This is a genomic window from Streptomyces zhaozhouensis (assembly GCF_900230195.1).
GTDB lineage: Bacteria > Actinomycetota > Actinomycetes > Streptomycetales > Streptomycetaceae > Streptomyces > Streptomyces zhaozhouensis.
The window spans coordinates 1-226,642 of the sequence record NZ_OCNE01000010.1 but is presented as its reverse complement, the minus strand read 5'-3'; the positions used below and the strand labels follow the sequence as shown (position 1 = coordinate 226,642).

Below are 226,642 nucleotides of genomic sequence, written 5' to 3'. Positions count from 1 at the left end.
ATGTGGGCCTGCTGGCGCGACGGTACCTGCTACGACCCCGCCACCCACCAAGCCAACAACAAGATCAACACTGCCGCCGAGGAGCCCCTGGCGGCATAGGGGTTGACTCAGGAAACTCATGCCGCCCCCCTCCCCTCGAAGACCTCGTCGCGCCGGCTGCCGGTGGAACGCACCACGTAACCCAGCCGGACCCGGATCACGTTCTCCTCGCTCTCCACGTCCAGCGCCACCACCTCCATCAGGTCGCCCAGCCAGCGTTGGAGCGACGCCTGCGTCGACAGCTCGACGGTGGCGGCCAGTTCGGGGCTGTTGGGCGCGAACACCAGGTCCAGCAGGCCGCAGCCGAAGTCGGGCCGCATCACCCGCTCGCCTGGGCTGGTGAAGAGCAACTGTTCGACCAGATCGCGGACATGGGCGTCGTGCCCGGCGTGCGCGGTGCGCCCCCGCCGGTCGACGCGGAACGGGAAGGCGACGTCGTGCCGGGGACCCCTGGCGGCGCTCATCGGCACTCCGCCCCCCGCCGTCCGCCGGGCACCACGGTGGGCGGGCCCTGCGGCGCCAGGTCCGCGCCGTAGCACTGGCCGGCGGCGCCGGCGAGCACCACGGCCGCCCCGCCGACCCGCACGCCCCCCGGTCCCGGGTCGGCCCAGCGCACCGTGCGGCAGGGACGCGGCACCCCGTTCACCGTCCACGGGCAGCCGCTGACGGCCAGGGTCTCCGCGACGGTGAGCACCGCCGCGCCGGCCACCCGCACCGCGTGCGGCCGCTCGGGGCCGGGCAGCACCCGGCCGCCGTGCGGGCAGCGCACCGTGCTCGCCGAACTGAGCACCTCACGGGCCGCGTTCGCCCGCCTCCCCGTGCTCGACTGATACGTCACGACTTCTCCCCTTCGCCTGGCCGGTCGAACACGGCCTATCGGTTCCCCGGCACGGTGAGCTGCCCCTCGTTGATCTCCACCCGGTCGCCGACCAGCCGGATGGAGGCGCCCGCGTTGTTGCTGATGACCACGCCTCGTTCATCGATCCGGACATACGCCCCACCCGGCGCCTGGAGCGTGATCCCCTCGCCGCCCGGCACGTCCGACATCAGCAGCCGGTGGCCGCCGGCCGTGCGCACCACCACCGGCCGTCCGCCCGGCTGCTCGGCGCGCGCCTCCGGCGGCAGCTCGTCCCGGTGCCCGTACCAGCATCCGGTCCACACCGGGAAGCTGGGGTCGCCCTGTTCGAACTCCACCCACACCCCGGCGTCCACCTCGGGCACCACGAACTGGCCCGCCTCCCGGCCGGTGAACGGCAGGCAGGGCAAGGCCCAGGTGGACGGCACGTTCCCCAGCACGTCCGGCACCTCGGCGGTGATCCGGCCGATGCCGAGCGGGTCGGCGTTGTCCACCACCCGGCCGCGGAACTTGCCGAGAAAGCGGTTGTTCGATGCTGCCGCCATGCCAGGTCGCTCCCGTGGTCTCGTCGGTCGTGCGGTCTGGTCGCCTTGTCGTTCCTCACGGCCGCACGGTGTCGCCGCGCGCGATCAGCCCCTCGCGGGACAGGGTGAAGTTCTGCCGGAACGAGCCGGGGGCGAGGTTGTGGGTGACGGACTTGACGTAGTAGTCGCCGTCGTACGTGGCACCCGCCCCCCGGACCCCGACCAGTTCACGCGGGCGCAGCAGATAGCCGTGCCGGTGGACGTCGAGGCTGCCGGAGCCGGAGATCACGTCGGCGGAGACCGCCGCCCGCGCCAGTGCCTCGGCCTCCGCCTGCGCCACGTCCTTCTTCGCGGTGCCGGTCAGCCGGTTGCGCCGCAACGCCGGGCTGGCGCGACGCCCCAGCGGGGGGCGCAGCGGGTCGATGTCCGGCTGCGCCAGCAGCCGGGAGCGCCGCGTCGCCGGGTCCTGCACCCGGGCCTGCGGCTCCTCGCGCGCCGTGCCGTCGTAGGCGAAGGTCAACTGGTCAACTGTCGAGTTGGCGTCCATGTTGACGTTCAACGCGTGCTGCCGCTGGCCCAGTCGCTTCTCCGGCCCCCAGTAGGCCGTCGAACGCCCCGGGGCCGGCCCCGGATCCAGATAGAAGGTAAAGCCGTTGGCCTGGGCCAGCTCGGTCACATACTGGAGGTCGGTACCGGTCTGGTAGTCCACCCGCAGCTCCTGCCGGGGTGGCTGGGGGATGTGCTCGCGGTAGACGTCGGACGCGATGCCGTACTCCGCGTACTGCGCCAGGATGCGTGAGACCCGCTGCGAGGGCGCGAGGTTGGGGAAGCGGTCGGTGCGCTCCTCCAGGTCCATCAGCAGCGTCAGGTCCTCGCCGGTGAGCGTGAGCGTCGACTGGCCAGGACGGTTGCTGGAACCGACCTCCTGACGGACGATCAACCCGTCCAGCAGCACCCGGGGCGTCCCCTTCACGGAGGCGGTGACGACCACCCGGGTCTTCGGGTCGAAGAACCCCTCGGGCAGCAACCGCCGGGAGAGCGCGCCGTTCTTCGACAGGTCGAACGCCAACTGGAAGCCGCTGCGTTCGCCCGCGGTCGTGGTGATCTGCGCGGACAGCAGCGCCTCGGCCACCTCGCCCGGCACCGGGCGCACCAGCCTCGGCCCCATGTGCAGGGTCAGATGGACGGGCCCCCGCCCGATCGGCTCGTCAGGCACGGCCGCTCCCCGGGGTGTGCGGGAAGGCGCCCGGCACCGGGATCTCGATCTCCCGGCCCGGCTCGGCCGTCAACTCCCGGGGGTCCAGCGCCGGGTTGGCGTCGGCGATGCGCCACCACTGGTCGGCGGCGCCGAAGTAGCGCTGCCCGAGATGGTCGAGCCGCTCCCCCGCCCCGACGGTGTGCGCCTCGGTCGCCCCGCCGTCCGCGTCCGTGCCCCTGTCCGTGTCAGTGTCCGTGGCCAGTGGGGGGAGCAGCCTCCTCTTGGTGTAACGGACCTCGGTGCCGTCGGGCCGGACATGGGTCCCGATCTCGGCGTCGTGGTGGCGGCTCGACGGCGGGTAGGGATGCGCCCCCGGCAGCGAGTCCAGCGCCCGCGCGGACGGATCAACGGACATGGCCCACCCCTCCCCCGCGAACGGCCAGCCCCGCCAGCCGTTCCTTCTGCGCCAGATGCGCCAGATAGAGCTCGGACCCGCGGTGCTCGACCGGCAGATCGCTGACGGAGAGCACCTTGAGTCCGATGTTGAGCGAGGCCCGCATCGGGTTGAGGTTGACGTCGAAGTGCGACTCGCTGATGCCCAGTTCGGTCAGCCGCACCGGCAGCACCCGTTTGCTCCCCCAACTGAAGAGCGTGAGCGGCATCTCGATCGGGGTGATCTCGATGGTCCCCTTCCTGCTCTCCCGGATCGCGGCCCGTAACTGGGCGGTCGTCGGATGCACCAGCATCTCCAGCGCGGCCAACTGCGGATGGATCCCGTCCGGCGTCGGCACCTCGAGCTGGTCCGTGGAGTCGATCTCGGCGGTGAACGTCCATGTCTCCTCGGCGGGCCCCTTCAACCGCAGCGCCTCGTTCCGGTCCCCCTCCCCCTCACCGCCCTCCCCGGCGGCCTGCGGCGCCAGCGACCGCTCCAGGGTCTCCGGGTTGAACTGCAACACGATGACCCGCCGCGGGGTGCCACGCTCGGGATCCACGATGACGATGGCGGACCGGACGGGTTGGGGGATGTTGCCGTATCGGGTCATGAGTCACCAACTTCGAGCGACAGGAAGGCCAACAAGAACGGGATGTCACCCATCGCCGTCCACCGCTTCATGCAGAGCTGCGAGAAAATCGGCTTTCGGATATTCCGCATCAGCCGGCCAGGAAGCAACATACTGCTCAAGGTCACTGCGGTGAGCGGCGAGATGCCAATTCGCAAGAGAAAGTGCTGCCTCCATCGAGATCTTCCCGTGTCCGGCCTTCATCACACGCGCCAACACCGCGCCGACATCCGTCCCCTCGGCCTGCTCGAGTGCACGTATGGCTGGCATCCGCTGTTCTTCGCTTCGCGTTTCGTCCAGAAGAACCTCCGCGAACGCGTCAAGGATCTCCTGTCTGAAGGGAGCCTCGTCAACGATCAGAGAAAACGCAGCCCGCGTGGCCGACTCGATGAGATTGGGGGTCAGCGCACGGCGAAGCACAGCAGAGACCAAGAGCACGTCATCGCGGCTTCGAAGATCCGCCAGATAGGTCATCACAAGCAGCGCACTCGCATGATTCGCGGCGTCTTCACTCGCACCCGTCTCACTACTTGAGCAGGGCGAACCCGCAAGTACGGTTCTTGCTCTCTCTAAAATTTCACCCTCGTGCACCTCGTAGGGATTTCGCCCACCGAAACGCCTCATGGATTCAGCACGGTCGTAATGATCGAATGCGACACCAAGAGCGACGGGATCGCCACTCCGAAGTAGCGTGACGAAGTCATCTTCGCCTTCCTGCCCCCAAGCCAACCTGTAACGCGCTTCCCAGAGGCGTTCATCACCGACCTCGGCCTCCTTCCAGTAGTAAGAGTCGAAGGGTGTCCTCATCTCCCGTACCTCACTTCGACAATCGCGGCAGCGGGAATCTCACCTTGGATCAGGATCTCCTGCGTCCGCATGACATCCTGCAAGCCCTGCCGCGCCTTGTCCCCCGTCGGGTTGGCAAGACCCCATTTTCGTTGCCCTTCCACTCTCCTGAGGTCAAATATCCTGGACGCCTCAACGTGAATGAGGTCGATCTTCGCCCACCCGTCCTCACCACCAAGCGCCTCTCCTTCCGCGTTCGTGAGGCCACTCGCCGGAACCGCCGTCGTGGATATGAAGGGCGAGTTTTTGCGTCCCGTACTTCTGTTCTCGGGCGCCCCCTCGACATGCTCTTTTATCGTGGCCTCCCGAGACGACTTCTTACCCTTCCCTTTCCCTCTGCCCTTACCCTTACCTCCTTCCGCCCAAGCCGACGGGAGAATCCCCACACCACCCGACAGCTTCCCACCCTGTCCCACCGTGGGCGTTTTCGGCTTGTCAAAGCTATTCAAGTTTCTCTCCACGAATCGCGGCACGAAGTTACCGATAGCATCTTTCACGAACCGCTGCCCCTGCCAGATGTATTCCTGCTGCACCCCCTTCTCCCCCATTTCAGAGTCGCTCATGTCCGAGACGAACTGCCCTACTGCGACACGGTTGGAAACACCGCCACCCGTGGGGTGGTCCAGATACAGGATGACGGTCTGCGGAAAACTGGCCTGCGGAGTGTTACGGAGTTTCGCCGTACTCTGATCCCATCCCAGCCTCCAAGTGTTGTCACGATCCCTCACACTGACCTTCGCCGCAGACTTTGCGACCCTCGTGTCCTGCCCGCCGCGACTCCCCAACCCTTGTGAAGTCACTGAAAGGTCGAGCTTGTGCTCACCGAGCACTTCCCTCATTATTTTTTCGGCATCCGCCATAATATCCCGCAGCTCGCCGAATTCTGTGAAATGATTCCCGAGCCGCGACTGGATATCCTTGACGACTTTATGCTCACCACCGAGCGGCAGGGTCTCGAACTCCCCGCGAGTCACAAGGCCTTCGGGATTGAGGTGAGCGACAATACTGAAGTCGTCCGCACCTGCCATCGACAGCGTGGTTAAGCGGTGCAGCCGCCTCAGTCCGTCCAGCACCACGCGCAACGGGCGCTCGCCCACTCCCTTGTTCAGCAGGCTGAGGATCGATGGCTTGATTCTCGCGATGATTTTTCTCAGCCGGTCCGCCTTCGACTGTGTCGAGTTCTCCCGCCTCTCGCGCTCGTCCCTCCGACGCCGCCGCTGCTCTTCGCGACCGCGCCGCTGTCGCCTCAGCTGGTCGCGGCGGTCGCGGTAGGCGTCGCGGGTGCGTGTGGCGCGTTTGTCGAGGTCCTTGGCCGTCCTGCTCCCGCGGTTGTCACGGCCCAGGGCGCGCTTCGCGCGACGGTTGCGGGCGAGAGCGGCCTTGGTGGTCTGTTTGGCGCGCCGGTGGGAGCGGGTCGCCGGAGCGGGCTTCCGCTGCGGCGGCCTCGGCTTCCGGGGCGGGCGGTCGGCGCGCCGCTCGTCGTCCCGCCGGTCGTCGTCGCGCCGGTCCGGATCGTCCTCCCGCCCGCGGTCGCGGTCGTCCTCGCCGCGACGGTCGCTCGTCGTCGTGGTGGCGGCCGGCGGGGGCGGGGGCCGGGTGTTCTGGCGGTCGGCCTGGTCGGACTGCTGGTTGGCGGCGTTGACCTCGGCGCCGGCGGCGCGGCGTTCGTCGTTGTCCGGCTGGTCGGGCGACTTGTCGCGCAGACCGCGCGCCACGCCCCGGAGGCGGTCGGCGACCCGGCCCACGTACTTGCCGATGCCGCTGAGCAACGCCTGGTAGATCAGCTCAAGCAGCGCGACGATGCCGGCGGCGACGGCCTTGGCGAAGGGGCGAGCGGCGTTGCCGCCCTTGACGGCCTTGAAGAAGTCGAGGACCAGGCCGAACGCGCGCAGGATCTCGCCCAGCGCGCCGATCGCCGCCTGGATGGCGTCGATGATGGCCAGCACCCAGCCCGCGCCGGGGATCAGCTTGGCGACGACCTTGGTGATGACCAACTCACCGATGATCAGGGGAAGTTGCGGAAGAATCGCGGCCCATGCCTCGGCGACGATCTCCTCCCTGGACATGCCGCCGGAGAGCAGGAGCTCGAAGGTCTCCTGGTCCAGGCCGAGAACCTCCTGGATCTTCTGGTTGAACCACTCCTTGACCGCCGCCTGGGTCTCCGTGAAGAGGTGGTCGCGGGAGCCGGTGTGGGCGGCGCTCGCCGCGTTGCCCAGCCAGCCGCCGGGGTCGGAGATGATGTCGACGGCGACGGCCATCCACTCGCCCAGGCCCTGGAGCAGGCCCCTCGCGAAGTCCATCACCGCGTTCAGGGCGCCCTTGACCAACGCGACGGCGGCTTCCAGCCCTCGGGCGAGGGCGTCGAGCAGTCCGCTGAGCGCCGAGGTGATCGCGTCGAGCAGGGCGTTGACGGCGTCCCTGAGCATCGACGCCAGCTCGTTGATCAGGGCGATCGCCGCGTTGACCAGGCCGACGACGAAGTCCCTGACGCTGGCGGCGATCTCCTGGATCGCGGCGAGGAGGGTGCGGCCGAGTTCGACGATGAACTCCACGAACGCCTGGAACGTCTCGACGATGAACTCGCGGGCCTCGTCTATCAGTCGGGTGACCGCCTCGACGAACCCCTCGACGATGGAGACGATGGCGTCGCGGGCGGCGCGGAACGCCTCCAGGATGGCGTTCTTGATCTCGTTGAAGAGGTCGACGATGGCGTCGACCGCGTCGGCGACCCAGTTGCCGGACTCCCGTTCGGCCCGCTCCTTCTCCTTGGCGGGCTTCTCGTTGGCGGTCGTCTCCTCGGTCTCGATCGCCTCCCGTTCCTCGGTCTCGGCGTCCTCGACCTCCTGGTCGGTCTGCTCCTCGCGTTCCGCGACCTCGGTGCGGACCGCTTCGTGCCGCTCGCTCTTCCGACCCCGGGTGGCGGCGAGTTCGGCGTCCTGTTCCTCGCGCCAGCGGGCGCGGGAGGCGGTGACCTCGGTCCTGGCGGCCTCGCGTTCCGCGGTCTGGCGTGCGCTGTTGGTCTCGATCTCGGTCTGGACGTCGCGTTCGTGGCGCTGTTGCGACTCGCGGAAGCCGGTCTCCTTGGCCTCCCGCTCGGTGGCCATGGCGGTCTGCCCCTTGGCGAAACCGGCCCTGATCTCCGGTCCGCGCTCGTGCTCGGCGACCTCGGAGAGCGCCTCGGGCGGAACCTCGCCCCCCGCCGGGCCGCTTCCTCCGCCCCGGGGCCCGGGGCCGCCCGGCGCGGAGGGGGCCCTGCCGGAGAGCGTCTCCTGGGGAACGTCGGGGTAGATCTGGTCCTCGCCGAGGTTCTGCTGGGAGTCCTCGGCTCCCTCGGCCTGGAGCCGGTCGCCCCGCTCGTCGAGGTTGGCGCCCTGGTCGCCGGCCAACCCCTCCGTCTCACCCGCGAGTTCGACTCCGGGCGCCGTCCCGAGGTCGGCCTGCGCCAGGGCCTCGTCGGCGTCGGGAAGGTCGAGGAAGTGTTGCAGGACACCGTCGGTGTCGATGATGTCGTCCTCGTAACCGACCAGGTTGCCGAGGTAGTTGACCACCTTCGCGCCGGTGGTTATGAGGCCGGCGCCGATCATCTGGCCGGTGGACAACTCCATGTCCTCGCCCGGGAGTTCACCGTCCGGGTCAGGCGCCTCGCTGCCCTCGACCTCGGCGTCCTCCCGCTGGGGGTCCTCGGTCGTCGCGACGTCGTCGCCGGTGTAGTCGACGGGCGCTTCGGTGTCCGGGGCTCCGTGCCGGGTCTCCGGGGAGCCGGCGGGGCGCTCGGTGCTCGGTGGGGCGTCCGCGAGGGCTTGCCGCTCCTGGCCGACGCTGTTGCCGACGGCCCGCCCCACGCCGTCCATCGCTTCGAGGGCGGCGTGCGGACGCAGCCCGGCGGCGGTGGAGAGGCCGGTCTCGGGGTCGGTCGTGGCGAGCCGGGGGGCGCTCCGCTCCTTCTTTCGCCGCTTGGCGCCGGTCGACCGGGTGCCCCTGCCGCCGCCGGAGGCGGGGGGTGCCGCCGGGCCCGGGGGCGCGCTGGCGGCGCGGCTGGTCCGCCGGGTCGGGCCCGGTGCCGGCGCCTCCTCGCCGTCGTCGCGGGCGGCGCCGGGGCGGCGGCCCTCGACGGGCGTCGCGGGGTCGGCGCTCCCGCCGGGTTCGGCGGCGGGGGTCGCGGTGGGCGAGGGGGCGGCGCCCTCAGTGGGGGGCGCGGTGCGGGGGGCGGGCGCGGGCGAGGCGAGGCGGGCGGTGCCCGCCCCGCCGAGGGCGCGGCTCTGGGCCTCGGCGGTGTCGGCGCGCTCCGGAACTCGTTCGGCCTCGGGTTCCGGCTCGGGTGCGACGGCGGGTTCGACGGCCGGCTCAGGGTCCTCGGCGTCCTGCTCCGGGTCCCGCGCGACGGGCGCGGTCGCCGGTTCCGCGGCGTCCGCCGGGTCGGGAACGGTCGGGTCCCCGGCGGGCCCGGCGGCGTCGGCGGGTTCGGGCTCCGGGACGGGGCCGGTCTCCGGGGCGGGGCCGACGTCCTGCTCGACCGACTGCCCGGCGGCCGGCTCAGAGCCGGCGCCCTCCGGCGGGTCGCCGGCGGTCGCCGCGCTCGCCTCGGCCGGCGGTTCGTCCTGGGCCTCGGCGGCGGCGGCCGGGTCGGTCGCCGCCTCCCGTTCGCGTTCCTCCCGCACCTGCTCGGCCCTGGTGGGCGGCGGCGCGGGGAACGTCGGCGTGGAGTCTTCCGGGCTGGCGCCCGGGGTCAGTTCGTCGGCGGTGGGGACGGCGGAGACGTCGAGGTCGGTGGCGGGCAGGAAGTCGTCCGGCCGGAGCTCCGTGTTCCAGGCGCTGTCCGGGTCGAGTTCGGCGTCCTCGTCGTCCTGTTCGGTCGCGGTGGCGCCGTCCGCGCTCGGGTCGAGGCCCAAAGGTTCGACGTCGGGGTCCGGCTCGTCGTGGGACGCGTCGCGGTCCCGTGCGAGCGGTGGGTCGGCAGCGTCCTCGTCGACGGCCTCGGGCTGTGCGACGGACTCGGAGTCCCGCTGCCGGTCCTCGGGCTCCGGCGCCGGCTCGTCCTCGGCGCGCTCGTCCCTGGTGCGCCGGTCGGCGCGGGACTCCTTCTCCTGCCGGGCGTCGTTGCGGTCCTCCTCGTCCCGGGCCCCGGACGCCTCGGCCTCGCGCTGGTTCTGCCGGGCCTGCCGGTCCGCGCCCGAGGCGCCGGCCGCCGGGGTGCGCGCGGGCGTGGGCGCCGGCGCACGTTCCTCGGAAGCGCGCTCCTCGTCGGTCTCCTCCCCGGCGCGTTCCTCCTCCGCCGGGGGCCTCCCTGGCCGCCGGCGCCGTTCGTCGACGGGGTGCGCGCGGTCGTAGCGCCGCCGCTCGCGGTCCAGCAACTCCAGCACGTCGGGGATGGCCTCGGGCGCGCCGGCGGTCCTGAAGTCCCGGGGGACGGTGCCGGCGGCCTCCTCGGCGAGGTCGAGCAGCCGGTCGTGCTGGTGGGCGGTCAGCTGGGGCTCCAGCCGGTCGAGGACCGAGTCCTGCAGCTCCGGCGCCATGCGGCCCAGCTGCTCCCTGACCCGGCCGGAGGCGTCGGCGGGATCGCCGCGCAGCGAGCGCAGCACCCCCTTGGCCAGCCGGTCCGCCAACGTCGCCGGGTCGAGTCGTTCGGTCCTGGCGCGGTCCGCGTCCACGGTGGCGTAGCGCAGCCAGCCGGGGGTGGCCCGGCCGGTGGCGACGTCCGGGGCGGACTCCCCCAGGGCCGGGGCGTGTCGCTCGTCGGTGAGCTGGCGGGCGGCGGACTCGGCCTCGCGTTCGACGGGCTGCGGCGCGAGACTCACCGCGCCGAGCTCGCGTCCGGCGCGCAGGGTGCCCAGACCGTGCGGGTTCTGAACGGTGTGCAGCACCTCGTGGGCCAGCAGGCGTCGGCCCTCGGCGGTGCCCGGCAGATAGGCGCCCTCGCGGAAGAGGATGTCCTGCCCGACCGCCACCGCGTCGGCGCCCAGCAGCGCGGCGAGCGTGCCCGCCTCGCGGTCGGTGTGCAGCCGCACCCGGCTCAGGTCGTGGCCAAGCCGCTCCTCCCACTCCCGGCGCACGCCCGGGTCCAGGGGCTGCCCGGCGCCGCTGACGACGTTCTTCGGCTCGGGGGCGCGGGCTCCGTCGGTGTTCTTCCGGTCGCGTCGTCCGCGGCGCTCGGTGGACCTGCCGCGGCGGGGCTCGGGCGCCGAGGCGCGCGTGCCGCTCATGGGCGCCCCCGTTCCGGCCCGTGCGAGGGCGCGGAGAGTCCCGTCAGCCCGTCGTGCACGGCGCGGGCCAGCGCCCGGCCGAGGCGCGTCGGCGAGCTGGTCGCGGGCAGCGGCGGCAGGTCGGAGAGTGCGTCGGCCGAGAGGTCCTCCACGGCGGTCGGGATGCCCCGTTCGTCCAGCAGGCGGGTCAACTCCCCCTGGAACGCGGCCGACAGCAGGTCGCGGTCCAGTCTCCGGTCGAAGCCGGTCAGGACGAGTTCGTCGATCTCCAGCCGGATCGTGTCCCGCGCCGGGGCGGCGGGCGGCGGCGTCCGCGGCGTTCCGGCGTCGGTCGCCGGGACGGGCGGGCGCGGCAGGTCGCGGGGCGTCTCGTTCAGACCCATCCGTTGACCTCCGAGGGGGTCAGGGCACGTTCGAGCTTCAGGTACTCGGTGCGGGCGGCGGCCAGCAGATGACGCATCTGGAGGCGGTCGCCCTCCTCGGCGGCGAGGAAGGCGGCGGAGAGCGCGATGTTGCGGATCGAGCCCCCGGCGACGGTGAGTTGGGCGAGCAGGGCGGGGTCGACGCCCTTGGTCGGGGTCTGCGGCGGCAGCACCCGGCGCCAGATCTCGGCGCGTTCCGGCTCGGCGGGGAACGGGAAGTCGACGACGAAGCGGATGCGCCGCATGAACGCCGGGTCCAGTGCCTTCTTCATGTTGGTGGTCAGCACGGCCAGTCCCCGGTACGCCTCCATCCGCATCAGCAGATAGCTCACCTCGAGGTTGGCGTAGCGGTCGTGGCTGTCCCTGACCTCGCTGCGCTTGCCGAAGAGCGCGTCGGCCTCGTCGAAGAGCAGCAGCGCGCCGCCCCGTTCGGCCGCGTCGAAGACCCTGCGCAGGTTCTTCTCGGTCTCACCGATGTACTTGCTGACCACCTGGGACAGGTCGATGACGAAGAGGTCGAGTCCCAGCTCCCCGGCCAGAGTCTCGGCGGCCAGTGTCTTGCCGGTGCCCGAACCCCCGGCGAACAGGGCGGTGACGCCGAGCCCCCGGCGCAGCGTCCGGGAGAAGCCCCACTCGCGGTAGACCGTCGAACGCTGTCTGACGTGCGCGACGATCTCCCTCAGGATGGCGAACTGTCGTTCGGGGAGCACCAGATCGTCCCAGTCGGCGACCGGTTCGACGCGCCGGCCCAGCTCGTCGAGGCCGAATCTGGCCTCGGCCAGACCGGCGCGCCAGAGCAGTTCGGCAAGTCGGGGATGTCCGGCGGGTTCTTCCCCACCGTCCCGGGGCAACTCCGCGCGCACCGTGTGGGCAGCCGCCTCGATGACGTGCGGCGGCAGCCGGAACTGGTCGACCACCGCGCCCAGCCCCGCGTCGTCCACGCCGGGCACCCCGTCCAACGCGGCCCGCCAGAGGGTCAGTTGTTCCTCCTCGCCGAGCGGCGGAACGGTGACCCGCCGGCCCCTGGGCCGCTCGGTTCCGCGGGGCGCCTCGCCGGAGACCACCAGCGGAACGCCGACGCCCGCGACGAACGCGTCGACGGCCGATGCCTGTTCCGGGTGTTCCCGCGCGTCGGCCTCCAGCAGCAGGGCGGCGGGCAGCAGGATCGCCTCGCGCTGCCAGAGCCGGGAGAACCTGTCGCGTTCGGCCGGGTCGGTCGGCAGGTCGGAGGCCGCCATGCGGTAGAGCGCGAGCCCCGTGCGGTCGGCCGCGGTCGCGGCGATGTCGGCCCGGTCGCGCGCGTCGCCGCCGACCAGCTCCACCCGGCCCCCGGCATCCGGGCGCCGCGTCGTCCAGCCGGCGGCCACCCGGTCGGCGGCGCGGCCGTAGGAGTCGGGCAGGCGCGGGGGCACGGCGACGCGGAGCAGGGTGCCGTGCAGCCGGGCGTCCAGGTAGGGCGAGCCGACGAGGAAGTGCAGTATCCGCTCGTCGATGCGCAGCCTGGAGGTGGTCAGTCGGGTGGGGTCGTCGAGTGCGACGAGTTGCCAGCGGCGCAGCGGGGAGACGGGGGTGAGGGCGCTCCAGTGCGGTTCCGGCAGTGCGGCCAGGGCGAGCGAGAACGTGGGGTGGCGGCGGTCGGGGTCGCCGCCGGCCGCGGCGCAGCGGCTCGCCGTGCCGGGGTCGAGTTCGGCCGCGGCGGTGAGCAGGAGCACCTCGCGCTCGAAGGCGCTGAGACCGAAGCAGGTGGTCAGGGCGTCCAGGGTGGCCGGGGCGTGCTCCAGCGGCTCGGCGGCGCGAGCCCCGACCCCGGGGGCGCCGGCGTCGGAGGCCAGTCGGTCGAGCCGGCCGAGGACGGTCCGCAGGGCGTGGGCGAGCGCGGTTCCGTCGTCCGCTTCGCGCTCCCCTCGTCGCCGCCTCCGCTGTCGCCGGTCGCCGTGCCGGTCGTCGTCGTGCGCTGCGTTCATCGCTGCCCTCCCCTCGCGTTCCGTCGCGCGTTACGGGCGCGCGTCAACTCGACTGCTCCCTCGGGCCGTTGGCGTCCCCGTCCGGCTTGTCCCGCTCGGCGGCCCGCGGCGCCGTCCCCCGGGGCGTGCCCTTCCGGGCGGCGGTCTTCCTGTCCGTGGTCTTCTTCGCCGTGGTCTTCTTCGCCGTGGTCTTCTTCGCCGCCGTCTTCTTGGCCGTGGTCTTCCTGGCCGCCGTCTTGCCCGCCGCCTTCGCCCTGGCGGTGGGCTTCCCGGCCGTCCCGGCCGCACCCGCCGTCCCGGCCGCCCCTCCGGAGGCCGGCGCGTCGGACGCGTCGGACGCGTCGGCGGCCCGCCCGCCCCGGGCGCCCGCAGGGGGTGCGTCGGCGGGCGGGCGCGGTGGCGGGGGCGTCACCCGCTCCACGGTCACGCGGCGTTCGCGCACCGGCGGGGCCGGGGTGGGGCGCTCGCGGCCCTCGATCAGCACCAGCGACCCCTGGTACGCGACCGACAGGGCGTAGGGCGTCTGGTGGAGCATCCCCCAGAGCCTGTTGGTCTCCTCGATGTCCAGTTGGATCGGGGTGAACCGCACCCGCTGGGGCGACTCCGCGAAGTCGCTGCCGGCCAGTTGCGGCAGCTCGCCGGCCGCCGTGATCACGTCGGACGGGAGGACGGGGATCTCGTGCAGCACCCGGGTGACGGCGCCGATCAGTCGCTCGCCGACCAGTTCGGTCTCCTCCCCGTAGGCGGTGATCAGGTAGTTGAGGTCCACGGCCGCCGCCGGGCGCCGGACGAGGGTGCCGTCGGCGGCGCGGGTCGGCAGGTCGTCGTTGCGGCGGGCGGCGCTGGGCACGACCTGGTAGAGGAAGACGGTGATCGTCGGCTCGGTCGGCGGGTCGGCGGGCGGACGGCGGGGCTCGACATGCACCGCGATGTCGATCTCGGGCTGGAGGTTGTTGGCGATCAGCAGCGTCAGGGCCTGCGTGACATGCGCGATCGCGAGCGCGTTGCTCATCTCGTCACTTCCTCATCTCCCCTTCGCGGCCCCGGGACCCGCCGGCGAGAAAGTCCCGGAGGGACACCGTCGGTGCCGCCCTGCCGGCGGCGGCGCCGTCGCCGTCCCGGCGGGCGGCGGCGCGGGGCGGCGGCGCGGCGTTGACCTCGAGCCGGCCGATCCGCACCCGCACGACCCGCTCGGGCGGCCGCGCGCTCCTGCGCGCGGCGGCGGCCCGCAGCGCGTCCGCCGGCGCGGGCGAGGCCCGCGCGGCGGGTGGACGGGCCGGCGGCGCCGACGGCACCGGCGCCCGCCGGACCGCCGGGCCGCCGGGCGGGGCCCCGGCCGCCCGCGCCGGTGCGGCCTCCGCCCGGCCGGCCGGCTCGGCCGGCGCCGGCGCGGCGGCCCGGCGCGGCACCACCGGGGCGACGCGCGCGGCCCGCTCCCCCGGCGCCGCCGCCCGGGGGCGGCCCGCCTCGGCCGGTCCTGGCGCGGGCCCCGGGGCGGGGGCGGCGCGCTCCACCGTGTGGTGCTCGGTCCTGGTCTCGCGCGTCGCGGGCCGCCCGGGGAACGCCCGGTCCCGGGCCCGCTCCGGTGTCGACGGGAACGGAACGGGCCCGGGGCGACCCGGGGGGTCGAGCGCCCCCGGGTCGGCCCGCAGCGACTCGACGCGTTCGAACGGACCGGGCAGCCGGGGCCGCACCCGGGGGACGCGCGTCGGCGCCACGGGCGTGTGTCGGGCGAGCAGCCGGTCGAAGTGGTCGGCGGGGCCGGTGGGTTCTGGTCGGTCAGGCATCGGCGCACAGCTCCAGGTAGTAGCGCCGCCGCAGCGGGCTGAGCGCGAGGATGGACGACTCGCTCCAGCCATAGGCCAGGGCCAGCAGATGAACGTCGAGCAGCAGGTCGCGGGCCCAGGAGTCGAGTTCCGTCCACAGGTGGGAGGCGATGTCGAGGGCGGCCGGGGTGGTCGCGCCGCACTCGGGGCAGGTGATCTTCAACGTCAGGTCGGCGCCGGGGTCCGCCCGTTCCGCCGCCTCGGCGAGCCGGCGGACGAGCGGTTCCGGCAGCGGTTCCGGGAGCTCCTCGACGGGCCGCGGCTCGCCGTCACGCCACGCCGCCGTGACGCAGCGGGCGGCCAGCAGCCGGCGGGCCTCCGCCGCGTCGGCTGCCGTGTCGGCCACCGCGCCCAGGTCGGCGACGGTGGGCACCCGGTACTCCAGCTCCCAGCCGTCGTGGGCCACCCGCGCCGGCGCCCGCGACGGCTGCGGCGGTGTGCTCAACTGGAGCGCGTCGAGGTCGAACTCGACGACCTCGCCGCAGGCCCCGCACTCGGTCACCACCCGCATGGTGGCGCCGAAGAGCGCGGCCCGCAGCGCGTACAGGTCGCGTTCCCGCGCGCCGACCGGGGCGGCCATCAGCTCCTCGGTGCCGGCCGTGGGGCGCGCGGCGTGGTGCAGCGTCAGGGCGCGCGCCCGGTCGTGCTGGGCGAGCCCCGTCTCCCAGAGGGCCAGCAGCTCGGTCGTGTCCAGTGGGACCTCCCCCTCTCCCGTCGCCGTCGGCCGGGCGCCGACCGCCCGTCCGTCTCGCCGCCCCTCGGCGACCGCCCGTTCAGGCGGGGTGGGTGAAGGAGGGCTCGACCGGTTCCGGCACCTCGTAGTCCCGCTCCCAGCCCTCGCACTCCACCTTCAGGCTCTGGATGGCGACCGCGTTGGCGTTGGCGTCCAGCTCGCCGAGCACCTGGTACTCGCTGGGCCAGGCGCGGTAGAGCCGGTGGGAGACCGCGACCTGGCCGGCCTCGTTGAGGACCTGGATCACGATGTTCTTGCGGAAGTCGGCCAGCGAGCTCTCGGCGCCGAGCCCGGCGCCGATCTGCCAGACCTTGTTGGCCCAGCGGTCGAACTCCGGGTCGTGGGTGACGCCGCGCTCCAGGGTGACGCCCTCGAACTCGGAGCGGCCGGGCGACAGCCGGGGCGAGCTGGGGTCGCCGCCGTGGCGGTGCTTGACGACCTCCGTGGTGCGCTTCAGCGCGCTGATCTTGCTGACGCCGGCGACCGTTCGACCGTCCCACAGGACCAGGAACTTGAAGTTCTTGTAGGGGTCGAAGCGATGGGCGTTTACCTGGAACTCTGCCATCGGATTCCCTCGGTTCCTCGTGTTGGCGGTACGCGGCGGCCGGTCAGAGCTGGAACTGGCCGGCGAGTTGCTGGAGTCGCACGATCACGAACTCCGCCGGCCGGACCGGGGCGATTCCCACCACGACGTTGACGATGCCCGCCTCGATGTCGGCGCCGGTGGTGGTCTCCGCGTCACACTTGACGAAATACGACTGGCGCGGCGTGTTCCCCTTGAAAGCGCCCCGCTGGAACAGGTCCTGGAGATAGGCCGAGACGTTCAGCCTGATCTGCTGCCACAACTGCTCGTCGTTCGGCTCGAAGACGACCCACCTCAGCCCCCGGTGCAGGCTCTCCTCCACGTGGAGCGCGAGGCGGCGGACCGGCGCGTACGTCCACTCGCTGCCGCCGGCGTCGGTGCCGGCCAGGGTCCGCGCGCCCCACACGACGGACCCGACCAGCGGAACGGTCCGCAGGCAGTTGACGCCCAGCGGGTTGAGCAGGCCGTTCTCCCGGTCGGACAGCCGCACGGCCAGGGAGTTGACCCCGGCGAGCACCGCTTCCGTGCCGGCCGCCGCCTTCCACACCCCGCGTTCGGCGTCGGTGCGGGCGTACACCCCGGCGACCGCGCCGGAGGGCGGGAACGAGCGGAGCCGCCCGGTGAGCGGGTCGGTGAGCCGCACCTGCGGGAAGTAGAGGGCGGCGTGGTCGCCCCGGACGGAGTCGAAGGCCCCGATGCCGGCGCGGGCCGCCTCGACGCTGCCCCAGGCGGCGGGCGCGTCGGCGAGCAGGAAGATCCGCCGTTCCTCGCAGAGGAGTTGGGCGGCGGAGAGCACGGTGACGATGTCATCGACGGAGTCGTAGCCGGCGAGCTCCGGCAGCGCCAGCAGGTTGACGTCGTCGACGTCCCGCAGCGCCTGGAGGCCGGTGCCGCCGCTGCCGATCAGGTCGCGGGGGCCGGGCGGGTCGCCGTCCTCGCCGCCGGTGAGCGCGAAGACCGGCGGGTTGACCGAGGCTTCCAGGCCCAGGTCGTTGGCGCACTCCCCGACGAAGCGCACCACATCCGCCGGGTCGGTGGAGCCGGCGACGGTCTGGAGCCGCTGGCCGAACGGGATCACCTCGGCCCCCGCGAAGGCCCGCCTGCCGGGGGCGTCCGGCAGGGCACGCAGCTTGCGTTCCAGCAGCAGCGCCAACTGGGTGACGGTGGCGGGGGGTTCGCCGTCGCGGCGCGGGTCGAAGAGGGTGAACTCGCGCTCGACATCGCCGATCTTGACGGTGAGTTCCACCGCGAGGTCCGGCAGCCGCTTGGCGAACGGCTTGGAGACGGTGCCCGAGGGGTCGGGCCGGTCCTCGTCCAGGGCCTCGACGGCGACCAGCGCGGAGCCGTCGTTGACCACGGTCGGCGCGTAGCGGCCGTGACCGGGGTCGAGGGAGACCCCGGTGAAGTACTCGCGCGGGCTGTCCCCGTGCAGCACCCGGAGGTTGAACGTCTCGTCGGGCTCGCCGGTGTCGTAGTCGACCGCCACCCGCAGGCGCGAACCCCAGGCGCCCGGCTCCTTGGCGCGGACCCGCAGCGCGGGGCACTCGCTCTTGCCCTCGGTGGAGTCGAGGGTGACCTCCGCCTCCCTGCCGGTGCCGTCTTTGGCGACGCGCACGATCACGGCGACGGAGCCGCCGTTGCCGAAGAACTGGTGCACGGCGTAGCTGACGTCGCTCCTGGCGGTGAGGCCGCCGAAGCGGCGCTCGTAGTCGGCGAAGCTGGTCACCCGCACCGGGCGGTTCAGCGGCCCGCGCCTGGTGTGCCCGACGAAGGCGGTCGTCGAGGTGGTGACGGCGGTGATGGTACGGACGTTGCTGGGAATCTCCTCGACATACACACCGGGATAGCTCGGCGTCGTCGGCATTCCCCCTCCAATCCCTTGAGCCCTTTTCCGCGTCACCGCACGGGCGACGGATGGATTTTCGAGCAGGGGAGGAAGGGGCGACCACCAGAAAAGTGACGCCCTTGACCAACCGCTGTGACTTCCCCCCCGGGTTGTCACGCCCTGATTTCTCGCGGCACTCAGGGCCGTGTCCGGAAACCGGTTATCAAAACGCTGGTAAAAGACTTCCCCCACCACCCCCGCACAGCAAGCGCAGTTCTGGCCATTCGCCCGCCGCCTTTCCGGCCGGCGCGGAGAACGCCGCCCGCGCCCGCCTCACGAAGTGTCCCCCCAGATGGACCGCGTGTGACGGCGCCGGCGGCGCGCGCGGGGTCGCCCGGGAGGCGCGCCGCGCCCCGCCCCCGCCGCCGCTCCTCGGCACCGGGCTGTCGCGGCTGGCCAGCGGCCCGCGCCCCGGGCGGGCGCGCGCGTCGCCCGCCAGAAGCGGCCGAACGCACCCGGTGTCCGGATATCACCCCTACCGGCCGTTCGCCCGACTCCGCCCGGCTGTAGGCGACGTCACCGGCGCACCCGCCGGGACCGGCGCCTGGTGCGTACGCACCAGACCCGCCGCGCCGCTGGTCCCCGCGCACCAGCGGAAGACGGCGACGACGCACGATGCCCCGCCGCGCCCCGGACGGAAGTCTGGAAGGCGCGCGGATCTCGCGCCTCGCTTCCCTCAGGTGTCTGGAGTGATCTACAGGTGGCGACATTTCTTTACCGGATCGGACGGTGGGCCTTCCGGCGGCGCCGGCTCGTGGGCGGCCTCTGGCTGGGGGCCCTCGTGGTGGCCGTCCTCGCCGCCGCCGTGGCGCCGGCCGGGGAGGAGGAGGACCTCTCCATGCCCGGCACCGAGTCCCAGGAGGCGTTCGACCTGCTGGACGAGCGTTTCCCCGAGAGCAACGCGCAGGGCGCCGAGGCCCGCGTCGTCTTCCGCGCCCCCGACGGGCAGCGGGTGACGGCCGCGGAGCACCGGGCCGTCGTCGAGGAGACGCTGGACGCGCTCGGCGCGGGCGAGCAGGTCGCCTCGACCACCGACCCGTACACGACCGGCGCCGTCAGCGAGGACGGCACCATCGCCTACTCCACGGTCGCCTACGACGTGGACGCCCTCGACCTGACCGACGCGTCCAGGAACGCCCTCGGCGAGGCCGCCGACCGGGCGGGGGAGGCCGGGCTGACCGTCGAGGTGGGCGGGTCCGCCCTGGACTCCGAGGAGGAGCCGGGCGGCACCACGGAGATCATCGGCGTCGCGGTGGCGGCCGTCGTGCTGGTCGTCGCCCTCGGGTCGGTGGTCGCGGCCGGGCTGTCGCTGCTGACCGCGCTCGTGGGCGTGGCCATCGCCTTCGGCCTGGTCTCCGCGCTGGCCGTCCCGCTGGGCCTGACGTCCACCGTCGCCATCCTGGCGCTGATGCTGGGGCTCGCGGTCGGCATCGACTACGCGCTGTTCATCACCTCCCGTTACCGGGACGAGCGCGCCCGGGGCCACGCGCCGGAGGAGGCCGCCGGACGCGCGGTCGGCACGGCCGGGTCCGCCGTCGTCTTCGCCGGCGCGACCGTCTTCATCGCCCTCGTCGGGCTCGGTGTCGTCGGCATCCCCGAGCTGACCAGGATGGGCATGGGCGGCGCGGGAGCCGTCGCGCTGGCCGTGCTCGTCGCGCTGACGCTGGTCCCGGCGCTCTTCGGCTCCTTCGGTGACCGGGTCCTCTCCCGCGCCGCCCGCCGCGGTGCCGGGCCCGAGCGGAACGCGCGCCCCGAGTCCGTGGCCGTCCGCGCCGACGGGCCGGGGCTCGGCACCCGCTGGGCGCGGCTGGTGCTGCGCCGGCCGGTGGCGGTGCTGCTGGTCGCCGGGCTCGGCCTCGGCGCCGTCGCCCTGCCCGCGTTCCAGCTCGAACTCGGCCTGCCGGGCGACGAGTCCAAGTCCGTGGAGACCACCGAACGCCGCGCCTACGACCTGCTCTCCGAGGGCTTCGGCCCGGGCTTCAACGGCCCCCTGACGGTGGTCGTCGACACCGCCGGGTCCGGGGAGACCCGGGCCACGACGGACCTGGTGGTCGAGACCGTGCGGGAGCTGGACGGGGTCGCCTCCGTCGGGGAACCGGTGCTCAGCGGCAACGAGGACACCGCCCTGCTGACCGCCGTCCCCGAGACGGCGCCGAACAGCGGCGAGACCAAGGAGCTGGTGAACGCCATCCGGGAGGCGGTCTCCGCCGTCGAGGCCGACACGGGTGCGAGCGTCCTGGTCACCGGCACGACCGCGATGAACATCGACATCTCCGAGGCGATGTCCGACGCGCTCCTGCCCTACCTGACCGTCGTCATCGGCCTCGCGGTACTGCTGCTGACCGTCGTCTTCCGCTCGGTACTGGTCCCGGTCAAGGCCGCGCTCGGCTTCCTGCTGTCGGTGGGCGCCGCGTTCGGGGTGCTCGTCGCCGTCTTCCAGTGGGGCTGGGCCGCCGACCTCGTCGGCATCGAGCAGACCGGGCCCGTGATGTCGCTGATGCCGATCCTCGTCATCGGGATCGTCTTCGGCCTCGCCATGGACTACGAGGTCTTCCTCCTGAGCCGGATGCGCGAGGCGTACGTGCACGGCGCGTCCCCCGACGAGGCGGTCGTGAGCGGCTTCCGGCACAGCGGGCGCGTGGTCGCCGCGGCGGCCGTCATCATGGTCAGCGTCTTCGCCGGGTTCATCGGGATGAGCAGCCCGACGATCCAGACGATGGGGGTCGGGCTGGCCGCGGCCGTCGCGTTCGACGCCTTCGTCGTCCGCATGGCGATCGCGCCCGCCGTCCTGGCGCTGCTGGGCCACCGCGCCTGGTGGATGCCCCGTATCCTGAGGCGCGTGCTGCCCAGTGTGGACATCGAGGGGGAGAGCCTGGACCGGCGGGCCCCGGCGCCCGCGACCGAAGCGGAGACGGCCGCGGCGCCGCTCCCCGTCGCCCGGCACCGGCGCTGAGCCGGGCGGCTGAGTCGGCCATGGGACGCGGAGAAGGCGGCGGCCACCGACCGCGCGGCACCCGGTGGCGCGAGGGCGGGGTCCTCGTGACGGCGTTCGTGCTCTGCCTCTTCGGCGGCGTGATCCACGTCGACGACACGCTGTCGGCGCCGCCGCTGACCGCCTACCTGGTCGCCGTGGCGTCCTGCGCCGTGCTCCCCGCACGGCGCCGGGCGCCGCTGGCGACCCTCGCGGCGACGACGGCGATCGGCGTGCTGGTGCCGCTTCTCGGGCTGCTGCTCAGCCCGCCGATCGTGGCGCCCGCCGTGATCGCCGCCTACGCGTACGCGCTCGCCGCGCCCACGGAACGGCGCGCGGCGGGCGCGGTCTCGCTCAGCGCGGCGGCGCTGCTGCTCGCCTCCACCCCGCTCTTCGGCGACCTCTCGTGGCAGGACGCCAGCCGGATGGGAACCATGGCGGCGGTCCCGCTGATGGCCGGCGTGCTCGGCCGTTCGACCCGGAACCGCAGGGCCTACCTGACGGCCGTCCAGGAACGGGCCCTACGCGCCGAGGAGACCAGGGACAGCGAGGCCCGCCGCCGGGTGGACGAGGAACGGGTGCGCATCGCCCGCGAGTTGCACGACCTGGTGGCGCACCAGATCACCCTGGCCAACGCGCAGGCGTCGGTCGCCGCGCACCTCTTCGACACCCGCCCGGAGCAGACCCGCGCCAGCCTCGACGAGCTCGTCGAGACCACCAGCAACGCCCTGGACGAACTGCGCGCCACCGTCGGCCTGTTGCGCCGCACCGGCGACGCGGCGACGCCCGAGGAACCGGCGCCCGGACTCTCCCGGCTGCCCACCCTGCTGGAGTCCTTCCGCACCGCGGGCCTTGAGGTGGCGGTGCGACACGAGGGCACGGCCCGGCCGTTGCCTCCCGGGGTGGACCTCACGGCCTACCGCATCGCCCAGGAGGCCCTCACCAACGTGACCAAGCACGCCGGCACCGGCACCGCCCGACTCCGACTGGACTGGTCCCGCGACCAGTTGACCCTCACGGTCGCGGACGACGGCCCCGGAACCGTCCCGCCACCGGACCACACCCCCGGCTACGGCCTGATCGGGATGCGCGAACGCGCGACCGCCGTCGGCGGCCACCTGACCGCCGTCCACCGCCCGGAGGGCGGCTTCCTCGTCACCGCCCGCCTTCCCCTCCCCCCGGCCAGGGACGCCTCCCGCCCCCCGGGACCGCCCCCGCCGGCCGACGAGCCACCGGACGCCACGGCGTGACACGGGGCGTTCGCCCGACCCCCCGAGCGCAGCCGTCGGAGCTCCGGGGGCCGGCCGGGCCGCCGTCCGTACGGCGCTGACGCGGGGAGGCGGGGAGCCGCCGGCGGTTTCCCGCGCCCCCGGCGCCCGGGGCGGCCGGGCGCTCGCGTCGGCGCGTCGGCGCCTACGATGTCCGGCATGACCTCGCAGCCTCCAGGCCGGACCGGCGCCGGGTGTGTCCGGGTCCTCCTCGCCGACGACCAGGCCCTGCTGCGCGGGGCGTTCCGGCTGCTGCTGGACTCGGCCGAGGACATCGAGGTCGTCGGCGAGGCCGCCGACGGGCGCGAGGCGGTGCGGCTGACCCGTCAGCTGCGGCCGGACGTGGTGATCATGGACATCCGGATGCCCGAGATGGACGGGCTCGCCGCCACGACGGAGATCTGCGCGGACCCGGAGCTGCGCGACAGCCGCATCCTGGTCCTCACCACGTACGAGACGGACGAGTACGTCGCCCAGGCGCTGCGCGCGGGGGCCGGCGGCTTCATCGGCAAGGGCATCGGCGCGGAGGACCTGCTGGCCGCCGTGCGGACCATCGCCGACGGCGACACGCTGCTGTCGCCCGCCGCGACCCGTTCGCTCGTCTCCCGCTTCCTGGCCACGCCGGACCAGGCCCCGCCGCGCCAGCCGGAGCGGCTGGCCGCGCTCACCCCGCGCGAGCGGGAGATGGTGGCGCTGGTCGCGACGGGGCTGTCGAACCAGGAGATCGCGGAGCGGATGTTCCTCAGCCCGTTCACCGTCCGCGCCCACGTGCAGCGGGCCATGACGAAGCTGGAGGCCCGCGACCGGGCGCAGTTGGTCGTCATCGCCTACCGGACGGGCCTGGCCCGCGTCTCCCCCGACGAGGGGACCGGCCGCCCGTCGCGGTAGGCGGCGGGACCCGGCCGGTCAGCCCCGGGGCCGCGCGGACGCGCGCGCCAGCAGCACCGCGGGCACCGCGGCGAGGGCGAAGAGGCCGGCCGCCAGGGCGACATAGACGTGGACGCCGGTCGCCGAGCTGGCCGGCGCTCCGTCGGCGAGCGTGCCGGGCACCTGGCTCGCCTTGAGCACCTCTCCCCCGGCGAAGGTGAAGACGACCGAGCCGAGGGCGAGGACGACCGACACCAGGCCGGCGACCGTGCCCTGCCGCTCGGGTGTCGCGACGCCGGTCGCCATGTTGTAGCCGGAGGCGCCGATCGCGCCGGCGGCCATGCCGACCATGGCACCGCAGGCGATCGCCGTCGGCAGCGTGGAGACGCCCGCCAGCATCGCGAGGGTCGCCACGGTGCCGAGGCCGATGCCGGCGAGGAGCGGCAGCGCGGGCCCGTAGCGGCCGGCGGCCCAGCCGGCGAGGACGCCGCCGACGACGATGCCGGCGTTGGGTGTGGCCAGCAGGATCGAGACGGCGTCCCGGTCGCCGAGGCCGTAGCCGAGTCCGAGGTCGGGGGGAACCTGGGCGACGATGCTGACCAGTTGGAGGGTGGCCCGGAAGGAGCCGGCCGCCAGCACCAGGGCCAGCAGCGTCAGCAGGATCGGGCGGGTGAGGGCCCGCAGGTCGATGACGGGCTCGTCGACCCGCAGCGTGTGGAACGCCCAGCCCGCCAGCGCCGCGGCGCCCGCGAGCAGCAGCGCGACCATGCCGCCGGTCAGCCAGCCGAGGTCGCCGCCGAGGCTGATGTAGGCCAGCACCCCGCCGAGGCCGCCGCCGAGCAGGAGCGCCCCGGCCAGGTCGACCCGGCCGGTGCCGCGCACCGGGGACTCCGGGATGAACGCGCGCACGCACAGCGCCGCGACGGCGGCGAGCACCGCCGCCGCCATGAACACGCTGCGGGGCCCGAAGAGGTCGATCACCGGTTCCATCACGAACGGCTCGACGATGCCGATGACGGAGGAGCCGGAGGTGACGAGTCCGATGAGGGCCATCGCCACGCGCGGGGCGCAGATCTGGCGGGCGAGGGCGACGGTGAGGAAGACCGCGCCGAAGGCCGCGCCCTGGAGGAAGCGCCCCGCCAGGAAGACCCAGACGTTCGGCGCGGCGAAGCAGACCAGCGCCCCGGCGCAGGCCAGCACCAGCGTGCAGACGAGGACGCGTCGCCTGCCGTAGAGGTCGGAGCACTTGGCGAGGAGCGGCGACCAGATGGCGCCGGCCAGCATGGCGCTCGCGTTGAGCCAGGCGGCCTGGTCGGTGTCGAAGTGTTCGAGTAACTGCGGCAGGACCAGCATCGGGGAGCCGATCGCCACGTCGGCGAGGACGTTGGCGAGGGTCAGCACGGCCGCCCACCCGACGAGCCGCCTGCTCCAGCCCTCTTCCCGGGGCTCCGGGGCGAGGGGGGCGGGGTGTCGCGAGATCACTTTCACGGGGTGTTCTTCTCCAGCGCGTCGAGGGTGCGGGACCCGGCGGTCGGCCGGGCCGGGGCGGGGCGCCGCGCTCAGGGCTCGCCGGCTCCGGCGGCGCGCAGGGCCTCGTCGCGGGCGGCGATGTCCTCCCAGGTGGCGGGCACGATGCGGTCGCGTCCGCCGTGGACGCTGTCCTGGGCGAAGTCGACGTAGGGCCGTTGCCGCGTCTCGTACCGGGCGAACGCGAGGGCGTGGTCGCCGCCGGCGCGTTCGAGTTCCTCGGCGAGGAAGCGGGCGCCGGTGAGGGCGAGCGAGGTGCCGCGGCCGGAGAGGTAGGCCGCGCAGTAGCCGGCGTCGCCGACCAGGGCGGCGCGCCCCAGGTGCCAGGTGGGGAGGTGGATCTGGCCCGCGGGGGTGAGGAAGAAGTCGGGGTCGGCGTGGGCCGCGGCGAGGAGTTCGGGAATGCGCCAGGAGCGGTGGCCTTCGAACGCCTCGCGCAGGGCCCGCTTCTGACCTTCCGGATCGTGTCGGTCGAGGTCGGGGCGCTCGGAGCGGAACTGGAAGACGGCGACGGCCCCGCCCCCGTAGTGGAAGACGCCGGCCATCCGGCCGGGGACGTTGTGGATCAGGTTGGCGCCGCCGGTGCGGGGCTCGTCGGGGAGGGCGGCGAGGGCGAGATAGACCCCGAGGTGGCGCAGGTGCTTCTCCTCGGGGCCGAACAACAGGTCGCGGACGACCGAGTGTTGGCCGTCGGCGCCGATCACCAGGTCGTAGCGGCCGGTGTGGCCGGAGGCGAGGAGCACGTCGACGCCCCGCTCGCCCTCGACGTTCCCCAGGCTCCGGACGGCGTCGTCGAAGCGGAGCGTCACGCCGGCCGGGAGGGCGTCGGCGAGGACCCGCACGAGGTCGCCCCTGAGCAGCTCGATGTCGTCGTCGGAGTCGCTGACCTCGGACATCGGTATGCGGGCCACGGGGGTGCCGTCGGCGTCGACGAAGCGGACGGACTCGGACATCCGGACGCGGTGCCGTCGGACCTCTGCGAGCAGCCCCATCCGCTCCACGGCCTCGATCGCGTCGCCGCGGATGTCGATGGGCGTGCCGGTGACACGGAGTCGGGGGGCGTGTTCGACGACGGTGATGTCGTGGCCCCGGGTGCCGAGTTCGCGCGCGCAGGCGAGCCCGGCGACGCCGGCTCCGGAGACGAGGATCTTCACGGGTGCACTCCAGGGATCGAGGGGGCTTCGGGGAGACGAGAAAGCGAGGAGGAGGGCGCGGTCCGCGGCGGCGTCACGTGGGCGGACGGGCGGGGACCGCGACAGCCCGACCTTAAAAGAAACACTCTGTCGCTTTTAGCGAGCGTACTCACTACCCGCTTGCACCGCAACGCCGCCCCTGGTCACAATCAGCTCCCGGGCAACGAGGAGAGGTTGGACGCGGCGATGGCCAACGGCACCGCTGACCGGCAGCCGGCACGCCGCCCCGGCGGCCGCAACGCGCGGGTGCGGACGAGGATCCTCGACGCGACCGTCGAGCTGGTGGCCCGCGACGGCATCGCCGGCTTCCGCTACGAGGAGGTCGCGGAGTGCGCCGGCGTGCACAAGACGAGCGTCTACCGCAACTGGCCGGACCGCGAGGAGCTGGTGGTCGAGGCGCTGCTGCGCTACGCGGAGGACCTCGCCTCGATCGCCGACACCGGAGACATCCACCGCGACCTGGTGGACTTCCTGCTGGCCCTCGCCGGCGGCCTGGAGACGCCGTTCGGCCAGACACTGGAACGCGCCCTCCAGCCCGGACGCCAGAGCCCCACCATCCAGACGCTGACCAGGATCCTCGACCAGCGCGTCGCCGCCATGACGCGACGGGTGGAGACCGCCGTCGAACGGGGTGAACTCCCCCCGGTGGACAGCGGGTTCCTCGGCGAGATGATCTCCGGGCCGGTGCATCTGATCGTCAACCGCGGGGTGCGCCGCTTCTCCCGCGAGGACGCGGAGCGCGTCGTCGGCGTGGTACTCGCCGGCATCCGGGCCACCGCGCCGGAGCGCTGAGCGCGACCGGCTCCGCCGTCACCCCCGCCGACCCTCACCCGGACGGCCGCCGACGCCTGAGAACCCCACGCACGAAGAAGAGAAACCCACGATGGACGCAATCGCCCCGCACCTGGTCGCCGAACCCGCCTTCGCCTCCTCGGTGTTCTTCATCCCCACCAACCGGGACTGCTCCCGCGCCGCCGCCAGCTATCTGAGGGAGCTGGACTTCGCCAGGGAACGGGCCGGCAGGTCGATCCCGCTGGTGGTCTCGGAGACCGACCGGGGACCCAGCGTGCCGGTCAACGCCGAGGCGCTGGCCGCGCTGGCCCGCGCCCGCCCGGACCAGCCCGTCCACCACCTCACCCTGGACGCGCAGCACGCCTACTTCGACGAGCTGCTGCGGGGCGAACCCGCCGCCGTCGCCGAGATGTTCCGCTCGCCGCGACGCAACTACGGCACCGCGATGAACAAGCTCTTCCTGATGACCGCCTCGTTCGGGGCCGACGCCCTGCACCGGCGCGACTCCGACACCCGGCTGCTGGACGAGGAGGTCCCCCAGGCCGCCGGCCGGTTCCCGATCGAGGTGGAGCTGGCGTTCCTGGGCCGGCGCGTCGGGGACGTCGACGCGGACGGGGCCGAGGGCGCGGGTCCGGCCGTCGAGGACGCGCCGGTCTGCGTGGTGGGCGGCAACTACTTCGGCGAGTGGAACCTCGACGTCAAGGACCTCGCGGGGCGTTCCTACGGCATCGTCCACCGGCTCTACGAGATCCTGGGCTTCGCCCCCGAGGACGTGCCCGCGCTGGTCGAGGAGGTCTTCCCGGCCGAGCAGGTGTACGACGGGCGAGACGCGCGGACGCTGCGCCTGGCGCCCAACGAGGGCGCCGACCCCGACTGCGGCAACGTCGCCGTCACCCGCGTGCACGAACTCATGCCGAGCGTGCCCAGCGACAACAACCTGGCCGTCGACTACTTCGGCTTCGACCTGGCGATGGCGCTCGGCATCCCGGCGCTCCACCACACCAGGGCGGTCTTCCACGCCTACCACTCGGGGCGCTTCGTGCCCGAGCAGAAGCGGCTGTACTGGGAGGGCGTCGCCCGGTTCGCCGACTACTTCAACAGCTACGGGCCGCTGTACGAGCCCGGCGCCCTGGGACGCGCCGACCTGGCGGGCGGGGAGCTGATCCCGGCGGAGCTGCGGGCGGCGATCGGCCGCGCGGTCGGCGCGCTGCCGGGCGCCGACCCGGCCGGCCGGGCGGCGAGGATCACGGCGCTCGCCGAGGAGATCCTGATCCCGTTCGACGAGCGGTACGCGCGCATCGGCCGGCATCTGGCGGAGAACGCCGAACGGTACGTGCGCGAGCTCGACGCGGACTACGCGCACCACCGGCTGCTGCTCGACCGCTGGCCCGGACTGGTCGAGCGGGCGGGAAACCTGGACCTCGCGGAGTTCGCGCCCGCGCTGCGCGGGCGGTGAGGCGCGAGGTCCGGGGCGCGAAGTCCGGGGCGTGAGCCCCAAAAACGGGGTCCGGCCGCACCGCGCGCCCGAGGCGGCGCGGCCGCGGACACGGCGCGGCCCCGGTCCGGGGATCGGACCGGGGCCGCGCCGGGGACCGCGCGCCGCGCGTCAGCTGGCGGCCGGCGGGGCGCCGACGACGTCGGCGTTGTCCTCCAGCCACGCCTCGACACCGGCGGCCGGGTCGTCCGCGTGCTCGTTCACGACGAGGTCCTCAAGCGAGCCGTACTCCTCGTCGGAGAGCTTGATGCCCTCGATCCACTCGGCGACCTCGGGGAACTCGTCCGCGAAGCCCTCCTTGCCGAGGAAGTGCAGGGCCTCGGGCTCGCCGAGCGCGCCCTCCGGGTCCTCCAGGTCACGCACGGGGTACTCGGCGTTGGCCCAGAACGGACGCCACAGCGTGACGACGATCTCCTCCTCCTGGTCGATCGCGTTGCCCAGCTCGGTGAGCATCGTGGAGGTGGAGGAGGTCGACAGCGAGTAGCCCGCCTCGTCCAGGCCGTAGGTCGGGATGACCTCGTTCTGGGTGACCTCGGTCAGGCCGGCGCCGGGCTCGATGCCCACGATCTGGCCGCCCAGCTCGTCGACGTGGTCGGGCAGCTGGTCGATCGAGGTGATCTCGCTGTACTCGGGAACGGCGAAGGTGAGCACCGCGTTGTCGTAGTAGGCGCCGATGTCCTCGATGCGGTCGCCGTACTGCTCCATGTAGGAGGCGTGGGTCACCTCGGGCCACGCCGAGGGGAACATGTCGACGTCGCCCTCGGAGAGCGCGGTGTAGAGCACACCGGCCTCGCTGATCTCCTCGTGCTCGACCGTGTAGCCGGCCTCCTCCAGGAGGTTCTCCAGCAGGTAGGCGGTGCTCAGACCGTCGGTCCAGGACGGGATGTAGCCGAGGGTGATGGACTTCCCATCGCCGCCGCCGTTGCTCTCGTCGTCGTCCGAGCCGCCGCAGGCGGCCAGCGAGAGGCCGAGCCCGGCGGCGACCGCCACGGCGGAGAGCTGACGAAGGCGAGGAGTCGGGGTTCTCATGGGGTCTCTTTCTCTTGACGACAGGGGAAGTTACGTCTGGGGGGATGTCGGGCGTCAGGCCGCGGAGACGGTTTCCGCGCCGCGCGGCTCCTTGGCCGGCGGCTCCGTGGCCCCCGCGTCGGCGGCCCGCTCGTTCGCGGCCCGCGAGGCCGCCTGACGGCGGCGGCGCAGGAAGGCGCCGAGCGAGCGCCCGGTGGGCTGCCCGATGGCTCCGGTGGTCCGGTCCAGGAAGATCGCGAGGATCACGATCGCGAGACCGGCCTCGAAGCCCTGCGCGACGTTGACGCGGGAGAGCGACTCGACCACGATCTTGCCGAGCCCGTCGGCGCCCACGAAGCCGGCCATGACGGCCATGGACAGGGCGAGCATGATCACCTGGTTGATGCCGGCCATGATGGTCGGCAGCCCCAGCGGCAGCTGAATGCCCCGCAGGATCTGCCACGGCGTGCCGCCGAAGGCCTGGCCCGCCTCCACGGTCTCCTTGTCGACCTGCCGGATGCCCAGCTCGGTGAGCCGGACGCCGGGAGCCATCGAGAAGACGATGGTGGCCACCACGCCGGGGGCGTAGCCGATGCTGAAGAAGATGACCACGGGCACCAGGTACACCAGCGCCGGCATGGTCTGCATGAGGTCGAGAACCGGCCTGACGACGGCGCTGACCGTGTTGTTGCGGGCGGCGAGGATGCCGACGGGGACCGCGATGACCACCGCGATGAGTGTCGCGATGATCACCATCGAGAGCGTCTGCATCGCCGGCTCCCACAGCTCCATGCTCACGATCAGCCCCGTGCCCAGGAGCACGAAGACCGCGAAGCGGACGGACCTGATGGCCAGCCCGAGGAGCGCGAAGAGGATCACCAGCACCAGCGAGGGCGGCGTCAGCAGCCAGTCGCTGAGCCCTTCGACCATGAACTCCAGCGAGTCCTTGATGCCGTCCAGCAGACCGGACATGTTGTCCTTGATCCACCGGATGCCGTCGTCGACGCGCTCCCCGAGGGGGATGTGCGGCAGCTCGTTCATCGGGTGCCTCCCGCGGTGGTCTCCAGGGCGGCTTCGGCACCACTGGCACCGGGCTCGTCGAAGCTCGGTGGGGTCAACGCGCTGAGCAGCGTCACCCGGGGGATGATGCCGACCAGCGCGCCCGCCTCGTTGACGACGGCCAGCGGGGCGCGGGTCGCGGCGGCGTGCTGGAACAGGTCGGCCAGGAAGTCGTCCGGGCTGACCCGGGCGATGCCCTCGCCGTCGCGCAGCGGCAGCTTCTCGGCGCCGGCGCGCACGGCCTCGGCGATGTCCTCCTCGTAGACCACGCCGTGCACCTGGCGGTCGTTGCTGACGACCAGCAGCGCCTGCGTCTGGTGCTCGCGCATCAGGCGGTGCGCGGCCTTGGGGCCGGCGTTCGGCCCGACGACGGCGACGGGACGCTCCATCACGGCGCCCGCGGTGAGCACCCGGGTCCGGTCGACGTCGGCGACGAACTGGGAGACGTAGTCGTTGGCCGGCTCGTTGAGGATCTCCTCGGCGCTGCCGACCTGCACGATCCGCCCGTCGCGCATCATCGCGATGCGCTCGCCCAGGCGCATGGCCTCGTTGAGGTCGTGCGTGATGAACAGGATCGTCTTGCCGAGGTCGGACTGGAGCTCCAGCAGCTGGTCCTGCATCTCCTTGCGGATCAGCGGGTCCAGGGCGCTGAACGCCTCGTCCATCAGCATGATGTCGGTGCCGGCGGCCAGCGCGCGGGCGAGGCCGACGCGCTGGCGCATACCGCCGGAGAGCTCGGAGGGCATGTGGCCGCCCCAGCCGCCGAGGCCGACCATGGCGAGGGCCTCCTCGCCGGCCTTCTCCCGGTCGGCCTTGTTCACGCCGCGCAACTGGAGCGCGTAGGCGGCGTTCTCCCCCACGGTGCGGTGCGGCAGCAAAGCGAAGTGCTGGAACACCATGCTCACCTTGTTGCGCCGCACCTCGCGCAGTCGGGCGGCGGAGAGGTGGGTGACGTCGTCGCCGTCGATCCGCAGGGTGCCGTCGGTCGGTTCCAACAGGCCGTTGATCATGCGGATCAACGTCGACTTGCCGGAGCCGGAGAGCCCCATCACGACGAAGATCTCGCCGGGCTTGACGTCGAAGGTGGCGTCGATGACCGCCGCGGTCAGTCCCTCGCGGCGCAGCCTCTCTCTGTCGGCTCCCTCGGCCAACATGCGCACACCACGTTGTGGTTTACGGCCGAAAATCTTGGTCAGGCCTGTCGCTTCTATGGCCGGCACGATGCTCCAGGAGTCGGGGACGGGGGGCGGCCGCACTCGCGTATCACACGCCGGGCGGCGGTGTCGGGGGCGCGCAAACCGGTGGCCGGTGGGCCCTGCGACGTCGTCTAGCCTTACACGAGCCGTGCACAAGATGCACACTGCAGGCATTCCGAGGCGGTAACGATCCACCGGAGGCCCGCCCGACCTGGGAAAGCGTCATTTCCGACCTCGCCGGAGGCCCGGGGGGAGGTCGCCCAGGGGTGCCCGCCGGTCACCATCCGTGACTTTCCTCTTCCGTTGAGCGGAAGGCGCAGCTCAGCCCGGGTCTCGCCCGGTCACGCCCGGTGCGCGCGAGGTCGGGACACCCGCGCGACACCCGGAGGCTCCGGGCGCGCGCGGAACGGCCCTCCGCAAGCCCGCTCGGACGCCGGCGCCATACCTCCGTGTTCACCCCATGCCTCGCGCGCCGGCGCACGCCTGGACCGCCCCCATGAAACGTTCGCAACCGCGAAGCGGAGACGACTGCCCCGGGGGCGGCGAGCGCCGCGGGGACACCCCGCCGCCCACGCCTCGGTGCCAGGCGCCGCCTCCTGTGGCTTGATAGAGCGCAGGGACACCTCGGCGGTCGGACCGGCACCGTCGGCCGAGGTCGCCGGAGAGAAGGCGTCCGGTCGAAGCGCCGGCCGCCGGAACCACCGAGGAAGGGACGGCACGATGACCCAGGACGATCGACAGGTTGGCAAGGACGATCAGGAACGCGAGGCCCTGATCGCTCGGATCGACCAATCGGTGCCCCACTCCGCTCGTGTGTGGAACTACATGATCGGCGGCCAGGACTGGTACGAGGTGGACAAGGTCCTCGTCGACCAGCTGATGGCCAACCACCCGGAGGCGAAGGGGCTGGCGATCGCCTCCCGCGAGTTCCTGGTCCGCGCGGTGCGCTACCTGGTCCAGGAGGCCGGTATCGACCAGTTCCTCGACATCGGCACCGGCCTGCCGACGGCCGACAACACCCACCAGGTCGCGCAGCGGTACGACCCGGAGGCGAGGATCGTCTACGTCGACAACGACCCGCTGGTGCTCCTCCACGCCAGGGCGCTGCTGACCTCGACCCCCGAGGGCGCCACGGACTACGCGGAGGGCGACGTGCGCGACCCGGGGGCGGTGCTCGCCGCCGCCGGCCACACCCTGGACCTGGAGCGCCCCGTCGGCCTGATGCTGCTGTCGATGCTCGGCCACATCCGCCCCGACGAGGCGGCCGAGCTGGTCCAGGACTACATGCGGCGGCTGCCGAGCGGCAGCTACCTGGTGACCTGCGACAGCATCGACGACCCGGTGATGATTGCGCTGAACAAGGACTACGCGGCCTCCGGCGCCGTGCCCTACTACCCGCGCAGCGAGGCTCAACTGGCGGCCACCGCCGAGGGGTTGGAGATCGTGGAACCGGGCGTGCTGCCCATCGCCCGCTGGCGTCCCGCGACCTCGGCCGCCCCGCCCACGGACCAGCTCTTCCAGTGGGGACTGGTCGCCCGCAAGCCCTGACTCCCGCGCGGCGGGCGCCCGCCCCCTCCCTCCCCGGGGACGCGGCGGGCGCCCGCCGTTCCGCGCCACGGCCGCGTCGCGCGGCACGCCGGCCGTTCTTCGCCACGGCCGCCGGGTATGGAGTCGGCCCGCCGGGGGAAGCATGGGTACCACCCGCTTCCGTCCCTCACGACCGACGCAGCCTCCCCCGCACCATCCATCGCAACGATCGCTCCGCGCGTCGTCCCACGCCGCGCACATGAAACGATTCACGAGTGAGTGGAGGGTCCATGGCCGCCTCCCGCCCCACCCCCGAGGGCCACCCGGCCCGGGGGGAACACGGGTACGAAACCCCGCGCGACGCCCCGCCCCCGCCGGTCGTCGCCCTGCGCGACGTGTGGAAGAGCTACGGCGCGGTCGCCGCGCTGCGCGGCGCGCACATCGAGTTGCACGCCGGGGAGGCGCACGCCCTCGTCGGCGAGAACGGCGCCGGCAAGTCCACCCTGATCAAAGTGCTGGCCGGGGTGCGGAAACCCGACCGCGGCGTGCTCGAACTCGACGGCGTGCGCACCGAGTTCAAGGGCCCGCAGGACGCCAGGGCGGCCGGCGTCGCCGTCATCCACCAGGAGCCGGCGCTCTTCCCCGACCTGAGCGTGGCGGAGAACGTCTTCGCCGGACGCCAGCCACGCGGCCGGTTCGGCCGGATCGACGAGCGCGCCATGCGCGAGCGGGCGCACGCCCTGCTGGCGCGGCTCGGCGTGCCGCTTGACCCGCGCCGCCCCGCGCGCGGACTGTCCATCGCCGACCAGCAGATCGTGGAGATCGCCAAGGCGGTCTCCCTGGAGACCCGCGCGCTGGTGATGGACGAGCCGACCGCCGCGCTGTCGGGTCCCGAGGTGGACCGGTTGTTCTCGGTGGTGAACGCGCTGCGCGCCGAGTCCACCGCCGTGCTCTTCGTCTCCCACCGCTTCGCCGAGGTCACCGCCCTCTGCCAGCGCGTCACCGTGCTGCGGGACGGCGCCCATGTCTCCACCGGGCCGCTCGCCGAGACCTCCGTCGACCGGCTGGTGGCGCAGATGGTGGGCCGCGAGCCGGACGCCCTGTTCGTGCGGCGACGGGAGCAACGCCCCCCGGGCGACGTGGTGTTGGAGGTCGAGGGGCTGAGCAGGGCCGGCGCGTTCCGGGACGTGGGCTTCCACGTGCGTGCCGGGGAGATCGTCGCGCTCGCCGGGCTGGTCGGCGCCGGCCGCTCCGAGGTGGCGCGCGCCGTCTTCGGCGTCGACCGGCGCGACGCGGGCCGGGTCACGGTCGCCGGTCGCACCCTGCCGGGCGGCCGACCGCGCGCCGCGATGGCCGCCGGCCTGGCCCTGGTTCCCGAGGACCGCCGCCAGCAGGGCCTGGTGCTCGCGGCGTCCGTGCAGCGCAACGCGACGCTGCCGCGCGCCCGCCAGCTCTCCCGCTTCGGCTTCCTCGTCGGCGGCGCCGAACGCCGCGCCGCCCGCGAGTGGGCCGGCCGGCTGCGCACCCGATACGGCGACCTCGACGACCCGGTCGGCACCCTCTCCGGCGGCAACCAGCAGAAGGTGGTGCTCGCCAAGTGGCTGGCCACCGCCCCCCGGGTGCTGATCGTCGACGAACCGACCCGGGGCATCGACATCGGCACCAAGGCCGAGGTGCACCGGCTGCTCGCCCGACTCGCCGCCGACGGCGTGGCGATCCTGTTGATCTCCTCCGAACTGCCCGAGGTGCTTGGCATGGCCGACCGGGTGCTGGTGATGCGCGAGGGCAGGCTGGTCGCCGACCTGCCCCGCGAGGCGGCCGACGAGGAGAGCGTCATCCGCGCCGCCACCGGTCAGGAGGCACCCGCATGACCGTCACCACACGCCCGTCCACGCCGCCGGGGGGACGTCAACAGGAGGGCCGGGCCGCCCTGTTGGACGCGGTGCTGCGGTTCCGCGCGCTGGGCCTGGTCGTCGCACTGGTCCTGCTGGTCACCACCACCTGGCTGGCCAACTCCCGTTTTCTCTCCGCCCAGTCGATCCGCGACATCCTGCTGTCGGCCGCGCTCACCCTGCTGCTGGCGTGCGGCATGACGATGGTGGTGGTCGGGCGCGGCATCGACCTGTCGGTCGCCTCCGTGCTCGGCCTCTCCGCGTTCGGCACGGCGACCGTGCTCGCCGACCACCCCGGGCTGCCCGTTCCGCTGGCCGCCCTCGTCGGCGTCGGCATCGGCGCGGCCTGCGGCGCGGTCAACGGGGTGGTCATCGCCTACGGCCGGGTGCCGGCGCTGGTGGCCACGCTCGGCACGCTCTACGTCTTCAGGGGACTGGTCTACTTCCTGGCCGGCGGCTCCCGGATCAGCGCCGGCGAACTCCCGCGCGGCTTCCTGGACTTCGGCACCGCACGGGTGCTCGGCATTCCCTGGCTCTTCCTGATCGCGGTCGCCGTGCTGCTGACGGTCGGGGAGTTCCTGCGCCGCCACCGCGCCGGCCGCGACCTGTACGCGATCGGCTCCCACGAGGAGGCCGCCCGGCTCGCCGGCATCCCGATCCCGTCCCGGCTGCTGGGGGCCTATGTCGTCTCCGGCACCCTCGCCGGGCTCGGCGGCGTCCTGTACGCCGCCCGCTACGGAACGGTCGACGCCTCCGCCGGCTATGGAATGGAGCTGGACATCGTGGCGGCCGTGGTCGTCGGCGGAGTCGCCATCTTCGGCGGCAGCGGCAGCGTCTTCGGCGCCGCGCTGGGCGCCCTGCTGCTGACCGTGATCAACAACGCCCTGCCGGTGCTGGGCGTCGACCCGTTCTGGCAACGCGCGGTCGTCGGCGCGCTGATCATCGCGGCCATCGCCCTGGACCGGCTGGTCGCGCTGCGCCTGGCGGCCTCGCTCCGCAGGAGGGACGCCGATGTCCACTGAAGCCCCGACCCGCGCCACCCGCGCCCCGCTGCGCGAGGCCCTCCGCCTTCCGCGCCGCCTCGCCGGCTGGGACGCCGCGGTCGTCGTCCTGACCGTGCTGACCCTGGTGGTGGCCTCCGGCACCGTGGAGGAGTTCGGCACCACCAGAAACGCGACGTTTCTGATCCTCGACCTGGCGCCGGTGCTGCTGCTGGCTCTGCCCATGACGCTGATCGTGGTCAGTGGTGAGATTGACCTGTCAGTGGCCAGTACCGTCGGCCTTACCAGTGCCCTGATGGGTGAACTATGGGCCAACGGGCTGCCGTTGGAGACCATCATCCCGCTGGCGGTGCTGGCCGGCGCGGTGTTGGGCGCGTTCAACGGACTGCTGGTCACTGTCCTCGGGCTGCCCTCGCTGGCCGTCACCATCGGCACGCTGGCGCTCTACCGCGGGCTGGCGTATGTGCTGCTGGGCGACACCGCCGTCGCCGACTTCGCACGGGAGTACACCCGTTGGACGATCGGCTCGCTCGGCGACAGCTGGGTGCCCAACGTGGTGCCGCCGATCCTGCTGCTGGTGACGGTCTTCGCCCTGGTCCTGCACGCGACCCCGGTGGGGCGCTCCCTGTTCGCGATGGGTGCCAACGACACGGCCGCCGCGTTCGCCGGGATCCCGGTGGAGCGCACCAAGTTCTGGCTCTACGTGGTCGCCGGCGCGGTCGCCGGACTGGTCGGCGCCTACTGGACGCTGCGCTACTCCACCGCCCGCGCCGACAACGCCGAGGGACTCGAACTCACCGTCGTCGCCGCCGTGTTGCTCGGCGGCGTCTCCATCTACGGCGGCCGGGGGACGCTGCTCGGGGTGGTCGCCGGCGTCGTGCTGCTCACCTCGCTCCAGAACGCGCTCCGCCTGGCGAAGGTCTCCGCCGACGCGTTGACCGTGGTCACCGGCACCCTGCTGATCCTCTCGGTGCTGCTGCCGAACGTCACCGCCGCGCTGCGCGCACGCCTCGCCCGCCGCGCCGCACCGGCCGCTCCCCCGCCCCGGGAGCCCGCGCACCCCGCCCCGGCCCCCCGGGGTCCCGCACCCGAGCCGACACGAAGGGATGGCACGCCATGAACCCCACGCCTCGCGGGAGGACCCGCGCCCGCACCGCCTCGACGAGGGCCCTGGCCCTCGGCGTGCTCCTCGCCGTCCTGGCCGCGTGCGGCGGCACCACCAGGGACAGCGAGGAGGAACGCGACGACTCCCCCGCCGGCGACGCGACCGCCGACCCCGACGCCGAGTACGCGTCGGACCTGAGCGTCGCGATGCTGCCGAAGTCGGTCAACAACCCCTACTTCGAGGCCAGTAGCGAGGGCGCCGAGCAGATCGCCGGGGAACTGGGCGGCTCCTACGAGTACACCGGCCCCTCCGAGGCGTCGGCCTCCTCCCAGCTCTCGTACGTCAACACGCTCAGCCAACAGGCCACGGACGTCCTGCTGTTGTCCGCGAACGACCCCAACGCGCTGTGTTCGTCGCTGGAACAGGCCCGGGGTCTGGACACCACCGTGGTGACGTTCGACTCGGACGTGGCGCCCGAGTGCCGCGACGTCTTCGTCAGCCAGGTCGACGGCGACGAGGTCGGCCGCTCGCTGCTGGAGATGACCGCCGAACAGATCGGCGGCGAGGGCGAGATCGCCGTGCTCTCCGCGACGGCCAACGCCACCAACCAGAACGCCTGGATCGAGATCATGGAGACCGAGCTCGCGGAGAACCCCGACTACGCGGACATCGAACTGGTCGCCACCGCCTACGGGGACGACGAGGACGAGAAGTCCTTCCGCGAGACCCAGGGTCTCCTCCAGGCCCACCCCGACCTCAGGGCGATCATCTCCCCCACCACGGTCGGCATCGCCGCCGCCGCGCGCTACCTCCAGGGCTCCGAGTACGGCGGCGAGGTGGCCCTGACCGGGCTCGGAACCCCCAACCAGATGCGGGAGTTCATCGCCGACGGAACCGTCACCGAGTTCGCGCTGTGGGACCCGACCCAGCTCGGCCAGCTCGCGGTCTACGCGGGCGCGGCCGTCGCCTCCGGCATCATCACCGGCGCGGAGGGCGAGACGTTCACGGCCGGCGAGCTGGGCGAGTACACGGTGGGGCCGGACGGGGTGATCACCCTCGGCCCGCCGACCCGCTTCGACGCGGAGAACATCGACGACTACGACTTCTGACGCGGCGGCCGCCGGCGCGGCGGCCGGGACGCGGTCGCCACGCCCGTCCGTCCCACAGGACCCACAGGACCGACGGGCCCCACAGGAACGACGGGGCCGACGGGAATGACGGGGCCGACGGGACGAGCGCCCCGCCGCGGCCCGACGGAGCGGGACACGGCGGGGCGCTCGCGGCCGACCGGACCGGTGGTTCGGTGACCCACAGCCGCCGGGCGGCTGTGGGTCACCGACCGGTCAGCGCCCGCCCTTGAGCGCGTTCCAGGTGTTCGGCCCCACGACCGCGTCGGCGGCCAGGCCGCGCGAACTCTGGTAGCTGATCACCGCGGCCCTCGTCGCGGGCCCGAACTTGCCGTCGACCTCAAGGCTCAGCCCCAGCGCCGCGTTGAGGCCCCGCTGGAGGTACCGGACCTCGGTGCCGGTCGAGCCGTCGCGCAGCTTGTCGCCACGCGCCGGTGCCGTCTCCAGGGCGGCCCAGGTCTTCGGCCCGACCACGCCGTCGACCTCGGTGCCGATCTTCGACTGGAAGGCCCGGACCGCCGCGGTCGTCAGGGGACCGAACACCCCGTCGTTCTCCAGCTGGTGTCCCGCCGCGGTCAGCCGCTCCTGGAGGCGCGTCACCGCGTCGCCGCGGTCACCCTCGCGCAGCTTGGGGTAGGTTCCCGAGGCGTCGCTCGCGGGCAGGCCGGGGAACGAGTAGCTGATGGCCCTGCCCTGCGCGACGGTGGTCCCGCAGCGGAAGTCGTCCAGCAGCGAGGCGTCCCTTATGACGACGTCGTTGCGCTCGATCTGGAAGTGCAGATGAGGCCCGGTCGAGTGGCCCGTGCTGCCGATCGTGCCGAGCACCTGTCCCTTCTTGATCGTCTGACCGGCGGTGACGGAGCGAGAGTCCAGATGCAGGTATCTGGTCTCCCAGCCTCCCGCGTGGTCGATGACCACCCGGTTCCCCGGGCTCGACGCCCAGTCCGACTGCCGGACCGTCCCGTCGGCGGCGGCGACGACGGACGCGCCGGTCGGGCCCGCGATGTCGAAGCCGGCGTGGGAGTTGCCGGAGCCGCAGTAGCCGTTGGGCGTGCCGGTGATGCTTCCGCTGGCCGGTACGATCATGGCGCCCTGGGCGGCCTGGGCGGGCCCGCCGGACAGCGCCACCCCGGTGGTGGCCAGGATCGCGGCAGTGGCCAGCCAGGAGAGCGGACGCCCCGGGCCCCGACGTCCGGTCAGCTGCTTTTTCTGCGGCGCGGCTTGCGTTGCCATCAATTCTTCCCCTTTGGGCGAGAAGGCGGATCAGCGGGGACCCTGCCTGGGTGTGCGGCCACGGACGAAGTGGCCCTCCGCTTGTTTCCGCCGTCGGCGCTGAGTTAATCGTCTCGCCGCGGCACGCTTTCCCGCCGCGCCTCCGGACTTTGCGGTGCGGTGCGGCATAGGCGCGTGTGCCGGATGCCGCCGCGGGCGGCCAGAAAGGGAACCGACATGGCCCCTTCCGCTTCGCGCTTTCTCTTTCGTGCCCTCGACACGTCCAGTCGTCGCACGTCAGGAGCGTTTCCCGCGTTCCCGGTGCCGCTACGAACGGCCTCTCCCGCGAGAACCCGACCCTAGCGGGCCGTGTCGACACGTCTCGCGGGGCCGCTCGGCGCGAGTCCCCGCACGACGCGGGACACGTCCTCCGGGTGGCCGGTGTGCAGGATCCACACGGCGCATCGGCTCCGCGCCAGGTAGTCGGCGGTCTGCGCGTCGATGATCGGCGGGGCCCCCGCGGCCTGCCAGCCCAGCGAGGCCGTCGACAACTGGCGCAGGCCCAGCCGGCGGGGCAGGTCGAGGAGGTTGGGGCCGAGCGAGTTGAGCCGGGAGAAGTGCTTGAACGTGCAGGCGACGCGGGCGCGCGAGTGGTGTGCGGCGGCGGCCCACAGCGAGTCCGTGGTGTCGAAGTCGGGCGAGGGCAGCAGGGTGCAGACCCGGTGGCCGCCCAGCGCCTCCGCCAGGTCGGTGGGGTGGTCGACCAGGGTGGAGCGGTGCGCGGAGTGCCGGCGGAGCCAGTGCTGGATGACCTTCGACTGGCCCGCGACCACCTGAACGCCGATGTCGGCGACGCCCTCGCGGTCCACGTTCAGTCTGCGGGCGAGGTCGGTCAGCAGGTAGGCGCCGGCCCCGCTGGGGACGAGCACGATCCTGACCTCGGCGGCCAGCGCGGCGACGGTGTGCAGCAGGCGGCCGAAGAGGTCGGGGTCGATACCGAAGTCGCGGTAGGCGTAGGAGGAATAGGACTCGATCCGCCCCAGCCTGCGCGTCGTTCCGTAGCCCGGGAATCTGACGCAGACGACCTGTTCTTCACAGGGCATCGACGCTCCGCAACAGCAGCGCGAAAGCGGGGGTCTTCTCGGTGAGGTCGTCCAGGCCCGTCCTGTCCACCCACCGGTACTCCTCCAACTCGGAGCGGGACAGCAGGATGCGGGGGATCTCGGGGGTGGTGTGACGGAAAAGGAACCAGAGATGGTCGGCGACCCCGTAACGGCATTCCTGCCCCTCGTGCAGCATTCCCCGGAACATCAGTTGGAGGGCGTCCGTCTCGATTCCGACCTCCTCGTGGAGTTCGCGCCGGGCGGCGAGCAGGCCCGACTCCCCCCATTCGCAGTGGCCGGCCGGAATGCTCCACCGTCCCTCGTTCGGGGGTTTGGTCTTTCTCACCACCAGCACGCGGTCGCCGTGCCGCACCACGACTCCGGCGGACACGTGGGCCGGGCGATTCCCGTTGTCGATGACGACGTTCGGACCGGCATGGTCGATACGGGCCGGCCGGACGAAGAGTCGGTGCTGGTTCATTCGTTCCCTCGTGCTGTCTCCCGTTCCCGGGGGATCGACTGCGGCGTTCTCGACGGCCGCGAGACCCGCCGAGAAGCGGTCGAGCACCTCCTGCGCGACGTTTCTGGCGGTGGGTTCGGGGAGGAGGCTGAACAACTGCTCCCGATGGTCCGCTATCTTCCGGGCGGCATCGGGGACGGCGAGGAGCCAGCGGGCCAGTTCGCTGGTGCTTCGCGCGGTCAGCGCGGCCACGGCCGCGCGGCTGGGGAACCGTTCCGACCGGTCCGCCGTCCAGCGGTCCAGAAACCCGTTGATCCTGGCGATCAGCAGGGCGTCGGTCAGTTCGTAGCCGAAGCGGTACAGGTTGTCCGCGTAGTCGAGTCGGCCGGGGAAGATCTGGAGGTACGTCAGGTTCCGCAGCGCGCGGATCTTCACGCCCGGGTGCGCCTGGGTGAGCGCCACCGTGCACAGGGCGGTGTCCGCGGGGAGTTCCAGGGTGTTCCAGAGCTTGTCGAGGCCGGTGATGATCCGGACGCCCCGGCGCAGCATGTCCGTCTCGGGGTCCGCTATCTGCTGGCCCTCCGGCTTCACCGCCGCGGGAACGCGGGCTTCCCCGGCGGACTGCCGGCGCAGCGTGGGATGGGAGACGGCGAGCGGCGAGACGTGCGCTATCTCGACCTTCTCCAGGTTCCTGCCGTTTCTCGCGATGATCCCGGTCAGGAAGTCGGAGGTCTGCGACGTGGTGCTGACGATGGTCAACCGGTCCCGGCTGGTCGCCCGGATCTTGTGCTCCAGCCGCACGTCCGCCTCGGAGAACCGGGAGGTGACCCGGAACCTGACCACCGCCTTGGCCTCGATCTCCGAGGCCAGCGCGTCGAGTTCGCCGTGGGGGACGAACGCGGAGAGCGCGTGTGTCAGCACCAGCTGCCGGTAACCCCGGTCCTCCGCCGCCCTGCTGGCCAGCTCGGTGAGGCAGGCGGAGTCGAAGTCGAATATCTCGATCGCGTGCCCGTGGTACTGGTAACCGAGCACGAACACCCCGCACTCCGACGGTGTGGCGGCCACCTGGGTGCTCCAGCCGCTGCGACGCAGTTCGGCGAGCAGTCGCAGGCCGAGGAACGCCTCCCGGAGTTCCTCGCAGTCGAGATCCTGGCCGCGTGTGACCCTCGCGTTCAGGGTTTCGTAGATGCGCCCGATGCGCCGGTTGTGCCTGGCCCTCTGGACGGTCGCGGTCGTGATCTGACCGAAGGCGACCGTCGTGAGTATGCCCTGCGTGAAGCTCCCCACGTAGCTGGTGGCGAACGCGCGGACGGCCGCCACGAAGAGGGACGAAGCCTGGATGGTCAGGATCAGCGAAACGGCCATGAGGGGGATGGCGTTTCTGGCGGCGAACGCGGTCAGGCCGCGCCAGGTCTTTCCCGGCCCTGGGGTCACGGTGAGAGGTCCGATCCGTCTCGGGAAGTGCCTTTCCGATGTGTTCCGTTCGGCCTGTTCGGCTCGGCACGATGCCGGCTCGTCACCTGTCGACGCGTTGCCGGCTCGACACCCGCTGAACGGGCAAGACCTACCAGCCGTGGGCGGGTGATCACAAGGGGGCGTGGGCGCGGGCGCGGCGGGTAGGGGTTCCGGTGTGCCGGAAGAGTACGCGTACCCCTACCGTCAGGGGCTTTCGTCCTCGGGCCCCTTCCCCTCGTTGACCTCCCGGGTGGCCGACGTGCTCGCCGACCGGTTGCCCTCCCGTGCCTGGGACGTGGTGGTGGACCTCGGCTGCGGGAACGGCCGCCTGAGCCGGCGGCTGGCCGACCGCCTGACGGTCTCGACCGGCTGGATACTCCTCGACCGCGACCGGAGGCTGCTGGTCGAGGCCCATCGCGGCCTCTGCGCGCGGGGGGACCGGGCGGTGCCGGTGGTGGCCCATCTCGACGCCGCGCCGCTGGCGTGGGACCTCTCACCGGCGAGGTCGCTCGTCCTGGTGTCCCACGTGCTCTACTACCTGCATCCCTGGCAGCCCCTCATGCGGGGCCTGATCGACCGGTCGCGCGGGAGCCGACCGACGCCCGTCGTCGTGGTCGTCCTCCACAGCCGCCGCTCCGACTCCTATGTGCTGCGCCACGGCGTGCGGGTCTCGCACGGCGAGGCGAGGCCGAGGATGGCGCACGCCGAGGAGTTCGCGGCGTGGCTGGCGGAACGGGACGTGCCCTGGACGCGGTACCGCGTCTCGGCGTCGTACCGGCCCACCACCCGCCCGATCGGCCTCGGGCTGCGGACGATCGCCGAGGAGGACGGGAACCTCCGTGCGCTCCTCCGGATGTTGGGCCACGCCGATCCCCTCGCCGTGGAGCCGTCGGTCCTGGCGGCGTTCCAGCGCGTCGTGGCCCGGGACGGCCGCGAGCGGCCGCCCGTGTTCGCGTTCCACGAGGACGTCTTCCTTCTGCGCGGCGGTCGGGGGCCGTAGCCGGCCAGGCCGCGTACCGCGTGGCCGAACGCCTCGGCGGCGTCCGTCGCCGTCGGCGGCGGTCCGTGTCCGGCTCCGGCTCCGGCGCACCGCGTCGGCCGGTCGGTCGGTGGTCCACCGTCCCTCCGACGACTGCGGCCCGCGCGTGGCGGGCCCCTCCCCCTGGTCACCGCGCTGGGCGCCTGATCCCCGCCTCGGGCGGCGGGCTCGGGCGGCGCGGCCCGGAGGGCTTTCAGTGCTGGGGCGCGGCACAGGCGTTGTCGGCCTGCCGTCCGTCCTCGATCCGCGCCACGGGCGCGCCGACGAGCCCGCGCAGTACGGTGCGCAGCCGCTCCTGGGTGCCGGCGTCCAGGTCGGCGAGGAGGCTGGTCTCGATCGCCTCGACGTCCGCACGCGCGGCGTCCAGGGCGCGTCGGCCCTCCTCGGTCACCTCGATGATGCGGGCCCTGCGGTCGGCGGGGTCCGGACGGCGGCGGACCAGCCCGGCCGCCTCCAGTTCGTCGAGGACCAGGACGAGTTTGCTCTTGTCGACCGAGACGGCCTGGGCCAGCGAGAGCTGGCTCCGCACGGGGGCCTCGACGACGGCCATCAGGACCGTGTAGCCCCACAGGCTCATCCCGTGCTCGCGCACGACCGACGCCTCCGCCGTAGCGAGGCCCTGCTTGAGCCGGGCGAACAGCCAGTGCAGATCGCTGTGGAGCCGGCCGGCCGACGCCCGGTCGCCGGTGGGGGTGAGGGACATACCAGCAGACTAGCAACGCTTCAAAATCGTCTTGATTCGAGATTATCTTGGGTTAGCCTGTTCTCGACATCAGATCATCTTGCCTGGGAGGGAATGGCTGTGGCGCATCTGCTGCACCTGGATGCCAGCGCCCGCACCGACTCGTTCTCGCGGGAGCTCGGCGCGGCCTTCGTCACACACTGGGAGGCCGCCCATCCGGAAGGCACCCACACCTATCGGGACCTGCTGGCGGAGCCGGTCGCCCCCCTCGACGAGGCCCGGGTGAGGCTGGCGACCCGGTCCTCCCTGAACGGCGTGCGGGACCTCGCCGCCATGGACGAGGTGGCGGCCGCGCCGGAACTGGCCGAGGCTTGGGCGGCGACCCGCCCCCTCGTCGTCCAGCTCCTCGCGGCCGACGTCCTGCTCATCGGGACGCCCATGTACAACTTCTCCGTCCCCGCGGCCCTCAAGGCGTGGATCGACCGGGTGACCCTGCCCTGGCTGCCGCTCGCGGGGAAGTCCGCGGTGATCCTCAGCGCCCGCGGCGGCGCCTACGGCCCCGGCACTCCCCGGCAGCCGTTCGACTTCCAGGAGCCCTATCTGCGTGCCTACTTCTCGGCACTCGGCCTGGAGGACGTGGAGTTCGTGCACACGGAGCTCACCCATGCCCCGGTCATGCCGTTCCTGAAGGAGTTCCGCGATGCCCACGAGGCGTCCCGGGCCACCGCCCTGCGGGCGGTCGAGGCGCTGGCCGCCGGCGTACCGGCCGGGGCCCGGGCGAGCTGAACCGTTCCGCGGGGCGGAGCCCGGCCTCGCCGCCGCGAACCCCTTCCCACCACTACACGAGAGGACATCCCGCACGATGGACACCGCACTCAGGGACCGCGTGGTCCTGGTCACCGGCGCGTCGACCGGTATCGGCGCCGCGACCGCCCGCGCCTACGGGCAGGAGGGCGCCCGCGTCGCCCTCACCTACCGCGGCAGTCGGGAGAAGGCCGAGAAGGTCGTCTCCGAGATCGAGGCCGCCGGCGGACGGGCCCTCGCCGTCCGGCTCGACCTGGAGGATCTGCCGACCATCGAGGAGGCCGTGACCTCGGTCGTCGAAGCCTGGGGCGGGGTCGACGTGCTCGTCGCCAACGCCGTGCGCTGGGGCGGCGACGGTCCGCCGGACCCGAGCATCCGCTTCGAGGACGTGTCGCTTGAGGAGTGGCAGGCCATGATCGGCGCCAACCTGATCGGCGCCGCCGCCCAGGTCCGGGCGGTCCTGCCGGACATGCGCTCGCGCGGCTGGGGCCGGATCGTGCTGATCTCCTCGGGCGTCGCCGAGGAGGGCGTGCCCGGCCCAGGACCGTACGGCACGGCCAAGTCGGGTCTCCACGGCCTCGCCCGCGGCCTCGCCTGGGAGGCCGGTCGCGACGGAATACTCGTCAACGTGGTGGCCCCCGGCTTCACGTTGACCGACAGCCGACCGCCCATCCCCCAGGCGATCGTCGAGCGGCTCGCCGCCGGCACGCCCACCCGTCGTCTCTCCGACGCGGACGACGTCGCCAAGCTGGTCCTGTTCCTCGGCTCGGGAGCCAACGGCAACCTCACGGGCGAGCTCGTCCGCGACGGCTCGTCCGCCGCGCGCGCCCCCCACGTCGGCCCCTGACACCGCACCCGCGGCTGGCCGAGGCTCCTCGAACCGTCCCTCCGCACCCGGGGTTCCGTCCGGCCGGACGGAACCCCGGGTGCTGGTGCGCCCGCCGCCTGGCGCGGCCGGCCGAGGAGGGCCGGAAGAGCCACTTCTCGCCCGGCCGGCTTCCCTCCGCGCACTCGCCGGAGCACCCCTCGCACCCCTCGCACTCCTCCGGGTCGCCCTCGGGTCGCTCGCGGCGTCCCTCTCCACGGCGGTGAGAAACCGGTGGGGGCGGCCCATCGCTCCGGTCAGCGCGGGGCGAGCGCTCACACCGTCCACGCGTCCGTCTCGACGGTCACGTGCGGGGCCAGGTTCCTGATGGAGCCGGACCGGGGGCTGGAGGCGTTGGCGGAGGCGTTGGCGGAGGCGGACACGGTGATCGTGCCCGGGTGGGCGGACGCCGCGCGGGAGCCGCCGGCCGCCCTGGTCGACGCGGTACGGACCGCCCACGAGGCGGGGGCGCGGGTGGCCTCGCTGTGCACGGGCGCGTTCGTGCTGGCGGCGGCCGGCCTGCTGGACGGGCGGCGGGCGACCACGCACTGGGCGCACGCCGCCGTGCTGGCGGCGCGCCATCCCCGGGTCACGGTCGACCCGGGCGTGCTGTACGTGGACAACGGAACGGTGCTGACCTCGGCGGGCAAGGCCGCCGCGATGGACCTGTGCCTGCATCTGGTCCGTCTCGACCACGGCTCCGCGGTCGCCAACACGCTCGCCCGCCGGCTGGTGGTCCCGCCGCAACGGGACGGCGGGCAGGCCCAGTTCGTGACGACGCCGCTGCCGGCGCCGACGCACCACCGCTGGAGGGGCTCTTCCCGTGGGTGATGGGGCGGCTGGACCAGCCGTTGACCGTGGAGGACCTGGCCCGGCGCGCGGGCATGAGCGCGCGCCACCTCGGGCGCCACTTCCGCGCCGCGACGGGGACGACGCCGCTGAGGTGGCTGCTGACCCAACGGATACGCCGGGCGCAGGAGTTGCTGGAGACCACGGGCGACACGGTGGACGCCATCGCGACGGCCACCGGCATGGGAACGGCGACCACGTTGCGCCGCCACTTCCAGCGCACGGTGGGGGTTCCGCCGGACACCTACCGCCGCACGTTCCGGGCGCGGACGCCGAGCGGGGCGAGCGGTGGTCCGGCCCGTGCCCGCCGCGCGTCCTTCGGGGCGTGAGCGGACCGGCGACCGGGCGCTCAGCCGGCGGCCCCGGCCTCAGGCGGTTCGGCGGGCCGCGAGCCGGTCGGCGGCGGTGCGGGGCTCGCGCCCCAGGAGTTCGCCCAGCAGCGGGCCGGCCTCGGCGAAGTGGCCGGTGCGGGCGGCCTGGTACCAGGTCAGCAGGAGCCGGGCCATTCGCTCCGGCACACCGCTCGCGACCTGGTCGGCGACCCACCGCGCGTCGTCCACGACGACGCGCCTGACGGCGGCGCCGGTGAGCCCGGAGGCGATGCCGGCGAGTTCTTCGAGGGTGACGGCGGTCGGCGCGGTGAGGGTCACGGGGCCGTCGAAGGCGCGGTCGCCGGCGAGTACGACCGCCGTGGCCTCGGCGATGTCGTCCCGGTCGGTGTACGGCACGGGGCCGTCCGCCGGCTGGGCGATCACGCCGGTCCGCCGCCACGGGCCGAGGACCTGGTCGAGCGGGCCGTAGGCGCCGTTGCGCAGCGCGGTCCAGGCGACGCCGGAGTCGTCGAGGACCGCCTCGGTGGCGCGGTGGATGTCCGACGGCGGGTACGGGTTGCCCGGGACGGCGCCCTGCTGGCTCGTGTAGACGATCCGTCGGACGCCGGCCTCGACCGCGGCCCCGACGGCGTTCCGGTGCAGGGCGACCAGGTCGGCGGCCGGGTCGTTGCCGGACACCAGGAGGACCTGTTCGGCGCCGGCGAAGGAGTCACGCAACGCGGCCGGGTCCTCGTAGGAGCCCTGCCGCACGCGCACGCCACGGTCGGCGAGGTGACGCGCCGCGGCGGCGTCGCGGACGCTGACCCCGATCCGGTCGGCGGGCACGCGCCGCAGGAGGTGCGCGACGGTGGCGCCGCCCAGCCCACCGGTGGCGCCGGTGACAACGATCATTTCCTCACCCTTCCTGAGCGCCCACGGCGTTTTCCGGCCGTTCACGGCGTCCACCGTGACCGTGGGCCGGCCATAAGTTGACCACTCCGGTCAGTTTCTCTTCCGTCTGCGACCGTAGGTAACTGACTCGGCGAGTCAAGTCCCGCCCGCGTGTGATGCGATGCCCGCGGTCGGAGCGGTCGGAGCGGTCGGAGCGGTCGGAGCGGTCCCTACGGTCCGCACGGTCCGCACGGTCCGCACGAGAAGGAGGCAGGTGAGGGCCATGGCCGGTGCGACGCCTTCGGGACCCGGGCTGCGCGCCGACGCCCGGCGCAACGCGGAGCAGATCCGCGCCGCCGCGATCGGCGCCTTCCAGGGGCAGGGTCTGACGGTGCCGCTGGAGGAGGTCGCCAGGGCGGCCGGGGTGAGCAAGGCCACCGTCTTCAACCGGTTCGGCGGGCGGATCGGCCTCATCGAGGCCGTCATCGAGGAGGTCGTGGCGAGCGAGCTGTCCGCCGTCATCGACCGCTCGCGGACCATCGACGACGCCGGCGAGCGGATCACCCACTACCTCACCGCGCTCCGCGACCTCCAGTACCGGCAGCCCGCCTTCAACGACGTCCTGTTGCGGACGTATCCGGATTCACCGGGGCTCATGGAGATCTGCCGGGTCGGCGGCGAGGCCAACGAGGAGTTCGTCGCGGCGGCACGGGCATCCGGCGCGCTGCGGCCGGAGTTCACGGCGGGCGACCTCCAGGCGCTCGTCGTCGACAACGCCCTCGCCCTCCGGCACGGCGAGCGGCCGGGACGGGACGACTACGACCGCCGCACCCGGTACCTGCTGGACGGGATCCGGGGGCACTCCCCCGCCCCCGGCGGCCGCTGACCGCGCGGCCGCCCCGCGGAGTCGGCGGGCCGGCCGCAGAGGCCGGCCTCGGTGGGGGCGCCCGCACGCCCCCGGGACAGGGCCTAGCGGGAGGGGGTGATCGACGCCACGATCTCGGGGGCGTTCTCCAGCGACTCCTCGAAGCTGTCGCTGCCCCCCGCCCCGCCCCTGAGGTGCGTGTCGAAGAAGGCGGTGACCCCCTCGGCCAGCACGCGCATCGTCCCCGGCGCGAGGTCACCGTAGTTGAGGGCGAACGCCTCGGGCGGCATGGTCTCGGCGAGGCCCATCCCGTCGATCCAGCCGTCGCTGCCGACGTCGCTCACGGCCAGGTGCCCGGCGCCCGCGATCTCCACCACCCGGCCCTCGGCCGAGACCTCGAAGAACGGCGGCCAGCTCGGCTCGGTCTCGGCGGTGTGCCCCTCGCTGGCGACGATGAGCCATGGCGCGTCCAGGCCGGCGTCGGCGTCGGGCTGGCGGGCGAAGCCGTCCAGGTTCACCGCGGCGGCGACCTCGTCCCGTTCGTGGGCCACCTGCAACGCCGCGGCCCCGCCGGCCGAGTGGCCGAAGACGCCCACCGTCTCCGTGTCCACGGCGGCGACCAGTTCCGAGGGGAAGTCCTCACCCGCGGCGAGCCGGTCGAGGACCAGGGAGGTGTCCTCCGCGCGCAGCCCGATCAGCGGGGTGACGTCGTCCTCGTTGAGCATCCGCGTGGCCTGCTCGCTCGTGCCCACCACGCGGCCGTCGGGGAACTCCACGGCGGGGGACTCGTGGGTGGTGCCCACACCGATCACGACATAGCCCTCGCTGGCCAGTTGGAGCGCGACCGCGGTGTTGTCGCCCAGGGAGCCGTAGAGGCCGTGGGAGTAGACCACCACGGGGTGGCCTTCCGCCGAGTCGGCCTCGGCGACCGGGGCGTCCAGCAGGGCGGGAGACCGCACCGTGTCGAGCGAACCCTCGGGGTAGAGGTACATCTCCTCGTTCGCCGCCGCCGTGGTCCCGGCGGTGTAGCGGGTGACCTCACACCCCGGGGAGTCGACGGTCGCCCCGGTCGGGTACCAGACCTGGACGAGCACCTCGCGGGGCGACGGCGACGGGGCGAGCGGGTCGGGTCGGTCCTCGTCGGTGAGCGCCAGTTGGGTGGTGCCGACGGAGAGCGGCCCACTCGGCTCGGGCAGGCGCAGCGCGTCCCGCGGCGGGGCGTCGTCCCCGACGGAGAGCGGGGAGTCCCCCGGGGTGCAGGACGGCGCGGGGTCCTCGGCCGCCTCCGCCCCCTCGCTCGTGGAGCAGCCCGCGAGGAACACGAGGGGGGCGGTGGTCGCCAGGGCCGCCCCACGGGCCGCCCGGAAGGACCGCCGCCGCCCACCGGTGCCGCCCGCCGACGGCGCGGCACTCCGCGGAACACGCATACTCTCTTCTCCCATGTTTGCGAACGTGCAAGGGTCGCTCTCCGGCGTCGAGTTGCCGTCGAGCCCGCCCAGGTTAGCGTGCACGCGCAGGGCTCCATCGCCAGCGTCGCGAGTGCGAAGGGAGCGGAGCGCTATAGGGCGACGCGGGAGCGACGGCGCACGGGGAGAGCTTCCCCGTGCGCTCCGGCTCACGCGGCCGGCTCAGTCCGCGTTCCGCCGGAAGACCCGCAGGAAGACCCGCCGAAAAGCCGCCCCGGGTCCGGGAGCCGCCTCCCCGGCCGGTGCGAACCCCAGCTGTGCGCAACGGGCCCGCGGGGCCGGGGCGCGGCCCCTGTCCACGCCCCGGCCCGACGCCCTGAGCGGGCGCCGGGACACGTCTGGCGGCCCGGGATCACCGCGCTCTCTCGCGCCACCACGGCTCGACGGCGGTCAGGTCACGGAACGCGTTGGTGACGCAGTGGAGTTCGCCGCCGACCGTGCCCACGCCGTGCGCGTACTCCCAGTCCTCGACCCAGGCGACCCGGACACCCACCCGGGCGAGGGACTCCTCGGTGGCGCGCTGGAAGACGTCCGCGCCCGAGGCGTCGAGCGGGGCGTGCGTGTCGGGTGCCAGGAAGACCTCGGTGCCCGGCTGGACGCCGTTGGCCACCGCCGGCAGGTGGTTGGCGACGACGCCCTGCCGTGGGTAGTCCGGGATCTCCAGGCTCTCGAAGAGGGCCGGGACCCGGACGATGTCCTCGTCGGTGAGGGCCAGTTCCTCGGTCAGCACCGCGAGCGCCGCGTCCACGCCGGCGGACGCCAGCTCGGTGCCGGCCCGCAGCTGGGGGTGTTCCAGGGCGGCGGCCACGGTCAGCCCGGGGTAGGGCGTCAGCTCCGGATCCACGTCGCGGACCAGCGGCTGGTCGCCGCCGCCCGCCTCCGCCACCTCGGCGAGCAGGCGCAGGCCCCAGTCGGGGTCGGCGACCAGCGCGGCCCAGCCCCGCTCGTTGTCGGCGGGCACGAAGGACAGGAACTCATCGATGTGTCCCACGCCCAGCCAGCTGGTGTCCACGGCCAGCGGGTCCTGCTCGCCCTGGGCCGCGAGCAGCCCCGTGAACGCCGGGTCCGGGGCGGCGAGTCCGCCGTCCGAGCCGTAGAGCACCCGGCCGGTCGGAAAGTCCGCGGCGGCTGTCCGGTAGGGCGGGGCGACCAGGAAGTTGCCGGTGGAGCTGAACGAGCCCCACAGCGCGCTGTGCTCGTCGTCCCCCACCCGGTCGGCGGTGAACTCCTGGAGCACGGCGGTGTCCGCGCCGCGGAAGACGGTGAACGCCGTCCGGCCGCCGTCCCGCAGCGGGAAGTCGGAGCTGCTGCCCTCCGGCATCACGTCGGCCGAGCGGAGGAGGACGCTCAGCCGTCGTGGCTCCCCGTCGGGCCCCGGCGCCATGGCGTAGCCCGTGATGAACTGGTCGCGCGTCCACTGGTCGCCGCCCGTGGGGTAGTCGAGCAGCCGATCGTCGACCCCGGCCTCGGCCAGACCCTCGGCGAGCCCGGCGCGGAACTCCGCCTCGCCGGGCAGGCGGGGCTCGGCGGGTGTCCCGGGGTCGTAACCCTCGCGCTCCACCTGTTCGGGAGTGGTGCCGTTGTCCGAGACCAGCATCCGTTCCACCGGCAGCAGGTCGTGGGTGAGCAGCAGCGGCGCCACCCGCAGGCGCACCCGGTCCCGATAGGTCTCGCCCCGGTCGTCGATGGTCAACGTGACGTCCACGAACCCGTCCCACCGCTCGGGGTCGCGCACGATGTCGCGCACCTCCAGGGCGAAGTCCGCCCCGTCCACCAGCTGTTCCCGCGTCAGCTCGCCGCCGTCCGGGAACGGTGTGTGGGTCGGTTCGCCGTCGGGGCCGGTGCCGCGCAGAAAGAGCCCGGCGTGCCGGGCCGACGCCTCGTCCAGACTGAGCGTCGCGCGGGCGGCCGGGCCGGGGTCGGCGCCGCCCGCCAGCCGGAGCGGGGCCAGGTCGGCGGCGTCCTCGACGCCGGCGACCACGTCGTCCGTCCCGTCGTGGCAGGCGGCGAGGCGCTCGTCGGTCAGGCGCTGGCCGTCGGGGGCGAGCGTCGGGCAGCGCCCGGCGTCGTCGTCGATGTTGGGCAGCACGAGGGCACCCCGGTCGTCGTGCCACTCACCCTTGCCGGCCTCGTCTCGGTGGGTCGGCCGGCCGTCGCGGTCGGTGTCCGCCAGCAGACGGGGGCGGTCCGGCGCCTGCGACGAGCCGTGGGCGCTCACTCCGGCGGCCACCCCGGTGCCGAGCAGGGCCACGGCCAGCAGGCCGCCGGTGGTCCGGCGCCGCCGAGGCCAGGAGCGGAACGGGTTCGGGAACGGTCTCTTCGGCATACCGCCAGCCTGTCCCGGGCGCGGGCGGCGGCACATCGGCGTTTCGGCGGAGACGGCGCCCGGCCGGCGGGGGAGCCTCCCCCTTTCGGCAGAGGCGGGGAACTGCGGCCCTAGGCTGGGCGGATGAGGTGGCACGCGTGGGTCGGTCCTGCCCTTGTCTGCGGTGTGGCGGGCTGGGCCGGGCACGACGTCCGCGCCGTGGGCTGGTCGATCACGCTGCCGGCGGCGCTGGCGGTCGGCGCCGCGCTGCTGTGGCCGGCCCTGTCCGGCCGCCGGCCGGCGGGGGTGCCGGCCGGGCGGCTGGCCGTGGCGGCGGTGGTCGCCCTCTCGGCGGGGGCGACGCTCGGCTACGGCGGGTCGTCGCCGAACCGGGCCGGGGTGTGGTGGCTGGTCGAGACGGCTGGGCTGTTGGCGCTGCTGACGCTGGTCGTCCGGGCCGAGCCGGCTCGTTGGGCGGTGCCCGCGGCGGGCGGGCTGCTGCTGGCCCTCGGCGCGCTGCCGACGCGGCTCGGGCTGCGGATGGAACCGCCCTCGCCGGCGGGCGAGTTGGCGGTGCTCTGCGCCGGCTGGGCGCTGGCCGGGCTCGCGGCGGCGGCGGGGGGCGCGGCGCTGCGGCGGCTGGACCGCCACCGGGAGCTGGCGGTGGCGGAGGCCAGGCGGGCCCAACGGCTGGCGCTCGCGCGGCATCTCCACGACTTCGTGGCCCACGAGGTGAGCGGCATGTTGGTACGGGCACAGGCCGGCGGGGTGGTGGGCGAGCGCGATCCCCGGGCGGCGCTGGCCGCGTTGGCGGAGGTCGAGGAAGCCGGGCAGCGGGCACTGGCCTCGCTGGACCACGCGGTGCTGCTGCTCGGCGCGGCGGACGGCGGGGCGCCGGCCGGTGCCCCGCCGTTCGAGGCGGGGCTGGCGGAGCTGGCCGCGCTGGTGGCGCGGTTCCACACGGCCGACGACGCCGAGGTGGTGCTGGAGCAGGACCCGGCGACCCGCGCGCCGGGCCTGTCGGTCGCCGTCTCCGGCGCCGCCTACCGCGTGGTGCTGGAGGCGCTGACCAACGTCCGGCGGCACGCGCGACACGTCGGCCGGGTGCGCGTGGTGGCCCGGCGGCGGGGCGCCGAGCTGGAGATCAGCGTCACCGACGACGGGGCGGGCGGCAAGGGCGCGGCCGGGGACGCCGCCGGCCGCCCACGGGCGGGTGGCGGCACGGGGCTGGCCGAACTGGCCCGGCAGGTCGGCGCGTTGGACGGCACGCTGACCGCGGCGGCCCGCGTCCCGAGGGGCTGGCGGGTCACGGCGAGATTCGTGGCAGCATGGCCGACGTGACGACGCGCATCGTGATCGCGGACGATCAGGCGGCCATCCGGCACGGCTTCCGGCTGGTCCTCGACGCGCAGCCCGACCTGTGCGTGGTCGGGGAGGCCGCCGACGGCGCCGGGGCGTTGGCGACCGCCCGACTGCTGCGCCCCGACATCCTGTTGGCCGATGTCCGGATGCCCGGACCGGACGGCCTGGAGGTGGTCCGGCAGTTGGCCGGCGACGGGCCAGGCGCCGTTCCGGAGACCCGGGTCATCGTGGTGACGACCTTCGACCTCGACGAGTACGTCTATCCGGCGCTGCGTGACGGGGCGGCCGGCTATCTGCTGAAGCGGTCGGGGCCGACCCTGCTGGTCGAGGCGATCCGGGCGGCGATGTCGGGCGAGGCGCTGGTCTCGCCGTCGATCACCGTCCGCCTGCTGCGCGGCCTGACCGCCTCCCCCGCGCCCGCCACGGCGCGGGCCGCGCTGACCGAACGGGAGGCGGAGGTGGCCGGGTTGGTGGCCCAGGGGTGCACCAACGCGGAGATCGCCGCCGAGTTGCTGATCTCGCCGGGCACCGTGAAGACCCATGTGGCAAGCGCCCAGCGGAAGGTCGGCGCCCGGAACCGGGTCGGCGTCGCCGCCTGGGCCTGGCGCACCGGCCTGGCCCGCTGACCCGCGCCGCCCGCGTCGGGCGGGCGCTCCGGCGTCGCTCCGCCGGCCTCCGCCGCCGCCGGAGAGCGCGCGTCGCACGGGATCTCCGGCACCCGCGACCCGGCCGGCTCAGTCCACGTTCCGCCGGAAGACCTGCCGGGAGCCGCCCTCGGGGCCGGGAGCCGCGTGCTCGGCCGGTGTGAACCCCAGCCGTGTGTAGAAGGCCCGCGCCCCGCTGGCGACGGCCCCCGGGTGGTCGGTGCCGAAGGTGACCACCTCCAGCGTGCCGGGGCCGCGCACCCAGCGCCGGGTCGCGTCCGCCATGAGCGCGCGCCCCGCCCCCGCCCCGCGCGCCCCCTCGGAGACGACGAGCCAGTGCACGTGGTGGGTCGCCCCCTCGACGCCGAACAGCAGGCCGCCCAGCGGTGGTCCGGTGTCGGAGGCGACGGCCACGAGCGCCAGGGAACGGCGGATGTGGGCGCGCACGGCGTCGTGGAAGCCGCGCTCGTCGACCATCGGGCCGAACCAGTGCTCCACCTCGGCGGCCAGGGCCAGAAAGCCGGGAAAGTCGCGCTCCTCGCCGAGTCTGACGATCATGCGCCCAGGATGCCAGGGCGCTCCGCGTCGCCTCTCCCGGCCCCCGTACCAGGAGAGACGACGCGGCAGCGCACGGTTCAGCGGGTGCGGTAGGCGTCGAGGATCGTCTGCTCCGTGGTGTTGCCGTCCCGGTCGGTCAACTCCGCCCGGAACGACACCGAACCGCCGGCCTCGGGGTTGGCCACCGTCACCGAGCCGCCCTCGACCGGCGTCTCCTCCCAGGAGGCGCCGCCGTCGTAGGAGACCCGGACGGCCAGGGACGCGGGACCGTCCTGCGCCGCCGCGCCCTCCACGGTCACCGGCACGTCGAACGGCCGACCGGCCTCGGCCGTGCTGTCCGGGGCCAGTTCGGGCGAGAAGCGCACCAGCGAGACGGGCAGCTCCAGAGGCTCGTCGCCCAAGACGGAGCCGGAGGTGAAGCCGAACGTCGCCGAGATCTCCGTGCTCACGCCCGCGTCGGGGCGCAGGGCCGTCGTGGTCAGCTCGTAGCGGCCCTCGGCGGCCGGCACCTCGAAGTCCGCCCAGCCGCGCAGGAAGTCTTCCCGCTCCCCGATGACCTCGCCCTCGTAGGAGAGGGTGGTGAAGCCCGTTCCGCCGGAGAGGTACCCCGCGTGGCCGGCGCCGTCCGAGACGGTGGTCAGGGCGACGACGAGCCGGTCGCCGCCGCGCGTCAGCGCGCCGGCGGCCGGCGGCGGAGGCGCGAACACCCCGACGCCCATGGTGTCCGTGAAGGTCTCCCCCGCCTCGACGGCGCGTTCGGCGACGGTGAGGGACCCCGCCTCGCCCGGCCCGGTGAAGCCCAGGGTGTAGCTCCAGTCGCCGGCGCTCAGATACAGCGTGGCCTCGGCCGGCAGGGCGCGTTCCGGCCCCTGGCCGGCGCGGCGGTCGGCGGCGACCGTGAGCCGGCCCGTGGTGTCCCCGGTCGGCGCGCCGAGGGTCAGCCGCAGCTCGGCGAACTCCTCGGGCGTGTAGGCGTGTTCGTGTCCGGTGAAGTACCTTCCCGCGGTCCGGATCTCGGCGTGGTACTCCGAGGCGCCCGCCGCCCAGGACGTCTGGTGGGTGGCGACCAGCTCGTCGTCGCCGAGCGCGGGCCCCATGTGCTGGGTGCGCAGCGGCACCTTCCCCTGACGCTCCCAGCCGTTGCGGACGCCCAGGTCCGGCAGTTCGACGCCGTTAAAGGCGTAGAACTCCTCGGCGTCCCCGTCCGGAACGGTCAGGTCGATCTCCTCGGCCTGTCGGGCGTCGAACGTCACCGTCGCGTCGCCGTCCAGCGGGGCCAGCACGGCGATGTGGCGCGCCTCCCAGTCGTCGCCGTTCGCGTGGGCGAGCAGCAGGTACTCCCCGCCGTCGGGCAGCCGCAGCACGGCGGAGCCGTCCTCGGGGAAGAGGGACGTCGACTCGCCGGTGGCACGGTCGACCAGCGTGGCCGACCAGCCCGCGTGCGGCGCGCCGTCCAGCCCGACGCCCTCCACGGTCAGTTCGTGGAACTGGCCCTCCAACGCGATCGCGCCGGCGGTGCCGACGGTGTGCCCGCCGCCCGTCGCCGTGACGAAGGCGCTGTACGCGCCGACGGGTGTCGCCTCGTCGAACGCGGTGTCGGCGGTCACCTCGACGGTCGCGGTGCCGCCGGCGGGCACGGTGACGGCGTCGGCGCCGAGCCGGAAGGTGCCCTCGGGCGCGGGGGCCCCTTCCGGGCCCGTCGCGCGCAGCGCCAGGTCGAGGGTGACGTCCTCGGCGCCGGGGTTGCTGTAGGTCAACTCCCGGACGACGGGCGCGTTGTCGGCGTGCGGCCACTGCTGCGCGCCGAAGCTGAGGGAGACCGGCTCGGCCACGACGCTCTGCCCGATCGCGGCGGCCGCGTCGACGCGCCCCGCCCCCTGCTGGAACGCGGTCTGCCCTTCGACGGGTGCCGCCGAGGCCACGAGCGCCGCCTTGAGGCGTTCGCCGCTCCAGTCGGGGTGCCGCTGCGCCAGCAGCGCGGCGGCACCCGCGACGTGCGGCGCGGCCATCGAGGTGCCGGAGAGGCGCATGTAGCCCTCGCCCGCCGGTTCGGCGCCGCCCTCCAGATAGCTGCCCTCGGCCGCGGCGGCGGCGATGTCCACGCCGGGGGCCGTCAGGTCGGGCTTCAGCGCCGCGTCGCCGACGCGGGGGCCGATCGACGAGGAGTGCGCGAGGGCGTCGTCCCGGTCGACGGAGCCGACGGTGAGCGCGGCGTCGGCGCTGCCGGGCGAGCCGATGCTGGCGGGGCCCGGTCCGCTGTTCCCCGCGGAGAGGACGAACAGCGTGTCGCTCTCGGCCGACAGCCGGTTCACCGCCTCCTCCAGCGGGTCCACCTCCGGGGTGTCGGCGCCGCCCAGGCTCATGTTGACGATGTCGGCGCCCTGCGCGACGGCCCACTCCATGCCGGCGATGATGCCCGAGTCGGTACCGAAGCCGGAGTCGTCCATCACCTTGCCGTTCAGCAGGTCGGCGCCGGGCGCCACGCCGGTGAGCGCGCCGCCGGCGCCGCCGACGATGGAGGCGACGTGCGTGCCGTGGCCGAAGAGGTCCTCGGTGGTGTCGGAGCCGCTGAAGTCGGCCGACCCGACGACCCTGCCCTCGTCCAGGTCGGGGTGCGAGGTGTCGATCCCCGAGTCCAGGACCGCGACGGTCACGCCGGTGCCGTCGAAGCCCGCCTCCCAGGCGGCCGGCGCCCCGATCCGCGGGACGCTGTGGTCCAGCGCGGCGGACCTCAGGGCGTCCAGGCGGAGCGAGACGAGCCCCGCGCCCCGCGCGGCCGGCCCGGTCAACGCCTCCCACACCCCGGCGGCACCCTCCGGGGAGACGGTCATCGCCTCGGCGTCGATGCTCGTCAACGCGGCGCGGTGCGTCACCCCTTCGTCGGCGAACGGCCGCGCGGGCGGCTCGCCCCCGTAGGAGGCGATCACGGGTATGCCGTCGCCGACCAGCCGGGCGTACGCGGGGTGGCTCAGCTCACCGACGTCGAACAGCCGGAGGTCGACCAGCCCCTCGGCGAGCGGGCCGCGGGCGTCCGAGGGGATGACGAGCGTCGCGTCGTCCGTCTCCGAGACCTCGAACGCCACCCCCTCCCGCCCGGAACCCGGCAGGACCGCGCGCACCTCGCCCCCGGGGCCGAGCCGCACGCGGTCGCCGGTGATCAGGGTGATCTCGCGTTCCTGTCCGCTCTCGACGGGGGCGGTGCCCTCGGACGGGCTCGCCGTCGCGGGCGCGGCCAGCAGCGACCCGCCGGCCAGGGCCAGCACGACGGCGGCGGCCACGCCGGCCCTGCCGCGCCCGGGACGCGCGCCAGTCGCGCGGCGGCCCGGCCGACTTCGGGGTATCGGGCGCTCTTCTCTCGCAGATTCTCTTCGCACGGAGGGAGCGTAGACATGCGTCAGGGGATCGTGCGCGGACGCGAATGATCATGGTTTCTTGCCCATGGAACCAGCCGTTCTCCGCACCTCGCCGACCCCGGTAACACCGGCCCTCCCCTGCGTCGTTCACGGTCCGGACCGCCGCGAAACCGTCCTGAAATCGACGGCACGCGCCGTCAACGCGGCATCGCCGCTCCGTCACCTCCGCAAAGCACGGTGCCCGTGCGGAGAGGCGGAACGACGCGGGCCGGGTGGCGCCCCCGCGGCGGCGGACAGTTGACGTTTACCCGGCGCCGCCCCGCCGGGAAGCCTTGTCCGGCCCGCCGGACGGCCGCTACGGTGCTCACGTACCGGGCCGCGATCGCGGGGCCTGGGGGCTGCTTCGACGACATCAGCGCGGTTCGGCGCATCGACACCCTTCGTGCGTGCGCCGCCGAGCGAGCTTCTCCATCTCCCGCCCCACGGCGGGACGTTGGCGCCTCGACGGCGTGCCTTCCTCCGGGAGGTAGGACCCCCATGCGTTTGTCTCGTCATCGCCCCCGCCGCTGGTTGGCGGCCACGCTGCTGGCCGTCGCCGGACTGGCCGGCGGCACGCTCACCGCGCCCCCGGCCGCCGCCGCGCGCCCCCTCGCCGAGGAGGACGACGGCGCCGACTGCCAGGTCGAGCCGGGCTCCGGGCCGTCGAACGCGTTGCTGCCCGACCCGTTCACCCGGCTGGACGGAAGCCGGATCACCAGCCGCGAGGACTGGCGCTGCCGCCGCGCGGAGATCAGGGAGCTCGCGGAGCGGCACGTCTACGGCGACCGGCCGGCGCCGCCGGAGAGCGTCTCCGGCACCGTCTCCCCGACCGGCGTCACGGTCAACGTCCAGGACCAGGGCCGGAGTGCGGGCTTCTCGGTCTCCGTCGACCTGCCGAGCGGCACCGGCCCGTTCCCCGCCGTGGTGGTCTACGGCGGCTTCGGCGCGGACACCGCCGCGATCAAGGCGGCGGGCGCGGCCGTCATCTCCTACGACCCGTACGCCGTCGGCGCCGAGGGCACCCCGAGGAACGCCAAGCGCGGCGCGTTCTACGACCTCTACGGCGCGACCAGCCCCACCGGGCTGCTCCAGGCGTGGGGTTGGGGCGTCAGCCGGATCATCGACGTGATCGAGCAGTCGGACGGCACCGTGCTGCGGGCCGACGCGACCGGCGTCACGGGGTGTTCGCGGTTCGGCAAGGGGGCGCTGGTGGCGGGCGCGTTCGACCAGCGGATCGCGCTGACCATGCCGATCGAGTCCGGCACCGCCGGGGTGCCGATCTTCCGGGGGGTGGCGGCCGAGGGCGGCCAGCCGCCGGACAGCGCCTACGGTGAACAGCCCTGGCTGGGCGACGCGTTCGGCTCCTACACGGGCGACACGGCCGCGCTGCCGGTGGACACCCACCAGATCCTGGGGATGATCGCGCCACGCGGGCTGCTGGTCATGGAGAACCCGCACGTGGACTGGCTGGGCGCGCGGTCCGGCAGCGTGGCGGCGCTGGGCGGCGCCGAGATCTACGAGGCGCTGGGCGCGGGCTCCCACATCTCCTATGTCTCCGACGTCCAGGACGGCACCCACTGCGCCTCCCGCGCGGAGTGGAACGGCCCGCTGACGCGGTCGATCCAGGCGTTCCTGCTGAGCTCGGGGTCCCCGCCCGACGTGTTCCGGGTCTCAGGCGCGAAGTCGGGGAACCTGGCGGAGTGGCGCGACTGGCAGACGCCGGTGCTCACCGACTGAGCCCCCTCCGCGGTACCGGGGCGCGCGGAGCGGGGCGCGCGCCCCCACCCCGGCCGCGGCAACGCCGCACCGCGGGCCGGCGGGAAGCGGACGGGCACGGGGAGTTGGCGGCCGTGGGGGTCGAGCGGCGGCGCCGCGCGGTCGTCGTGGACATCGCGCGTCGTCGTGGACATCGCGCGCTCGGGCCCCGAAGGTAGACGGCGGGGCGTGCGGAGGTGCACCCTTCCCATGCCACCTGTATCGATAAAGAGATCCCGGCCCCACCCGCCCCTTCGCCCTCCCCCGCACCCCGCGGGCCGCCCCACGGCCTCCCGAACACCTCTGCCCCGGCGGCCCGTTGGGGCGCGCCCCGGGACGCTGACCTGCGCCGCCGAACCCGGAACCGGTCACGGAACCGGTGACGTGAAAGAGTTTGACGAGCATCGGACAATGCACACTGGGTGGGCACGACCGACCACAGAGACCGCACCGTATCGCCGCGCGATCCCCAGCGCGCGGCAGCACCGGAGGGACCGCAGATGCCGGAGCAGCACGCGACGCAGTCGCGCGACGCGGACAGGCGGCCGACCATCTACGAGGTCGCCCGGCTGGCCGGGGTGTCCCACCAGACGGTCTCCCGGTTCCTCCGCAAGGACCCCACCATGCGCCCGGACACCGCGCGCCGCGTCTCGCACGCGGTGCGGGAGTTGGACTACCGGCCCAACCTGGCGGCCCGTTCGATGCGCACCCGCAGGACCAACCGGATCGCGGTCATCCTCCCGGAGACCACCTCGTTCGTGCCGACCCGACTGCTCAGCGGCGCCGCCGCCGCCGCGCACGACGCCGGCTACCTGGTGGACGTCGTCGGCCTGGAGGGCGACGCCGCCGCCCGCGCCGAGCGGATCGGCGCCCTGCTGCAACCGGCGAACGTGGACGGCATCCTCTCGTTCACCCCGCTCGCCGAGAACCTGCGGCCCGCCCCCGGCGCCCAGCGGGTGCCGATCGTGGTGGACGGCGAGTACGACGACAACATGCGGGCCCGCGCGCTGCTCGCCGACGCCAAGGCGGCGGACGACATCATCGGCCACCTCGCCGACCTGGGGCACCGCACGTTCGTGCATGTCGCGGGCCCCCGCACGTTCGCCTCCGCGGTGAACCGCCGCGCCGAGTACGAGGCGTCCGTCGCACGGCGCGGGCTGGTCTCGCACGCGGTGGTGGACGGCGACTGGAGCGCGGGCTCCGGCTGGCGGGCCGCCCGCGAGGTGATCGCCGGATCGCCGGCGACGGCCGTCTTCGCGGCCAACGACCGGGTGGCGTTCGGGGTGATCCGGGGGTTGCAGAGCTCGGGGGTCGACGTACCGGGGCGGGTCAGCGTCTTCGGCTGGGACGACGACGAGCTGGGGCGGTACTTCCATCCGCCGCTCTCCACGGTCCGCGTCAACCGGGAGAGCCAGGGACGGGCGGCGTTCCAGCGGCTGCTGTCCCTGCTGCACGGGCAGGAGCCGGCCGCGCCGATGGACACCGCCGGCCTCAACCACCTGATCTTCCGCGACTCCACGGCCCCGCCGCCCGCCGTCTGAGCGCACCACCCCGAGCGCGCCGCGCGCGCCCCCACGACCGGCGCGCGAAACCGCGCGACCGCCCCCGCCGACGTGTCCGCACGCGATCGCGCACCGCACACACGGGCCTTGCGCCCGCCCTCCCACGGCACGCCCGACCGGCCCCTCCCCGGCCCCGCCGCCCGGCGGCGGCGCGGCGATCCCCGGGCGCGCGGGAGCCGGGGCGGCAACGGACCTCCCGAAACGGCCCCGGACTCCTAGTTCTTGCCCGTGATGACCAGCCTGCGGGCGATCTCGGGGACGGGCACACCGTTGGCCCGCAGGCTGCGGGCGTATGCGGCCATGTCGTCGTCGACGACCTTGGGGCGTCCGCCGTGTCGGCCGCACTCGCGGGCGGATGCCTGGCCCTCCAGGGACTTCTCCCGGATGTACTCGCGCTCGGACTCGGCCATGCCGGCGAAGAACGCGAACGGGGCGGCGCCGTGCCCGGACGGGTCGTAGACCCCCTGGAGAGGGCCGGGAAGCGGCACCGCCGTGGAGATTCCCGTTGGCGCGGAGCTTTCGCCAGCCGCATCCCCGACCTGACCTTGGCTCTCAACCCGCCTTGGCCGAGCCCGCGTTGCCCTGTCCGAGGACCCGCTCCACCCCGTCGAAGGTCACCCCGCTCCCGGCGAGCACATCCCGTACGATGCCGGGCCGTGCCGTCATCGCGAGGAGCAGGTGTTCGTCGCCGATGGCCTTCTCCTTGCGAGACAGGACCACCCGCAGGGACTGCTCCAGGATCGTCTTCGCCTCCTTGGTGAACGGCCGGTGCCCCGACCCCGCCCGGCGCAGCCACCCCGCCGGCTGGCCGCCGCGCGCCAACGCACCCTCGCCATGGGCCTCTTCGACCCGCGACACGATCTCGGTGACGTCGATCCCGAGCCCGGCCAGCGCCTCGGCGTCCGCCGCCGAGACTCCACCGCGCCGCCGCGCCTCGTCGAGCCTGCTCACCACGGCCTCACGCCGCACGCCGAGGGCCGTCAGCGCGAACGCCCCCTTGGTGCCCTGCGCGTCGAGCAGCGCGAGCAGCAGATGCCCGGGCTCGACCCGCGCGTCACCGCGCTGCTCGGCCCGCCCCACCGCACCCTTGACGACGGCGCGGGCGCCGTCCGTGAACCGCTCGAACATTCACTGCCTCCCGTATTTCTTGTGCACGGCCTGCCTGCTCACCCCGAGCTCGGCGGCGATCTCCTGCCAGGACCAGCCCTGGTTGCGTGCATTGCGCACCTGGACGGCTTCGAGCTGTTCGAGCAGGCGCCGCAGCGCGGTCACCGCCCGCAGCCCGACCCTGGGGTCACGATCCCCCGCCCGCTCGGCGAGATCCGTTGCTTCGGTCATGCTGTCAACCTAGATTGACAACCACTCGCTTGTCAACCCAGGTTGACAAGGGCGGAATCCGCCCCGGGGGAAGATCTCGACCAGGCTCGTGATCAGAGCCCGGCGGTACACGCGTCATCGGCTGCACGGCGAGGACCGGGCACAGTGGCGGACAGGGGGAGTTCGAGGCGCTTGTCCATGTCGAGACGGAAGGCCCCTTACGGGTTGATGTTCGACCAGAACAGGGCGGCCAGGCCGCGCCGGTCCTCATCCGTCAGCTTCTTCGCCCAGGTCGGCTCGGCGAGGATCCGCTGAGGCAGCAGGGTGTTGACGTTTACGAGAGGCAGGAGTCCGGGGCCGAAACCCTTGCACCCCGTCGCCCCACACACCAAAATCGCACGCATACCCACCGACCCGCACATCGGTCGGAGCGCCCACCCCTGCGGCTCCGCCTCTGCGCAAAGCCAAACGAGGGTCTTGTGTGATCGATAACTCATCCCTAGAGTCCCCCTTGTTGAAAGCGCTTACTGACCGAGGAGCCCCTCGTATGTCCTCACCTCCCTCCCGTCTGCGCGTCGCGGTCGTCGGCACGGGTGGCATCGTCACGGGCAGCCACCTGCCCGCGCTCCGCGCCCACGCCGACCGCGTGGAACTCGTGGCCGCCGTCGACGTCGACCCCGCGCGACTCGCCGCCTTCCGCGAGGCGGCCGGCTCGCTGTGGCAGGGGGCCGGCGAGTACACCGATCTCGCGACCATGCTGGCCGAGGCCCGCCCCGACCTGGTGCTGATCGGCACCCCGCCGTCCCTGCACCGCGAGCAGACCGTGGCCGCGCTCAAGGCCGGCGCCTGGGTGCTCTGCGAGAAGCCGTTGACCCTCTCGCTCGCGGAGTACGACGAGATCGCCGCCGCCGAGGAGGAGTCCGGCGCCTACGCCTCCGTGGTCTTCCAGCACCGGTACGGCTCCGGCGCGGTGCACGCCAGGGAGCTGATCGCCGGCGGCGAGCTGGGCACCCCGCTGGTCGCGCACTGCCAGACCACCTGGCACCGCGACACCGCCTACTACTCGGTGCCCTGGCGCGGCCGGTGGGAGACCGAGGGCGGCGGGCCGACCATGGGCCACGGCATCCACCAGTACGACCTGCTGCTCCACCTGCTCGGCGACTGGAGCGAGATCCGGGCGATGGCCGCGCGGCTGGTGCACGACGTCGAGAGCGAGGACGTCTCCACCGCCCTGGTCCGCTTCGCCGGCGGCGCGGTGGCCACCGTGGTCAACAGCGTGCTCTCCCCGGACCAGGTCAGCGCCATCCGCGTCGACTGCGCCGAGGCCACGGTCGAGCTGACCCACCTCTACGGCCACGGCAACGCGGACTGGAAGTACACCCCGCGCCCCGGTCTCGACGACGAGGAGCGCGTGACGCGCTGGCGCACGCCCAAGGACGACCTGCCCAGCTCGCACGCCGCGCAGCTCGGCGTGGTGCTGGACGCGCACGACGCGGGCGTGCGCCCCCCGGGCAGTGGTCCCGACGCGCGCCGCACCGTGGAGTTCGCCGCCGCGCTCTACAAGTCCGCGTTCACCGGCGAGCCGGTGCGCGCCGGGGAGATCGCCGAGGGCGACCCCTACTACACCGCCATGCACGGCGACCACCCCGACTGGAGGCCCCAGCGATGACGATCCAGGTCACCCACACCCACGGCGAGCGGATCGCCGTCTCCTCCGGCGGCGTGGAGCTGCTCTCCTACGTCTACCGTCCCGACCCGGACCCGTTCGAGTCGCGCAAGCCGTACATCCACCCGCTGCGCACCCTCACGGGCAACCTGGTCAGCGGCTACCGGCCCAACGACCACCGCTGGCACAAGGGCCTCCAGATGACCGCCAGCCACCTGTCCGAGCAGAACTTCTGGGGCGGCAACTCCTATCTGGGCCCCGAGGTCGGCTACCAGCGCGTCGACGACCGGGTGGGCTCGATGCGGCACGACGGCTTCAGCGCGGTGGAGTCCACCGACGAGCGCCTGGACATCGCCGAGGATCTGACCTGGGTCGAGAACGGCGGGGCCGAGTGGGCCAGGGAACGGCGCGGGGTCTCGGTGCACGCGGTCGACGCGGCCTCCGGCTCCTACGCCATCGACTGGTCGATCGACCTGACCAACGTCCGCGACGCCCCGCTGGCCTTCGGGTCGCCGACCACGGCCGGCCGGGAGATGGCGGGCTACACCGGTCTCCAGTGGCGCGGCCCGAGGGACTTCACCGGCGGCGCGGTGCTCGGCCCCGAGGAGGGGCAGGAGGGCCAGGAACTGATGGGCACCCAGGGCCCGTGGCTGGCGTTCTCCACCTCGCACGACGACGTGGACGCGCACTCCACGCTGGTCTTCGCGCACGCCCCGGAGAATCTGGACGAGGAGCGGGCGGTGCACGCCTCGCACTGGTTCGTGCGGTCCACGCCGATCCCGACGGTGGCGTTCTCCTGGGCGTTCTTCGAGGAGTTCGAGCTGGCGCCCGGCGACTCGTTCGCCTTCCGCTACCGCGTGCTGGTCGCCGACGGCGCCTGGGACCGGGAGCGGATCGCGGCCCGGCTCGGGGAGCTGCCGTGGTGAGCCTCCCGCGCCCGCTGCCGGGCGCGGTCGGACTCTCCCACCTGAGCGCCTACGAGTGGGAGGCGGCGGACGGCGTCTGCGGCGGCAGCCCCCACCTGCACCTGGTGTGCACCGAGGCGTACGTGGTGACCGGCGGGAGGGGCGCGGTGCAGACGCTGGGCCCCGGCGGCTTCCGGGAGATCCCGCTGGAGGCGGGCTCCGTCGCCTGGTTCACGCCGGGGACGGTGCACCGGATGGTGCAGCGCGGTGACCTGCGGATCACGGTGCTGATGCAGAACAGCGGGCTGCCGGAGGCCGGGGACGCGGTCTTCACCTTCCCGCCCGAGGTGCTGGCCGACCCGGACCGGTACGCGGAGGCGGCGGGGCTTCCCGCCAAGGCGGGTCCCGAGGCGGAGGCCGCCGCGCGGCGCCGCAGGGATCTGGCGATCGAGGGCTACCGGCCGCTGCGCGCGGCCCTGGAGGCCGGCGACCCCGGCCCCTACCGGGAGTTCCAGCGGACCGCCGCCGAGCTGGTGCGCCACCGCGTGCCGACCTGGCGCGAGCTGTGGCGGGCCGGCGCGCTGGCGACGGCCGAGCGGACGGGGCTCCAGCTCGACGCGCTGGAGGCCGGCGACCCGGCCTATCTGGCCGACGCCGAGGCGTTCGACACCGTGCCCTCGCGGCTCGGCGGCTTCGGGATGTGCGGCCGGCGCGACGAGTACGAGGTACCGGGCGCCACACTCCACCAGGACGGCTGAGGCCACCCCGCACCGGGGCGGGGACGGATCGTCCCCGCCCCGGTCAGGAGACCCCGAAAAATTCTCCATATTCTCTCTTATTTCAGGCCATTGACCCCGCAGTAATCGATTACTAGGGTGGCCGCTCACCATCGGGTGATCGTTCACCTCCCGGCGGGAGAGCCGCACACCCTGTGTCCCGTCCGGGACCCGGTGCCGGCCGGGCCACGGAATCGCAGCTGAACAGTGCGACGGAGGACCACGGTCCTCGGCAACGTCGACGGGACGACGCACTCAAGGAGGAGCGCCCGTGCATCCGATACAGGTGAAACCGCCGGCGGCAGCCGCCCCGGCACCCCGGTGCCGAGATAACGCGCCACGCGCCGGTGGGCCGGCGGGGCCGGTCGAGGCCACGGGACGGGTGCGATGAGCGCGCTCGGCGAGCTGAGGTCGATGAGCCGGTCGCGCAAGCGCGGCGGGCAGCAGCTTGAGGGCACGACCCCCGACAAGAAGCCTGACAACAAGGCGGCGGCGATCTTTCTGGCCCCCTGGCTCCTGGGGCTGATCGGGATCACCCTCGGTCCGATGCTGGCCTCGCTCTATCTCGCCTTCACGGACTACAACCTGCTCCAGGACCCGGAGTTCACCGGACTCGACAACATCCGGCGGATGCTGGACGACGACCGGCTGGCGAACTCGCTCCAGGTGACGTTCACCTACGTGCTGGTCTCCGTGCCGCTCCAACTGGCCGTGGCGTTGGGCCTGGCGATGCTGCTGGACCGGGGAGTGCGCGGCCTGCCGCTGTACCGCTCGATCTTCTATCTGCCCTCGCTGCTGGGCGCCTCCGTGGCGATCGCCGTGCTGTGGCGGCTGGTCTTCGGCGCCGAGGGGCTGTTCAACTCCTTCCTCGACATCTTCGGCATCGAGGGCAGGGGCTGGGTGGCCGACCCGGACACCGCGCTGGGCACGCTGATCATCCTGCACGTCTGGACGTTCGGCGCCCCGATGGTGATCTTCCTGGCCGGGCTGCGGCAGATCCCCCGGGAGCTGTACGAGGCGGCGGCGACGGACGGCGCCAGCAAGAAGCGGCAGTTCCTGTCGATCACGCTGCCGCTGCTGAGCCCGATCATCTTCTTCAACCTGGTGCTCGGGCTGATCGGCAGCTTCCAGTCGTTCACCCAGAGCTTCATCGTCTCCAACGGCACCGGCGGGCCGAACGACTCGACGCTGTTCTTCTCGCTCTACCTCTACCAGGAGGGCTTCACCAGCTTCCGGATGGGCTACGCATCGGCGCTCGCGTGGTTGCTGCTGCTCATCATCGGCGCCTTCACCGCCCTGAACTTCTGGGCCTCCAAGTATTGGGTCTTCTACAATGACTGACGCCGCAACGGAAAAGCAGCCCGCCCCGGTGGACGCACGGCGCGCCGGCGCCGACCGGCGGCGGCGGACGACCAGCGTTCTCAAGCACACCGGGCTCGTCCTGGTGGCCCTGCTGATGCTCTATCCGCTGCTGTGGATGGTCGTCAGCTCGTTCCGCCCGAACACCGACATCTTCACCGAACCCGGTCTGCTGATCGACACGTTCGACTTCGACCACTACCCCAACGGCTGGGACGCGTTGGCGTACCCGTTCAACACCTATCTGTTGAACTCGTTCATCGTGGTGCTCGGCTCGGTGATCGGCAACCTCATCTCCTGCTCGATGGCCGCCTACGCGTTCGCCCGGCTCAAGTTCCGTGGGAACAAGCTGGCGTTCGTGGCCATGTTGCTCACCATCATGCTGCCCATCCACGTGCTGATCATTCCGCAGTACGTCTTCTACGCCCAGCTCGGTTGGATCAACACCTATCTGCCGCTGATCGTGCCCAAGCTGCTGGCGACGGACGCGTTCTTCATCTTTCTGATGGTGCAGTTCATCCGGGGCATCCCCAGGGAGCTGGACGAGGCGGCCAGGATCGACGGTGCCGGGCACGCGCGGATCTACGGGCAGATCATGCTGCCGCTGATGGTCCCGGCCCTGGCGACCACGGCGATCTTCACCTTCATCTGGACCTGGAACGACTTCTTCACCCAGCTGATCTTCGTGACCAAGCCCGACCTCCAGACCGTGCCGGTGGCACTGCGCTCGTTCATCGACGCGCAGAGCCAGTCCGACTTCGGCGCGCTCTTCGCCATGAGTGTGGTCTCGCTGATCCCGGTGTTCCTGGTGTTCCTCTTCGGTCAACGGTTCCTTCTCAGAGGCATCGCGACCACCGGCGGCAAGTAGCCGCGCCACCACGGGAATCGACCAGAGATCAGGAGGCACAGCATGACCGGACACGTGCGAGGACGCGTGCGCGCGGCGGTGGCCGTCGCCGCCGCCGGTGTCCTCATCACGTCCTGCGGCATCGGGGACGGGTTCGAGGGCGAACCGGAACTCTCCGACGGGGACGTGACGATCAGCTTCAACTGGTGGGGCGCCGACGCCCGCACCCAGATGACGATGGAGGCCATCGAGCTCTTCGAGGAGGAGTACCCGAACATCAACGTCGAGCCCCAGTTCGCCGACTGGAACGGCTACTGGGACCGACTGGCCACGACCACCGCGGCCGGTGAGATGCCGGACGTCACCCAGTTCGACCAGCTGTACCTCGCCGCCTACGCGGACCGGGGCGCGCTGGTGGACCTGGGCCGGGTCGACGAGTTCCTCGACACCTCGCAGATCCCGCCGGAGGTGCTGGAGTCCGGCGAGGTCAACGACGGTCTGTACGCGGTGCCCACCGGTGGCACCGCCAACGGCATCCTCGTCAACACCACGCTCTTCGAGGAGTACGGCGTGCCGCTGCCGGACTTCGACACCTGGGACTGGGACGAGATGATCGACACCGCCGCCCAGTTGAGCGAGGCGTCGGGCGGCGAGGTGCACGGGCTCAGCCCGTGGGTCTCGGACTCGTTCAGCGTCACGGTCTGGGCGCGGCAGCACGGCAATGAGCTGTTCAACGACGAGGGCGAGCTGGTCCTCGAAGCGGACGTGCTCGCCGCCTACTGGGAGCGGATGCTGGAGTTCATCGACCGGGGCGCCGCCCCGTCGGTGGCCGAGGTGAGCGAGACCAAGGGCCTGCCGCTCGACCAGGGTGACCTGGTGACGCAGAAGACGGCGATGGGCTTCATCCCGGCCGGGCAGTTCAGCACCTTCCAGGCGGCGACGCCGGACGCGGAGCTGATGCTGGCGGACTGGCCGACCGACGAGGACACCCAGGAGGGTTACCAGTACCTCAAGCCCTCGATGTACTGGTCGATGTCGTCGACCACCAAGCATCCGGCCGAGTGCGCGCTGTTGATCGACTTCCTGATCAACGACCCGCGCGTGGGCAGCATCTTCGGCCTGGACCGGGGCGAGCCCGGCAACCCGGCGTTCAAGGAGGCCATCGAGCCCCAGCTGGACGACAGCGAGCGGCGGGCGTTGGAGTTCACCGAGCAGATTCAGCAGGAGGTCGGCCCGCAGCCGCCGATCGTCCCGGCCGGCGCCAGCGACGTCGACCCGATGCTCGGTCGCTACAACGACCAGGTGCTCTTCGGGGAGTTGAGTCCTCAGGAGGCGGCCGAGGGCATCCTGGACGAGTTGAACGACGCGATCAGAGCGAACGGCTGACGTTCCGTCAGTCCGACACAGGGAGCCGGGGTCTCGCCCGTCGCGGGTGGGGGCCCCGGCTCTTGTGCGGGCGCGGACCGCGAAGATCGCGGCGTCCCGACCGGTGACAGCGCCCGGGGCCGCTTGCTTGGATGGCGGCACGTCCCCGCTGTCCCGGCCAGGGAGTGTCTCGTGCCGCTGTCCCGCCGTACCCTGCTCGCCCTGCTGCCGGCCGCGACGGTGGCCGCCCAGGCCGCCAACGCGACGCCCGCGTGGGCCCGTTCACCCCGCCGCGCGGCGGTGGAGCCGGCCGCCGACCACGCCAGGCTGCTGGCCAACGCGGTCGCCACCTTCGCCGGCACCCCCGAGGCCAACGCCGCGCCCGAGGTCGCGCCGAAGCTGGCCGCGATGGCCGACGCCGCGCGGCGTTGGCTGGCCGACTGGGACGCGGCGGGCGAGGGCGAGCTGTTCGCCGGACTGCCGCTGGGCGACGACGACGCGGCGTTGAACAGCTCCTACCAGCGCCTCTACGAGATCGCCCTGGCCACCGTCGCCCCCGGCGACGCCGCGCCCGAGCTGGGCGGGAACGCGGCCGTGCGGCGCCGCGTCCTCGACGGGCTGGCGTGGCTGCACGAGCGGTACTACGGGGACCAGTCGGCCGGGTACTACGGCAACTGGTTCCACTGGGAGATCGGTATCTCCACCCACGTCACCCGCACCCTGGTCCTGCTGGCCGCCGAAGCGGCCGCGCACGCCCCGGAGTTGACCGGCACCTACGTGGCCTCGATGGACGCCTACCTGCGCAACGGCCTGGACGGCGACGTCGACCTGGACTCCCGCTTCCACACGGGGGCCAACCTGGCGGACATCACCGTCAACCGCGTCCTGCAGGGCGCGGTGACCGGCGACGAGGCGCGGATCGTGAAGGCCGTCGCCGACCTGACGACCGTGCTCGACCCGATCGACCCGTACGCGCCGCGCCACGGCGTCACCGACGGCTTCTACGCCGACGGCTCCTTCCTCCAGCACGCCTCGGTGGCCTACACCGGCTCCTACGGGGTGAGCCTGCTGGGCCGGGTGACGCAGGCGTCCCGGGTGCTGGAGGGGACGGCACACGCGGCGGGGGCGGAGCTGGTGGAGACGGCGCGCGGCTGGCTGGTCGACTCCTTCGCGCCCGTCGTCTTCGAGGGCTGGATGATGGAGACGGTCAGGGGCCGGGCCGTCTCCCGTACCACCGGCGGCTACCAGGCGGCGGCCCCGGTGGTGGAGGCCGCCGTCGACCTGTCGGCCGCCGTGGGGGACCCGGCGGCGGCCGCCGCGCTCCGGGGCTATGTGCGGTATCTGCGCGAGACCTCGCCGGTGGCCCCCGACCCGGTCGCGTTCGTCTCGCCGGTGAGCGTGGCCCGTTACGCGGAGATCCTGGCCGACGAGGCGACCCCGCCGGCCGATCTCGGACCGGACTCCCGGCACCTGGCGTTCCACGCGATGGACCGCACGGTGCACCGCAGGCCGGGCTACGCGTTCGCGCTGGCCCGCAGCTCGTCGCGGATCAGCCGCTACGAGTACATGTCGGGCGAGAACCTGATGCCCTGGTTCCAGGGCGACGGGGCGCACCACCTGTATCTGTCAGGTCAGGACCAGTCGGCCGCGTTCGGCGTCGACCACCTGACCACCGTCTCCCCCTACCGGCTGGCCGGCACCGTCGCGCCCGTCGAGGAGCGGGCGACGGTGCCCGAGCTGTACGGCAACCCGTGGTACGACAACCCGGAGGCCGGCTTCACCGCCTCCTCCGAGGCGCAGAACACCTATGTCTACTTCCCGCGCTCCCTCAACGCCCACTCCGGCGGCGCCACCCTGGACGGCTACGGCGCGGTCGGCCTGGTGCTGGCCGACGACGTGGCCTGGCGGGACGCGGAGGCGGGGCTGCTGCCCGAGGACTTCGTCGTCTACCGCAACGCGTCGGGAGTCCGCTCCTGGTTCCTGCTGGACGAGGAGGTGGTGCTGCTGACCGCCGGGGTGCGGGACCCGGAGGGGCGCGCGGTGACCACGACGGTCGACAGCAGGATCGCCGCCCCGGACGCGGAGGTCTCGCTCACGGGGCGACTCGCCGACGGCCGGCCGTGGGAGGGGCCCGGCGGCGAACAGCCCCTGGCCTGGCTGCGGTTCGCCGACCGGGACGCGGGCGGGGCCGTCGGCTACGCCTTTCTCGCACCGGCCCGCGCGCACGTCGGCTGGGAGACGGTGACCCGCAGCCGACGCCTGGTGCGCACCGGCAACCCGGACACCCCGGTGACCCGGCGGGTCTTCACGCTCGGCACCGAACTGCCCGCCGGGGCCGCCGAGTCGGGGAGTCTGGCGTGTGCGCTGGTGCCGGGCGCCACCGAGGAGGCGCTGACCCGTTACGCCGGAGGGCCGTTGCGGGTGCTGGCCAACTCGGAGCGCGTCCAGGCCGTCGAGCACCGGGAGTTGGGGCTGCTCGGGGTCAACTCCTTCGCCCCCGGGCGTCATCGCGTCGGCCGGGTCGAGGTGGAGGGACCTGCCTCCGTGCTGCTGCGGCGGGCGTCCGACGGCACGCTCGGCCTGGCGGTGGCGGACCCGACGACCGAACGGGACCGGGTCGCCGTGACGTTGCGCGGGGGCGGGCTGCGTCCGGTCGAGGCGGACGAGGGCGTGCGGGTGCGGCGGGTGCCGGGCGGCACGCGGGTGACGGTCACGACCCGCCACGCGCACGGCGCCTCCCGCACGGTGCGGTTCGGCCGGTAGGCGCGCGGCCGGCCGCACCGCCGCACGCCCGAGGGGGCCGGCGGTGCGGCCGGCCCCCTCGGGCGTGCGGTGCGGTGGCGTGTGCCGCGCCTCAGCGGTAGGGCATCGGCTGCGGCGGGTGCGGCACCGGGTGCTTCGGGCTGCCGGTGCCGCCCAGGAAGTACCCGGCGAAGAGGGCGGTGGCGGGGGCCAGCGCCATCAGCGGCCAGACCATGCCGTGGGAGTTCTCCGTCCAGCCCTCCCAGACGTCGGAGAAGTCCTCGAAGAAGATCTCGAAGGCGCTCTTGGCGCCGTCGGAGGCGTCGGAGATCAGCACCGCCGTGGCGAAGGTCTCACCCAGCAGCATCGCCACCACGGCCGCGCCGGCGGCCAGCCAGTAGAGGGCGACCTTCCCCCGGGCCATCAGGGCCGCCGGGAGGCCGATCACCCCGCCGACCAGCGGTGCCAGCCAGGTGAGTTGGGCGACGTCGATCTCGGTGTCGCCGTTCTCCATGGCCTCCTTCATGAGGTCCTCGAAGTCCACGACCATGCCGGTGAGGAAGCCGTAGAGGAGGAACATCCCGAGCATGGCCGCGAGCGTCAGCCCGAGGGCGGCGCCCACGTTCCCCCCGGCGCCCGGGGGCGGCGGGGGCGGGAAGGGCGCGGGCATCCCCGGCGCGGGGCCCGGGCCCTGCGGGTAGCCGTAGCCGGGGCCCTGGCCCGCCGGGCCCGGGGGCGGCTGCTGCGGATAGCCGTACCCCGGGCCCCCGGGTCCCGGCCCCGCGGCGGCGGGCGGCGGGGCGGCCTGGGGCGGCCCCGCGGGGCCGCCTGGCGGCGGCTGCGGGGGCCCGCCCGCCGGCGGCGCCGTGGGCCGGAAGTCCGGCTGGGTGGCCGCGTGCGGGTAGCCGTACCCCGGTCCGTTCGGCTGGCCGGGCGCACCCGGCGGTGGCGGCGGCTGACTCATGCTTCCCCCTCGTTCCTACCCGGCTGCCCGGCGCCCGTGCCGGCTCGCACGGCCCCCATCAGTTCATCTCCAGCGCGCAGAGCAGGGTCGAGTTCCCGTCCATGGACCAGTAGTAGTACTGCCGGGTGCCCGCCTCGGCGGCGCACTCCTCGCCCGTGTTGTTGCTGGTCGCGTAGACGGCCAGCACGTTGAACTTCCTGTCGTACGGCGAGGGGACGGAGCCGCCCTCGCAGTCGACCCAGCTCATCAGGTTGGCGTTGGTGCCGGAGCCGAGGAAGCACTGTCCGATCTCGAACTGGCGGGTCAGGCAGAGCGCCACGGTCTCGGCGCCCGAGGTGTAGTAGATGTACGAACGCCCGGCGTCCGTGGGGCAGTCGCTCAGCGAGCCGGTGGTGGCCGAGACCCAGACGCCCGCGTTCTCCGCCGAGCAGTCGACCACCTCGGGCGTGGTGCTGCTCCACTCGGTCTCACTGGTCATCCAGGTGGCCAGGCAGTCGCCGGCGCTCACCGAGCGGTAGAGGTCCAGCGTCGGGTCGGTGGGCTCCTCGGTGGGGGTCGTCCCGCTGTCCCCGCCGAAGTCGTCGCCGCCGAGGTCGCCGCTGTCGCCCCCGAGGTCCCCGCTCTCCCCGCCCAGGTCGCCGCCGTCGCCCCCGATGTCGGACTCCAGGTCGTCGAGGTCCTCAAGCCCCTCCAGCTCCGGCATGTCCTCCGGGTTCATCCCCTCCATGTCCCCCATGCCGGGAGCCGGGCCCATCGCCCCGTTGTCCCTGGCGTCGGCCCCGGTGGCGGCGGCCAGCCCGAAGGAGAGTCCCGTCACCAGCACGACGACCAGCGCCAGGATGCCCAGGCGCCGCCCCTGATCGGCCTTCTGCGGCCCGCCTGAAGGCCCCGGCGCGCCCGCCGGACCCGGCCAGCCCTGCATATGGCTCATCGCACTCCCCCGTGTCCCCGTGTCGTGCAGTTGTTCACCAGCGGCAGGCTAGCAACCCGCACGTGTTCGCACACACTCGCGGGCCATTCTGTTGCGAAGCGGAAACACGTCCCCCGGCGCTCACGCGGAATAACACGCCAACTCCCCTGTGCGCAAAGCGAGAAGGCCCTGTAAGGGCCCACCCGGCTAGTACACCCGTGCCGCCCGTCGCCCGTGCGGACCCATTTCCCCCGCTGTGGCGCGAGAGCCGCACGGGATCCGAAATAATCTCCTCAGTCCAACCAATTCACGGGAGTTGATCCATGCGTTCCTCCGTCCGCACCACCCTCGGCACCCTCGTCGGGGCCTTTTTTCTGACCGCCACCGCCTTTTCGCTTCCGGCCCACGCGGCCGAGGGCGAGGTGTCGGTCTTCAGCACCGAATTCGGCCCGCTGACGACGTACGACAACCCGGTCGGCTGCCACAAGCTCCCCCTCGACGCCCATGTGCTGTCCAACCGGACCGACCGTCCGGTGACGATCTACGCCGACCCGTTCTGCGTGACGCCTGGGCTGGCCGTGCAGCCCGGCTTCGGCGCGCACGTGGCGCCGGGCAGCGGTTCCTTCAGCGCCTGACCGGACGCCCGACCGGCCGCGCGGCACGCGCGCCCGGGTGCCGACGCGTGGTGTCCACGCGTGACCAGACCGACGAGACGTGGGAGAGGGAGAGCCGGTGAGCGACACGGTCCTGGCGGTGGTGGGCCTGGGGTACGTGGGACTGCCGCTGGCGGCGCGGGCCTGCGAGGCGGGCCTGGCCGTGGTGGGCTTCGACGTGGCGCCCCAGGTCGTGGAGGGGCTCAACGCGGGCCGCTCGCACGTGGGCGACATCCCCGACGCGACCGTGGCCGCGATGCGGGCGAACGGCTTCGCCGCCGTTGACGACGCGGCGGCGCTGGCCGGCTGCGACACGGTGGTGATCTGCGTGCCGACGGGCCTGGACGCGGCGGGCCTCCCCGACCTCTCGGCCCTGCGGGCGGCCGGCCACACGGTCGGCCGCCACCTCGGGGCCGGCACGCTGGTGGTGCTGGAGTCGACCAGCCATCCGGGCACCACCGACACGCTGTTGCGCGAGATTCTGGAGAAGGAAAGCGGTCTGCGGGCCGGCGAGGATTTCCATCTCGCCTACTCCCCGGAACGCATCGATCCGGGAAACACGCAATTCGGCCTGCGGAACACCCCCAAAATCGTGAGCGGATACACGCCGCTCTGCCTGAAACACGCCACGGCCTTCTATCACCGGCTCGTCGACCGTCTGGTGCTTTCCGCCGGCACCCGCGAGGCGGAAATGGCGAAACTTCTGGAGAACACCCACCGATACGTGAACATCGCTTTGGTGAACGAGGTGGCACGTTACTGTGAACGAGCCGGTATCGACGTGTGGGACGTGTTGCACTGCGCCGGCACCAAGCCCTTCGGCTACACCGCGTTCCAGCCGGGACCAGGCGTCGGCGGTCACTGCGTGCCGGTCGACCCCCGCTACCTGGACACCCACGCGACCGAACAGGGCTTCACCTTCGAACTGTTGGCGGCGGCCCGCCGGGTCATATCCGCGATGCCGACGCGCGTCGTGGAGCGCGCCGCCGTGGTGCTGCGGCGCGAGGGCCGGGAGTTGGCCGGCAGCCGGGTCCTGCTGCTGGGTGTCTCCTACAAGCCCGACGTCGCCGACGTCCGGGAGTCCCCGGCCTTCCCCGTCGCCGCGCTGCTGCGCTCGGCCGGCGCCGAGGTCGCCTACCACGACCCGCTGGTGGTCGAGTTCACCGCCGACGGCGTCCCGGTGCGGCGGGAGACCGAGCTGTCCGCCGCGCTCGGGCGGGCCGACCTCGCGATCCTGCTCCAGGACCACTCCTGCTACCCGGCACGCCAACTCGCCCAGGCCCCCTGCGCGTTGCTCGACACCCGCGGCAAGACCGCCGGGGCACGCGTGACGCTGCTGTAGCGCCGGGCCCTCCCCCTCGCCGCACGGGATCAGAACCGTCCGGCGACGCCAAGCTGGCGCCGGCCCGCCCGTCCGGGCGCCGCCGGTCGCCGGGCGGCACGGGAACGCCCGTGCCGCTCCGCTCGCGAGAGCACTCTCCACATCCGCAACCGACAAGGAGATCCCCCATGCCCAACCCCGTGATCGACGCCCGCCTGAGCAAGCGCTTCGACAAGTGGGACTTCGACCGCAACGGCGTCCTGGAGCGCGAGGACTTCGAGCAGGAGGCCGCGCGGATCGCGCGTTCCTTCGGGAAGTCCGCCACCTCCACGGAGGCCGGCGCGCTCCGGGACGCCTTCCTCGGGCTCTTCGACTACCTGTCGGCGCAGAGCGGTGGCAACCCCACCGTCTCCCGCGACGAGTTCCTGCGGTCCGCCGGTGACCTGGTGTACACCCAGGGCGAGGCGGCCTTCAACAGGGCGCTCGGCCCGGTGGTCTCCGGGCTTGTCGGCCTGGCCGACAAGAACAACGACAGGCTGATCAACGGCGACGAGTTCGCCGCCTGGCTGACCGCCCTCGGCCTGGACGCGACCTCCGCCAAGGAGGCCTTCCAGCAGGTCGACACCGACGGCAACGGCCAGTTGACCGAGGAGGAGCTGCTGGCGGCCGTCCGTCAGTACCACTTCGGCCAGCTGGACGTCGAGCTGCTCGGCTGAGCGAGCCGCCCTCGCGCGACGGCCGGGCCGGCGGTCACCCCGTCGGCCCGGCCCTCTTCCCCGCCTCGGGGCGGGTCGCCTCGGCCAGCAGCCGCGCCCTGTCGACGAGCAGCCGCCGCGCCTCGTCCCGCCCCAGCTGCCCGAGCAGCACCTGCACGGTGAGCCCGTCCGCCAACGCCAGCAGCGCCCGCGCCTCGGCCGCCGCGTCCACGGACGCCCCGGACCCCGCCGCGACCTCGGCGACCAGCCGGGTCAGCAGCGACGCCACCTCGGGATGCCCGTCGCGCAACGTCATCGCCAGCGACGGCGTCACCGCCGCGCGGGCCACGAACGCCAGCCACACCTGCGCCTCGGCCCGTTGCCCCTCGCCCAGCAGCGCCACGTCGAGCAGCACCCGTTCCAGCGCGCCAGGCGACGGCTCGGCCGCGGCGGCGCGCGCCCGCTCCACGAAGCGTGCGCTCACCCTGGCCAGGGCGAGCGCCAGCATCTCGTCCTTGTCCCGGAAGCCGCGCTGCACCGCGCCCATCGACAGGCCCGCCTCGCGCGCCACGTCGCGCAGGGTCACCCCCTCGATGCCGTGCCGGTCGGCGAGCCGGTGGACGGCGTCGACGACCCGTTCCCTGCGCTCCGCGTAGTCCACCTGCTTCGGCATCCGCGCCCTCCCTGACTCCCTGGTCCGATCCGCGCGGGAAGTTTATTCGATGCGCGCGCATCACATCTCGCGCTACCATCCGATACAACCGCATCGGAACGAGGAACGCGCACATGGACAACACTCTCTGGCAGCGCACGGCCGACGAGCTGGGAGCCGCCGTCGGCAGCGGCGAGCTGAGCGCCGTCGAGGTCGTCGAGAGTCATCTGGCCCGGATCGCCGAGGTCAACCCGCAGGTCAACGCCGTGACCCAGGCGATGGCCGAGACCGCCCGCGCCGAGGCCGCCGCCCTGGACGCCCGCCGCGACGCGGGCGAACGCCTCGGCCCGCTCGCCGGGGTCCCGTTCACCGTGAAGGAGAACATCGACGTCGCCGGCGTGCCCACCACCCACGGCATCGCGCGCTTCCGCGCGTTCACGGCGCGGCGGGACGCCCCGCCGGTGGCCCGGCTGCGGGCGGCGGGCGCGGTGCCGGTGGGCCACAGCAACATGCCGGATCTGGCGCTCGGCGGCGTGCACTCGCGCAGCGAGCTGTTCGGCGACACGCGCAACCCCTGGGACGCGAGCCGCACCCCTGGCGGTTCGAGCGGCGGGGACGGGGCGGCGGTGGCCAGCGGGATGGCACCCCTGGGGCTGGGCAACGACTCGGGCGGCTCGGTGCGGCTGCCCGCCGCGTTCTGCGGGGTCGCCGGGCTCAAGCCCAGCGCCGGCCGCTTCCCCTCCGACCACCGCATGGGGCCGGACGACCCCTCACTGGCCTCCCAACTCATCCCGGTGGACGGCCCGTTGGCCCGCACGGTGGGTGATCTGCGGCTGGCGTTCGAGGCGTTGGCCGGCACCGACCCGGTCGATCCGCGCGCCGTCCCGGTGCCGCCGGACGGTCCGGCGCCCCGGGCGCCGTGGCGGGTCGCGGTGGTGCGCGACCCGGGCGGGCAGGGCGTCCACCCGGCCGTCGAGACGGCGGTGTCGGCGGCGGCCGACGCGCTCTCGGACGCCGGCCACGCGGTGGAGGAGATCGACGACGTCCCGCGCCTGGCCGAGACGCTGGAGGTGTACGGCCGGCTGATCATGACCGAGTTCTCGCTGGCCTGGCCGCACATCGGCCCGGTGGTCCCCGAGAACAGCCGCGCCTACATCGAGATGTCGATGGAACGCGCGAAGCCGGCCGACCTCGCCGAGTATCTGCGGCTGACCGGCGTGTGGTTGGGACTCCGGCGCTCCTGGGCGGAGCTGATGTCCCGTCACGAACTCGTGCTGGGACCGGTCTTCACCGAGCCGCCGATCGAGCCGGGGTTGGAGTCCACGGGACCCGAGGGGTTCGAACGGGTCACCCGCGCGATGCGGCTGTGCTCGGCGACGTCGCTGGTCGGCCTGCCGGCCGTGTCGGTGCCAGGCGCGGTGGTCGACGGGCTACCCCAGGGCGTGCAGCTGATCGGCCCGATGTACCGCGAGGACCTGTGCCTGACGGCGGCGGAGGCGGTCGAACGCCGGACGGGCGTCCTGACCCCGATCAGCCCTGCCGGGGGCTGAGCCGGTCCGCGCTGGCCGGGTGGCGGGCCGCACACGACACGAAACCGCACCGGCCAGACGGGGAGTCGCACCCCGTCAATCCTCAGGGCGTGAAGGTCACGGCGGACTCCGGGGTCAGGGCGAGGTCGTCGCCGGTGACCAGGCGCGGGGCCAGGACCAGGATGTTGTAGTGGTTGGGGAAGTGGCAGGCGTCGAAGCCCAGCACCGTCCCGACCCGCCGCCCCGCGATGTGCAGGACGTCGCCCCGGTCGAGGACCCCGGCCGCCTCGATCTCGGCGAAGCCGAGAAAGCCGACGCGGTCGATCCTGGCGCCCGGCGTCTCGTCGGGCTGGTCGGTGACGACCAGTTCGTGCACCTCGCCCCGGCGGACGCAGCGACTGGCGAACGGCTCCAGCCGCATCCCCCGTTCGGTCCTGGCGTGCAGCAGCACCTTCACCAGCACCCCGGTGACCCGCCGCTTGGCGCCGTTCTCCCGGACCGCGTTCACCGCACGCCCTCGGCGACCGCGCGGGAGGCGTACGCGTCGGCGACCAGCTCCAGGGCGCGCAGCCCGTCCGCGTGGGCGGGCCGGCCCTCGGCCACGATGCCGGCGAAGTCGGCCAGCAGATGGCGGTACTCGTGCCACAGCGAGGACTTGAAGCCGGCGTAGCCGGCGAGCAGGTCGGCGCGCAGCTCGGTCCCGTCCACCAGGCGGACCGTGACGTCCTTGGTCTCGCCCGGGTGGGACCAGTCAAGCTCCACCCGGGCCGAGGCGCCGGAGGCGGCGGACAGCCGCACCGTCGCCCGCCGGTCGACGCCGGCCGCGTCGCGTTCCACCTGGGCCTCCACCACCCTGACATCGCCGAGGAGTTGGCGGACCAGGTCGAACGCGTTGGGGCCGTTGTCGGCGACACAGCCGCCTCCGCAGCGGGCGGGGTCGAGGTACCAGGTGTCGTCGCCGATGTGCTCCTCGATCCGCTCCAGATAGCGCACGGTCACCGAGTCCACCGGCACGTCGGCGGGCAACCGCCGCACCAGGGCGGCCAGTTGGTCGTTGTAGCGGCGGTGGAACGCGGTGTGCAGCGGCACCTCGGCGGAGCGGGCCAGTGCCGCCAGTTCGCGGCCGGACGCGACGTCCAGCGCCAGCGGCTTCTCGACCAGCACCGGGACGCCGGCGCGCAGCGCGTCGGCGGCGATCGCGGCGTGCAGGTGGTTGGGCGCGGCCACGACCAGGGCGTCCGGCCGGGCCTCGGCGAGCAGCGCCCCGTGGTCGGCGTGGTGCGCGACGCCGGCGGGCAGGTGGTCGGCGACGCCGAGCGGCGCGTCGGGACGGGGATCGCAGACGCCCACCAGCTCCCAGTCGGGGCTGTCGGCGACGGCGGCCAGGTAGTAGCGGGAGATGACGCCGAGCCCGGCGAGGCCGAGGCGGCGTGGCGTGGCATGGGTCATCGGTGGGCCTCCAGGACGGGCAACTCAAGGCCCAGTTCGGTCAGTTCACTGTGGAGCGCGGCGGGCAGCGGCACGCCGTGGGCGCGGCGTTCCGCGGCACGTTCGGCCTCCCACCAGCCGGGGTAGCGCACCGGTTCCTCGCCCAGCGGCGGGCAGTCCCGGACGGTGGCGAAGACGGAGCGGCTGGCGTCGGCGAAGGCCCCGGGGACGGCGCGCAGCATGTCGGGGTCGATCGCCAGCAGCAGCAGGCCGATGTCGTCGTCCGTGCCGTGCGGGCGGCCGTCGCCGGCGAGCGCCTCGGGGACCGGGCCGACGGCCGCGCCGGGCAGCAGCGCGGCGAGCAGTTCGACGGCGAGGCCGAGGCCGAAGCCCTTGTGGGCGCCGTTCTCCGGGGTGCCGCCGAGCCAGCGCAGCCGGGCGTCGCCCCGGTCGAAGGCGGCCGGGTCGGTGACGGTCGCGCCGTCGGCGTTCTCCAGCCAACCGGCGGGCACCTCCCGCCCGTTGGCGGCGGCGACCCGCACCCGGCCGGTGGGCACCACCGTGGTCGACATGTCCAGCACGAAGGGACGTTCCGGCAGCGCGGGGGCGGCGACGCTCAGCGGGTTGGTGCCCAGCAGCGCGGGCCGGCCGCCGGGGGGTCCCGCGATCCGCTGGCCGCCGCAGTTGCTGGCGACGACGCCGACGAGGCCGGCGCGCGCGGCGCGCGCGGCGTGGAAGCCGGCGCAGCCCAGATGGGTGGCGCCGCGCACCGAGACAAGGCCCACGCCGTGGCGGCGGGCGCGGGCCACGGCCAGGTCCATGGACTCGGCGGCGGCCCACAGCCCGAGGGCCCGCCGGTGGTCCAGCAGCAGGCAGGCGCCGAGGTCGTTGGCGATCCGCGGCTCGGCGTCCGGTCGGGCCCGGCCGGAGGCGAGCAGCGGGTGGTAGAGGCGCGCCAGGTTGAACACGCCGTGGGAGTCCATCCCGGTGAGGTCGCCGTGGACCAGCGCCTCGGCGGCGAGCAGCGCGCGCTCCTCGGGCACGCCGTGGCCGGCGAGGAAGGCGCCGACGGCCGAGTGGAGTCGGGAGTGTGCAACGGTGACGGTGGGGCCGGCTATCGCGGTCAACGGCGGCTCTCCTCGGGGGTCGGGGTCGCCGCCGCGCGGTCCCGCGCGAAGGCGACCAGGGTGTGGGCGATGGTCTCGGCGAAGTCGTCCAGGTCGGCGACGTCGACGAACTCCCCCGCCGCGTGGGCGTGGTTGGCGTCGAGCGAGCCGGGGCCGAGTACCGCGGTGAAGGTGTCGGGGTGGTCGGCGAGCCAGAGGGCGTCGCAGGTGAACGGGGGTTCCTCCGCCGGCCAGGGGCGCGCGCCGGCGCGGGCGAGCAGTTCCTCGGCCCAGGGGTCGGCGCTCTCCAGGGTCGGCAGCCCCCGTTTGTCCCAGTCGAGCCGGGTGATCGCGGCGGCGTCCCGCGCGGTGCGGGCGAACTCGGCCGTGCCGGCGAAGCGTCGGCGGAACGCGGCGAGCCCGGCGGTCAGCGCGTCGGCGAGGGCGCGCTCCAGGGCGGCGCCCTCGGCGGCGCGCCGGTAGGGGAGGTTGAGCAGCAGGGTGCCGCCGCCGTGGACCCGGTTGTGGAGGTGGCCGGTGTGCAGCCCGGCGACGCAGGGCGCGGACGCGGCCGGGCGGCGTCCCGAGTCCAGCGCGTGGGCGAGGTGTTGGGCGAGGAAGCCGAGCAGCACGGTGGCGTTGTGGCCGGCGCCTGGCCGGTCGTCGACGGCGTCCTCGCCGCGCACGGTGATCCGGGCGGTGGCGGCGGCGCTGACCCGGGTGAGCAGCCGGCCGCCGGTCGGCTCGCAGAAGAGGTTGATCCGCCCGACGTGCCCGGCGGCGACGAGGGGACGGGTGCCGATCGTGCCCAGGGCGCCGCCCTCCTCGCCGGCCACGGCCTGGACCAGCACCGCGGTGGAGCGGCCGACGGCCGGCTCCCGCGCCATGGCCGCCCGCACCCCGGCCAGCAGGGCGACGGCCGGCCCTTTCGCGTCCACGGCGCCCCGGCCGGTGAAGCGGGCGCCGTCGAAGCCGACGGGCTCCCGGCCCGCCACGGTGTCCAGGTGGACGTTGCACATCACGGTGGCGGCGCGCGGCAGTGGGGGCCCCAACCGCAGCAGCAGGCTGGGCTGTCCGGCGAGGAACGCGGGGTCGGCGAGCCCGGCGGCGACCGGCGCGGGCAGCGGCCCGGAGCGCACGGCCGCCGGCTCGGGCGGGGCGTGGCTGAGGACGGTCAGGCCCAGCGCCTGCGCGGCCCGCGCGTAGCGGCGGCCGGCGGCCCACAGCTCGGCCGGCGGGTCGCCTTCGCCGGCCTCCAGCGGGCCGGCGGTCGGCAGCCGCAACAGGTCGAGCAGCAGGGCGTGTTCGTCGGGCGTGAGGGCGGCCTCGGTGGCGTTCAACGGACGGCCCCGAGGGTGGGCGGGGTGAGGCCGGCCAGCAGCTCGGCCAGCGCGTGGCCGGCGGCGACGAACGGGGCAGAGCCGGCGGTGCGGCGGGCGCCGCTGTGCGGCTGGTGCGCCAGATGGGGTTCGAGGGAGAGCGGGCCGTGGTAGCCGCCGGCCCACAACAGGGCGAGCATCTCCCGGAGTCGGGCCTCGCCGTGTCCCGGAAGGGTGTAGTGGACCTGGCCGCCGGCCTGGCGCGCGTCCTTCACCTGCACGTGGCGGACCCAGGGCAACAGCCGTCCCAGCATGGCGAGTCCGTCGTAGCCGTGGGGTACGCCGTTGCCGGTGTCGAAGACCACGGCGAGCGCGGGGCTGTCGATCTCCTCCAGCAGCCAGGCGAGTCGTTCGGCGCTGGTGCCGGCCCAGCCTGAGCAGTTCTCCAACAGCAGTGTGAGACCGAGTCGTTCGGCGCGTTCGGCGAGCCGGGTGAGTCGTTCCAGGACCAGCGCGCGCCAGCGGTCGGCCGCCAGCCCGCCGCCGGGGTAGGTCATCACCCGGACCCAGCGGCAGCGCAGCACGTCGGCGCGGCGGGCGAGGGCGTCGAGGGTGGCCAGGTCGGCGGAGAGCGGGTCGGTGACATGGCTGGCCCAGTTGCCCAGGGCGGAGTCCAGGCAGACGACGGCCAGGTCGGACTCGTGGAGCCGGGCGGCGAGGTCGGCGCAGGCGCGGGCGGGGAGTTCGGCGACGCCGACGCCGTCGACCGACCTGATCTCGATGGCGTGCCAGCCGAGTTGGCGGAGCGCGGCGCACTGTCCCGGGGCGTCGGGCGCCGCCTCGTCGCCGATGCCGGCCAGCGGGGCGCCCCAGGGGGTGCTGCCCGGGCAGGGCTCGGACGTCATGGAAGGGCCTCCAGGGAGGGGGAGCCGGTGGGGATGGCGGCGCGTGCCTTCGCCTCGCACAGCAGGCGCACCACGGCGTGGTGCACGGGATAGGTGACCCGGCGGCCGGTGGCGAAGTGCCGGTAGGTGTCGCGCAGGAAAGCGGCCAGCGCGTCGTCGCGGAAGATCGCCGGCTCGCGGCCGGTCACGGTCAGCCGGGCGTGGTCGTCCCGTTCGCTGATCGGGTAGTGGCCGACGGCCTCGCCGTCGGCGAACCGCAGCCGGACACTGCGGCGTTGGATGGGAGCGGTCAGGTCGGAGCGCAACTCACTGGTCACTCCGTTGTCGTGACGCAGCGTCAGCCAGGCGCCGCCCATCAGGGGGCGGCTCGCGGTCTCGGTCCGCAGGTCCTGGCAGCCGGCTCGGGTGACGGTGGCGGGGCCGGCCAACCGGAGCGCCACGCCCAGGGCGTGCGGTATCTCCACGTCGAACGCGCTGGGGTGCCCGTCGTCGCTCTGGCCGCGCAGCAGGCGCGGCTTGTCCTGGTGGAAGCTGACGGAACGCAGTGGTCCCCACTCCCCCGCGGCGACCAACGCGGCCAGCTCGTGGGTGAGTCGGGCGGAGAGCCAGTGCGAGACGACCTCGATGTGCAGGTCGTGGCGGCGACGCAGCGCGTCGAGCCGGTCGAGCTGGGCGCGGTCGGCGGCGAGCGGCTTCTCCACGAGCACCCGGGTGAAGCCGAGGGCGGCCAGCTCGCCGAGGACCGCGACCCGGCGGGAGGGCGGCGTGCACAGGTGCACCACGGTGGCCGCCGGGTCGCTGATGCTGGCGGCGTGCTCGGGCGAGTCGACCCGGAGCACCCCGTCGAGCCGGGCGCCGGCCTCGGGACGCGGGTCCAGGGCCAGGGGTGGCCCGGCGAACCAGGCGTCGCCCGCGGCGCCGGCGCGCAGCAGTGACGCCGCGTGCAGTCCGGCGCCCGAGCGGCCTAGCCCGACGACAAAGGGCCGCACATTTCCTCCTGAGGGTGCGGAAGAACGCGAAGAACGGGACGGTGAGGGGGACAGGGAATACGCGCGTTCGAATCGCTTCGGGTCGCGTGGAATCAGCCCGAGACTTTTTCGAACGAGGCTTCGACACAGTTCTCGACGGCGCTTTCGGCGGGACGTGGGCGACCCACCGGGGAATGCACCGGGGTGACTTTCACAGCAGCTTCGGCGGGGTGTCAAGTAATGCCAACAGCTGATACCTCAAAGGGTGAATCAGACCGGAGGCGACACGGGAGGGGCCGTGCGAGCTATACGTTGGGGCGGCCCCGGCGGGTCCGAGCGCCCCGCGCCGCACGCCCGGGTCCCCCCGTACCTCCTCTCATCCCGGGTTGGCTTGTCTTGGTTTCGAGGAATTCCCCGCACGCGATAGCCGAAGAGGTCGCCTTCTTCTCGCAGGCCGCCACCTTCGACCGGCTCTGGCCCGCGATAACGGACCGCCTGAACGAGGTCTTCGACGACGGCAAGTTCTCGCACGGCGCACAGGTCGCCGCGCTCGAAAAGGAGTTGGCCGACTACACGGGCGCCCGCTTCGCGCTCGGGGTGAACAGCGGGACCGACGCGCTGGTGCTGCTGCTGCGGGCGTGCGGGCTGCGGCCCGGCGACGGGGTGCTGGTGCCGGCGTACTCCTTCGTCGCCACCGCCTCCTCCGTGGTGCTGGCCGGCGGACACCCCCAGTTCGTGGACATCGACCCGGTCGGCTACGCCATGGACCCGGACGCGCTGCGGGCCGCGGTCACGGCGGAGAGCCGCTTCGTGATGCCCACCCATCTCTTCCACCGGCAGGCCGACATGGCGGCGCTCGGCGGGATCGCCCGGGAGCACGGGCTGACCGTGGTGGAGGACAGCGCCGAGGCGATCGGGATGCGACAGTCCGGCACGCACGCCGGGCTGCACGGGCGCGGCGGCGTGCTGTCGTTCTTCCCCAGCAAGACCCTGGGCGCCATCGGCGACGCCGGTGCCGTCCTCACCGACGACCCGGAACTGGCCGAGACCGTCGGCGCGCTGCGCCACCACGGGCGGCTCGGTCGCACCCTGGCGCACTTCCCGGGCATCGCGCACGAGACAGCGCTGCCCGGGATCAACAGCAAGATGGACGACATCCAGGCGGCGGTGCTGCGCGCCAAGCTGCCGGAGCTGGACGCGGCGATCGCCCGCCGCGCGGAGCTGGCCGCCGCCTACGGCGCGCGGCTGCGCGGCCTGCCCGGCGTGCGCCGGCTGCCCGAGCCGCATCCCCAAGGGCCGGGCGAGCGCGGGGTGTTCTACGTCTATCTCGTCGAGGTGGAGGAGCGCGACGCCCTCGCGGCCCATCTCGCCGCGCGTGGAATCGGCACCGAGACCTACTACCCCAGGCCGCTGCACCGGCAGCCCTGCTTCGCCGAACTCGCGGCGGGCCAGGGCACGTTCCCCGTCGCCGAGCGGGCCAGCCGGCACGCCCTGGCGCTCCCGCTCTACCCGGACCTCACGCTCGACCAGCTGCACCGGGTCTGCGACGCCGTCGCCGACTTCCCCTTCGGGGGTGGCCGATGAGCGGGAACGCCGTGCCGTTCTTCTCGCCGCGCCTCTTCGAGGAGGAGCGCGACCGCATCCTGGGGCTGGTCCACGAGGTCGGCACCGCGCCGGAGCAGCGATTCCTCCTCGGCGCGCACACCCGCGCCCTGGAGGACGCCCTCTCCCGCGAGCTGTCCGACGCCCACGTGGTGGCCTGCGGCAGCGGCACGAGCGCGCTGGTCATGGCACTGGCCGCGCTCGGCGTCGGCCGGGGCGACGAGGTGGTGGTGCCGGCGCTGGGCTGCGCCCCGCTGGCCGCGGCCCCGGTCGCGCTGGGCGCCGTCCCGGTCTTCGCGGACGTCGACCCGGTCACCCTGACCATGGACCCCGAGGACGCCGAGCGCCGCGTCACCCCGCGCACCCGTGCGGTGGTGCCCGCCCATCTGTTCTCGACGATGGCCGACATGCCGCGCCTGCGCGAGTTGACGGCCCGTCACGGAGTGCGGTTGCTGGAGGACTCGGCGGTCGCCCAGGGCGCGGTGCTCGACGGGGTGCCCGCCGGGCTGTGGGGCGACGTCGGCCTCTACTCCTTCGTCCAGGTGAAGACGTTCGGGATGCCGGGCGAGGGCGGCGTCGTGGTGACCCGGGACGCCGAACTCGCGGCGCGCGTGAGGCTGTCGCGCAACCACGGCCAGGCCGAGGGCGAACGCTTCCGGCACCGCGTGGTCGGCCACAACAGCCGCTTCGACGAGGTACAGGCCCGCGTGCAGCTCGCCCGACTCCCCGGCCTGGCCGCGCGGTTGGCGCGGCGGGCCCAACTCGTCGACCGCTACGACGCGTTGCTCGCTCCGCTCGCCGAGCGCGGCGTCCGCACCCCGCCGCCGGGCCGCGACGGCCGGTTCGGCTACGTGTACACGGTGCTCGCCGACGACCGCGAGGGGCTGGCCCGCGCGCTGCGCGAGGACGGGGTGGGCTGCCACGTGTACTACCCGCGCCCGCTGCCCCGGCACGCCGCGTTCCGTCCGTTCGCGCCCGAGGGGGCGCGTTGGCCGCGGGCGGAGTCGGCCGCCGACCGGATGCTCTCGCTCCCGCTCTACCCGGGCCTGACCGACGCCGCGTTGGGCCGGGTCGCCGACGCCGTGCGGCGCTTCGCCGAACGGCCGGCCACCGTCGCCCCCACCGTTTCCACCACCCCGGAGTCCACCCACCGATGACACAGTCCCTGACCGGCACGACCTCCCCGGCGCAGCCGACCCCCGCGCGGCCGACCGAGAGCCGGCTGCGTGCCTTCGCCCGGCTCGGAAAGCTGGACGTCTACGACTACTACCCGAGCATCGCCGTCGCCCTCTCGGCCGTGCTGCTGCCCTGGGGCGACCTCCCGGCCGGCGCGCTGGCGGCGCTCGCGCTCTTCCTGGTCGGCGAGGTGTGCGTGGTCATGGCGATGGTCGCGCTCGACGACATCACCGGCTACCACGATGGCAGCGACGCGGCCAACTACGGCCCCGACCACCCGCTGCGCAACATCCTGCGCAAGCCGCTGGTGGCCGGCACGCTGACGCTCCGCCAGGCGCACCTGTTCGCCTGGGGCAGCGCCGCGGCCGGCGCCGCGCTGTGGGGGGCGGCGGCGCTGGCCGCGCCGCACCGGCCCGTGTGGGCGCTGGGGCTGACCGTGGCGCTGCTCGTGGTCTCGCTCCAGTACTCCTACGGGCTGAAGATCAGCTACCACGGCTTCCAGGAGGTCTTCCTCTGCGGCCTCGGCGCGGGTCTCGTGGTCGCGCCGCACGCGCTGGTCACCGGCTCGTTCTCGGGGTTCCTGCTGGTCCAGGGGGTGCTCTTCGGCGCGGGCCCGCTGCTCTTCGGGGTCTACTCCAACACCAACGACATCGCGGGGGACCGCGCCGTCGGCCGGCGCACCGTGGCGGCGCTGGCCTCGCCCCGGGGCAACGCGCGGTTCGTACTGGCCCTGTCCGTGGGCGAGTTCGCGGTCGCGGCCGGGGCCTCGCTCACGGGGATCGCGCCCTGGTGGTTCGTGCTGGCGATGCTGCCGGTGACCGCGGTGCGGGCGCGGCAGTACCGCACCGGGTTCGTCCTCGGGGACATCATGCGCGCCCGCCGGATGGGCTTCGCGGCCCACCGGCTCGCGACCGCGCTGCTGATCGTCGTCAACCTGGCGCTGGGCGCCGGGGTGCCGGCATGAGCGCGGCGGGCTCCGGCGCGGAGCTCGACGTGGCCGTCGTCGGTGCCGGCATCGCCGGGCTGAGCGTGGCGGCCGAGCTGCGCAGGGCCGGCCGTTCGGTGCGGGTCTTCGAGTCGCTGGACCGGGTCGGCGGCAGGATGCGGACGCTGCGCCGCGCCGGCTTCACCGTGGACGAGGGCGCGGAGCAGATCTCCTCGCGCGGGTACCGGGCGACCTGGCAGCTGGTGCGGCGGCTCGGGCTGCGCCCGCCCGACGTGCCGATGATCGGCCGGGCGGTCGGGGTCTGGCGCGAGGGGCGCGCCCACCCGGGCGTGGGCTCGCCGCTGGCGCCGCTGACCGGCGCCGGGCTCTCCCCGCGGGCGCGCCTGGACCTGGCGCGGTTCCTGGCGTGGGCGGCCCGGCACAGCCGGGAGCTGGACCCGGACCGCCCCGAGCACGGGCCGCTGGGCGCGTCGACCCTGACCGAGTTCGCCCGGCGCTACCATCCGGAGCTGCACTCCCATCTCTTCCAGCCGTTGACCGGCGCGTTCTTCGGCTGGGACCCGGACAGGTCCTGCGCGGCGCCCGCCGTGGGGCTGCTGCGGGAGGTGGGGCCGGTCTCCGCGTGGCGCACCTACCGGGGCGGCATGGACCTGCTGGCCCGCCGGCTGGCCGCCGGGCTCGACGTGACGACCGGGACGCCGGTGCGCCGGGTGACCGTCGACGGGGAGCGCGCCCGCCTGGAGGTCGGCGAACGGACCTGGACGGCGCGGGCCGTGGTGCTGGCGGTGCCGGCACCGGTGGCGGCGCGGCTGCACGCCAACCCCCGCGCCGAGGAACGGGCGTTCCTCCAGGCGTGCACCTTCTCCCCCATGCTGAAGGTGAGTTGTGCGCTCAGCCGCCCCCTGACGCCGCGCGGCGGCCGTTCGCTCTACGCGTTGCTCACCCCGCGCGTCGAGGAGGAGACGCTGGCCGGCCTGGTGCTCGACCACGCCAAGCACCCGGGGCGGGTGCCGCCGGGCCGGGGACTGGTCAGCCTGATCGCCAGCCCGCGCCAACTGCCGGCGCTGCTGGAGGCGCCGCGGCAGGAGGTCGTGGAGCGGCTGACCGAGGCGGGCGAACGGTTTCTCCCGGGGCTGCGCGCGGCCCGCACCGACGCGTGGGTGCACGCCTTCCCGCACGGGCTGCCGGAGGCGACGCCGACGGCGTTGCGGCGGCGCGGGGCCTTCCACCAGCGGCCGCCGGGGCCGGTCGAGTACGCCGGGGACTGGGTGCTGCTGCGCCCGGCGAGCGAGGGCGCGGTGCGCTCGGCGGCGCTGGCCGCCGCCCGGGTGCTGGCGCGGCTCGGCGACACCGCGCCGCCCCCCGTCCCTTTTCACCAGAGCTGAGGAGTTCACCGTTGCGACCCGACGACATGGGGACGCTCTTCGACGAGTGCGCCAGCAGGGGCGGGGCCACCCTGGTCCACCTCGACCGGCCGTTCGACCTGCCGGGGGCCGGCGCCGTCACCCATGACCTGGCCCAACTGGCGGTGCTGGTCGAGGAGACGGCCGGCTGGCTGGCCGCCGCCGGGCTGCGTCCCGGCGACCGACTGGTCATCGTCAAGGACAACCACTGGGACTACGACCTGCTGGCCTGCGCCGCGATCCGGCTGGGCGCGGTGCCCGCCCAGCTCTCCGCGCACCTGGACACTGGTCAACTGATCCCCTTGCTGGTCAGGTTGACGCCCAGGCTGCTGGTCACCACCGCGGCGCTGCTCGAGCGGCACCGGGCCGCGGGCGAGGACCCCGCCCGGCACGCGGGGCGCACCGTGGTGCTGGACACGCCGGCCGAGGGCGCCGTCGCCGTGGACGAGGTGCGCGGCGCCCGGGCTCCCGGGCCGCGCCGCAGGGACGCCGACGCCATGCTGGTCATCAACCACACCTCGGGAACCACCGGGGTGCCGAAGCTGGTCGGCCACTCCACCAGGACGATCATCCACAAGCTGGCCAGGTTCGAGTCGTTCCGCTACCCGAGGATCGGGGTGCGGCGCGACGACACGGTGGTCAACGCCAGCTCCTACGCGCACGGCCGCACCTTCTGCTGGACGGCCAGCGTGCTCTGTCTCGCGCCGCGCGAGATCGCCGTGGTCACCTCGCGCTCCCCCCACGCGACCGACCTCTTCCTGCGGGACCACCCGCCGACGGTCTTCGAGGCGCTGCCGGACGTCTTCAACCGGCTGCGGCCCCTTACCGGCCGGCTCGACCACCCGTTCCGGCGGACGCGGCTCTTCGTCTCCACCTATGACGCCGTCCACCCGCCGACGCTGCGCGCGTTCCTCGGCGGGACCGAGCGGCGGGACGCGGTGTGGATGCAGGGCTGGGGCCAGACCGAGACCGGGCCGCTCACCTTCCGCTTCCACACCCGCCGTTCGCTGCGCGGCGGCCGGGCCACCGACGCGCGCGACCTCGGCCACCCCGTGCCGTTCAAGACCCGGCTGCGGGTCGTGGACCCCGGCACCATGGCGCCGCTGCCCGCCGGGCGGCCCGGACTGCTGCTGGCCCGCACCGGCGCCAGGTCGCCCGGCTACGTCGGCGAGGAGGAACGCTGGCAGGCCAAGGAGCGCGACGGCTGGTGGAACACCGGTGACATCGGGGTCCGCGACCGCCTCGGCGCGGTGCGGCTGCTGGACCGGGAGGTGGACCACGCGCCGGGGCTGAGCTGCCTGGCGCTGGAGGACGTCCTGGAGGACCGGCTGCCCTGGCTGCTGGAGTGCGTGGTGCTCACCCCTCCGGGCCGCGACCCGCTGCCCGTGCTGGTGACGGCCGACGGCGGCTACGACGCGGAGGCGTTCAAGCGGGCGACCGTCGACCTGCCGCCGCTGGCCGAGCCGGTCGCGCGCGCCGACGCGACGATCCCGCGCACCGGGACCGGCAAGGTGCGCCGGCACGCGCTGCTGGAGCAGCTGACCGGCAGTCCGGAGGCCGCCGGCACCGGGCGGTGGACCTGATGGCCTCGACGCACGCGCCGGGCTACGCCTTCCCGCAGGACCCGGAGCGGGTCGGCCACCAGATGCGCTGGGTGGCCGCCGCCTGCGACGGGATGTCGCTGCCCCGGCTGGCCGCGACCGGGGTCGCCCGGGGCTGGCGCTGTCTGGAGATCGGCACGGGCGGCGGCTCGCTGGCCCGCTGGCTGGCGGAACGGGTCGCGCCGGAGGGCGAGGTGATCGCCACCGATCTGCGGCCCCCGGCGGAGCCGCCCCCGCCCGGGCTGCGGTATCTGACCCACGACGTGGTCCACGACCCGCTGCCGGAGGGCGGGTTCGACCTGATCGTCTCCCGGCTGGTGCTCCAGCACCTGCCGGAGCGGGAGAAGGTGCTGGCCCGGCTCGCCGGGGCGCTGGTGCCCGGCGGCTGGCTCCAGATCGACGAGTACGACATCTCGTCGGAGGCACCGCTGCTGCTCCCCGACCCGGAGGCGGAGCGGCTCTACCGGCGCTTCCTGACCGCCAAGGGAGAGGCGCTGCGCGCCGCCGGCGCCGACCCGTGCTGGGGCCGGGAGGTGGCGGCGGCGATGCGGGCGGTCGGGCTGGTCGAGATCGACCCGCGCCCGCACGTCGAGCTGCGCACCCCCGAGACGGCGAGCCTGCGGCTCCAGGTCCACCACACCTACCATCTGCGGGACCGGCTGGTGGCCGCCGGGATGACGGAGGCGGAGGTCACGGCGGTGCGGGAGCTGATGTGCGATCCGTCGTTCCGGGCCTGCTCCAGCCTCTTCTACTCGGTGCAGGGACGCCGTGCCGAGGGGTGAGCGGGCCGGACGGTTGACCAGTTGACCTGTCAGCCGTGCGCCCGGCGGACCGGCCGACCAGTTGCCGGTCGACCAGTTGCCGATTGACCAGTTGCCGGTTGACCAGTGGTGGGCAGCCCGCTGCCGTTGACCGGGCGTCAGTTGACCAGTGGTGGGCGGCCCACTGGTCAACTGACAGGCTGCCCGGCGCCTCGGGAGGCGGACCCTAGCTCGGGCGCGCCGCGGCCTCGATCTCGGCGAGCTGGGCGGCGAGGATGTCCTCGAACGCGGCCCCGCGGTCCGCCCCGAGGGGGCGGATGTCGCGGGCGAAGTGGGCCAGCGCCGGGAAGCGTTCGGGGTCCGCGCCGAGCACCGCGACGCGGAACAGCTCCATCCCCTGCGCGTGTTCGTCCCCGGTGATGGTGCTGACGCCGGCCTCTGAGGCGATCAACGAGGCGATGAGGACCGCGAGCCGGTGGTAGCGCACCGGGATCTGCTCGTCGGGCAGTCCGGACGCGCGCAGCGCGCTCAGCACCTCCTCCATGACCAGCCGGGAACCGGCGCCGCCCGAGGCGTGGCGGCCCCAGACCGCGGCGAGCTGCGGCTGCCGGCCGAACGCGTCCCGCAGGCGCAGGGCCAGCGCGGTGATGCGCCGCTTCCAGTCGCCCTCGGCGCGGTAGCCGTCCATGGAGGCCAGGAGCACCCGGTCGGCGACCGCGCGCAGCAGCTCCGTCCTGCTGCGGAAGTGGCGGTAGAGGCTGGAGGAGTCGGTCCCGAGGGTCGCGGCGAGCTTGCGCACGCTGAACGACTCCGCGTCGCTCGTGCGCAGCAACTCCGCCGCCGCGTCCAGGATCTCCTCGCTCGACCAACGCCTGCGACCTGCCATCTCGCCCCTTTCGTCGACCCCAGTCTACCCATTGCACTTGGTGTTGCACGCGGTGCGTGCATAATGAGGGCACAGGAAGACGAGAGGACGCGTGACGTGACCAAGCCCCTGGATCCGGCGGCACTGGACGCCGCCATCGAGAACGTCCACCGCGCCGGGATGCCCGGCCTCTTCGCCGAGGTGCGGGACGGCGCACAGGTCTGGCGCGGCGCCGCCGGAGTCGCCGACGTCGCCACCGGCCGCCCCGTGACCGCGGACCTGCGCCACCGGGTCGGCAGCGTCACCAAGACCTTCACCGCCGCGGCCGTCCTGCGGCAGGTCGAGGGCGGCCGAATCGGTCTCGACGCCCCGATCGGCCGGTACTTGCCGAAGTTGGTGCCCGGAGCGCGCGGGGAGGCGATCACGGTCCGGATGCTGATCGGCCACACCAGCGGCCTCGCCGAGTTCCTCCCCTACGCCTACCCCTCGCTCAAGGGGATGCCCGTCGTCGCGGACACCGGGCCCCAGAGCCTGGAGGACCACCGGTTCACCCGGTTCGACCCCCTCGAACTGATCGAGAGGGGAGTCACCGCGCCCCCCGTCGGGACGCCGGGCGGCGCCCCCGGGGTGTACTCCAACACCAACTACCTGCTCCTCGCCCAACTCCTGGAAGAGGTGACCGGCACCGCGGCCGAGCTCCACATCACCCGCGACGTCATCGAGCCCGCCGGGCTGCGGGACACCGCGTTCCCCGTCGGACCGCACATCGAAGGACCGCACTCGCGGCTCTACGAGGCGTGGTTCGGCATGATCGACCCGCCGGCCGACTACAGCGTCTGCGACATGTCCTACGCGGGTCCCGCGGCCTCCCTGATATCGACCGTCGCCGACCTCAACCGCTTCTACCGGCTGCTACTGGCCGGGGAGATCGTCAGCCCGTCGTCGCTGGCGCAGATGCGGCGCGTCGGCCCGGTCGTCTCCCAGGACGGCAGGACGATCGACTACGGCCTCGGCCTGCACCCGATGGAAGGCCACGGCCAGGGCGCCTTCTGGGGTCATGGCGGAACGGTCTGGGGCGGCGGGACGCTGGCCATGATCCGTGCCGACGGCGAACGGCAGATGGCCGTCGCGGTGAACCTCCAGCGGTGGAACGCACTCGACTCCTCCGGAAGGCCTCGGCCCCATCCCCTCGACGACGCGCTCGCGGCCCTCTACCGCGTGGCGTTGTACGGCTGACCGGGCCGGCGGCCGCGCCGGGGCGCTGTCGGCTCACCAGTAGCCGACGCGCCCGTCGACCAGTTCGCGGACGGCGTCCAGGTGGCCCGCGTGGCGGGCGGTCTCCTCCAGCATGTGCAGCAGCATCCAGCGCAGCGTGGCCGGGGAGCTGGACACGTCGGGGTGGCGGCCGGTCTCGTCCAGGGAGTGCTCGGCCACGATGGCGTTCGAGACCGCGCACTGCGCGCGGTACTCCTCCACCAGCCGCTCCAGCGGCACGCCTTCGGCCCGCATGTCCGCGTCCTCCGGCTCGTCGACGAACTGCGGGTTCCCCTCGGTCGAGCCGCCGAGGAAGATCACCTCGAACCAGGTGTGCTCCACCCAGCGCAGATGGGACAGCACCCCGGCGACGGTCAGCAGCGGGGAGGCGGGCAGCACCGGCCGGCGGGCCTGCTCGTCGGTCAGTCCCTCCGCCTTCCAGCGGACGATGTCCCGCTGGAGGTCGAGCCAGCCGAGCAGTTGGGTGCGTTCGTCCGCGACGTAGGGCGGACGGCTACGGGGTGAGGTCATGCGCGGGGACGCTAGCGGGAAGCGGGCCGCGGCGCACCGGCTTTTCGCCCGTGCGCGGCGGCCCGGTCCCGGGGACGGGTCCCGCCGTCAGATCAGCCCGAGCGCGAGCATCGCGTCGGCGACCTTGGTGTAGGCGGCGATGTTCGCGCCGGCCACGTAGTTGCCCGGCATCCCGTACTCCTCCGCGGTCCGCGCGCAGCTGGCGTGAATGCCGCGCATGATGTCCTGGAGCCGCTGCTCGGAGTACTCGAAGCTCCAGGAGTCGCGGGAGGCGTTCTGCTGCATCTCCAGCGCCGAGGTGGCGACGCCGCCCGCGTTGGCCGCCTTGCCGGGGCCGTAGGCGAGGTGCGCGTCCTGGAAGATCTTGATGCCCTCGGGGGTGGTGGGCATGTTGGCGCCCTCGCCGACCGCGACGCAGCCGTTCTCCACCAGGGCGGTGGCCTCCTTGCCGGTGATCTCGTTCTGGGTGGCGCACGGCATCGCGACGTCGCAGGGCACCTCCCAGACGCTCCGGTCCGGCACGTAGCGCGCGTCCGGCACGGCCTCCGCGTAGGCGGTCAGCCGCTCCCTGCGGACCTCCTTGACCTCCTTCAGGAGCGCGACGTCGATGCCCTTGGGGTCGTAGACGTAGCCCCCGGAGTCCGAGCAGGCGACGACCCGGGCGCCGAGCTGGTGCGCCTTCTCGGTGGCGTAGATCGCGACGTTGCCCGAGCCGGAGACGGCGACGGTCTTGCCGTCCAGCGAGTCGCCCCTGGCCAGCAGCATCTCCTGGACGAAGAAGACGCAGCCGTAGCCGGTCGCCTCGGAACGCACCTGGGCGCCGCCGTAGGTGAGGCCCTTGCCGGTGAGCACGCCGGACTCGTAGCGGTTGGTGATCCGCTTGTACTGTCCGAAGAGATAGCCGATCTCCCGGCCGCCGACGCCCACGTCACCCGCCGGCACGTCGGTGTACTCGCCGAGGTGGCGGTGGAGTTCGGTCATGAAGCTCTGACAGAACCGCATCACCTCGCGGTCCGAGCGTCCCTTGGGGTCGAAGTCGGCGCCGCCCTTGCCGCCGCCGATGGGCAGCCCGGTGAGCGCGTTCTTGAAGATCTGCTCGAAGCCGAGGAACTTGACGGTGCCCAGCCGGACGGAGGGGTGGAAGCGCAAACCGCCCTTGTAGGGGCCGAGAGTGCTGTTGAACTCGACGCGGAAGCCCCGGTTGATGTGGATCTCGCCCCGGTCGTCCTCCCACGGCACCCGGAAGATGATCTGCCGCTCGGGCTCGCAGAGCCGGGCGACGATCTTGGCGTCGGTGTAGCGGGGGTGCTTGCCGAGGACCGGGCCGATGCTCTCCAGGACCTCGCGCACCGCCTGATGGAACTCGTCCTCCCCGGGGTTGCGGGCGAGCACCTCGGCGTAGACGGCCTCCGACTTCTCGTGCAACGGCATGACGAACCCACTCCTGTCCTGGCAATCACGTGAACCGCCGCGCGGGACGGCCGGAAGCGGCCGGGCGGCCCTGGGCGTGTCACGGTGCGCCTTACGGTGCCTGCCAGGCGCCGTTGCCTGGACGAGCTCACAACATCGGCCACTGTATACAGCCAGGTGGAAGCCGAGAAGGGGCGCCGCACGCGGCACGTTCCCCCGTGTCGGAGGGACGCTCGGCTCGACGGCGCCCGCCCCCCGGGGAGGCCCGACGCGGCCGGAACGCGACGCCCCGCCCGGCCGGGTGCGGCGGGGCGGGGCGGTGCGGTGCGGGCGGTGCGGTCAGTCGAGGGGCCGGTAGTGGACGCCGAGAGCGTCCAGCAGCGGGAGGTGGCCGCGCAGCCGGCGGTCGAAGTCGGCGGGGTCGCGGTCGTCCTCGGCCGACCAGCCGGTCTCGGCGATGGCCGCCAGCCGGGGGAAGGCGCGCCACTCGACGGCCGCCGGCGTGGGCAGGTACTCGCTCCACAGCTGCCCCTGGACGCCGAGCGCCGACTTCGGCGGGCGGTAGGCGTGGACCTTCGCCAGCGGCAGCCCGCCGCCGATGGCCAGGGGTTCGTCGGGCCCCTCGGCCTCCGCGTAGTCCAGATAGGTGTGCTGCTGGGGAACGGCCACCAGCTCGTGGCCGGCGCGCTCCGCCAGCGCGACCCGTTCCTCGTTCTGCCAGGCGAAGACGATTCCGCCCTCCGGAACGCCCTGCTCCAGCAGCTCGTCCCAGACGGCGACCCGGCGCCCGTGCCCGGCCAGGTGCGAGGCGAGCCGGCGGGCCCACCAGCCCAGCAGCTCCTCGGGGCCGCCGAGCCGTTCCGCCGCCGCCCGCTCCCTCGCCTCGGGGCTGGCCAGCCACTCGTCGGTGGGCACCTCGTCGCCGCCGATGTGGACGAACTCGCAGGGGAAGACGTCCACCAGCTCGTCCAGCACGTCGCGGACGAACTCCACCGTGCGTTCCCTGGCGTTGAGCACGTGGCGGGAGATGCCCCACTCGACCCGCACCGGCAGCAGCTCGTCCGGGCGGTTGCCGAGCCAGGGGTACGCCGAGATCGCCGCCTGCATGTGCCCCGGCGCGTCGACCTCCGGCATGATCCGCACCCCGCGCCGCGCCGCGTGGGCGACCAGCCCGCGCAGCTCCGCCTGGGTGTAACTGCCGCCGTGCGGCACGTCGTTGGTGCGCCCCTCGCGGTTGTGCCCGACGACGGAGCCACGGCGGAACCCGCCGATCTCGGTCAGCTTCGGGTAGCGCGTGACCTCGAAGCGCCAGCCCTGGTCGTCGGTGAGATGGAGGTGCAGGGTGTTGAGCTTGTGCAGCGACAGCAGGTCGACGAAGCGGTAGAGGAACGACAGCGGCTGCATGTGGCGGGCCACGTCCAGATGCGCGCCGCGCCAGCCGTAGCGGGGGCGGTCCACGATCTCCACGAACGGCAGGCGCCGGTCGCGCAGCAGTTGCCGCAGGGTCTGGACGGCCCAGACCAGCCCCGTGGCGGTGGCGGCGGACGCGCGGGCACCACGCTCGTCGACGGTCAGCCGGTAGCCCTCGTCGCCGAGCCCCGCCTCGTCCACCAGCGTCAGCTCCACGCGGGGCCCCGGCCCGGTGGGGTCACCGGACAGGTCAAGCACCTCCCGCGCCAGCGCGGTCACCTCGTCCGGTCCCGCGACCCCGGTTCCGGGGCCGAGGGTCCAGTACTCCCCCGGACGCGTCCGCAGCGTCTGGGGGCGCGGCACCAGGGCCGGCGTCTCGTCGTGGGTCGGCGGCGTGGTCTGCGGCTCATCGGTCACGTGTCGCACTCCCGTCGATCTCTGGCAGGGCCGCATCGACGCTAGCCGCAGGGTCCCGCGGTGCCAAGGTGCCCCGACGCGCCACGGGCGAACGGGACGCGCGCGACGCCCCACGGGGCCGCCGCACTTTTCTCGGCAGGGACAGAACCTTCTCTTGACTGTGCGCAAAGTCGTTTCTACGTTGTCGGCCGAGGCGAACGCGGTGCAGGCGTCCCGCCCGTCGTGTACGACGAAGGATTCGCACCTCCGCAAGAACGGCAGGACTTCGCCCATGTGCTACGGACTCGACGACCGAAAAGCCCTCGCGATGGCGCGCGCCGGACGCGCCCCCAGCCGACGTGCGATGCTGCGCGGCGCCGCGCTCGGCGCGCTGGGCGCCGGCGCCCTCGCCGCCACCGGCGTGGCGGCCGCGCCCACCGCCCAGGCCCGCCCCGGCGGCGGCTGGGGCCGGGTACGGATACCGAGGAACCGCATCAGCATCCAGCTCTACACCGTGCGGGACGCGCTCAACGGCGACCCCGGCTTCGACGAGTCGCTGCGCCACATCGCCGGGCTCGGCTACCCCAGGGTCGAGCAGGCGCTCGGCTTCTTCGGCCGTACGGCGGAGGAACTGCGGGACTTCTACCGTGAGTTGGGCATCCGTGCGACATCCAGCCACAACGACCTCAGCGAGGACGAGGACGCGCTGCGCACCAAGCTGCGGGACGCCCGCACGCTGGGCCAGTCCTACCTCAACGTCCCCTACCTCGACTCGGACGACGCCGACGAGTGGCGCCGCTTCGCGGAGCGGATGAACAACGAGGCGGCCAAGGCCCGCCGCTACGGGCTGCGTTACGGCTACCACAACCACGCGCACGAGTTCACCAAGGACCTCGGCGGGGGGCTGACGCCCTGGGACATCCTCACCGGCGAGCTGGACCCGCGCCTGGTGCACCTGGAGATCGACATCCACTGGACGGTCACCGCCGGCATCGAGAGCGGCGACGGGGTGGACGACCCCGAGCAGTACACGATCGACGTCATCAGGTCGGCGCCGCAGCGGGTCCTGCAGTTCCACGTCAAGGACCGCGACCCGGAGACCGGCGACACCTCCGACCCGGGCACCGGCATGATCGACTTTCCCCGGATCTTCCGCGCGCACACGGTGCGGGAGTACATCGTGGAGAACGACACCCCGGACGTGACCCCGCTGCACAGCGCGGATGTCGGCTGGGCCTATCTGCGCGGCCTGCGTTGACCGGCTGACCGGCTGACCGGCTGACCGCCGGGGCTGGGGGCGACCACCGTGCCCGGGTGGCCGGGCACCGACGTCGGCCGCGCCCCGGTGGGCGGTTACTCGCGCAGTTCCCCGCGCCCCCCAGGGGCCGCGCCGCCGCAGGCGCCGCAGGCGGACGCGCGGGCGACCACCGTGCCCGGGTGGCCGGGCACCGACGTCGGCCGCGCCCCGGTGGGCGGTTACTCGCGCAGTTCCCCGCGCCCCCCAGGGGCCGCGTCGTCGGGGGCGCCGCACGGGGGCGGTTCATCGTGTCAGGGACTCCAGCGCCTCGGAGACCGTGTCGAGGAAGCGGGCCTGGGCCAGCGCGCTCGGGGGCAGCTCCGGGTTCCAGGGCAGCACCCGCGCGCCGCGCGAGAGCCGCAGCCAGCCCGCGTTGTCGCGGAACTCCGCCGGCCTGGCCGCGTTCCCCCGCACGTCGCCGAGGACGATCGCCGGGTCGAGGGCGACGGCGTCGGACCAGTCGCCGGTGGCCCAGTTGGCACCCGGCCCGTCCGGCGGGGTGGCCAGGAGCACGCCCTGCTCGGCCAGTGCGCGCAGGTCGGGCCAGGCCGTGGCGCGCGCCAGATAGGCCGCGTCCGGCCCGGCCGGGGAGAGCGCCAGCACCCGCGCGCCCGGCGCGCCGGCGGCGGCCGCGCGAAGCCGCTGCCGCGCGGCGTCGAGCCGCCGCGCCAGCTCGTCGGCCGGCACGGCGGCCCGCGCGCCCAACGTGCCGGCCAGCGCGGCCAGTCGGGCCGAAACCTCGTCCAGGCCGCGGCCGGGGCCGACGTCCAGGGCCACCAGGGGTACGCGCGCCTCCAACTCCTCGGCGACCGGCTCCTCCACGCCGTAGAGCCGCTTGCCGTCGTAGGTGACGCCGACGAGCAACTCCGGGCTGGTCGCGACCAGTCGCTCGACCCGAAGCGCCCCGCCGGGACCGTGGTAGGGGATCTCGTCCAGCGGCAGCAGGCCGGACTTGGCCGGATCCGGCGCCTGCCCGTCGTGCAGCGAGCCGAAGTGGCCCAACGGGCGCACCCCCTCGTCCCAGAGGGCGGCGGCGATCTGGGTGTAGGCGACGATCCGGCGGGGCGGGCGGTCCCGCGTCACCCGCACCCCTCTGTCGTCCTCGAACTCCCACCCCTCGTGCCGGCCGCCCGCGTTCTCGGTGCCCGGGGTGTGCTCCTTCGTCATCGGTCCGCGCCTCCTGGTCGTGGGGTGTCTCCCCGTCGCCGGGCTGGTTCCCGGCGCCGGGGTGTGCGCCGACGGTCGCGGGGCGCCGACGGCCTCGGCCGCGCGCCCCTGTGCCACCGCGTGCGCTATACCTGCCCAGGGCGGTCCCGGTTGTCCCCCCGGAACCCGTCCCGTCAGGCGTTGGCGGGCGTGATCACCAACACCTCCGACTCGTCGTGCGGCAGGTACTGGGCGCGGACCACCATGCCGGGCTGGACGTGCGGCACCACGCTGGGCGGCATCGGCTTCTCCTGCGCGATGTCGAAGGTGGAGCCGTCGGGGCGGGAGACCCGCAGGGTGTAGGCGACCACGGCGTGCTCGCCCCTGATCTCGCCGGTGGGGCGCGTCTGGAGGACCACGGCGCGGGTCTCGTAGCCGTTCTCGGCGATCCGCAGCTGCTTGGGCGTGATCTCGCCCTTGGCGAGCCGGACCCGGTTCATCGCGTCCTGCATCTCCTCGGGCGGCGCGTCGCTGGCGATCACGACGCGGCCGTCGCTGCTGCCCGGCAGGTAGCGCACGGGCAGCATGGTGCCGGGGCGGATCAGGGTCAGCTCGCTCAGATCCACCAACTGCCGGGCGACGCCCCGGAACGACTGGCCGTCGAGGGTGCTGACGTCCATCAGGATGTCCATCTGCGGCGCGTCGTTGACCGTCAGGCCGGTGCGTTCCATGCTCACGACGGTGCCGATGCCGACGGGCGCGTCACGGAACTCCTTCGGCGGGCCGGAGCCCAGCGCGCCGTCCAGCAGCCTGCTGGTGGAGAAGAGCATCGGCACGACGGTGACCAGCAGGATCGGGCCGACCATCCAGCCGTTGAGCCAGGGCATCGGGGTGTCGGCCTCCAGGCCGGTGAGCACGTAGGGGATGGTGAGGCCGACGCCGACGGCGATGAACAGCCAGTTCAGGTACTTCATGGGAGGGTCCTCTCGTTCCGTTCGTCCTGGTTCGTGGGGCCGCGGGGCGGGTCAGTCGACGTTGCCGAAGAAGTCGGTGCCGCCGACGGTGACGTCGGTCAACGTGCCGTCGGGGGCGACCAGCAGCAGCCCGTCGTGCGCGGGGAACTCGGCGTCCTCGTCCGTCACCGGCAGCACGGTGACGCCGTCGGGGGAGGTCAGGGCCGGTCCGGCCGGGGACCGCATGGTCCGGCTGGCCAGCACCTCACCGGTCTCCAGGGAGACCACGACCAGGCGGTAGCGGTCGCCGACCGCGTCGGCCGCCTCCTGCACCAGCACATGGCCGCGCTCGGCGCCGAGCGCCAGCGGCACCGGCTCGCTTCCCGCGTTCTCCCGGGGGCTCGCCCGGTCGGGCGGCCAGGGCAGCGCCGCCGGCCCGCCCTCCAGGGCGCGCGCCAACTGTTCCTCCAGCTCTCCGGCGACCCCGTCCGGCAGCAGCCCGCTGTCGGCGAGCGGCCCCTCGGTGAGCAGCCCCTCGACGGTGGGGGCCGAGGCCGCGGCGTTGCCGGGGTCGACGCCGACGCCGACGGGGGCGGCGGTGGCGACATGGGTGCCGTCGGCCAGCAGGATCTCCGGCTCGCGGAACACGCGTCCGCCGAGTTCCCGGCCGCCGTCCGGCCCGTCGAGGAGCAGCGCTCCGCTGGGCGCGGCGTCCGTGGTGGGCTCCAGCGTCAGGTGGCCCGCCTCGCCGGCGGACGCGTCCTCGGCGGTGAGCGCCTGGCTCTCGACGGACATCGGCCCGTCCGTGAGCCGGCCGGCCCAGGCGGCCGAGGTCGACTCGTCGGCCGGTGCGGCGGCCAACTCCCCGACGGGGATGGTGTGGTAGGCGCCCCGCACGTCCATGGCGACGACCGCGCCGCGCGCGCTGTCGTAGCCGTAGGCCGCGCCGGAGGCGATGTGGTCGGCGCCGATGCCGGGGATCTCGTCCGGGGCGACGGCCACCGAGCCGTCGGTCAGGTCGACGATCATCAGCCCGTCGTCGGTGGCCAGATAGGCGTGGGTGTCGCCGGCGACCAGCACCCGCGCCTGCCATATCAGTTCGCTGGAGAGTCGGACGTCCCACACCCGTTCGCCGGTGGCCAGGTCCACGGCGACGAGCCGCTTCTGCCAGAGGTCGCCGCCGAACGGGCCCAACACGCCGGCCTCGCCGTCACGTTCGTAGGGCACCAGCGCCAACTGGCGGGCGGGGGTGACCGCCAGGCCGAGCCCGGGCTGGACGGAGATGTCCGGGTCCGGGTGGGCCGCGAGCACGCCGCCGATCACCAGGGCGCCGATGCCGAGCGGCAGCACCACCGTGGGCAGCACCAGCAGCCCCCAGCGCGGCCCCCGCCGTCCCCTCGTCGGCCAGTTCGGCTGGTCCGGGGTGCCCCAGGGCGAGGTGATCCGCCCCTGGGCACCGTCCGCGCCGTTCGTGTACCGCATCTCCCCGCTCCTCCCGTTCGGCTGTGGGAGCCACCGTCCCCCGGCGGTCGGCGCTACCGATCACAGAAACGGGCGGGGCCGGCCGCCGGCCCGTGCGCGGGCGGGTGGCCGGGGTCCGGAAGTCGGATCACCGCGCAGATCCGGCCGGTTACCATGCGGGCATGTGCCCGGGTGAAGCGTTGACCGCCGAGGCGCCGGCCACCGTGCCCAGGGCGCTGCTGATCGCCGAGGTCTGGGCGGAGCTGGGCTCCGAACTGGCGCCGTTGAGCAACGGATTGGGGCAGCCGCTGGCCCGCACGGTGAAGCTGCTGCTCGATCCGCTGGTGCTGCGGCCGGTGCTCAACCCGCGGTTCGCCGCGGGGCAGGTGCGCGGCGAGGACGCCGAGGAGCTGCGCGCCACACTGCGCGCGGCCGGGCCCCGGCTGGCCGCGACCGCCGCCTGGTTCACCCGGCTGAAGCGGGCGCGCCGCACGCTGCGGATCTCCGAGGGCAACCCGCAGGACCTGTACTTCCAGCGGTGCTTCGAGCTGGCCGGGACGCTCGGCCCGCCGGGTGCGGACGCGGAGCGGGTGGCGTGCGAGGTGGTCGCCGAGATACGCGAGTCCGCCGGCGAGTTGACGGTCGCGGCGCTGCGGCGCCACATCACCGACCCGGCGCGCGCGGCGGAGCTGCGGGCCCGACTGGCCCACGCGTGGGCCAGCCGGGCCCCGGTGGGGCAACCGCCGCCGGACCAGGCGGCGTTGACCGCCGCGCTGGACGGGGTGCTGGACCGGGTCGCGGGCGGCGTCGACCGCGCCGCGCTGGACGGGCTGGTCGCCGGGCGGGCCGGCGCGGCGGACGCGGTGTCGCTGCTGCCGCCCGGAGCCGCGCTGGCCTGCGGGTTGACGCTGCGGGAGCGGATCGAGCCGCCGGCGCTGGGTGAGAGCGCGTCGAAGCGGAACCTGCCGCCGCCGTTCGACCGTTCCGTCTTCGAGCGGCTCTTCGCGGGCTTCACCTCGGCGTTCCATCGCGAGTCGATGCCGGGTCTGTCCGAGTTGGTGCTCCAGGAGGTGCGACGCTCGGCGGAGCCTTGGCAGTTGGCCAGGGAGGAGACGCGGGTGACGATGGCGCTGGGCCGGCGCGCCAGCGCGGCGCTGGCGCCGGGCGGCGAGGCGGGCAGCGACGCGGGCGCGCGGCTGGCGGCGCGGTGGCGCCGGGAGCCGTTCGTCCACCGGGCGTTGCGGCTGCCGCGCGCGGAGGGCGGGGGCCCCGGCGAGTCGGTGGGCCGGGTGCGGGAGGCGTATCTGCGGCGGCTGTGGGTGCGGGTGCACGGCCGCGAGCTGCGCGAAGAACCGGTGGCCGCCGAGGACCTGTGGGATCTGCTGGACGGTGTGCTGCGTTCGGTCATCATGGATCAACGTGACCGGCTGCGCGCGGAGTTGGACCGCGCGGGCGGCGCCGCCACGGACGGCGGTGAGCGATGACCTGGACGCGGGTGCGGCGCGAGGCGGGGACGCTGTGGGTGGGCGCCGTGCCGGACCATCCGGAGTGGACGGCGCTGGTGGAGGCCGAGGGCGCGGTGCTGACCTGGGATGTCCCGGGCGGGCAGCGGCTGCCCTCGGCCGAGGTGCACCACCCGGAGCGGGCCGCCGACTGGCTGTGGCAGGTGTACGGGGCGGCGTCCGAGGCGTTGCTCGCGGTCGCCGAGGGCTCCGAACGCGAGGTGGAACTCGCGGACGAGGGCGGCCCGTTGGCCGAGCCGTTGGCGGCGCTCGCACGGCTGGGCTGGCTCGCCGCGTGGTGGCCGGCCTCGCATGTGGCGGGGGTGCCCGCGCTGTCGGCGGCGTTGCTGGCGGCGGAGGCGGCCGTGGTCGCCGCCGACGTGGAGGCGGTGCTGGACGACCCGGAGGCGGTGGCGCGGCTGCTGGGGCGGGCGGCGCCCGCGGTCCACGCGCTGGCCGCGCTCGCCGACCATCCCGAACTGGGCTCCGAGGCGAGGGCGTTGTCCGAGCGGCTGGCGGAGGTCGCCGACGACTTCGGCGCCGAGCTGCCGGCGCCCGCGCCGCTGGTGGCCGACCGGGGCGGCTGGGCGCTGGCGGCCGGCGGCGAGCCGGCGGGCGGGGTGACGGCGATGAGCGGCGGCGGGCCGCTGGACTGGCGGCGGCTGCCGCCTGGGGTGGTGGACGCGGCGGCCGGGCTGCGCTGGTCGCTGGTGCGGCGCGACGGGCGGCTGCTGCTGGATGTGGCGGTCCCCAGGGCGCCGCTGGCCTACGCGGAACGGGCCGGCCGCGCGACGCTGCGGGCGCGCGCGGACGCCGTGGAGTTCCCGCTCGACGCCGCCGAGGACGGCGGCGCGTTCGGGGGCGCGGCCGAGGTGCCGCCGTCGGCGCTGCTGGTGCCCGCGCCCCGGCGCACGGTCACCGTCTGGGCGCCCGGCTACGCGCCGGAGGACGAGGCGCCGCCGGACGGCGACGCGTTGGCGGAGCGGCAGGAGCCGGTGCTGCTGCACGCGGAGGAGCGGCTGACGGCCGGCGGGGTCTCGTTCGCCGAACGGGTCGCCGCGCTGGTCGATCCGGAGGTGGCATGAGCGAGGAGACGGGCGAGGTCCGGGACGGGGACGAGCCGTTGGGCCTGAAGCCCACCGTGCCCTCGTCGCCGCGCTGGCACCGCTGGCGGGATCTGCACCGCGAGGGCACGGAGCTGCTCGCGGCCGGCCGGTTCGCCGAGGCGGACGCCCGGCTGCGGGAGGCGGTGGCGGAGACGCGGGTCGCGGACGTGGACGCCGAGGGACTGCTGCACCGGGCCCGCAGCCTCGCCAACCTGGCGGGGGTGGCCGAGGGCACGGGCGGGGCGGCGGAGGCGGAGCGGCTGTCCGGAGAGGCGATCGGGCTGTGCCGCGGGCTGCTCCCCGGCGCGGAGGGGTCGGTCCCCACGGAGCGGCCGGTGCCCGCCGCCGTGCGGACGGACGCCGCGTTGACGCTGGTCAACACGTTGACGGCGCGCGCGCAGACGCGGACGCTCGCCGGGCTGCCCGAGCTCGTCGAGGCCGACCTGGACGAGGCGTTCGCCGTCGCCGGGGAGCTGGCAGAGCCGCCGCCGCAGCTGCTGGTCTTCTCGCTGCACGGGGCGCGCACCGGGCAGTTCATGCTCACCGGGCTGCTGGCGGAGGCGGAGCAGGAGGCGCTGCTCGCGCTGGACATCGCGCTGGCCCACCACCCGGAGCTGGCCGCCTACCCGTGCGACAACCTGGCCAGGATGGCGCTCGCCTGCGGAAACCCGGAGGGCGCTGAGCAGTTCCGGGCGATCGCCGCCGATCCGCACGCGTTCAGCGCGGAGTTGAGCGAGGAGGCGCCGCACGTCGAGCGGTTCGCCGTCGGGTCGGCCGAGTCCATGGTGGCCGGTCCCGCCGCCGTGGTGTGGCCGCTGGCCCCGCGCTGGCGGCGGTGCACGCTGCTCAACGCGGAGGGCGTCCGGCTGGCGCTCGCGGGCCGGCTGGAGGAGGCCGACCAGGTGCTGGCGGCCGCCGAGCGGGCGACGCGCACCGTCGGCGGCGGCCTGGACACGCTGGTCTGCCGGGCCGGGGTGCTGCTCAACCGCGTCGGCGTCGCCGAGTCCACCGGCGACCTCGGGAACGCGCTGGCTCTCGCGGACGAGGCCATCGCGCTGCTGGAACGCGTCGTCGCCGAGGCACCCGACGACGGCAGGGACGACGGCGGCGGCGGGGGCGGCGGCGCGGGTCCCGGCGACGGGACGGGCGGCGGGGGCGGGCAGCTCGGACAACTGCTCGGGGCGCGGAACCTGCGCGCCGCACTGCTGCGGGAGTCCGGCCGGCACGCGGCGGCGCTCGCCGAACTGGACCGGGTGGAGGCCGCGTCGCCGGCGCTCGGCGACGCCGAGCGGCCGACCGTGGAGGTGTGGGCGCTGTTGCTGCGGGCCACGGTGGCCTCGGCGCTCGGCCGGCTCGCCGAGGCCGACGCGGCCGGGCGGGCCGCCCTCGCCCTGGCCCAGGAGCGCGTGCCGGCGCTGACGCCCCGGATCCATGTGCTGCTGGCGGACCTGGCCGGCACCCTGGGGGACACCTCGACCAGCGAGGAACGCTTCGCGCTGGCCGGCGAGTTGTTCGCGGTGCTGGGCGACGCCGGGGGCGAGGCCGCGACGCTGGCGAGCCTGGGCCGCAACGCCTATCTGGCCGGGGACTGGGAGACGGCGGACGCGCGGTTCGCCCGCGCGGAGGCGCTGGTGACCGGTGAGGGGCACGCGGCGCAGCTCGCCGCCTGCCGCCTCGGCCGGGCCGCCGTCGCGGTGAGCTCGGGGCGTGCCGCGGCGGGCCTCGACCTGCTGGACACCGCGCGCGCCGCGCTCGGCGCCGAGGCGACGCCGCTCCGGCGGATCGCGTTCCACCAGGTGCGGGGCGGCGCGCTGGCCGCGTTGGGGCGCTTCCCCGAGGCGGACGACGAGGTGCTGGCGGCGCGGCGGCTGGCCGAGGAGTCGCAGGGCTGGCACGTGGCGCTGACGCTCGACTGGTGGCGCGCCGACGCGCACGCCCGCTGGGCCGCCTCGCTGCCGCCCGACGAACGCGGCCCGGTGCTGGAGCGCGCGCTGGCGACGGCCGTGCCGGCGGCGCTGGCCGCCGAGGCGGCGCGGCAGTTCTTCGCCGCCGGCGGGGACCGGGAGCGCTGGGTGGCGCTCGCGGCGGCGCCGGCGCTGCGCGCGGCGCTGCTGGCGACCCGCAACGCGGGCCGGCCGACCCTGGCCGTGGCGCTGTTGGACCACCTCACGGCGACCGCCTCGCTCAGCGCGGACGCGCGGGAGGGCGCGGTCCCCACGCCGGGCGCGTCCGCGCCGCCCGACGTGACGGACGTGCCGCTGCCGCGCCACGAGCCGTTGACCGGCGACCGCCTCTCCTACGCGGCGGCGGCCCTCGGGCTGGCCACGGGCGGCGACCCGGCGTTTCCCGCGCCCCGGCTGGCGCTGCCGCCCCGGGTCCGGGTGGTGCCCGGGACACCGTCGGAGCTGGAGCCGTGGATGGAGCGGGCCGAGCAGGTCTACGGCTTCCCCGTCCGGGCGCCCGAGGCGGTCCGCGCGTGGTGAGCGGGCCGCCGCCCCGGCGCGGGGGTGAACGGGAGCCCGGCTCCGAGGAGTTGCTGGGGGTGCGCACCGGCGCGAGCTACGGCCCCCGCTGGTCGGCACACGCCCCGCTGGTCGACGAGGCGGCGCGGGCCCTGAACCGGGGCCGCTACCGCGAGGGCGTGCGGCTGCTGGAGCGCGTGGTGGCCGCGACCGAGGACGTCGAGGGCGACGCGGAGGGGCTCGACCTGCGCTGCCGCGCGCTGGCGAATCTCGCGGGGCTCGCCGAGGAACGCGGCGCGCCGGACGAGTCGCTGCGGCTGGCGGGGCTGGCGCTGGCCGGCTGCGACCGCGTCGAGGAGCTGGTGGGCGCGGAGCGGGGCACGCCGAAGATCCGCGCCAGCGTGCTGGTCAACCGCGCCCAGACGCTCCAACTGCTGGGCCGGAACGCGGAGGCGCTGGCCGACTGCGACGCCGCCGTCGCGCTGCCGACAGCCGGACCCGCCAGCGCCGTGCTGGACTTCACCCTGCACAACACGCGCGGCTGCGCGCTGATCGCGCTGGGCCGCTACCCCGAGGCGGAGGCGGAGGTGCGGGCCGCGCTGGCGGTCGCCGAGGAGCGCGAGCCGCGGCTGGCGGGCCACGCCCACACCAATCTCGCGGTGCTCGCCCAGCGCGCCGGCGACGCCGAGGCCATGGGGCGCCACATGGGCCTGGCCCGGGACTTCCACGCGCTCGGCGGCGACCCGGCGGCCCGCGCGCTGGCCGAGGAGAACCTGGCCAGGCTGGCGCTCGGCCAGCGGGGGCTGGCGGAGGCGCGGCGGCGGCTGCGCCGGGCGGAGCGCGCCTACGCGGCGCTCGGCGCAGAACACCGGGTCGCCGCCTGCCGGTTCGGGCTGGCCCTGGCGTGGTTCCTCGGCGGCAGGGTCGGGCGGGCGCGGCGGGTGCTGCGCGGCGCGAGCCGGGTGCTGGAGCGGACGGGGGACGTCGCGGGGCTGGTCGAGTGCCACTTGCTGGCGGGCGACCTGGCGGCCTGCCGGCTGCGTTTCCGCGCCTCCGACCGCCACTATCTGGTCGCCCGCGCGCTGTGCTTCGACTCCGGTGCGCCGCACGAGGCGGCGCGGGTGGACGCCAGACGGGCGCGGGTCGCCCTGGCCTCGCTGCGCTTCGCGTGGCTGGCGCCGCTGCGGCGCCAGTGGCTGGCGTCGGCGCTGGACGTGGGGCTTCCCGCGGCGCTGGCGACCGACGCGCTGCGGCACTCGTTCCCGCCGGGTCCGACCAGGGAACGGTGGACCACCGAGGTCGCGCGGCCCGCCGTGGCGACCGCGCTGCGGCTGCTGACGATGGCCGAACAGCCGCGACTCGCATTGGAGTTGGTGGAGCATCTGGCCGCCTCCGCGACGCTGGACACCGAACGGCCGACGGCCGGCGCGGTCGGCGCGGTCGGCGCGCCGTTCGCCGAGGAGCTGCGCGCGCGGATCGGCGCGGGCCCGGTCGCCGCGGAGCTCCCGGAGCCGTTCCCCGCGCCGGCCGAGGCGGTCGCCGCCGGCGCGTTCGCCGCCTCGCTGGTGGCCGCGGGCGGCACGGACCCGGCGGGTGGCTTCCCGGCGCCCCAGCTGGCGCTGCCGCCGAGGCTGCGGGTCTTCGGGAACGCGGCGCCCGGTCTCGGCGACTGGATCGCGGCCGGCGAGCGGCGCTACGGCCGGCCGATCCGGTCGGCCGTCGAACTCAGAGCGTGGTGAACGGAGTGGGCGACAGTGGGGTGGGTGCGATGACGGCGAGGTCCGGGGGGCCCGAGGTGGATCTCGGGGTGGTCGAGGGGTGCGACGGCTCCTTTCAGCCGACCGTGCAGCTGAAGTACGTGGACGCGGACGACCTGTATCTGACCTGGCGGTGGGAGCACGCCCCGGACGAGCCGAGGGTGCTGTACTTCGAACGCTCGGCCGTCGCCGGGGTGTTGGCCGAGCTGGCGGCGGCGCTGCCGTCGCCGCTGCCGGGCGAGTCGATCGAGCGGGCGCTGACCAGGTCGCTGGGCGAGGGCCCGCTGACCGACCCGGAGCGGGAGGCGGCGCTGCTCGGCAGGCTGGCCACCGCGTTGATCCCCTACCACCTGGGGCGGGAGCTGGACCTGCTGCTGGAGCGCGGCATCCGCCCGAGGCTGCGGGTGCAGCCCTCGCCCTCCACGGGGCAGGTGCCCTGGGAGGCGCTGCGGGTGGACGTCAGTGAGCGGCTGGTCGAGCACCTGGACGTGTCGGCGCTGCCGCCGGCGACGGTGCGCCACTCCCCCGAGCGCGTCGTCTCGCCGTGGGACCCGGCGGGTCCCGTGGTGGCCGCGCTCGACCCGAGGGTGCCGGGACCGGCGGCGCGCACCGGTCTCGGCTCGGTGCTCGGTCCGGTCGGCGAGGACTCGCCGCTGGTCGCGATGGTCGCGGGGCTGGGCGAGCGGCTGCGGCCCCGGGTCCCGCCTGCGGAGGCGTTCCGCCGCTCCGGGCTGACCAGGGACGTGCTCCAGCCGCTGCTGGCCGACGCGGCCAGGTTTCTCTATGTGGGCCATGTCACCACCGGCGAGCACGGGCTGGACGCGCGGCTGCACCTGGGGTGCGGCGCGGACACCACAGGGCGGGCGGCGCCGCTGGGCGGGCACCGGCCGCTGACGGCGGCCGACCTGGTCCTCGGCCACCGGCCCGAGGCGCCCACGCCGTGGCGGATGCCGAACCGGGTGGCGCTGGTGGCCTGCGAGAGCGGCGGGGAGGTGCGGTTCGCCGAGCCGACCGGGCTGGTCGCCGCCGCGATCCACGCCGGCGCGGAGTACGTGGTCTCCACGCGCTGGACGCTGCCGACGGACGCCGGCGTGCGCAGGTTCGCGCCGGGCGCGGCCCCGGACACCTCGGTGATCGCCCGCGCGGTCCTGGCCGTGGACGCGGCGGGCGACGCGCCCGATCCGGTGGTCGCCCTCAACGACTGGCAGCGCGGGGAGTTGGCGCGCTGGCGGGAGACGGGGGCGGTGGCGCACGCGCCGTTCACCTGGGCGGCGTTCACCACCGCCCATGGCTGAGAGGGCGGGAGCGGCTTCGGGAGCGGAGGGGTGACGGGATATCTTGATGTCGAGCAATGTTGCAGACGTGGAGTGGAGAGCGCCCGGTGACTGACTCGACCGTCATCTACACACAAACCGACGAGGCCCCCGCCCTGGCGACGTTTTCGCTGCTGCCGGTGATCGAGGCGTACGCCGCGACCGCCGGCGTCCGGGTGGAACAGCGGGACATCTCGCTGGCCGGTCGGATCATCGCCAGCTTCCCCGAGCGGCTGGAAGCCGGCCAGCGCATCGACGACGCGCTCGCCGAGCTGGGCGCGGCGGCCCAGACGCCCGAGGCGAACATCATCAAGCTGCCGAACATCTCCGCCTCCATCCCCCAGCTGAAGGCGGCCATCGCGGAGCTGCGCGAGCGCGGCTACGACCTGCCGGAGTACCCGGACGAGCCGGGCACCGACGAGGAGCGCGAGGTACGGGCCCGCTACGACCGGGTCAAGGGCAGCGCGGTCAACCCCGTGCTGCGGGAGGGCAACTCCGACCGCCGCGCCCCCGCCTCGGTCAAGAACTACGCCCGGAACAACCCGCACCGCATGGGCGCGTGGTCCTCGGATTCCAAGACCAACGTCGCGCACATGACCGCCGACGACTTCCGTTCCTCGGAGCGCTCCGCGATCCTGCCGAGCGCCGGTGAGCTGCGCGTCGAGCTGGCGGGCGAGGACGGCACCACCACCGTGCTGCGCGAGTCGGTGCCGGTGCTGGAGGGCGAGATCGTGGACGCCTCGGTGCTGCGGGTCGCGGCGCTGCGGACGTTCCTCGGCGAGCAGATCGCCCGCGCCAAGGCGGAGGGCGTGCTGTTCTCCGTGCACCTCAAGGCCACCATGATGAAGGTCTCCGACCCGATCATCTTCGGCCATGTGGTGCGCGCCTTCTTCCCGAAGACGTTCGCCGCGCACGGCCAGACCCTGGCCGCCGCCGGGCTCAGCCCCAACGACGGGCTCGGCAGCATCCTCAAGGGCCTGGAGAGCCACCCGGAGGGCGAGGCGATCCGGGCGTCCTTCGAGGCCGAGCTGGCCGAGGGGCCCGAGCTGGCCATGGTCGACTCGGACCGGGGCATCACCAACCTGCACGTGCCCAGCGACGTGATCGTCGACGCCTCGATGCCCGCGATGATCCGCACCTCGGGGCACATGTGGGACCCGGCCGGCGAGGAGGCCGACACCCTGGCCGTCATCCCGGACAGCAGCTACGCCGGGATCTACCAGGTCGTGATCGACGACTGCCGCGCCAACGGCGCCTTCGACCCGGCCACCATGGGCTCGGTGCCCAACGTGGGCCTGATGGCACAGAAGGCCGAGGAGTACGGCAGCCACGACAAGACGTTCGAGATCCCGGCCGCCGGGACCGTCCGCGTCGTCGACGCCGCCTCGGGCGACGTGGTGCTGGAGCACTCCGTCCAGCCGGGCGACATCTGGCGGATGTGCCAGACCAAGGACGTGCCGGTGCGCGACTGGGTCAAGCTCGCCGTCAACCGCGCCCGCGCCACCGGCGACCCGGCCGTCTTCTGGCTGGACGCCACCCGCGCCCACGACGCGAGCCTGATCGAGAAGGTCAACGCCTACCTGCCGGAGCACGACACCGAGGGCCTGACCATCGAGATCATGGCGCCGGTCGAGGCCATCGCCTACTCGCTGGAGCGCATCCGCAGGGGCGAGAACACCATCTCCGTCACCGGCAACGTGCTGCGCGACTACCTCACCGACCTCTTCCCGATCCTGGAGCTGGGCACCAGCGCCAAGATGCTCTCGGTGGTGCCGCTGATCAACGGCGGCGGCCTCTTCGAGACCGGGGCCGGCGGCTCGGCGCCCAAGCACGTCCAGCAGCTGGTCAAGGAGAACTACCTGCGCTGGGACAGCCTGGGCGAGTTCCTGGCGCTGGCCGTCAGCTTCGAGCACCTCGCGCAGCGGACGGGCAACGCGCGGGCGCAGGTGCTGGCCGACACCCTGGACCGGGCGACCGCGACGTTCCTCAACGAGAACAAGTCGCCCAGCCGGCGGCTCGGCGGCATCGACAACCGGGGCAGCCACTTCTACCTTGCGCTCTACTGGGCCCAGGAGCTGGCCCGGCAGACCGACGACGCGGCGCTGGCCGAGGCGTTCGGCCCGCTGGCCAAGACGCTGACCGAGCAGGAGGAGACCATCGTCGGCGAGCTGATCGCCGTCCAGGGCTCCCCCGCCGACATCGGCGGCTACTACCTTCCCGACCCCGAGAAGGCGGCGGCCGTGATGCGCCCCTCGGCGACGTTCAACGAGGCCCTGGCCACGCTGAACTGAGCCGGTAGCGGGCCGCGGACGACACCCACCGGGACAGCCCGGGTCCGCCGTCGTCCGCGGCCCTCCCGCCCGGCTAGCGACCCGAGTCGGCCGGGGACGCCCCCCGCAGGGCGTGCGGCGGCTTCGCCGCCGCCGGCGCGTCCTGGGGTGTCCCGCGCCGCAGGTACGGGCTGGCCAGGGCGGGCAGAATCGCCAGAACGGCCAGCACCGCCAGGCCGACGCCGAGGACGACCGGGGCGCGCAGGCCGTACCGGGGGATGAGCGCGGAGCCGACGGCCGAGCTGATGATGACCCCGAGGGTGATGAACGACCCGTGCACGGTGTTCACCAGGGGCGCGGTGCTTCCCGCGCGCTGGACGCGCACCGCCATCGCCGGATTCATCGGGACGCCGACCAGGCCGATACCGAGCACGCACGCCAGCGCCAGCGGCGGAACGTCGGTGAAGAGCGCGAACCCGGCGAGGAAGACGACGCTCAGCCCGGTCCCGACCAGCAGGGTGGAGACCGTGTGGCGGTCGGCCAGCCTGCCGACAGCGAGGTTTCCGACCAGGGTCGCCGCGCCGTAGAGGAGGAGGAGAACGGGCACGGACCCCCCGGAGAAGCCGGAGACCTCGGTGAGGATCGGGGTGAGGAAGCTGAACGCGGAGAACGCCGCGCCGATGATGAGGGTGCTGGAGGCGAGCGCCCACAGGAGCTGCGGGCTGCGCAGCACGGCGAGCTCGGCGCCCGCCGACGCGGCGGGCCGCACGCCGCCGTCCGCCGGTGAGGCGGGGTTCCGCACGACGGCCAGCGTCAGGACGGCGGCGAGCAGGGTGATCGCCGAGATCGCCCAGAACGCGGCCCGCCAGCCGAACCGGCCGCCGACGAACGTCGCGAGCGGCAGGCCGAGCAGGGTACCGAGCATCAGCCCGTTCATGACGACCGCGACCGCTCGTCCGCGCACCTGTTCGCCGACCAGCCGCACGCCCATGGACACCGCGAGTCCGAAGAACGCCTGGGAGGCCGTCCCGCTGATGATCCGGGCCACCACCATCATCGGGTAGCCCGTCGCCAGCGCGGCCATCACGTTGCCGACCAGGAAGACGGCGAACACGATCACGAGCGCGGTCCTGGGCGCGACCCCGAGCAGGGCGAAGGCCAGGAGCGGGCCGCCCACGGCCATGGCTGCGGCGAAGACCGTCACCAGGTAACCGATCCGCGCGATGCCGGTGTCCAGCCCGGCGGCGAGCTGGGGCATGAGCCCCGCGACGGCGAACTCGCTGGTCACCATCGCGAAGACACCGGCGGCGAGGACGTAGACCGTCGGTGGGACCGCCTTCGCCGGGGCGGGCGAGGTGGCTGTGGCTGTGGTCAAGGGACCGACCTTTCTGTACTTGAATATCCAAAACCAGGGCAGGGGAAATCCCGTCGCGGCGCGCGGGCGGCGCGGTCAGCCCAGCAGGGAACGCAGTCCGGCGACGGCGATCCTCCGGAGGGTCCCGGCGTCCGCGCCGGTCTGCGCGGTCACCCGCAGCCCGGAGATCACGGTGTTGACGAGCATCGCGCCGTCACCGGGCCCGAGCGCGGGCGAGACGGTTCCGTCGAGGTGCCCGGCCCGGATCGCGCCCTCCAGGAGGGAGGTCCGCGCCCGCAGGTCGCGGTCGAGGAGGCGCGCCACGCGCTCGTCCCGCGCGCGCAGGTTCGGGCTCATGAGGCTCTGCACGACCATGCACCCCGCCGCGTGACCGCGCTCGGCCGCCTCCCGCTCCTCGGAGATGACGAGATCGACCAGGGAGAGCAGTCGCTCCGCACCCGGCAGCGCCTCGTCCTCCAGGATCGCCGCCTGGAGCCGGGCGATGGTGGAGACGTAGTGCTCCAGGGCGCGGACGAACAGGTCGTCCTTCGAGCGGAAGGTGTTGTAGAGGCTGCTGCGGCGGACGCCCGCCGCCTCGCAGAGCCGCTCCGTGGAGGTCTCGGCGAAGCCGTGGACGCGGAACTCGCGCGCCGCGGCGTCCAGCACCGCGGCCTCGTCGAACATGCGTGGTCGTGCCATGGAGGCGACTCTACCCTGTTCTGGACTTCCAGATCCAAAAACAGGGCCCGCCACGTCCCCTCGCCCCCGGCGGGGCGGCGAGGGACCTGTCCGGCGGGGACTCCGTCCCGGCCGCCGCCACGAGACCCCGCGGGCCGAGGGCCGGCACCTACCGCGATTCCGCGTCCGCGTCGGTGCCCGCCACGCGCATCTGCTGGATATGGGCGCGCATCAGGGCCCGCGCCCCGTCGCGGTCGCGGAGGGCGACCAGCTCGACCAGCCGCAGATGCTCCTCCGCCGCCGCGCCGAGACGCCCCCGCCTGGCCACCGAGGACAGCCCCAGCAGCCGTGTCCTCGCGTGCAGTTGGGAGACGGTCTGGACGAGCGCCGGGTTGCCCCCGTAGGCGAGCAGCGCCAGATGGAAGCGGCGGTCGGCCTCGCTGTAGGAGAGCAGGTCGCCGGCGGCCGCGTGGTCCATGATCCGCTGGGCCATCGCCCGCAGAGTGGCGAGGTGCTCCTCGGGGACGTCGGGGACTATCCGCCAGACCGTGGCCGGCTCGATCAGCAGCCGCAGCTCCACGATGTGGTCGAGGTCGAGCGGGGAGATCTCGGTGACCCGGAACCCCTTGTTGGGCACGGAGTCCACCATGCCCTCCCTGACCAGCTCCAGCATCGCCTCCCGCACCGGGGTCGCCGAGACGCCGAAACGCGCGGCGAGGGCGGGCGCCGAGTAGACCACCCCCGGCTCCATCTCGCCGGAGACGACGGCGGCACGCAGCGCGTCGGCCACCGCCTCGCGCAGGATCTCGCGTCTCCTGACGGGTTGTCGGCCATGCTCGGCACCGGTCATGTCGTTCCTCTTGGCGTTCCCTCGTCACCCGCCGCCCGGCGGGTCGCCGGGAGGCGCCCGGCCGCACGGGCGGGTCAACTGCCCCTGGCTGGTCGGGACGATCTTGCCGCCAACGTGCGGTCCGGGTCGAACAGGAAAGCTACCTTCCGCTCGACAAAGGGGAACTGACACCCCCTCAGCAAGCGTCGACCGCCCCGGCCTCCCGGAGCGCGCCCCGCAGCGCCGACTCCAGCGTCGCCAGCGTCGGCAGCTCCCAGGTCGCCTCGGCCGCCGCCAGGCAGACGGGACGCCCCGGCCCCTGGGACAGCGGACGGGAGACCACCCCCGGATGCGGGGTGCCGAGCGCGAGCGCCGGGACCACGGCGACCCCGAGGCCCGCCGCGACAAAGCCCTGGGCGGTCGGGTAGTCCTCGCTCTCCACGGCCAGATCGGGGCTGAAACCGGCGGCCGCGCAGGCGTCCAGCACCCGCCGCAGACAGGGGCCGACCGGCCACTCCCCCGTCACCCAGGGCTCGCCCGCGAGATCGGCCAGCGCCAACTCCTCCCGTCCCGCGAGCCGATGACCGCGCGGCAGCACCGCGCGGAACGGGTCCTGGGCCACCTGCCGCGACTCCACGCCCGGCATCCTGTCGCCCGGGTCGCGCACGACGAGGGCCGCGTCGACCGCTCCCCTCGCCACCTCGTCGAGCGACTCGCCGGGGTCGTCGAGCCGCAGGGTCACGCGCACGCCCGGGTGCGCGGCACGGAAGGCCGCCAGCGCCGGCGCGACCACGGGACCGCCCGCACTGGCGAAGTAGCGCAACGTCAGACTCCCCGAGCGACCGGCGCGCAGCTCGGCCAACGCGGTCTCGGCGACCGCGAGCTGACGGCTGATCAGTTCCGCGTGCTCGGCGAGCAGCCGCCCCGCGGCCGTCGGCCGGACGCCGCGCCCGACCCGGGCCAGCAGCCGGGTCCCGGCCTGCCGCTCCAGCACGCCGAGCTGCTGGCTGACGGCGGAGGGGGTGTAGCCGAGGTGTTGGGCGGCGGCCGTCACGGAACCGCTGGTCACCACGGCACGGAGCACCTGGAGGCGTCGCACGTCGAGCATGTAGGACAGCTTAACGGTTGCCGGTGAAACATTCGCTTGTTCTTGGCAGTGTGCCCTGCGATCGTCGTTGCCGCCCCCGTTCCCGTCGCCGTTTCCCGCCCCGTCGCCCGTCACACCCCGACCGGCCGCCCAGGAGGCCCGCGTTGTCCTCGCTCACCGCCCGCCACCGAACGACCGCCAGGATGGCCCTGCTGGCACTGCTGTGGGGCTCGGCCTTCCTGTGGATCGACATCTGCCTCGACCACGGTCTCACTCCCGCCCAGATCGCCTTCGGACGCTGCCTGTTGGGGGCGGCGGTCCTGCTGGTGGCGGCCCGCGCGGCCGGGCAGGCGCTGCCGACGTCGGCGGCGGTCTGGGGCCGGCTGCTGGTGGCCGCGCTCTTCTGCAACGCGCTGCCGTTCCTGCTCTTCGGCCTCGGCCAGCGCACGGTGGACTCCGGCGTCGCCGGGGTGATCCACGCGACCACCCCGCTCTGGTCGCTGCTGCTCGGGCTGGCGCTGGGCGCCGAACGGCGCCTGGGCGGCGCCCGGTTGGGCGGGCTGCTGCTCGGCCTGGCGGGAACGGCGCTGCTCTTCGCGCCGTGGCGGGGCGCGACCGGGCTGGTGGGCTGGGGAGCGCTGGCGCTGCTGGGCGCCGCGGTCAGCTACGCGTTGGCCTTCGCCTACATGGCGCGGCGGCTGACGGGCGTCGGCACCGGCCCCGTGGCACTCTCCGCCGCCCAACTGACGGCGGCCACCGCGCTGTCGCTGCCCGGGCTCGCCGCCGGCGGCGCGACGGCCGGCCAAGGGCCGGACGCCAGCGGCCTGTTGGCGCTTCTGGTGCTGGGGACGCTCGGCACGGGGGTGACGTTCCTGCTCAACTTCCGGCTGATCGCGGACGAGGGGCCGACCACGGCCGCCACCGTGGGCTATCTGCTGCCGGTCGTCTCCCTCGGTCTTGGCGCGTGGCTGCTCGCGGAGCCGCTGAGCCCCCGGGTGGTGCTCGGTATGGCGGTGGTGCTGCTGGGCGTGGGGCTGACGAGGGTGGTCCGCCGCACGCCCCCGGAGCGCGACACCGCCGGGGCGACCGGGCGCCCCGGGCCCGCGCCGCGCGCCCCCGGTCAGTCGGGCGGCAGCAGCCCGGCGGCCTCCCGGGCGCAGGCCCAGGAGACGGTCACCCCGCAGCCGCCGTGCCCGTAGTTGTGCACGACCAGCCGGCCGTCGCGGACACGCTCCGCCTCCAGTCGCACGGCGGGCCTGGCCGGCCGCAGTCCGACGCGGTGCCCCAGGACCCGGGCGGTGGCGATCTCCGGATGGATCTCGGCGCAGCGCGCCACGACGCGCGCGGCCAACTCGGGGTCCGGCGCGGTCGCCCAGCGATCGCGCAGCGCGGTTCCCCCCAGGACCAGGCCGAAGGGCTGCGGAAAGAGATAGACGTTCTCCTCCCCGTCGGTCGGCTCGACCACCAGCCACCGTTCGACGCCCGGGTTCTCCACCACGACCAACTGACCCTGGATCGGTCGGAGCTGACGGTCCGGTACCAGCTCCCGGGCGCCCAGCCCCGAGCAGTTGACCACCAGTGGGGCGTCCGCCTCGGCGAGCGAGGTCAGCCGCCGCCGCTCGACCGTGCCGCCGGCCGCGACCAACCGCCGCTCCAGGTGGGCCAGATAGGTCGGCATGTCGAGCAGCGGCATGGTCGCGGCGTAACCGGAACGGTAGCCGCGCGGCACCTCGTCGGGGCCCAACGGGCGGAGCGCTCCGGGAAGTCGGGGCAGCCACCAGGGCGGCACCGGGTCGGCCGTCCGCTGGGCCTTGACCCCCTCGACCAGCCGCACCCCCGTCTCCGCCGGCCGGCGCGCCAGCTCGGTCAGCTCGGGCAGGGTGGCGAACGCCCAGTCGGCGACGCGTTCCCTCGGCTCGGCCAGGTAGGGCTCCCAGAGCGCCCCGGCCACCGCCGAGGTGGTGTGCTCCGGCGCCCGGTCGCTGACCAGCCGCACCGGCCGGCCCGACTCGGCGAGCACCACCGCCGTGGTCAACCCGCTGACCCCGCCCCCGACGACCAGCGCCTCGGCCCGCGCCATCCCCGCCGCCCCCTTCCTCGTCACGTCGTTCGTGCGAGTGTCTCGCCCCCATGGTGCCGCGCGTGCCGCCGTCTGTCGCCCCCCCCGTCCGCCGCGCCGGCAATGACCGTGCGAGGCGCCTCAGCCGGACTGCGGCGCCCGCCCGCCGGCGGCGGCCCGCTCCGGGACGCGGGCGTGCGCGTTGAGCAGCGCCATGCCGAGCGGGGTGAGGGTGTGCAGCGCGCTGTTCAGACGGCGGTGGGTGGTGATGAGGCCGGCGCTCCTGAGCACGGCGGCGTGCTGGCTGGCCGCGGCGGCCGAGACGCCGACGCGGCGCCCGAGTTCGGTGGTGTTGCAGGCGTCCGTCAGGGTCTGCATGATCGCGGCGCGGGTGCGGCCGACGAGCGCGCCCAGCGCCTCGACCGGACTCTCCTCGCTCTCCGTCCACAGCGCGGCGATCTCGGCGGGCGCCAGGACGACCGGGTAGACGAGCGTGGGCGCCGTGGTGCGCCCCGGCGGGTCGACCACGACGGGCGCGCGGCCGTTGAGGAAGAGCGAGGGCGTCAGCAGCAGACCGCGCCCGTCCAGCCGGATCTCACCACCGGAGGCTCCACCGTCGATCCGCAGCACCCCGGACGACCAGGTGACGGCGGGATGCAGCGTGGAGAGCAGCAGTCCGACCCCGCCGCGTTGGAGGAGCCGGCCACGCGCCGAGCAGTCGATCTCCAGCCGGGCGGCGATCCGGCCCCAGTAGGGCGTCAGGGCCACGCCCCGGAACTCCCGCAGCGCGGCGGCCACCCCGTCGCGCCGCCCGGCGCTCTCCAGGGGATCGGCCTCGGCGGCGGCCAGCAGGTCCGGCAGCGACCGCAGCGCGGTCGGCAGCGCCAACAACCTCTGGGCGCGCGGTCCCAGCCGGGCCAGCGTGCGTTGTCGCCACTCGGCGAAGGGGCCGCCGCCCCCGCGTCTCCTGAGCGCGTCGAGGGCGAACGCGGACTCCAGCACCGGTCTCGCCCGCGTGCCCACGGTCGTCGACGCCAAATCGCGACTGCTGAAACGCACGTTAATCCGCTGCCGTTCCATGCGAAATTCCCCCGTCCGCACCGATCCAGTGGGACGAGAGATTACCTCGTTGTTCGAGTGTTGGGTATGGGGGGCGAAACAAACACCTTATCAGAAGGGAGAGTAGGTTAACCCGATAGCTATGACTTCCCAGGCGAAAAGAGACCGAGGGAAACGCCCACTTGCTTTCTTTCCATGGCGAGGCACTGGCCTTGACCGATGCCAGAGGGAACGAGCACGGCGCAGCGGCGGGCGGGCGCGGGACCTACGGCTTGCGCATGTTTCCACAAGCGAAGGAAACACCATCGAAGCGGAATGCCGGCACCCGGAAACAAGACGTGGGTTGCCGTGTGCGCCCACCCCGCAATAACGGGCGGGCGCACCTCTCCGAACGACCCGTGACAAAGGGCGTATTATGGAGGGAGAGGACGGCGGAACGGGCCGGCGGCGCGCCGTTCAGCCGGCAGGCCAGACGGCGTACCGGCGCCGGCCGTAGAGCAGCGGGGCGCGCTCGGCGTCCTCCGCGGTGACGGCGACGACCTTGCCGAAGACGGCCTCGTGGTCGCCGATCGCGTTGTACTGGCTGATCTCGCAGTCCGCCGTCACATGGCTGTCCGCCGGCAGGTGCGGACCGCCGAAGCCCTCGCCCGACCGCCAGGCGACCCGGTCGAAACGGTCGGGGTCGCCGGAGGCGAAGAGTTCGGCGGTGGCGCGCCCGCCCTCGTGGAGCAGGTTGAGCGCGAAGGCGCCGCTGCTCAGCAGGGCGGCCAGGGTGGGGCTCCCCTTGCGCAGGCAGACCAGCAGGGTGGGCGAGGGGGTCAGGGAGACGCTGCATATCGACGAGCAGGTCATCCCGATCGGCCGGCCGTCGGGCTGATAGGCCGTCACGACCCCCACGCCGGTGGGGAATCCGGCCATCAGGGCCCGGAAGTCGTGGGGCGCGACACCCGAGGTGGGCCGAGCGCTGGACAGGGGCACCGTCATGGTCATCTCCGGGTCCTGGGTCGGGTGCGCGGTCACGTCCGTGGGCGGCGCCGGGAGGACGGCCGGAGACGGGCGGAGCCCCGGCCCGCGGCCAGGCCCCACCCGGCCTGGTCAGGAAGGTAACGAGTGCGCCGGCCCGTCCGCGACCTCCTTAAGCGGCCGGTGAAACTCCCTGGTGGCGACGCGCGTTGATGCTCCCCGCGCCGGCGGCGGGCCGGGGTGGTTCGGCCCCCGCTTAAGGGCGTCGATGAGGCGGCGACTCTTCGTCAGAATCGGCCTGCCCGGCGGACGCCGGCGCGCCCGTTCCCCCCGCCCTGGAGGTGCGATGTCCCTCGCTGAGAGTCTGCCGGCCGAATCGGTCGTCATGGCCGATCTGGCGATCGTGCTGCTCCTCTCGGCCGCCGTGGTGCCGTTGGCCCGGCGGCTGCGCCAGCCGCCGGTGGTCGGCGAGATCGCCGTCGGGATCACGCTGGGTCCGAGCGTACTGGGGCTGCTGCCGGGCGACCTTCCCGGACTGCTCTTCCCCGACGACGCGCGTCCGCTGCTCTCCGCGATCGCCCAACTCGGCCTGCTGCTCTTCATGTTCCTCGCCGGCTGGGAGCTGGACCTGACGCGGCTGCGCGGCCGGGGACGCGCGGTGGGCACCATGGCGGGGCTGTCGATGGTGGTGCCCTTCCTGCTGGGGCTCGGCGCGGCGGGGTGGCTGCACTCCTCGTACGCGGGCGACGGCGTCTCCCCCGGCACGTTCGCGCTCTACCTGGGAACGGCGTTCGCCATCACGGCCTTCCCCGTGCTGGCCCGCATCATCCGGGACGGCGGGCTGTCCAGGACGCGGGTCGGCGGCACGGCGATGGCCTGCGCGGCGATCGGCGACGTGATCGCCTGGTGCGTGCTGGCGCTGGTGGTGGCGCTCGTGGAGTCGGGCGGCGGCCAGGGCGGGGGCGAGACGCTCCGGGTGGTCGGGCTGACGGCGGTCTACGGACTGGTGCTCGGCGCGTGCGTGCGCCCGCTGCTGCGACGGGCCGCCGCGCGCGGCTGGTTCGCCGCGCGCGGCACGGTGCTGGCGCTGGTGGTGGCGGGCGTGCTGTTCTCGTCCGTGGCGACGACCTGGATCGGCATCCACGCGATCTTCGGGGCGTTCGCCCTCGGCCTGGTGATGCCGAGAGACCTCGCGCCGTCGCAACGGGAGTCGCTGGAACCGCCGTTGGAGCGCGTCTCGGGGCTGTTGCTGCCGGTCTTCTTCGTGGTGACCGGACTCTCCGTCGACGTCGGCGCGTTGGGGCCGGCCGACGCGGCGGCGCTGGCGCTCGTCGTCGCCGTCGCCGTGGTCGGCAAACTCGCCGGCGCCACCCTCCCGGCACGCGCGCTCGGCATGGGCTGGCGCGAGGCGACGGTCTTCGGCGCGCTGATGAACACCCGGGGGCTGACCGAGCTGGTGGTCCTGGAGATCGGTCGCCAGTTGGGGGTGATCAGCGCCGAGCTGTTCACCATGATGGTCCTGATGGCCGTTCTCACCACCGCCATGGCGGGCCCGGTCATCCACCGCCTCGCGCCCCCGGACGCCCCCGGCGCTCCGCCCACCGCCGAGCGCCCCCTGGCGACCGCCCCGGCGGACACCGCCTGAGCCCCCGCGCGGGCGGGCCGGCGCGCCCCCTCACGCCGCCGCGCGACGGCAGCCGACCAGGAGGGTGGCGACCATGTTCCGGGCGTCGGACCGGTCGTAGTCGGGACCGGTGATGCAGAGGTTCCCGATGGCGCGCATCAGCGTGTAGGCGGTGAGGTCGGGGCCGACCTCGTCGGCGGCGACGCAGGCTTCGAGCAGCGAGGCGCAGGCCGGGACCAGGGTGTCGAGCATGAGGGCGTGCAGGTTCTCCAGCCCCGGGTCCCCGGCCCCGAGGGCGGCGCCGAGGCCGTGCTTGGTCACCAGGAACTCCACGAACGCGTCCACCCAGCACGTCAGGGCGCTGTACGGGGAGGCCGACTCCTCCAGGAGCCGGGGCGCGAGTGCGGCGCACGTGTCGATCTGGTGCCGGTAGACGGCGGTGACGAGGTCCGCCCGGGTCGGGAAGTGGCGGTAGACGGTCCCGACGCCGACACCGGCGCGTTCGGCGATGTCCCGGACGGGGGCCTGGACGCCCTGGTCGACGAAGACCGCCGCCGCGGCCGCCAGCACGGCGGCGCGCGTCCGCCGCGCCTGCTGCTGACGCACTCCGGTCGTTTCCGGCACGGGGCCTCCCTTTACTCGCGGAACACTGTTCCGCTAAGTTGGCGGAACATCGCTCCGCCAAAGTATGGCAGGGCGTTCTTCCGCGAGAAAGCGCAGGCCCCCCTTGTCCTCCATCGCCCTCGACCGGCCCGTCACCGCCGTCAAGCCGATCACCGTCCCCGCCCCCGGCCGCGCCGTCGGCCTCGCGGTGAAGGTCACCGCCCCGCTCTCCGGACGGAACCTCCCCGTCCTCGTGTTCTCCCACGGCAACGCGTGGTCCATGGACGGGTACGAACCCCTCGTCGACCGGTGGGCGGCCGCCGGGTTCGTCGTCGTGCAGCCCACCCACCTGGACTCCCGCCGCAACGGCATCGGGTGGGACGACCCGCGCTTCGCCACCGTCTGGCGCGTCCGGATCGCCGACCTGCACGCGGTTCTCGACGGTCTCGACGACATCCTGCTCCGGGCGGGCGACCTCGGCCCCCGCACCGACCGGGGCCGCCTTTCCGTCGTGGGCCACTCCTGGGGCGCCCAGACCGCCGGCGCGCTCCTGGGCGCGCGCGTACTCGACGCCGACGGGGTTCCCGGCGAGGACTTCTCACACCCCGCGGTCTCGGCCGGCGCGCTCCTCGCCGCGACCGGAACGGGCGAGACGCTCACCCCGTTCGCCGCGGAACACCTGCCGTTCATGAGGCCGGACTACTCCACACTGACCGCGCCGACCCTGGTCGTCGCGGGCGGCAGGGACCAGTCCTCGCTCTCCACGCGGGGACCGGAGTGGTTCACCGACGCCTACCACCTCAGCCCCTCCCCGATGAGCCTGCTCACCCTCGCCGAGGGCGAGCACACCCTGGGCGGCCTCGCCGGCGAGAGGGTCGCCGAGACCACCGACGAGGACCCCGCCCGCGTCGCCCTCGTCGCCGACGCGGTCTCCGCCTACCTCCTCGACGCCCTCAAGGTCGACACCGACCCGTGGGCCGCCCTCACCGATGCCGCCGCGACCGGTGACGGCACGTGGAGCATGACCAGCAAGTAACCCCCGAGGGGCCGCGTACCGCCGCCCCTCCGCGCCGACCGCACCTCAGGGCGTGGTCGGCGCACTCCCCTTTCCGGGCACCGGCTCCTTTTCGACACCGGGGGCGACCGGCGCGGGAAAGAAGAAAAACGATCGGAATCCGGTGCCGGTCGAGCATTTCTCACCGGAATGCGTGCGCGTTCTCCGCGCACGCGGCAACCCCGAAAGAAAAAGGCGCAGACACGTGCGCGGGAGCGTCGGCACCGCGCGTTTCGGGCCCTCCCGCCCCGCGGCGAAAAAGAATCGCAAACACTTTCCCCTGTTCGCCTGTTCGTGAGGTGGCGCACGCACGTGCGCCCCCAGGCGCTCCCCGTGGGCGGCAGCATCGTCGCACGTCAGAGGCATCCGGGCGGAGAAATGCGCCGGCGAATTCACCGTGCGCCGGCGCGAGCCGATGACTCTGTTCACCTCACCACGGAAACACCGCGCCTTTACGATGAGGGCACACGATCACATCACCTCACGACCAGAGGAAAGTTCCGTCGGACAATTCCGGTTCTTTTGGCGTGTTGTCTTCGCGTGCCGCATCGCGTGAGGACAAGCGGTCCCCCCTCCTCCGGCTGACCCACCTCCGCGTCATCCCCGAAGGATCACCATGGAGAACTCGCTCCCCGTCCCCTCCTCCTCCGAGCCCGAGCGCGATCACGACCCCGAATCCGACAGATTCGCCATCGTCGGCATCGGCTGCCGCTTCCCCGGCGGGGCCAACGACCACCGCTCCTACTGGCGCAACCTCCTCGAGGGACGCGACTGCCTGACCCCCACGCCACGCGACCGCTACGACGTGGCCACCCTGGGCAGCGCGGACCGTTCCAAGCCGGGCCGGCTGGTCGGCGGGCGCGGCGGGTACATCGACGGTTTCGACGCCTTCGACCCCGCCTTCTTCGGCATCAGCCCCCGCGAGGCCGCCCAACTCGACCCGCAGCAGCGCAAGCTCCTCGAAGTCGCCTGGGAGGCGCTGGAGGACGGCGGCCAGCTCCCCGGGCGGCTCGCCGGCACCGAGGTGGGCGTCTTCGTCGGCGCGTTCACGCTGGACTACAAGATCCTGCAGTTCGCCGACCTGGACTTCGAGACCCTCGCGGCCCACACCGCGACCGGGACCATGATGACGATGGTCTCCAACCGGATCTCGTACTGCTTCGACTTCCGGGGCCCGAGCCTCTCACTCGACACCGCGTGCAGCTCCTCGCTGGTCGCGGTGCACCTGGCCTGCGAGAGCCTGCGCCGGGGCGAGACCGGTCTGGCGCTGGCGGGCGGCACGCTGCTGCACTCGGCACCGCAGTACACCATCGCCGAGACCAAGGGCGGCTTCCTCTCCCCCGCCGGCCTCTCCCGGCCCTGGGACGCGTCGGCGGACGGCTATGTGCGCGCCGAGGGCGTGGCATTGGTGGCGATCCGCCGGCTGTCCGACGCGTTGGCCGACGGCGACCCGATCCACTCCGTGATCATCGGCAGCGGCGTCAACCAGGACGGGCACACGCCCGGCATCACCGTTCCCAGCGCCGACGCCCAGGTGCGGCTGATCGAACGGGTCTGCGCCGGGGCGGGGATATCCCCCGGCGACCTCCAGTACGTGGAGGCGCACAGCACCTCCACGGCGGTCGGCGACCCGATCGAGGCCGCCGCGCTGGCCCGCGCGCTGGCCATCGGCCGCCCGCCGGCCGGGTCCGGCCGGCCGGGGGCGGAGCCGCCCTACGTCGGCTCGGTCAAGGCCAACATCGGGCACACCGAGTCGGCCGCGGGAGTCGCCGGGCTGATCAAGACGGCGCTCGCGCTGAAGAACGGCGTCATACCCCCGCAGATCAACCTCGACCGGCTCAACCCCGAGATAGACGGCGCTTCCCTGCCCTTCCGCATCCCGACCGAGCCCACCGCGTGGCCGGCCCACACCGGACCCGCCAGGGCCGGGGTCAACGCCTTCGGCTTCGGCGGCACCAACGCCCATGTGCTGCTGGAGGAACCCCCGCGCCGGACGCCGCCCGCCACGGCCGAGGAAGCCCGCCCCGCCTACGCCGTGCTGCCGTTGACCGCCCGCGCCGACGAGGCGCTGCCAGAACTGGCCGGCGCCGTGCGCGCCGAGCTGACGGGTGGTCAGGTCGGCGACGTGGCCTGGACGTTGGCGCACCGCAGGGAGCACCTGGACCGCCGGATGGCCGTCGCCTACTCCTCGCCCGAGGAACTGGACGAGGCGCTGGCCGCCGCGGCACGCGGCGAGCCGCACCCGCTGGTGGCGACGGGCCAGCGGCGCGAGGGGCTGTCCGGACGACTGGTCTGGGTGTTCACCGGCATGGGCCCCCAGTGGTGGGCCATGGGCCGCCGGCTGTACGCGGAGGAGCCGGTCTACCGGGAGGCGATCGACCGCTGCGACCGCGCGTTCTCCCGGCTCGTCGACTGGTCGCTGCGGGACGAGCTGCTGGCCGAGGAGAACGCGTCCCGGATGGCGGAGACCTGGCTGGCCCAGCCCGCCAACTTCGCGCTCCAGACGGCGCTCGCCGCACTGTGGCGCTCCCGGGGCGTCACCCCCGACGCGATCGTCGGCCACAGCACGGGTGAGATCGCCGCGTTCCACGAGGCCGGGGTCTACGACCTCGCCGACGCCGTCACCGTCGCCGTGCACCGCAGCAGGCTCCAGCACCGGCTCGTCGGCACCGGCCGGATGCTCGCCGTCGGGCTGCCGCAGGCCGAGGCCGCCCGCCGCGCCCGGCGGTACGACGGCCGGATCGACCTGGCCGCCGTCAACAGCCCCGGCTCGGTGACCCTCGCCGGGGAGGCCGAGGCGCTCGCCGCGCTCGCCGGGGAGCTGGAGGCCGAACGCGTCTTCGCCCGCTTCCTCGACGTGGACGTGCCGTACCACAGCGCCCAGATGGCGGCCATCGAGGGCGAGTTGCGCGAGACACTCGCCGACCTCAAGCCGCGCAGGGCCCAGGTGCCGCTGTACCTCACGGCGTCGCCCGGCGCCGTGGCGCGCGGCGAGGAACTGGACGCCGGCTACTGGTGGCACAACGTCCGCGACACCGTCTGGTTCCAGGCGGCGGTGGACCGGCTGGTGGACGACGGGTTCGAACTCTTCCTGGAGATCGGCCCGCACCCCGTCCTCGGCCACTCCATCCGCGAGTGCCTGGCACGCCGCGAGGTGAGGGGGCAGGCGCTGCCCTCCATCCGCCGCGGTGAGAACGAGCCGGAACGGTTCGCCCGATCGCTCGCCCAACTCTTCACGCTGGGCGTGCGGATCGACTGGCACGCGCTCCACCCGTCGGGCCGACCCGTCGCGTTGCCCGCCTATCCGTGGCGCCACGAGCGGTACTGGACGGAGCCGTCCCCGGTCGCCCGGGTGCGGCTCGGGGAGCTGGACCACCCGCTGCTCGGCCGCCGGCTGGCGGGGGCCTCCCCGGCCTGGGAGGCCGCGCTCGACCTGGAGCGGGCGCCCTATCTGCGGGACCACCGGATCGAGGGCCGGGCCCTCTTCCCGGCCGCCGGCTATCTGGAGATGGCGGCGCAGGCGGTGCGCGCCCTGACGGGCGGCACCCACACGGCCGTCGCCGACCTGGAGCTGCGCAAGGCGCTCTTCCTCCCGGAGGAGCGGGTCACCAGGACGCGGCTGACGTTCGCGCCCGACTCCCCGACGTTCCACGTGGTCTCCACGGGCGGCCCCGAGCCGACCACGCACGCCACCGGCACCGTGCGCAGCGGCCAACCCCGGCCGCTCGCACCGCCGTTGGACACCGAACGGGTCCGCGGCTTCCGTCGGGAGGCCGGGGAAGAGGTCTACGCGCGGTTGGCCGGGCACGGCTACCACTACGGCCCCGCGTTCCAGGGCATCGAGGAGCTGTGGCGGGGGCCAGGCGAGGCGCTGGCCAGGCTGCGGCTGCCGGCGGCCGCCGGGGCCCGCCGTGCCGCCGAGGGCGAGGAGACCGCCGAGGAAGTGAGCGGCGGGGTGGACCACCAGCTGCACCCCGTGCTGCTGGACTCGTGCTTCCAGGCGCTGCTGGCGCACGCGCTCGCCGACGAGCCGCCGCGGGAGGGCGGCGCCGTCCGCCTGCCGGTGGCCATCGACGAGGTGCGGCTCACGCCGGCCGGCGACCAGCCGCTGTGGGTGCGGGTGGTGGTCACGGAGGCCACGGACGAGCTGCTGGTGGGCGACCTGACCGTCTACGCGGACGACGGCGACCCGCTGGGCGCGGTGACCGGCTTCCGCGCCGCCGACGTGGAGCGGGCCGCCGGAGCGGTCGGGACCGGCACCGTCGACGGCTGGCTCTGCGCCCCTCGGTGGGACGAACTCCCGCCGCTCAACGGCGAGTCGGTGGGCAGCCCCGGGCGGCTGCTGGTCTTCGCCGACGCGCAGGGCGGGGTCGGCGACGCGCTGGCCAAGCTGGTCGCCGAGCGTGGCGGCCACTGCCATCTGGTGCGTCCGGGGCAGGTGGGGCGCACGGACCTGATGGCCGGCGAGTCGACGCTGGTACCGGGGTCGGCCGAGGGGCTGGCGCGGCTGCTGGCGGAGGCGGGCGGCGCCTTCGACGCGGTGGTCGACCTGTGGGCGTTGGACCAGCGCGGTCCCGAGACCGGCGCCGCCGTCGCGCGCGGGGCGGCCGAGGGGCCGTTCGCGCTGGTGGCGCTGGCGCGCGCGCTGCTGGACGAGGGGCGCGCCGGGCGGCTGCACGTGGTGACCAGGGGCAGCCAGGCGGTGCGCCCCGGTGACCCGGTGGCGCCCCTGGGGGCGCGCGCCTGGGGCGTGACCCGGGTGCTGCGCTACCAGGAGCTGACGGAGTGGCCGGGGCTGCTGGTGGACCTGGACGGGGCGGGCGCGGTCGGCCCCGGGGAGGAGGCCGATGCGCTGCTGGCCGAGCTGCTGGCCGGCCCCGAGCAGCGCGCCGGGGACGAGGTGGCGCTGCGCGGCGGGCGGCGGTTCGGCTGCCGGCTGGCCCCGGCCGAGCTGACCCGGCCGCTGCCCCTGCGGCTGCGGGCCGACGGCTGCTACGTGGTGACGGGCGCCTTCGGCGCGCTGGGCCGGCTGCTGTGCCGGACGCTGGCGGAGCGCGGGGCACGCCGGCTGGTGCTGCTTGGCCGCTCCCCGCTCCCGGAGCGGTCGCGTTGGCGGGAGCCGGGCCTCGACCCGCGCACGGCGGAACGGGTGGGCTTTCTACGCGAGTTGGAGGCCCTGGGGGTGCAGGCGACCCCGGTGACGCTGGACCTGACCGACGAGGCGGCGCTCGGCGCGTGGCTGGAGGGACACCGCGCGGCGGCGCTGCCGCCGATCCGGGGTGTCTTCCATCTGGCGGGCGAGGTGCGGGACACGCTGCTGCCGGGCATGGACCGGGAGACGTTCGGCGCGGTGCACGACCCGAAGGTGCTGGGCGCCTGGGCGCTGCACCGGCGGCTGGCCGACGAACCGCTGGAGCACTTCGTGCTCTTCGCCTCCGTCGCCGCCTGGCTGCCGACGGCGGGCCAGACCAACTACGCGGCGGGCAACGCGTTCCTGGACGCGCTGGCCCACCACCGCAGGGCGCTCGGGCTGCCGGCGCTGAGCGTGGACTGGGGTCCGTGGGCGACCGGCATGATCGAGGAGCTGGGGCTGGTCGAGCACTACCGGCAGGCCAGGGGCATGACCTCGCTGTCGCCGACGGCCGGGATGGCGGTGCTGGAGCGGATCATCGGCCAGGACGTGGCGCAGCTGCTGGTGGCGACGGTCGCGGACTGGCCGACGTTCCTGTCCTGGTATCCGGCGCCGCCGCCGCTGGTCGAGGAGCTGGCCGCCGGCGCGACCGTGTCCGAGGGGGCGTCGACGGCCGGGCAACCGGGTGCCTTCGTCGAGGAGTTCGCCGCTGCCGGGGAGGCGGAGCGGGAACGGCTGCTGGGCGAGCGGTTCGCGTCCGTGGTCGGCGCGGTGCTGCGGGTGCCGGGGGAACGGCTGGACGACGGGACGGGCCTGAACCTGCTGGGCCTCGACTCGCTGCTGGCGATGGAGCTGCGGGCCAGGCTGGGCGCCGAGTTGGGCGTGACGCTGCCGGTGGTGGCGCTGCTCAGCGGCTCCACGGTCGGCGAGTTGGTCGGCCAGCTCCGGGAGGAGCTGGTGGCACGGCTGGCCGAGGGCGCCGACGGCGGGGGCCAGGCGGCCGTCGAGGTCTTCACCGACCCGGAGCGCTACCCGCTGACGCAGAACCAGAAGGCGCTGTGGTTTCTCAAGCAGCTCGATCCGGACGGCTTCGCGTACAACATCGGCGGCGCCGTCGAGGTGCGGGCCGAGCTGGACCCGGCGCTGATGCTGGAGGCGTTCCGCCGGCTGCTGGCGCGCCATCCGCAGCTGCGGGCCAACTTCGTGGTGGAGGACGGGAGTCCGGTGCAGCGGATCGCGCCCTCGGCGCGGGAGGACAGCGCGGTCTTCGACGTGGGAGACCAGCCGTGGGAGGCGATCTACCGGCTGATCATCCGCGAGTACCGCAAGCCCTACGACCTGGAGCGGGACCCGCTGGTCCGGTTCAGGCTGCTGCGGCGGGCCGACGACCGGTGGATCATCACCAAGGCGGTCCACCACATCATCTCGGACGCGATCTCGACGTTCACCTTCATCGAGGAGCTGCTGGCCCTCTACGAGGACCTCAGGCGCGGCGGGCCCGGCACGCTGCCGGAACCGACCACCCACTACCTGGACTTCCTCAACTGGCAGAACGCGTTCCTGGCCGGCCCCGAGGCCGAGCGGATGTACCGCTACTGGCGGGAGCGGCTGCCGGCGGGGACGCCGGAGCTGGCGCTGCCGACCGACCGGCCGAGGCCGGCGGTGCGCACCCACAACGGGGGCTCGGAGTTCTTCGAGCTGGACGAGGCGTTGAGCGCCCGGGTCCACGAGCTGGCCAGGGAGCACAACACCACGGTGTTCATGGTGCTGCTGGCCGGGTACTACCTTCTGCTGCACCGCTACGCGGGCCAGGAGCGGATCGTGGTGGGCAGCCCGGTGACCGGGCGGACCCAGGAGGAGTTCGGCTCGGTCTACGGCTACTTCGTCAACCCGCTGCCGCTGGCGCTCGACCTGTCGGGTGAGCCGACGGTCGCCGAGCTGCTGGAGCGGGTGCGCACGGTGGTGCTCGGCGGACTGGACCACCAGGAGTACCCGTTCGTGCTGCTGGTGGAGCGGCTGGGGCTGCGCCACGACCCGAGCCGGTCGGCGGTCTTCCAGGCGATGTTCATCCTGCTCCACCACAAGGTGGCGACGGAGAAGTACGGCTACCGGCTGGAGTACATCGAACTCCCCGAGGAGGAGGGTCAGTTCGACCTGACGCTGTCGGCGTACGAGGAGGCGGCCGACGGCCGGTTCCACTGCGTGCTCAAGTACAACTCGGACCTGTTCCTGCCGGAGACGGTGGCGCGGATGGCGGGTCACTACACGCGGCTGGTCGAGGAGCTGACGTCGGCGGGCGCCGAGCGCTGCGCCACCTCGCTGCCGATGTTGGAGCCGGCGGCACGGCTGCGGCTGCTGGGCGAGTTCAGCGGTGCCGACGCCGCGACTTCGGTGGCCGGCAGGGCGGTGCCCGAGCTGGTGCGCGAGTGGGCGGTCCGCGAGCCGGACCGGACGGCGGTCACGCTGCCGGACGGCTTCGGCGCGGCGCGCGACCTGAGCTACGGGGAGTTGGTCCGGCGGGCGGACGCCCTGGCGTCCCGGCTACGGGAGCTGGGTGTCGGGCGCGGCTCGGCGGTCGGGCTCTGCCTGCCCAAGTCGCCCGAACTGCTGGTGGCGTTGCTCGCGGTGTGGCGGGCCGGCGGCGCCTGCGTGCCGCTGGACCCCGGCTATCCCGCGGGACGGCTGGCGACCATGGTGACGACGGCGGGCGTCGACGTGACGCTGGTCGGCGAGACGGCCCCGGAGGGGCTGCCGGGCACCACGGCAGCGCTGGCGGCGCTGGAGTCGGGGCCCGCGGGCGACGCGGGGCCGGCCGGCGGCACGGACGAGGGGCACGCTCCGGAGGACCTGGCCTACATCGTCTTCACCTCGGGCTCCACCGGCCGCCCCCGCGCGGTGGCGGTCACCCACGGCAACCTGGCGTCGGCGTACGGGGGTTGGCGCGACGCCTACCGGCTGGAAAGCGAGGTCTCGACCCATCTCCAGTTGGCCTCGCCCTCGTTCGACGTGTTCTTCGGGGACGTCGTGCGGGCGCTGGGCTCGGGCGGGCGGCTGGTGCTGGTCGAGCGGGAGCTGCTCTTCCAGACCGAGGCGCTGTACCGGACGATGCGTCAGCAGCAGGTCGACTGCGCCGAGTTCGTGCCCGCGGTGGTGCGGACCCTGGCGGGCTACTGCGAGTCGACCGGTCAACGGCTCGACTTCCTGCGGCTGCTGGTGGTCGGCTCCGACTCCTGGAAGATCGGCGAGTACCGCAGGCTGGTCGCGCTGGCCGGCCCCGGCACCCGCGTGGTCAACTCCTACGGTCTGAGCGAGGCCACCGTCGACAGCTGCTGGTTCGAGGGCCCGACCGACGGCATGGACGAGCACCGGATGGTGCCGATCGGGCGGCCCTTCCCGGGCTCCACGCTGTGGGTGCTGGACGAGCGCGGCGAGCCCGTGCCGCCCGGCGTCACCGGTGAGCTGTGGGTCGGCGGCGGCGGGGTCTCCCTCGGCTACGTGGGCGAGCCGGAGCTGACCGCCGAGCGGTTCAGGTCCGATCTGCTGGGCGACGGCCGGCGGCGCTACCGCACCGGGGACCTGGCCACCTGGGACGCGGACGGGCTGGTGTGGCTGCTCGGCCGCGCCGACGCCCAGCTGAAGGTGCGCGGTCACCGCATCGAACCGGGCGAGATCGAGGCCGAGTTGCTCGCCGCTCCCGGCGTCGCCCAGGCGGTGGTGACGGTCCGCGCCGACGCGGCCGGCGAGTCGGCGCTCTGCGCCTACTGGTCGGCGACCGCGCCCGACGGGGAGCGCGCGCCGGAGGCGGCGCCGGACGAGGCGGCGCTGCGCCGCCGGCTGGCCGCCGCGCTGCCGACCCAGTTGCTCCCGGACCATCTGGTGGAGGTGGAGCGGCTGCCGCTCACCCCGAACGGCAAGGTGGACCTGGCCGCGCTGCCCGCTCCGGCGGCCGGCGGGGACACCGTGCCCTACGAGGCGCCCGAGACGCTGTACGAGGAGCGGATGGCGGCGCACTGGCGGCGGCTGCTGGGCGTGGAGCGCGTCGGGCTGCACCACGACTTCTTCGCCGTGGGCGGCAGCTCGGTGCGGCTGATCGAGCTGATCCACGCGCTCCAGGTCGAGTTCCGGGTGACGATCCCGGTCAGCCAACTGTTCAAGGTGACCACGCTGCACGGCATGGCCGAGACCCTGGAGGCCGTGGTCACCGGCCGGTTGGGCGAGTCGCACCCGTGGCTCGCGTTCAACGCCGAGCGGGAGCCGACGCTCTTCTGCTTCCCGCCGGCCGGCGGGCACGGGCTGGTCTACCGCCGGCTGGCGGAGCAGTTGCCGCAGTGGCGGCTGGTCGGCTTCAACTACCTGGCCGGCGACGACAAGGTGGCACGGTACGCCGACCGCGTGGTCGAGCTGTCCCCGGACGGCCCGCTGGACCTGCTGGGCTACTCGCTGGGCGGCAACCTCGCCTTCGAGGTGGCCGGGGAGCTGCGGGCGCGCGGACGGACGGTGCGCCGGATCGTGATCGTGGACTCGCCCCGGCAGGCGGCGGCGTTCCCGATGACCGAGCAGGTGCTGGACGCGTTCGACGACGAGCTGCACGACCATCTGCGGCGCCACACCGGCTCCCGCGAGGTGGCCGAGGAGACCCGCCAACAGGCGCGTGACTACCTGGAGTTCGCCAGTCGGACGCCGAACACGGGGACGGTGGACGCCGCGTTGACGGTGATCAGCGAACGCGACAACGAGGAGCTGTACGCGCCCGGCGGCGGCGGCAGTTGGCACGGCGCGACCACGGCCACGTCGGTCGTGCTGCGCGGCTCGGGCAGCCACGCCGAGCTGCTGGACGCCGGCTGGGTGGAGCACACCGCCGCGCTGGTGCGCTCCGCCCTGACCGACACGTCGACCGACTCGCTGACCGGCTCCGACCACGCCCCCGCCTGACCGGCGGCGTGCGAGGGAGCGCGAGAAGAGGGGAAACCAGCAGGATGCCACAGCGCAAGCGGCGCGAAAGCATGATCATCATCGGTGGCGGCCTGGGCGGCCTGGCCACCGGCGCCTACGCCCGAATGAACGGCTACCGGACGCACATCCTGGAGATGCACGAGATCCCGGGCGGCTCGTGCACCTCCTGGGACCGGGGCGACTTCACCTTCGACTGGTGCGTCTCCTGGCTGCTGGGCAGCGGCCCCGGCAACGAGATGCACCAGATCTGGCTGGAGCTCGGCGCCATCCAGGGCAAGGAGATCCGGCAGTTCGACGTCTTCAACATCGTGCGCGGCCGCGACGGGCAGGCCGTCTACTTCTACTCCGACCCGGACCGGCTGGAGCGGCACCTCACCGAGATCTCGCCGGCCGACGCCCGCCAGGTGCGGCACTTCTGCCGCAACCTGCGGACGTTCCAACGGGCCCTGGCCGTCTACCCGTTCCTCAAACCGGTCGGCATGATGGGCCGGCTGGAGCGGTGGCGGATGATGGCCTCGTTCCTGCCCTACTTCAACTCCATCCGGCGGTCCATCACCGAGCTGATGACCGACTACTCGCAGCGGTTCCGGCATCCGCTGCTGCGTGAGGCGTTCAACCACGTCCTCTACGAGAAGCACCCCGAGTTCCCGGTGCTGCCGTTCTACTTCCAGCTCGCCTCGCACGCCAACCACTCGGCCGGCGTGCCGGAGGGCGGCTCGCTGGGGCTCGCCCGCTCCATCGAGCGGCGCTATCTCGGGCTCGGCGGCGAGATCACCTACAACGCCAGGGTGGAGGAGATCCTGGTCGAGAACGACCACGCGGTGGGCGTGCGGCTCAGCGACGGCCGGGAGTTCCGGGCCGACATCGTGGTCGCCGCCTGCGACATGCGCAGCGCCGTGGTCGACATGCTCGGCGGGCGGTACCTCAACGACACCTACCGCCGGCTGTACACCGAGACCATCGACGAGCCGGGGATGCTCTCCCCCGGCTATGTCTCCCTCTTCCTCGGGCTGCGCCGCCGCTTCCCCGAGGCCGACCCCTGCACCACCTATCTGCTGGAGCCGGAGGTCGCGGAGAAGCTGACCGGGATGCGGCACCCGAGCGTCAACATCCAGTTCCGCGACCGGCACTACCCGGAGCTGTCGCCCGACGAGACCAGCGTGGTGTACGCCACCTACTTCTCCGAGGCGGCCCCCTGGCGCGAGCTGCGCGAGGGCCCCGAGCAGTCCAGCCGGGTGCGGCGCGGGCAGGTGCTGCACACGCTGCCCGTGCGGCACGGCAAGCCGTACCTGGCGGCCAAGCGCCGGGTGCGGACCACGCTGGAGGCGTTCCTGGAGGAACGCTTCCCCGGACTGCGCGAGTCGATCGCGGTGCGGGACGTCTCCACGCCGCTGACGCAGGTGCGCTACACCGCCTCGCACAACGGGGCGTTCCCCGGCTGGCAGCCGTTCATGGACGAGGGCGGGGAGACCCTGGAGCGCGAGATCAACCGGCTGGGTCCCGTGCTGCCGGGGCTGGCCGACTTCTACATGTCCGGTGTGTGGGTCACCGTGGGCGGCCTGATCCGCGCCGTGGCCGCCGGGCGGCAGGTCACGCAGTTCATCTGCCGGGACGACGGGCGGGAGTTCACCGCCGAGATCGACCGGAGCCTGCCGCCGCCCCGGCAGCTCGTCGTGCCGGTCGGCCCGCCCGAGCGGCACGGCACCCTTCCCCCAGCCCGGCGGCCCGCGGCCGCCACCAGAGCACCGAGGAGCGCCTGAGTGAAGAGCGAGAAGTGGGTCGTCCGCGAGCACGTGCCCGGCATCCCCGAGGCCGACCGCATCTACGAGAAGGTCACCGAGGAGCTGGACGTCTCCGCGCTGCGCGACGACGAGATGCTGCTGCGCACCCGTTGGGTCTCCGTCGACCCCTACCTGGTGGGCCTGTCGCAGGAGACGCCGCTCGGCGAGCACGTCGGCGGCGACTCGATCCTGGAGGTGCTGGAGGCGGGGCCCGACGCGCGGTTCGCCGTCGGCGACCTGGTGCAGGGCTTCGGCGGGTGGCGCACCCATCTGGTCAGCGACGGGCGCGCCTGGGTCTGGCGCCACGGCCGCTTCCCGCTGCGGCTGCCCGCGATGCGCCGGCTGGAGGCGGCCGACCACGACGCGGCGCTGCCACTGACCACCGCGCTCGGCGTGCTCGGCACCCCCGGCATCACGGCGTGGGGCACCATGACGAAGTTCCTCGACGTGCGACCCGGGGACACGGTGCTGATCAGCGGCGCCAGCGGCGCGATCGGCACGCTGGCCGCGCAGTTGGCCAAGCGCGCCGGCGCGGGCCGGGTGATCGGCACCACCAGCTCCGAGGAGAAGGTCGGCTACCTGGAACGCTTCGGCTTCGACGCGGTGGTGCGCTACCGGCAGGGCGACGACGTGGACGAGACCCACCGGGCGCTGCTGGCCACGACCGAGGGCATCGACCGCTACTTCGACAACCTCGGGGGCTCGATCACGGACGCCGCGTTCCGGATGCTGCGCCCGTACAGCAGGGTCGCGGTCTGCTGGCAGTGGTCGACGACGGTCAACGGCGACTGGGCGGGCCCCCGGCTGCTGCCGTACATCATGTTCCCGCGCACCACGATCCGGGGCATCTTCGCCGAGGAGTGGTTCACCGAGGAGAACCTGGCCGAGCTGCGGCGCGACGTCGGCGGCGCGGTCAGGCGCGGGGAGATCGTCTTCGACCAGACGGTGCACCAGGGCTTCGACAGCTTCCCGACGGCCTACCAGAACCTGTACACCAACCGGGCGGCCAACCGGGGCAAGCTGATCGTCGAGGTCTGACCCGCCGGTGCGCCCCGGCCCCCGGCCGCCGCGTCGCGACGCGGGGGCCGGGGGCCGGGGGCTCACTCCGTCCGGTGCTCGGCCGCGCGCAGCGCCTCACGGGCGGCCGTGATGAACGCGAACCTGGCCCGTTCCAGCTCGTCGGGACCGCGCTCGCGACGTAACGCCTCCAGCAGCGCGCCCGCCTCCGTCGCGGCCGGCCCCTCCAACTGGACGGCGCCCATGGCCCGTTGGAGCGCGGCGCGGTCCTCGGCCGTGGAGCCGCCGGTCCTGCGGGCCAGCAGCACGGTCTCCGCGGCGTCCAGGAAACGGAGATAGGTCGCCCGGCGGGCCGCCAGCGCCCGCTCCTGCCGCTGCTGCTCGACGGTGATCCGCACCGTCTCCAGCATCGCGGCGGCCTGCCGCCGCCCCGCGGAGCGGGCGAAGACCCCGCTGATCAGGCTGGCCAACAGCGCCGCCCCCGCCGCGATCAACGCCACTCCCCACTCCGTCATGCCGACAATCCTTCCCTGCCGGGCTGACCCTCCCACCCTCGACGAGTACGATCGAGCCATGCCGTCGGACAACCCATGCAACCGCCGGTGACCAGCGGCGACAGCCCGCGGGCCGCCGTCGGCACGGCCACGGCGGACAACCGCCGCACGGCCCGCACGGTGCTCTTCGCGGCCCGTTCCGCCACCGCCCTCCACCGGCTGCTGGACGTTCTGCCGGTGTTCGCGGGGGACGACCGGATCGCCCGCCGCTTCACGCTGGTGCCCGGCTCCGACTTCGACGCCGAGGCGCTGACCGCCGTCGAGCGGGCCGGCGCGCGGACCGTGCCGTGGGAACGGGCGGGCCGGGACAGGTTTGACCTGATCGTGGCGGCCAGCCCCAAGGGCGCCCTGGGCGCCCTCGACGGCACGCTGGCGCTGCTGCCGCACGGCGCAGGCTTCGGCAAGTCGCTCCCCGGCGAGGGCACGCCCGGCGTCGCCTCCGGGCTCGACCCCGCGTTTCTGCTGGTCGACGGCGCGCCGAGGGCCGACCGGCAACTGCTGGCCCACCCCGACCAGCTCACCCGCCTGGCGCGGGCGAGCGCCGAGGCCGCCACGCGCGCCGTGGTCGTCGGCGACCCCACGCTGGAGCGCCTGCTGGCCTCGGCCGCCCACCGCGACCGTTACCGCGCGGCGCTGGGCACGGGCGCGCGCCGCCTGGTGGCGCTGGTCTCGACCTGGGGCCCCGAGTCGCTGCTGGCCCGCCGCCCGACGCTGGCCACCGAGCTGTCGGGGCTGCTGCCGCACGACGCCTACCAGGTCGCGCTGGTGCCCCACCCCAACGAACGCAGCCGCCTCGGCTCCTTCGACCTGGCGCAGGCGCTGGCCCCCGCGCGCGAGGCCGGGCTGCTGCTGCCGGGACCGCGCGACGAGTGGGCGTCGCTGCTGGTGGCGGCGGACGCGGTGGTCACCGACCACGGTGCGACGGCGCTCTACGCCGCCGCGCTCGGGCGGCGGGTGCTCGCCGCCTACGACGGCGGCCACGAGCTGATCCCCGAAAGCCCGACGGCGCGGCTGCTGGCCGCCGCGCCCCGGCTCGAAACGGCCGAGGCGCTGCCGGCGCTGCTCTCCGGGCCGGTCGCCCCCGGCGTCGCGGCGGCGGCCGACGCGGCGTTCGCCCGGCGCGGCGGCGTGCTGGCGGCGCTGCGCCGGGAGCTGTACGCACTGCTGGGCCTGACGCCCGTCGGGCCGCCGCCGGAGCCGGAGACGCTGCCCGTGCCCACCGCGCCGCACCGCGCGCCCGCCGCGTTCGCGGTGCGCGCGGTGCGCGGGGTCACCGGCCGGGCCGGGGAGGCCGGCGAGGCCGGCGAGGGGGAGCGCGTCGCCGTGGAACGGCACCCGACGTGGTGGGCCGGTCCGGTGCGGCTGTTCGCGGCCGAGTGGGGCGTGGCCGGGCAACGGCACGTGCAGAGCGCGGGGTTGCTCTACCGGCGTCGCGCGTGCGCGGAACGCGGCGCGGGGGCGCACCGGGCCACGTGGACGGTCGACGGATGGATCGACGCGGCGCTCCGCGACCACCCGGGGTGCGCCACGGCGGGCGTGCTGCTCTCCGGCGAGCTCGCGCTCGTCAGGGCCAGGGGCGGCCGGACACTCGCCCTGGAACTGTCGCCCCACGCGGCCGACGGCCGCCTCCTCCACACCGACCCGGCCGCCGCGCTGGCCGCCGCGCACGTGCTGCTGTCCGAACGCCCGCACGCCCGCGGCCCGTTCACGGCGGTCATCGGCGACCTTCCCTTTCCGTGCGTGCTGCGCGAGGCGGGCGCCGAGGAACGGTCCCGGACGGTGTAGGTCGCCTCGTTCGGAGGTGGCGGGGGCGACAAGCGAGCCGGCGGGCGGGGTGCGTCGTCGACCGCGAGACGTGGACGTCACTCGCGCGGCTGTCCGCGCCCCCGAGCCGCCCGCCCGGGTCACGCCCCCCTGCGTCGCTCGATCGCCTTCGCCGCCGCCCGGTGGCGGGCGGACTCCTCCGCCTCGCCCCGCTCCTCCGCCAGGTCGGCGAGCGCGTGCAGCACCCGCGCCTCGTCGAAGTCCGCGCCGCGGGCGCGCGCCGCGTCCAGCGCCGCCGCGTACAGCGGGGCGGCCTCGGCCGGCCGGCCGCGCCGGCGCAGCACCCCGCCGAGCGCGAAGGCCGCGCGGGACGCGAGCCGTTCCCGCCGCAACTCCTCGGCCGTGCGGCACGCCTGCGTCAGCAGCTCCTCGGCGCGCTCCAGCTCGCCGAGCGCGGCGAGCGCCTCGCCCAGCCGGTAGGTGCCGAGCAGCACACCGTAGGCGTTGTCGATGGCGCGGTGCGCCTTCCGCGCCTCGGCGAAGTCGGCCGCCGCCGACTGCCAGTCGCCGCGTCGCCCGTGCAGCGTTCCCCTGAACTCGACGACCGAGGCGGCGAGTTTGCGGTGGAGCTCACTGCCGTCGAGCAGCTCGGCGGCCGCCTGAGCCCGCGTCAGCTCCTCGGCGGCCGCGTCGAACTCCCCCTGCTCCCAGCGGACTCGGGCCAGCTGGCTGCGCATCCGCACCAGCGCCGGCGGATGTTCCGCGCGCTGCGCCGCCTGGACGCCGAGGGTGAAGGAGTCGGCCGTGTCGGCGTGGTGCGGATGGTCGAGGAAGTGGGTCCACAGCGCCTCGCAGAGCGCCCATCCCTCGTCGTGCAGTTCCAGCCGCGCGGCCTGGGCGACCGCGCCGTGCAGCGCGTGCCGTTCGGCCTCCAGCCAGCGGTAGGCGTCGGCGGGCGCGCCCCCGCCGAAGTCCGCGTCGGGCGCGCCGGGCACCGGTTCCGCCCGCGCGGCCAGGGTCAGGCGCGCGCCGGCCGCCAGCAGGTCGGCGCGCTGCGCCTGCCGCAGGTACCAGCGCACGACCCGGGTCGCCGCCGCACGGCGCTCCGCCTCGTCGCCGTCCTCCCGCGCGCGGCGCTCCGCGTGGCCGCGCAACAGGTCGGGCAGCCTGGTCCGTTCGCCCCTGGGGTCGAGCAGGCCCGCCGTCTCCAACGCGTCCAGGGCGTCGTCGGCCGCGTCCCGGCCCCGCCCCAGCAGGGCCGCCGCGCCCTCACCGGTCAGCGAGCCGCCGGGAAAGAGCGGCACCAGCCGGTAGAGGAGCGCGGCGTTCCCGTCGAGGGAACGGTAGGCGGCGTCCCAGACCGCTTCGACCATCGGCAGCCCCCGGTCGGTGAGTTCGGTTTCCAGCTCGGCGAGGAGCCGGGCCAGCGGGCGCCTGCGGTGGCGCCGCATCCACTGCCCGGCCACCCGCAGCGCGGCCGGCAGTCCCGAGCACAGCCGCAGCAGCCCGTCCACCGCCTCCGGCTCCGTCGCGAGCCGGGGGTCGTCCACGATCAGCCGCAGCAGCTCCGCCGCGTCCCGGTCGCCGAGCGGCGCCAGCGGCAGCTCGACGGCCGAGCCGCTCTCCAGGTCGGGCAGCGGCCCGTGGCTGGCCACGATGACCAGGCTCTCGCCGGACGCGGGCAGCAGCGGCACCACCTCGGCCGCGGACCTGGCGTTGTCGATCAGCACGATCAGCCGGCGGCCGTCGGTGCGGTCCCAGTACTGGCGGCTGCGGTCGCGCAGCGTCTGGTCGAGCCAGCGGCCCTCCACGTCCAACGCGCCGAGCAACTGGCCCAACGCGTCGGTGACTTCGACGACCCCGCCGCGTCGCAGGTCGTCCAGGTCGACATGGAGGACGCCGTCGGGGTAGCGCTCCCGCAGCCCGCGGGCCAGCCGGTAGGCCAGCTCCGTCTTCCCGGTGCCGCCGAGGCCGCTGAGCGCCAGGCACAGCGGCCTGGCCGCGCTCTTCCACTCCGCGACGGCCCGGAACGCCAGGGCCTGCTCGTCCTCCCGGTCGACGAAGTGCGCTGTCTCCGGTGGAACCTGGTACACCATTCCCGGCCGACTCCCCGTCCGACTGGCGCCGGCGGTGCCCTCGGGCACGCCGCACGGCGACGCCCCGCGCGAGGCGTCCCCTCACTCTAGGTGCACCGCCCGTACCCGAACCAGCGAACCTCCGCGCGCGCCCGCCCCGTTCACCCCACGCGCCGCCGGGCCGTCAATTCGCTGGCGCCGCCGGTCTCCTTGGGTACGCTGCCCGGCGGAGGCGCCCGTCCCGGGCGGCCCGGCACGCGGACACATCCGGCGGACAGGAGAGGCAGATGCGGCGTCACTTCGGAGCAGTAGAAGCGCCCACTCGTTCCTTTCTGATCTCCGAGGACACTCGTGCCCTTCCCCACTCTGAACATCGGCGTGCTGGCCCATGTTGACGCCGGCAAGACCAGCCTGACCGAGCGCCTTCTCTTCGACAACGGCGCCGTCGCCCGTCTCGGCAGCGTCGACGAGGGCAGCACCCGCACCGACTCCGGCGAGCTGGAACGCGAGCGCGGCATCACCATCCGCAGCGCGGTGGCCGCCTTCCGCGTCGGGCGACGCCAGGTCAACCTGGTGGACACCCCGGGCCACCCCGACTTCGTCGCCGAGGTGGAACGCGCCCTCTCCGTGCTCGACGCGGCCGTGCTGGTGGTCTCCGCCGTGGAGGGCGTGCAGGCCCAGACGCGGGTGCTGATGCGTTCGCTGCGCGCGGCACGCCTGCCGACGCTGCTGTTCGTCAACAAGATCGACCGGGCGGGCGCCCGCCCCGAGGCGCTGCTGGCCGACATCCGCGCGCGGCTGACGCCGACCGCCGTCCCGCTGACCACGGTCACCGACCCGGGGACGCGGGGCGCGCGGGCCCTGGCGCGCTCCCTGGCCGACCCCGCCGTGCGGGCCGAGGTCGGTCAGGCGCTGGCGGAGCGGGACGACGCGCTGCTGGCGCGGCTGGTCGACGACCGGCCGCCGTCGGCCGGGGAGCTCTCCGCGCTGCTGGCCGGGGCGGTCTCGGCCGGTCGCGCCCACCCGGTGCTCGCCGGCTCGGCGCTCACCGGCGAGGGGGTCGGGGCGCTGACCGAGGCGTTGACCGCCTGGGTCGGTCTCCCGGAGGCCGGGGACTCGGCCGCGCCCTCCGGGACCGTCTTCGCGGTGGAGCGCACCGGGGAGGGCGAGAAGGTGGCCTATCTGCGGTTGTTCGAGGGGCGGTTGCGGGCGCGGCGTCGGGTCACCTTCCGGCGGCGCGAACCGGACGGTGCCCGGGGCGAGTTCACCGGCCGGATCAGCCGGCTGGAGGTCGTCGCCCCGGATGGGTGGTCCGTCGGGCGGGGCGAGACACCGTTGCGCGCGGGAGAGATCGGCCGGCTGCACGGGCTGCCCGGGGTGCGCATCGGGGACCGCCTGGGCGACCCGCCGCGCTCGGACGCGCGGACCCGCTTCGCGCCGCCGAGTCTGGAGACGGTGGTGCGACCGGCGTCGCCGGCGCTGCGGACCGCGCTGCACGCGGCGTTGACCGCGCTGGCCGACGAGGACCCGCTGATCAGGACGCGCACCGCGCGGGACGGCACGTTGAGCGTGCTGCTCCACGGCGCGGTGCAGCGCGAGGTGCTGGGCGAGCGGCTGCGCCGGGACTTCGGCGTGGAGGCGGTCTTCTCGCCGGTCACCCCGGTCTACTTCGAGCGGCCGGCGGGCGTCGGCACGTCCCTGACCGAGCTGCGCAAGCGGGGGCCGAACGACTTCTGGGCGACCGTCGGGCTGCGGGTCGAGCCGCTGGCGGCGGGCGAAGGGCTGCGGTTCGAGCGGCGGGTGGAGTGGGGCGCGCTGCCCCGCGCGTTCCATCTGGCCGTCGAGGAGGCGGTCCGGCACACGCTGCGCCAGGGGCTGCGGGGCTGGGAGGTGACGGACTGCCTGGTCACGCTGTACCGGGTGGGCTGGCACTCCCCCAACAGCGTCGCCGCCGACTTCCGGGGCCTGACCCCGGTCGTGCTGATGCGGGCGCTGCGCGAGGCCGGCACGCGGGTGTACGAGCCGTGTCAGTCGGTGGAGCTGGAGATCCCGTCGGACACGTTGCACACGGTGGCCGGCCGGCTGGCGACGGTCGGCGGACGGGTGCTGGATTCGGCCGAACGCGGCGACAGCTGGTTGCTGACCACTGAGGTGCCGACTCGGCTGGTTCCCGAACTGGTCGCCGCGCTGCCCGAGTTGACCAAGGGCGAGGGCGCGCACTGGTCACGCCCGGAGGGGGACCGACTGGTCAGGGGGACCCCGCCGAGCCGGCAGCGCTTCACGGGGGACCCGCTGGACTACCGGGAGTATCTGCGTTACCTGTCCCTGGGCCCGGCGGCCTACGAGGAGGGGTGACCCGGCGCGGGTGAACGGCGGATGGGCGGGGGGGCGGGGCACCGTGGGGGCGGTGAGACGCCGCCGGGGCCCTCGGCGCCCCGGTCGCCGAGGGAGTCGAACTCCCCGGGCCCTCGGGCGAGTAGCACCGCTCGGGACACGTGTCGCGCGCCTCGCGCCCGTTAGGGACGCGTCGCCCCGGGTACCCGAGGACACCCGAGGGCGCGGAGACCGGCGGCGCCGAGACCGCCGGCGCCCGGGAACGCGTGGAAGGAGCGGCGTCATGGCCGACGGACGTGTCTACGGACCCAACGGCGAACGGGAGTTCGGCGAGGTGCAGATCGGCAAGGGGGTCCGGCCGATGGCCCAGCACGGGCAACTGCTCGTCGACACCGACACGTTGACCCTCCGCAACAGCAAGGGCACCCTGATCGACGAGGCGCCCGTGAGCGAGGTCAGCGCCCACCGGGTGCGCTTCACCGGCGGGCGCACGGTCGCCCTGCGGATGAGCGGCGACCGTTACCACGTCTCGCCCGGCTGGGGCGATCGCGGCGATCTGCTGACCCGCCGACCGGAGCGGGTCGCCAAGGCCGCCGACGACTTACTCAACCTCATCGAGACCGGAGGCGGCACCGTGCGCTGACCGCCCCCCGACCGGCCGCCCCTCCCTCCGGGGGCGGCCGGTCCCTTTCGCGCCCCCGCCGACCGGCCGCCCGACGAGGTCGGTGCGGCCCGCCGGCGCCCCCTCACCCCCCTCACCTCCGGGCGCCCGGGAATAACGCACGGCTCCCCCGTCGCTAGACCCGATCTGCCGGTCGCGAGGCCGGTTCTCGCGCCTGAGAGGGTGAGTGTTGAGACCGATGTGAGGGGAGGGCCGTGTGATGACGGTCGAGGAGACCGGGGGAAGAGCCGGGACGCGCGAGTGGGTGGGGCTGGGGGTGCTGGCCCTGCCGACGCTGCTGCTCGCCCTGGACATCAGCGTGCTGCACCTGGCGGCGCCGCATCTGAGCGCGGACCTGGGAACGAGCAGCAGCGAGCTGCTGTGGGTCCTCGACATCTACGGGTTCATGATCGCGGGCTTCCTGGTGACGATGGGCACGCTGGGCGACCGGATCGGCCGCAGAAAGCTGCTGATGATAGGCGCCACCGCGTTCGGCGCGGCGTCGGTGGCGGCGGCCTACGCCTCGTCGCCGCTCATGCTGATCGTGGTGCGGGCGCTGCTGGGCGTGGCCGGGGCGACCCTGATGCCCAGCACACTGGCGTTGATCAGCAACATGTTCAAGGACGTGCGCCAGCGATCGATGGCGATCGGCGTGTGGATCATCTGCTTCTCGGCGGGGGCGGCCGTGGGGCCGGTGCTGGGCGGGGTGATGCTGGAGCACTTCTGGTGGGGCTCCGTCTTCCTGCTGGGGGTTCCGGTGATGGTGGTGCTGTTGATCACCGCGCCGCTGCTGCTGCCCGAGTACCGCGACGACAGCCCGGGGCGTCTGGACCCGGTCAGCGTCGGCCAGTCGCTGGCCGCGATGATCCCGCTGGTCTACGGCATCAAGGAGCTGGCCAAGGAGGGTCTCTCGACACTGCCGCTGGCCTCGCTGGTGTTCGGTGCGCTCATGGGGCTGCTTTTCGTGCGCCGGCAGCGGTCGCTGCCCGCGCCGCTGATGGACATCCGGCTCTTCGCGAACCGCTCGTTCACGGCGGCGCTGACGCTGCTGCTGGTGGCCACGTTCACCTCGGGCGGCGTGCTGCTCTTCTTCATCCAGGGCCTGCAGATGGTGCAGGGGATGTCGACGCTGCGGGCCGGACTGTGGATGCTGCCGATGACGGCGGGCATGATCGTCGGTTCGGTGCTGGCCCCGACGCTGGCCAGGCGGGTGCCGCCGGGGCACGTGGTGGCGGGCGGCTTCGTGCTGGCCGCCGGGGGGTACGCGCTGATGTCGGTGGACGCCGGCTCGCTGGCGTGGTCGGTGGCCGGGCTGCTGATCGGCACCCTCGGGCTCTCGCCCGCGATGGTGCTCGGCACGGACCTGGTACTCGGCTCCGCGCCGCCGGAGCGGGCCGGATCGGCTTCCTCGCTCTCCGAGACCGCCACGGAGCTGGGCATGGCGCTGGGCATCGCGGTGCTCGGCAGTGTGGGAGCCACCGTCTACCGGACCCGGATGGAGGGCGAGAGCCCCGAGCAACTGCCGGACGGGGCGGCCGAGTTCGCCGAGGACAGCCTGCCGGGCGCGGTCGCGGTGGCCGAGGAGCTGCCGGGAGACGCGGGGCAGGGACTGCTCGACACGGCGCGGGACGCGTTCAGTTCCGGTGCCGGTGTCACCACGATGGTCAGCGGGGCCCTGATGCTCGTCTGCGCCTGGCTGGCGCTGCGCGGACTGCGCCATGTGCGGCCGATCGGGTCCGAGAAGGCCCCGGCTGACGCGCCGGCGGACGAACGGCCCGCGGGCGAGGGCACCTTGACGACCGCGAGCTGACGTCCGGCCCGTTCCGGCGTCGGCGGCGGGAGCCGGGACCGGTTCTCAGACGCGTTCGAAGGTGTGGACGCGGCCGACGGTGGTGAAGCCCAACCGCCCGTACCAGAGTCGGGGCCAGTCCTCGGCCTCGGCGATCAGAAAGCGGGTGGCGCAGCCGGCCGCTTCCGCCAACCGCAGGGCCTCGGCCACCACCGCGTGGCCGTGGCCCCGGCCGAGGTGCTCCTCGGCGGTGAGCAGGTCCTCGATCTGGGCGAGACCGGCGGCCGGTTCGAGATAGAGGTCGGCCCAGGCGGCCACCTCGCCGCCCTCCGCCCGGGAGCCGACGAAGTGGACGGTCTCGGCCCCGCGAGGGCGCACGGCCCGGCGCTCGACGAGCTGCCGGACGGCCTCCTCGTCGCCGTCCGGCAGGAAGCCGCGCCATCTGCGGGTCAACGGCGCCCGCAACGCCTCCAGTTCCACCGTCCCGGCGCGCGGCCCCCCGGGCCGTGGCGCGGGTACGGGCCCCCGGTGGACCATCAGCAGCTCGGCGGTGTGCGCGTAGCCGGCGGCGGTCAACGGCCCGCGGGCCGCCTCACCGGCGCCCTCGTCGAGCACGGTGACGAGGCGGTGGGGGAGCCCCGCCAGCACGCGGTCGGCGAGCGCGGGCAGCGCGGCGGGGTCGGGCAGGGGCCGTTCGACGAGAAGCTGGTTGTCCGCGCGCGAGTGCGGCAACGCGTCGTTCGCCACGACGAAGCCGCAGGGCAACTCCGCGACGCGGGGCGCCTGACGGCGGGCGAAGGCGGCGAGAAAGGCCCGCGGGTCCCGGGGGGCGACTGCTGGTGTGGTCACACCTCCCGAGCGTAGCCGCCCCCGGGGGCGCCGTGAGCGACCGCCGCCCGGTCCTCCCCCGTCCCGCACACTTCGCGTCCACCCTCAATTAATTTGCTATAGCTATGATTTGATGAGGGCACAGAAAGCCCTTGGGGCGACGAGGAGATGATGCATGAGAAAGACCACGGGGTGGCTGGCCTCGGTGGCCGTGCTGGCCGGGACAGCCACTGTGGGGGGAGCGGCGACGGGCGTCGCTCAGGCCCAGGAGCAGGACATCGCGGAGCGCATCGCCGCGATTCCCGGGATGACCCTGATCGAGGAGAAGCCCGCGGAGAACGGCGACAGGTTTCTGCTGCTGAGCTTCGAACAGCCGGTGGACCACCGCAGGCCCGGCCTTGGCAGTTTCGAACAGCGAATATCCGTGCTGCACACGGGCGAGGACCGGCCCACGGTGTTCCACACCAACGGCTACTGGCTCAACCCCGACCCGGCCTACAGCGAGCCGACGCAACTGCTCGACGCCAACGAGGTCGGCCTCGAACACCGCTTCTTCGGCGAGTCGGTCCCCGAGGGTGACGCCTGGGACGCGCTGGACATCTACCAGGCCGCCAGCGACCAGCACCGCGTCCACGAGGCGCTGTCGGAGATCTACGACCGGAACTGGATCTCCCACGGCCGCAGCAAGGGCGGGATGACGGCCGCGTACTACCGTTACCACTACCCGGACGACATGGACGGAACGGTCGCCTATGTCGCGGCCAGCAACACCGACCGCGAGGACACCGGGCCCTACGACGAGGCGCTGGCCACCGTCGGCACCGCCGAGTGCCGCTCCGCCCTGGAGGCCGTGGAGCGCGAGGTCCTGCTGCGGCGCGAGGAGATGGTGCCGCTGCACGAGGAGTGGGCCGAGGAGGTGGGGGCCACCTTCACCAACGTCGGCGGCGTGGAGCAGTCCTTCGAGGTCGGGCCGTTGAACCTGCGGTGGACGTTCTGGCAGTACTACGGCTCGGAGGCGGACTGCGCCGCCGTGCCGGAGCCGACCGCGTCCACCCAGGAGCTGTACGACTACATCGACGGGATGGTGGGCTGGGGCGCCGACCACGAGTTGGCCGCCATGGTGCCGTACTACTACCAGGCCGCCACCCAGCTGGGGAACCCGCTGTACTCCACCGAGCACCTCGACGACCTGCTGGAGTATCCGGAGCTGAAGTACTCCGCGGCCTTCGTGCCGCCGGAGGTCGAGCTGCCCGCGTTCGACGACCGGGCGATGACCTGGGTCGACGGCTGGGTGACGCACTCGGGCACCGAGCTGCTCTTCGTCAACGGCGAGGCCGACCCGTGGGCCGCCAAGCCGTTCCGCGCGGACTCCGCGGAGCGGCAGGCGCACAGCCTGGTGGCCCCCGGGGCCAACCACGGCGCGAACATCAGCCTGCTCTCCGACGAGGACCGCGCCCTCGCGGTCGAGTCGGTGCGCGCCTGGGCCGGCCTCCCGGCGGAGGCACGTTCCCTGGCGGCGGGCGTCGGCGCCTACGACCCGGCCCTGGACCACCCGGAGCCGCACGAGCTGCCGCGCCCGTGAGGCGCGGGGCGCCGTGAACCCCACGGCGCCCCGCCCGCACCCCCGCGGCGGGGGCGACCTCGCGGCGGGGGCGACCTCGCGGCGGCGGGGCCCGGCCGGTCGGCCGGGCCCCGCCGTGGGACGCGGGCGCGGCGGCCGCCGACTCCGGGCCGGACGGCCGCCGGCTGCTCGCGGGCCCGGACGCCCTCAGCCGAGGATCGGCGTGGTCTGCGCCGCGCTGATCAGCCAGTCCCCGGCCGTACCCGCCCCCTCCTGCCGGACGAGCACATAGGTCAGCCGGCCCGAGCTCGCCGGCAGGGGGGTCGCCCCCTCGCCGTCGCCCTCGGCGGAACGGCCGTCGTGGACGTGCTTGACCGAGGCGACGACCGCCACGTCGGGGCGGATCAGCCGGATCGACTCGACCTCGACGGTGGTGGTCACCTCGGCCAGCGACGAGGCCAGTGCCTGGCGCATCGCCGCCTCCAGGGCCTCCCGGCCGACGACCCGTCGGCCGCCGAAGTTGACCACGGTGGCGTCGGCCGTGTGCAGCGGCGGGAGACGTGCGACGTCGCTCTGGTACGCGGAGGCGTCCGCGACCAGCCGCCGGATGGCGGCCTCGTCCTCGGGCGTGGGGACGTCGGTGTACTCGGTGCTCATGACGGTGCTCCTCCGAAGATCCCGCGGCGGGTGCTCCCACCGCCCACCAGCGAACAACCTCATGTGCTGTTGAGGTCAACTCCGCCGCCCCGCCCCGGACCTGCCTGCCTGCCGGCCGGCCGGCGCTTGACCTTGACGCTGGCGGCAGGGTTGGACGATCGCCGCATGAACAACGACACACCGTCCCGCGTCAGGACCGTCCTCGTCACCGGCGCCGGCACCGGCATCGGACGGGCCACCGCCCGCGCGTTCGCCGCCGAGGGAGCCCGGGTGGTCGCGGTCGGCCGGCGTCCCGGGCCCCTTGAGGAGACCGCCGCCGGGCACGACCGGATCACGCCGCTGCCCGCCGACCTCAGCGCCGAGGGCGCCCCCGAGCGGATCGTCCGCGCCGTCTCCGAGCGGCACGGACGCTGCGACGTACTGGTCAACAACGCCGCCGTCGTGCGCGGCGGCGCCCTCGGCGCGTTGACGACAGAGGCGGTCACCGACCAGCTCGCCACCAACCTGATCGCCCCCGCCCTGCTGACCCAGGCGGCGCTGCCGCTGCTGTGCGCGGCGCAGGGCGGGCCAGGCGGGGTGGTCGTCAACGTCAGCACGTCCGTGGGACAGCGGGCCTGGCCGGGCAACGGGATCTACGCGGCCACCAAGGCCGCCCTGGAGGTCCTGACCCGGAGCTGGGCCGTCGAGCTGGCGCCCCGGGGAGTGCGGGTGGTGGCGGTCGCCCCCGGCGCGGTCGACACCCCGATCGGCGAGCACCAGGGTCTGACGCCCGAGCGGCGGGCCGCCGTGCGCGAGTGGCAACTGGCGGCCACCCCGCTGGGCCGGATCGGCCGCCCGGAGGAGGTGGCCTGGGCGGTCACCCGGCTCGCCGCGCCCGGCGCCTCGTTCGTCACCGGAGTGGTCTTCCCCGTCGACGGAGGGGCGGTCGTGGCGTGATACGAGTAGCCCCGGAGGTGGTCGGGGTGCGGATCGGTGAGCTGGCCGGGGCGACGGGCACGAGCGCGCGGGCGCTGCGCCACTACGAGCGGGCCGGGCTCCTCTCGTCCGAGCGGGCTCCCAACGGCTACCGCGTCTACGCGGCGGGTGCCGTGCTCCGGGTGCGCAACATCCGTCTGCTGCTGGACGCCGGCCTCACGCTGGAGGACGTGCGGACGTTCCTCCCGTGCCTGGACGGCGACATGGCCACCGCGCCGCCCTCGGAGGCGGGGCTGCGCGTCGCCCGGGAACGACTGGCCGTGCTCGACGCCCGGATCGCCGCCCAGACCGAGGTGCGCGACCGGCTGGCGGCGGCGCTCCGCGCGACCACCGACGGGCACGGCCCCGAGACCGGCTGACCAGGCGTGCCGACCAGTGGCAGTGACCAGTGGCACCGACCAGCGCGTCCCGACCAGTGGAACCTGACGGGCAGTGACCAGCGGTAGTAACCAGTGGCACCGACCAGTGGAACCTGACCAGGGACAGCAACCAGCGCGACCTGACCACGAGAACCCGACCAGCCGGACTCCGCCGCGCCGGGCGCCCGTTCACCCCGTGGTGGCTCCCGGCAGCAGATGCCCGCCGATGGTGGCGGCGGCGCGGTGCATCCGTTGGGCGACGAGCGGGATGCGGGCCGGGAGCAGCCGCTCGGCCGGGGCGGCGAGCGCGAGGGCGCCCACGGGGTGGCGGGCCTGGTCGCGGATGACCACGCCGACCGCGGCCACGTCGTCGGCGCTCTCCCCGTGGTTGGTGGCGTGGCCGGCCTGGGCGACCGTGGTCAGGTGGCGCTGGATCTCCTCCAGGCTGGCCAGCGTGCGGTCGGTGAGGGTCTGCACGCCGCGCGGGTAGAGGTCGGTGACCCGCTCCGGGGGCAGCGCGGCCAGGATCGACTTGCCGGCGGCGGTCGCGTGCGCCGGCAGCACCATGCCGACGCGCAGCCCGACCCGCAGCGGCTGGGTGGACTCGACGCCGTCCACGAAACGCGCGCCGTTGCCCTCCAGCACCACCAGGTGCACGGTTTCGCCCGTCTCGTCGGCCAGCGCCCGCAGCGGCGGCCCCGCGACCTGGCGCAGGTCGAGGCGGGAGAGCGCCCGCAGCCCCGCGTCGGCGAGCGCGGGGCCCGGCAGGTAGACGTGGCTGTCGCCGCGCTGGGTGGCGAAGCCGCGGAAGCAGAGCGTGGACAGCAGCCGGTGCGCGGTGGAGCGGGCGACGCCCAGGAGCTCGGCCGCCTCGTAGACGCGCAGCTCGCCTCGTTCGTCCAGCGCGTGGATCAGGCGCAGCGCGTTGTCCACCGAGCCCAGGCTGTAGGGCGGGGGCGTGGTGGACCAGTTGGCGCCCGCGCTCCGGCCGGCCGGGGCCCGGCCCGCGGTCCGGCGTGCGGGCGCCCCCGAGGGGTCATCCCCCACGGTTGACGAGATCCTTGTCATAAGCGGCGACTCTCTTGTAGTGGTCGGAGATCGCGGCCATCTCCTCGTGGCTGATGACGTCCTCGATCCGTTCGAACGGGCGGTCCCCCGTGCGGTCGTGGACCTCCTTGAGGATGGTGTCCGGCGGATGGACCCGGTTGGTCATGACCACCCGGGTGGTGGCCGGGCGGCGCTCCTCCTCGTAGGCGGCCAGGGCGCGGCGCGGGTCGCCCGGGTGGCCGGCCAGGGCGAGCCGCAGCGCGTGCGCGTCGAGGATCGCCTGCCCCGCGCCGTTGGACCCGCGCGGCACCATGGGGTGGGCGGCGTCGCCGAGCAGCGTGACCCCGCCGAACGTCCAGCGCGGCAGCGGGTCCTGGTCGACCATGGGGTACTCCAGCACGGACTCCGCCCCCCGGATCAGCGCGGGCACGTCCAACCAGTCGAAGTGCCAGTCGGCGAAGACGTCCAGAAAGTCCTCCAGCCGGCCGGCGCGGGTCCAGTCGCGGGTGGCATCGCGGGGACGTTCCACCTCGGCCACCCAGTTGACCAGTTGGTCACCCGCCGGGTTGATCTCTTCGCGCACTGGATAGATCACCATCTTTCCCGTGGCCAACCAGCCGGCGCGGACCATGCTGGCACCGCTGAGGAACGGCCGCCACGGGGTGACCCCGCGCCACATCGTGACGCCCGAGTACCGGGGCTCGCCCTCCTCCGGGTAGAGCTGGGCGCGGACGGCGGAGTGGATGCCGTCGCAGGCGATCACCACGGTCGCGCTCTCGGTCGTGCGCCGCCCCGTGGCGGCGTCCTCGACGGTGACGGTGACCCGCTCGCCGTCGTCGTCGAACGCGACGACGCGGCGGCCGAGTCGGACCGCGTCGGGGCCGAGCCGCTCCTCGACCGCGGCGAGCAGGCCGAGCTGCGCGTCGCCCCGGTGCAGCGAGAGCTGCGGGTGGTCGTAGCCGGCGCGGCGGCCGAGCGGCTCGCGGTAGCAGAGCTGGCCGAAGCGGTTGAAGAAGACGGACTCCGCCGTCTCCACGCCAAAGGCGGCGAGCCGCTCGGCGACCCCGAGCCGCTCCAGGACCCGGACGGCGTGCGGCAGCAGGTTCACCCCGGCGCCGATCGGCGCGAGCCGGGGCACGGCCTCCAGCACCCGGCAGGGCACACCGGCCTGGTGCAGCTCCAGGGCGAGGGTGAGACCACCGATCCCCGCGCCGACGACGAGAACATTCATGTGCCGTGCCTTTCCTCCGGCCGCCGCCGCCCGGCGGCCCAGACGGCCGGCGGACGCTGATGAGCGGGGCCCGCTCACGGCCTCGCACCCTAGGAACCCCGGTGGGTGGCCCGGGTTCCTCCACCCGGTCGATTCTGCTATGCGGGACGAGCGGCCGGCAAGGGATCGGCAGACCGCGTCGGGTGGCCGCGCTCCGACGCGGCGCAGCGTTCGCCATGACAGAATCGTCGACGGGCGACCGTCCCCGTCTTCCGCCGCGCTCCTACCGTGGCGCCCCGAGCGCCGTGGCGGCGGCGCGAGAGAGGGAAGGGCACATGACCGTGGAGGAACAGCCCACCGACCACGCGTCGGTAGACAACGCGATGAGCGGCGAGGACTCGCCCGAACTGCGGCGGCTCTACGACGACTTCGAGTCGGAGCACCTGATCCCGCTGTGGACGCAGCTCGGCGACCTGATGCCGATGACCCCGGCGCCCCGGGCCAGGCCGCACGTGTGGCGGTGGTCCAGGCTGCACCCGCTGGCCGAGCGCGCCGGCGACCTGGTCCCCGTGGGCCGGGGCGGGGAGCGGCGGGCCATCGCGCTGGCCAACCCGGGACTCGCCGGCCACGCCTACGCCGCCCCGACGCTGTGGGCGGCGATCCAGTACCTGGGTCCGAGGGAGACGGCGCCCGAGCACCGGCACGCGCAGAACGCGTTCCGGTTCGTCGTCGAGGGCGAGGGCGTGTGGACGGTGGTGGACGGCGACCCGGTGCGGATGAGCCGGGGCGACTTCCTGCTCACGCCCGGCTGGCGCTTCCACGGCCACCACAACGAGACCGACCGGCCGATGGCCTGGCTCGACGGCCTGGACATCCCGTTCGCGCACCAGACCGACGTGGGGTTCTTCGAGTTCGGCTCGGACCGGGTGACCGACTACTCCACCCCCCGCTTCTCGCGCGGCGAACGCCTCTGGTCCCACCCGGGGCTGCGTCCGCTGACGGGGCTGGCCGACACCGTCTCCTCCCCCCTCGCCGCCTACCGCTGGGAGCACACCGACCGGGCCCTCACCGAGCAGTTGCTGCTGGAGGAGGAGGGCCAGCCGGCCACCGTGGAGCAGGGGCACGCGGCGGTCCGCTACGTCAACCCGACCACCGGCGGCGACGTGATGCCGACCATCAGGGCCGAGTTCCACCGGCTGCGCGCCGGCGCCAGGACGGCCACCCGCAGGGAGGTCGGCGCGAGCGTCTTCCAGGTGTTCGAGGGACGGGGGCGCGTCGCGCTGGACGGTGTCGAGCACACCGTCGAGAAGGGCGACCTGTTCGTGGTGCCCTCCTGGGTGCCCTGGTGGGTCGGGGCCGAGGGCGGTCGGCCACTGGACCTGTTCCGTTTCTCCGACGCGCCGGTGATGGAACGGCTTGGCTTCGCGCGCACGCATATCGAGGGAGAAGACCGATGAGGCTGGCGACCATTCGACTGCCCGAGGGCGGCACCAGGGCCGTGCGGGTGACGGGCGAGACCGTCACCGAGCTGGAGTACGAGGACGTCGGCGCGCTGCTGGCGGCCGGCGGGCTGGAGCGGGCAGCGACCGCCGAAGGGCGTCAACGGCCGCGCGCCGAAGTGGAGTTGGCGCCGGTGGTGCCCCGGCCGGGGAAGATCCTGTGCGTCGGGCTGAACTACCGCACCCACATTCTGGAGATGGGCCGCGAACTGCCGGGAGCTCCCACGGTGTTCACCAAGTATCCGGAGGCCCTGGTCGGCCCCGAGGACCCGGTCCTGCTGCCGCCGGAATCGCAACAGGTCGACTGGGAAGGCGAGTTGGCCGTGATCGTGGGCGCCACGGTGCGGCGCGCCGACCCGGCGACGGCCGAGGCGGCGATCGCCGGCTACGCGGTGCTCAACGACGTGACGATGCGGGACTGGCAGTACCGGACGCTCCAGTGGCTGCCGGGCAAGTCCTTCGAGGCGAGCACGCCGTTCGGGCCCGAGCTGGTCACCCCGGACGAGTTCTCCCCGGGCCCCGAGCTGGTGACGGCGGTGGACGGCGAGGAGGTGCAGCGGGCGGCGACCGACGATCTGGTCTTCGGTCCGGCCGAGTTGATCGCTCATCTGTCCACCGTGCTGACCCTGCGTCCCGGCGACGTGATCGCCACGGGCACCCCGGGCGGGGTGGGGCACGCCAGGAAGCCGGCGCGCTATCTGACGCCGGGTCAGACGCTCACCACCACGGTCGAGGGCCTGGGCACGCTGCGCAACCCGACCGTCGCCGAGGCCCCGACGGCGACCGGCGCGGCATGAACGGGCGTGCGGCGCGCGAGGCCGGCCGGCACGAGCGGGCTCGCGGCGGGAACGGGGGGCCGACGTGAGTACGGACGGGCTGGCCGGGGCCAGGGAGGAGCTGCGGCGGCGGCAGGGCGCCGGACTGCGTGAGGACGCGCCGGGCGCGCCGGCCGCCGAGCTGGCGCTGGCGCGGCTCGGCACCGCGTTCTTCGCCCGCCGGCTGGCGCTGCTGGACGACGCGGAACTGGCCGGGCCGAGCCTGCTGCCGGGCTGGAGCAGGGCGGCGCTGGTGGCCCATGTGGGCTACAACGCGCGGGCGTTGACGCGGCTGGTCGCCTGGGCCGAGACCGGCGTGGAGACCCCGATGTACGCCTCGCCCGAGCAGCGGGCGCGGGAGATCGAGCGGGGCGCGAGCCAGCCCCCGCGGGCGCTGCGCGCGCTCTTCGCGCACAGCGAGGTCCATCTCAACGTGGCCTGGCGCGACCTGCCCTCGGCCGCCTGGGACGCCGAGGTGGTCACCGCCCAGGGGCGCACGGTCCCCGCGCGCGAGACCGCGTGGATGCGGACCAGGGAGGTGTGGGTGCACGCCGTGGACCTGGCGAACGGCGCGGGCTTCGGCGACCTGCCGCCCGCGCTGCTGGACCGGTTGGCGGCCGACGTGGTGGCGGGCTGGCGGCGGCGGGGCGAGGCGGTCTCGCTGACCCTGCGCCCCGAGGACCGCGACGCGCCGCTGGTACTCGGCGACGGCTCGGGCCCCGAGGTCGCCGGCGCCCAGGCCGATCTGGTGCGTTGGCTCACCGGCAGGGGCGCGCGTCGCCTCACGCACGCCGGTGAGGCACCACCGGCGCTCCCCCGCTGGCTCTGACCCGCCCCACCCCGCGCCGGCGCGCACCTCCCCCACCGGAGGACAACGCGCGCCGGCGCGCACTCATGCGCGCCTCCACATCGAGGCGACAACTCCCCCACACAACCGTCATACTTCTCGGCGATCCCCTGAGAAATGGATCACAGCCGACAACCTCTTGACGAGAGAGGGCCACACCACCACCATCTGTAAACGATTCCAGCGCCTGGAAACGTTTACCCGAACTCCCCGATACCGGCGGAAGAGGGAGAGCCCCGGGCGAAGCGGCACCAGAGCGACGAACACACCTCAAGGGGGCGGGACATGCCGAACGGCGGTCAGCCGACGATCGTGTCCATAGCCGAGCGCGCCGGCGTCTCCATCGCCTCCGTCTCCCGGGTGCTCAACGGGCAGGGCGCACGCCGGGACACGACCGAGCGCGTGCGCCGGGCGGCCGCCGAGCTGGGCTACGTCCCCAACGCGGTGGCGCGTTCCCTCAAGGGGGGCCGCACCCGCCAACTGACCTTCGCGATGCCCGACATCGGCAACCCGGTCTACGTGGCGATGGTCCGCGCCATCCAGGGCGTGGCCAAGGCGGCCGGCTACCGCCTGCTGCTGCACTCCACGGACGCCGTCGCCGAGGACGAGCTGGCGGTGCTGCGCAGCCTGCGGGACCGCACCAGCGACGGGTTGATCCTGGTGCCCATCCGGATCACCGAGGCGCACATCGACGCGCTCGTCGAGGCCGCCCGTCCCGTGGTCGTGATCGGCTCGCTGCCGCCCGGGGTCCCGGTGGACAGCGTGCGCGCCGACTCGGTCGCCGGCGCGGCCCTGGCCGTGCGCCATCTGCACGCCGTCGGACGCCGCAGGATCGCCTTCGTCAACGGCCCCTCCGACACCGTGCCGGGGCACAACCGGGAGCGCGGCTACCGCTCCGCGCTCGCCGAGTGCGGCCTGCCGCACGACCCGGAGCTGGTGGCCCACACCGACTTCGGGGTGGACGCCGGCGCGCGCGCCATGGAGCGGCTGCTGCCGGCGCGGCCCGACGCGGTGTTCTGCGCCAACGACCAGTTGGCGCTCGGCGCCTCGCACGCGTTGCTGGGCCGGGGCCTGCGGATACCGGAGGACCTCGCGGTGGCGGGGATGGACGACAGCGAGCTGGCCAAGCTCGGCTGGCCGCCGCTGACCAGCGTGGATCTCGGCTCCTCGGAACGCGGCCGGCGCGCCGCCGAGTTGCTGCTCGACCGGCTCGAAGGCCACGGCGGCACGCCGCCCGACCCACCCCCCGCGCCCGAGGCCGGGTCCGCCTCCGACGCCCCGGGCGCGCCCGGGGCGCCCGGCGAGCCGGCGCCCCGCGCCACCGCGAGCGGGACGCGCGGCGTCCCGACCCGCACCAGCACCGCCCGTCCCCGTCTCGTCGTACGCGCGTCCACCGCGCCGGCGGGCGCCACCGAAGCGATGAGGTTCGCATGACTCTGCTGCCCTCCCGGGCCAAGGCCGTCCCGGGGCAGGGAAACCGGGGCACCCCGCCCCCCAGGACCCCGGCGCAGCGCAAGCGCGCCCTGGGCCTGGACCGGGGCGCCTGGTTCCTGCTGCTGCCCGCCCTGATACCCATCCTGGTGCTGAGCGTGGGCCCGCTGCTCTACGCGGTCTCCCTCGCCTTCACCGACGCGCAGGCGGGACGGACCGAGCCGACCCAGTTCGTCGGCCTGTTGAACTTCACCGACCTGCGGCACGACACGCTCTTCTGGGACTCCTTCCGGATCGGGCTGGTCTGGGCGCTGTGCGTGACCTCGCTCCAGTTCCTGCTGGCCCTCGGGCTGGCGCTGCTGCTCAACCAGAACCTCAGGCTGCGCTGGCTGGCGCGGACGCTGGCGCTGGTCCCGTGGGCGATGCCCGAGGTGGTGGTCGGCATCATGTGGCGGCTGGTCTACCACCAGGACGCGGGCATCCTCAACCAGACGCTCGGCCAGTTGGGGATCATCGACTCGAACGTGGACTGGCTGACCAGCCTGTCGCTGGCGCTGCCCTCGGTGATCGCGGTCGGCGTCTGGGCGGGGATGCCGCAGACCACCGTCGTGCTGCTGGCCGGCCTGCAGAACGTGCCGACCGAGCTGCGGGAGGCCGCCGCGCTGGACGGGGCCGGCGCCTGGCGGCGGTTCACCACCGTCACCTGGCCGGCGATCCGGCCGGTGGTGCTCGCCATCACCGCGCTCAACTTCATCTGGAACTTCAACTCGTTCGGTCTGGTCTACGTGCTGACCCAGGGCGGTCCCGGCGGCCGGACGCGGCTGCCGATGCTCTTCGCCTACGAGGAGGCGTTCAAGTACGGGCAGTACGGCTACGCGGCGGCGATGGGACTGGCGATGGTCGCCCTGATCGCGGTGCTGCTGGTGCTGTTCCTGCGCCGCAGGCTCAAGGAGGACGCCCGATGACCACCACCCCCCACGTCTCCCGGCCGCCGACCAGGCGCCGGCTGGCCCGCGGCGCCGGGCGCGCCGGGCAGTACCTGGCGCTGGTCTGCTACCTGGTCTTCCTGGGCTTCCCCCTGGTCTGGCTGCTGTCCACGGCGCTGAAGTCGCCGCAGGAGCTGGGCTCCATCGACCCGACATGGATACCCGAGCACCCCACCCTGGAGAACTTCCGGGCCGCGTTCGACGCCCAGCCGCTGCTGCGGTCCGCGCTCAACAGCGCGCTGGTCGCGACCAGTTCGGCGGTGATCGCGGTGGCCATCGCGGTGCCGGCCGCCTATGTGATGGTGCGCTACCGCTCCCGGATCAGCCAGGCCGGCACGGTGTGGGTGCTGGTCAGCCAGATGTTCCCGTTCGTGCTGGTGATCATCCCGCTCTTCCTGGTGCTGCGGAACCTGCACCTGATCAACTCGCTGCCCGGCCTCGTCGTGGTCTACGTGGTGTGGAACCTGCCGTTCTCGCTGTGGATGCTGCGCGGCTACGTGCAGGCGGTGCCGCTCTCGCTGGAGGAGGCGGCGGCGATGGACGGCGCGAGCCGGCTGCGCACCCTGACGCACGTCGTCCTGCCGCTGCTGACGCCGGGGCTGGTCGCGACGTTGATGTTCTCCTTCGTCACCGCGTGGAACGAGTTCTTCTTCGCCCTGGTCCTGCTCAAGTCTCCGGAGAAGCAGACGATGTCCGTGATCCTGACCCACTTCATCGGCGCCGAGGGCGTCGCCGACCTGGGCCCGCTGGCCGCCGCCGCGCTGCTGGCGACGCTGCCCAGCCTGCTGTTCTTCGCGCTGCTCCAGCGCCGGCTGGTCAGCGGGATGCTGGCCGGGGCGGTGAAGGCGTGAGTGCCGCCGGCCGGGCCAGGGCGCTGGGCGCCGCGCTGGCACTGACGCTGCTGGGCGCCGTCGGCTGCTCGGGCGGCGGGGGCGGGGACGACGGGCGGATCACGCTCGACTTCCTCAGCCTCGCCTGGCAGGCCGAGTCGGTCGAGGCGAACAAGGCGCTGGTCGAGGAGTGGAACGCGGCCAACCCCGACGTCCACGTCCGGTATGTGCAGGGCTCCTGGGACAACATCCACGACCATCTGCTGACCTCGTTCGAGGGCGGCGAGGCGCCGGACATCATCCACAACGACGCCTCGGACCTGACCGACTTCGCGAACGGCGGCTATCTCGCCGACCTGACCGGACTGCTCCCCGAGGAGCTGCGCGCCGACGTGCCCGAGGCCGCCTGGTCGACGACCGAGTACGACGGCGGGATCTACGGGGTGCCGTTCCTCCAGGAGCCGCGGGTGCTGGTGGTCAACAGCGCGCTGCTGGAGGAGTCGGGCGCCCGGGTGCCGACGCCCGAGGACCCGTGGAGCTGGGAGGAGTTCGAGGCGGCCAGCGCCGCGATGACCCGCGACTCCGACGGCGACGGCGAGGCCGAGACCTACGGCGTCGCCTGGTCGATGAAGGAGCCGGTGACCCAGACGGTGAACCTGGCGCTCTCCACCGGGGGCGAGGTGTTCACCCGCGAGGACGGCAAGAACGTGGTCCGCTACGACGCGGCGGACTCCTCCGTCGCCGCGCTGATCAACCGGCAGGTGCACGAGGACGGCACGGCGGCCGCCAGCAGCCTGGGCATGTCGGGCTCCGACACGCTGCCGGGGTTCTACGACGGCCGGTACGCCATGCTCCCGCTGAACTTCTCCTTCCGGCAGCAGGTCGCGCAGCAGGCCCCCGACGGTTTCGACTGGACGGTGCTGCCGATGCCGAGCGGCGGCGAGGAGCACGGGCTGGCGCAGGGCGTGGCGCCGCAGACCCTCTCGGTCGCGGAGGAGAGCGACCACCAGCAGGCGGCGGCCGACTTCGTCTCGTTCGTCACCGAGCCCGCGCACCAGGTGGACCTGGCGCTGGGCGACTGGATGCTGCCGACCAGCGAACGGGCCCTGGCCGACCCGGCGTTGGCCACCGAGGAGTACGGCTGGCGCACCGGGACCCGAATAGCCGACGAGCTGCGTCCCTCCCCGGTGCTCGGGGTGCGCGGCTATCCCGAGTGGAAGGACAAGATCGCCACCCCCGCGCTCCAGGAGTACTACAGCGGGGCCATCGATCTGGACAAGCTCCGCGGGAAGCTCACCGGCGACGGCCAACGAATCCTCGACCGCTACCAGCGCTGACCCTGACCCCGTCAGGCGTCGCAGGCGGCCGGGCCCCTCGCCGGGCGGCACCCGCACGACCGAAGAAATGAGCACGACACACATGAGCGTCAGCCTCGACCCCGTTTCCGAGCCGAACCCGGCGGCGGAGGCCGCCGGGCACCAGGACGGGCCGCGCAGGCTCAAGGCCGTACCCCCTCCCGGGCCGCACTCCCCCGAGGGCCCGAGGGACCGGGCCAGGGGGGCGATGCTGGGCCTGGCGGTGGGGGACGCGTTGGGCGCGCCGGCGGAGAACCTGACCCCCTCGCAGATCAGGGAGCGCTGGGGCCGCATCGACGGCTTCGTCCGCGAGGAGCCGGCCGGCACCGACGACACCGAGTACGCCATCTTCTCCGGGCTGCTGCTGGCCGAGCACGGCTCGGGCCTGACCGTGGCCCATGTCGAGTCGGCCTGGCACGTGTGGATCGCCGACCGGGACGAGGGTTCGTTCCGGGGCGCCGGGTTCAGCGAGCGCGGCACGCTGGAGAACCTGCGCCGGGGCCTGGCCGCGCCGATCTCGGCGCAGCACCGGCACGCGTGGAGCGACGGGCTGGCGATGCGGGCGGCGCCGTTCGGGGTCTTCGCCGCCGGGCGGCCGGGCGAGGCGGCCCGGCTGGTGGCGATCGACGGCACCGTCTCGCACGACGGCGAGGGGATCTACGGCGGGCGCGCGGTGGCGGCCGGCGTCGCCGCGGCGATGGTGGGGCACGGGCCCGACGTGGTGGTGCAGGCCGCGCTTTCGGTGGTGCCCGAGGACTCGTGGACGGCGCGTTCGCTGCACCGGGCGGTGTCGGCGGCGCGGCGGGCGCGGCGTGACCCGCTGGCCACGCAGCTGTCGGTGGAGCGCGCGGTGCGTTCGGCGACGGTGATCGGCGGCTACCCGTGGACGGATCTGGCGCCCGAGGCGGTGGGGCTGGCGTTCGGCGCGTTCGCGGCGGCGCGCGGCGACTTCCGCGAGGCGGTGATCACGGCGGTCAACATGGGCCGGGACGCCGACACCACGGCGGCGGTGGCCGGTGCGCTGGCCGGCGCGCTGGGCGGCGAGTCCGCGATCCCCGCCGAGTGGGCGGGGGCGATCGGGCCGGTGCGCGGCAGTTGCCTGCCGTCGATGGCGGGGCGCCATGTGCTGGATGTGGCCGAGCGGTTGACGCCGCCTTCCGGTGGCGACGCGGGGGCCGTCGCGTGAGCGCGCGCGCCGCGGCGGGGACGCCGCGCAGGATCGAGGGGCTGCTGCTCGGCATCGCGGCCGGCGACGCGGCCGGCTGGCCGTCCGGGCGGCACCGCGCGACCCGGCTGCCGGACTGGACCCGCAGGCTGACGAGGGAGCTGGACACGTTCGCCGAGCAGAACGCGACGACGACGCTGCCGGTGCCGATCGCGCTGAACCAGCCGCCGGACCCGCTGCGTCTCGGCCCCTCGGACGACGCGGAGTGGGCGGCGTTCACCGCCCAGGCGGTGCTGTCCGCGACGGGCGCCGGCGGCAGCGACCTGTCGGCTGACCAACGGGTGCGCTCCGCGCTGGCGTTGGCGTGGAACGCGCTGGCCGACGAGGTGGCGGCGGCGGCCGAGCAGGCCGACGAGATCGAGGCGGCGCACATCCCGCTGCGGGCGCGGATCTCGGTCCGCGCCGGGCTGGGGAACCTGGCGGCCGGGCTGCGCCCGCCGGCGACCGGCCACGACAACCCGCACTACTTCGACGACGCTGCCTGCGTGCGCGCCGCCGTGCTGGCCGTGGTCCATCCCGGCCGGCCGGAGGCGGCGGCCGACCTGGCCGAGTTCGACGCCCGGTACACCCAGGACGGCGACGGGGTGCACGGCGCGCGGGCGGTGGCCGCCGCGGTCGCGGTGGCGCTGGGCGGCGGCGGGATGGAGAGCTGCGTGGCCGCGGCACTGGCGCAACTGCCCGAGGAGACCGAGATCCGGCGGAACGCGCTGCGCGCCGTGGAGCTGGGGCAGTCGGCCGCCGCCGCCAGACCCGGGCTGCCGGGGAACGCGTTCGCGCTGGTCCCGGTCCTGGAGCACGAGATCGTCGACCACGTCTACAGCTACGGCATCGCGGCGGCCGAGACCGTTCCGGTGGCCCTCGCGGTGGCCACGGCGGCGGCCGGGGCGGTCACCGAGGCGGTGCCGAGCGCGGCCTGCCTCTCCCGGGTCGCCGACTCGGCGCCGGCGTTGGCGGGCGCGCTGACCGGGGTGGTGGGCGGCGCGGAGGCGCTGCCGGCCAGTTGGCGGGACGCCTGCCGTTCGCTGGCCGGGTGCGCGCTGCCGCGGCTGGCCGGCACCGACCTGGTGGAGCTGGCCGCCCTCCTGGAGAGCGCGCCCTGTCTGGCGCCGGATCCCGACACCCCGACCGGCGATCGGCGCCCGGTCGACCACGAGCACGACGAGCACGACGCCTCACCATCGGAAGGACTCCGCGCATGAACCCGTACGAGCCGGTCACCCCGCTCCCGTCCCTGGCCGAGCGCACGACGGGGGTGCTGGTGGGCGCCGCCGTGGGCGACGCCCTGGGCGGGCCCGTCGAGGGCTGGACGCCGGAGGCGATCGTCGAGCGGCACGGCGGTCGCGTCCGGGGCATCGTCGAGCCGTTCCACCGGGACGACTGGCGCACCGCCCGGCCGATCGCCCCGTACCACAAGGGCGACGGACACGTCACCGACGACACCCTGATGACCCACGCGCTGGTGCGGGTCTACGAGCGGGTGCGCGACCATCTGGACGCCTACGCCGTGGCCGACCACCTGGTGCCCGACCTGATGGGCACGCCCCGGTGGATTCCCGAGCTGGAGGCGGAGGCGCTGCCGTTGCAGCGCATCTTCCTGGCGGAGAAGTGGATCGTGGCGCGGCTGCACTACGGCCACGTGGACCCGCGCGAGGCCGGCGTGGGGAACATCGTCAACTGCGGCGCGGCGATGTACATGGCGCCGGTCGGCGTGGTCAACGCGACCAACCCGGCCGCCGCCTACGCCGAGGCGCTGGATGTCGCCGGGGCGCACCAGTCGAGCTACGGGCGGGAGGCCGCGGGGGTCTTCGCCGCCGCCGTCGCCGCCGCCTGCCGGCCGGGCGCCACGCCCGGGTCGGTGGTGGAGGCGGCGCTGGCGCTGGCCAAGGACGGTACGCGGGCGGCGATCGAGGCGGTCTGCGAGGTGGCGTCCGGCTTCGACGACTGGGAGGAGGCGCTGGCGCCGCTGCGCGCGGCGGTCGCCCCGTTCGACACGGTGGGCCCCGAGTACCGCAAGCCCTCGCTGGGCGCGCGGCGTCCCTCGCGGCTGCACGCCATCGAGGAGCTGCCGGTCGCGCTGGGCATGGTGCTGGTCGGCGGCGGCGACTTCCGGCGGACGGTGCTGGGCGCGGTCAACTACGGCCGGGACTGCGACTCGATCGCGACCATGGGGGGCGCGATCGTGGGGGCGCTGCGCGGGGAGCGCGCGGTGCCCAAGGAGTGGAGCGCGGAGGTGGGCCGGGCCAGCCGGCTGGACCTGCACGCCCCGGCGGTCGCGCTGGCGGAGGTGGCGCGCGAGGTGTTCGCGCGGGACCTGGAGCGCCGCCGGGCGCACGAGGAGTTCTTCCGCGCGATCGAGGCGGCCTGATGGCCGGCGCGCCAGGGGGACCGGCGCTGCGGCTGACCTGGGTGCAGCCGGAGGATCTGGTCGGGCACGAGTTGGCGCAGGCGGCCCAGGACGGACGCGACAGCGGTGCGGTGGAACGGCGCTGGCTTGCGGCCGGGGGGCATCGCGCGCCGGAGCGGGCCGGCGCCTCGCCGCGGCCCGCGCCGCCGGCGCTGCGCGCGCTGGCCGGCGAGCTGCTGGACGAGCTGGCGGCCCTGCCCTCGCCCTGGGCGGAGCGGGAGCCGACCGGGCTGGCGGCGATCCGCGCCGCCTGCCGTAACTGGCCGTCGCCGCCGGCGCGTTCGACGCCTCCGGCGACGGAGCGCCTGCACGCGGCGTGGCTGGGACGGGCCGCCGGGTGTGTGCTGGGCAAGCCGGTGGAGAAGCTGCCGCTGGCGGCCATCAGGGAGTTGGGGCGGGCGACGGGCAACTGGCCGTTGCGCGACTGGTTCACCGCCCGTGGCGTGCCGGCCTCGCTGCTGGCCGCCCACCCGTGGAACCGTCGCTCGGCCCCCACCTCGCTGGCCGAGAACATCGACGGGGCGCCGGAGGACGACGACCTCAACTACCCCCTGTTGAACCTGCTGTTGCTGCGCCGGTACGGCACCGGCTTCACGACGTCCGACGTGGCCTCGCTCTGGCTGGACGAGCTGCCGGCCGGACGGACCTTCACCGCCGAGCGGGTCGCCTACCGCAATCTGCTGGCCGGCGTCGAGCCGCCGGCGACGGCGACCCACCGCAACCCGTTCCGGGAGTGGATCGGCGCCCAGATCCGGGCGGACGTCTTCGGCTGGACCCACCCGGGCGACCCCGGCCGGGCGGCCGAACTCGCCCACCGGGACGCCGTGTTGACCCACACGGCCAACGGGGTCTACGGCGCGATGTTCGTGGCGGCCGCCGTCGCGGTCGCCATGACCGGGACCGCCGACGCGCACGCCTGTCTGGCGGCCGGGCTGGACGTGGTGCCGCCCGAGTCCCGTTACGCGCGCGCCGTCCGGCTGGGCGTCGAGGCGGCCCGCGCGCACGGGGAGTTCGACGCGGCGGTGGACACGTTGCACGCACACTTCGCCGACCACCACTGGGTGCACGCGCTGCCCAACGCGGCTCTGCTGGCCGCCGCGCTCACCCACGCCGACGGCGACTTCGGCGGCTCCATCTGCCGTGCGGTGGCCGCCGGCCTGGACACCGACTCCAACGGGGCGACCGCCGGCTCGATCGCCGGCGCGCTGGCCGGCTCCCCCGAGGCGCTGCCGACCCGCTGGACGGCGCCGCTGCGCAACCGGCTGGCCAGCTCGGTCGCCGACTTCGACGGCGTCGGCTTCGACCGGCTCGCCGCCCTGACCCGCGAGGTCGCCACGGCGTCCGAAGCGGCGGAGAACGCCACGTCCCGGGAGGCATCATGACCGAACACCGTGCCACCACCGTCGCGGTCCTCGGCTCCACCAACATGGACCTGGTCGCCTACACGGCCGTCGCCCCGCGCCGCGGGGAGACGGTCTCCGGCAGGGAGTTCCGCACCCTGCCCGGTGGCAAGGGCGCCAACCAGGCGATCGCCGCCGCCCGTGCCGGGGGCGCCGTCACCATGATCGGCGCGGTCGGGGACGACGCGTTCGCGCCCCGGCTGCGCGCCGCGCTCGCGGAGGCGGGCGTGGACGTCGAGGGGCTGCGCACGGTGCCGGGCGCCAGCGGCGTCGCCCACATCGTGGTCGACGACGAGGGCGGCAACGCGATCGTCGTGGTACCGGGCGCCAACGGCACCGTGACCGGCCTGGCGGCCGGCGACGAGGCCAGGATCGCGGCGGCCGACGCGCTGCTGATGCAGTTGGAGCTGCCGTCCGAGGCCGTGCTCGCCGGGGCGCGCGCCGCCCGCGCGCACGGGGTGCGCACGGTGCTCACGCCGGCGCCCGTCCGTCCGCTGCCCGACGAACTGCTCTCGCTCGTCGACCTGTTGGTGCCCAACGAGCACGAGGCGGCCGCGCTGACCGGCACCTCGGAGCCGTTGGCCGCCGCCCGCGCGCTGTTGGATCTCGTGCCCGAGGTGGTGATCACCCTGGGCGCGGCCGGCAGCCTGTACGCCTCCCGCGTCTCCGAGCCGGTCAGCGTGCCGGCGGTGCGGGTGCGGGCGGTGGACAGCACGGCGGCCGGCGACACCTTCGTGGGCGCGCTGGCGGTGGCCGCCGGCGAGGGCCGGCCCATGCCCGGGGCCATGTCCTGGGCCTCGGCCGCCGCCGCGCTCTCCGTCAGCCGTCCCGGCGCCTCGGCCTCGATGCCGGGGCGCGCCGAGATCGATCTCCTGCACAGCACCGCGCCGACCACCTGGACCGCCTCGTGAACGCTCCCGCGCACCAGCCCGTGACCGACCCGCCGCACGCCCCCGCCACCGACGCCGCCCCCGCCACCGACGCCGCGCCCGGGACCGGGCGACCGGGCCCGCTGGCCGGGCTGCGGGTGCTGGACCTGGCCACCCTCTTCGCCGGCCCGCTGGCCGCCACCCTGCTGGGCGACTTCGGCGCCGAGGTGATCAAGGTCGAGCACCCGCGCAGGCCCGACCCGTCCCGGGGCCACGGCCCGGACAAGGACGGCGTCGGCCTGTGGTGGAAGCTGCTGGGCCGCAACAAGCGCAACGTCACCCTCGACCTCTCCACGCCCGAGGGCCGCGCGCTGCTGCTGCGGCTCGCGGCCGACGCGGACGTGGTGATCGAGAACTTCCGGCCCGGCACCCTGGAGCGCTGGGGCCTGGGCCCGGACGAACTGCACGCGGTCAACCCGCGGTTGGTGCTGGCCCGGGTCACCGGCTTCGGCCAGTTCGGGCCGTACGCGCGCCGGCCCGGGTTCGGCACGCTGGCCGAGGCGATGAGCGGCTTCGCCGCCATCACCGGGGAGCCGGACGGGCCGCCGACGTTGCCGCCGTTCGGGCTGGCCGACTCGATCGCGGCGCTGACCACGGCGTACGCGGTGATGACGGCGCTGGCCGGCCGGGCGGCCACCGGGCACGGCCAGGTCGTGGACATGGCGATCATCGAGCCGCTGCTGACCGTGCTCGGCCCGCAGCCGCTCTGGTACGACCAGCTCGGCTACGTCCAGCCCCGCACGGGCAACCGTTCGACCAACAACGCGCCGCGCAACACCTACCGGACGGCCGACGGGCACTGGGTGGCGGTCTCCACCTCGGCCCAGTCGATCGCCGAGCGGGTGATGCGGCTGGTCGGCCGGCCGGAGCTGATCGAGGAGGAGTGGTTCGCCACCGGCTCCGGCCGCGCCGCGCACGCCGACGAGCTGGACGCGGCGGTCGGCTCCTGGATCGCCCGCCACGAACGGGACGCGGTCATCGCGGCCTTCGAGGAGGCCCAGGCGGCGATCGCCCCGATCCACGACGTGCGGGACGTCTTCACCGATCCGCAGTACCGGGCGCTGGGCACGATCGCCGAGGTCGAGGACGAGGAGCTGGGCACGGTGCGGATGCAGAACGTCCTCTTCCGGCTCTCCGAGACGCCCGGCGCGATCCGCTGGGCCGGCCGGCCGCACGGCGCCGACACCGACGCGGTCCTCGACGAACTGGGCGTTCCCGCCGAGGAGATCGCCCGGCTGCGCGCGGAGGGCACGCTGTGAACGCCGCCGAGAGCCGTGCGACCCCGCCCGCCGTGGCACTGACCTGGCTCTACGCGCCGGGCGACCGCCCCGAGGTGGTGGCGAAGGCGCTGCGTTCCGGCGCGGACGTGGTGATCGTCGACCTGGAGGACGCGGTCGCCCCCGAGCGCAAGGGGCGCGCCCTGGACGCCGCCGCCGAGCTGCTGACGGAGCGCCAGCCGGTACCGGTGCAGGTGCGGATCAACGCGCTGGACGGGCCGTTGGCCAGGCGCGAGGTCGAACGGCTCGCGGGGCTCCCGGGGCTGGCCGGGCTGCGGCTGCCCAAGACCCGTTCGCCCCAGGAGCTGGCGGCGGTCGCCGGGTGGGCCGGCGACGCGGTGCCGGAGCTCTGGCCGCTGTTGGAGAGCGCGGTGGGGCTTGAGCGGGCCTTCGCCATCGCCGAGGGGCATCCGGCGGTCGCCGGGCTGGCCCTCGGCGAGGCCGACCTGCGGGCGGAGCTGGGCGTGGCCGACGAGGCGGGGCTGGCCTGGGCCAGGGGCCGCGCGGTGGTCGCGGCGCGGGCCGCCGGCCTCGAACCGCCGGCCCAGTCCGTCTACCCGGACGTGCGCGACCTGGCGGGCCTCGCGGCCTCCTGCGCGCGGGGCCGCGCCCTCGGCCTCTTCGGAAGGGCTGCCATCCATCCGCGTCAACTCCCCGTGATCGAGGAGGCGTTCGCCCCCACCGCCGAGGAGGTCGCGGCGGCCGACGAGATCACGGCGGCGGCCGCGACGGACGCCGGCGCGCTCGCCCTCCCCGACGGCCGCTTCGTCGACGCGGCGGTCGTCGCGGGCGCGCGCCGCACGTTGGCGCTGGCCGCGCGGACGCGGGGCGGGGGGTAGCGCGCCCGTCGGGGGTGTCCGGGCGCGGGTCGGCGGCGCGGCCGGAACCGGCTTGACTTCACGCGCGGTTGAGGTTTCAGGATGGCGCGGTGACTGACAACGGAAGCACCCTCATCGACGTGTGGGAACTGCCCGAGGAACGGATCGACGAGTCCGTGGCACGCTGGCGCGAGCGCGTCGGGCTCATCCGCACCGCTCCCGGGTTCCGCGACGCGCGACTGCACCGCCGCCTCTCCCCGGAGTCCCCGTTCGGCCTGGTCAACGTGGCGCACTGGGACAGCGTCGAGGCCAGGGACGAGGCCCTGGCGCACCCCGCCTTCACCGCTTCGGCGGCCACCACGAGCGGCTATGCCACCGTGTACGGCGGGTGGTACGACGTGGCGGCCGAGTTCACCGCGCCGGGCGACGGCTCCGGCGCGGGGCCGGAGGTCACCTTCGTCAACGCCTTCGAGCTGCCGGGGGAACGGGTCGACGCCTTTCTGCCGCTCTGGCGCGACCACGCGGAGCCGTTGACCCGGGCGCCCGGCTTCCGTGACGGCCGGCTGCATCGCGCGGTGGCCCCGGACGCCCGCTTCCCGCTGGTGTTGGTGGCGCACTGGGACGACGTCGACTCCTGGCGCGCGGCGGACGACGACGCGCGCCGGCGGGGCTTCCCGCCCCTGCCCGACCGCGCCGCCGCGCACCCCGCGCTCTTCGGGACCGCCGCCGCCTTCTGAACGCGGGGCCCCGGTCCCCGGCCGGGGCACACGCTCGCCGCACGCCCCCGCTACGGACCGTCCGCCTCCGCCCCCTCGGACGCCCCCTCCGGCCGTCCCGCGCGCACGAGGACGGCGAGGGAGGCGCGGGCGTCCCTGCGCAGGGTGGCGCGCCGGGCGAAGGTGGCGGTGAGGGCGAGCAGGGAGACCGTGCCGCCGTAGAGAAGGACCGCTGTCGCGGAGACGAGCCCGTACGTCATCGGGCACGCACCTTTCAACCCCCCGTGAGGCCCCGGTCGTTGGCGCGGGGCGGGTGAGGACGCGTCCGTTCGGACGGTACCGCCTCGGCTCCGGCCGCGCCAGGCCGTCCTCTCAACGAGGACTCAGGTACGGGGTGGTGACGGCCAGTGGGCGGAAGCCGAGGCGTTCCAGGATGGGGCGGCTCTCGGCGGAGGCGTCGACGTGCAGCCAGCGGGCGCCAGCCCGCTCGGCCCGCGCCGCGCGATGGGCCACCAGGGCCCGGTAGACGCCCCTGCCGCGCCACTCGGGGAGGGTCCCGCCGCCCCAGAGGCCGGCGAAGCCGGACCCCGGGTCCAGCTCCAACCGGGCCGCGCAGACCGGGAGTTCGCCCGCGCACACCAGCGACAGCCGGACCGTGTCCTGCGCCTCGGTGAGCTGGGCGGTCAGCCGGCGGCGCAGCGGCTCCTGGTCGCCGCCGAAGACCCGGCGATGCACGTCGAGCACGCCGGCCAGCTCCGCCGGGTCGGTGATCTCCCGCACGGTGAGGCCCTCGGGCCAGACGGGCTTCCGGTCCAGCGCCGCCACCTCGGCGACCATCACGGTCTCCGACTCCTCAGCGAGAAAGCCGGCGGCGGTCAACCGGGCACCGAGGTCGGCGGGTTGGTCGTGTTCGTGGAGCTTCCACTCGAAGGGCAGCCCGCACGCGCCGAAGTGGTCCAGCTGTGCGGCGATGGCCGCGTCCGCCTCGGCCGCCGAGCCGAACCGGGACCACACCACCCCGCTCCAGCCGCCGCGGCCACTGGTCTGGCGCACCACGGCGCCGACGCGTTCCACCCGGGCGCCCGGCTCGTCGGGGCCGGCGTCGCGGCGCAGCACCCGGTCGTAGCGTGCGCGCAGCGTGGCGAGGCTCGTGTCATCCATCCCGCCATCCCAGCGCCCACCCGCTCCGCGCGGCAAGCGGTTTCCCGCCCGGCCGACCGGCGGGCGGGGACGCCGCTCCGCGTGCGCGGCCCGCCGTGCGGTTCTCCGGGGGCGGCCGGACGGGCGTTCCCAGACTGGTCAGATGAACGCTTCTTCTCTACTCTTATGGAGATTCCGTCGACGACGGATGGACAATCGAACGCGTCTGGTCCGGGGGAAGTCCGGTGAGATTCCGGCACTGACCTGCAACCGTGTGCGGCGTCCCCGGGGGGCGTCGTGAGTCGGATCGCCCGGCCGCCGCGTGGTTCTCACTTCTCACTGTCATGGTTCGCAGCGTGGAGTCCACAGCCCCCGGCTGGCCGACCCCCGCCGCTCGCGTCGCGCGTGCGCCGGGGTTTCTCATGTCCGGGCGTGCGACGGGGCTTCGTGCCTCGGGCCTGGGAAAGGTCAGGTCCCTCGATGGCACGCCGCCCGGTCGGCGCGGCCGCGCTCGGTGCGCTGCTGGCGCTGCTGGCCGCCCTGTTGGCCCCGCTCTCCCCCGCCTCCGCCGCCTCCCCCGGGCTGGCCAGGCCGGCCGCCGGCTCCCCCGGTTTCTGCCCGGACGCCTCGGGGGTGACCGTGGTCGTCGACTTCCGCGAGCTGGGCGGCGGCCGGGTGGTGCGCTGCGCGCACGGACCGCAGGCGGACGGGCTGGCGGCGCTGCGCAACGCGGGCTTCACGGTGGCCGGGACCAACCGCTGGGGCGACGCGTTCATCTGCCGGATCAACGGCCGCCCCGGCGTGGACAGCGAGCCGTGCGTGGACACCCCGCCGTCGACCGCCTACTGGTCGTACTGGCACGCGGGCAACGGCGAGAACTGGACCTACAGCCAGCGCGGCGCGACCTACCGCACCCCGCCGGAGGGCAGCTTCGACGGCTGGTCGTTCTCGTTGAACCAGGAGGAGGGCACGGCCCCTGCCCCGGGGCTGGCCGCGCAGCGGCCCTCGGACGGCGGGGGCTCGGGCGACTCCGGCGGCCAGGGCGGGAGCCCCGGCGGCGGCGACGGCGGTGCGGGCGGCGACGCGAACTCCGGTTCCGACCAGGGCGGTTCGGCCCCCGGTGGCCCGGGGGGCGCGGGCGGCGACAGCGGCGCCTCCGGCTCGGGCGCGGACCCCGGCGACCGGCCGGACGGCCCCGGCGCCGCCACGGCGGGGGAAGAGGGCGACAGCGGGACCCCCGACGGCCAGGACGCGGCGGAGGAAGAGGAGCACGACGCGGAGGGCGAGGAGGAGCCGGCCGAGGAGCCGGACGAGGACACCGACGACGGGCGGGACGCCGAGGCGGCGCCGATGCCGACCGAGGACGCCGAATGGAGCGGCGCCGACGAGGAGTTCGAGGAGGAGTCGGCCGCGCGCGACGACTCCGGCGGCCCCTCCGCCGGCACCGTCGCCACCCTGGGCCTGCTGGTGGCGCTGCTGGGCGCCGGCGGCCTGACCGCGTGGCGGCGCCGCCGCGCCACCGCCGTCGCCGGGGCAAGCGCCCCGGACGACGAGCGACCGGCCGATGAACGGTGACGGCGACCGTGCCGGGCGTCCGGCGCGGCACCGGGCCGCTGCCCCGGGCGCTGCACCCGGGCGCCTGGTGGCTGTGGGCGCTCTGTCTGGCCGTGGTCGCCAGCCGCACCACCAACCCGCTGCTGCTGGCCTGCCTGATCGCGGTCGCCGGGCTGGTGGTGGCGCGCCGCAGGGGGGACGCGCCGTGGGCGCTGTCGTTCCGGATGTATCTGGTCTTCGGCGCGGTGATCGTGGTGGTGCGGGTCCTCTTCCGCATCGTCTTCGGCGGCGGGGGCGGCGAGACGGTGCTGGTGACCCTGCCGGAGATCCCGCTGCCCGACGTGGCCGCCGGCATCCGGCTGCTGGGCCCGGTGGCGGCCGAGGAGGTGCTCGGTGGGGCGTATGACGGACTGCGGCTGGCGGCCATGGTGATATGCGTGGGCGCGGCCAACGCGCTGGCCAACCCGAAGCGGCTGCTGAAGACGCTGCCGGGCGCGCTGCACGAGATCGGCACCTCCGTGGTGGTGGCGCTGAGCGTGGCGCCCCAACTGGTCGAGAGCGTCGGCCGGGTGCGCCGCGCGCGGCGGCTGCGCGGCGGCGTCGGCAAGGGGCGGCGCGCGGTGCGCGGCATCCTGATCCCGGTGCTGGAGGACGCGTTGAGCCGTTCACTGGCGCTGGCCGCCGCGATGTCCTCGCGCGGCTACGGGCGGACCGGCGCGGTGGCCGGCGGGCGGCGCGCGCTGGTCGGGACGCTGGTGATCGGCGGGCTGCTGGGGGTGTGCGCGGGGCTCTACGGGCTGCTGGACGGCTCGGCGCCGGCGGCCCTGGGGCTGCCGCTGCTGCTGGGCGGGCTGGCCGTCGCGGTGGCCGGCCTGGCGGCCGGCGGGCGGCGGGTGCGGCGCACCGGCTACCGGCCCGACCGCTGGCGTGGCGCCGAACTCCTCACCGTGGGCAGCGGGTTGGCCGCCGCGCTGGTGATGCATCTGGCGACCGAGATCGATCCCACCGACATCTACCCGTCGTTGACGCCGCTGAGCTGGCCCGAGGTCTCGGCGCTGCCGCTGGCGGCGATCCTGCTGGGGCTGCTGCCCGGCTATCTCACCCCGCCCCCGCCCAGCTCGGAGGTGCCGGCGTGATCGACTTCGACGAGGTCACCTTCCACTACCCGGACGCCACCCGCCCCGCCCTGCGCGACGTGCGGCTGCACCTGCCCGAGGGCGAGCTGTGTCTGGTCGCCGGGCGCACCGGCGTGGGCAAGTCCACGCTGCTGGGCGCGGTCAACGGGCTGGTGCCCCGGTTCACCGGCGGCCGGCTGGCGGGGCGGGTCACCGTGGCCGGCCAGTCGACGGAGGAACGCCCGCCGCAGGAGTTCGCCTCGCTCGTCGGCGTGGTGGGCCAGGACCCGCTCGCCGGCTTTGTCACCGACACGGTCGAGGAGGAACTCGCCTACGCGATGGAGCAGTTGGCCGTGCCGCCCGAGGTGATGCGCAAGCGGGTCGAGGAGACTTTGGACCTGCTGGGCATCGCCGAGCTGCGGCACCGCGCGCTGCGGACGCTCTCCGGAGGTCAGCAGCAGCGGGTCGCGATCGGCTCGGTGTTCACCACCCATCCGCAGGTGCTGGTGCTGGACGAGCCGACCTCCGCGCTGGACCCCACGGCCGCCGAGGAGGTGCTGGCCGCCGTGCTGCGGCTGGTGCACGACCTGGGCACCACGGTGGTGATCGCCGAGCACCGGATGGAGCGGGTGCTCCAGTACGCCGACCGGCTGCTGTATCTGCCGGGCGACGGCACGGTCCGCGACGGCGCCCCACGGGAGCTGCTGCCGGAGATGGAAGTCGCGCCGCCCGTCGTGGAGTTGGGCCGGGTCGCCGGGTGGAGCCCGCCGCCGCTCTCGGTGCGGGACGCGCGGCGGCACGCGCCCGCTCTGCGCCGCCGGCTCGCCGAGCGTCCGCCGCCCCCGCCCGCCGCGCGGCCCGCCGCGCCGGCGGCGCTGGCGGCGAGGGGCGTCAGCGTCGCCTACGGCCGCAAGGTCGCGGTACGCGAGGTGGACCTGGACCTCTTCGGAGGCGAGGTGACGGCGCTGATGGGGCGGAACGGCGCCGGCAAGTCCTCGCTGCTGTGGGCGCTCCAGGGCTCGGGCCCGCGCCGCGCGGGCACGCTGAGCGTCGCGGGCGAGGACCCGGGCGAGCGGGAGCCCGCCGAGGCCAGGGAGTTGGTCGGTCTCGTCCCGCAGAGCGCCGCCGACCTGCTCTATCTCCAGACGGTCGCGGCCGAGTGCGCGCAGGCGGACGCCGAGTCGTCCGCCGCGCCGGGCCGTTGCCGCGCCCTGCTGGAGCGGATGGCGCCCGGAGTCGAGGACGCGGCCCACCCGCGCGACCTCTCCGAGGGGCAGCGGCTCGCCCTGGTTCTCGCGATCCAACTCACCTGCCAGCCGAGGGTGTTGCTGTTGGACGAGCCGACCAGGGGGCTGGACTACGACGCCAAGCGGGCGTTCGGCGCCCTGGTGCGCGAACTGACCGCGGACGGAGACCGGACGGTGATGATCGCCACCCACGACGTGGAGTTCGTCGCCGCCACCGCGGACCGGGTGGTGGTGCTGGCCGAAGGCGACCTGGTGGCGGACGGCCCGACGGCCGAAGTGGTCTGCTCCTCCCCCTCGTTCGCACCCCAGGTCGCCAAGGTGCTGCGGCCCGAGCCATGGCTGACGGTCGATCAGGTACGAGGGGCGTTGAACGGTACGGGGGTGGTGTCGTGAGTCACCTCGAACTCCCGGGCCACGCCACGGCGTTGCGGGTCGGCCCGCGCGCCGCACTGGTACTGGGACTGGCCAGCCTGATCGGGCTCGCCATGTTCTGCTGGCCGCTGCTGGTGCCGCCCGACCCGCAGCCGGTGGCCCACGCCGACCAGGCGCCGCTGCTCTTCGTGCTGCTGCTGCCGGTGATCCTCGCCGTGGTGCTGGCGGAGATCTCCGAGGGCGGCATCGACCCCAAGACCCTGGCGCTGCTGGGGGTGTTGGCGGCGGTCAACGCGGCGCTGCGTCCGCTGGGCGCCGGCACGGCCGGCATCGAGACGGTCTTCTTCCTGCTGGTGCTCGCCGGGAGGGTCTTCGGGCCCGGCTTCGGCTTCGCCCTGGGCACCGTCTCGCTCTTCGCCTCCGCGCTGCTGACCGCCGGCGTCGGCCCCTGGCTGCCGTTCCAGATGATGGCCGCCGGCTGGGTCGGCCTGGGCGCCGGGCTGCTGCCCCGCCGGGTGACCGGCCGTGCCGAGATCGTGCTGCTCGCCGGCTACGGGGTGGTCAGCGCCTATGCCTTCGGCTTCTTCATGAACCTGTGGTTCTGGCCGTTCGCCGTGGACGACGGCACCCAGCTGTCGATGGACCCCGAGGCCGGTCCGCTGACCAACCTCCGCACCTTCGCCCTCTACACGCTCGCCACCTCCAGCCTCGGCTGGGACACCGGCCGGGCGCTGACCAACGCGGCGGCGATCGCTGTGCTGGGCCCGGCGGTCCTGGTGACGCTGCGCCGGGCCGCGCGGCGCGCCGCGTTCGACGCGCCCGTCTCGTTCACCCCGCCGGAGGCCGCCCGGGGGCCAGCCCCCGCGCGCACCCCGAAGACCGCCCGCCGGGCGGTCCCCGACCAGGCACCGAGTACCGCATCCCCGCAGAAGGAAAGTGAACACCGATGACCCACACCGTCGTTGACCAGGACACCGGGAGCCGGCGCGGGAGACCGTGGCACCGCGCGGCGGCGCTCGCCTCCGGTGCCGTGCTGGCCGGCTCGCTGCTGGCGCCCGTCGCCGCCGTGGCCGACGCGCCGCCCGAGCTGGACACCCCCGCCGAGGCCGCGGCCGCCTGGTCGGTGGAGCAGCTCACCGACGGCACCCACGCCTCGGAGGACCACGGGCTGACCGCCGACCTGGTGATGGGCTTCGCCGCGAGCGGCACCGCCGGCGACGCGGCCGACCGCGCCACCGACTGGCTCGCCGCCCACGCCAGCGCCTACGCCCGGCGCGGCGGCGCCGACGCGGTCAACGCGGGCGGCACCGCGAAGCTGGCGCTGGTCGCCTCCATCCAGCACCGCGACCCGGGCGACTTCGGCGGCCTGGACCTGACCGGGATGCTGCTGGCACGGATGAACGAGGACGGCCGCTTCACCGACGCGGCGCCCACCGGTGACATGTCCAACCAGTTCAGCCAGTCCCTCGCGGTGCTCGCGCTGCGCCGCAGCGGCGAACTCCCCGACCTGGCCGTCGACTTCCTGGCCTCGACCCGCTGCGAGACCGGCGGCTTCCCGCTGTCGCTGAGCCGCGCCCCGGACCGCTGCACCGCCGACACCGACTCCACCGGCATGGCCGTGCAGGCCCTGGTGGACGCCGGCCAGGGCGCCGAGGCGGAGCCCGCGCTGGACTGGCTGGAGGGCCAGCAGCAGGAGAACGGCGGCTTCGGCTACAACACCAGCAGCGCGCCCAACTCCAACTCCACCGCGCTGGCCGTGCAGGCCCTGCTCGCCGGCGGTCGCGACCAGGCGGCGGCCGACGGCCTGGCCTGGCTGCGCACCCTCCAGGCCGGCTGCGCCGCGCCCGCCGAGGACCGGGGCGGCGTCGGCTACATGGACCCGGTCATCGACGGCATGGCGCTGCGCGCCACCGCCCAGGTCATACCGGCGCTCGCCGAGGTGCCGCTGGGCGAGATCGACGGCGCCGGCACCTCCCCGGCGCCCGGCGTGATCGACTGCGCCCCCGACGACGGCTCCGGCGGCGGCACCCAGGGTGCGGCCGAGGGCTCGGACGGCGGCGCGGACGCCGGCGGCCCCTCGGGCGGTGACTCCGGCGGCGACTCCGGCGGCGACTCCGGCGGTGCCGACACGGGCGCGGACGGCGGCGCCGGCGGCGACGCGGACGGCGACCTGCCCCCGGGCGGCGACCCCAACGAGCCGGGCCCGGCGTCCACCTCGGGCGACCTCTCGGACGGCGGCAGCACGTTCGGCGACTCCGACGGCTCCGACGGCGGCCTCGCCACCGGCGGCTCCACCGGCGGCAACCTGGCGAGCACCGGCACCTCGGCGCTGCCGCTGGTCGGCTGGGCCGCCGCGCTGCTGGCGGCCGGGGCCGCGCTGTGGGCGGTGGCCCGCCACCGCCGCCGCGCGGACTGAACCGCCGCGCCCACCAAGCCACTTCCGCCCCGTTCCACACCTTCCGCTCATGAGGAGATCAGCCATGTCCCGTTCCCACACCGCCCACAGACGCACGCTCGCCGTCACCGCCGCCCTGGGCCTGGCCCTGCTGGCGGCGGCCCCCGCCGCCCAGGCCGGCGGCGGGGTGTCGGCCGCGGCGGAGATCACCGTCTCGCTGACGGTCACCGGCCCGGACGGCGTCCTCTTCGACGGCGACGTCGCCACCGACGGCCATGTGGTCAACCCGGCCACCGGCGGCGCCCAGCTCTGCGACGGCACCAACAACGGCGCCCACGCCACCCCCGGAGCGACGCCGACGGCGGCGCTCGACGACGCGGCGGCGGCGAACGGCTTCGACTGGGACGGCGTCTGGTACACGTCGTTCGACGACTACCTGGTGACCACGATCGACGGCCAGAGCCAGACCGCGGACGATTTCTGGCTGATCTCCGTCAACGGAACGGCGACCCCGGTCGGCGGCTGCCAGTTCCAGCTCGACGCCGGCGACCAGGTGGACTTCGCCTGGACCCCCGTCGGCTGACCACCCGCCCGGACCAGCCAGTCCCGTAGTCGACCACGCGCCCCACGCACCGCAGCCGTTCCCCGCACCCCCGCACCGCCCACCGACCGCGAAGGGGCGCGGGGAACGGCGCGAGCAACCGGCCACCGGGCCGAGGAGAACCACCGACCAGGACCTCCCCGCGCGAACAGCCACCCACCGGGCGCACGCCGACACCCCGCCCCGGCCGGCAAGGCTGGTGGTCGAGGGGCCGCCGGCCGCGTGTACTGGGGCGGTGACCAAGGAAACCGAGCCGCCCCCCGCCGTCCCCGACGCCGTCGCGCCGATGCTCGCGGTCGACGGCCGGCCGCCGACCGGCGCCCGGTGGGCCTACGAGTGGAAGTGGGACGGCTACCGCTGCTGCCTGCGGGTGGCGGCCGACGGACAGACGCGGCTGACCAGCCGCAACGGCAACGACCTCACCCCGACCTACCCCGAGCTCGCCCAGGCGGGCCCCGGCCCGCTGGCCGGCCGCAGCGCCGTGCTCGACGGGGAGATCGTGGCGCTCGGCCCCGGCGGCGGCCCCGACTTCGGCCGGCTGCAACGCCGCCACCAGCGACGCCACCCGGGCCGCGCGCTGCTGGCCGAGGTGCCGGTGGTCTTCTTCGCGTTCGACCTGCTCATGCTGGACGGCGAGCGGCTGCTGGACCTGCCCTACCGCCGGCGCCGCGCGGCCCTGGAGGCGCTGCCGACCGACCCCTCGGGGCGGATCGCGGTGCCGCCCTCGCACCCCGGCGCGGAGGCCGACCCCGAGGCGCTGCTGCGGGTGGCCGAGGCGCACGGGCTGGAGGGGCTGATGGCCAAGCGGCTCGACTCGCCCTACCAGCCGGGCCGCCGCTCCCCGCGCTGGGTGAAGACGCCGCTGGTGCGCACGATCGAGGTGGTCGTCGGCGGCTGGCAGCCGGGGTCGGGTCATCGCGCGGGAACCGTCGGGTCACTGCTGGTCGGCGCGTTCGACGAGGACGGGAGGCTGCGTTACGTCGGTCACGTCGGCAGCGGCTTCAGCGAGGCGGTGCTGGCCGATCTGGACCTCAGGCTGGCGGGGCTTTCCAGGGCGGACAGCCCGTTCGCCGAGCGGCTGCCGACCGCGCGGACACGGGTCGCGCGCTGGGTGGAGCCCCGGCTGGTCGGGGAGGTGGCCTTCCGTGCCTGGACGCGCGAGGGGCGGCTGCGGCAGCCCTCGTGGCGCGGGGCGCGCCCCGACCGCGACCCGGCCGCCGCGAGGCTGCCCGACCGGCCGTACTGACGCGCGAACGGTCATTAACTTAGGCTGATGGCCATGCATTCCACCGCACTGGCCGAGGAGGCCCTGGCCCTGGTACCGGAGCGCGGCCGGGCCGTGCTCGGCCTGGCCGGCCCGCCGGCCGCGGGGAAGTCGACGCTGGCCAGGTCGCTGGTGGCGGCGCTCGGCGAGGTGGCGGCCTATGTGCCGTTGGACGGCTTCCATCTCTCCAACGCCCAACTCGACCGGCTCGGGCTGCGCTCCCGCAAGGGCTCGGAGCCGAGCTTCGACGCGTTCGGCTACGCGGCACTGCTGGCCAGGCTGGTGGCGGCGGCCGGCAGGGAGGCGGTCTACGTGCCGGACTTCGACCGGACGCTGGACGAGCCGGTGGCCGCCCGCCATGTGGTGCCGGCGGGGGCGCGGCTGGTGGTGACCGAGGGGAACTACCTGGCGCTGGACGCCCCCGGCTGGCGCGAGGCGCGGACGTGGATGGACCGGCTGTGGTACGTGGACGCGCCGGAGGCGGAGCGCGACGCGCGGCTGGTGGACCGCCACCGCCGCCACGGCCGTTCGGCGTCGGCGACCCGCGCCTGGATCGACGCCAACGACCTGCCCAACTCCCTGCTCGTGGCGACCTCGCGAGCCCGCTGTGATCGCGTGGTGCCTCCGCCCTGACCGTTCCACGATGCCGTTCGGCTACCGTTCAGCCGCCGCTCCCGCGCGGGGAACGGCCCTGCCTCTCGTTCCCACCCCACCCTTCGAGCGGAAGCGCGTGACGATGGAGCTGACCGTACCCTCCGAGGACGACCTGACCCTGGCCGCGGGCTTCCCCGCCGGTGACCGCGAGCGGTGGCGTTCCCTCGCGGCCGGGGTGCTGAAGAAGGCCGGCGCCGGTGAACTCTCCGGTGAGGAGGCCGAGTCGAGACTCTCGACGCGGCTGGAGGAGGGCGTGCGCACGCTGCCGCTGTACACGGCGGAGAACGCGCCCGCGGGCGGGGCCGGCTTCCCCGGCGCCGCGCCCTTCCTGCGCGGGGGGCGGCCCGAGGGGCAGCTGATGGGCGGCTGGGAGATCAGGCAGCACCACGTGGAGCCGGTGGCGGCGCGGTTGAACGAGGCGCTCCGCACCGATCTGGAGCTGGGCGTGGCGGCGCTGTGGGTGGCGGTCGGCGCGGGCGGGGTGCCGGTGGCGGAGCTGCCCGAGGCGCTGGACGGGGTGCTGCTCGACCTGGCGCCGGTGGTGCTGGACGCGGGCGCGGGGTACGCCGAGGCGGCGCGCGCGTTCCTGGCGTTGCTCGACGCGCGCGGGGTGGCGCCCGAGGCGGCGCTGGGGGTGCTGGGCGCCGACCCGTTGGGGGTGTGGGCCCGCACGGGCGAGCGCGTGGCGTCGGACGACGCGGTGGCGCTGGCCGTGGAGTGCGCGCGCGGGTATCCGGGGGTGCGGGCGCTGGTCGTGGACGGCACCCCGTTCCACGAGGCGGGCGGCTCGGCCGGGCAGGAGCTGGGGTGCGCGCTGGCGGTCGGGGTGGCGTACGTGCGGGCGCTGGTGGACGGCGGGCTGTCCGTCGAGGAGGCGCTGGGGCAGTTGGAGTTCCGCTACGCGGTGGACGCGGACCAGTTCCTGGGGATCGCGAAGCTGCGGGCGGCCCGGTGGCTGTGGGGCCGGGTGGCCGAGGTGTGCGGCGCCGGCGGCGAGGCGGGGGCGCAGCGGCAGCACGCGGTGACCTCGCGGGTGATGATGGCGCGGCGCGACCCGTGGGTGAACATGCTGCGCACGACGGTGGCCGGGCTGGCGGCCGGGGTGGGCGGCGCGGACGCGGTGACGGTGCTGCCGTTCGACGAGGGGCTGGGGCTCTCCGACCCGTTCGCGCGGCGGATCGCGCGGAACACGTCGGTGATCCTGGTGGAGGAGTCGCACCTGGGCCGGGTGGTCGATCCGGCGGGCGGCTCCTGGTATGTGGAGTCGCTGACGCGGGAGTTGGCCGAGGCGGGCTGGTCCTGGTTCCGGGAGATCGAGGCGGCCGGCGGGATGGCGGCCGCGCTGGGCTCGGGGCTGGTGGAGGAGCGGATCGCCGGCACCTGGCGGGAGCGGTCGCGGCGGCTGGCGACCCGGCGGGAGCCGGTCACCGGTGTCAGCGAGTTCCCCCTGCTGGACGAGGAGCCGGTGGTGCGGAAGCCCGCCCCGGCGCGGGCGGGCGGCGGGCTGCCCTCGGTGCGGCGGGACGACGCGTTCGAGGCGCTGCGGGCGCGTTCGGACGCGCATCTGGCGGCGACGGGGCGGCGCCCCCGGGTCTTCCTCGCCACGTTGGGGCCGGTCGCGGCGCACACCGGGCGGGCGACGTTCGCGGCCAACCTGTTCCAGGCCGGCGGGATCGAGCCGGTACGCCCCGAGGGGCCGGTCGAGGCCGGGACGGTGGCCGGGGTCTTCGCCGACAGCGGGGCCTCGGTGGCGTGTCTGTGCGGGGCCGACGCCGGTTACGCGGAGGACGCGGCGGAGGTCGCCGGCGCGCTGGCGGCGGCCGGCGCGCGGCGGGTCTACCTGGCCGGGCGGCTGCCGGAACGGCCGGACGGCGTCGACGAGTTGGTCTTCGCCGGCGGGGATGCCGTGGCGGTGCTCCAGACGGCGCTGGAAACGATGGGAGTGGCGTGATGATCGAGATCCCCGACTTCTCCACCGTCGAGTTGGGTGACCCGCCACCGGCGGGCCCCGGGCAGGGCGAGGTGTGGGCGGCGGCCGTCAAGGAGCGGACCGGGCACGCGGTGAGCGACCTGACCTGGCACACCCCCGAGGGCATCGACGTCCGCCCGCTGTACACGGACGAGGACCTGGCGGGCCTGGACTTCCTGGAGACCTATCCGGGCACGGCCCCGTTCCTGCGCGGCCCGTACCCGACGATGTACGTCAACCAGCCGTGGACGATCCGCCAGTACGCCGGCTTCTCCACGGCCCAGGAGTCCAACGCCTTCTACCGGCGCAACCTGGCCGCCGGCCAGAAGGGCCTGTCCGTCGCGTTCGACCTGCCGACCCACCGCGGCTACGACTCCGACCACCCCCGTGTGACGGGCGACGTGGGCATGGCCGGGGTGGCGATCGACTCGATCCTCGACATGCGGCAGCTCTTCGACGGCATCCCGCTGGACCGCATGTCGGTGTCGATGACCATGAACGGCGCGGTGCTGCCGGTGCTGGCGCTGTACATCGTGGCCGCCGAGGAGCAGGGCGTGCCCCGGGAGAAGCTGGCGGGGACCATCCAGAACGACATCCTCAAGGAGTTCATGGTCCGCAACACCTACATCTACCCGCCGGGCCCCTCGATGCGGATCATCTCCGACATCTTCGCGTTCACCTCCCGGAACATGCCGCGCTACAACTCGATCTCCATCTCCGGGTACCACATCCAGGAGGCGGGGGCCACGGCCGACCTGGAGCTGGCGTACACGCTGGCCGACGGGGTCGAGTACCTGCGCGCCGGGCAGGCCGCGGGTCTGGGCGTGGACACGTTCGCGCCGCGGCTGTCGTTCTTCTGGGGCATCGGCATGAACTTCTTCATGGAGATCGCCAAGCTCCGCGCCGCCCGGCTGCTGTGGGCCAGGCTGGTCGACCAGTTCGGTCCCGAGAACCCCAAGTCCCTGTCGCTGCGGACCCATTCGCAGACCTCGGGGTGGTCGTTGACCGCGCAGGACGTCTTCAACAACGTCACCCGCACGTGTGTGGAGGCGATGGCCGCCACCCAGGGCCACACCCAGTCGCTGCACACCAACGCCCTCGACGAGGCGCTGGCGCTGCCCACCGACTTCTCCGCGCGCATCGCCCGCAACACGCAGATCCTGCTGCAGCAGGAGTCGGGCACCACCCGGGTCATCGACCCGTGGGGCGGCTCGGCCTACGTGGAACGCCTCACCGCCGACCTGGCGCGCCGCGCCTGGGGCCACATCCGGGAGATCGAGCAGGCCGGCGGCATGGCCAGGGCGATCGACGCCGGCATCCCGAAGATGCGCGTCGAGGAGGCCGCGGCCCGCACGCAGGCGCGCATCGACTCCGGGCGGCAGCCCGTCATCGGCGTCAACAAGTACCAGGTCGCCGAGGACCAGGCCATCGACGTGCTCAAGGTCGACAACACCTCGGTGCGCGCCCAACAGGTGGAGAAGCTGCGCCGGTTGCGCGCCGACCGCGACGAGGCCGCCTGCCAGGACGCCCTGCGCGCCCTCACCCGCGCCGCCGAGGGCGACGGCAACCTGCTGGAGCACGCCGTCGCGGCCGCCCGCGCGCACGCCTCCGTCGGCGAGATCTCCGACGCCCTGGAGCGGGTGTACGGCCGGCACACCGGTGATGTCCGTACGATCTCCGGGGTGTACCGACACGAGGCAGGAGCCTCCTCCGCCATCGAGACCGCGCGCGCCCGGGTCGACGCCTTCGCCGAGGCCGAGGGGCGCCGCCCGCGCATCCTGATCGCCAAGATGGGCCAGGACGGCCACGACCGGGGCCAGAAGGTCATCGCGACGGCCTTCGCCGACCTCGGCTTCGACGTCGACGTCGGCCCGCTCTTCCAGACCCCGGCCGAGGTCGCCCGGCAGGCCGTCGAGGCCGACACCCACCTCGTCGGGGTCTCCTCGCTCGCCGCCGGCCACCTCACGCTGGTGCCGGCGCTGCGCGAGGAGCTGGACGCGGCCGGCCGTGACGACATCGGCATCGTCGTCGGCGGGGTGATCCCGCCGGCCGACGTCCCCGCCCTCCACGAGGCGGGCGCCGTCGCGGTCTTCCCTCCGGGAACGGTCATCCCGGAGGCGGCGCTGCGGCTGCTGGATCACCTGTCGGAGACGCTGGGCCACGAAGTGGCCTAGCGGCCGGCCGCCCACCTCGCCGGTGCCACCCGCGGTTCCCGCGCCCCCAAGCCGCCCACCGGCGTGAAAGGGGCGCGGGGAACTGCGCGAGCAACCACCCACCGGGGCGAGGACGACCACCCACCCAGGCCAGCAAGGCCAGTAGTCGACCAACCCCCGCCACCCAGCACCCGCGCAGTTCCCCGCGCCCCCAACAAGCCGCCCACCGACGCAACAGGGGCGCGAGGAACCGCGCGAGCAACCACCCACCGGAGCGAGGACGACAACCCACCCCGGCCGGCAAGGCCAGTAGTCGACCAACCCCCGCCACCCACGCACCGCGCAGTTCCCCGCGCCCCCAAACCGCCCACCGACGTCGAAGGGGCGCGAGGAACTGCGCGAGCAACCCACCACCGGGGCAAGGACGACAACCCACCCAACCAGCCAGGACCGCAGTCGACCAACCCCCGCCACCCAGCACCCGCGCAGTCCCCCGCGCCCCCAAACCGCCCACCGACGCAGCAGGGGCGCGAGGAACCGCGCGAGCAACCACCCACCGGGGCGAGGACGACCACCCACACAAGCCACGCACGTGAGTGGTCGGCCAGCCCCGTCCGTCAGGACAGCACCGCCCCGGGTCCGCGCTCCGCGCGGACGTACGCGGGGAACTGCTCGATGTCGCAGCGCACTTCGCGCCAGCCGGGCCCGGTCAGCGTCGGGCAGCCGACCAGCCCGGTCCACTCCCCCTCCGGCACCCACAGCCGCCGCGCGCCGCCCGGTTCGAGCAGCGGCGCGACCAGCACGTCGCTGCCCAGCAGATACTGGTCCCAGGCGTCCCGCGCTGCCCGGTCGCCCGGAAACGCCAACGGCATCGGCCACACCAACGGCAGCCCGCCGACGGCCGACTCGGCGGAGGCCACCAGATAGCGCCGCATCCGCTTCCGCAGCCGGCAGGCCGCGATCGCGGCGGACGCGAACGGCTCGGGGTAGGCGATCGGTTCGCGCCGCCCCACCCCGTGGAAGCGGGTCAGCGCGGAGAACGCCGCCCACTGCGCCCAGCGCGCGTACAGCTCCGGGTCCACGTCGGTCTCCACCGCGTCCGGTGTCATCGTCGCCCGCAGTTCCTCGGCCCGGTGGTAGGACGCGGGCGTCCAGTAGCCGCCCGCGTCATGCGTGACGACCGAGCATCCGCTGAGCGCCATGGACAGCACGGCGCGCAGCGTGGAGACCATTCCCGACCAGGTGGAGGGCAGATCCCCGGCCCAGTGTGCCGGGTCGCGCTGCGAACCCGCCGTCCCCGAGCGGGAGATCGCGACGAAGTCGCCGCCCCGTGCCCTGCGGCCCGCCTCGTGCACCGTGTCCTGATAGATCAGCCCGTAGGTGTTGTGCCAGTCGGCGCCCAGGTAGCCGGCGGCGAAGACGGCGTCGTCGGGGATCTCCTCGCCGAAGTCGGCGAGCACCGCCGCGTTGTGCTCGGTGCGCAGCGTGGCGGCCAGCCGTTCGCACCACCACTCGCGCGCCTCCGGATGGGTGAAGTCGATCAGTGAGGCGCTGGCCTTGTCGGCGACGGCCACCGGCTCGCCGCGCGCGTCGCGCACCAGATGGCCCCGGGCGGCGAGCTCCCGGCCCAGCGGGCTCTCCCGCCGCACATAGGGGTTGATCCACAGGCTGAGGCGCACCCCGCGTTCCGCCAGCCGCCGTGCCCAGCCCTCGGGGAAGCGGGAGCGGTCGGCCTCCGTCGACCACGTGGGATCGTCCAGCACCCGCTGGTCCAGCCACTCGTCGACATGGACCACGTCCACCGGGCAGTCCGCTCGGCGCAGCGCGTCGACCGTCTCCACCACCTCGTCCGCCGTGAAGTACGAGCTGCGGCTCATCCACACCCCGAACGCCCACTCGGGCAGGGTGCGCGGCCGGCCGGTGAGCGCCAGATAGCGGGCGAGCACGGTGGGCGCGTCGCCGGCGATCAGGAAGAGGTCCAGGTCCTCGCCGTCGATCCGCAGCAGCAGCGCCTCCGAGTGGGTGGCGCCGATGTCGGCCACCACCTGGGCGCCCGTGGGGGCGAAGAGACCCCAGCCGGCGTCGGACCACAGCAGCGGGATGTTGAGATAGGCCGAGTCCCGGCCGCCGTCCCGGTTCTGCTCGGTGTTGCGCAGTTGGCGCCGCCGCCCGCGCAGGTTGATGCCCTGGTAGCTCTCGCCGCCGCCGTAGACCGCCGCGTCCGGCGCCAGCCGCACGGTCTCCAGCCATCCGGCCGGCTGCCCGTCGGTCGCCGGCCGGTAGCCCGCGGGGTGCGGAAGGGTGTCGGCCTCCGGCGAGGCGAACCGGGCGAACGTGCCGAACCGCAGCCCCTGCACCACCCCGTCCGCGACCCCGGCGTCCCAGTGGGCCCGCACCTCGGGGCCGCTGATCTCCACGCCGTCCGGCGTCCGGGTGAGGGTGGCCGGGTGCTCCTCCAGCGGGACCAGCATGGGGCTGTCGTCGCTCCGCCTCCCGGTGCCGGTCCCGGCCGAGCGCAGCCGCAGCACGCCGGGCACCGGGACGGTCGGCACGACGCGCACGGATCGTCCGGAGCCGAGCGTCACCAGCAGCTCGCTGCCGTCGGCCGAGGGCTCGGCCGCGACGAAGGGGTCCACATCCATCGGGGCCGCTCCTCGCTGCACGGATCGCGCCACGCGGGTCCGACGCGTGGGCGCCGCGCCGAGTACCCGGGCGCGAAGGGGGCAAACGCGGAACATCCGACGGTGTGAGCCGATCCGAGGAGAGGATGACCCGGTGACGGAAGTGGTGCTGTTGTGTGTGGCGCTGGCCCTGACGTTGGCCTGCGCGGTCTTCGTCGCCGCCGAGTTCTCGCTGACCACGGTGGAGCGTGGGCAGCTGGAGCGGGCGGCGCGCGAGGGGCAGAAGGGCGCGGCGGGCGCGGTGCGCGCCGTGCGCCAGCTGACCTTCCAGCTCTCCGGGGCCCAGCTGGGGATCACGGTGACCTCGGTGGTGATCGGGATGCTGGCCGAGCCCTCGGTGGCGCGGCTGCTGCGCGGCCCGCTGGAGGGCACGGGCCTGTCGCCGTCGCTGGCGTCCACGGTGGCCGTGGGACTGGGCGTGGTGCTCTCGACGGTGGTGCTGATGGTCGTCGGCGAGCTGGTGCCGAAGAACTGGGCGATCTCCCGGCCGGTGCCGGTCGCGCGGACCATCGCGGCGCCGCAGCGGCTCTTCACCGCCGCGTTCGCCCCGTTCATCCGGCATCTGAACGAGATGGCCAACCGGCTGGTGCGGGCGTTCGGCGTGGAGCCGACCGAGGAGCTGGCCTCCGCCCGCACCCCGCAGGAGCTGGTGGCGCTCGCCCGGCACTCGGCGGCCGAGGGGGTGCTGCCCCGGGACTCGGCCGAACTGTTCGTGCGGACCCTGCACCTGGCGGAGCTGACGGCGGAGAACGTGATGACGCCCCGGGTCGACGTGCGGGCGCTGCCGGCGACGGCGACGGCGGCCGACGCGGCGGCGCTCACCCTGGAGACCGGGCTCTCGCGGTTCCCCGTCTACGAGAACGGGCTGGACGAGGTGGCGGGCACGGTCCACATCAAGGACGTGCTCGCCGTCGAACGCGGCCGGCGCGCCGGGACCCCGGTGCTCGAACTGCTGACGGACGCCGTGCTGGTGCCCGACAGCCTGCCGGTCGACCGGCTGCTGGAGCGGCTGCGCGGCACCCGTTCGCTGGGCGTGGTGGTCGACGAGTACGGCGGCACGGCCGGCGTGGTCACGTTGGAGGACATCGTGGAGGAGGTCGTCGGCGAGGTGCGCGACGAACACGACCCGCAGGAGACCCCCGACCTGGCGCGGACCGGTCCGGGCCGCTGGGAGGCGGGCGGCAGCGCCCGGCTGGACCAACTGGCGGCGATCGGGCTGACCGTGCCCGAGGGGCCCTACGAGACGGTCGCCGGGCTGCTGGCCACCGAGTTGGCGCGGATCCCCGAGGAGGGCGACACGGTGGAGGTCGGCGGCTGGCGGCTGACGGTGCTGCTGACGGCCCGCCACCGCGCGGAACGGGTCGCGGTCACCGCGCCCCCGGACGCGGCCCGGCCGCAGGGGGGTGAGCCGCGATGACGGCGCTGCAACTGACGCTGGGCGCGCTCTCCATCCTGGTCAACGCGTTCTTCGTGGGCGCCGAGTTCGCGTTGATCTCGGTCCGCAGGGACCAGATCGAGCCGCGCGCCGAGGCGGGCGAACGGGGCGCGACGACGGTGCTGTGGGCGCTGCGGCACCTGTCGGCGATGATGGCGACGGCGCAGTTGGGCATCACCGCGATGTCGCTGGTGCTGGGCGCGGTGGCCGAGCCGGCGATGGCGCACCTGCTGGAGCCGCTCTTCGACGCGGCGCACGTGCCGCACGGGCTGGTGCACCCGATCTCGTTCGCCATCGCGCTGTCGGTGGCCACCTACGCGCACATGCTCTTCGGCGAGATGGTGCCGAAGAACATCGCGCTGGCCGCGCCCGAGCGCACGGCGCTGCTGCTGGGGCCGGCGCTGGTGGCGCTGACCAGGGCGCTGCGGCCGGTGATCTTCGGGATCAACTCGTTCGCGAACCTGCTGCTGCGGCTGCTGCGGGTGGAGCCGAGGGACGAGGTGACCTCGGTCTTCACCGAGATGGAGCTGGCCGAGATGGTCGCGGACTCCAACGCGGCCGGGCTGCTGGCCGCCGAGGAGAGCGAACGACTGCGGGACGCGCTGGAGTTGGGCAGTCGCACGGTCACCGAGATCATGGTGTCGACGGGTCGGATGGTGACGGTGGGACACCGGGTGACTCCGCGCCAGTTGGAGGCGGCGTCGGCCTCCTCCGGGTACTCGCGGATGCCGGTGACCGGGCCTGGTCGCACGGTGCTGGGCTTTCTCCACGTCAAGGACGCGCTGGCGGCCCCCGACCGGGACCGGGACCGCCCGTTCCCGCGCCGCGCGCTGCACCCGGTGGTGCAGGTGCGGCTCGACACCAGGCTGGACGACGTCCTGACGGCGATGCGGGCGGCGGAGACGCATCTGGCGGCGGTGGTCAACGAACGCGGCACGCTGCTCGGATTCGTGACGATGGAGGACGTCCTCGCCGAACTCGTCGGCCCGGCCTCCCGCGGTTGACGGCGCGCTGCCCCGCACCGAGGGGCGCGGGGAACGGCGCGAGAGACCACACGCCGGGGCGAGGGTCAGAGACCTCGAAAGCCAAGCGGCGGCGTCATTCGTCGTCGCGGTCGTCCATCCGTTCGCCCTCCGCCTGGGAGGGCGTCCGGCGCGGGAAGTCCTGACCGCTGCGTTCCCGCTCGTCCTCGGGGTCGGCCCCGTCGGGCAGGTCCGGGTCGCGTTCCCCCTCGGCCTGGGAAGGCAACTGATCGCTCATGACGCGGCGAGTATCCACCCCGCCACGGCGTAAACCGGCGCGACCGGCCCGTTCCGCGCGCCTCCGCAAGCCCCCACGCACCGTGCTCACGCGGCCCGCGCGAGGGTAGAGACTCGACGCGCGGGGCGCACCGCGCACGCGAACACGAGGAGAGCGACATGGGCGAGGACAACGAGCCGGCGGGACGCGTCGCCGTGGTCACGGGGGCGAACTCGGGCATCGGCCGGGCCACGGCCGTCGCCCTCGCGCGGCAGGGCGTGGACGTCGGCATCGCGTGGTTCGGCGACGCGGCCGGCGCGGAGGCCGCCGCGGCGGAGGTGCGCGCCGAGGGGCGGCGGGCGGAGACCGCCGAGGTGGATCTCCGGCGGCCCGAGGAGGCCGCCGACGTCGTCGAGGAGCTGGCCGCGCGGTTCGACCGCTGGGACATCCTGGTCAACAACGCGGGCACCGGCGGCGCCCACCCGCTGCTCGACGTCGAACTCCCGGAGGTACAGCGGGTGTTGAACGTGAACCTGCTGGGTCCGCTGGTGCTGTCCCAGCGGGCCGCGCGCCGGATGATCGCCCAGGGCGAGGGCGGCGCGATCGTCAACGTCACCAGCGTGCACGAGACCCAGCCCAGGGTCGGCACCGGCCCCTACTGCGCGTCCAAGGGCGGCCTCGGGCTGCTGACCTCCGTGCTGGCGCTGGAGCTGGCGGAGCACGGCATCCGGGTCAACGCCGTCGCGCCCGGCGAGATCGCCACCCCCATGAACGGCTACCGGGACGTCGACGTGCACGCCCTGGAGCGTCCCGGCATCCCGCTGCGGCGCCCCGGCGACGCGCGGGAGGTCGCCGAGGTGATCGCCTTCCTCGCCGGCGACCGCGCCAGCTATGTGACCGGGGCCTCCTGGCCGGTGGACGGCGGGATGCTGCGCATGGGCCCGATCGGGGCCTCGTCGCTGCCCACGGACGAGTGGCGCCACCCGTGAGCGCCCGCCCCGGCCGGGCCGGAGCCCGGCCGGGTCAGCTCAGCTCCGCGTGGCCGAAGAGGTCGGCGTAGCCGGACGGCAGCTGGCTGATCAGCTTGTTCATCTCGCCGCCCGAGATCTGGTCGGCGAGCACCGAGAACACGACCCTGGTGTCCTGCTCCGCGCTCTCCTCGTCCTGCTCGGTCTCCTCGGCGACCTGGACGACGAACTCCGAGACGCCCCAGGTGCGGGCCGCCGCCCCGGAGTCGTCGATGAGGTCGGCCAGCGGCGTCGGCAACTGGTCGGCCAGGTGCCCGGCCGAGGCGGGCGGCAGCCGTTCGCCGAGGGTGGCGATCACCGCGTCCACGATCCGCTCGGCCTCGTCCGCGGCGTACGCGCCGCGTTCCCTGACGGTGGCCATGAAGTCGCCATAGGTCACGGCCGTCTCCTCTCTCGCTGGTTCTCGCTGGTTCTCGCGGGTTTTCCGCTCCCTCGGCGGGTAACCGGTCGACGTGCCCGATAACCGCCCGTCGGTCGTTTTCCCGGCGTTCCCCGGCTTTTCCCGGTGCGGGCACCGCGCTCTCCCCTTCCCTCACCTTCCCGCGTCTTCCCGAGATGTGGTCCGGCGTTTTCACGTGCAGACTGAGAAACAGCGGTCTCTTCCCGTGGCGAGTTTCAGAGCGGAAGCACACGCCCACCCTCACCTGGGAGAGCATGGAATGAATACGCCAGCACGCCCCCGTAGAAAACGCCATCCGCACGACGACGCACCGGATACCAGCCGGCAGTTCCAACGCATCGCGGAACTGCCGCCCTGCCCCGAACGCGAGGCGCTGTACCGGGAAGTCGTGTGCGCCTGGATTCCGATGGCCGACCGCCTGGCCCGCACGTTCAGGGACCGGGGCGAAGCGCTTGAGGATCTGGAACAGGTAGCGGCGCTCGGACTGGTCAAGGCGGTTCACCGCTACGACCCGAGCCGGGGGCGCCCGTTCGAGAGCTATGCCGTGCCCACCATCGTGGGCGAGGTGAAGCGCCACTTCAGGGACCACATGTGGGGACTGCACGTGCCCCGCAGGACGCAGGAGTTGCGCAACCGGGTGCGGGCCTCGGCGCGGCAGCTCAGCTTCCGGCTGGACGACCGGGGACCGAGCGTGGCGCAGCTGGCCGAGCACAGCGGCCTGACCGAGGACGAGGTCAAGACCGGGCTGGAGGCGTTGGACAGCTACAGCACGCTGTCCCTCAACGCCGAGCTGCCGGGCGCCGACGGCGACTACTCGCTGCTGGACACCCTGGGCAGCCCGGAGCCCGGCTTCGACCGCGTGGTGGACCGGGAGGCGGTGCGCAGCCCGCTGCGCGCGCTGCCGGAGCGGGAGCGGCACATCCTCTATCTGCGGTACTTCCACGGCATGACGCAGAGCCGGATCGCGGCCCAGCTCGGCATCTCGCAGATGCACGTGTCGCGGCTGCTCAACCGCGCCTGTGAGCGGGTGCGCGCGGAGATCGGCGAGACCGTCCCCCCGGACACCGCGGCCTCCGCCGCGCCACGGCGGGAGCCGCAGACCGCCGAGGCCCGCGGATAGCGGGCCGGCGGAGACCGTCGGCCGAGCGGCCGGTCGCCCCCCGGGTGGGGCGGCCGGCCGCCCGGTGCGACGGCACCGGCGCGGGGGCCGTTTGCGCCGGCCCGATCGGGCAACCCGGGCGGCCATGAGCACAGCCCCCCGCACCCTGCTCGTGCGGCTCGACGGCGCCGGCGACGTGCTGCTGACCGGCCCCGCCGTCCGGGCGGTGGCGGCGGGTTCCTCACACACCACGCTGCTGTGCGGCCCGCGCGGCGCGGCGGCCGGCCGGCTGCTGCCCGGCGTGGACGAGGTGTGCGTCTACGACGCGCCCGAGGTCTGCCTCTCGCCGCCGGGGGTGCGGCGCTCCACGGTGAACGAGCTGGTGGAACGGCTGGCCGCCCGCCGCTTCGAGCGGGCCCTGGTCTTCTCCTCGGCCGGGCAGAGCCCCCTGCCGGCTGCGCTGCTGCTGAGGATGGCAGGGGTGCCGTGGGTGGCCGCCGACTGCGAGCCCGGCCCCGACCCGCTGCTCCAACTGCGCCACCGCAGGGCGGAGCGTCGCCACGAGGCGGAGGCCGCCCTCGACCTGGCGCGGGTGGCCGGCTTTCCCGCGCCCCCGGGCGACAGCGGCGCGCTCGCCGTCACCGGCCACGAGCCGGCCGGGGAACTGACCGGGCCCGCGCCCTACCTGGTGGTCCACCCGGGCGGCGGCTCCTGGTCCCCGGCCGGCGCGGAACGGGCCGTCGCCGCGCTGGCCGAGGCCGGGCACCGGGTGATGGTGACCGGTGACGCCGACGAACGGGAGCTGACCCGGCGGGTCGCCGGCCGGCACGGACACGACCTGGGCGGGCGCACCGGGCTGCCCCGTCTCGCCGGCGTGCTGGCCGGCGCGACGGCGCTGGTCGCCTGCGCGACCGGCCCCGCCCAACTGGCGGCTGCGCTGCGCACGCCGGTCGTCTGCCTGGACACCGACCGGCTCCCGCCCTATCGCTCCCCCCACGTGCGACTGCACGGGGCGGCGCCCCCGTCGCGGCTCGTGGCGGCGGTGGTCGCGCTGCACGGGGCACCCGCGGCCAGGGGCGGCTAGATGTTGCGGGGCAGGACATTGATGACGGGGAGGCGAGTATCACTCCTGCCGCGAGTTGAGATCAACGTGGACCTGATAGAACCCCTGGTCCAGCAGGGCTGGGCGGTCCGCGTTCCCGTCTGATCGCGCCCACTGGCTGGATACCGCGTCGAGTACGGCCGTGGCGGCGTTGGTGAGCAGGTCCGCGGTGTACGGGTCGAGACTCGCCCCTGGCCGGTCCTGGAGCGCGTTGCTGACTCGCCGGCGCCATTCGGTTCTGCGCTGGTGGAGTCGTCCGGCCAGGGCGGGTGTTGCCTCGATCAGGCGGATTGTCGCGAGTGCCTGCTCGCTGGCGTGGATCTCTTCCTGCCAGGCCCGCAGGACCTGGTGCAGGCACTCCCACGGGCCTTCGTCCGCTGGTCGTGCCGCGATGTCGGCGACGACGCTCTCTCCGGTGAGGTCGATGCCCTCGAAGACGGCGTCTTCCTTGGTCGGGAAGTAGCGGAAGAAGCTGCGCTTGGTCATGCCGGCCGCTTGGGCGATGTCCTCGACGGTCGTCTCGTCGAAGCCCTGGCGGGCAAACAGGTCGATGGCCATCTTGGCGAGCTCCGCCCGTACCGCTCGGCGGGTGCGTTCACGCAGTCCCTCTTTCATGCCCCCAGTCTACTTTGCGTCACTCGGTGACTATCATGTCGCCAGGTGACACATCGAACGAGTGGAGTGGTGACAGTGGAAGGCAAGACCGTGCTGGTGACAGGTAGCACCGGTGGCATCGGCAAGGAGACCGCCCGGCAGTTGGCGGCACTCGGCGCCCACGTGGTCCTCGTCGGACGGGACAAGAACCGCGCCGCCGCTGCCGTGGCGGATCTCCGTCACACCAGCGGGAATGACAACGTCACAGCGATCACGGCCGACCTGTCCCGGCTCCGCGACGTCCGTCGCCTCGCCCAGGAGGCCAGCGACCGGGCCAGCGGCCTGGACGTGCTGATCAACAACGCCGGAGCGACCCGATCCCGCCGCGAGCTGACCGAGGACGGCATCGAGACCGCGTTCGCGGTCAACGTGGCCGCGCCGTTCTGCCTCACCCACTGGCTGATGCCGGCCCTGGCCGCGTCCGGGCAGGCCAGGGTCATCAACATCACCGGCGGCGTCCCCCGAGGCCGGATCGACCTGAACAACCTGCAGGGCGAGAAGTCCTATGTCGGGCTGTCGTTCTACAACCAGACCAAGCTGGCGCAGATGGCGATGAGCTACCGCTTCGACCAGGAACTCGCGGCCACACCGGTGACGCTGAACGTCGCCTACCCCGGACACGCCTACACCTCGATGAACAGGAACCTCACCGTCGGCACCTACCCACCGCTGGCCCGCCCGATCGTCCCGCTGCTGCGGCTGGCGATGCCCGTCGTCTACGGCCACCGGGCACTGCTGAGGGCTACCCGTTCCAGCGTGTACCTCGCCTCCAGCCCCGAGGTGCGTGAAGCGAGCGGGACCTACTTCAACAGCAAGGCCAAGCCGACCCCGTGGCCCGATGCGGTCCTGGACGGCACCACCCGCAACACCATCTGGCAGCTGTGCGAGACACAGCGCGACCGTGCGACCGCGGCGTGAGACCCGCCGCCCACGAGAACGGACGTGTTCATGGTGCATCGCAACGCTCCACTCAGCCCGGAGGGACGGCGCCGTCTGGTCGCCCGGTGTCGGACTCGACCGATCGCCCACGTCGCCGCCGAGACGGGCATCTCGCGGGCGTGTGCGTCCGAGTGGGTCAACGGATGGCGACGGTACGGCGCAGCAGGTCTGCAGGACCGGCCCTCGACACCGCACACCAGCCCGACCGCAACGCCGCCCGAGGTGATCGGGCAGGTCGAGGCATGGCGGCGCGGCCCGGCGCCCGTGCCGCGCCGGGCGCGCCCTCCGCGCCCTCCGCGCTGCCGGGCGCGGTCCGCGGTCAGGGGTGGTCCGCTCGGAAGACGCGGGCCAGCTCCGGCGACGCCGTGTCCAGCGGGACGGACCCCGAGCGGACCATGCCCAGCTGCACCGTCTGCCGGGGCAGCACCGCGTCCAGCAGCCAGTCCGCGCTGACCCGCACCCGGTTGCCCGGCATCGACATCAGGTGGTAACCGCGGGTCACCGCCCCGGCCAGCGGGCCGGAGAGCGCCGCGCCCAGCGGGTTGGCCGCGCCCTGCACCCCGCCGAGATCGACGGCGAAACCCAGGTCGTGGTGCTCGTAGGGGCGGCGTTCCGCGAGGCCGAGGTGGGCCGCCACGTTGCGGGCCGCCGTCTTCCCCTGCCGCCAGGCGTGCTGCGCGGTCATCGGGGTGAACTGGCCCTCCCGGGTCAGGTCGGGCACGGCGGCCGCGTCGCCCGCGGCGAAGACCTCGGGGTGGCCGGGCACGTTCAGATGGCTGTCCACCACGAGCCGGCCGCGTTCGGTGTCCAGGCCGAGGTCGGCCACCAGCGGGTCGGGACGCACCCCGACGCACCACACCAGCGTCCGCGAGGGGACGAACTCGCCGTCGTCGAGCAGCACCCCGTCGCGGGTGGCCTCCTTGACGGACGTGCCCATGCGCACGTCGACGCCCCGGCGGCGCAGCACCCGGTCCGCCGTCCGGCTGAGCCGTTCGTCCAGCTCGGGCAGGACCCGGTCGGCGATGTCCAGCAGCAGCCAGCGCGGTTTGACCCACTCCCCCGGGCGTTCGGCGCGCATCGCCGCGTCGGCGAACATCGCGCCCTGCGCGGCGACCTCGGTACCGGTGTAGCCGGCGCCGACGACCACGAACGTCGCCCTGGCCCGGCGTGTCTCGGGGTCGGGCTCGTGGGCCGCCATCTCCAGCTGCCGGACCACGTGGTCACGCAGGTAGAGCGCCTCCGGCAGGCCCCGGAAGCCGTGGGCGTGCTCGGCGACACCGGGGATGGGCAACAGCCGGTTCACGCTGCCGACGGAGAGGATCAGCATGTCGTAGCCCAGCTCGCCGGGCCGGTCCTCGGGGTCGCAGTAGTGCACGGTACGGCTGTCGAGGTCCACCCGGGTCGCCTCGCCCAGCACCAGCCGGGCGTGCGGGAGGGTTCCGGTCAGCGAGACGCTGACCCGCCTCGGCTCCAGGACCCCGGCCGCCACCTGGGGCAGCAGCGGAAGGTAGAGGAAGTAGTCGGTGGGATTGAGCAGCACCACCTCGATGCGTCGTCGCGCGGTCCGGTTCAGGGCCCGGGCGGCCCGGTATCCGGCGAATCCCGCTCCGACGATCACCACGCGGGTCCGGCTCATGCTCCACCTCCAGGGGGCACCGACAGATGTGCCGCCGCCGAGTACCCCGGCGAGGGGCCACCTATGCGGCCGGCGGGCGCCGAAAGCGGCCGGGGGCGTCGCGTCCCCGCGCGGGTCCGTGCCCCGCCCCGGCACGCGGACGCGCCGCGCCGGCCCGCGCCAACACCCGGCGCGCGGGGACACGTTGGCCTACTCCGCGCTGAGGAGCCGTGCGCCCGGGGGTCGATCGATCCGCCGAGTCGGCTCCCGACGCGAATCCCCCTCCGGCAGGAGGCGGTTCGCTTCCCGAACTGGGCAGAATGGACCGGCTCATGCCACACGACCGCCACCGACAACAGGAAGGAGCAGGCGTGACCGCCTCCTCCCGACGCCCGCAGCGCGCCGCATGGACGGCGGGCGCGGCCTCGGCCGCGCTCTGCCTGGGCGCCCTGACCGTTCCCACCGCCACCGCCCAGCCCGCCGCGGCCCCCGACGCACCGCGCCTGGACGCCGCGATCGCCGCGATACCCGCCGCCGGCGCTCCGGGCGCCTACGGCGCCGCCCAGGACGGCGACGGCCGGTGGACCGGCGCGGCCGGCGTCGCCGACCTGACCGAAGAGACCCCGGCCGACGCCGACTCCTGGCACCGGATCGCCAGTGTCACCAAGACCTTCGTCTCGGTCGCCGTGCTCCAGCAGGTCGCCGAGGGCACCGTGGACCTGGACGCGCCGGCGGCCGACCACCTGCCCGCCGGCACCCTGCCCGACGCGCTGGCCGAGGAGGTCACCGTGCGGATGCTGCTCAACCACACCAGCGGCATCGGCGACTACGTGCAGGTGGCCTTCCCGTCGCTGCGGCAACTGTCGCCGGAGAGCCTGGAGGAGCACCGCTACCGCGAGCTGGCCCCCGAGGAGCTGGTGGAGATGGGGCTCTCCGCCCGTTCCACCGGCGAGCCGGGCGAGCGCTACTCCTACTCCAACACCAACTACATCCTCGCCGGGATGCTGCTGGGCGAGGTCACGGGCGTCTCCGCCGAGGAGTACGTCACCGAGCACGTGATCGAGCGGGCCGGGCTCAGCGAGACCTTCTTCCCCGACTCGCCCGAGCTGCCGACCCCGCACGCCCGGCTCTACGACCCGCTGCACGGCACCCAGGACCCGCCCGGCGACTACACCGAGTACGACATGTCCTGGGCGGGCACGGCCGGCGCGCTGGTCTCCACCATGACGGACCTCAACGAGTTCCAACGGGCCCTCTTCAGCGGTGAGTTGCTCCCCGAGAAGCAGCTGTCCGAGATGCTGGACACCGTGCCGATGACCAACGGGAACGGCGAGCAGGTCGGCGCCTACGGTCTGGGCCTGTACGAGATCAACCTCTCCTGCGGGAAGTTCTGGGGGCACGACGGCGTCGCCTGGGGCGCGAGCACGCTCGCGTTCTCCAGCGAGGACGGCGAGCGGCAGGCCGCCATCGGCTACAACGTGACGCACTACCAGACCCTCGCCGAGGACGGGACGCTCAACCACCACCCGGTGGACACCGCCGTGGCCCGCTACCTCGACGAGGCGCTCTGCGGCTCCGGTGCCCAGCTCAGCGACGAGAAGCTGGGCCAGGTCCAACTCACGCTGGAGAACGCCGGCTTGAGCCGCTCACTCGGCTGACGCGGCGTCAGCTCCGATCGGTCACCACCCGGGAGGGGTGGCGCGGCCGGGCCCCGTGCCCCGGCCGCGCCACCCCTCCCGGCATGTCGGCACCGATCACTCCATGCCACCGTCAATCACGGTAAATCACTGACAGTCGCCCGTTGCACGACTCTTGACACCCCGGTCACGGCGGCAGCAAGCTGCTCGGCATGTGTTAACGATAACACTCAGCTCGGGAGCCGCTTATGCCTGCACGCAGCCACGCCCTCCACCGCCCACCACCGATCGCCCGACGCACCCTGCTGACGGCCGCGACCGCCGGTCTGCTCGCCACGGCCTGCGGCTCCGCGATGAGCCAGCCGGCGGGCAAGGTCGCCCTGCACGGCGACAACAACGACTGGCGCGAACCGCTCGTCCGGGCCGGGGACGCGATGCGCTCGGTGGCCGGCATCGAGCTGGTTCCCGAGGTGATCCCGTCCATGGAGTCGTTCGAGCAGATCGTCAAGTCCTCGCTGCGTACCCGCAAGACGCCCGACATGCTCAAGTACTGGTCCGGCTACCGGCTGATGGACCTGGCCCGCACCGGTGGGATCGAGGAGCTGACCGGCGCGTGGGACGCCGCGGAGTCCGCCGGGTGGGTCGACCCGACGCTGCGGTCGGCCTTCACCTACCGGGACCGCGTCTACGGGCTGCCGATGAACCTGACCTACTGGGTCTTCTTCCACAACACCGAGGTCTTCGCCGACCTCGGCCTCCGGGCCCCCACCACCTGGCCGGAGTTCCTGGACGCCTGCGCCACGCTCAAGGCGGCCGGGATCACCCCGCTGCACGCGACCACGGACGGCCGGTGGCCCGCGTTCATCTGGTTCATGGAGGTGCTCAGCCGCCAGGACCCCGACTTCTACGAGGGGTTGATGAACGGCCGCGAGCGCTACACCGACCCGCGCGCCGAGCGGGCGCTGCACACGATCGCGGAGTTCGCCGAGAACGACTGGTTCACCGCGCTGGACACCAACCACGTGGACGCCGCCGCCTCCGTGGTCCGCGGCGGCCTCGGGATGATGCCGGGCGGCACCTTCATGACGCCGAACCTGATCAACGCCGGGGGCGAACCGGGCCGCGACATCGACGCGTTCGTGCTGCCGATGGCCGAGGCCGACGCGCCGCCCGCCGTGATCTTCGAGTCCAGCGCGCTGGTGTGCACCGTCAAGGGGCCCGACCGCGAGGAGGCGCTGGAGGCCGCGGCGGCGTGGCTGCGTCCCGAGGTGGCCGACGCGTTCAGCTCCACCCTCCAGGACGGCTCGCCCAACCCCGGGGTGGCGCCGGCCAACCCGCTGCTGGACGGCGTCGTGGCGAGCGTGCGGGAGCGGGGGACGCGGATGCTCAACCGCTTCTGGGAGCTGGGCCCGCCGGAGCTGGTCGAGGCGACCGTGGACGACCTGGCGGGCTTTCTGCTCGACCCGTCGTCGGCCCGGTCCACGCTCGCCACGATGCAGGAACGCGCCGACGACGCCTGGCAGGTCTGGCGGGAGGCGGAGAAGTCGTGAGCGAGACCCTGCGCGCCCCGCGCGCGTCCTCACCGCGCCCCCGCGTGCGGGTGCCGGTGCGCTCCCCCCGCCCCGGCGGGAAGCAGGGGCGCGCACTGGGCGGCCCGTTGACCCCGGTTCCCTGGTTGCTGCCGGCGCTGGCGCTGGTGGGGGTGCTGCTGGTCTACCCGTTCCTGCGCAGCGTCTACGGCAGCCTCTTCGAGGACAACGGCTTCGAGCGGAGCTTTGTCGGGCTGGACAACTACGTCCGGCTCGCCGAGGACCCGATCTTCTCCCGCTCGCTGCTGAACACCCTGATGTGGGTGGTCGGCACGCTGCTGCTGCCGGTGCTGCTCGGCCTGCTGATCGCCGTGGCGACCCACCGGATGCGGCTGGGCGGGGTGGTGCAACTGCTGGTGGTGCTGCCCTACGCCATCTCCGGCGCGGCGACGGCGGTGCTGTGGAACTTCATGCTCACCAGCGACGGCGCGGTCAACCAGGTGCTGCGCGCCGTCGGTCTCGACTCGCTGGCGCACCCCTGGCTGCTGGAGTGGCCGCACAACACGATCGCGATGATCGTGGCCAGCACCTGGCAGGGCACCGGGCTCAACGTGGTGCTCTTCGCCATCGGGCTGCGCGCCATCCCGAGGGAGACCCTGGAGGCCGCCGCGCTGGACGGCGCCACGGGCTGGCGGCTGTTCCGACACGTCACCTTTCCGCAGCTGAAGGCGGTGACGGTGGTGGTGGTCGGCATGGCGATCGTCAACAGCCTGAAGGCGTTCGACATGATCTGGATCCTCACCAAGGGCGGCCCCTCGCGCTCCTCGGAGACCCTCGCGCTGACCATGTACCGCGAGACCTTCCGCCTCTTCCACGTCGGCTACGGCTCGGCGATAGCGCTGGTGCTGACGGTGGTGGTGGTCGCCTCCGCCTGGATCTATCTCCGCCGCCAGATGCCCGAGTCGGCACGGTCCTGAGGGGTGACGACACCGATGAACACCCGCACGCGCGTGACGCGCTCCCTGCGCACCGTCCTGCTGTTGACCTGTGGCCTGCTGTGGTTGGTACCGCTTTACCTGCTTCTGGTCAACGCGATGATCCCCGCCGAGTCCTACCCGGGAGAGCCCAGCTGGCTGCCGGGCGACCTGGCGCTCTGGGACAACATGACCACCGCCTGGCGGGACGCCGCCATCGGCGACAGCTTTCTCAACTCCCTGTTCTACGCCGTGGTCTGCGGCGCCGCCGGGGTGGTGGTGGCCGCGATGGCCGCGTTCGCCGTGGTGGTGCTGCCCGTTCCGAGGCCGGCGCTGTGGTTCTGGGTGATCTACTCCGGCACGGTCTTCCCGCTCCAGATGTTCCTCGCGCCGCTCTTCGGCCTCTACGCCGACGCCAACCTCTACGACACCCGGCTCGGCCTGATGCTGATCTACGCGGCCTGGGCGGTGCCGTTCGCCTTCTTCCTGATCCGCAACCAGATGGCGACGCTGCCCGCCGAGGTGACCGAGGCGGCGATGCTGGACGGCGCCAGCTTCCGGCGGCTGTTCTGGCAGATCCATGTGCCGCTGCTGCTGCCGGGATTGGGCGCGGCGTTCATCTTCCAGTTCACCGCCGTCTGGAACGACCTGCTCTTCGGCATCACGCTCAGCCGCAGTCCCGAGGTGCAGCCGGTGATGGCCGCCCTCACCAGTCTCAACAGCGCCTACGCCTCCTCGGGGCCGCCGGTGATCCTGGCCGGCGCCCTGATCGTCTCGGTGCCCACGCTCCTGGTCTTCCTGGTCTTCCGCGGGCTCTTCCTGCGCGGCATCACCGCCAGCGCCCGCTAGGGCCCCTAGAACCTCCCGTCCGTGCTGAGTTACTCCCCCTGGAGAGTGTCATGACCACCCGTGCCCTGGTCCGCGCCACCGCGTGGGACAACGACCGGATACGCGAGAGCCTGCGCACGCGGGTCGTCTCGGCCGAGGGCGACCTCGGCGGCGTCCCCGTGCGGCTGACCGTGGAACCCCTGCTGAAGCGCGCCGAGGACGGCGGGCTGCTCCAGTCGCTGCGCGTCACCCCCGCCGCCGGCGCCCCCGGCCTCGGCCCGCTGGCGGTGCGGACGCCGGGCGGCGCCGCGCTGCCGGTGGTGCGGGAGCCGGGCCCCGGCGGCTCGGTGCGGCTGCTGCTGCCGGCCGTCGAGGCCGACCAACGCGTCACCGTCGGCCGCCCCGACACGTCGGGCGGGGTCGAGGTGACCCTGACCCGGCAGCGGCGGTGGACCGTTCACCTGATCCACCACTCGCACCTGGACATCGGCTACACCGACCCGCAGGGCCGGGTGCTGGCCGAACATCTGTCGTTCCTCGACTCCTGCCTGGAGCTGACCGGCCAGACCGACGACTGGCCGGAGGAGTCGCGGTTCCGCTGGTGCGTGGAGTCGCTGTGGTCGTTCCGGCAGTGGGCCGAGGCGCGGCCGGCCGAGCAGGTCGAGGAGTTCGTGCGGCGGGTGCGCCAGGGCCGGATCGAGCTGACGGCCATGCCGTTCAACCTGCACAGCGAGACCTGCTCGACGGACGAGCTGCACGAGCTGCTGCGGCTGGCCCGCGACGTGTCGCGGCGCCACGGGGTGCGCTTCACCTCGGCGATGCAGACCGACGTGCCCGGCCATGTGGTGGGGATGATCGACGCGTTGACCTCGGCGGGGGTGCGCTACCTGTCGGTGGCGCACAACTGGGCGGGACGCTCCGTTCCCCACCTGGTCGGCGGCGAGCACCTGCCGAGGCTCTTCCGCTGGCGCGCGCCCAGCGGGCGGAGCCTGCTGGTGTGGATGACGGACACCCCGCACGGGCTGGCCTACATGGAGGGGCCGCTGCTCGGCTTCGACAGCGACTACCGCAGCGTGGACGACCTGCTTCCGGCGTATCTGACCTCGCTCGCCGAGAACCCGTACCCCTACCCGGGCGGGATCTTCGGCTGGGCGATGGACGCCGAGTCCATCAGCCGCGAGCCGTACCCGTGGGACGTGCTCCATCTGCGGGTGCAGGGCAAGTTCGGCGACAACGCCCCGCCGCGCCGGATCATCGCCGACACCGTGCGGCGCTGGAACGAGACCTGGGCGTACCCGAGGCTGCGACTGTCGCGCAACGAGGACTTCTTCGCCGACGCCGAGGCGCGGCTGGGCGACGGGATCCAGACCTACGAGGGCGACTGGACCGACTGGTGGGTGGACGGCGTCGGCTCGGGCGCGATGCCGCTGTCGCTGGCCCGCACCGCGCAGGGCGAGGTGGCCGACGCCCAGACGCTGGGCACCTTCGCCGGGCTGCTGGGCGCCGCCGACGCCGCCGACGACACGGAGGGCGCCGGCCCGGTCTACGAGGCGGTCTCCCTCTTCGACGAGCACACCTGGGGCGCGGGCGACCCGTGGACCCACGGCCACGACCACGGGCACTCCGGCGAGGACCAGTGGCACTGGAAGTACGGGCAGGCCAGGCGCGGCCACGACGAGGGCAGGGCGCTGCTGAACCGCGCCGCCGCCCGGCTGGGCCAGCGGCTGGCGCCGCCGACGGGGGTGGCCGCCGCGTTCCACGTGGTCAACACCTGCTCGTTCACCCGGACCGAGGTCGCCGAGATGTTCCTGCCGGAGTCCACGGTGGACCTGGACCGGCCGGTGGAGATCCGCGACGCCCGCACCGGCGCGCGGCTGGCCCACCAGGAGCGGGCGCAGGTCAACGACACCCACCGGGACGCGGGTCGCTTCCTGCGGGCGCGGGTGGCGGACGTGCCGGCCGCCGGGTCGGTGCGGCTGGACGTGCGGGTGCTCGACGAGACGGCGGACGGGGGCGGGGAGGCGGGGACGGTGAAGTCGGCCACCGGCTGGAACCCGACCGGCGGCACCGACCGCGAGGACCCGGCCGCCACCGCCGCCAGGGCGCTGGCCAGGCCGGACGCCACGGTGCTTGAGAACGAGGCGCTGCGGGTGACGGTCGACCTGGCGCGGGCCGCGATCGCCTCGGTGGTGGACCTGGCGACGGGGCGTGAACTCGTCGACCAGGACGCGCTGGTGGGCTTCAACGGCTATCTGCACGACAGCTACACCACGGCCGGCGCGTTCAACCACAACTCCAGCCGCACCACCGCCTCCGACCGGCTGGAGCACCTGGGCGCCCGCGCCGTGGCGCCGCCGGCCGCGCTGATCGACCGGCGCACGACGGAGGTCGCCGAGGTGCTGGTCTACGAGACCCGCCCGGCGGGCGCGCTCTCGGTGCGCACCACGCTGACGCTGCCGCACGGCGTCGCCAGACTGGACATCGAGAACACCGTCGACAAGGACGCCACCCTCGGCAAGGAGTCCGCCTACTTCGCCTTCCCGTTCGCGCTGGACGCGCCGCGGGTGCGGATGGAGGCGTCCGGCGGGGTGACGGGCGACGGGTTGCCTGTGGTGCCGGGGTCGGCCCCGCACATGCGGGCGGTGCGGCGCTGGGTGACGCTGGCCGACGAGGAGCTGACGGTCGCGTGGTCGACGCAGGACGCGCCGCTGGTGCAGTTCGGCAACATCGCGCTGCCCTACGCGCCGTTCCCCAGGACGCTGGAGGAGGACGAGCCGGCGACGGTCTTCTCCTGGATCCACAACAACCTGTGGGACACCAACTTCCCCAGCGCGCAGGCGTTCACCCTGCCGTTCCGCTACAGCGTGGCGTGCGCCCCGACCGCGCGCGCCGCCGACCTGGGGCCGCGCACCGCCGCCGCCACCAGCCGGCCGCTGCACCCGGTGCGGGCGCGCGCCGCCGCCTCGGACGCGGCGGCGGTCGCCACCCTCGGCTTCGTCGAGGTCGGCGAGGCGCGCGTCCGGCTGGTCGGCGCCGTCACCGAGGGGGACGGCGCGGTGCTGCTGCGGCTCCAGTCGTTCGCCGAGGAGCCGCTGGAGTGTCCGCTCACGCCGCTCTTCCCCGTCGCCGGGGCCTGGACGGCCACCTATCTGGGCGAGACCACCGGGGAGTTGTCCCCGGACGGCGAGGGGCGGCTGACCGTGGCCGTCCCGACGCTGGGCACGGTCGGCGTGCTGCTGCGCCCCGCCTGAGCCACGCCCCGCACCACCACCGCGTGGGGCCGGCCCGACCGGCCGGCCCCCAGGATCCTCTAGGAGAGACCGTGTACCGCCTCGATCCGCGCTACTCCCCGGCCCCGACGGCCCACCTGGTCACCGGCTGGCGCGCGGTGAGCGAACGCCTGCCCGACGCCACGGCCGTGGTCGCCCTGGACGGCCCGCCCACCGTCGACTGGCCCGCCGTCGTCGACCGCCTCACCGCGGAACTCCGCGCGGCGGGGCGCGCCGTGACCCCCCGGGACGTGCGCGAGCGCTACGCGCCGCCGGAGGTGGTGCGGGCGCGCACCGTGCCGCCGGAGGCCGACGACCCCTACTTCCCCCGGCTCGCCGAGGCGACGCTGGACGCGCTCTTCGACGCGCCCCCGGAGTGCGCCCCCGCCGAGGAGGGCCTGACGCTGGTGTACGGGCCGGGCGCCGCGCTGGTGGCGCACCGGGTGCTCTGGTACGTCGACCTGCCCAAGCGGTACGCGGAGGCGGCGGTCGGCGCGGGCGTCGGCGCCCACCTCGGGCTTCCGAAGGGCGAACCCGCCGACCCCCGACGGCTGTTCTACGCCGACTGGCCGATGCTCGACCGGCACCGCGACGCGCTGGTCGACCGGGTCGACGGCTGGCTCGACGTGCAGGACCCGGCCTCCCCCTGCTGGCTGGACGGCGAGGGGCTGCGCGCCACCCTCGCCGCCCTGGCGCGCCGGCCGGTGCGCACCCGGCCGTACTTCAACTCCACGCCGTGGGGCGGCCACTGGGCGCAGCGCGAGCTCGGCTTCCGTCCCGGCGCGCGGAACACCGCCCTCGGCTACGAGCTGATCGCCCCCGAGTCGGGGGTGCTGGTCGGCGAGGGACCCGGGCGCGAGGTGGAGGTGCCGTTCCAGCTGCTGTGCGTGCGCCACCCGGAGGAGATGCTGGGCGCGCGGGCGCACGCCGTGTTCGGCACGTCGTTCCCCATCCGCTTCGACTACCTGGACACGGAGGGCGGCGGCGACCTCTCCGTGCACTGCCATCCGCGCGAGGAGGCGATGCGCGAGCGGTTCGGCTGGTCCTACACCCAGCACGAGACCTACTACGTGACGCGCGGCGCGCCCGAGGGGCGGGTCTTCCTGGGCGTGCGGGAGGACTTCGACGACGCGCGGTTCCGCGCCGAGGTGACGGCGTCCGCGCGCGACGGGGTGCCGATGCGGCCCGAGGACCACGTGCTGACGTTCCCCGCCGAACCGGGACAGCTGTACCTGATCCCCGCGGGCACCCCGCACGCCAGCGGCGCCGGCAACGTGGTGCTGGAGATCAGTGCCACGCCGTACCTCTACAGCCTGCGGTTCTACGACTGGCTGCGGCCGGACGCCGACGGCCGGCCGCGCCCGCTGCCGTACCGGCACGCCCTGGACAACCTGGAGTCGGCACGGCGCGGCGCGCGGGTCGCGGAGGAGCTGGTGCCCGCGCCCCGGCGGCTGCGCGAGGGGCCAGGCTGGCACGAGGAGCTGCTGGGCGCGCTGGACGAGGTCTTCTACGAGGTGCGGCGGGTGACGCTGGACGGCGACGCGGTGTCGGAGGACCACACGGACGGGCGTTTCCACGTGCTGAACGTGGTGGACGGCGAGGGCGTGACCGTGGTCACCGAGTCCGGCGACACCCATCCGCTGGCGCGTTCCGAGACGCTGACCGTGCCGGCCGCCGTGGGCGGCTACCGGCTGCGGCCGGCGCCGGGCGGGGCGCGGGTGGTGAAGGCGCTGGTCCGTTGAGCCCGGTCGACGACGCGCCGCCGGTGCCCGTGCTCGACATCGGCGGCACCCATGTGACGGCGGCTCTGGTGGCGCCCGGCGCCGCCCGGGTCGCCGCCAGGCGGCGCGCCCCGCTGGACGGGCGGGGGTCGGCCGGGGAGATCCTGGCGGCGGTCGTCGGCTGTGCGCGGGCGCTGGCCGGGGAACGCCCGGTGGCGGCGGGCGCCGGGTGGGGGGTGGCCGTCCCCGGGCCCTTCGACTACGCGCGCGGCGTGGGGCAGTTCACCGGCGTCGGCAAGTTCGACAGCCTGCGCGGGGTGGCGGTGGGCCGCGCGCTGGCCGAGAGGCTGCCGGGACCGCCGGGGCGGGTGGCCTTCGTCAACGACGCGCAGGCGTTCCTCCTCGGCGAGTGGCACGCGGGAGCCGCCCGGCACCACCGGCGGTGCGTGGGGATCACCCTGGGCACGGGCGTCGGCTCGGCGTTCCTCGCGGACGGCGCGCTCGTCACCTCGGGCCCCGGGGTGCCGCCCGAGGGGCGGGCCGACCTGCTGACGATCGGGGGCCGCCCGTTGGAGGAGACCGTCTCGCGCCGCGCGCTGCTGGCCCGGTACGGCGGGGAGCCGGGTCTTGACGTGCGGGCGCTCGCCGCGCGGGCCAGGGCGGGCGAGGAGCGGGCCGGGCGGGTGGTGCGCGAGGGCTTCGCCGCGCTGGGGCGCGCGCTGGCGCCTGGGCTGGTCGCGTTCGGGGCGACGGGTCTCGTGGTCGGGGGTTCGATGGCCGGTTCCTGGGACCTGGTGGGGCCGGCGCTGCGCGCGGGTCTGGGGAGCGCGGCGCGGGTGGTTACCATCGGCCCGAGCGAACGGGATGCGGACGCGCCGCTGTTGGGCGCGGCGCTGGTCGCGGCCGGGGGGTGACCCCGGCGGCGGGAGAAAGGACGGCGGACGCCATGCCGGAGACGGCCAACTCCCCGGGCACGCGACCGACGTTGCGGGACGTCGCGCAGCGCGCCGGGGTGAGCGCGATGACGGTCACCCGCGTGCTGCGGGACGACGACCGCGTCTCGGCCGCCACCAGGGAGCGGGTGCTGGCCTCGGTCGCCGAGCTGGGCTACCGGCCCAACACCGTCGCCCGCAGCCTGCGGCTGGGGCGCGGCAGCGGACTGGTCGGGCTGGTGGTGACCAACCTGGCCAACCCGTTCTACTCCCGGCTGGCGCTCGGCGTGGACAGCGTGGTCGGCGCGCACGGGCTGAAGACGGTGATAGGGAACACGCGGCAGAGCGTGGAGAACGAACGCGACCTGGTCGCCGACCTGGTGGGCCGCCGTGTCGACGGGATCGTGGTGGTGCCGGCCGGCGCCGACCAGCGGCATCTGGCGCAGGCGGCGGCGCAGGGCGTGCCGGTGGTCTGCGCCAGCCGCCCGCCGGTCGGGTTCGCCGCCGACCAGGTGCTGGTCGACGACCACGGCGGGGCGGTGGACGCGACGGAACGGCTGCTGGCCCTCGGCCACCGTGCCGTCGGCTACCTCGGGCCGCCGGCGAGCGTGCACACCAGCGTGGAGCGGCTGCGCGGCTACCGGGAGACGCTGGCCGCCGCCGGCGTCGCGGTGGACGAGCGGTATGTGCGGCAGGGGCCGGTGGACGTGGCGGGCGCCGAGGAGGCCGCCGGTGAGCTGCTGGCGCTTCCGGACCCGCCGACGGCGCTGTTCTGCTCCAACAACCGCAACACGATCGGCGCGTTCCGGGCGGTGCGGCGGGCGGGCCGTGCGGTGGCGCTGGCCGGGTTCGACGACTTCGAGCTGGCGGACATGGTGGGGCTGCCGCTTTCGGTGCAGTCCTACGACAGCGACGAACTGGGCCGGGAGGCCGGCCGGTTGCTGCTGGACCGGCTGCGCGGGGCGGCGGCCGGGGCCCCCGCCCCGCGCCGGGTGGTCCTGCCGACCCGGGCCCTCCAGTACGGCGAGCCGGGTCCCGCGGGTCCCGCCGGGGCTCGGCGTTAGCCGGCTGCCGCCGCGGCCTGGAGGCCGGCGATGTCGAGCTTGCCCATGCCGAACATCGCGCGGGTGACGCGGGCGGACTTCGCCCGGTCGGGGTCGGCGATCAGCTCGTTGAGCACCCTGGGCACGATCTGCCAGGACACGCCGAACCGGTCCTTCAGCCAACCGCAGGGGCCTTCCTGACCGCCGTCGGCGGTCAGCTTCGACCAGTAGCGGTCGATCTCCTCCTGGTCCTCGCAGGAGACATACAGCGACATCGCCTCGTTGAAGACGAACTCGGGGCCGCCGTTGAGCGCCAGATAGCTCTGGCCGGCCAGCTCGAACTCGATGGTCATCACCGAGCCCTCCTCACGGGGGCCGGCCTCGCCGTAGCGCTCGACGTGGACGACCCGCGAGTCGTCGAAGACCGACAGATACAGCTCGACGGCCTCCTCGGCCTGCCGGTCGAACCAGAGACACGGGCTGATCTTCCGCATGTGGGCTCCTCGCCATCGTTCGCGACTGACTGACGACGGGTAGACCGCGGCGCCTCCCGAAACTCATCGCCGCCGGGGGAACATCCGCGACGACATCGCGCGGCCACGCCCGTGGGCGGCGTCGGGGGCGCGGAAATCCGCGCGCAGGGCGAGGGGCGGGCCGCGGACGACCACCGAGCCGGACCGGCCGGGCCGGTGGTCGTCCGCGACGCCCGGCCGGTCAGGTCAGTTCGGCCACGTACGGGTCCCACTCCGCCGGCAGCGGCGAAGGCGCCGGGAGCGGGGCGTCCGCCCGTTCCCCGGCGAAGGCGTGCGCGTCGGCCGAGTCCAGCACCGCGGCCATCGTGCGCAGCACGTGCAGGCCCAACTCGCCGGAGGCCCGGTGGGGTTGACCGGTCCTCAGCGCGCGGGCCATCTCCAGGACACCGATGCCGCGACCGGCGGTGGTGCCGCTGACCGGGAGCTCCGACCAGTCGTCCGAGCCGTGGGACCGCACCCGCACGGGCCCGGTGAACGTGTTGGGGTCCGGCAGGGCCATCGCGCCCTCGCTCCCGACGACCTCGAACATGATGCGCGGCGCCGCCGAGTCGAAGCTGAAGACGGACGCGGCGCTGGGCCCGGAGTGGAACTCCAGCAGCGCGCTCACGTGCGTGGCCACGTCGACGGGGAACTCCTCGCCCGCCCTGGGCCCCGAGCCCGTGGTCCGGCTGCCGCGCCCGGTGCGGGCGGTGGCGGCGACCCGGGAGACGCCGCCGAAGAGGGCGACCAGGGTGGTGAGGTAGTAGGGGCCCACGTCGTAGAGGGGGCCCGCGCCCGGCTGGTAGAAGAAGGCCGGGTCGGGGTGCCATCCCTCGGGGCCGAGGCTCTGGACGGCGGTGTGGGCGGCGATCGGGGTGCCGATGTGCCCGGCCCGCACGGCGCGCAGCGCGGTCTGGATGCCGGCGCCGAGGAAGGTGTCCGGCGCGTTGCCCACCAGCAGCCCGCGCGCGGCCGCGGCGGCCAGCAGGCGTTCGCCGTCCGCCGGTTCCGTGGTCAGCGGCTTCTCGCCGTAGACGTGCTTGCCGGCCTCGACGGCGGCCGTCGCCACCTGGGCGTGGGCGGCCGGCACGGTGAGGTTGACGACGATCTCGACCTCGGGCAGTGCCAGCACGGTGTCGAGGTCGCCGGCGACCGGGATGCCGTGCTCGGCGGCGACCCGGGTGGCGCGTTCGGTGTCCAGGTCGGCGACGGCCAGCACACGCACGTCGGGGAAGCTGGTGAGGGCCTTCAGGTAGGCGCCGCTGATGACTCCGGCGCCGACCACCGCCACTCCCACGGGGCCGGTGCTCATGCGGGCTCCAGGGCGGTGACGTAGGCGCGGCTGGCGGCCAGCGCGTCGAAGAGGTCGGTGTCGCAGCTGTCCAGTTCGATGATCCGCAGCGCCTCGGGCGCGGCGGCGAGCACCTCGGGCACGGGCATCGCCCCGGCGCCGACGGCGAGATGGGCGCCGTCCCTGGTCAGCGGTCCGTCCTTGACGTGCAGGGCGCGCACCCGGTCGCCGAGCGCGGTCAGCAGGGCGGGGACGTCGGCTCCGCCGAGGGCGGCCCAGTAGGTGTCGACCTCCAGGAAGACGGCGGGGTCGAGGAGTTCGGCGAGGTGTTCCAGGGCGTGCCGGCCGTCGATCACCGGCTCCAGCTCCCACCAGTGGTTGTGGTAGCCCAGTCGCAGGCCGTGCCCGGCGGCGGTCTCGGCGAGCCCGTTGAGCAGGTCGGCGGCGCGGGCTATGCCGTCGCGGGTGGTGAAGTCCTCCTGCGGTATCCCGGCGGGGATGATGGCCAGCTCGGTGCCGATGGTGTTGACGGCGTCCAGCACGCGCCCCGGCTCGTCCTCGCGGAGCAGGGCGACGGCGTGGATCGCGGGCACGGTGAGGCCCAGTTCGTCGGCGAGCGCGCGGAAGCCCTCGGGGTCGTCGGTGGGGTCGTAGGGTTCGACGGCGGTGTACCCGATGTCGGCGATCCGGCGGAGTGCGGCGTCGCGGTCGGCGGTGAGCGCCTCGCGCACCGTGTAGAGCTGAACGCCCAGAGGTTCGGGCATGGTCGGGGCCTCCCGGGGGTGAACCTGCAATGCGGCCAGAGAGGACGATAATGCGCTTTTCGTCTCGGGCACAGGGGCCGCGGATCACGGAACCGACCAGTCGGAACGTGCCCTCCGGGCGGTGCGACCAATCCCCCGCGCCGCGGTCCCGGTGCGCGGGCGGCGGCGGGCCGTCCGCTCCGCGGACGACGTCACGCCGATTTAACCCACCGGTCGAACCGCCGCCGCGCCCCCTCGACGCCCTGCTCGGGGCGGGGGGTGGGACGTCACGGTGTTGCCCCGCGTTGCCCCGGTGTGACGGCGGCACGACGGGCGTGGGAACGGCGTCCCGGGGCCGGTTCCGGACGCCTTGACCCTTCGTTCTGGCGTTCGCTACGTTCCCCGTCATGCGGACCTCCGAGCAGTTCACCGAGCGCCGCGCCGTCGATCTGATGCGCGTGAGCACCGCCATCTGTCGCTGACCGCCGACCCCCGGCCCGCTCGGCCGGCCGCGCCGGATCCCCGCGCGCCGGGCCCCCGCCCGTTCCGCCTCCCCTCGCGCGCCCCGTCGCGTCCCTCCCGCCTCCCGGCGCGGCCCACCCGCGCCGCGCGGCCGCGCGGCGCCTCCGAACGGCCGCGCCCCACCGGCCACTTCCCCGCCCCCGGCCGCCTCCTCCGCCCCCGGCCGCCTCCTCCACCTCCGCGACGCCGGCCCCGGCGTGGAGCCGCCCCGTGGCGCTCCCTCACCCCTGGAACCACCTATGCCTCCATCTCGCCCCCCGTCCCGCTCCCGCGCCGGCCGACGGCGCACCGCGCTCGGCGCGGCGCTGTTGCTGGGCCCCCTGCTGCTCGCCACCGGCTGCGCGGAGGACCCGGCGACCGCCGACGCCGCCGCACTCGCCGACACCCCGATCCCCGAGACCGTCTCCCCCGACACCAAGCTCACCATCGGCGCCCCCGAGGCCGAGGTCGCCCTCGAACTCTCCGGCCTCGTCGACGAGATCCCCTTCGAGGTGGAGTGGGCCAACCTCAGCGGCGGCCCGCAGTGCTCCGAGGCGTTCCGCGCCGACTCGCTGGACGTCTGCTCGGCCGCCGAGGTCCCCTCGATCCACGCGCACTGGACCGGCCTCGACACCAGGCTGGTGGCGGCCCAGTTCCGCCAGGACCCCCTCGCCAACCCGATCTACCAGCTGGGGATCGCGCCGGGCGCGGACATCGAGGAGCTGTCCGACCTGCGCGGCCGGAAGATCGCGTTCAGTCCGGGCCAGGCCCAGGGCGCCCTGATCCTGCGGGTGCTGGCCGCCGCCGGGCTCGCCCCCGAGGACGTGGAGCTGGTCGAGCTGCCCAGCACCGGCGACGTCTACCCGACCGCGCTCGGCAGCGGCCAGGTCGAGGTGGCCCCGCTCGGCTCCGTCCACATCCGCCGCTATGTCGAGCAGTACGGGGCGGAGGGCGGCACCCTCCTGCCGCACGGCCTGCGGGACGACCCCGCCCACCTGTGGGTGCCGACCGCGTCCGTGAGCGACCCGGAGAAGGCGGCGGCGATCCGGGAGTTCGTGCGGATCTGGGCCCGCGCCCAGATCTGGGTGGACCAGCACCCCGAGGAGTGGATCGCCGGCTACTACGTCGCCGACCAGGGCCTCACCCCGGAGGACGGCGCCTATCTGGTCGAGCAGAACGGCCACCCCGACCTGCCCGCCGACTGGAGCGGCGCCATCGAACGCCAGCAGCAGACCATCGACCTGCTCGCCGAGGAGTTGGGCAACGAGCCGTTCGACGCGGAGCTCCTCTTCGACCGGCGCTTCGAGACGGTCGCCGCCGAGGCGGTCGCGGCCGAGACCGGCGCGGCGGACGCGGCAGACGAGGCCGGCACCGACGCGGACGAGGAGGGCGGTTCCCGATGAGCACCGAGGTCTCGGGCCGCGCGGCGCCCGCCGTCGAGGCGGGTCCCGAGCGCCCGCGCTCCGGCGGGGGCCCCAGGCCGGCCCCGCCGAGGCGGCGGCGCGGCAGGCGGCTGGGCCCCGGCAGGCCCATCCCGTTCGCCTGGGCGATCGGACCGCTGCTGCTGCTGGCGGTCTGGTCGGTCGGCTCGGCCGCCGGCTGGATCGACGAGCGGAACCTCTCCGCCCCCTGGGACGTGCTCGCCACCGCCCGCGAGCTGATCGAGGACGGCCGGCTCCAGGAGCACCTGGCGGCCTCCACCGAACGCGCCCTGACCGGGCTGGCGTTCGGCGTCGGCGTCGGCCTGCTGCTGGCGGTGGTCGCCGGCCTCAGCCGGCTGGGCGAGGGCGTCATCGACGGCCCCGTGCAGATCAAGCGCTCCATCCCCTCGCTCGCCCTGATCCCGCTGCTCATCCTGTGGTTCGGCATCGGCGAGTCCATGAAGGTCATCACCATCACGCTCGGCGTGCTGGTCCCCGTCTACATCCACACCCACCACGGGCTGCGCTCCATCGACAGCCGCTACGTGGAGCTGGCCGAGACGCTCCGGCTCAGCCGCCGGGGCTTCCTGCGGCACGTGGTGCTGCCGGGCGCGCTGCCCGGCTTCCTGCTGGGGCTGCGGTTCGCCGTGACCTCGGCCTGGCTCTCGCTGGTGGTGGTCGAGCAGGTCAACGCCACCAGCGGCATCGGCTACATGATGGAACTGGCGCGCACCTACGGCCAGACGGACGTCATCCTCGTCGGCCTGGTGGTCTACGGACTGCTCGGGCTGCTCTCCGACGGCCTGGTCAGGCTGGCCCAGAGAAAGGCGCTGTCATGGCGACGCACCCTGGCGGACTGACCGCCGCACCCGCCGTCCGGATCGCCTCGCTGGTCCGGGAGTTCGCCGGCCGCCGGGTGCTGGACGCGCTGGACCTGGAGATCGCCCCCGACGAGTTCGTCGCACTGATCGGCCGCAGCGGCTCCGGCAAGAGCACCCTGCTGCGGGTGCTCGCCGGCATCGACCGCGAGGTCACCGGGTACGCCGAGCTGACCGCGCCGGAGAACGTCTCGGTGGTCTTCCAGGACGCCAGACTGCTGCCCTGGAAGCGGGTCGTGGACAACGTCGCGCTCGGGCTCCCGGGCCCCGGCGCGACGGAACGCGCCGGGACCGCGCTGGCCGAGGTCGGCCTCGCCGGCCGGGAGGCCGCCTGGCCGGTGGAGCTCTCCGGCGGCGAACAGCAGCGGGTCGCGCTGGCCCGCTCCCTGGTGCGCGAACCCGAACTCCTGCTGGCCGACGAGCCGTTCGGCGCGTTGGACGCCCTCACCCGGTTGCGGATGCACGCGCTGCTGCGGCGGCTGTGCGCCCGGCACCGCCCGGCGGTGCTGCTGGTCACCCACGACGTGGACGAGGCCATCGCGCTGGCCGACCGCGTCGTGGTGCTCGACGGCGGCCGGATCGCGGCCGACCTGCGCGTCGAGCTGCCGGCCCCGCGCCGCCCCGGCACCGCCAGCTACGCGGCGCTGCGCGACCGGTTGCTGACCCTGCTGGGCCTCGACCCCGCGCTCGACGGCCTCCCGGAGGAGGACGCCCTCCCCGGGCCGGCCGACGGCCGGGGCGGACCGGCCGGGCCCTCCGACCGCGCGCCGGCGCCGGAGTCCCGGGAGAACCGCACGGAACGAGCGAACGGGGAACGCGCGTGACGCGACGTCAGCTCCATCTCAACCTCTTCGTCTACCCGGGCGGCCACCACGAGGCGGCCTGGCGCTACCGGGGCTCGGCGCCGGAACGGATGCTGGACGCCCACTACTACCAGGAGATCGCCCGCCGCGCCGAGGCCGAGAAGTTCGACGCCGTCTTCCTGGCCGACGGCCCGGCGCTGGCCGACAACGTCCGCTACGCCAGCAGGTTCCGGCTGGAGCCGTTCACCTCGCTGGCGAGCCTCGCCGCCGTCACCGCACGCGTCGGGCTGATCGCCACGGCCTCCACCACCTACTTCGAGCCGTACAACCTGGCACGCCTCCTCGCCTCCCTCGACCACCTCAGCGGCGGCCGGGCCGGCTGGAACATCGTCACCACGGGAGCGCCCCAGGCGGCCGGCAACTTCGGCCTGGAGGCGCACCCGGTGCACGCCGAACGCTACGACCGGGCGCGGGAGTTCGTCGAGGTGGTGACGAAGCTCTGGGACAGCTGGGAGGACGAGGCGCTGGTCGCCGACCCGGTCTCCGGCCTCTTCGCCGACACCGACCGGGTGCACCCCGTCGAGCACCGCGGCAGGCATTTCACGGTGCGCGGGCCGCTCAACATCCCGCGCGGCCCGCAGGGCCGCCCCGTCTACGTGCAGGCCGGCTCCTCCGAGGACGGCCGCGCCTTCGCCGCCCGGCACGCCGAGGCGGTGTTCACGGCCCATCAGACACTGGGCGGCGGACAGGAGTTCTACGCCGACGTCAAGCGCAGGGCGGCCGCCCTGGGACGCGATCCGGACCGGCTGCTGGTGCTGCCCGGCATCAGTCCGTTCCTCGGCGCGACCGAGGCCGAGGCGCGGGCGCTGCACGACGAGTTCAACGAGCTGACACAGCCCGAGTACTCGCTCCAGACACTCCACCGGATCCTCGGACTGCGCCTGTCCACCGCCCAGTTGGACGGCCCGGTGCCGCGCGAACTGATCGAGACCGAAGGCGAACGCGGCAACGGCAGCAGGTTCCGGGTGGTCCTGGACATCATCGAACGCGAACGCCCCACCGTGCGGCAGCTGTTGCACCGGCTGGCCGGCGCCAGGGGGCACCGCGTCGTGGTGGGCACCCCCGAGCAGGTGGCCGACCAGATGCAGGAGTGGTTCGAGAACGGCGCCGCCGACGGGTTCAACATCATGCCCCCGTGGCTGACCGGCGGCTTCGACGTCTTCGCCGAGCGGGTGGTGCCGCTGCTGCGCGCCCGCGGCCTGTTCCGCGAGGAGTACGAGGGCCGCACCCTGCGCGACCACTACGGCCTCCCCCGCCCCGAGGCCGTCCGGCCCGTCCCCGCCCCGGCGGGACGCGACGCCGGCTGAGCCCGCCCCCGTTGCCGCCGCACCGTGTCGCCCCACCGCGAAGGGGGTCCCGTGACCCGAAGGACCGTGCCGCTGTCCGTCCTCGACCTGGCGCCGATCAGCTCCGGGGCGGACGCCGCCACCGCGCTGCGCCGCACCGTCGACCTCGCCCGCCACGCCGAGGAGTGGGGCTACCACCGCTACTGGCTGGCCGAGCACCATCTGGCCCCCGGCGTGGCCAGCTCCCAGCCCGCGCTGGTGATCGGGCTGGTCGCCGGGGCGACCCGCACCATCCGGGTGGGCTCGGGCGCCGTCCAACTCGGCTTCCCCACCGCGCTGTCGGTGGTCGAGCAGTTCGGCACCCTGGACGCCGTCGCCCCGGGCCGCGTCGACCTCGGCCTGGGGCGCGCCGGGCAACGCGCCCGGAGCGACGGCGGGGCGCCGGCACCGCCGTCCCCACCGCCGCCGACGCGGACGGTGGACGGGGTGGTGATCCCGCCGCCGTTCGCTCCGGGGAAACTGCTGAGCCTGCCGGGGTTCGCGGCGCGCCAGGAGCTGCTGCGCCCGCCTGGCGCCCGGCCGCGCGACTACGGGGAGCAGGTGGACGAGATCCGCGCCCTGCTCGCCGGCACGTTCCGCACCCCGGACGGCCACCCCGTCCGGGCGGTGCCCGGCGAGGGCGCGGCGCTCCAACTGTGGGTGCTGGGCTCCAGCGGCGGCGAGAGCGCCCGGGTCGCGGGGGCGCGGGGCCTGCCGTTCACCGCCAACTACCACGTGAGTCCGGGCACCGTCCTGGAGACGGTGGCCGCCTACCGCGCGGCGTTCGTGCCCACGGCCGAGCACCCCGAGCCGCGGGTGCAGGTCTCCGCCGACGTGCTGGTCGCCGAGGACGAGCCCACCGCGCGGCGGCTGTCGGCCGGCTACGGGCCCTGGGTGCGGGCGATCCGCACCGGGCGGGGAGCCATCCCCTACCCCAGCCCGGAGGAGGCCGCCGGCCTGGTGCTCGACGACGAGGAACGGGCGCTGGTCCAGGACAGGTTGGACACCCGCTTCGTGGGAACGCCCGCCCGGGTCGCCGAGGGGCTGGCCCGGCTGCGCGACCTCACGGACGCCGACGAGCTGCTGGTCACCACGATCACCCATGACCACGCCGCCCGGCTGCGCTCCTACCGGCTGCTGGCCGACGCCTGGGGCCTCGGCAGGGACTGAGCCTTCCGGTGCGCCGCGCCCCGGGAGGCCCGGGGCGCGGCCGCACCGCCGCGGGAAGCGCCGCTCAGTAGGCCGCGCCCGACAGCCCCGCCACCGCCGCCGACCGCGCCCCGCGCGCGGCGAGTTCCGTGGAGAACAGGTCGACCAGCTGCTCCAGCGGCTCGGCCGCCGTCGGCGCCAGCGTCACGGCACCGCCCGCGTCGCTCTGGATGTCCCGGTCGAGCACGAACCAGCCGGGGGTGACGTGCCGGGCTCCCATCGCGGAGAGCACCGGCCGCAACGCGTAGTCCACGGCCAGCACGTGGGCCGAGCTGCCCCCGGTGGCCAGCGGCAGCACCGTCTTCCCGGTCAGCGCGTACTGCGGCAGCAGGTCCAGCAGGCACTTCAGCAGCCCGGAGTAGGCCGCCTTGTAGACGGGAGTGCCGACCACCACCCCCTGGGCGCCGGACAGCTGCCGGTTGACCTCGACGAGCGCCGGATGGCGCGGGTCCGCGCCGAGCAGCGCGTCGGCGGGCAGGGAGCGGACGTCGAGCGGTATCACCTCGTGCCCCTGGAGCGCGAGCCGCGCGTCGAGGTGGCGCAGCAGCCTGGCGGTGCGCGAGGTGGGCGAGGGACTTCCGGACAGGGACAGGACGACGGCCATCAGGACTCCTCGGTGGGGGTGGCGGTGGACTCCGTTGCCTCGGAGGGGTGTCGGGCCGGGGCGGGCCCCCCGCCGGTCATCGGGCGCCGACCGGGACGGCCGGTGCGGCGGCCGGCTCCGGCGCGGGGTGCCCCGGGCGGCTCCACAGGCCACGGGCGGCGAGGCGCGGCAGGACGTTCTCGCCGAACCAGTAGGCCTCCTCCAGGTGCGGGTAGCCGGAGAGCACGAACTCCTCGACGCCGACGGCCCGGTACTCCTCGACCAGTCCCGCCACCTCGTCGTGGCTGCCGACCAGCGCGGTGCCGGCGCCGCCGCGCACCAGGCCGATGCCGGCCCACAGGCCCGGGTGGATCTCCAGGTTGTCGCGGGTGCCGCCGTGCAGGTCCAGCATCCGCCGCTGGCCCTCCGACTCGCTGAGCCGCAGGGTCCGCTGGGCCGCGGCGACCTCCTCGGCGCCGAAGCCGGAGAGCAGCCGCCCGGCCTCGGCCCACGCCTGCTCCGAGGTGTCGCGGGTGATGACGTGCAGCCGCACCCCGAAGCGGAGTCGCCGCCCTTCCGCCTCGGCGAGACCGCGCACCCAGGCGATCTTCTCCGCGACCTGGGCCGGCGGTTCGCCCCAGGTGAGATACACGTCGGCGTGCCGGGCGGCGACGGGCCCCGCGGCGGCCGACGAGCCGCCGAAGTAGATCCGCGGAACCGGCTCCGGCAGCCGTGTCAACCGGGCCCGCTCGATCCGGAGATGCTCCCCCGCGTGGTCGACCGTCCCGCCGCGCCACAGCCCCCGCACCACGCCGAGGAACTCGTCGGTGCGGGCGTAGCGGGCGTCCTTGTCCAACGTGTCGCCGTAGGCGCGCTGTTCGCGGCTCTCGCCGCCGGTGACCACGTTCAGCAGCAGCCGCCCGCCGGTCTGACGCTGGTAGGTGGTGGCCATCTGGGCGGCCAGGGTGGGCGAGATCAGGCCCGGTCGGAAGGCGACGAGGAACTTGAGCCGCTCGGTGTGCCGGGCGATCATCGCCGTGGTCAGCCAGGCGTCCTCGCACCAGGCGCCGGTGGGGGTCAACGCGCCGGCGAAGCCGACGTGTTCCGCCGCCCTGGCGATCTGGCCGAGGTAGTCGACGGTGGGCGGCCGGTCGCCGCCGGCGGCGTTGACCGGGGTGCCGTGGCCGCCGCCGACGACGTGACGGCTGTCGCCGCTGGTGGGCAGGAACCAGTGGAAGGTCAGGGACATGAAGGCGTCGCTCCTCACGGCGGGCGGCCGACGGGCCCCGCACGCGCCCCGGCGCGCGGCGGTCGCCACGCGAGCGGGGGCGCGCGGGGTCGACCGCGCGATGAGCGGCCTCGGGGGAGGCCGTGAGTGGAGAGGGGCCCGCCGGCCACGGGCCGGCCGGGCGGCAGGGGGAGGGAGAGGGCCGGGCCTCAGCGGCGCGCGCGGGCGCCACCCGCCGGTGGGCGGGGGGAACGGGGAACGCGCGGCGCGGACCGGGGAGTCGGCGGGATCAGCGACAGACGGGACACATCGCGGCGGCCACGCGGAGGAGGTCCACGCAGCGGCGGCGGGTCAGGGTCCTGGCACCGGGCATGACTCGATGCAAGCACGGCCCCCCGGGAGCGTCAATGGCCCGCTCGCCATGCGAGACGGGCCGCGCGCCGGCCGGGTTGTGGGCGCAAAGGGCGCGCGCTCCCCCGGTCGACGTAGGGCACGTGCCGGACGCCCCGCCGCGAGAATCCTCCCCAGGGCCACTACTCTCGGTGGCGGGTTTCGTATTACGGTCGACCCATGCGGACAAGCGAGGCTCGGACACGGAACTGGGCGGGCAACATCACCTTCGGCGCCGCGCGGCTCCATCGGCCGAGTTCGCTCGACGAGCTGCGCCGGATCGTCGCCGGTGCTCAGCGGGCCCATGTGCTGGGCAGCGGACACTCGTTCAACCGGATAGCCGACACCGAGGGCGACCTGCTGCGGGTGGACGGGCTGCCGCCCCGGGTGGAGATCGACCGCGACGCCGGGCTGGTGACGCTCAGTGCCGGAATGCGCTATGGCGAGTTGACCGCCGAGCTGCACGCGGCGGGCCTCGCCCTCGCCAACCTCGCCTCACTGCCGCACATCTCCGTCGCCGGCTCGGTGGCGACCGGCACCCACGGCTCGGGGAACGGGCTGCGCGGGCTGGCCTCGGCGGTCACCGCGATGGAGTTCGTCGGCGCAGACGGCGAGCTGTTCACGCTGAGCCGCGCGGCCGACCCGGAGCGCTTCCCTGGCGCCGTGGTGCACCTGGGCGCGCTGGGCGTGGTCACGGCGCTCACCCTGGAGGTGGAGCCGGCGTTCGAGGTGGCGCAGTGGGTCACCACGGACGTGCCGCTGGACGCGGTCGTCGCCGGGTATCCGGAGATCGCCGCGAGCGCCTACAGCGTCAGCGTCTTCTCCGACTTCCACGGCGGAAGGGCCACCGTCCTGGTCAAGCGCCGGCTCGACCGCGAGGAGGCGCGGCACCCGGGCGAGCGCTGGCTGGGCGGCACACCGGCCGCCGGCCCCTGGCACCCGATACCGGGGATGCCGGCCACCTTCTGCACCGAGCAGGGCGGGGTGCCGGGCCCCTGGCACGAGCGGCTGCCGCACTTCAGGGCCGAGTTCACGCCGAGCCGCGGCGAGGAGCTGCAGTCGGAGCTCTTCCTGCCCAGGGAGCGGGCCGTCGAGGCGGTGCGGGAGCTGCGCGGGATGGCGGACCGGTTCGCCGGGGTGCTGCAGACCGCGGAGCTGCGCACCATCGCCTCCGACGACCTGTGGCTGAGCCCCACCGAGGGCCGGGACTCGATGGCGGTCCACTTCACCTGGGTGAAGGACATCGAGACCGTGCTCCCCGTCCTGGCCGAGGTGGAGTCCCGGCTGCTGCCGCTGGGCGCCCGCCCGCACTGGGGGAAGGTCACGGCGGCCACGCCGGCCGCGATCGCCGCCTGCTACCCCCGGCTGGCGGACTTCCGGCGTCTCGCCGAGTCGCTGGACCCGGAGGGGCGCTTCCGCAACGCCTACCTGGACGGTGTGCTGGCCGCCGCCGGCTGAGCGGCGGCCTTCCCGCCGGCCGCCCGGCGCCGGCCGAATGGCCGACCCCGGCGGGGGCACCTACGCTGACCCCATGGACGACAAGGACATCCTCGCCCGCGTCGACGAGCTGGTCGCCGAGGAGCGCGCCCTCAGGGACCGCTCCACGGGGCGCGGCCTCGGCACGGAGGAGCGGGTGCGCCTGGACGACCTGGAGGTCAGGCTCGACCAGTGCTGGGACCTGCTGCGCCAGCGGCGGGCCCGGGACGAGTTCGGCACCGACCCGAACACGGCGACCACCCGCCCCGCCCGCGAGGTCGAGGGCTACGAGTCGTAGCGGGCCCGGCGGCCGGGCGGCGGCTGCGCGTGGAGCACCGGCCGCGGGGCATGGGATCATGGGTGACCAGGCAGTTCCGGGTGAGCGCGGAAGGGAGACCCACATGTTCGGAGCCCTCAAGAACCTCAAGGGCAAGGCCGCGGAGATCGCCGAGCAGCACGGCGACAAGATCGCGGACGGCGTGGAGAAGGTCGGCGACTTCGTCGACAGCAAGACCGGCGGCAAGCACAGCGACAAGATCGACTCGGCCGTCGACAAGACGCAGGACATGGTGGAGAAGCTGGGCGACGACAAGAAGAAGTGACCCCCGTGCCGGGGGCGGCGGGCGGGAGGCGCGGCGGCCGGGCCGCCGTGTAGCCTCGGCCCCCGGCAGGCGGACTTCTCAAGGGCGGGACCAGGTGGCGGTGCGGCGGATCACGACCAGGAACGCGGCCTTCCAGCAGTGGCAGGCGCAGCTGACCAACCGCACCAAGCGGCAGCGGGCCGGCGAGTTCCTGGTGCAGGGCGTGCGTCCCATCTCGCTCGCGGTGGAGCGCGGCTGGCGCGTCAGGACCCTGCTCCACGACGCCGACCGCCCCCCGACCGGCTGGGCCGGCCGGCTGCTCGCCGAGGTGCCGGCCGAGCGCGTGGCCATGGCGCCCGAGTTGCTCGCCGAGCTGGGCGAGAAGGACGCGGGGCCGCCGGAGCTGATCGCCGTCGCCGAGCTGCCGCCGGACGACCTCTCCCGCATCCCGCTCGCGGGCCCGGCCGCCGAATCCTTCCTCGGCGTGGTCTTCGACCGCCCCACCAGCCCGGGGAACATCGGCAGCCTGATCCGTTCCGCGGACGCCTTCGGCGCCTCCGGTCTGGTGGTGACCGGCCATGCCGCCGACGTCTACGACCCCAAGTCGGTGCGGGCGAGCACGGGTTCGCTCTTCGCCCTCCCCGTGGTGCGCGCCCCCGGCCACCGCGAGGTGCTCGACTGGCTCGCCGGGTCCGCGCCGGCGGACCGGCCGGTGACCGTGGTCGGCACCGACGAGAGCGGCACGGTCCCGGTCGACGCGTGCGACCTGACCGGCCCCGTGCTGCTGCTCGTCGGCAACGAGACCCGCGGCCTGAGCGCCGCCTGGCGCGACCGCTGCGACGTGCTGGTCTCCATCCCGATGACGGGCTCGGCCAGTTCGCTCAACGCGGCCAACGCCGCCAGCGTGGTCCTCTACGAGGCCGCCCGCCAGCGCCGCGCGGCGCGCTGAACGCACCCGCCCGGCGGGCGGCCCCGCCGCTCACCGCACCTGCCCCGCCCGCAGCGCGGCGTACGCGCCGTCGCGTGCCAGCAGTTCCTCGTGGGTGCCGGTCTCCACGATCTCCCCGCCGTCCATCACCACGATCCGGTCGGCGCCCCTGATCGTCGACAGCCGGTGGGCGACCACGAAGGTGGTGCGCCCGGCGACCAGCCGCCCCAGGGCCTCCTGCACCAACGCCTCCGAGCGGGTGTCGAGCGCCGAGGTCGCCTCGTCGAGGATCAGCACGCGCGGGTCGCGGATCAACGCCCGGGCGATGGCCAGTCGTTGGCGCTGCCCGCCGGAGAGCCGCGCGCCGTGCTCGCCCACCACGGCGTCCAGCCCACCGGGCAGCCGGTCGACGAACTCCAGCGCGTTGGCCGCCGCCAGCGCCTCCCGCACCACCGTCTCGTCGGCGTCCTCCATGCCGTAGGCGACGTTCTCCCTGACGGTTCCCTCGAAGAGGATCGACTCCTGGGGCACCACCGAGACGAAGCGGCGGTACGTGCGCAGGTCCAGCCCGCTCATGTCGACGCCGTCGAGGAGCAGTCGGCCGCGACTGGGGCGGTGGAAGCCGATGAGCAGGTTCAGCACCGTGGACTTGCCGGCGCCCGAGGCGCCGACCAGCGCGATCGTCTCGCCGGGCGCGACGGCCAGGTTCATCCCCCGCACCGCCGTCCGTTCACCGTCGTCCTCGTAGCCGAAGGAGACGTCGTCGAAGGTGAACGCGCCCCGTACGGACGAGACCTCGGCCTTGCCCTGGTTCTCCTCCAGCGCCGGGGCCTGCAACACCTCCCCCACCGAACGCACCGACTCCAGTCCCTTGGTGATGACCGGCACGAGCGAGAGCAGCGTGGTCGTCGAGTTGGTCAGGGTGGTGAGGAACGCGCTGAGCATCACCACGTCGCCCGGGGTCACGTCCCACACCTCGTAGTAGGCGACCAGCGCGGCGCCGGTGAGGAAGGAGAGACCGAGGATGTTCAGAAAGACCCAGGAGGCCGAGGCGACCCGGCCGTTGATCAGGTCGAGCCTGAGGGCCGAGTCCAGCACCCGCCGCAGGGTGCCGTTCATCCGGCGCATCGCGTTGTCCTCCAGGCCGTGCGCCCGGGTGACCGAGATCAGCCGGGTCATCTCGGCGACGCGCGAGGAGAGTTGCTCGACATCGCGCCGGAAGTGCTCGTTGCGGCTGCGCAGTCGCAGCCGCATCCGCATCACGAGCAGCGCGGCGCACGGCACCACGACCAGGAAGATCGGCAGGAACTCGGGGGCCCGCAGGCCGATGATGACCAGCCCGCCGATCAGCACCGTCGAGGCGCCCAGCCCCATCTCGGTGGTCTGCTGCACCATCTGCTCGATGGTCTCGACGTCGCGCACCACCTTCGCCTGGAGCACGCCGGCGCTGACGCGGTTGTGGTAGCCGATGGAGAGCTGCTGCATCCGGGTGCAGAGCGCGGAACGCAGCCCGGTGCCCATGCGCCGCACGCTGCCGAACATCAGGCGCACCCAGAGCAGGTGCAGCGGGAAGTTGATCAGCAGGATCACCAGCACGATGCCCGCGCTGGACCACAGGTTGCCGATCGGCAGATGGTCCACCACGGTGTCGACGATGGCGGCCGTGGTCAGCGGCAGCAGCCAGATCGGGCTGTGCTTCACGGTGAAGACCACGCAGGCGAGGGCGATCTTCCAACGGTCGGGACGGAGTAGCCAGACGAGAGTGCGGACCGGGTGCTCGCCCCGGTATCGGTGTTCGAGCGGGGCTACCGGCGGAGCCACGGTGGATCGCCTCCAGAGAAAGCGCTTTCGGCCTCCCAGACCCTACCCCCGGGATCCCGTTCCGCCACCCGCCCACCGAAGGCACCGAGGTTGGCCGGACCACCGCGCCCGGGGACGCGAGCCACTCCGACCCGCCCCCGGCCGACACCGCGTGGTGGTCGCCCGCCGGCGACTCCCCGCCGGCGAGCGTCGCCCGGCTCCACGTTCGGCGGGCCATGTCGCCGGCCGAACTCCCACGAGCCGGCCCGACGGTCCGCGCCGCCCCGTTCATCGCAAACGTTTCAATAGGCGTCACCCGCGTCCGAGTCATTGACCGCCCCCCACCCCGTTGCCATACTGCCAAGCCGCGAGCGCATCCAAGGCGCACGCGTCAAGCACGCACTCCCCAGTACCCCTCACCGGAGGACCAACGACGTCGCATTGAATGAATCGATTCACAGCGCGCGTTCCTTGGGCCTCCCCTCCCCCACTCAGGAGTCAGCGATGGGAAGCAGAGCCGCACTCCCCCGCAGGCGCGGATTCGCGCTGTGGGCCGCCGGGTTGGCGGTCTTACTCAGCTCCGGCGGTGCCACCACCGCACTGGCCGGCGAGGCCGGCGGCACCCCACGGGCCGCCGACGTCTCCCCGTCGGCCTGCGGCGACGGCAGCTACGACGCCGAGGTGACGCGGGACGGCGACACCTGGAACGCCCCCGGCTACAGCGGGGGTTCGATGCTGGAGGCCATGCGCGCCGGGGTCGCCAGCCTGACCGAGGGCCGCACCGGCATCGAGTCCGTGGTCGTGCGCGGCTCCGGCGACGTGCCGGCCGACCAGTCGCTCGACCTGCCGAGCCACACCTCCCTCGAGGTCTGCGGAACGCTCAACGTCACCGGCCAGATGGCCGCCACCCACGCCCCGATCCGGGTGCGCGACGCGCGGAACGTGGCGATCCCCCACGTCGGGAACATGCACGGCGCCCCGTACTTCGGGATCTTCGTGCAGAACTCGCACGACGTGGCCATGGGCGACATCACCATGGAACTCAACGGCGGACTCGGTATCCGCGTGGACAACCACCGCGACACCGGTCAGCGCACCACCAACGTCAGCCTGGACTCCGCCACCATCTCGGGCGCCGGCAGCCACGCCGTGGAGACCTACGGCGTGGACGGCTTCACCGCCGGCACCATCACCGCCTCCTCGGTGGGCGAGTCCGCGCTGCTGCTCAACGACACGGTCAACGCCGACATCGGGACCATCGACGCCACCGACGTCGCGACCGGCACCGGCTACGCCGCGTTCCGGATGGCCAACCGCAACGGCGCGCTCAACGGCTACCAGACCAACATCCACGTCGGCGAGGTGATCGCCAGGGGCGGCGGGCGCGGGATCTTCTGCGTCTCGGAGAGCGGCGGCGCGGTCATCGACCGGGTCGACATCGCCGACACCGGCAACAACGCCATCCTGATCGAGAACTGCTACAACGTGACCATCGCCAGCCAGGGGGGCACCGTCTCCGGCGGCGGCGAGGTGCGGCTCGCGGCCCGCACCGAGTTCGCCAACAACCGCGACATCACCCTGAGCAACTTCACCCTGATCGACTCCGCGCTCACCGAGAACCCCTGCGGCGAGAACGTGTCGATCAGCGTCACCTTCCAGAACAGCGCCGACAACAGCTGCTGAACCACCGGCGCGACGCCGCCGGTTGACGGGCGTCCGTGGCGGCACCCCTCGCCGCCGCGGACGCCCTCGCACGAGCGCACGACCCGTTCCACGGAGAGGAATCGCCATGCCACGTTCCAGACGAGTACGCGGAGCGGCCGCCGTCGCCCTGGCCGGTCTGTTGTCGGTCGGGTTGTGGGGTGGTGGGGCGCCGGGTGCGGTGGCCGAGGACGCGGGTGCCGGCGCGGGGTCGGGTGTCGCGGAGCGGTCGGGTCCGCGGTTGGAGGCGTTGGACCGGGGGCTGGTGGCGGTCGCGCAGGAGGAGGGGGT

General features: G+C 74.3%; 182 protein-coding genes and 2 pseudogenes. 109 read left to right on the top strand and 75 right to left on the bottom strand.

All coding sequences use genetic code 11. The features are described from left to right. Positions 1-116: 116 nt before the first annotated feature. The 15 genes from CRP51_RS16200 to CRP51_RS16130 all read right to left on the bottom strand — a co-directional run bounded on the left by CRP51_RS16200 (position 117) and on the right by CRP51_RS16130 (position 18,116). On the bottom strand, positions 117-503 hold the full coding sequence (locus CRP51_RS16200) for a GPW/gp25 family protein (RefSeq protein ID WP_097231910.1): 387 nt from the start codon (positions 501-503) through the stop codon (positions 117-119). Continuing rightward, on the bottom strand, positions 500-877 hold the full coding sequence (locus CRP51_RS16195) for a hypothetical protein (protein ID WP_245880619.1): 378 nt from the start codon (positions 875-877) through the stop codon (positions 500-502). The genes CRP51_RS16200 and CRP51_RS16195 overlap by 4 nt, the downstream gene beginning before the upstream one ends. A 35-nt stretch (positions 878-912) precedes the next feature. Next, positions 913-1,440, bottom strand: a complete 528-nt coding sequence (locus tag CRP51_RS16190) for a phage baseplate assembly protein V (protein WP_097231908.1) — start codon at positions 1,438-1,440, stop codon at positions 913-915. A gap of 55 nt (positions 1,441-1,495) precedes the next feature. After that, a complete protein-coding gene (locus CRP51_RS16185) occupies positions 1,496-2,635 on the bottom strand; it encodes a hypothetical protein (protein WP_097231907.1) in 1,140 nt (379 codons plus the stop codon). After that, on the bottom strand, positions 2,628-3,032 hold the full coding sequence (locus CRP51_RS16180; RefSeq protein WP_097231906.1) for a LysM peptidoglycan-binding domain-containing protein: 405 nt from the start codon (positions 3,030-3,032) through the stop codon (positions 2,628-2,630). The genes CRP51_RS16185 and CRP51_RS16180 overlap by 8 nt, the downstream gene beginning before the upstream one ends. Continuing rightward, on the bottom strand, positions 3,022-3,660 hold the full coding sequence (locus CRP51_RS16175) for a hypothetical protein (protein ID WP_097231905.1): 639 nt from the start codon (positions 3,658-3,660) through the stop codon (positions 3,022-3,024). Before CRP51_RS16175 ends, CRP51_RS16180 begins: the two co-directional genes overlap by 11 nt. A gap of 45 nt (positions 3,661-3,705) precedes the next feature. Continuing rightward, entirely contained in the window at positions 3,706-4,485 is a 780-nt protein-coding gene (locus CRP51_RS28520) for a hypothetical protein (RefSeq protein WP_141514616.1), read from the bottom strand. Continuing rightward, on the bottom strand, positions 4,482-10,724 hold the full coding sequence (locus CRP51_RS16165) for an eCIS core domain-containing protein (RefSeq protein ID WP_097231903.1): 6,243 nt from the start codon (positions 10,722-10,724) through the stop codon (positions 4,482-4,484). The genes CRP51_RS28520 and CRP51_RS16165 overlap by 4 nt, the downstream gene beginning before the upstream one ends. Further along, on the bottom strand, positions 10,721-11,107 hold the full coding sequence (locus CRP51_RS16160; RefSeq protein ID WP_245880618.1) for a hypothetical protein: 387 nt from the start codon (positions 11,105-11,107) through the stop codon (positions 10,721-10,723). Before CRP51_RS16160 ends, CRP51_RS16165 begins: the two co-directional genes overlap by 4 nt. Beyond that, positions 11,098-13,110 (bottom strand): ATP-binding protein, encoded by a 2,013-nt coding sequence (locus CRP51_RS16155; RefSeq protein WP_097231902.1) that lies wholly within the window; start codon positions 13,108-13,110, stop codon positions 11,098-11,100. The genes CRP51_RS16160 and CRP51_RS16155 overlap by 10 nt, the downstream gene beginning before the upstream one ends. Positions 13,111-13,153: 43 nt before the next feature. Continuing rightward, positions 13,154-14,122, bottom strand: coding sequence for a Pvc16 family protein (locus CRP51_RS16150; protein ID WP_097231901.1), 969 nt, complete (start codon positions 14,120-14,122; stop codon positions 13,154-13,156). Between the two features lie 4 nt (positions 14,123-14,126). Beyond that, on the bottom strand, positions 14,127-14,897 hold the full coding sequence (locus tag CRP51_RS16145) for a hypothetical protein (RefSeq protein ID WP_097231900.1): 771 nt from the start codon (positions 14,895-14,897) through the stop codon (positions 14,127-14,129). After that, positions 14,890-15,516: a T4 family baseplate hub assembly chaperone gene (locus tag CRP51_RS16140; protein ID WP_245880617.1), complete on the bottom strand. Its 627-nt coding sequence runs from the start codon at positions 15,514-15,516 to the stop codon at positions 14,890-14,892. The genes CRP51_RS16145 and CRP51_RS16140 overlap by 8 nt, the downstream gene beginning before the upstream one ends. Before the next feature lie 193 nt (positions 15,517-15,709). After that, entirely contained in the window at positions 15,710-16,234 is a 525-nt protein-coding gene (locus CRP51_RS16135; protein WP_097231898.1) for a phage tail protein, read from the bottom strand. Positions 16,235-16,277: 43 nt separating this feature from the next. Continuing rightward, positions 16,278-18,116, bottom strand: coding sequence for a phage tail sheath family protein (locus CRP51_RS16130; RefSeq protein ID WP_097231897.1), 1,839 nt, complete (start codon positions 18,114-18,116; stop codon positions 16,278-16,280). Between the two features lie 721 nt (positions 18,117-18,837). Between CRP51_RS16130 and CRP51_RS16125 the strand changes: the two genes are divergently transcribed. The 3 genes from CRP51_RS16125 to CRP51_RS16115 all read left to right on the top strand — a co-directional run bounded on the left by CRP51_RS16125 (position 18,838) and on the right by CRP51_RS16115 (position 23,264). After that, on the top strand, positions 18,838-21,090 hold the full coding sequence (locus CRP51_RS16125) for an MMPL family transporter (RefSeq protein WP_097231896.1): 2,253 nt from the start codon (positions 18,838-18,840) through the stop codon (positions 21,088-21,090). Between the two features lie 20 nt (positions 21,091-21,110). Continuing rightward, on the top strand, positions 21,111-22,358 hold the full coding sequence (locus CRP51_RS16120; RefSeq protein WP_097231895.1) for a sensor histidine kinase: 1,248 nt from the start codon (positions 21,111-21,113) through the stop codon (positions 22,356-22,358). A gap of 177 nt (positions 22,359-22,535) precedes the next feature. Further along, a complete protein-coding gene (locus CRP51_RS16115; protein ID WP_097231894.1) occupies positions 22,536-23,264 on the top strand; it encodes a response regulator transcription factor in 729 nt (242 codons plus the stop codon). A gap of 18 nt (positions 23,265-23,282) precedes the next feature. Here the strand turns inward: CRP51_RS16115 and CRP51_RS16110 are convergent, their stop codons facing one another. Together CRP51_RS16110 and CRP51_RS16105 are read right to left on the bottom strand one after the other, a co-directional pair. Beyond that, complete coding sequence (locus CRP51_RS16110) at positions 23,283-24,731, bottom strand: MFS transporter (protein WP_245880616.1); 1,449 nt, start codon at positions 24,729-24,731, stop codon at positions 23,283-23,285. Positions 24,732-24,802: 71 nt separating this feature from the next. After that, the gene (locus tag CRP51_RS16105) at positions 24,803-25,924 is read right to left on the bottom strand and encodes an FAD-dependent monooxygenase (RefSeq protein WP_097231893.1); all 1,122 of its coding nucleotides are present in this window, start codon (positions 25,922-25,924) and stop codon (positions 24,803-24,805) included. A 159-nt stretch (positions 25,925-26,083) separates the two neighbouring features. On the opposite strand from CRP51_RS16105, the gene CRP51_RS16100 reads away from it, so the two are divergent. Both CRP51_RS16100 and CRP51_RS16095 read left to right on the top strand, forming a co-directional pair. Further along, positions 26,084-26,755, top strand: coding sequence for a TetR/AcrR family transcriptional regulator (locus CRP51_RS16100; protein ID WP_245880615.1), 672 nt, complete (start codon positions 26,084-26,086; stop codon positions 26,753-26,755). A gap of 91 nt (positions 26,756-26,846) precedes the next feature. Then, a complete protein-coding gene (locus tag CRP51_RS16095; RefSeq protein ID WP_097231892.1) occupies positions 26,847-28,211 on the top strand; it encodes a DUF6271 family protein in 1,365 nt (454 codons plus the stop codon). 150 nt (positions 28,212-28,361) lie between these two features. Here CRP51_RS16095 and CRP51_RS16090 read toward each other — a convergent pair whose 3' ends face one another. Genes CRP51_RS16090 through CRP51_RS16080 form a run of 3 tightly spaced genes read right to left on the bottom strand, consistent with a single transcriptional unit; the run spans position 28,362 to position 31,471 of the window. Continuing rightward, positions 28,362-29,279 carry a glycine betaine ABC transporter substrate-binding protein gene (locus CRP51_RS16090; protein ID WP_097231891.1) on the bottom strand — a complete coding sequence of 306 codons (918 nt, stop codon included), beginning with the start codon at positions 29,277-29,279 and terminating at the stop codon, positions 28,362-28,364. Between the two features lie 54 nt (positions 29,280-29,333). Further along, on the bottom strand, positions 29,334-30,299 hold the full coding sequence (locus tag CRP51_RS16085; RefSeq protein ID WP_097231890.1) for an ABC transporter permease: 966 nt from the start codon (positions 30,297-30,299) through the stop codon (positions 29,334-29,336). Next, entirely contained in the window at positions 30,296-31,471 is a 1,176-nt protein-coding gene (locus CRP51_RS16080; RefSeq protein WP_439333174.1) for a quaternary amine ABC transporter ATP-binding protein, read from the bottom strand. The genes CRP51_RS16085 and CRP51_RS16080 overlap by 4 nt, the downstream gene beginning before the upstream one ends. A gap of 762 nt (positions 31,472-32,233) precedes the next feature. Here CRP51_RS16080 and CRP51_RS16075 point away from each other — a divergent pair. The 5 genes from CRP51_RS16075 (at position 32,234) to rhaS (ending at position 38,147) form a co-directional block, all read left to right on the top strand. After that, the gene (locus CRP51_RS16075) at positions 32,234-33,061 is read left to right on the top strand and encodes an SAM-dependent methyltransferase (RefSeq protein ID WP_097231888.1); all 828 of its coding nucleotides are present in this window, start codon (positions 32,234-32,236) and stop codon (positions 33,059-33,061) included. A 269-nt stretch (positions 33,062-33,330) separates the two neighbouring features. After that, the gene (locus tag CRP51_RS16070; protein ID WP_097231887.1) at positions 33,331-34,911 is read left to right on the top strand and encodes a sugar ABC transporter ATP-binding protein; all 1,581 of its coding nucleotides are present in this window, start codon (positions 33,331-33,333) and stop codon (positions 34,909-34,911) included. After that, positions 34,908-35,954, top strand: a complete 1,047-nt coding sequence (locus tag CRP51_RS16065; RefSeq protein ID WP_097231886.1) for an ABC transporter permease — start codon at positions 34,908-34,910, stop codon at positions 35,952-35,954. Before CRP51_RS16070 ends, CRP51_RS16065 begins: the two co-directional genes overlap by 4 nt. Continuing rightward, positions 35,944-37,053 (top strand): ABC transporter permease, encoded by a 1,110-nt coding sequence (locus tag CRP51_RS16060; protein ID WP_097231885.1) that lies wholly within the window; start codon positions 35,944-35,946, stop codon positions 37,051-37,053. Before CRP51_RS16065 ends, CRP51_RS16060 begins: the two co-directional genes overlap by 11 nt. Beyond that, entirely contained in the window at positions 37,050-38,147 is a 1,098-nt protein-coding gene (gene rhaS / locus CRP51_RS16055; RefSeq protein ID WP_097231884.1) for a rhamnose ABC transporter substrate-binding protein, read from the top strand. Before CRP51_RS16060 ends, rhaS begins: the two co-directional genes overlap by 4 nt. 234 nt (positions 38,148-38,381) lie before the next feature. On the opposite strand, the gene CRP51_RS16050 is transcribed toward rhaS, so the two are convergent. The 3 genes from CRP51_RS16050 to CRP51_RS16040 all read right to left on the bottom strand — a co-directional run bounded on the left by CRP51_RS16050 (position 38,382) and on the right by CRP51_RS16040 (position 42,305). Then, positions 38,382-39,398: a peptidoglycan-binding protein gene (locus CRP51_RS16050; RefSeq protein ID WP_245880614.1), complete on the bottom strand. Its 1,017-nt coding sequence runs from the start codon at positions 39,396-39,398 to the stop codon at positions 38,382-38,384. A 338-nt stretch (positions 39,399-39,736) separates the two neighbouring features. Further along, positions 39,737-40,480 (bottom strand): hypothetical protein, encoded by a 744-nt coding sequence (locus CRP51_RS16045; protein WP_097231883.1) that lies wholly within the window; start codon positions 40,478-40,480, stop codon positions 39,737-39,739. Beyond that, on the bottom strand, positions 40,470-42,305 hold the full coding sequence (locus tag CRP51_RS16040; protein WP_097231882.1) for an NUDIX hydrolase: 1,836 nt from the start codon (positions 42,303-42,305) through the stop codon (positions 40,470-40,472). The genes CRP51_RS16045 and CRP51_RS16040 overlap by 11 nt, the downstream gene beginning before the upstream one ends. Before the next feature lie 265 nt (positions 42,306-42,570). Here CRP51_RS16040 and CRP51_RS16035 point away from each other — a divergent pair, with 265 nt between their 5' ends. Continuing rightward, complete coding sequence (locus tag CRP51_RS16035; RefSeq protein ID WP_141514615.1) at positions 42,571-43,395, top strand: class I SAM-dependent methyltransferase; 825 nt, start codon at positions 42,571-42,573, stop codon at positions 43,393-43,395. 232 nt (positions 43,396-43,627) lie between these two features. Here the strand turns inward: CRP51_RS16035 and CRP51_RS16030 are convergent, their stop codons facing one another. Continuing rightward, the gene (locus CRP51_RS16030) at positions 43,628-44,137 is read right to left on the bottom strand and encodes a MarR family winged helix-turn-helix transcriptional regulator (RefSeq protein WP_097231880.1); all 510 of its coding nucleotides are present in this window, start codon (positions 44,135-44,137) and stop codon (positions 43,628-43,630) included. Between the two features lie 93 nt (positions 44,138-44,230). Here CRP51_RS16030 and CRP51_RS16025 point away from each other — a divergent pair, with 93 nt between their 5' ends. The 3 genes and pseudogenes from CRP51_RS16025 to CRP51_RS16015 form a co-directional block, all read left to right on the top strand. Further along, complete coding sequence (locus tag CRP51_RS16025) at positions 44,231-44,902, top strand: FMN-dependent NADH-azoreductase (RefSeq protein WP_212615922.1); 672 nt, start codon at positions 44,231-44,233, stop codon at positions 44,900-44,902. Between the two features lie 76 nt (positions 44,903-44,978). Beyond that, on the top strand, positions 44,979-45,767 hold the full coding sequence (locus tag CRP51_RS16020) for an SDR family NAD(P)-dependent oxidoreductase (RefSeq protein ID WP_097231878.1): 789 nt from the start codon (positions 44,979-44,981) through the stop codon (positions 45,765-45,767). A 336-nt stretch (positions 45,768-46,103) separates the two neighbouring features. Continuing rightward, positions 46,104-46,963: pseudogene (locus tag CRP51_RS16015) on the top strand (helix-turn-helix domain-containing protein); the annotation flags it as partial. A gap of 39 nt (positions 46,964-47,002) precedes the next feature. On the opposite strand, the gene CRP51_RS16010 reads toward CRP51_RS16015, so the two are convergent. Further along, positions 47,003-47,857: an NmrA family NAD(P)-binding protein gene (locus tag CRP51_RS16010; protein ID WP_097231877.1), complete on the bottom strand. Its 855-nt coding sequence runs from the start codon at positions 47,855-47,857 to the stop codon at positions 47,003-47,005. 262 nt (positions 47,858-48,119) lie between these two features. On the opposite strand from CRP51_RS16010, the gene CRP51_RS16005 reads away from it, so the two are divergent. Continuing rightward, positions 48,120-48,722 carry a TetR/AcrR family transcriptional regulator gene (locus CRP51_RS16005; protein ID WP_097231876.1) on the top strand — a complete coding sequence of 201 codons (603 nt, stop codon included), beginning with the start codon at positions 48,120-48,122 and terminating at the stop codon, positions 48,720-48,722. 83 nt (positions 48,723-48,805) lie between these two features. Here the strand turns inward: CRP51_RS16005 and CRP51_RS28340 are convergent, their stop codons facing one another. Both CRP51_RS28340 and CRP51_RS15995 read right to left on the bottom strand, forming a co-directional pair. Then, entirely contained in the window at positions 48,806-50,128 is a 1,323-nt protein-coding gene (locus CRP51_RS28340) for an alpha/beta hydrolase family protein (RefSeq protein WP_097231875.1), read from the bottom strand. A gap of 391 nt (positions 50,129-50,519) precedes the next feature. Beyond that, positions 50,520-52,493, bottom strand: coding sequence for a protein-arginine deiminase family protein (locus CRP51_RS15995; protein ID WP_099459315.1), 1,974 nt, complete (start codon positions 52,491-52,493; stop codon positions 50,520-50,522). Positions 52,494-52,616: 123 nt separating this feature from the next. On the opposite strand from CRP51_RS15995, the gene CRP51_RS15990 reads away from it, so the two are divergent. After that, positions 52,617-53,813: a sensor histidine kinase gene (locus CRP51_RS15990; RefSeq protein ID WP_097231873.1), complete on the top strand. Its 1,197-nt coding sequence runs from the start codon at positions 52,617-52,619 to the stop codon at positions 53,811-53,813. Further along, positions 53,801-54,460, top strand: coding sequence for a response regulator (locus tag CRP51_RS15985; RefSeq protein ID WP_097231872.1), 660 nt, complete (start codon positions 53,801-53,803; stop codon positions 54,458-54,460). The genes CRP51_RS15990 and CRP51_RS15985 overlap by 13 nt, the downstream gene beginning before the upstream one ends. Positions 54,461-54,568: 108 nt before the next feature. Here CRP51_RS15985 and CRP51_RS15980 read toward each other — a convergent pair whose 3' ends face one another. Further along, on the bottom strand, positions 54,569-55,036 hold the full coding sequence (locus CRP51_RS15980) for a GNAT family N-acetyltransferase (RefSeq protein WP_170970572.1): 468 nt from the start codon (positions 55,034-55,036) through the stop codon (positions 54,569-54,571). 77 nt (positions 55,037-55,113) lie between these two features. After that, a complete protein-coding gene (locus CRP51_RS15975) occupies positions 55,114-58,314 on the bottom strand; it encodes a S8 family peptidase (protein WP_097231871.1) in 3,201 nt (1,066 codons plus the stop codon). A 612-nt stretch (positions 58,315-58,926) separates the two neighbouring features. Here CRP51_RS15975 and CRP51_RS15970 point away from each other — a divergent pair. Together CRP51_RS15970 and CRP51_RS15965 are read left to right on the top strand one after the other, a co-directional pair. After that, positions 58,927-60,165 carry a glucuronyl esterase domain-containing protein gene (locus tag CRP51_RS15970; protein WP_097231870.1) on the top strand — a complete coding sequence of 413 codons (1,239 nt, stop codon included), beginning with the start codon at positions 58,927-58,929 and terminating at the stop codon, positions 60,163-60,165. 518 nt (positions 60,166-60,683) lie between these two features. Beyond that, positions 60,684-61,724 (top strand): LacI family DNA-binding transcriptional regulator, encoded by a 1,041-nt coding sequence (locus CRP51_RS15965; protein WP_097231869.1) that lies wholly within the window; start codon positions 60,684-60,686, stop codon positions 61,722-61,724. Between the two features lie 236 nt (positions 61,725-61,960). Here CRP51_RS15965 and CRP51_RS15960 read toward each other — a convergent pair whose 3' ends face one another. The 3 genes from CRP51_RS15960 to CRP51_RS15950 all read right to left on the bottom strand — a co-directional run bounded on the left by CRP51_RS15960 (position 61,961) and on the right by CRP51_RS15950 (position 63,083). Further along, the gene (locus CRP51_RS15960) at positions 61,961-62,233 is read right to left on the bottom strand and encodes a recombinase family protein (RefSeq protein ID WP_245880613.1); all 273 of its coding nucleotides are present in this window, start codon (positions 62,231-62,233) and stop codon (positions 61,961-61,963) included. Between the two features lie 64 nt (positions 62,234-62,297). Then, positions 62,298-62,873, bottom strand: a complete 576-nt coding sequence (locus CRP51_RS15955; protein ID WP_097231868.1) for a Clp protease N-terminal domain-containing protein — start codon at positions 62,871-62,873, stop codon at positions 62,298-62,300. Next, positions 62,874-63,083, bottom strand: a complete 210-nt coding sequence (locus CRP51_RS15950; RefSeq protein ID WP_097231867.1) for an HTH domain-containing protein — start codon at positions 63,081-63,083, stop codon at positions 62,874-62,876. Positions 63,084-63,609: 526 nt separating this feature from the next. On the opposite strand from CRP51_RS15950, the gene CRP51_RS15940 reads away from it, so the two are divergent. The 7 genes from CRP51_RS15940 to CRP51_RS15910 all read left to right on the top strand — a co-directional run bounded on the left by CRP51_RS15940 (position 63,610) and on the right by CRP51_RS15910 (position 72,743). Then, entirely contained in the window at positions 63,610-64,731 is a 1,122-nt protein-coding gene (locus CRP51_RS15940) for a Gfo/Idh/MocA family protein (RefSeq protein WP_097231866.1), read from the top strand. Continuing rightward, positions 64,728-65,654, top strand: a complete 927-nt coding sequence (locus CRP51_RS15935; protein ID WP_097231865.1) for a DUF6807 domain-containing protein — start codon at positions 64,728-64,730, stop codon at positions 65,652-65,654. Before CRP51_RS15940 ends, CRP51_RS15935 begins: the two co-directional genes overlap by 4 nt. Further along, complete coding sequence (locus CRP51_RS15930) at positions 65,648-66,391, top strand: cupin domain-containing protein (RefSeq protein WP_097231864.1); 744 nt, start codon at positions 65,648-65,650, stop codon at positions 66,389-66,391. Before CRP51_RS15935 ends, CRP51_RS15930 begins: the two co-directional genes overlap by 7 nt. Positions 66,392-66,796: 405 nt before the next feature. Beyond that, positions 66,797-67,750 carry a carbohydrate ABC transporter permease gene (locus CRP51_RS15925; RefSeq protein ID WP_097231863.1) on the top strand — a complete coding sequence of 318 codons (954 nt, stop codon included), beginning with the start codon at positions 66,797-66,799 and terminating at the stop codon, positions 67,748-67,750. Further along, positions 67,743-68,636, top strand: coding sequence for a carbohydrate ABC transporter permease (locus CRP51_RS15920; protein WP_097231862.1), 894 nt, complete (start codon positions 67,743-67,745; stop codon positions 68,634-68,636). The genes CRP51_RS15925 and CRP51_RS15920 overlap by 8 nt, the downstream gene beginning before the upstream one ends. 42 nt (positions 68,637-68,678) lie before the next feature. Beyond that, positions 68,679-70,001 (top strand): ABC transporter substrate-binding protein, encoded by a 1,323-nt coding sequence (locus CRP51_RS15915; RefSeq protein ID WP_097231861.1) that lies wholly within the window; start codon positions 68,679-68,681, stop codon positions 69,999-70,001. A gap of 171 nt (positions 70,002-70,172) precedes the next feature. Next, positions 70,173-72,743 carry a polysaccharide lyase family 8 super-sandwich domain-containing protein gene (locus tag CRP51_RS15910; RefSeq protein ID WP_097231860.1) on the top strand — a complete coding sequence of 857 codons (2,571 nt, stop codon included), beginning with the start codon at positions 70,173-70,175 and terminating at the stop codon, positions 72,741-72,743. A gap of 91 nt (positions 72,744-72,834) precedes the next feature. Here CRP51_RS15910 and CRP51_RS28515 read toward each other — a convergent pair whose 3' ends face one another. Then, a complete protein-coding gene (locus CRP51_RS28515) occupies positions 72,835-73,686 on the bottom strand; it encodes a hypothetical protein (protein WP_141514614.1) in 852 nt (283 codons plus the stop codon). Between the two features lie 58 nt (positions 73,687-73,744). Then, entirely contained in the window at positions 73,745-74,617 is an 873-nt protein-coding gene (locus CRP51_RS15900) for an LppU/SCO3897 family protein (protein WP_141514613.1), read from the bottom strand. Positions 74,618-74,919: 302 nt separating this feature from the next. On the opposite strand from CRP51_RS15900, the gene CRP51_RS15895 reads away from it, so the two are divergent. From CRP51_RS15895 to CRP51_RS15885, 3 genes are all read left to right on the top strand, one after another. Further along, the gene (locus tag CRP51_RS15895; RefSeq protein ID WP_212615921.1) at positions 74,920-75,231 is read left to right on the top strand and encodes a hypothetical protein; all 312 of its coding nucleotides are present in this window, start codon (positions 74,920-74,922) and stop codon (positions 75,229-75,231) included. 97 nt (positions 75,232-75,328) lie between these two features. Next, positions 75,329-76,591 carry a nucleotide sugar dehydrogenase gene (locus tag CRP51_RS15890; RefSeq protein WP_097231857.1) on the top strand — a complete coding sequence of 421 codons (1,263 nt, stop codon included), beginning with the start codon at positions 75,329-75,331 and terminating at the stop codon, positions 76,589-76,591. Between the two features lie 167 nt (positions 76,592-76,758). Next, entirely contained in the window at positions 76,759-77,286 is a 528-nt protein-coding gene (locus CRP51_RS15885; RefSeq protein ID WP_097231856.1) for an EF-hand domain-containing protein, read from the top strand. Between the two features lie 34 nt (positions 77,287-77,320). Here the strand turns inward: CRP51_RS15885 and CRP51_RS15880 are convergent, their stop codons facing one another. Continuing rightward, positions 77,321-77,938 (bottom strand): TetR/AcrR family transcriptional regulator, encoded by a 618-nt coding sequence (locus CRP51_RS15880; protein ID WP_097231855.1) that lies wholly within the window; start codon positions 77,936-77,938, stop codon positions 77,321-77,323. Between the two features lie 113 nt (positions 77,939-78,051). On the opposite strand from CRP51_RS15880, the gene CRP51_RS15875 reads away from it, so the two are divergent. Next, on the top strand, positions 78,052-79,467 hold the full coding sequence (locus CRP51_RS15875) for an amidase (protein WP_097231854.1): 1,416 nt from the start codon (positions 78,052-78,054) through the stop codon (positions 79,465-79,467). Between the two features lie 82 nt (positions 79,468-79,549). Here the strand turns inward: CRP51_RS15875 and CRP51_RS15870 are convergent, their stop codons facing one another. Genes CRP51_RS15870 through CRP51_RS15845 form a run of 6 tightly spaced genes read right to left on the bottom strand, consistent with a single transcriptional unit; the run spans position 79,550 to position 85,193 of the window. Continuing rightward, entirely contained in the window at positions 79,550-79,954 is a 405-nt protein-coding gene (locus CRP51_RS15870; protein ID WP_097231853.1) for a DUF6917 domain-containing protein, read from the bottom strand. Further along, entirely contained in the window at positions 79,951-80,895 is a 945-nt protein-coding gene (locus tag CRP51_RS15865; protein WP_097231852.1) for a Gfo/Idh/MocA family protein, read from the bottom strand. Before CRP51_RS15865 ends, CRP51_RS15870 begins: the two co-directional genes overlap by 4 nt. Next, a complete protein-coding gene (locus CRP51_RS15860; RefSeq protein ID WP_212615919.1) occupies positions 80,892-82,001 on the bottom strand; it encodes an Ldh family oxidoreductase in 1,110 nt (369 codons plus the stop codon). Before CRP51_RS15860 ends, CRP51_RS15865 begins: the two co-directional genes overlap by 4 nt. Beyond that, complete coding sequence (locus CRP51_RS15855) at positions 81,998-83,320, bottom strand: M20/M25/M40 family metallo-hydrolase (protein WP_097231851.1); 1,323 nt, start codon at positions 83,318-83,320, stop codon at positions 81,998-82,000. Before CRP51_RS15855 ends, CRP51_RS15860 begins: the two co-directional genes overlap by 4 nt. Further along, on the bottom strand, positions 83,317-84,204 hold the full coding sequence (locus CRP51_RS15850) for a sugar phosphate isomerase/epimerase family protein (RefSeq protein WP_097231850.1): 888 nt from the start codon (positions 84,202-84,204) through the stop codon (positions 83,317-83,319). The genes CRP51_RS15855 and CRP51_RS15850 overlap by 4 nt, the downstream gene beginning before the upstream one ends. After that, positions 84,201-85,193 (bottom strand): Gfo/Idh/MocA family oxidoreductase, encoded by a 993-nt coding sequence (locus CRP51_RS15845; protein WP_097231849.1) that lies wholly within the window; start codon positions 85,191-85,193, stop codon positions 84,201-84,203. Before CRP51_RS15845 ends, CRP51_RS15850 begins: the two co-directional genes overlap by 4 nt. Positions 85,194-85,568: 375 nt before the next feature. Here CRP51_RS15845 and CRP51_RS15840 point away from each other — a divergent pair, with 375 nt between their 5' ends. From CRP51_RS15840 to CRP51_RS15815, 6 genes are read left to right on the top strand one after another with little or no spacing between them, the layout of a single operon-like run. Continuing rightward, the gene (locus CRP51_RS15840) at positions 85,569-86,756 is read left to right on the top strand and encodes a DegT/DnrJ/EryC1/StrS family aminotransferase (protein ID WP_245880612.1); all 1,188 of its coding nucleotides are present in this window, start codon (positions 85,569-85,571) and stop codon (positions 86,754-86,756) included. Further along, positions 86,753-87,931 (top strand): DegT/DnrJ/EryC1/StrS family aminotransferase, encoded by a 1,179-nt coding sequence (locus CRP51_RS15835; RefSeq protein WP_097231847.1) that lies wholly within the window; start codon positions 86,753-86,755, stop codon positions 87,929-87,931. Before CRP51_RS15840 ends, CRP51_RS15835 begins: the two co-directional genes overlap by 4 nt. Beyond that, the gene (locus CRP51_RS15830; protein WP_097231846.1) at positions 87,928-88,914 is read left to right on the top strand and encodes a UbiA family prenyltransferase; all 987 of its coding nucleotides are present in this window, start codon (positions 87,928-87,930) and stop codon (positions 88,912-88,914) included. The genes CRP51_RS15835 and CRP51_RS15830 overlap by 4 nt, the downstream gene beginning before the upstream one ends. Further along, positions 88,911-90,281, top strand: a complete 1,371-nt coding sequence (locus CRP51_RS15825) for a protoporphyrinogen/coproporphyrinogen oxidase (protein WP_097231845.1) — start codon at positions 88,911-88,913, stop codon at positions 90,279-90,281. Before CRP51_RS15830 ends, CRP51_RS15825 begins: the two co-directional genes overlap by 4 nt. Positions 90,282-90,292: 11 nt before the next feature. Continuing rightward, positions 90,293-91,882: a class I adenylate-forming enzyme family protein gene (locus tag CRP51_RS15820; protein WP_245880611.1), complete on the top strand. Its 1,590-nt coding sequence runs from the start codon at positions 90,293-90,295 to the stop codon at positions 91,880-91,882. After that, complete coding sequence (locus CRP51_RS15815; protein ID WP_097231925.1) at positions 91,882-92,682, top strand: class I SAM-dependent methyltransferase; 801 nt, start codon at positions 91,882-91,884, stop codon at positions 92,680-92,682. Before CRP51_RS15820 ends, CRP51_RS15815 begins: the two co-directional genes overlap by 1 nt. Before the next feature lie 205 nt (positions 92,683-92,887). On the opposite strand, the gene CRP51_RS15810 is transcribed toward CRP51_RS15815, so the two are convergent. Next, complete coding sequence (locus CRP51_RS15810) at positions 92,888-93,547, bottom strand: TetR/AcrR family transcriptional regulator (RefSeq protein ID WP_097231843.1); 660 nt, start codon at positions 93,545-93,547, stop codon at positions 92,888-92,890. Positions 93,548-93,643: 96 nt separating this feature from the next. On the opposite strand from CRP51_RS15810, the gene CRP51_RS15805 reads away from it, so the two are divergent. Further along, positions 93,644-94,762, top strand: coding sequence for a serine hydrolase domain-containing protein (locus CRP51_RS15805; RefSeq protein ID WP_245880610.1), 1,119 nt, complete (start codon positions 93,644-93,646; stop codon positions 94,760-94,762). 33 nt (positions 94,763-94,795) lie between these two features. Here the strand turns inward: CRP51_RS15805 and CRP51_RS15800 are convergent, their stop codons facing one another. The 3 genes from CRP51_RS15800 to CRP51_RS15790 all read right to left on the bottom strand — a co-directional run bounded on the left by CRP51_RS15800 (position 94,796) and on the right by CRP51_RS15790 (position 98,548). Further along, entirely contained in the window at positions 94,796-95,311 is a 516-nt protein-coding gene (locus tag CRP51_RS15800) for a DinB family protein (RefSeq protein WP_097231841.1), read from the bottom strand. Between the two features lie 87 nt (positions 95,312-95,398). Next, entirely contained in the window at positions 95,399-96,742 is a 1,344-nt protein-coding gene (gene gdhA, locus CRP51_RS15795) for an NADP-specific glutamate dehydrogenase (protein WP_097231840.1), read from the bottom strand. Positions 96,743-97,060: 318 nt separating this feature from the next. Further along, positions 97,061-98,548, bottom strand: a complete 1,488-nt coding sequence (locus tag CRP51_RS15790) for a beta-N-acetylhexosaminidase (RefSeq protein WP_245880609.1) — start codon at positions 98,546-98,548, stop codon at positions 97,061-97,063. A 271-nt stretch (positions 98,549-98,819) separates the two neighbouring features. Here CRP51_RS15790 and CRP51_RS15785 point away from each other — a divergent pair, with 271 nt between their 5' ends. Further along, a complete protein-coding gene (locus CRP51_RS15785) occupies positions 98,820-99,785 on the top strand; it encodes a sugar phosphate isomerase/epimerase family protein (RefSeq protein ID WP_097231838.1) in 966 nt (321 codons plus the stop codon). A 282-nt stretch (positions 99,786-100,067) separates the two neighbouring features. Here the strand turns inward: CRP51_RS15785 and CRP51_RS15780 are convergent, their stop codons facing one another. From CRP51_RS15780 to CRP51_RS15770, 3 genes are all read right to left on the bottom strand, one after another. After that, on the bottom strand, positions 100,068-100,991 hold the full coding sequence (locus tag CRP51_RS15780) for an ABC transporter substrate-binding protein (protein ID WP_097231837.1): 924 nt from the start codon (positions 100,989-100,991) through the stop codon (positions 100,068-100,070). Between the two features lie 173 nt (positions 100,992-101,164). Next, complete coding sequence (locus tag CRP51_RS15775) at positions 101,165-101,944, bottom strand: hypothetical protein (RefSeq protein WP_097231836.1); 780 nt, start codon at positions 101,942-101,944, stop codon at positions 101,165-101,167. A gap of 51 nt (positions 101,945-101,995) precedes the next feature. Continuing rightward, the gene (locus tag CRP51_RS15770) at positions 101,996-103,405 is read right to left on the bottom strand and encodes a PA2928 family protein (protein WP_097231835.1); all 1,410 of its coding nucleotides are present in this window, start codon (positions 103,403-103,405) and stop codon (positions 101,996-101,998) included. A 161-nt stretch (positions 103,406-103,566) separates the two neighbouring features. On the opposite strand from CRP51_RS15770, the gene CRP51_RS15765 reads away from it, so the two are divergent. From CRP51_RS15765 to CRP51_RS15740, 6 genes are all read left to right on the top strand, one after another. After that, positions 103,567-104,868: a hypothetical protein gene (locus CRP51_RS15765; RefSeq protein ID WP_141514612.1), complete on the top strand. Its 1,302-nt coding sequence runs from the start codon at positions 103,567-103,569 to the stop codon at positions 104,866-104,868. Continuing rightward, positions 104,865-105,971 (top strand): hypothetical protein, encoded by a 1,107-nt coding sequence (locus CRP51_RS15760; RefSeq protein ID WP_097231833.1) that lies wholly within the window; start codon positions 104,865-104,867, stop codon positions 105,969-105,971. Before CRP51_RS15765 ends, CRP51_RS15760 begins: the two co-directional genes overlap by 4 nt. Next, the gene (locus tag CRP51_RS15755; RefSeq protein WP_097231832.1) at positions 105,968-108,475 is read left to right on the top strand and encodes a hypothetical protein; all 2,508 of its coding nucleotides are present in this window, start codon (positions 105,968-105,970) and stop codon (positions 108,473-108,475) included. The genes CRP51_RS15760 and CRP51_RS15755 overlap by 4 nt, the downstream gene beginning before the upstream one ends. Next, on the top strand, positions 108,469-110,193 hold the full coding sequence (locus CRP51_RS15750; protein ID WP_097231831.1) for a tetratricopeptide repeat protein: 1,725 nt from the start codon (positions 108,469-108,471) through the stop codon (positions 110,191-110,193). Before CRP51_RS15755 ends, CRP51_RS15750 begins: the two co-directional genes overlap by 7 nt. 29 nt (positions 110,194-110,222) lie before the next feature. Beyond that, positions 110,223-111,506 (top strand): CHAT domain-containing protein, encoded by a 1,284-nt coding sequence (locus tag CRP51_RS15745; protein WP_097231830.1) that lies wholly within the window; start codon positions 110,223-110,225, stop codon positions 111,504-111,506. An 86-nt stretch (positions 111,507-111,592) separates the two neighbouring features. Continuing rightward, on the top strand, positions 111,593-113,815 hold the full coding sequence (locus tag CRP51_RS15740; RefSeq protein ID WP_097231829.1) for an NADP-dependent isocitrate dehydrogenase: 2,223 nt from the start codon (positions 111,593-111,595) through the stop codon (positions 113,813-113,815). 73 nt (positions 113,816-113,888) lie between these two features. Here CRP51_RS15740 and CRP51_RS15735 read toward each other — a convergent pair whose 3' ends face one another. The 4 genes from CRP51_RS15735 to CRP51_RS15720 all read right to left on the bottom strand — a co-directional run bounded on the left by CRP51_RS15735 (position 113,889) and on the right by CRP51_RS15720 (position 117,763). Next, complete coding sequence (locus tag CRP51_RS15735) at positions 113,889-115,169, bottom strand: MFS transporter (protein ID WP_281259661.1); 1,281 nt, start codon at positions 115,167-115,169, stop codon at positions 113,889-113,891. A 75-nt stretch (positions 115,170-115,244) separates the two neighbouring features. Next, on the bottom strand, positions 115,245-115,847 hold the full coding sequence (locus tag CRP51_RS15730) for a TetR/AcrR family transcriptional regulator (RefSeq protein WP_097231828.1): 603 nt from the start codon (positions 115,845-115,847) through the stop codon (positions 115,245-115,247). A 148-nt stretch (positions 115,848-115,995) separates the two neighbouring features. After that, positions 115,996-116,676, bottom strand: coding sequence for a GntR family transcriptional regulator (locus CRP51_RS15725; RefSeq protein ID WP_097231827.1), 681 nt, complete (start codon positions 116,674-116,676; stop codon positions 115,996-115,998). A 175-nt stretch (positions 116,677-116,851) separates the two neighbouring features. After that, complete coding sequence (locus CRP51_RS15720; protein ID WP_097231826.1) at positions 116,852-117,763, bottom strand: LysR family transcriptional regulator; 912 nt, start codon at positions 117,761-117,763, stop codon at positions 116,852-116,854. Between the two features lie 143 nt (positions 117,764-117,906). Between CRP51_RS15720 and CRP51_RS15715 the strand changes: the two genes are divergently transcribed. Further along, complete coding sequence (locus tag CRP51_RS15715; protein ID WP_439333173.1) at positions 117,907-118,941, top strand: DMT family transporter; 1,035 nt, start codon at positions 117,907-117,909, stop codon at positions 118,939-118,941. Here the strand turns inward: CRP51_RS15715 and CRP51_RS15710 are convergent. From CRP51_RS15710 to CRP51_RS15700, 3 genes are all read right to left on the bottom strand, one after another. After that, a complete protein-coding gene (locus CRP51_RS15710) occupies positions 118,863-119,822 on the bottom strand; it encodes an FAD-dependent oxidoreductase (protein ID WP_097231825.1) in 960 nt (319 codons plus the stop codon). The genes CRP51_RS15715 and CRP51_RS15710 overlap by 79 nt on opposite strands. A gap of 120 nt (positions 119,823-119,942) precedes the next feature. Then, on the bottom strand, positions 119,943-120,839 hold the full coding sequence (locus CRP51_RS15705; RefSeq protein WP_170970571.1) for a helix-turn-helix domain-containing protein: 897 nt from the start codon (positions 120,837-120,839) through the stop codon (positions 119,943-119,945). A gap of 477 nt (positions 120,840-121,316) precedes the next feature. Next, the gene (locus tag CRP51_RS15700) at positions 121,317-121,850 is read right to left on the bottom strand and encodes a flavin reductase family protein (RefSeq protein WP_342749054.1); all 534 of its coding nucleotides are present in this window, start codon (positions 121,848-121,850) and stop codon (positions 121,317-121,319) included. A gap of 319 nt (positions 121,851-122,169) precedes the next feature. Here CRP51_RS15700 and CRP51_RS15695 point away from each other — a divergent pair, with 319 nt between their 5' ends. Further along, positions 122,170-123,468, top strand: a complete 1,299-nt coding sequence (locus tag CRP51_RS15695; protein WP_097231823.1) for a cation:proton antiporter domain-containing protein — start codon at positions 122,170-122,172, stop codon at positions 123,466-123,468. Positions 123,469-123,498: 30 nt separating this feature from the next. Here CRP51_RS15695 and CRP51_RS15690 read toward each other — a convergent pair whose 3' ends face one another. Beyond that, a complete protein-coding gene (locus CRP51_RS15690; protein WP_097231822.1) occupies positions 123,499-124,071 on the bottom strand; it encodes a TetR/AcrR family transcriptional regulator in 573 nt (190 codons plus the stop codon). Positions 124,072-124,174: 103 nt separating this feature from the next. Here CRP51_RS15690 and CRP51_RS15685 point away from each other — a divergent pair, with 103 nt between their 5' ends. The 4 genes from CRP51_RS15685 (at position 124,175) to CRP51_RS15670 (ending at position 138,007) form a co-directional block, all read left to right on the top strand. After that, positions 124,175-125,086, top strand: coding sequence for an alpha/beta hydrolase family protein (locus CRP51_RS15685; protein WP_245880608.1), 912 nt, complete (start codon positions 124,175-124,177; stop codon positions 125,084-125,086). Positions 125,087-125,720: 634 nt separating this feature from the next. Continuing rightward, entirely contained in the window at positions 125,721-135,167 is a 9,447-nt protein-coding gene (locus CRP51_RS15680) for a non-ribosomal peptide synthetase/type I polyketide synthase (protein WP_097231820.1), read from the top strand. A 71-nt stretch (positions 135,168-135,238) separates the two neighbouring features. Next, complete coding sequence (locus tag CRP51_RS15675) at positions 135,239-136,948, top strand: phytoene desaturase family protein (protein WP_097231819.1); 1,710 nt, start codon at positions 135,239-135,241, stop codon at positions 136,946-136,948. Then, positions 136,949-138,007 carry an MDR family NADP-dependent oxidoreductase gene (locus tag CRP51_RS15670; RefSeq protein WP_097231818.1) on the top strand — a complete coding sequence of 353 codons (1,059 nt, stop codon included), beginning with the start codon at positions 136,949-136,951 and terminating at the stop codon, positions 138,005-138,007. Between the two features lie 62 nt (positions 138,008-138,069). On the opposite strand, the gene CRP51_RS15665 is transcribed toward CRP51_RS15670, so the two are convergent. Next, positions 138,070-138,501, bottom strand: a complete 432-nt coding sequence (locus CRP51_RS15665) for a hypothetical protein (protein WP_097231817.1) — start codon at positions 138,499-138,501, stop codon at positions 138,070-138,072. Positions 138,502-138,660: 159 nt separating this feature from the next. Between CRP51_RS15665 and CRP51_RS15660 the strand changes: the two genes are divergently transcribed. Then, positions 138,661-140,325 (top strand): translation initiation factor 2, encoded by a 1,665-nt coding sequence (locus CRP51_RS15660; protein WP_097231921.1) that lies wholly within the window; start codon positions 138,661-138,663, stop codon positions 140,323-140,325. 119 nt (positions 140,326-140,444) lie between these two features. On the opposite strand, the gene CRP51_RS15655 is transcribed toward CRP51_RS15660, so the two are convergent. After that, on the bottom strand, positions 140,445-142,400 hold the full coding sequence (locus CRP51_RS15655; RefSeq protein ID WP_097231816.1) for a hypothetical protein: 1,956 nt from the start codon (positions 142,398-142,400) through the stop codon (positions 140,445-140,447). Between the two features lie 330 nt (positions 142,401-142,730). On the opposite strand from CRP51_RS15655, the gene CRP51_RS15650 reads away from it, so the two are divergent. The 3 genes from CRP51_RS15650 to CRP51_RS15640 all read left to right on the top strand — a co-directional run bounded on the left by CRP51_RS15650 (position 142,731) and on the right by CRP51_RS15640 (position 147,184). Further along, positions 142,731-144,734, top strand: a complete 2,004-nt coding sequence (locus CRP51_RS15650; protein WP_097231815.1) for an elongation factor G — start codon at positions 142,731-142,733, stop codon at positions 144,732-144,734. 262 nt (positions 144,735-144,996) lie between these two features. Next, the gene (locus tag CRP51_RS15645; RefSeq protein WP_097231814.1) at positions 144,997-145,356 is read left to right on the top strand and encodes a hypothetical protein; all 360 of its coding nucleotides are present in this window, start codon (positions 144,997-144,999) and stop codon (positions 145,354-145,356) included. Between the two features lie 238 nt (positions 145,357-145,594). Then, entirely contained in the window at positions 145,595-147,184 is a 1,590-nt protein-coding gene (locus CRP51_RS15640; RefSeq protein ID WP_097231813.1) for an MFS transporter, read from the top strand. Positions 147,185-147,229: 45 nt separating this feature from the next. On the opposite strand, the gene CRP51_RS15635 is transcribed toward CRP51_RS15640, so the two are convergent. Next, positions 147,230-148,012: a GNAT family N-acetyltransferase gene (locus CRP51_RS15635; RefSeq protein WP_097231812.1), complete on the bottom strand. Its 783-nt coding sequence runs from the start codon at positions 148,010-148,012 to the stop codon at positions 147,230-147,232. A gap of 154 nt (positions 148,013-148,166) precedes the next feature. On the opposite strand from CRP51_RS15635, the gene CRP51_RS15630 reads away from it, so the two are divergent. Beyond that, on the top strand, positions 148,167-149,573 hold the full coding sequence (locus CRP51_RS15630) for a S28 family serine protease (protein WP_097231811.1): 1,407 nt from the start codon (positions 148,167-148,169) through the stop codon (positions 149,571-149,573). Between the two features lie 186 nt (positions 149,574-149,759). Here the strand turns inward: CRP51_RS15630 and CRP51_RS15625 are convergent, their stop codons facing one another. Further along, positions 149,760-150,209: a YybH family protein gene (locus CRP51_RS15625; protein ID WP_097231810.1), complete on the bottom strand. Its 450-nt coding sequence runs from the start codon at positions 150,207-150,209 to the stop codon at positions 149,760-149,762. 165 nt (positions 150,210-150,374) lie between these two features. On the opposite strand from CRP51_RS15625, the gene CRP51_RS15620 reads away from it, so the two are divergent. Together CRP51_RS15620 and CRP51_RS15615 are read left to right on the top strand one after the other, a co-directional pair. After that, entirely contained in the window at positions 150,375-151,145 is a 771-nt protein-coding gene (locus CRP51_RS15620) for an SDR family NAD(P)-dependent oxidoreductase (RefSeq protein WP_097231809.1), read from the top strand. 26 nt (positions 151,146-151,171) lie between these two features. Beyond that, positions 151,172-151,543, top strand: coding sequence for a MerR family transcriptional regulator (locus CRP51_RS15615; protein WP_097231920.1), 372 nt, complete (start codon positions 151,172-151,174; stop codon positions 151,541-151,543). A gap of 189 nt (positions 151,544-151,732) precedes the next feature. Here CRP51_RS15615 and CRP51_RS15610 read toward each other — a convergent pair whose 3' ends face one another. Beyond that, positions 151,733-152,590 carry an IclR family transcriptional regulator gene (locus CRP51_RS15610; protein WP_170970570.1) on the bottom strand — a complete coding sequence of 286 codons (858 nt, stop codon included), beginning with the start codon at positions 152,588-152,590 and terminating at the stop codon, positions 151,733-151,735. Further along, positions 152,580-153,821, bottom strand: coding sequence for a flavin-dependent oxidoreductase (locus CRP51_RS15605; RefSeq protein ID WP_097231807.1), 1,242 nt, complete (start codon positions 153,819-153,821; stop codon positions 152,580-152,582). The genes CRP51_RS15610 and CRP51_RS15605 overlap by 11 nt, the downstream gene beginning before the upstream one ends. 314 nt (positions 153,822-154,135) lie before the next feature. Between CRP51_RS15605 and CRP51_RS15600 the strand changes: the two genes are divergently transcribed. The 15 genes from CRP51_RS15600 (at position 154,136) to CRP51_RS15535 (ending at position 170,353) form a co-directional block, all read left to right on the top strand. Beyond that, the gene (locus tag CRP51_RS15600) at positions 154,136-155,257 is read left to right on the top strand and encodes a cupin domain-containing protein (RefSeq protein ID WP_097231806.1); all 1,122 of its coding nucleotides are present in this window, start codon (positions 154,136-154,138) and stop codon (positions 155,255-155,257) included. Beyond that, positions 155,254-156,096, top strand: a complete 843-nt coding sequence (locus tag CRP51_RS15595) for a fumarylacetoacetate hydrolase family protein (RefSeq protein WP_097231805.1) — start codon at positions 155,254-155,256, stop codon at positions 156,094-156,096. Before CRP51_RS15600 ends, CRP51_RS15595 begins: the two co-directional genes overlap by 4 nt. A gap of 64 nt (positions 156,097-156,160) precedes the next feature. Then, positions 156,161-156,943: a maleylpyruvate isomerase family mycothiol-dependent enzyme gene (locus CRP51_RS15590; protein ID WP_245880606.1), complete on the top strand. Its 783-nt coding sequence runs from the start codon at positions 156,161-156,163 to the stop codon at positions 156,941-156,943. Positions 156,944-157,246: 303 nt separating this feature from the next. Then, a complete protein-coding gene (locus CRP51_RS15585; protein WP_245880605.1) occupies positions 157,247-158,395 on the top strand; it encodes a LacI family DNA-binding transcriptional regulator in 1,149 nt (382 codons plus the stop codon). Beyond that, complete coding sequence (locus CRP51_RS15580) at positions 158,392-159,357, top strand: carbohydrate ABC transporter permease (protein WP_097231804.1); 966 nt, start codon at positions 158,392-158,394, stop codon at positions 159,355-159,357. The genes CRP51_RS15585 and CRP51_RS15580 overlap by 4 nt, the downstream gene beginning before the upstream one ends. After that, entirely contained in the window at positions 159,354-160,229 is an 876-nt protein-coding gene (locus CRP51_RS29580; protein ID WP_245880604.1) for a carbohydrate ABC transporter permease, read from the top strand. Before CRP51_RS15580 ends, CRP51_RS29580 begins: the two co-directional genes overlap by 4 nt. Continuing rightward, complete coding sequence (locus CRP51_RS29575; protein WP_439333172.1) at positions 160,226-161,545, top strand: ABC transporter substrate-binding protein; 1,320 nt, start codon at positions 160,226-160,228, stop codon at positions 161,543-161,545. The genes CRP51_RS29580 and CRP51_RS29575 overlap by 4 nt, the downstream gene beginning before the upstream one ends. Before the next feature lie 67 nt (positions 161,546-161,612). After that, positions 161,613-162,749 (top strand): ADP-ribosylglycohydrolase family protein, encoded by a 1,137-nt coding sequence (locus CRP51_RS15570; RefSeq protein WP_439333171.1) that lies wholly within the window; start codon positions 161,613-161,615, stop codon positions 162,747-162,749. Next, positions 162,746-163,987 (top strand): ADP-ribosylglycohydrolase family protein, encoded by a 1,242-nt coding sequence (locus tag CRP51_RS15565; RefSeq protein WP_245880603.1) that lies wholly within the window; start codon positions 162,746-162,748, stop codon positions 163,985-163,987. The genes CRP51_RS15570 and CRP51_RS15565 overlap by 4 nt, the downstream gene beginning before the upstream one ends. Beyond that, positions 163,984-165,153 (top strand): ADP-ribosylglycohydrolase family protein, encoded by a 1,170-nt coding sequence (locus CRP51_RS15560; RefSeq protein ID WP_097231801.1) that lies wholly within the window; start codon positions 163,984-163,986, stop codon positions 165,151-165,153. The genes CRP51_RS15565 and CRP51_RS15560 overlap by 4 nt, the downstream gene beginning before the upstream one ends. Beyond that, the gene (locus CRP51_RS15555; RefSeq protein ID WP_097231800.1) at positions 165,153-166,574 is read left to right on the top strand and encodes an ADP-ribosylglycohydrolase family protein; all 1,422 of its coding nucleotides are present in this window, start codon (positions 165,153-165,155) and stop codon (positions 166,572-166,574) included. The genes CRP51_RS15560 and CRP51_RS15555 overlap by 1 nt, the downstream gene beginning before the upstream one ends. Further along, positions 166,571-167,503 carry a ribokinase gene (locus tag CRP51_RS15550; protein ID WP_097231799.1) on the top strand — a complete coding sequence of 311 codons (933 nt, stop codon included), beginning with the start codon at positions 166,571-166,573 and terminating at the stop codon, positions 167,501-167,503. Before CRP51_RS15555 ends, CRP51_RS15550 begins: the two co-directional genes overlap by 4 nt. 20 nt (positions 167,504-167,523) lie before the next feature. Continuing rightward, a complete protein-coding gene (locus CRP51_RS15545) occupies positions 167,524-168,780 on the top strand; it encodes a CaiB/BaiF CoA transferase family protein (RefSeq protein ID WP_097231917.1) in 1,257 nt (418 codons plus the stop codon). After that, positions 168,777-169,637 carry an HpcH/HpaI aldolase/citrate lyase family protein gene (locus CRP51_RS15540; RefSeq protein ID WP_097231798.1) on the top strand — a complete coding sequence of 287 codons (861 nt, stop codon included), beginning with the start codon at positions 168,777-168,779 and terminating at the stop codon, positions 169,635-169,637. The genes CRP51_RS15545 and CRP51_RS15540 overlap by 4 nt, the downstream gene beginning before the upstream one ends. Positions 169,638-169,726: 89 nt before the next feature. Continuing rightward, on the top strand, positions 169,727-170,353 hold the full coding sequence (locus CRP51_RS15535) for an antibiotic biosynthesis monooxygenase family protein (RefSeq protein WP_097231797.1): 627 nt from the start codon (positions 169,727-169,729) through the stop codon (positions 170,351-170,353). A 50-nt stretch (positions 170,354-170,403) separates the two neighbouring features. Here CRP51_RS15535 and CRP51_RS15530 read toward each other — a convergent pair whose 3' ends face one another. Together CRP51_RS15530 and CRP51_RS15525 are read right to left on the bottom strand one after the other, a co-directional pair. Continuing rightward, positions 170,404-170,592, bottom strand: coding sequence for a hypothetical protein (locus tag CRP51_RS15530; protein ID WP_097231796.1), 189 nt, complete (start codon positions 170,590-170,592; stop codon positions 170,404-170,406). A gap of 112 nt (positions 170,593-170,704) precedes the next feature. After that, positions 170,705-171,493 carry a GNAT family N-acetyltransferase gene (locus CRP51_RS15525; RefSeq protein ID WP_097231795.1) on the bottom strand — a complete coding sequence of 263 codons (789 nt, stop codon included), beginning with the start codon at positions 171,491-171,493 and terminating at the stop codon, positions 170,705-170,707. A gap of 459 nt (positions 171,494-171,952) precedes the next feature. Between CRP51_RS15525 and CRP51_RS15520 the strand changes: the two genes are divergently transcribed. The 10 genes from CRP51_RS15520 (at position 171,953) to scpA (ending at position 184,817) form a co-directional block, all read left to right on the top strand. Beyond that, a complete protein-coding gene (locus CRP51_RS15520) occupies positions 171,953-173,047 on the top strand; it encodes an SCO2322-related protein (RefSeq protein WP_170970569.1) in 1,095 nt (364 codons plus the stop codon). Continuing rightward, a complete protein-coding gene (locus CRP51_RS15515; protein WP_097231794.1) occupies positions 173,044-174,162 on the top strand; it encodes a CbiQ family ECF transporter T component in 1,119 nt (372 codons plus the stop codon). Before CRP51_RS15520 ends, CRP51_RS15515 begins: the two co-directional genes overlap by 4 nt. Next, positions 174,159-175,781, top strand: coding sequence for an ABC transporter ATP-binding protein (locus CRP51_RS15510; protein ID WP_097231793.1), 1,623 nt, complete (start codon positions 174,159-174,161; stop codon positions 175,779-175,781). The genes CRP51_RS15515 and CRP51_RS15510 overlap by 4 nt, the downstream gene beginning before the upstream one ends. Next, entirely contained in the window at positions 175,778-176,710 is a 933-nt protein-coding gene (locus CRP51_RS15505) for an ECF transporter S component (RefSeq protein ID WP_245880602.1), read from the top strand. The genes CRP51_RS15510 and CRP51_RS15505 overlap by 4 nt, the downstream gene beginning before the upstream one ends. After that, complete coding sequence (locus CRP51_RS15500) at positions 176,707-178,176, top strand: prenyltransferase/squalene oxidase repeat-containing protein (RefSeq protein WP_097231791.1); 1,470 nt, start codon at positions 176,707-176,709, stop codon at positions 178,174-178,176. Before CRP51_RS15505 ends, CRP51_RS15500 begins: the two co-directional genes overlap by 4 nt. Before the next feature lie 64 nt (positions 178,177-178,240). Next, complete coding sequence (locus CRP51_RS15495) at positions 178,241-178,738, top strand: DUF4430 domain-containing protein (protein ID WP_097231790.1); 498 nt, start codon at positions 178,241-178,243, stop codon at positions 178,736-178,738. 253 nt (positions 178,739-178,991) lie between these two features. Continuing rightward, entirely contained in the window at positions 178,992-180,002 is a 1,011-nt protein-coding gene (gene ligD / locus CRP51_RS15490) for a non-homologous end-joining DNA ligase (protein ID WP_245880601.1), read from the top strand. Between the two features lie 33 nt (positions 180,003-180,035). Next, positions 180,036-180,653, top strand: a complete 618-nt coding sequence (locus CRP51_RS15485; protein WP_097231914.1) for a nucleoside/nucleotide kinase family protein — start codon at positions 180,036-180,038, stop codon at positions 180,651-180,653. A gap of 103 nt (positions 180,654-180,756) precedes the next feature. Next, complete coding sequence (locus CRP51_RS15480; protein WP_439333170.1) at positions 180,757-182,625, top strand: methylmalonyl-CoA mutase family protein; 1,869 nt, start codon at positions 180,757-180,759, stop codon at positions 182,623-182,625. Further along, on the top strand, positions 182,625-184,817 hold the full coding sequence (gene scpA / locus CRP51_RS15475) for a methylmalonyl-CoA mutase (RefSeq protein ID WP_097231789.1): 2,193 nt from the start codon (positions 182,625-182,627) through the stop codon (positions 184,815-184,817). The genes CRP51_RS15480 and scpA overlap by 1 nt, the downstream gene beginning before the upstream one ends. A 596-nt stretch (positions 184,818-185,413) precedes the next feature. On the opposite strand, the gene CRP51_RS15470 is transcribed toward scpA, so the two are convergent. Next, positions 185,414-187,438: a glycoside hydrolase family 31 protein gene (locus CRP51_RS15470; RefSeq protein ID WP_099459314.1), complete on the bottom strand. Its 2,025-nt coding sequence runs from the start codon at positions 187,436-187,438 to the stop codon at positions 185,414-185,416. Between the two features lie 133 nt (positions 187,439-187,571). Here CRP51_RS15470 and CRP51_RS15465 point away from each other — a divergent pair, with 133 nt between their 5' ends. Further along, the gene (locus CRP51_RS15465) at positions 187,572-188,894 is read left to right on the top strand and encodes a hemolysin family protein (protein ID WP_097231787.1); all 1,323 of its coding nucleotides are present in this window, start codon (positions 187,572-187,574) and stop codon (positions 188,892-188,894) included. Further along, positions 188,891-189,916 carry a hemolysin family protein gene (locus tag CRP51_RS15460; RefSeq protein WP_097231786.1) on the top strand — a complete coding sequence of 342 codons (1,026 nt, stop codon included), beginning with the start codon at positions 188,891-188,893 and terminating at the stop codon, positions 189,914-189,916. Before CRP51_RS15465 ends, CRP51_RS15460 begins: the two co-directional genes overlap by 4 nt. 94 nt (positions 189,917-190,010) lie before the next feature. Here CRP51_RS15460 and CRP51_RS28870 read toward each other — a convergent pair whose 3' ends face one another. Then, positions 190,011-190,172: a hypothetical protein gene (locus CRP51_RS28870; RefSeq protein ID WP_170970568.1), complete on the bottom strand. Its 162-nt coding sequence runs from the start codon at positions 190,170-190,172 to the stop codon at positions 190,011-190,013. A 158-nt stretch (positions 190,173-190,330) separates the two neighbouring features. On the opposite strand from CRP51_RS28870, the gene CRP51_RS15455 reads away from it, so the two are divergent. Next, a complete protein-coding gene (locus tag CRP51_RS15455; RefSeq protein WP_097231785.1) occupies positions 190,331-191,140 on the top strand; it encodes an SDR family oxidoreductase in 810 nt (269 codons plus the stop codon). Positions 191,141-191,174: 34 nt separating this feature from the next. On the opposite strand, the gene CRP51_RS15450 is transcribed toward CRP51_RS15455, so the two are convergent. Then, positions 191,175-191,558, bottom strand: coding sequence for a DUF2267 domain-containing protein (locus CRP51_RS15450; protein WP_097231784.1), 384 nt, complete (start codon positions 191,556-191,558; stop codon positions 191,175-191,177). 280 nt (positions 191,559-191,838) lie between these two features. Between CRP51_RS15450 and CRP51_RS15445 the strand changes: the two genes are divergently transcribed. Together CRP51_RS15445 and CRP51_RS15440 are read left to right on the top strand one after the other, a co-directional pair. Next, positions 191,839-192,699, top strand: a complete 861-nt coding sequence (locus CRP51_RS15445; protein WP_097231783.1) for a SigB/SigF/SigG family RNA polymerase sigma factor — start codon at positions 191,839-191,841, stop codon at positions 192,697-192,699. 124 nt (positions 192,700-192,823) lie between these two features. Further along, the gene (locus CRP51_RS15440; protein ID WP_097231782.1) at positions 192,824-193,762 is read left to right on the top strand and encodes a glycosyltransferase family 9 protein; all 939 of its coding nucleotides are present in this window, start codon (positions 192,824-192,826) and stop codon (positions 193,760-193,762) included. 39 nt (positions 193,763-193,801) lie between these two features. Here CRP51_RS15440 and CRP51_RS15435 read toward each other — a convergent pair whose 3' ends face one another. Further along, on the bottom strand, positions 193,802-194,395 hold the full coding sequence (locus CRP51_RS15435; protein ID WP_097231781.1) for a TetR family transcriptional regulator: 594 nt from the start codon (positions 194,393-194,395) through the stop codon (positions 193,802-193,804). Between the two features lie 75 nt (positions 194,396-194,470). Here CRP51_RS15435 and CRP51_RS15430 point away from each other — a divergent pair, with 75 nt between their 5' ends. Together CRP51_RS15430 and CRP51_RS29570 are read left to right on the top strand one after the other, a co-directional pair. After that, on the top strand, positions 194,471-195,352 hold the full coding sequence (locus CRP51_RS15430; RefSeq protein WP_245880600.1) for an SDR family NAD(P)-dependent oxidoreductase: 882 nt from the start codon (positions 194,471-194,473) through the stop codon (positions 195,350-195,352). Between the two features lie 30 nt (positions 195,353-195,382). Then, a pseudogene (locus tag CRP51_RS29570) lies at positions 195,383-195,625 on the top strand (helix-turn-helix domain-containing protein); the annotation flags it as partial. Positions 195,626-195,692: 67 nt separating this feature from the next. Here CRP51_RS29570 and CRP51_RS15420 read toward each other — a convergent pair. Next, positions 195,693-197,009 carry an NAD(P)/FAD-dependent oxidoreductase gene (locus CRP51_RS15420; protein ID WP_097231780.1) on the bottom strand — a complete coding sequence of 439 codons (1,317 nt, stop codon included), beginning with the start codon at positions 197,007-197,009 and terminating at the stop codon, positions 195,693-195,695. A 350-nt stretch (positions 197,010-197,359) separates the two neighbouring features. Between CRP51_RS15420 and CRP51_RS15415 the strand changes: the two genes are divergently transcribed. The 8 genes from CRP51_RS15415 (at position 197,360) to CRP51_RS15380 (ending at position 208,942) form a co-directional block, all read left to right on the top strand. Continuing rightward, positions 197,360-198,646 carry a serine hydrolase domain-containing protein gene (locus CRP51_RS15415; RefSeq protein WP_170970567.1) on the top strand — a complete coding sequence of 429 codons (1,287 nt, stop codon included), beginning with the start codon at positions 197,360-197,362 and terminating at the stop codon, positions 198,644-198,646. A gap of 227 nt (positions 198,647-198,873) precedes the next feature. After that, a complete protein-coding gene (locus tag CRP51_RS15410) occupies positions 198,874-200,175 on the top strand; it encodes an ABC transporter substrate-binding protein (protein WP_097231778.1) in 1,302 nt (433 codons plus the stop codon). Then, positions 200,172-201,131: a carbohydrate ABC transporter permease gene (locus tag CRP51_RS15405; RefSeq protein ID WP_097231777.1), complete on the top strand. Its 960-nt coding sequence runs from the start codon at positions 200,172-200,174 to the stop codon at positions 201,129-201,131. Before CRP51_RS15410 ends, CRP51_RS15405 begins: the two co-directional genes overlap by 4 nt. Positions 201,132-201,146: 15 nt before the next feature. Beyond that, positions 201,147-201,977: a carbohydrate ABC transporter permease gene (locus CRP51_RS15400; RefSeq protein WP_097231776.1), complete on the top strand. Its 831-nt coding sequence runs from the start codon at positions 201,147-201,149 to the stop codon at positions 201,975-201,977. 50 nt (positions 201,978-202,027) lie between these two features. Continuing rightward, the gene (locus CRP51_RS15395) at positions 202,028-205,207 is read left to right on the top strand and encodes a glycoside hydrolase family 38 N-terminal domain-containing protein (protein WP_097231775.1); all 3,180 of its coding nucleotides are present in this window, start codon (positions 202,028-202,030) and stop codon (positions 205,205-205,207) included. Positions 205,208-205,278: 71 nt separating this feature from the next. Next, positions 205,279-206,967 carry a class I mannose-6-phosphate isomerase gene (locus CRP51_RS15390; protein WP_097231774.1) on the top strand — a complete coding sequence of 563 codons (1,689 nt, stop codon included), beginning with the start codon at positions 205,279-205,281 and terminating at the stop codon, positions 206,965-206,967. Next, on the top strand, positions 206,964-207,860 hold the full coding sequence (locus CRP51_RS15385) for an ROK family protein (protein ID WP_245880599.1): 897 nt from the start codon (positions 206,964-206,966) through the stop codon (positions 207,858-207,860). The genes CRP51_RS15390 and CRP51_RS15385 overlap by 4 nt, the downstream gene beginning before the upstream one ends. Positions 207,861-207,892: 32 nt before the next feature. Next, on the top strand, positions 207,893-208,942 hold the full coding sequence (locus tag CRP51_RS15380; protein WP_097231773.1) for a LacI family DNA-binding transcriptional regulator: 1,050 nt from the start codon (positions 207,893-207,895) through the stop codon (positions 208,940-208,942). Here the strand turns inward: CRP51_RS15380 and CRP51_RS15375 are convergent. The 3 genes from CRP51_RS15375 to CRP51_RS15365 all read right to left on the bottom strand — a co-directional run bounded on the left by CRP51_RS15375 (position 208,939) and on the right by CRP51_RS15365 (position 211,488). Then, positions 208,939-209,415 carry a VOC family protein gene (locus CRP51_RS15375; protein WP_097231772.1) on the bottom strand — a complete coding sequence of 159 codons (477 nt, stop codon included), beginning with the start codon at positions 209,413-209,415 and terminating at the stop codon, positions 208,939-208,941. The genes CRP51_RS15380 and CRP51_RS15375 overlap by 4 nt on opposite strands. A 220-nt stretch (positions 209,416-209,635) precedes the next feature. Further along, the gene (locus CRP51_RS15370; protein ID WP_097231771.1) at positions 209,636-210,745 is read right to left on the bottom strand and encodes a Gfo/Idh/MocA family protein; all 1,110 of its coding nucleotides are present in this window, start codon (positions 210,743-210,745) and stop codon (positions 209,636-209,638) included. Continuing rightward, complete coding sequence (locus CRP51_RS15365; RefSeq protein ID WP_097231770.1) at positions 210,742-211,488, bottom strand: sugar phosphate isomerase/epimerase family protein; 747 nt, start codon at positions 211,486-211,488, stop codon at positions 210,742-210,744. The genes CRP51_RS15370 and CRP51_RS15365 overlap by 4 nt, the downstream gene beginning before the upstream one ends. Before the next feature lie 386 nt (positions 211,489-211,874). On the opposite strand from CRP51_RS15365, the gene CRP51_RS30180 reads away from it, so the two are divergent. From CRP51_RS30180 to CRP51_RS15340, 6 genes are all read left to right on the top strand, one after another. Next, complete coding sequence (locus CRP51_RS30180) at positions 211,875-211,949, top strand: putative leader peptide (protein WP_369333351.1); 75 nt, start codon at positions 211,875-211,877, stop codon at positions 211,947-211,949. A gap of 279 nt (positions 211,950-212,228) precedes the next feature. Beyond that, positions 212,229-213,371 carry an ABC transporter substrate-binding protein gene (locus CRP51_RS15360; protein WP_097231769.1) on the top strand — a complete coding sequence of 381 codons (1,143 nt, stop codon included), beginning with the start codon at positions 212,229-212,231 and terminating at the stop codon, positions 213,369-213,371. After that, positions 213,368-214,249, top strand: a complete 882-nt coding sequence (locus tag CRP51_RS15355; protein ID WP_097231768.1) for an ABC transporter permease — start codon at positions 213,368-213,370, stop codon at positions 214,247-214,249. The genes CRP51_RS15360 and CRP51_RS15355 overlap by 4 nt, the downstream gene beginning before the upstream one ends. Further along, a complete protein-coding gene (locus CRP51_RS15350; protein WP_097231767.1) occupies positions 214,225-215,091 on the top strand; it encodes an ABC transporter ATP-binding protein in 867 nt (288 codons plus the stop codon). Before CRP51_RS15355 ends, CRP51_RS15350 begins: the two co-directional genes overlap by 25 nt. Then, positions 215,088-216,437 (top strand): LLM class flavin-dependent oxidoreductase, encoded by a 1,350-nt coding sequence (locus CRP51_RS15345; protein WP_097231766.1) that lies wholly within the window; start codon positions 215,088-215,090, stop codon positions 216,435-216,437. Before CRP51_RS15350 ends, CRP51_RS15345 begins: the two co-directional genes overlap by 4 nt. A 51-nt stretch (positions 216,438-216,488) precedes the next feature. After that, on the top strand, positions 216,489-217,625 hold the full coding sequence (locus CRP51_RS15340) for an LLM class flavin-dependent oxidoreductase (protein WP_212615914.1): 1,137 nt from the start codon (positions 216,489-216,491) through the stop codon (positions 217,623-217,625). Between the two features lie 64 nt (positions 217,626-217,689). On the opposite strand, the gene ssuE is transcribed toward CRP51_RS15340, so the two are convergent. Then, on the bottom strand, positions 217,690-218,268 hold the full coding sequence (gene ssuE, locus CRP51_RS15335) for an NADPH-dependent FMN reductase (RefSeq protein WP_097231764.1): 579 nt from the start codon (positions 218,266-218,268) through the stop codon (positions 217,690-217,692). A gap of 76 nt (positions 218,269-218,344) precedes the next feature. Beyond that, positions 218,345-219,496 (bottom strand): LLM class flavin-dependent oxidoreductase, encoded by a 1,152-nt coding sequence (locus CRP51_RS15330; protein ID WP_097231763.1) that lies wholly within the window; start codon positions 219,494-219,496, stop codon positions 218,345-218,347. Between the two features lie 549 nt (positions 219,497-220,045). Here CRP51_RS15330 and CRP51_RS15325 point away from each other — a divergent pair. The 4 genes from CRP51_RS15325 (at position 220,046) to CRP51_RS15310 (ending at position 222,871) form a co-directional block, all read left to right on the top strand. Continuing rightward, positions 220,046-221,323, top strand: coding sequence for a D-arabinono-1,4-lactone oxidase (locus tag CRP51_RS15325; protein ID WP_097231762.1), 1,278 nt, complete (start codon positions 220,046-220,048; stop codon positions 221,321-221,323). Positions 221,324-221,396: 73 nt separating this feature from the next. Further along, positions 221,397-221,639: a DUF2630 family protein gene (locus CRP51_RS15320; protein WP_097231761.1), complete on the top strand. Its 243-nt coding sequence runs from the start codon at positions 221,397-221,399 to the stop codon at positions 221,637-221,639. Positions 221,640-221,742: 103 nt separating this feature from the next. Beyond that, entirely contained in the window at positions 221,743-221,943 is a 201-nt protein-coding gene (locus CRP51_RS15315) for an antitoxin (protein WP_097231760.1), read from the top strand. A gap of 94 nt (positions 221,944-222,037) precedes the next feature. Continuing rightward, on the top strand, positions 222,038-222,871 hold the full coding sequence (locus CRP51_RS15310) for a TrmH family RNA methyltransferase (protein WP_097231759.1): 834 nt from the start codon (positions 222,038-222,040) through the stop codon (positions 222,869-222,871). Positions 222,872-222,901: 30 nt separating this feature from the next. Here CRP51_RS15310 and CRP51_RS15305 read toward each other — a convergent pair whose 3' ends face one another. After that, entirely contained in the window at positions 222,902-224,671 is a 1,770-nt protein-coding gene (locus CRP51_RS15305; protein ID WP_097231758.1) for an ABC transporter ATP-binding protein, read from the bottom strand. 483 nt (positions 224,672-225,154) lie between these two features. Here CRP51_RS15305 and CRP51_RS15300 point away from each other — a divergent pair, with 483 nt between their 5' ends. Next, positions 225,155-226,333 carry a hypothetical protein gene (locus CRP51_RS15300; protein ID WP_097231757.1) on the top strand — a complete coding sequence of 393 codons (1,179 nt, stop codon included), beginning with the start codon at positions 225,155-225,157 and terminating at the stop codon, positions 226,331-226,333. Positions 226,334-226,439: 106 nt separating this feature from the next. Beyond that, positions 226,440-226,642 (top strand): hypothetical protein (locus CRP51_RS28510; protein ID WP_212615912.1); only part of this gene is annotated, 203 nt, incomplete at its 3' end.

Excerpts from the sequence above, each read along its gene's own strand:
- CRP51_RS16200 (WP_097231910.1), bottom strand. The coding sequence starts at position 503 with ATGAGCGCCGCCAGGGGTCCCCGGCACGACGTCGCCTTCCCGTTCCGC.
- CRP51_RS16190 (WP_097231908.1), bottom strand. The coding sequence starts at position 1,440 with ATGGCGGCAGCATCGAACAACCGCTTTCTCGGCAAGTTCCGCGGCCGG.
- CRP51_RS16180 (WP_097231906.1), bottom strand. The coding sequence starts at position 3,032 with ATGTCCGTTGATCCGTCCGCGCGGGCGCTGGACTCGCTGCCGGGGGCG.
- CRP51_RS16175 (WP_097231905.1), bottom strand. The coding sequence starts at position 3,660 with ATGACCCGATACGGCAACATCCCCCAACCCGTCCGGTCCGCCATCGTC.
- CRP51_RS28520 (WP_141514616.1), bottom strand. The coding sequence starts at position 4,485 with ATGAGGACACCCTTCGACTCTTACTACTGGAAGGAGGCCGAGGTCGGT.
- CRP51_RS16165 (WP_097231903.1), bottom strand. The coding sequence starts at position 10,724 with ATGAGCGGCACGCGCGCCTCGGCGCCCGAGCCCCGCCGCGGCAGGTCC.
- CRP51_RS16160 (WP_245880618.1), bottom strand. The coding sequence starts at position 11,107 with ATGGGTCTGAACGAGACGCCCCGCGACCTGCCGCGCCCGCCCGTCCCG.
- CRP51_RS16155 (WP_097231902.1), bottom strand. The coding sequence starts at position 13,110 with ATGAACGCAGCGCACGACGACGACCGGCACGGCGACCGGCGACAGCGG.
- CRP51_RS16150 (WP_097231901.1), bottom strand. The coding sequence starts at position 14,122 with ATGAGCAACGCGCTCGCGATCGCGCATGTCACGCAGGCCCTGACGCTG.
- CRP51_RS16145 (WP_097231900.1), bottom strand. The coding sequence starts at position 14,897 with ATGCCTGACCGACCAGAACCCACCGGCCCCGCCGACCACTTCGACCGG.
- CRP51_RS16140 (WP_245880617.1), bottom strand. The coding sequence starts at position 15,516 with ATGGCCGCCCCGGTCGGCGCGCGGGAACGCGACCTGTACGCGCTGCGG.
- CRP51_RS16135 (WP_097231898.1), bottom strand. The coding sequence starts at position 16,234 with ATGGCAGAGTTCCAGGTAAACGCCCATCGCTTCGACCCCTACAAGAAC.
- CRP51_RS16130 (WP_097231897.1), bottom strand. The coding sequence starts at position 18,116 with ATGCCGACGACGCCGAGCTATCCCGGTGTGTATGTCGAGGAGATTCCC.
- CRP51_RS16120 (WP_097231895.1), top strand. The coding sequence starts at position 21,111 with ATGGGACGCGGAGAAGGCGGCGGCCACCGACCGCGCGGCACCCGGTGG.
- CRP51_RS16115 (WP_097231894.1), top strand. The coding sequence starts at position 22,536 with ATGACCTCGCAGCCTCCAGGCCGGACCGGCGCCGGGTGTGTCCGGGTC.
- CRP51_RS16095 (WP_097231892.1), top strand. The coding sequence starts at position 26,847 with ATGGACGCAATCGCCCCGCACCTGGTCGCCGAACCCGCCTTCGCCTCC.
- CRP51_RS16090 (WP_097231891.1), bottom strand. The coding sequence starts at position 29,279 with ATGAGAACCCCGACTCCTCGCCTTCGTCAGCTCTCCGCCGTGGCGGTC.
- CRP51_RS16085 (WP_097231890.1), bottom strand. The coding sequence starts at position 30,299 with ATGAACGAGCTGCCGCACATCCCCCTCGGGGAGCGCGTCGACGACGGC.
- CRP51_RS16080 (WP_439333174.1), bottom strand. The coding sequence starts at position 31,471 with ATGTTGGCCGAGGGAGCCGACAGAGAGAGGCTGCGCCGCGAGGGACTG.
- CRP51_RS16075 (WP_097231888.1), top strand. The coding sequence starts at position 32,234 with ATGACCCAGGACGATCGACAGGTTGGCAAGGACGATCAGGAACGCGAG.
- CRP51_RS16070 (WP_097231887.1), top strand. The coding sequence starts at position 33,331 with ATGGCCGCCTCCCGCCCCACCCCCGAGGGCCACCCGGCCCGGGGGGAA.
- CRP51_RS16065 (WP_097231886.1), top strand. The coding sequence starts at position 34,908 with ATGACCGTCACCACACGCCCGTCCACGCCGCCGGGGGGACGTCAACAG.
- CRP51_RS16060 (WP_097231885.1), top strand. The coding sequence starts at position 35,944 with ATGTCCACTGAAGCCCCGACCCGCGCCACCCGCGCCCCGCTGCGCGAG.
- rhaS (WP_097231884.1), top strand. The coding sequence starts at position 37,050 with ATGAACCCCACGCCTCGCGGGAGGACCCGCGCCCGCACCGCCTCGACG.
- CRP51_RS16050 (WP_245880614.1), bottom strand. The coding sequence starts at position 39,398 with ATGGCAACGCAAGCCGCGCCGCAGAAAAAGCAGCTGACCGGACGTCGG.
- CRP51_RS16045 (WP_097231883.1), bottom strand. The coding sequence starts at position 40,480 with ATGCCCTGTGAAGAACAGGTCGTCTGCGTCAGATTCCCGGGCTACGGA.
- CRP51_RS16040 (WP_097231882.1), bottom strand. The coding sequence starts at position 42,305 with ATGGCCGTTTCGCTGATCCTGACCATCCAGGCTTCGTCCCTCTTCGTG.
- CRP51_RS16030 (WP_097231880.1), bottom strand. The coding sequence starts at position 44,137 with ATGTCCCTCACCCCCACCGGCGACCGGGCGTCGGCCGGCCGGCTCCAC.
- CRP51_RS16025 (WP_212615922.1), top strand. The coding sequence starts at position 44,231 with ATGGCTGTGGCGCATCTGCTGCACCTGGATGCCAGCGCCCGCACCGAC.
- CRP51_RS16020 (WP_097231878.1), top strand. The coding sequence starts at position 44,979 with ATGGACACCGCACTCAGGGACCGCGTGGTCCTGGTCACCGGCGCGTCG.
- CRP51_RS16010 (WP_097231877.1), bottom strand. The coding sequence starts at position 47,857 with ATGATCGTTGTCACCGGCGCCACCGGTGGGCTGGGCGGCGCCACCGTC.
- CRP51_RS16005 (WP_097231876.1), top strand. The coding sequence starts at position 48,120 with ATGGCCGGTGCGACGCCTTCGGGACCCGGGCTGCGCGCCGACGCCCGG.
- CRP51_RS28340 (WP_097231875.1), bottom strand. The coding sequence starts at position 50,128 with ATGCGTGTTCCGCGGAGTGCCGCGCCGTCGGCGGGCGGCACCGGTGGG.
- CRP51_RS15995 (WP_099459315.1), bottom strand. The coding sequence starts at position 52,493 with ATGCCGAAGAGACCGTTCCCGAACCCGTTCCGCTCCTGGCCTCGGCGG.
- CRP51_RS15990 (WP_097231873.1), top strand. The coding sequence starts at position 52,617 with ATGAGGTGGCACGCGTGGGTCGGTCCTGCCCTTGTCTGCGGTGTGGCG.
- CRP51_RS15985 (WP_097231872.1), top strand. The coding sequence starts at position 53,801 with ATGGCCGACGTGACGACGCGCATCGTGATCGCGGACGATCAGGCGGCC.
- CRP51_RS15980 (WP_170970572.1), bottom strand. The coding sequence starts at position 55,036 with ATGATCGTCAGACTCGGCGAGGAGCGCGACTTTCCCGGCTTTCTGGCC.
- CRP51_RS15970 (WP_097231870.1), top strand. The coding sequence starts at position 58,927 with ATGCGTTTGTCTCGTCATCGCCCCCGCCGCTGGTTGGCGGCCACGCTG.
- CRP51_RS15965 (WP_097231869.1), top strand. The coding sequence starts at position 60,684 with ATGCCGGAGCAGCACGCGACGCAGTCGCGCGACGCGGACAGGCGGCCG.
- CRP51_RS15955 (WP_097231868.1), bottom strand. The coding sequence starts at position 62,873 with ATGTTCGAGCGGTTCACGGACGGCGCCCGCGCCGTCGTCAAGGGTGCG.
- CRP51_RS15950 (WP_097231867.1), bottom strand. The coding sequence starts at position 63,083 with ATGACCGAAGCAACGGATCTCGCCGAGCGGGCGGGGGATCGTGACCCC.
- CRP51_RS15940 (WP_097231866.1), top strand. The coding sequence starts at position 63,610 with ATGTCCTCACCTCCCTCCCGTCTGCGCGTCGCGGTCGTCGGCACGGGT.
- CRP51_RS15935 (WP_097231865.1), top strand. The coding sequence starts at position 64,728 with ATGACGATCCAGGTCACCCACACCCACGGCGAGCGGATCGCCGTCTCC.
- CRP51_RS15925 (WP_097231863.1), top strand. The coding sequence starts at position 66,797 with ATGAGCGCGCTCGGCGAGCTGAGGTCGATGAGCCGGTCGCGCAAGCGC.
- CRP51_RS15920 (WP_097231862.1), top strand. The coding sequence starts at position 67,743 with ATGACTGACGCCGCAACGGAAAAGCAGCCCGCCCCGGTGGACGCACGG.
- CRP51_RS15915 (WP_097231861.1), top strand. The coding sequence starts at position 68,679 with ATGACCGGACACGTGCGAGGACGCGTGCGCGCGGCGGTGGCCGTCGCC.
- CRP51_RS28515 (WP_141514614.1), bottom strand. The coding sequence starts at position 73,686 with ATGAGTCAGCCGCCGCCACCGCCGGGTGCGCCCGGCCAGCCGAACGGA.
- CRP51_RS15900 (WP_141514613.1), bottom strand. The coding sequence starts at position 74,617 with ATGAGCCATATGCAGGGCTGGCCGGGTCCGGCGGGCGCGCCGGGGCCT.
- CRP51_RS15895 (WP_212615921.1), top strand. The coding sequence starts at position 74,920 with ATGCGTTCCTCCGTCCGCACCACCCTCGGCACCCTCGTCGGGGCCTTT.
- CRP51_RS15885 (WP_097231856.1), top strand. The coding sequence starts at position 76,759 with ATGCCCAACCCCGTGATCGACGCCCGCCTGAGCAAGCGCTTCGACAAG.
- CRP51_RS15880 (WP_097231855.1), bottom strand. The coding sequence starts at position 77,938 with ATGCCGAAGCAGGTGGACTACGCGGAGCGCAGGGAACGGGTCGTCGAC.
- CRP51_RS15875 (WP_097231854.1), top strand. The coding sequence starts at position 78,052 with ATGGACAACACTCTCTGGCAGCGCACGGCCGACGAGCTGGGAGCCGCC.
- CRP51_RS15865 (WP_097231852.1), bottom strand. The coding sequence starts at position 80,895 with ATGACCCATGCCACGCCACGCCGCCTCGGCCTCGCCGGGCTCGGCGTC.
- CRP51_RS15850 (WP_097231850.1), bottom strand. The coding sequence starts at position 84,204 with ATGACGTCCGAGCCCTGCCCGGGCAGCACCCCCTGGGGCGCCCCGCTG.
- CRP51_RS15835 (WP_097231847.1), top strand. The coding sequence starts at position 86,753 with ATGAGCGGGAACGCCGTGCCGTTCTTCTCGCCGCGCCTCTTCGAGGAG.
- CRP51_RS15830 (WP_097231846.1), top strand. The coding sequence starts at position 87,928 with ATGACACAGTCCCTGACCGGCACGACCTCCCCGGCGCAGCCGACCCCC.
- CRP51_RS15825 (WP_097231845.1), top strand. The coding sequence starts at position 88,911 with ATGAGCGCGGCGGGCTCCGGCGCGGAGCTCGACGTGGCCGTCGTCGGT.
- CRP51_RS15815 (WP_097231925.1), top strand. The coding sequence starts at position 91,882 with ATGGCCTCGACGCACGCGCCGGGCTACGCCTTCCCGCAGGACCCGGAG.
- CRP51_RS15810 (WP_097231843.1), bottom strand. The coding sequence starts at position 93,547 with ATGGCAGGTCGCAGGCGTTGGTCGAGCGAGGAGATCCTGGACGCGGCG.
- CRP51_RS15800 (WP_097231841.1), bottom strand. The coding sequence starts at position 95,311 with ATGACCTCACCCCGTAGCCGTCCGCCCTACGTCGCGGACGAACGCACC.
- gdhA (WP_097231840.1), bottom strand. The coding sequence starts at position 96,742 with ATGCCGTTGCACGAGAAGTCGGAGGCCGTCTACGCCGAGGTGCTCGCC.
- CRP51_RS15785 (WP_097231838.1), top strand. The coding sequence starts at position 98,820 with ATGTGCTACGGACTCGACGACCGAAAAGCCCTCGCGATGGCGCGCGCC.
- CRP51_RS15780 (WP_097231837.1), bottom strand. The coding sequence starts at position 100,991 with ATGACGAAGGAGCACACCCCGGGCACCGAGAACGCGGGCGGCCGGCAC.
- CRP51_RS15775 (WP_097231836.1), bottom strand. The coding sequence starts at position 101,944 with ATGAAGTACCTGAACTGGCTGTTCATCGCCGTCGGCGTCGGCCTCACC.
- CRP51_RS15770 (WP_097231835.1), bottom strand. The coding sequence starts at position 103,405 with ATGCGGTACACGAACGGCGCGGACGGTGCCCAGGGGCGGATCACCTCG.
- CRP51_RS15765 (WP_141514612.1), top strand. The coding sequence starts at position 103,567 with ATGTGCCCGGGTGAAGCGTTGACCGCCGAGGCGCCGGCCACCGTGCCC.
- CRP51_RS15760 (WP_097231833.1), top strand. The coding sequence starts at position 104,865 with ATGACCTGGACGCGGGTGCGGCGCGAGGCGGGGACGCTGTGGGTGGGC.
- CRP51_RS15755 (WP_097231832.1), top strand. The coding sequence starts at position 105,968 with ATGAGCGAGGAGACGGGCGAGGTCCGGGACGGGGACGAGCCGTTGGGC.
- CRP51_RS15745 (WP_097231830.1), top strand. The coding sequence starts at position 110,223 with ATGACGGCGAGGTCCGGGGGGCCCGAGGTGGATCTCGGGGTGGTCGAG.
- CRP51_RS15730 (WP_097231828.1), bottom strand. The coding sequence starts at position 115,847 with ATGGCACGACCACGCATGTTCGACGAGGCCGCGGTGCTGGACGCCGCG.
- CRP51_RS15725 (WP_097231827.1), bottom strand. The coding sequence starts at position 116,676 with ATGACCGGTGCCGAGCATGGCCGACAACCCGTCAGGAGACGCGAGATC.
- CRP51_RS15720 (WP_097231826.1), bottom strand. The coding sequence starts at position 117,763 with ATGCTCGACGTGCGACGCCTCCAGGTGCTCCGTGCCGTGGTGACCAGC.
- CRP51_RS15710 (WP_097231825.1), bottom strand. The coding sequence starts at position 119,822 with ATGGCGCGGGCCGAGGCGCTGGTCGTCGGGGGCGGGGTCAGCGGGTTG.
- CRP51_RS15700 (WP_342749054.1), bottom strand. The coding sequence starts at position 121,850 with ATGACCATGACGGTGCCCCTGTCCAGCGCTCGGCCCACCTCGGGTGTC.
- CRP51_RS15695 (WP_097231823.1), top strand. The coding sequence starts at position 122,170 with ATGTCCCTCGCTGAGAGTCTGCCGGCCGAATCGGTCGTCATGGCCGAT.
- CRP51_RS15680 (WP_097231820.1), top strand. The coding sequence starts at position 125,721 with ATGGAGAACTCGCTCCCCGTCCCCTCCTCCTCCGAGCCCGAGCGCGAT.
- CRP51_RS15675 (WP_097231819.1), top strand. The coding sequence starts at position 135,239 with ATGATCATCATCGGTGGCGGCCTGGGCGGCCTGGCCACCGGCGCCTAC.
- CRP51_RS15665 (WP_097231817.1), bottom strand. The coding sequence starts at position 138,501 with ATGACGGAGTGGGGAGTGGCGTTGATCGCGGCGGGGGCGGCGCTGTTG.
- CRP51_RS15655 (WP_097231816.1), bottom strand. The coding sequence starts at position 142,400 with ATGGTGTACCAGGTTCCACCGGAGACAGCGCACTTCGTCGACCGGGAG.
- CRP51_RS15645 (WP_097231814.1), top strand. The coding sequence starts at position 144,997 with ATGGCCGACGGACGTGTCTACGGACCCAACGGCGAACGGGAGTTCGGC.
- CRP51_RS15640 (WP_097231813.1), top strand. The coding sequence starts at position 145,595 with ATGACGGTCGAGGAGACCGGGGGAAGAGCCGGGACGCGCGAGTGGGTG.
- CRP51_RS15630 (WP_097231811.1), top strand. The coding sequence starts at position 148,167 with ATGAGAAAGACCACGGGGTGGCTGGCCTCGGTGGCCGTGCTGGCCGGG.
- CRP51_RS15625 (WP_097231810.1), bottom strand. The coding sequence starts at position 150,209 with ATGAGCACCGAGTACACCGACGTCCCCACGCCCGAGGACGAGGCCGCC.
- CRP51_RS15620 (WP_097231809.1), top strand. The coding sequence starts at position 150,375 with ATGAACAACGACACACCGTCCCGCGTCAGGACCGTCCTCGTCACCGGC.
- CRP51_RS15605 (WP_097231807.1), bottom strand. The coding sequence starts at position 153,821 with ATGAATGTTCTCGTCGTCGGCGCGGGGATCGGTGGTCTCACCCTCGCC.
- CRP51_RS15600 (WP_097231806.1), top strand. The coding sequence starts at position 154,136 with ATGACCGTGGAGGAACAGCCCACCGACCACGCGTCGGTAGACAACGCG.
- CRP51_RS15595 (WP_097231805.1), top strand. The coding sequence starts at position 155,254 with ATGAGGCTGGCGACCATTCGACTGCCCGAGGGCGGCACCAGGGCCGTG.
- CRP51_RS15585 (WP_245880605.1), top strand. The coding sequence starts at position 157,247 with ATGCCGAACGGCGGTCAGCCGACGATCGTGTCCATAGCCGAGCGCGCC.
- CRP51_RS15580 (WP_097231804.1), top strand. The coding sequence starts at position 158,392 with ATGACTCTGCTGCCCTCCCGGGCCAAGGCCGTCCCGGGGCAGGGAAAC.
- CRP51_RS29580 (WP_245880604.1), top strand. The coding sequence starts at position 159,354 with ATGACCACCACCCCCCACGTCTCCCGGCCGCCGACCAGGCGCCGGCTG.
- CRP51_RS15570 (WP_439333171.1), top strand. The coding sequence starts at position 161,613 with ATGAGCACGACACACATGAGCGTCAGCCTCGACCCCGTTTCCGAGCCG.
- CRP51_RS15560 (WP_097231801.1), top strand. The coding sequence starts at position 163,984 with ATGAACCCGTACGAGCCGGTCACCCCGCTCCCGTCCCTGGCCGAGCGC.
- CRP51_RS15555 (WP_097231800.1), top strand. The coding sequence starts at position 165,153 with ATGGCCGGCGCGCCAGGGGGACCGGCGCTGCGGCTGACCTGGGTGCAG.
- CRP51_RS15550 (WP_097231799.1), top strand. The coding sequence starts at position 166,571 with ATGACCGAACACCGTGCCACCACCGTCGCGGTCCTCGGCTCCACCAAC.
- CRP51_RS15530 (WP_097231796.1), bottom strand. The coding sequence starts at position 170,592 with ATGACGTACGGGCTCGTCTCCGCGACAGCGGTCCTTCTCTACGGCGGC.
- CRP51_RS15525 (WP_097231795.1), bottom strand. The coding sequence starts at position 171,493 with ATGGATGACACGAGCCTCGCCACGCTGCGCGCACGCTACGACCGGGTG.
- CRP51_RS15520 (WP_170970569.1), top strand. The coding sequence starts at position 171,953 with ATGGCACGCCGCCCGGTCGGCGCGGCCGCGCTCGGTGCGCTGCTGGCG.
- CRP51_RS15500 (WP_097231791.1), top strand. The coding sequence starts at position 176,707 with ATGACCCACACCGTCGTTGACCAGGACACCGGGAGCCGGCGCGGGAGA.
- CRP51_RS15495 (WP_097231790.1), top strand. The coding sequence starts at position 178,241 with ATGTCCCGTTCCCACACCGCCCACAGACGCACGCTCGCCGTCACCGCC.
- CRP51_RS15485 (WP_097231914.1), top strand. The coding sequence starts at position 180,036 with ATGCATTCCACCGCACTGGCCGAGGAGGCCCTGGCCCTGGTACCGGAG.
- CRP51_RS15480 (WP_439333170.1), top strand. The coding sequence starts at position 180,757 with ATGGAGCTGACCGTACCCTCCGAGGACGACCTGACCCTGGCCGCGGGC.
- scpA (WP_097231789.1), top strand. The coding sequence starts at position 182,625 with ATGATCGAGATCCCCGACTTCTCCACCGTCGAGTTGGGTGACCCGCCA.
- CRP51_RS15470 (WP_099459314.1), bottom strand. The coding sequence starts at position 187,438 with ATGGATGTGGACCCCTTCGTCGCGGCCGAGCCCTCGGCCGACGGCAGC.
- CRP51_RS15460 (WP_097231786.1), top strand. The coding sequence starts at position 188,891 with ATGACGGCGCTGCAACTGACGCTGGGCGCGCTCTCCATCCTGGTCAAC.
- CRP51_RS28870 (WP_170970568.1), bottom strand. The coding sequence starts at position 190,172 with ATGAGCGATCAGTTGCCTTCCCAGGCCGAGGGGGAACGCGACCCGGAC.
- CRP51_RS15455 (WP_097231785.1), top strand. The coding sequence starts at position 190,331 with ATGGGCGAGGACAACGAGCCGGCGGGACGCGTCGCCGTGGTCACGGGG.
- CRP51_RS15445 (WP_097231783.1), top strand. The coding sequence starts at position 191,839 with ATGAATACGCCAGCACGCCCCCGTAGAAAACGCCATCCGCACGACGAC.
- CRP51_RS15440 (WP_097231782.1), top strand. The coding sequence starts at position 192,824 with ATGAGCACAGCCCCCCGCACCCTGCTCGTGCGGCTCGACGGCGCCGGC.
- CRP51_RS15435 (WP_097231781.1), bottom strand. The coding sequence starts at position 194,395 with ATGAAAGAGGGACTGCGTGAACGCACCCGCCGAGCGGTACGGGCGGAG.
- CRP51_RS15420 (WP_097231780.1), bottom strand. The coding sequence starts at position 197,009 with ATGAGCCGGACCCGCGTGGTGATCGTCGGAGCGGGATTCGCCGGATAC.
- CRP51_RS15410 (WP_097231778.1), top strand. The coding sequence starts at position 198,874 with ATGCCTGCACGCAGCCACGCCCTCCACCGCCCACCACCGATCGCCCGA.
- CRP51_RS15400 (WP_097231776.1), top strand. The coding sequence starts at position 201,147 with ATGAACACCCGCACGCGCGTGACGCGCTCCCTGCGCACCGTCCTGCTG.
- CRP51_RS15395 (WP_097231775.1), top strand. The coding sequence starts at position 202,028 with ATGACCACCCGTGCCCTGGTCCGCGCCACCGCGTGGGACAACGACCGG.
- CRP51_RS15380 (WP_097231773.1), top strand. The coding sequence starts at position 207,893 with ATGCCGGAGACGGCCAACTCCCCGGGCACGCGACCGACGTTGCGGGAC.
- CRP51_RS15375 (WP_097231772.1), bottom strand. The coding sequence starts at position 209,415 with ATGCGGAAGATCAGCCCGTGTCTCTGGTTCGACCGGCAGGCCGAGGAG.
- CRP51_RS15370 (WP_097231771.1), bottom strand. The coding sequence starts at position 210,745 with ATGAGCACCGGCCCCGTGGGAGTGGCGGTGGTCGGCGCCGGAGTCATC.
- CRP51_RS15365 (WP_097231770.1), bottom strand. The coding sequence starts at position 211,488 with ATGCCCGAACCTCTGGGCGTTCAGCTCTACACGGTGCGCGAGGCGCTC.
- CRP51_RS15360 (WP_097231769.1), top strand. The coding sequence starts at position 212,229 with ATGCCTCCATCTCGCCCCCCGTCCCGCTCCCGCGCCGGCCGACGGCGC.
- CRP51_RS15355 (WP_097231768.1), top strand. The coding sequence starts at position 213,368 with ATGAGCACCGAGGTCTCGGGCCGCGCGGCGCCCGCCGTCGAGGCGGGT.
- CRP51_RS15350 (WP_097231767.1), top strand. The coding sequence starts at position 214,225 with ATGGCGACGCACCCTGGCGGACTGACCGCCGCACCCGCCGTCCGGATC.
- ssuE (WP_097231764.1), bottom strand. The coding sequence starts at position 218,268 with ATGGCCGTCGTCCTGTCCCTGTCCGGAAGTCCCTCGCCCACCTCGCGC.
- CRP51_RS15330 (WP_097231763.1), bottom strand. The coding sequence starts at position 219,496 with ATGTCCCTGACCTTCCACTGGTTCCTGCCCACCAGCGGCGACAGCCGT.
- CRP51_RS15325 (WP_097231762.1), top strand. The coding sequence starts at position 220,046 with ATGCGGACAAGCGAGGCTCGGACACGGAACTGGGCGGGCAACATCACC.
- CRP51_RS15320 (WP_097231761.1), top strand. The coding sequence starts at position 221,397 with ATGGACGACAAGGACATCCTCGCCCGCGTCGACGAGCTGGTCGCCGAG.
- CRP51_RS15315 (WP_097231760.1), top strand. The coding sequence starts at position 221,743 with ATGTTCGGAGCCCTCAAGAACCTCAAGGGCAAGGCCGCGGAGATCGCC.
- CRP51_RS15300 (WP_097231757.1), top strand. The coding sequence starts at position 225,155 with ATGGGAAGCAGAGCCGCACTCCCCCGCAGGCGCGGATTCGCGCTGTGG.